This window comes from Enterococcus sp. DIV2402, from assembly GCF_017426705.2.
Classification (GTDB): domain Bacteria; phylum Bacillota; class Bacilli; order Lactobacillales; family Enterococcaceae; genus Enterococcus_F; species Enterococcus_F lowellii.
This window is the reverse complement of record NZ_CP147251.1, coordinates 1,726,888-1,957,573: the sequence shown is the minus strand read 5'-3', so window position 1 is coordinate 1,957,573 and position 230,686 is coordinate 1,726,888. Positions and strand designations below refer to the sequence as shown.

Sequence of the window (230,686 nt, the reverse complement as noted above, 5' to 3'; positions counted from 1 at the left end):
ATTAAACGAATGGCCACTGGTTTGATTGCTGGTCCAGATAAACCACCTGTTTGATTTGCTAAAATTGGCTTACGTGTTTTCAAATCAATACGCATGCCTAACAATGTATTAATCATCGTAAAACCATCGGCTCCACCATTTTCAATAGCTTTAGCGATGGGGACAATATCGGTTACATTTGGTGATAATTTGACATAAATAGGCACTTGAGAAACAGCTTTAACTGCCTTTGTTAATTCATATGCTACATCTGGATCAGTTCCAAATGTGATACCACCATGCTTTACATTCGGACAAGAAACATTTAATTCAATCGCTTTGACATTTGGTGCTTTGGATATTTCACGACATACTTCAACATAATCTTGTTGGCTAGAACCTGCGACATTCGCAATAATCGGTAAATCTGGATGTTTGATTTGCAAATCAGGTAAAATTTCCGTCATCACAGTTTCTAATCCAGGATTTTGTAATCCGATTGCATTAAGCATTCCACTAGGCGTTTCCGCAATACGCGGTGTCGGATTTCCAAAACGAATTTCAGGAGTTGTTGCTTTAATCATAACAGCACCTAGTTTATCAATATTATAATACGTATCATATTCTTTTCCAAAGCCAAAACAGCCACTTGCGGGCATAATTGGATTGGTTAGTTCCAAACCAGGTAAACGGATAGCTAGGGGGTTGGACATTATAATACCACCTTTCCAGCTGGGAAGATAGGTCCTTCATCACAAATTTTCACACTTTTCTGACCACTTTCATCTTCTTGTAAATGACAAACACAGGCATAACAAGCACCCATTCCACATGCCATTCTTGCTTCTAAGGATAATTGGACGTTCGCTATCTTACCTAAATAACGACTTTCCACGGCACGTAACATCCCATTTGCACCACAAGAAAAAACAGCATTGGGTTGTTCCATCATCTGTGCTAATAAATGCCCGACATGTCCATGCGTTCCATAACTACCATCGTCTGTGGCAATATACGTGTCACCTAATGCCAAAAATTCTTCTTCATAATACATTACTTCTTTTGAAGCAAAGCCTAAAAAATGAACAGGTGTGACACCTTTTGCGATTAATTGCTTAGACAGCTCGTAAAGTGGAGGAATTCCGATTCCTCCACCTACGATAAATGCTGTATCTCCTGCATGAAGTTCAGAAAGTTGGAAACCATTGCCTAAAGGCCCCATTACATCAAGTTTATCTCCTACTTTCATTTCAGAAAATACTCGTGTGCCATCACCTTCTACCCGATAAATAATGCGACAAGTTCCTTCTTCATGATTGATATCATTGATACTAATTGGTCTGCGTAACAACAAATCATTTTGTGGTACACGAAGATGTAAAAATTGACCAGGAACTTCCATCTGTTCAACCAGTGCCCCTTTTAAAGTCATTTCATAAATTCGTGGTGCTAATAATCGTTGTGCAGTAATTTCCATTAACTCCTGTTTCATGTGCTGATTTTCCCTTCTGTTTTAAATCGCTTTAGTTGAAAAGGCGCGCGACTCCATCACTTTTAAAATGGCATCTGCCGTATCTAACGAAGTAAATAACGGTACCCCATGTTCAACCGCTTCACGACGAATCATAAAGCCATCTTGAGACGCATCTTGGCGATTTTTATCCATTGTATTAATTACTGCTTGCGTATTTCCATTACGGATTTTATCTAAGACCGTTTCTTCATTTGTTTCAGTAATTTTCGCAACTTGTTTTACATGTAAACCGTGTTCCTCGAAATAGGTAGCCGTCCCACTAGTTGCAGTTAAGCTAAAGCCAATATCTGCAAAACGTTTGGCTAAATCTAGTGCCTCTTCCTTCGTTTCATCAGCAATCGTAAATAATACTGAGCCAAATTTTGGAATGTGTAAACCTGACGCTTCAAATGCTTTATACAAGGCTTTTTCCAAATTATTGTCAGACCCCATAACCTCTCCTGTTGATTTCATTTCAGGGCCTAAATAAGTGTCTACTTTTAATAGTTTTGTAAATGAGAAGACCGGTGCTTTCACGTGAACTTCATTTGTCGTTGGATACAAGCCATCTTCATAACCTAATTCCGTTAAACTTTCGCCTAAAATAGCTTTGGTTGCTACCTGTGCCATTGGAATACCCGTTACTTTACTCAAGAAAGGAACGGTACGGCTAGCACGTGGATTAACTTCAATAACATACACTTGGTTATCATGGATAACGAACTGAATATTCATCATACCGACACAATTCAAGCCTAATGCTAAACGTTTTGTATAGTCTTCAATCGTTGCAATAATTTCATCTGATAGATTTTGTGGTGGGTAAACGGCCATTGAGTCGCCTGAGTGAACTCCTGCACGCTCAATATGTTCCATGATACCTGGAATTAAGACTGTTTGACCATCACAAATCGCATCGACTTCACATTCTTTCCCAATTAAGTATCGATCGACTAAAACTGGGTGTTCTGGTGAAGCTTTTACGGCATGTTTCATATAATCTTCTAAATCACTTTGATTTTCTACAATTTCCATTGCACGTCCACCTAAGACATAACTTGGTCGTACAAGAACAGGATACCCGATACGCGCTGCAATTACTACTGCTTCTTGCGCATTTGTTGCTGTATCACCTGGTGGTTGTGGAATATCTAACTCTTTTAAGGCATGTTCAAATAAATCACGATTTTCAGCGCGATCAAGATCCTCAATACTAGTTCCTAAAATTTTCACACCAGCTTTAACAAGTGGTTCCGCTAGGTTAATAGCAGTTTGTCCACCGAATTGGACAATAACTCCCACTGGTTTTTCAAGGTCAATCACATTCAACACATCTTCTAAAGTTAACGGCTCAAAGTATAATTTATCAGAAATTGAAAAGTCAGTAGAGACTGTTTCTGGGTTGCTATTCATAATAACTGCTTCATAACCAGCGGCTTGAATGGCTTTTACTGAATGCACTGTGGCATAATCAAACTCTACGCCTTGACCAATTCGGATGGGTCCTGAACCTAATACTAGAACCGAAGCTTTTTCACTTCGAATACTTTCATTTTCAAACTCATACGTGCTATAGAAATACGGTGTTGCAGATTCAAATTCAGCTGCACAAGTATCTACCATTTTGTAAACTGGCAAAATACCCTTTTCTGTACGTAACTGACGGATTTCAACCGCTTCAGTTTGCCAAAGTTCGGCAATTTTGCGATCTGTAAAGCCGTTTTGTTTCGCTGTTTTTAAGGTTTCTAAATCATTTGGTTTTTGTTGTAAGGCCTGTTCAATTTCAATAATGTGTAATAATTTATCTAAAAAGAAAATATCGATTTTTGTTAAATCTGCTAATTCTTCAATGGTGTATCCACGACGAATCGCTTCTGCTAAGTAGAACAAACGATCATCTTGTGCTTTTATTATTTTTTCAGTTAAAACTTCATCTGAAACTTCTGAAAACTCAGAAATTTCTAGGTGGTGACTACCAATTTCTAGCGAACGCACAGCTTTCAGCAAGGCCTCTTCAATATTACGGCCAATAGACATGACTTCCCCTGTCGCCTTCATTTGTGTTCCCAAAATACGTTCACCAGATTCAAACTTATCAAATGGCCAACGAGGGATTTTAGCTACAACATAGTCTAATGCTGGTTCGAATTCAGCATACGTGGTTTCAGTCACTGGATTTTTCATTTCATCTAATGTTAAGCCCACTGCAATTTTAGCCGCTAATTTTGCAATTGGATAACCTGTAGCTTTACTTGCCAAAGCCGATGAACGAGAAACACGCGGATTTACTTCAATGACATAATAGTTAAAACTATGTGGATCCAAGGCTAGCTGAACATTACAACCACCTTCAATTTTCAAAGCACGAATAATTGATAGAGAGGCATCACGTAACATTTGATATTCATAATCAGACAATGTTTGACTTGGAGCAAAAACAATCGAATCACCCGTATGAATCCCCACTGGATCGAAGTTTTCCATGTTACACACTACAATCGCATTATCAGCAGAGTCGCGCATGACTTCATATTCAATTTCTTTGAACCCTGCAATACTACGTTCAATCAAACATTGGGTTACTGGTGAAAGTTTTAACCCATTTTCTGCGATATGGCGTAATTCTTCTTCGTTAGCACACATACCGCCACCAGTTCCGCCTAACGTGAATGCTGGACGTACAATAATTGGGTATCCAATTTCATTGGCAAAATCAACAGCCTCTTCAACAGTTGTTACAATGACTGATTCAGGAATTGGTTGATTTAATTCTTCCATTAACTGTTTGAATAGATCACGATCTTCCGCTTGATCAATCGCTGAAAGTTTTGTTCCAAGTAATTCGATATCTAATTCTTCCAAGATACCTGATTTAGCAAGTTCCATCGCCATATTTAGTCCTGTTTGCCCGCCTAATGTCGGTAAAATAGCGTCTGGTTGCTCTTTTCTTAAAATTCTTGAAACAAATTCGAATGTGATTGGTTCAATATACACTTTATCAGCAATTTCTTTATCCGTCATAATTGTCGCTGGGTTGGAGTTAACTAAAATAACTTCGTACCCTTCTTCTCTTAATGCAAGACAGGCTTGTGTTCCTGCATAATCAAATTCTGCGGCTTGTCCAATGACAATTGGTCCAGAACCGATAACCATAATTTTTTTAATATCTGTACGTTTTGGCAATTTAGTTCTGCTCCTTCCATGCATCCATCATTTCTAAAAATTCATCAAATAAGTGTACTGCGTCATGCGGACCAGGTGCTGCGTCTGGATGATATTGCACGCTAAATGCTGGATAGTCTCGGTGACGAACACCTTCAATAGTCCCATCGTTTACTTCCACATGAGTTACAATTAGTTTTTCTGTGTCAACAGATTGTTCATCTACAGCATAGCCATGATTTTGAGAAGTAAAATCAATTCGTCCAGTTGCAATCTCACGGACTGGATGATTTAATCCTCGATGACCAAACTTCATTTTATAAGTGTCTGCACCATTGGCGAGAGAAAATAGTTGGTGACCTAAGCAAATCCCGAAAATTGGTACTTTCCCTTGAATTCCCTGAATCATTTCAATGGCTTCAGGAACACTTTTAGGATCACCAGGACCATTTGTTAACATTACGCCATCTGGAGATAATTCTAAAATTTCTTCGGCTGTCGTATTATAAGGCAAAACCGTCAAATTACAATTGCGTTTTGATAGTTCGCGCATAATACTGTGTTTCAAACCAAAGTCAATTACTACCACATTGTGACCTGTTCCAGGACTTGGATAAGGCTTCATTGTAGAGACTTGTTCCACTTGGTTTGTTGGTAATACTGCTGCTTTTAATTGATCATATGCGTGACTGAACTCGTCGCCACTATCAACGATGCTTGCTTTCATCGTTCCATGTTGACGAATTTTACGAGTTAGTGCACGTGTATCAATTCCAGAAATCCCTGGAATTCCTTTACGTTTTAAAAACTCGTCTAATGCCATTTGATTTCTCCAATTGCTTGCTCGGCGCGCATGCTCTTTTACAACAACACCTTTACAAGTTGGTGCAATTGATTCGTAATCATCACGATTGACACCGTAGTTTCCAACCATTGGATACGTAAAAGTAATAATTTGTCCATTGAAACTTTGATCGGTAATCGTTTCTTGATATCCGGTCATACTTGTTGTAAAAACAACTTCTCCATAAACATTTACTTCGGCGCCAAATCCTTCGCCTTCAAAATAGGTTCCATCTTCTAAGATCAGCCAACGCTTCATGATTATTTACCGTCCTTTTGCCATACAAGTTTTCCATCCACAAAAGTGAATAAAGTATCTCCGTACAATTTCCATCCTACAAATGGTGTATTAACAGATTTTGATAAGAATTGTTTGTCGTCAACGATATATTCTGTATCTAAATCAAAGACTGCTAAGTCAGCAGGCGCTCCGATTGTTAATCGTCCAGTTGCTTCTAAACCAAAAATTTCTGCTGGTTTAACTGCCATCCAGTCAATAACTTGTTCTAAAGTAAAGATACCTGTTTTAACAAAGTGGGTGTAAACCATTTGGAAAGCATATTCTGAACCAACAATACCGAATGGTGATTTTAAGAATGTTTGACACTTTTCTTCTAAGCCATGTGGCGCGTGGTCTGTTGAAATACAATCAATTGTGCCATCTAATAAGCCTTCAATTAACGCCTTTTGATCTTCATTCGCACGTAAAGGGGGGTTCATTTTCCAAAAACCATTATCTTCTGGAATATCTTCATCGATTAACACTAAGTGATGTGGGCAAACTTCAGCAGTTACATGTACACCAGCTTTTTTCGCTTCACGGATAACACGAACACTCTCTTTAGTAGACACATGGCAGACGTGATAATGTACGCCAGTTTCTTCAGCCAATAACAAATCGCGAGCAATCTGTGATGATTCTGTTGCACTTATAATCCCTGGTAATCCTAATTCTTCTGAACGTTTTCCTGCATGCATTACCCCGCCAAATAATAGTGATTCATCTTCTGTGTGAGCCACAATTGCCATGTTATTTTTCGCAGCTTCTTTCATCGCAAGATACATGGTACCAGCTGTTTGAACACCCACACCGTCATTAGTAAAGGCAAAAGCACCTGCCTTTTTCAAACCGACTTGGTCAACTAGCGTTTCACTACGTAATTCTTCAGTAATTGGTGCATATTGTAAAACTTTCACTACTGCATCGCGATCGATAATCGCTTGTACTTGATTGAATTTTTCAACAGTATCTGGTACTGGATCAAGATTGGGCATTGCACAAACAGTTGTAAAACCACCACGTGCCGCTGCCTTACTACCTGTCTCAATCGTTTCTTTATAGGTAAACCCTGGTTCTCTAAAATGAACATGAACATCGACCAAACCTGGTGTAATCAATTGGCCTTTTGCATCAACAATTTGATCAAATGATTCATTAGTAAAGTCCTCACCAACAGCATGGATTCTGCCATCTTTAATCCAAACTGACACAGGTGTTAATTGATTGTCGTGGGAAATAATTTTCCCGTTTTTAATTAATGTATTCATTTAAATTCCTCCTTATGATTTACCTTCTAAAATAGCTTCCAAAATTGCCATACGAACAAAGACACCGTTTGACATTTGTGTAACAATTCTTGATTTATAGCTTTCAACTAATGAATCCGCAATTTCGACATCGCGATTAACTGGGGCAGGGTGCATAATAATTGCTTTTTCTTTCATTTTAGCAGCACGTTCGATTGTTAGTCCATACTGTTGATGATATTCTTCTTTTGAAAAACTTTCGTGTTCATCATGACGTTCATGTTGCACACGTAATAACATCATAACATCGACTTCTTCTATCAACTCATCTAAGGGCATATAGTGTCCATAAACTTCAAAGGATTGATCATACCATGTTTCAGGTCCTGAGAAAAATACTTGTGCCCCTAAACGTTTTAACATTTGCATATTCGATTTCGCTACTCGTGAATGGGTAATATCCCCAACAATAGCTACTTTTAAGTTTTCAAAAGAACCAAACTCTTCATAGATAGTTAGTAAATCTAATAGACATTGGGTTGGATGTTGACCGCTACCATCGCCGCCATTAATAATGCTACATTGAATCGTACGACTTTGGATTAATTCATCATAGTAATTTTCATCTCCATGTCGAATTACGGCAGCATCCACGCCAATAGCTGACATGGTTAAAACCGTATCGTATAAGGTTTCCCCTTTTTGTACTGAACTTTTATCTGTATCGAATTCAATCACATCGACGCCTAGTTTCTTCTCTGCTATTTCAAAACTTTTATGTGTTCGTGTACTATTTTCAAAAAATAAGTTAGTTACAAAGTACTGATCTTTTGCAGGTGTCCATTTCGCTCCGCGTTTGAACTCCTGTCCGCGACGAATTAGTCCCATCACTTCTTGATCTGTTAATGCTTCCACTGTTAATAAATGTTTTAAACTAACTCGTTCTGATTTGATAATCATTCCTTTTGCCCCCTACTTTTCTTCGTTGCGTGCTGTATTTGGTAAAATTAAATTAAGAACTATTCCTAAGACGGTTGCCAGTGCCATCGCTGATAATGTGAAGGCACCTGCTTCAACTACTAAACCACCGATTCCTGTTACTAATATAACGGAGGCAATTAATAAATTTTTCTTTCGGTCAAAATCAATTTGATTTTCAATTAAAATTTTCAACCCGCTAGCGGCGATAACCCCGAACAAGACAAAACTGATACCAGAAATAACTGGTCCAGGGATACTTAAGATGACTGCACTAACCTTGCCAACAAAGCCAAGTGCGATAGCAAACACTGCAGCACCGCCAATGACAAACACGCTGTGAACACGTGTAATCGCAAGTACACCAATGTTTTCGCCATAACTTGTTACTGGTGGACCGCCGATTAGTCCAGCGACGATTTGAGCGGCACCATCACCGGCCAACGTTTTATGCAAGCCTGGGTCTTCAAAAAAGTTACGTTTAGTTAATTTATTTAAAACCATTAAATGACCAATATGTTCAGTCATTGTTACAAACGCAATTGGTGCCATCGTAATTATCGCTCCGATTTCTAAGGTCGGTGTATATTGGACGAACGGAATTTCAAAATTCGGTAAGCCAACCCACGGTGCTTGTTGGATAATACTAACATCCACAATCCCGAATGCTAGAGCAAGTACATACCCACTAATGATTCCTAGTAAAATTGGAATTAATCCTAAGAATCCTTTGAACCACATGTTGAAAAAAATCGTTAAAGCCAATGTCAATAAAGCAACTACTACATATTTGAAATCATATTTTCCAGCTTCATTGAACATGGCGCTATTAGCAGCATTACTAGCTAATCCTAAACCAATAACCATTACTACTGGACCAACAACAATCGGTGGTAAAATTTTATTTAACCAATCTGTTCCACTGCGTTTGACAATCATCGAAACAATAAAATAAACAACTCCAGTAGTAATTGCACCTTGAGCAATCGCGCCGTAGCCTTTTGTTTCTAGGAGCATTTTCATCGCAGCTATAAAAGCAAAGCTACTTCCTAGATAAGCAGGAATTTTCCCTTTTGTAATCATTAAGTAGACAATGGTACCTATTCCTGAACTCACCAGCGCAATACCTGGATCTAGTCCCACTAATTTAGGAACTAAAACTGTCGCACCAAACATGGTAAACAAATGCTGTAAACTTAATCCTATCCATGGTAAGACAGCTGGTTTATCTTGAATATCAAGAACCGCCTCAGGATTTCTAAAGGTCTTATCCTTCATGTTACGCCTCCTCACGATCGATTAAAATTCGATCGGCTCCATCCGTTTCTTCCATTTCTACAATAATTTCTTCAGTTAAGGCTGTTGGAATGTTCTTACCAACAAAATCTGCGCGAATCGGTAATTCGCGGTGTCCTCTATCAACTAAAACAGCTAGCGAGATACGTTTCGGACGTCCATAATCCATTACAGCATCCAAGGCTGCGCGAATTGTTCGTCCTGTATATAATACATCATCGACCAAGATAACTTCTTTGCCTTCTAAAGAAACCGGAATATCAGAAGAATGCAATTCTGCTTCGCCAACTTCTTTATGATCGTCTCTATATAAGGTAATATCTAGTTCACCAACAGGCACTTCTACATTTTCTAATTGTTGTAGACGTTGGGCGATGCGTTGAGCAATGTAAATGCCTCTAGTTTTGATTCCGACTAATACCACATTCTCGATCCCACGATTTCTCTCAATAATCTCATACGTGATACGAGTTAACGCGCGTTTCATTGTCACTGCATCAATGACTTCTTTTTTTGACATATGTCATCCTCCCTAGAATTTAAAACATAAAAAAACTCCTGCCCGAATAAGGCAGGAGTGAAGGTTCAACTATACACGCGTCCTATAAAAAGACACACTTCGTCTCTTCAAATAGTATTTCGTTTATCCGCAGATAACGAATCTATTTGCTCACTTCCTTCTTAGCCTCACGGGACTAACTTAAAGGATCATTTTAAGTTTTGTTATTTTTCTTAAAGACAACTATACCTTTGTTGAGAGAAAAAATCAAACCTTTTCACGTAGTTTTTTTAAATTTTTTTCAAAAATCTCTGGTAAAGGTGCTTCAAAGACCATTTGTTGGTTTGTTCTAGGATGAGTAAACCCTAGTAATTTTGCATGAAGAAATTGGCCGTTGCCTTTTAATGTTTTTTTCGGACCGTAGATTGGGTCACCAGCTACAGGAAAACCGATATATTGCATATGCACACGAATTTGGTGGGTTCTTCCAGTTTCTAATTGCAATTCAACTAAAGTGAAATCACCAAAGCGTTCTAAAACTGTAAAATGCGTCACTGCAGGTTTCCCTTCTTCAATGACTGCTTGCATTTTGCGATTCGTTTTAGATCGACCAATTGGTGCATTGATGGTTCCTTTTTCATGAGAAATATTTCCATGCACCAAAGCAATATATTTTCGTAAAGAGGTTTTGTCTTTTAATTGCTTTGCAAGAGATTCATGAGCCGCATCATTTTTGGCAACCATTAATAAGCCCGATGTATCCTTATCAATCCGATGAACAATCCCAGGGCGTACTACATCATTAATACTGGATAAATCTTTTAAATGATATAACAATGCGTTAACTAGTGTGCCGTTAGGATGTCCCGCAGAAGGATGAACAACCATTCCTTGAGGTTTATTAATCACTGCAACGTCTTCATCTTGATACACAATATCTAATGGGATATCTTCTGCTACTAAATCTAAAGTAACTGGTTCAGGAATCGTAATAGTAAAATGATTCCCTTCTTTCACTTTATAGTTGGCTTTAACTGGTTGATTGTCCAAAGTCACTGCATCTTCTTTTAGCCATTGTTGGACTTGTGAACGGCTATAATCTGTTAACTTCTCTGCCAATACTTTGTCTAAACGACCTTTTTCATCCGTAATTGTTACTTCTAATTGTGTCATTTTACTTTCCTTTCATCTTTTCATCGAAAATTGTATAAATAAAAATTAAACCTACTCCGATGCATAAAGCCATATCTGCCACATTGAAAATCGGAAAGTTCATAAAATCAGTTTGGAACATATCTACCACATATCCTAAGCGTATACGGTCAATAAAATTCCCTAAAGCTCCTGCTAACACGAAGGATAAACCGAGGATAAATAATTTGTTTTCGTTACGGTAACGAATCATTAAATACGTTACTACTGCCACTGCAATTAGCGTAATGACTGTAAAAAAGCCCATTTGTCCTTCAAAAATACTCCAAGCAGCACCTGTATTTTGAACGTACGTAAAGGAAAGAATATTAGGGATAATAGATTGGGCGTCACCTAAAGCAAAGTTAGAGACAATCCAAAATTTCACCCATTGATCCAGTCCAATAATAATCGCACTTAATAGAAAATAAAAAGCTAACAATTTTTTCAACTCTTTTCTTATAGTTTAAAAATATCTCGTGGACGAATAATCCCTAATAAACGCCCATTAGGATTTCCGTCTTTAGTAATCAAAATTGAATCCAACATGCCATTATCATGAAACATTCGTTCAATTTCATTAATCGAAGTATATTGTGAAACAAATGTATAGTTCGTCGGTTTACCATCTTTGATAATTAAGTCTTTGGCTGTTCGATTGTCTATTTGAATATCACCTTTTAGACTTTCTTTTGCAAACCAATATCCCAACGCTTTTAAAGTAATCAACCCTTCAAAATGTCCTTGGTTATATAAGGGGAACTGTGAGTAACGTTTTTTAGCAACGATTTGTAATAATTCTCGAATCGAAATGTCTTGTTCAAAACCAGTGACATGTTTGGCAAAACGCGGCAAAACTAATTCCGGTTGAAGCAAATCCATCTCAATTTTCCGAATACGATTGACTAACCATTGATTTGGTTCAGCAATAACAAAATTCTCACCAATTTTCTCGTGTACAATTGCATTACGCAACTGTGAAATTTGAAGTAAATCATTTTCATATTTTTTTATTGGTAAATCAGGGCGGTTAGAAAGTTTGCGCACCATTTGACTAAAGCCCATATTTTTCGGATTACCAAGTTCATCTTTCAGCCATTTTTCAATACGATTGAAACTACTTAAAAATACATCTGCCGCTTCACCCATGAAAATCCTCCTTCAACTACCTATCCATAGACTTTCTTAGTATAGCGTAGAAATGTCTAGAGTGGAATCACTTATTCATTTATTATAACGAATTTGTTCAAAAAAGAAAAATTCTGCTTGAAGTTAATCCGTTATTTCTTCTAATAAACGATAAAGTTGTGTCAACTCATTAAAAACCTGGATGATTTGTCCTTCAACATCGGGCAGTTCTGCGCGGAAAAAAAGTTTGCCCAATTGAAAGGTTTGTTGGTTCACTTCATCTTGAAATCTCTGCTGAACCTGCGCATCCGCTAAATAATTTTTCAAAGGTAAATGGTCCGTCAACTCATGTTCTTGCTGAGGCCAAATATAATAATCGCTCACATCCACTTGTTCACTCCATTTTGGTAAATACGCTAATAGTTGATTGTATTGCTCTTTTGTTCCTTGACGTGTCTCACTTTTATATTCTTGAAACATCAAATAAACTTGTAATTGTTTTTTGTTCAACAAAACACCGATACACGCATTCTCGTTTTGTCTATGCGCTCCTCGATAGGCACTCCAATAATGCGAGCGAAGATTCCAACCATTTGTCCAACTTTCAACTTTGGGCTGTGCAAAATAATTAGAAGCAAGTTCTTGATAGATGTTTTGCTGCAGGTGTTTCCATTTGTCCCAAACATCTTTAAAAGATGCTTTTACCTGTGAAAGCTCTTCTTCTGTATGGGTTTCTTTTAATTGTTTAAACGCAAATTGTTTTCTATCAAAAATAGCAAAATCTTTCTCATATAAAGTTGTCATTTCAAGCTCCCTCCTTAAAAAGACTTTAAAAAAACTCCTAGACATGATGAATAGTTAACTACAATAATCCATATCAAAAAACTTTTAAAAGTTTTTTTACAAAAGAAGAGGAACAGCTAGACTGTTCCCCCTTTTTTAAAATAGACCGATTGCACGACCATTTTCATCAATATCCATATTCAATGCTGCAGGTTGTTTTGGTAATCCAGGCATCGTCATAACATCGCCCGTCAAGGCAACGATAAAACCAGCTCCTAGTTTTGGAACAAACTCACGGATAGTCACAGTAAAATCAGTTGGTGCTCCTAATAATGTAGGATTATCAGAAAATGAGTATTGCGTTTTTGCCATACAAACTGGTAAATTGTCCCAGCCTTGTTGCGCAAAAGTTTTTAATTGGGTTTGTGCTTTCGCACCAAATGACACATCTTTCCCACCATAAATCTTAGAAACGATTGTTTTCACTTTTTCCTCAATAGACAATGAGTCTTCATATAAACGTTGATAGTTCGCTTCTTTCGTTTCAATAGCGTCCACGACGGCTTCTGCTAAGTCTTTTCCACCAAGACCTCCATTTGCCCAAACAGACGCACGACGGATGGTCACATTTTCTTGTTGACACAATGCTTCTAATTGTAAAAACTCGGCTTCTGTGTCAGTGATAAATTCATTAATTGCTACTACAACTGGTAAGCCGTAGTGTTGAATGTTTTGAATGTGACGTTGTAGATTTGCAAAACCTTTAATAACGGCTTCTACATTCTCTTGACCTAAATCTGTTTTTGTAACGCCACCATGCATTTTTAATGCTCGAATAGTTGCTACAATTACTACCGCATCGGGCGCTTTTCCTAGATTAGGTACTTTGATGTCTAAAAATTTTTCAGCACCTAAGTCGGCACCAAAGCCTGCTTCTGTTACAACATAATCACCTAGGCTTAAAGCCGTTTTAGTAGCAATCACGCTATTACAACCATGTGCAATATTGGCAAATGGTCCACCATGGACAATAGCAGGTGTCCCTTCAATAGTTTGAACCAAATTAGGTTTAATGGCATCTTTCAGTAGCAACGCTAACGCACCTTCGATTTTCAAATCACCTACTGTCACAGGTTCTCTTTGGTAAGTATAGCCAATTAAAATCTGACTTAAGCGCTCTTTTAAGTTATGAATATCTGTTGCTAAACATAATATTGCCATAATTTCGCTTGCTACAGTAATATCAAATCCATCTTCTCTTGGAACACCTTGAAGTGGACCACCTAGTCCTACTACAACTTGACGTAACGCACGATCGTTTAAGTCAACAACTCGTTTCCAAATTAATCTTCTTGGATCAATATTTAATTGATTTCCTTGATGAATATGGTTATCAATCAAAGCAGAAAGCGCATTGTTGGCTGTCGTAATTGCGTGCATATCGCCTGTAAAATGTAAGTTAATATCTTCCATTGGTAAAACTTGCGCATAACCGCCACCTGTTGCGCCACCTTTCATTCCCATGACTGGGCCTAATGAAGGTTCGCGTAAAGCAATGACCGCATTTTTATTAATTTGATTTAAACCATCTGCTAAACCAATCGAAATAGTTGATTTACCTTCCCCAGCTGGCGTGGGATTAATTGCTGTGACTAAAATTAACTTTCCTAAATCAGCATTGTTATTTAACTTAGTAATATCAATTTTTGCTTTATATTTACCATATAATTCTAAATCATCTTCTGTAAGCTTCACCTTTTTAGCAATTTCTTGAATTGGTTTTAATTCTATTTCCTGAGCAATTTCAATATCTGACTTCATACATAAACTCCTTTTTTAAACCTTTTTTCCATTTATTATAACTAAACTTGTCGTAAAAAGCATCTTAAATTTAAAGAAGGTTAAAAGCCTAAGCTCCTAACCTTCTTTTTGTAGCTGAATGGGAATAATCTGTTTACTCTCTTCTTTAAATAATGGCAACATTTTTCTATTCACCCTAAATTCAAGGGTTTGTTTTGGTAATTCTATTTCAATTTTATTTTCTAAAAAACGAAATTGCTTAATATCTTGATAAGCAAAAGTCTCATTTTTCCAAAAACGCGCATAGGTCACTTGAACACCTTTGTTATCTATCATTAGCCAGCGCTTTCGCGATAGATAAACTAATAGCAAAAACAAAAGTAGAAATAGGAAACTCTTAAAATGAATTTCTGCTTTTTCTAAAGCAAAAATCAAACTAAAAAATAATGCAATTAATGCAATTGACCAATAAATAACTGCCAAGGCATGTTCTAATTGCCAACGAATCTTGTATTTCATTCTTTTCCCCTTTCCACATGAATCATCAATGCGTATAATAAAGTTGGAGCACTAACCAAGAAGGAGTTTTGTTCATGATTAAAGCCTATATTGATGCAGCAACTAAAGGAAACCCTGGACCTAGTGGCGGTGGATTTATGCTCACAGGAGAACAATTATATATCCAGGAATCATTTGCTTTACCAAAATTAAGTAATCATCAAGCAGAATTTGCGAGTTTTTGCGCCTTATTAGATTATTTATTGGCGAACAACTACCAAACCCAAACGATTATGGTTTACACCGATAGTAAGATTTTAGCGCAAACTGTTGATAAAAACTATACGAATAATTCAGATTTCCAAGATTATTTACACAATATTCAAGAAAAACTACCATATTTCCCTTTGCTAATATTACAGTGGATTCCGGAAAGTAAAAACAAAGGGGCTGATAATTTAGCACGACAAGGATTACAAAAAGCGTTAAAACTACAAAATCGGCGAAAGTAAGCGTGAGAAGTTTTGCTTAAATCGTAGCCAATAAGATTGTTCTTTAATCATTCGATCAGTTAATAAACTTGACTGTTTCATATCTTCCTCAAAGATTTCTGCTAACTCTTCCGCAACTTCGCGATTATAAGCAAAGGCGCTCACTTCAAAGTTTAATGCATAGCTACGAATGTCTTGGTTGGTCGTACCAAAAGCTGCAATTGTATCATCCATGACAATCGTTTTTGCATGAATAAAGCCACCTTCGTAAATATAAATTTTAACTCCTCGACGTTGTAAATAGTTCGCATAATACTGTGTTGCACGATAAATAAAAGGATGGTCTGGCATTGAAGGAATCATCACTCGGACATCCACACCAGAACGAACCGCAACTAAAAAGGCATTAATCATTGCATCGTCTGGAATTAAATACGGCGTTTGTAACCACACACGTTTTTCTGCAGCTAACAACATTTTAGTAAAGCCACCTTTTAAAACTTGCTCTTCGGTTTCTGGACCATCAGCAACAACTTGCATACTCACATTTCCCGCTTGCTCAATAGGTGGTACCACAAAATAGCGATCTTCGTATTCTAACACATCTTCTTCTTTCAAAATAGACGCATTCCAATCACGAATAAAAACTTCTTGCAACGTAAATGAAGCTGTTCCTACAATTCGAGCATGAGTATCACGCCAATAACCGAACTTTTTCGTTTCTTCAAGATATTGGTCCCCTACGTTAAAGCCACCCGTCCAGCCAATCATACCATCAATTACCACAATTTTGCGATGTAAGTGATAATTCAGTCTTGTTTTACGAATTAAATTACGTGAAGTGATAAATGGAGCCACTTTCCCACCAACTTTCAGTAATGGACGGAAAAATTTTTCATTGGTTTTTCCACCCCAAGGATCGAAAACCACACGCACTTCTACGCCCTCTTTTGCTTTTTCAACGAGGAGGTCTAAAAAACGATTTCCAATTTTATCATCGAAAAAAGCATAATATTCAACATGAACGTTATCTTTGGCATGACGTATATCTTCAAACAACGCATCAAATTTCTCTTTACCATCTGTATAAAAAGTGACGGCATTCCCTTTGGTTAGTGGTGATTCTTCCATGTTTCTAAAATAATTTTTTAATAGTTCAGATTCTTTTGTTTTCACTGTTTGATGAAAATAACGATTGTTTTCTTCAATAATTTCGTTTATCTCGGCAATTCTATTTTGATGACCTTCGCTAAAGCGATAAATGATTTCTCCGTCGATTCCTCTTCCACAAAAAGCATATAAAATAAAGCCAACACCTGGAAGAAAGACCAATGTCATCATCCATGCCAGCACACTGGCAATTGATCGTGGTTTTCGAAAAACGGTTATAAACGCCCCAATCGTATTAATCACGATTAGTCCCCACACTACTTGATAGGCAATTGCCATATCCATTGTAAATTCCATCTTATTCTCCTTATAATAAATAATTATGATCTAACGTTACATCTAACCCGTACATACCAATTTTCTCATGGACTGCCTGTTGAAGCAAGTCTATTAATTCCGTATCAGTTAAATGAAAATCATCAGGTATGACTAAATCAAACTGTAAAATTTGTTCACTTTTCAAACGAAAATCATGCATTCGTAATTTTTCATCAATTTGTAACACAATGGAACGCATACGATGAAAAATAGCAATATAATTTGCATCGCGAATATTTACAGGATCTAAATGGCACACTAGTTCGACATCCAATTTATTATGAAAGTCTTTTTCAATTTCATCAATAATATGGTGCGCTTTGGTTAAGGTCATCCCCGCGTCCACTTCAATATGAACGGAAGCAAATCGTTTTTGAGGTCCATAGTCATGAACCAATAAGTCATGATAACCTAAAATCGAACCATAGGAGGATAATTTCTTTTCCATCTCTTGAATCTCTTTATCTGTTGGACGACTTCCTAATAATTCATTAATAAAATCTTTGACCATCGTATATCCACTATACAAAATATATAGTGCCAATAAAAATCCAACATAACCATCGATTCGTAAATTTGTTGCCCACTCAAACAATGCTGAAACTAAAACAGCAAGTGTTGTGTAGACGTCATTTAAGCTATCCTTGCTAGTAGCCTTTAACGTTTGTGAGTCAATTTTTTTCGATAAAGTAAGGTACATTCTTCCTTGCAAGACCTTAATAACAATCGAAGCAATTAAGACAATGAATAATGCCAATGATAATTTAATTGGTTCAGGATTCAAAATTTTTTCAAAAGAAGATTTTAAAAATTGAAAACCAACCAATGCAATAATTAATGAGATGAGTAAACCACTAATATATTCAAAGCGCTCATGCCCATAAGGATGCTCACTGTCTGCCGGTTTAGCGGCTACTTTGAAACCTATTAACGTTAGTACTGATGAGATAGTATCCGATAAACTGTTCATCGCATCAGCCATAATGGAAACTGACCCTGCCGCAAAACCTATTAAAAATTTCCCAATAAACAGAACTAAATTTGAAAGTAGACCTAAAACACCTGCTAGTTGGCCTACTTTTGTCCTTTGAGTCTCTTTATTTTCCTTCTCAATTTTTTTTAACAAAAAATTCAACATTCTCAAAGAACCCCTTTTCAATACACTTGTTGTTATTTTACCTTGAAACCCCCATTTTCGCCAAATGAAATAGTAAAAATTCACGAAAAGAACGACAATTTAACACGATTGGCATAAAAAGAACCTTATGTTCTGATTTCCATCAAAACATAAGGTATTTATTTTATTTATTTGCTAACCAAGTTGCTACTTCAGCTAAGGCTGCTGGAATACCTTCTGGATTTTTACCACCAGCTTGAGCCATATCTGGGCGTCCACCACCGCCACCGCCTACTTTTGGAGCGATTGCTTTGATTAAATCACCAGCTTTTAGACCTTTTTCCAACCCATCTGGATTAACTGCAGCTAATAAGTTTACTTTTTCGTTAGCAACAGTTGCTAGAACCAATACTTCTGAAGTGGCTTTTTGCTTCCACTGATCGGCTAATTGGCGTAATTGATTCATGTCTTTTACATTCACTTGAGCAGCAATATACGTCAAGCCATTGCTTTCTTTTACGTCTTTGAAAATATCACCAGCTTGTTGATTGGCTAATTTACTTGCTAATGCTTCATTTTCTTTTTGTACTTCACGTAATTGTGTTTGCAATTGTTCTACACGAGAAACCGTTTCTTTCAATTGTGGTGCTTTCACAATTTGCGCAATTCCACGTAAACGTAGTTCTTCCTGATGCAACAATTCATAAGCTTCTTTGCTTGTTACAGCTTCAATACGACGTACACCTGCACCAATCCCTGACTCAGAAACGATTTTGAAAATACCAATATCTTCTGTATTAATTACGTGATTTCCACCACACAATTCAATTGACCAATCAGCGATATTTACTACACGCACATCATGTCCATATTTTTCACCAAACAATGCCATAGCACCCATTGATTTTGCAGTATCAATATCTGTTTCAACGGTCACAACAGGTAATGCAGCCCAGATTTTTTCATTCACAATTTGTTCCATTTGTTGCAATTCTTCGGTTGTTACTTGACCAAAATGAGTAAAGTCAAAACGTAAATGTCCTGGAGTTACTAATGACCCTGCTTGGTTTGCATGTGAACCGAGAATTTCTTTTAACGCTTTATGCAACAAGTGAGTTGCTGTATGGTTTTTAATGATACGATTATGACGTGCCACATCTACGACTAATGAATAGTTTACACCTTCTGTAATCGCTTCTTTTATTTCTACATGATGTAAAAATTGGCCATTTGGTGCTTTTTTCACATTTTCTACAGTAGCAACCAATGTTCCATGTTCATCTAAAATAGAACCAGTATCCGCAATTTGTCCACCCATTTCTGCATAGAATGGTGTTTCAGCAAAAATTAATTGTGCTTGACCAGCAGATGTTTCAGAAACTAAACTATCTTCTTGAACAATCACCAACAATTGACTTTCTGCTTGTAAACGTTCATAACCAACATAGTTACTATCCACTTTAATATCTGTTAATAAAGCAGATTGTTCGCCCATTGAAAGCTCATTGCTACGAGCTGCACGGGCACGTTCGCGTTGTGCATTCATTTCTTTTTCAAAACCTGCATGGTCGACTTTCAAACCAGCTTCTTCAGCTACTTCTTCAGTTAATTCTACTGGGAAACCGTACGTATCATATAATTTGAAGATGTCTTTTCCGTTCAATGTATCCATGTCATCTGCTTTCACTTGAGCGATAACTTGATCTAAAATAGCTAGACCTTCATTAATTGTTTCATGGAAACGTTCTTCTTCTGTACGAATAACTTTCTCAATGAATGCTTGTTTTTCTAAAACTTCTGGATAATAGCTTTCCATAATTTCACCGACAACTGGTACCAATTTATATAAGAACGAATCTTGAATTTGTAATTTTTGTCCATGCATAACTGCGCGACGTAATAAACGACGTAAAACGTACCCACGTCCTTCATTTGAAGGTAATGCACCATCACCAATCGCAAATGATAAGGCACGAATATGGTCCGCAATTACTTTAAATGACACATCAGTTACTGGATTTTCGCCATATTTCACTGCGCCACTGATTTCTTCAATAGCATGAATAATCGGTAAGAATAAATCTGTTTCAAAATTGGTTGGTGCACCTTGAATAATTGAAACCATCCGTTCTAAACCCATACCCGTATCAATATTTTTATGAGGTAATGGCTCATATGTGTCATCTGGTTTATGGTTAAATTCTGAAAAGACCAAATTCCAGATTTCCAAATAACGCTCATTTTCGCCACCAGGATAATTTTCTGGGTCATCTGCTGCTAAGTCGTTAAACTCTTCGCCACGATCATAGAAAATCTCACTATCTGGACCACTTGGACCAGCTCCAATATCCCAGAAATTATCTTCCACTTCAACAACATGGTCTGCTGACAAGCCAACTTCTTCTAGCCAAATGCGTTTTGCTTCTGTATCTTTTGGATAAACCGTTACATATAATTTTTCAGGGTCGAAACCAATCCATTCTGGTGATGTTAAAAATTCCCATGCCCAGTGAATAGCTTCTTTTTTGAAATAATCACCGATTGAAAAGTTTCCCAACATTTCAAACATGGTATGGTGACGAGCGGTGCGTCCCACATTTTCAATATCGTTCGTACGAATTGATTTTTGTGCATTTGTGATTCGGGGATTTTCAGGAACAATTGATCCATCAAAATATTTCTTTAGCGTTGCCACCCCTGAGTTAATCCATAATAAAGTTGGATCGTCTACAGGAACAAGTGATGCACTTGGTTCTACTGAATGTCCTTTTGATTTGAAGAAATCTAAAAACATTTGACGTACTTCTGCACTAGTTAATTGTTTCATCTTTTTTCTCTCCTTATCTCTTTGAAGCAAACAAAAAGACACCTTGCAAGACAAGGACGTTTACACGCGGTACCACCTTGTTTGCAATGATGTCATATCATTACCTCTTAAACTCGATAACGCTGAGTTGCGTTGATATTTCTATCAATTCATCTAAAGGGAGCAACCACAAGTAGCCTTACTTTTCTCTCAGCTATGAAAAGTTTTCTGTGAAGTGCGTAGCTTATGACCATATCCTTCTCCTCACAAAGTATATGCAAACTTTCTGAAAAAGTCAATTATATTTTATTGGTGTGCGATGACAATCACTTTACGATATAAAAAGTCACACGGGTCTAAGATTTCATCTTCAGCTAAAATTTTTCGTGAGCGATAATACGAAGATAAGGGTAGTTTATCAAGTAGTGAAATCCCCACATCTTTTTGCTTTTCTAATTTCAAACGATTGGAATCTGTAATTTCCCATCGCGTGCGACTTACATCAAAAAATAAACCAAACATGTTTTCTTGATGCATTTTTTTCGTGACTTGTTTACCATAGTAATTAACTTTTTCGTCTAATTCCATTCCCCAGCGAAATAATTTACGTGTTCCTGCGCCAACAGCATATTCCCATTGATTTTCATCAAGCAGGTCAAACATCTGTTGATGGAGATACTGGCGCAGTGTCGTTAATGTACAAGTTTGATGACGATAAATACGATAAGTTTCATCAGTAGGATTTAATAAGGCATAAAATGAATCTTTTTCAAAGATTTGTGTTGGTAACTGCCACATTAAACTCTCTTCAAAATTAGTCGGCTGTTTGAAATGTTGGCGCAATTTTTCTTCAATCGGTGTGAATTCTTCCACCAAGCCTTGAAATTCACCAGTGATGGTATCCAATTGCCCGATAAATTTTGTTCCAGCAGGTAGCGCATCTTTTTGAACGAGCATTGGTGATATCGAAACCTTTCTTAACGCACTAGTTGATTCATTAACAAAAATATCCCAATCTTCAGCGTTTTCCAATCCATAATTTTGTACAATCGTTTTAAAATGCGAATCAGGTTGCTCTACTTTGGTATCCCATACAGTTACAGGCAAGCCTTGTATTCCTGAATCCCAGCCTAAAATAACTTCTTTACTTCCAGGAACCAAAACAAAACGTTCACCATCAATTGAACATTCAAAGGTACCACACTTCACTCCTGCTAATTCAAATTCTTTGTATTCCACATCAGAGATTCGTTTTAATGGACTTACAAAATACATAAGTACTTGATTAATCACTTGATTTTTGACTTCGATGGATAAATTTTTCCAATTACTCCACTCTAAGGCTTCAAAGAGATGCACATTCTTCTCCCCTTTTCCAATCCATATTTGTTACAATCAGTATAGCACTAAATGAAAGCAGGTGACTAGAATGAACCAAGGTTTGCCTCCATTTTATGATGAACATACCGAAATTTTAATTGTTGGTAGTGCGCCCAGTCAGCAATCTTTGGTAGCGCAACAATATTATGCCAACAAAGGAAATCAATTTTGGCGTGTGCTTTTCCAGGCGCTTGGTGTCCATGATCCTCAAAAATATACCGAGCGATTGCGCATATTAAAAGCGTATGGAATAGGTTTATGGGATGTATATGGCAGTTTTCATCGGACAGGTAGTATGGACCATCAATTCCAAGAAACCACTATAAATGATTTTTCATCCCTATTGGCTGATGCGCCGATTAAGAAAATTATTGCTAATGGCAAAAAAGCGGCTGAAGAAATTCAAATTCACCGCTTGTTCACTGACTTAACCGTCATAAATTGCCTATCTACCAGTGGCGCAAATAATGGCCGAATGACTGAACGTCTATCTGAATGGCAACAGGCCCTTTCAATCAACTTTGCCTTGTATTATGGCAGTGATGCTTGGTTACAAGCAGCATCTTTCCATTTACGTTATCAAGTCTTCGTTGAAGAACAAAACATTCCTCCTCACTGGGAGTTTGATGAAATTGATGCGCAACAACCAAATTATTTTGTTTTATTTGAACGTACTATTCCTGTTGCGACCATTCGTTATCAAGCTTATTCGCACGATACGATTCAACCGGACCGTTTTTGTGTTGCCAAAACACATCGCAAGCGCGGGCTTGGTAAACAATTGCTGCAACGTTTTGAAGAACAAGCGCTGAAAGACGGCTATCACTATGCGCTTCTATCCGCCGAAACAACAGCGATTGCTTTTTATGAAAAATTAGCGTATCAACGCATATCTGAACCATTTGAAGAAGATGGTATCTTATGTGTGACTATGCGAAAACGATTAACTAAATAAAAAATCGGCTATGCACGATGCATAACCGATTTTTTATTTAGTTATTTGAGCTTTTTTTATTTTTTCTAGCAGTACGTGTTTGTTGGCGACGCTCAATTTTACGTTTTGCTTTATTACTCTTATCAATTTCCCATTGGATTTTCTTCTTATATCCAGGTTTGATTTTTTTCTTTTTCTTCTTCACTAATCCGATTAATGTTGGATCAAGTTCGTCACGGCTTTTTTCACGTTTTTTACGACGGTTACGATCATAAGTATCCACGATTTCACCTTGTTTAATTTCTTTAGGTTTAAACGTTACTCCTAACGCTTCAATTTCAGTGATAGCTTGTTCATCACTTGGCTCATACAAAGTAATCGCCGTTCCAGAAAGTTGATTACGCCCTGTACGCCCAACACGATGGATAAAGAAATCTAAATCTTCTGGTACTTCTGCATTAATTACATGTGATACGCCTTCAATATCAATTCCACGTGCAGCTAAATCAGTTGCTACGACATATTGATATTCCAAATTTTGTACTTGGCGCATCACTCGTTTGCGTTCACGAGGTGTAATATCTCCATGGATTTTCGCCACTCGTAATCCTTGTTCACGTAAATATTCTGTAATTTCATCAACACGCGTTTTTGTATTTGCAAATACGATGGCCAAATACGGATGACCCGTTGTTAACAAGTCATAAATTAAAGCATTGGTATTTTTTCCTTTGGTTGAAATTAACCAGTTGTCAATTGTTTCAGAAATAACTGCTTGCGGGCGAATTTCTTCAATTAATGGATTTTCCATATATTTTTTTAAGAATGGGCGTAGTTTTTCAGGAATCGTCGCTGAAAAGACTAACATTTGTAGTTTATCCGGCAAACGTCCAGCGATTTGATCAACTTCTGCTAAGAAGCCCATATCTAATGTCATATCTGCTTCATCAACAACAAATGCCAATGCTGTATGAACCGATAAAGCTTGTTCATTCATCATATCTAAAATACGTCCAGGCGTTCCGATAACCACATGTGGTTGTTGGTTTTTTAAACGATCTAACTGACGCTGTTTGTCTGTTCCGCCAACAAAATTGGTCACTCGAATTTCGGGTATTGAAAATTGAGCAATTTGTTTAGCCGCTTGATAAATTTGTGTTGCTAATTCACGACTTGGCGCTGTAATTACTATTTGAACTTCATCTTTTGAAGGATCAATTTTATCCATTAAAGGAAGTAAAAACGTATGCGTTTTTCCGCTTCCTGTTTGTGATTGTCCAACAACACTTTTTCCTTTTTTAATAACAGGAATTAATTTTTCCTGTACTTCGGTTGGCTCCGAGAATTTTTTATCCTCTAAAGCTTGATAAATAAATGGCTGAAATGCAAATCGTTTGAATGACATTTTAGCACCTTCTTTCCTTTTAGAATCTTTCAAAGTATAGCATATTGCTTTGGATAATCCTATGCTGATCTCTTTTTAATCGTACTAATAATATGTGTGTGGCTAATTTTTTCGTAGAATAGTCGACGATTTTTTCTAATAATCGCCCAACTAATATTAATAACAAACATTGCTTGAATAGCAAAAATCATTAAAGACAATAGCACAGAAACTACGATTTGAAAATAATCATCGCTTTGAATTCCTGGAACTAATGCTAAACTAATGCGACTCAAGGCAAAATATATCATATAAAGTAAACCATATCGCTGAAATAAGGCTTTGAATGAAAGCCTTGTCGTATCGTCACCAATTACACGAATTCGAACAATCTTTTTACCCAGTGTTTGCCCATTTGTTAGATATGGTAAACAGATAAAATAAAGAAAAATTTGGACAAAATAAACAATTAAATTGTTGTCTAACGTAATCGTATAATCATTTGTAAATAGACGTAAAACAATCGTGATGAGCGTCGTTAAAAATCCTATAAAAAGCCAATCAATTCCCCACGCAACACCTCGGCGAATATACGTAACTTCGGTTCCTTTTGCGTAAGAACGCCCATCGATTTCTTCTCTAGTTGGCAATAAGAAAGTGAAAATCGGTGTAATGAAATAACCTAATATGCCACCAAGAGTATTGTGCAACAAGTCGTTGACATCAAACAATCGATAGGAACGAGGATAAATAAAATACAAACCTGTTAATTGCGTCAATTCAAAAAATAAGGACAGACAAAACGTTAATAGTACCGTTTGTTTGAATGATTTTTTAAAGTAATAACGCAAATAAATTCCAAAAGGCAAAGTTAGCAATACATTAAAGACCGGTTCCAAAAAAACCGATTGTTTCATAGCTGCTAGATACGTTTGTGGACGGTGAATGTCTAATACCGTCTCTTTTAAAAAATTTTGTACAGATGCTCCTAAAGTCAACTCCATTGATGGGCCTGTTAATTTAGCAACTTCCTCAATGGATGGTAACGGTAATATCACTAAAAAATAAGCACAAAGTAAATAAAAAATAAATGAATATAAAATAAGAGCACGTGATACAACAAAACGACCGTAACGGCGATATTGAATGATAAAGAAAATTGCAGAAATAGCTAGTGCTAAAAATGGAAAGACTAGCACGGCAATCTTAATGGGTTCGATATATACAGATATAGCTTCCACCTCAATTCTTTATACTTTTTTTTCGTAAATATTTTTCAAACAATTTATTTTGCAGTATCATAGGATTAGGAGGTGTTCTCTATGTTAAATAGTTTTTTTGCTTTTGGTGTCCCTATCTTTCTTTTAATCTTATACATTGGGTTTGCCATTTTTAGAAAAAACTCGCAGATACCCTATCTTGAATTTGCATTATTCATCATTGCGTCTTTTCTAACTGTGTTTAGTTTCCAAGTAATTCAACAAGCATTTACTGAGCTACAAACAACTTCTCAAAAAGTTATTGAGCAAACATATGGCTATCCTTTATATTTATTGGCAATCCCTATTGCATTAGGATTATTGTTAATCTTTTTAAATGCTTATCGAGGTTACCAACATATCAAAGATTTTCGTCTACGTACAAAATAATTTATTTCATGAAAAAGCAGGATAAATGGCTAGTTAATTAAGCAATTCATCCTGCTTTTTGTTATACATCAATAAATTCGTAGTAGTGTGCATTAATTTTACTCGGTTGGTCTACATGAGCTAAAATATCCAAATCCAAACGCACATAATTTTCATGTACTATGGAATATAAATTATCTTCCATCGCTTCTTCAATATAAGGTAATAATTCTTCTTCGTCCCCTTGTCTTTCTTCACAGAGCCCTTCAACTTGTTCAAAAATACGTGCGTCACTTAAAACGAAATATTCCCCATTATACTTGTAAACGGCCACGTGATAATTGCGTGTTTCGAGTTTTGCTGAGATAACAAAAAAGCATTCTTTAACATTCGTAATCACTTTAGATAATTCTTTTGGTTTTAAACTATGCTGAAAAAACATTTGCTCGTCGCGCCCCCTTCTCTTTCATTATAAGAAAACTCCTAAAAAATGGAAAATATACGCACAAAAGATTAAAATTGTCTAAATATTCCATTCTTGATAAAACTCTGTTAAAAAGTCTTCCATAAATTTCTTCCGTCGATTCGCTTCTTTTTTTCCAGCTTGCGTGTTCATCTTTTCTGGTAATAAAAATAATTTCTCATAAAAATGATTAATCACCGTTGTTCCTTTACGATAATCTACTTTTGAAGTAAATACTTGCGGGGGCAATTCCGGATTATGAATAGGATGATTATGTCCGCCACCATAGTAGGCAGTACGCAAGATTCCAATTGCACCTAATGCTTCTAAGCGATCCGCATCTTGTACGATTTGCCCTTCCAAAGACAGGAGTTGTTTTCCCGATTCTACTTCTTTTGAAAAGGATAGATTTTGAATAATGGCTAAAATTTCTTGAACCCTTGCTGATGAAAAATCAATTGATAGCAGAAATTGGGTTAATTCATCAATTTCTCGGGCAACATCTACAACCACTTTATCATCAATCACATCATGTAAATAAGCACTACTTAATACTACTTCCCGATTGACAGCTAACTTGTCTTGTTCAATGATAAAATCAGCAAGATGTGCTACTCGTTGAACATGTAAAAAATCATGTCCTGTTTGTTCATGTGCCAGTTTTTCTTTTGTATAGGTAATAACTTGTGACAATCGTTTCATAATCTATCCTTTCGTAAAAATGAGGCGGTAACATAAATAAAGACAAGGAAAAACTATTCGAACTATATAAAATAAGAGGCGCGTAAATTTGCGACAACAACCTGTCGGATTGCAGAAACAATCTCTATATAGTTTGAATAGTTTATTTATGTCACAACCTCACGTTCTATTCGTTGACTTGATAAACAGTATAATAAATTGTCCGTAAATAATCTAATAAGTAGGTTGGATTTAACGGCTCATTTGTAGCTTCTAAAATTAATTGATTTGGTTTTTTAGACGCACCAAAACGATGAATATGCTCTGTTAACCAATTTTTAATAGGCGTGTAGTCCTCAGAAGCTAATACTTGATCAACATCTAGCTCTTTTTGCATCGCATGATACAATTGCGCCGCATACATGTAACCTAATGCATACGACGGGAAGTAACCAAAACTACCGCCAGACCAATGCACGTCTTGCAAAATACCTTCCAAGTCATTTTCTGGACGAATTCCCAAATATTCTTCGTATTTATCATTCCAAATTTGTGGCAATTCATCAACTGAAACATTATCATTAAAAATCATTTTTTCTATTTCATAACGAATAATAATATGCAACACATAGGTCAAACTATCTGCTTCAATTCGAATTAAACTAGCTTGAGTTCGTTTTAACGCTTTATAAAATTCGTCAAATGAAATATCATCAAATGTTCCTTCTGCACATTCTTGGAAATAGGGATATTGTTTTTGCCAAAAAGCCTGATTACTTCCAATAATGATTTCGTTAAACAAGGATTGAGATTCATGAATCCCCATCGAAGCACCTTCATGTACAGGGGTATATTCAAATTTTTCATCAATATTTTGTTCATACATCCCATGACCTGCTTCATGAATCACTCCGAAAATCCCCATCGAAAAATCATGTTCATTCCAACGAGTCGTTAATCGTACATCACGATGATTAATTCCCGTAGCAAACGGATGAATCGTATTATCTAAACGACCGCGGTCCATATCGTAACCCAGTTCTTGAATTACTTTACTAATAAACTTACGTTGTTGTGCTTCAGGCATCTTACGCGCAAGAAAATCAACACGAGGTTCTTGCCCATTTTCTAATAACGTTTGACGAATTTGAATAATTCCATCACGAACTTCAGCAAACACTTGATCTAAAATGGCAGTCGTCATGTTAGGTTCATACTGATTTAACAAAACATCATAGGCTGTTTTTTCCTCTTTTTGCCAATAAGGAATGAGTGCCTTCGTTAAACGAATATTTTCTGCTAGAGCATCACGAAATAGCTTAAAATCTTTCTGTGCACGGGACTTTTGCCAAGCACTATGCGCTTTTGACGTTGCCCGTGAATATTCAGTCATCAATTCATTAGGAACAGCATGATTTAGCTCATATTCTTCCTTCACTACTTGGAATGCAGCAGCACCCACTTCTGATAATTCTTCTGGATGATTGTCAAAATAAGTAATCGCTTCTGCTATTTTTGGTCCGACTTTTTTTTCAAAATATTGACCATATAAATAACTTGTCACCTCACTACGATAATCATTGGCATTATCAGGCATCCCTGTTTGTGAATCCCACTCTAAAATCGCTAAAGCTTGCTGTAACAAATCAATTTCTTTTAATTCTTGTAAAAATTCCTGTTCCTGCATGACATAAGCTCCTTTTATTCCTCAATTCTTGGTTTTCTTGGAGGTCTTGTTCCCCAATATTGGAATAAGTCCGTTCTTAACGCACCGTTATATAGCTTACGTTTTTTGGTTGCTTTCTCACCATAGAATTCTTCAAACAATAAATCACTTGTTAAAATATATTTGCTCCATGTTTTTAAAGGTCGGAAAACTTCACCCATCTCTTTGTATAATTGACGGACGCTCTCTTCTTCACCTAGACGTTCACCATAAGGCGGATTGGCTAAGATAACGCCATATTCTTTTTCTGTTTTAAAATCTTTCAAAGCTTGTTGTTTGAAAGTAATTGAATCACCTAAACCGATTTCTTCAGCGTTAGCACGAGCGATGTCAATCATTCGACCATTAATGTCCGTTCCCATAATATCTAATTCAACGTCATAGTCTGCTGCTGCATCTGCTTCAGCTCGCACCTTCTCAAAAGTTTCTGCTGGGAACCAATCCCATGCTTCACAAGCAAATTCACGATTAAACCCTGGCGCAATGTTATGTCCAATAAGTGCTGCCTCAATACAAATCGTTCCTGAACCACATACAGGATCAACAAATGGACGATCCGTATGCCAATTAGTCAATTGAACTAAAGCTGCTGCCATATTTTCTTTTAGCGGTGCTCCCCCTTTTTCCAAACGGTATCCTCGTTTAAATAAACTAGGACCTGTTGTATCTAAGGTCACCATCACATGGTCTTTTAATAAAGCAACTTCTAATTTAAACAAAGCGCCTGTTTCAGCCAATGGCACACTAGCAGGACGATGATAATATTCACGCAAACGATTAACGATTGCTTTTTTTGTAATAGCTTGACAATCCGGCGTACTATATAATTTTGACTTGATTGATTTTCCAGCAACTGGGAACTCCGCATCCAATGGTAGATAGTCTTCCCATGGCAAAGCTTTTACTTTTTCAAATAATTCATCAAAACTATAGGCATCAAATTCGCCAACAACAATTTTAATACGATCAGCTGTGCGCAACCATAAATTAGCCTTAGCAATCGTTTCCACTGTGCCTTTGAAACGAGCCCGGCCATTTTCAACTTGACATTCAATCCCTAAGTTACGTAACTCTTTTCCAACTAATGCTTCTAAACCACTTGCCGCTGTAGCTACTAGCTCAAAGGTTTTTTCTTTCATAATCTACTCCTTGTAATTTCGTTTGTTATTTTCATAATTTTTTCATAAATAGTGATAAAAAAAACCTCCCATATGGAAGGATTCCCTGATTAACTGTGATTTTCTATAAGCCATGTTTTGTCCAATTATTTTACAGGGAGCAAAATAATTTGGATAATCATCTATCTGCAATAAAAATTGCCTCATTGTCCCGTTCATTTCCGTTACAAAAAGCGCCCCTACCATTGTTTGGGTTGCTCGCTCGAGGGGTTTACCGCGTTCCACCAACAAAGTTTCCCTTGTTGCTTCGTCACTGTGGCACTTTCAAGGATACTTGGGCATAGCAAAAAGCCTTAGCCGTTTTTTCCTGCCGTTACTCTAATTATAAAGTACCCTAGCTTATGGTTTCGCTAGGCACGAACACTACAAGCATCGCAGCTTGTGCGAGCATGGACTTTCCTCAGCTTGATCTAACTCAAACCGCGATTATCTGAAAATCACAGAGTTTATGACTGTTTTAATTAAAATTGACGTGTTTTCTCTAAATCGTCGTCATCATTTTTTGTTTGTGTATAGTTTTCATTGACTACTTTAGTTGTCGCAACAACTGGGATTTCTTGATCTAATTTTTTACCAAACACTTCTTTTTCAAGATTTGATAAACGTTTTAGAATATCAAAATTAGTTACAGTTTGGCTTTTTGGTGCTTCGGTCTGCGTACGTGTTGCTTTAATTTCTTGTGTCTTACTTAATTGTGCGATTTTTGCATGTAAACGATCATTTTCCTCTTGTAATGCTAAAATCTCTTGATTGTATGTTTCATAATCTTTGATGATACCATCTAAAAATTCATCCACTTCAACAGGATCATACCCACGCATTTTCGTTTTGAATTCTTGTTGTAAAATATCTGTTGGACTGTATGTTAAATCTGCCATATTTACACCTCATTAATTTAGATTCCGCTAGTTTTAGCTCTTCTTTTCTATTCTATCCAAAAAACCCGAATAAATCAAACACTATCGTCTTCAAAAAAAGTGTTTTGTAAATCATCCATAGTAACTTGATGAATGATAAAGGCATTTTCAGTAGCATATTCTTGTGCTTCTTTTAATAAAAACTGCGTCTTGCCAGGATATTCATCATCGTACACTAGGATTAGCCCGCCTGCATGGGTTAATAAAAAGTGTGAATGATTTTTTAATTGTCCTGGATGTTGGTACGGGTGGTGACTAACGGCATTGACATAGTTTGCTTGCGTCTTTAATTCAGTTAACACTTGCTGATTCGTTTCATTCCAATTGTTTCCAAATTCTTCAAAAGGAAAAATAATTCCTAGTTTTAATTCCGAATATTCTTTTTGCAATTCAATCACGACTTGCCCTGCCCAAACCTCAACACCTAAATTCCCACCAATCAAAATCCACTCTAAACCTTCTTCAATATATTGTTGAATCGTTGTTTTTAGAACTTTCTTAATAACTTTAATTTTTGGGTCTTTCTCTTGAAAAACGCCCAATTCAAAGCTTCGATAACCGGAAACAACCATTGTTTGCATTCTTTTCACACACTTCCCTTTTCTTTCTTTTTCTCTTTTTGGTATAATGTGCCCTAGGAGTGTGAATATTATGGTTTTTCGATACCCCAATGGCCATCCTATATCCTATGATGGAACGATGAAACAAAAAATGCAAGCAAAAGAAAAAACAACCAATTTTGCAAATCGTGGCATGCGATTTGAAGAAGCTATCAATGTAAGTAATGACTATTATCTCAATCGTGGACAAGCTGTTATTCATAAAAAACCTACCCCTGTTCAAATTGTTCACGTAGATTATCCTCGTCGAAGCGCTGCTGTAATTAAAGAAGCGTACTTTAAAGAAGCCTCTACGACAGATTATAATGGCGTTTATCAAGGATATTATCTTGATTTTGAAGCGAAAGAAACGAAAAATAAAACCTCGTTTCCGTTAAAAAATTTCCACGAGCATCAGATTATTCATATGAGAAATTGTTTGAAACAAAATGGCATTTGTTTTGTATTATTATGGTTCTCAACGCTAGAACGTTGTTTTTTTCTTGATAGTCAGCATCTTATTCATTATTGGGATTCGCAACATACAGCAAAGAAATCATTATCTCTTTCATTAATTGAAGAAATTGGGATTGAAATTCAACCAAGAATTGCCCCGCGTATCCCATATCTAGAAGCTGTAAACCACTATTTACAAGAAAAGGAGAAAAATTAGTTATGGCAAATAAACAAAATTCCCGCGCTTCACGCCATAGTACCAAGGCACCTAAATCTAGCAAGCAGAAAACACCCAAGAAAAAGAAATCATTTGGTTCTATTTTCTTAAAAGTAATCATAGGACTGGTCTTTCTTGCTTGCATTGGTATTTTATCAGGTATGGGACTATTTTGGTATTATGCTAAAGATGCACCAGAATTAACAGATGCAGAACTTGAATCCGCCAATTCCATCCAATTCTTTGCTGCAAACGGCGAAGCATTTCAGGATTTTGGAATTGAACGACGTGAAACAATTTCTGCAACCGAAATCCCTAAAAAATTAGAAGACGCCATTGTTTCAGTGGAAGACCGTCGTTTTTATAATCATATTGGTGTTGACCCTGTTCGTATTATCGGTTCAGCTGTTTCCAATTTGATTAATGGTGGGAAACAAGGTGGGAGTACTTTAACCCAACAATTGATTAAGCTATCTTACTTCTCAACAAAAGTAGAGGATCAAAATTTACGCCGAAAAGCACAAGAAGCTTGGATGGCAGTTCAATTAGAACAAGAAAAATCAAAGCAAGAAATTTTAACGTATTATATCAACAAAGTGTATATGTCTAACGGTGTCTATGGAATGGAAACAGCTTCTGAAATCTTCTATGGTAAACCTTTAGACGAACTTTCAACTGCACAAACTGCTTTGATTGCTGGTATGCCAAATGCACCAAACTATTACGATCCCTATGTCAATCCAGAAGCTGCGAAACAACGACGTGACACCGTCTTAATGACTATGTTAGATAATGAAAAACTCTCTCAACAAGAATACGATGAAGCAGTCGCAACACCAATCGATGATGGATTACAAGAACTTACAGAATCAGAAAATGATTGGCGTTATTATGATAATTATTTAAAAGAAGTCTTGGCTGAAGTCGAAGAAAAAGTCGGTAAAGACAGTATGCAAAATGGTTTAGATATTTATACAAATATTGATTTACCTGCGCAAAAACGTTTATTTGATATTGTTAACAGCGATCAATACGTTCAATACCCTGATGATGAAATGCAAGTAGCCGCTACTCTAATTGATGCAGAAACTGGCAAAGTAACTGCACAACTTGGCGGTCGTAATGTTGAAGAAGGTGTCGTTTGGGGATCCAACTATGCAGTAAATACTGGACGTGATTTTGGCTCAACTGTCAAACCACTCGTTGATTACGGTCCTGCTTTTGAATATTTAGATTATTCAACAGGAAAAACAATTGTTGATGAGCCTTACAAATATGAAGGTACCGACATCAGTATTAACAACTGGGATAATCAATATATGGGTACGATGACCTTGCGAAAAGCCTTAGCTTTGTCACGTAACGTTCCAGCTGCAAAACTTTTCGCAGAAGTCGGTACAGAAAATATTGAAAAATTCCTTGAAGGTTTAGGCATTCAATATGATACTTTAGAACAATCTAATGCGATTTCTAGTAATACAAGTGTTCAAGAAGGGACAAAATACGGTGTATCCAGTCTTAAGATGGCTGCCGCATATGCTGCTTTTGCTAACGGTGGTACGTATTATGAACCACAATATGTAAATAAAATTGTTTATCAAGATGGCACAGAAGAAGTTGATGCCTTCCATCCAGAAGGCTCACAAGCAATGAAAGACACGACTGCCTATATGATTACTGACATTCTAAAAGATGTTATTACAGATGGCACAGGCACAAATGCTGCGATTTCTGGTTTATATCAGGCTGGGAAAACAGGAACTTCAAACTATACAGATAGCGAGATTGCTCAAGTAGGACCAGTGAACTCACCTTCTCCAGACATTAGTTTTGTTGGTTACACACCGCATTATTCTTTAGCTGTTTGGACTGGTTATGAAGATAAATTAACACCCGTCACTAGCGAATCATCCCAAGTTGCCACAGATGTGTATCGTAACTTAATGCAATTTGTTTCAGCATCAATAGAAAATAAAGATTGGGAAATGCCGGATGGTTTAGTGAGAGTTGGGAATGAACTCTATCTAAAAGATGCCATAGAAAGTCAGACAACACCGTCTTCAGTTAAAACAACGCCATCTTCTAAAGAAGTGATTGAAACCACTCAATCAGAAGAACCTAAGCCAACAACTGAAAGCTCTAAGAAAACTGAGTCAAGTTCTACGTCTGAATCAACGATCGAATCAACCGTTGAATCTGTTCCGGAAACGTCGTCTTCTGTGATTGAAACGGTACCTGAAACAGAACCTACTGAAAGTAGTACACCAGTCGAAACGACGCCTTCTGAAACGACTCCAGAACCTGAGTCAAGTGTACCGATACCGTCTTCAGAAGAACCACCTGTATCATCAGTACCAGTCGAAACAACACCACCTGTTACCTCGACACCTACAGAAACACCCGGAACAAGTCAATAGAAAAAAGACTTAACTATTTACCTCTTGTTAGAGAAATAGTTAAGTCTTTTATTTTTTCTTCATTCGTGTTTTACCTTCTCGACACATATCTAATAACGGACACACTTCACATTTCGGAGCTCGTGCTGTACAGTGGTAGCGTCCAAAGAAAATCATGGTATGGTGTGTTTTTACCCATAACTCCTTTGGTACTTTTTTCATTAAAGTTGCTTCTACTTCTAAAACATTCGCATCTAATTTACAAATGCGTAAACGCTTCGCAATTCTCTCCACATGCGTATCTACTGCAAATGCTGGAATCCCAAACGCTTCTCCCAAAACTACATTTGCCGTTTTTCGTCCAACGCCGGGTAAGCTTACTAATTCTTCTCGTGTCTGAGGTACCTGACCATCGAAACGCTCTAAAATTTGTTCAGCACATGCTTTAATATTCTTAGCTTTCATACGATATAATCCTATCGTACGAATTTTATCAATAATCTCATCAATTGATGCTGCGGCTAATGCTTCAGGAGTTGGGAATGCTTCAAATAATGCTGGAGTTGCTTTATTAACGGAAACATCGGTTGCTTGCGCACTCAAAGCGACCGCAATAACTAATTGAAAAGGTGTTTCGTAATTTAACTCACAATGCGCATCAGGAAACATTTCGTACATTTTATTTAATGCAATCATCGTTTTCTCTTTGCTAATCATGTCTATTCCTCTTCTAGCCAATTATGCATAGATACACGAGGTAATTGTCGTGCAGCTGTTGGCGTTTCTTTTTGTAGCATCTGTCTTTTACGACGTTTTTGTTCTTCTTCGACTTGCATTTTCGAAGTAATATTTTTCCGTTCCCATGAAAGTAAAATACGATCAATATAATTTAAGCTGTACGCTTGATTCAAAACAGCTTCTTTTAACGCCAATTGAATCAATTCAGGATGATAACGATCTTCTTCAATCCATTGGCCAATTCGTTGATATTCAATAGGTGACAACGCACGCCCGAATTCTGATTCAAACATTTGATAAACAGACTGCACTTGCTTCTCAAATGTTTGTGTTTCAACCTCTTGCTTTTGCTGTTTTTGTAAAAGTTCAAGTTTTTCAAAAATAACATTAAACTCATAATAATCATTCATTCTACCATTCAAATCTTTTTTCGAATCAATGACTAATAATTTTTTTTGCACTAATTGATTTAACAAAAGATACAACTCGTTTTGTGAATACCCCATATTAGCTGCAATAGGTGCTAAATCAGGAAAAACATCCCCTGCTTCGTGATAACGATATAATTGAACCCATAACAGAAATTCATCGTTAGACATCCCTAATCGACGATAATTATCCACTAGCAGATTGGACAAAGTCGTTTGTCCATTATTTAAATATTCTTGTAATGAAAGCATATAAAATCCCTTCTTTTAATAAGTTATCATATAAAAAAGCTGTCTCTAAAAAATAGAAACAGCTCCATGTCCTTAAGCTTCAGTCACAGAAGCAATAATTTCGATCTCTACTAATACATCTTTTGGAAGACGTGCTACTTCAACTGCTGAACGAGCAGGTAATGCTTCATTAAATAAAGTGCTATATACTTCATTAAATGCCACGAAGTCATCCATGTTTTTTAAAAAGCAAGTTGTTTTCACAATATGATCGGCAGTAATTCCTGCTTCTTCTAAAATTGCTGAAATATTTTTTAGTACTTGAGTTGTTTGTTCTTGAATTGTTGTACCCACAACCTCACCATTTTCTGGATTCAATGGTACTTGACCAGATGCAAATAAAAATCCATTAGCAATACGACCTTGAACATATGGGCCAATTGCTTGAGGTGCTTTGTTCGTTTGAATAATACGCATATTTAATTATTTCCTCCTTTTTGACAATCAGGACACAATCCATAAACTTCTAAACGATGTGAACTAATTGTATAACCAGTCAATTGTTGAGCAGCCATCTCAACGTCTTCAAGTCCTGGATAATGAAAATCTGCAATTTTTCCGCATTGTTTGCAAATAGCATGATAATGAGGATCTGTATGAAAATCAAAACGACTAGAAGCGTCACCATAATTCATTTCTTTAACAAAGCCGATTTCTGTAAATAATCGTAAATTATTATAAACAGTTGCAACACTCATACCAGGAAATTTCACAGCAATTGCTTGATAAATATCTTCAGCAGTTGGATGAGTTTTGGCATTTGCTAAAAATTCTAAAATGGCGATCCGTTGTGGTGTGATGCGAATATTTTCTTCTTTTAAATGGTTCAATGCATCATCAAAAGTCGTCACAGGATTCCCTCCATTCTTCTATCTTTTTTTATCATACTATGACTTTCTCTTTTTTTCTAGCAATTTATATCAAAAAAACCTATTCTTGCGCCAACAAGAATAGGTTTCTTTTTTTATCTAACAATTAAGCTTCATCAAACTGATATAATGCCGTTGATAAGTACCGTTCGCCATTATCAGGAACAATCGCTAAAACTTTTTTGCCTGCTCCTAGTGCTTGAGCGACACGTAATGCCGCATTGATAGCGGCTCCTGATGAAATTCCGACAAGAATACCTTCTTTCACGCCAACTTCACGAGCGGTTGCCATGGCATCATCACTTGAAACTGCCAAAACCTCATCAAATATTTCCACATCTAAAACAGCAGGTACAAAACCTGTCCCGATTCCTTGAATTTTATGTGGCCCTGGCTGGTTTCCACTCAAAATTGCTGATTCCGCTGGTTCAACGCCATAAATTTTAATTTCTTGATACGCATCTTTTAATGCACGACCTGCTCCTGTAATTGTTCCTCCTGTCCCAATTCCAGCAACAAAAGCATCTAATCCTTGTTCGCCAAATGCTTGAATAATTTCTTTACCAGTAGTTGCTTCGTGAATAGCTGGATTTGCTGGATTATCAAATTGTAATGGCATGAAATAGCCATTTTCAGCTGCTAATTCTTTCGCTTTGTTAATAGATCCAGAAATACCTTCTGTACCTGGAGTAAGAATTAATTCTGCTCCATATGCTTGCATTAGTTTACGTCGTTCAATACTCATTGTTTCTGGCATCACTAACACCACACGATACCCTTTGGCCGCTCCAATCATTGCTAAACCAATACCTGTATTACCAGACGTTGGTTCGATAATTGTATCGCCAGCTTTTAGAAGACCATCTTTTTCTGCTTGCTCAATCATACTTAAAGAAATACGATCTTTGACACTGCTACCTGGGTTAAATGATTCCAGCTTCACATAAATATCCGCTGCTCCTTCAGGTACAATATTATTTAATTTTACGATAGGGGTATTGCCAACAAGTTCTGTAATCGATTGATAAATCTCACTCATTTCGACTCTCCTCCTTTATTTATAACTCATTGTAGCGAATTCATGACTTGATAGCAAATTCTTTTAAGAACAATAAAAATACAAATCATCAATTTATCGATAGTGATAGCTAGCATCTATCATTTTTTAATCTTATTAGCTAAACAAAAAAACAATTTAAGGGGAGCGAAAGGCTCCTCTTAAATTGTTATGATTGTTTTTATTGTTCACCTAAGAATTAAACAACTAATTGTTGTCCTACGACAATTAGTCCATCAGTCAATCCATTATTAGCCATTAATTGATCTACAGAAGTACCATAAGCATTTGCAATGTCCCATAATGTATCTCCTGCAACCACAGTATGCGTGCCACTACTTGCATAAGCTGGTTCAGTATACGCTGTTTCTGTATAACCAGTTTCTGCGGTAGCTGTCTCAGTTACATAACTAGTTTGTTCAGGTTCTACATAAGTAGTTACTACTTGTGAAGGAGTATCAAAGCTAGTTAAATTATATGTTTCAATTAACCAATTCAATTTTTGGTTATATGTTGGGTCTGTAGCATAACGACCAGTCAAATATGCTGTAGCATCGTAAAAACTAGTAGTTTGACTTTTCCATGTACCACTATAATTAGAAACGCCTGTGGAATAGCTTGTACTTCTTAATAATGCGGCATGATCTTGTAGAGATTCCCAATAAGAGCCATATACTCTAAATGGTTCATTCATAGAGACCCATTGCCCATTAATATATTCTTGTGTTCCTAACCAAATAGATGGTTCAGAACCATACGCTTTAATACCAAACAAATTGTAATGTGGAGCTGAAGATAACAGTGATGTTCCATTGCCACTTTCTAATAAAGCTTGAGCAATCATTACAGATGCATATAAATCGTTGCTTGCTGCAATTTGTTGAGCAGTTGCACCAATCTGGTTGATTAACCCTTGCGCCCCATTTTCAGTAGCATATTCTTGTGCTTCCACTTGCTGAGGAACCATTGCCATAGTAGTCGGAGCTAACACTAATCCTGTGCCTAATAAAGGTAATACTGCTTTTCGATTTAAAGTATATTTCCTTTGTATTTTTTGATGGCGCTCACTACGTGTTTTGTAAGTCATAACATCCTCCTAAAAAGCTTTTCGAAAACTATATGAAAAAAACCATACAATCTAATGATAAAGCCATTGTATGACAAAATGCCAATGAAAACAATTTTTTTGTTCAAGTCTTTTAAAAAAAACGAACATAAAGTCTGATTTATCAACTTCCACATTACAAAAAGTTTTTAAAAAAACTTTCAATAAAATGTATAATATTTCTCCATAAAACAAAAAAAGAGGGCGAATCTGCCCTCTTTTTTATTAAATTGATTTAAATGTATTTACAACATTTTCAACAGTGAAGCCAAATTCAGCTAAGACTTTATCACCAGGGGCAGATGCACCAAAATGATCAATCGTAATGGTTTTTCCATGGCACTTCACATATTTTGCCCAACCAAATGAGGAACCTGCTTCAATTGCCACACGTTTTTTCACGCCTGGAACTAAAACAGAAGCTTTGTACTCATCTGATTGTGCATCAAACAAATCAAAACTTGGTAAAGAAACAACCGATACGTCAATTCCTTCTTCAGCTAGCACTTTTTGTGCTTCCACAGCTAAGTTGACTTCTGAACCAGTCGCAATTAAAATACCTTCTGGTTTGTCTCCTTTTTGAGCCGAAATGACATACCCACCTTTGGCTACATTTTCATCGGCATTTTCTTTTGTCCCTTCAATGACTGGTAAGTTTTGACGACTTAATACTAAAACAGTTGGTTTATCCGCTGATGTCATGGCTAATTTCCAAGCGGCACGTGTTTCATTCCCATCCGCTGGACGAATCACTTGCACATTTGGCATACTACGTAAGCTAGATAATTGTTCTACTGGTTCATGGGTTGGTCCATCTTCCCCAACTGCTACAGAGTCGTGTGTTAACACGTAAGTAACGGGAATATTTTGAATCGCTGACAAACGTACCGCTGGACGTAAGTAATCAACGAAAACGAAGAATGTTCCGCCATAAACACGTGTGCCACCATGTAATTGAATCCCGTTCATCGCAGCTGCCATTGCGAATTCACGTACACCAAACCAAATATTACGGCCTTCGTATTGTCCGGGTTCGAAATCTTTTTCAGCAGCGACCATCGTATTGTTTGAGGCAGATAGATCGGCTGAACCACCCCATAAACTAGGGACAGCTTTTGATAACGCTTGAATCATGTCTTTACTTGACACACGGCTAGCTTGACTTGATCCCACTTCATAAGTTGGTAATTCTGCTTCCCAATTTTCTGGCAATTCTCCGGCAAAAGCTTGGTTGAATTGGTTGGCTAATTCTGGATAAGCGGTTTCGTATGCTGCAAATAATTCATTCCAAGCGGCTTCATACTCAGCACCTTTGTCGACCATTGTTTCTTTAAAACGTGCTGCAACTTCTTCAGGTACAGCAAATTCAGGATACTCCCAGCCGTAGGCTTTTTTCGCTGCTTGAATGCCTTCTGCTCCTAACGGTGCGCCGTGTACAGAAGAGGTCCCTGCATTTGGTGCGCCAAACCCGATGACAGTTTTCACTTCAATCAGTGTTGGTTTGTCTGTTTCTGCTTGCGCTTCTTCAATCGCTTTAGAAATCGCTTCTAAATCTGTTCCTTCTTCTACAAGGATATGTTGCCAACCGTAAGCTTCAAAACGTTGTCCGACATTTTCTGTGAATGCTTTTGATGTTGGACCATCTAAGGAAATATCATTTGAATCATATAATACAATTAATTTTCCTAATTTCATATGACCTGCCATTGAAGCTGCTTCTTGAGAAACACCTTCCATTAAATCACCATCTCCACAAAGTCCATAGGTGTAATGATCAATCACGTTAAATTTCTCACGATTGTAGGTAGCAGCTAAATGAGCTTCAGCCATTGCCATTCCGACTGCCATGGCAATCCCTTGTCCCAGTGGTCCAGTCGTTGCTTCGACGCCATCTGTATGGCCAACTTCTGGATGCCCTGGTGTACGGCTATCCCATTGACGGAAGTTTTTCAAATCATCGGTCGTTACATCATAACCTGCGCAATGCAATAAGCTATATAATAACGCTGAACCATGTCCTGCCGAAAGCACAAAACGATCACGATCGACCCAATTACGAGAAGTTTTTGGATTTACTTTCAAATGTTTTGTCCATAATGCGTAGGCCATTGGAGCAGCCCCCATTGGTAGTCCTGGATGTCCCGAATTTGCTTTTTGTACCGCATCAATACTTAATGTACGTAGCGTATCAACACCAAGTTGATCAATTTTATCAAACAATACTAACGCCTCCTATTTAGGTTTTTTTTACCTATATTACATATCTATTATAAAAGATACCTCTGCAATTATCAATACTTTTTGCATCGGTATCTTTTATTTTACTTTCTATTGTGTAAACCTTTCGCTTTTTGAATTTGTTTTAGTTTTTCCGGCGTCACATCATTGCCTTCTGGATCGACTACTTTCATCCCTTCAATATGGTGCTTCATCCCACCACGAAAAGCTGTAATATACTCTTGTCTTAATGTTTGCTGTTCTGCTTGTTCCTTTTCAGTAAGTCCTTCTGTTTTTTTCTTTTTAGCTAACTCATTAATTCTATCTAATTTTTCTTTGGATAACATGATATCAAGCTCCTTTCTTTTCCATCTTATACAAAACAATCAAAAAAAACAATCAAAACAGAAACCGAACGTTTGTTTGATTTTTTTCAGAGCATATGTTACACTACGTTTAATAAAACTAGTCATATTTTTCATTTTATAATGATTCAAATAAAGGAAAGAAGGTGTTCGTTTTGGCAAAACGTACAGAAAACCGACAACTTGAAGTTTTAAAATTTATTCATACTCGAGTCAGTGAAAAAGGGTATCCACCTACAGTGAGAGAAATTGGTGAAGCTGTGCAACTTTCCTCTACATCAACTGTTCATGGTCATTTATCACGTTTAGAAAAAAAAGGCTTAATCCAAAGAGACCCTACAAAACCTCGAGCCATTGAATTAACCACACTGGGCTTAGAAACAATCGGTGCTCAACAACAAAAAATCCCTTTGTTAGGTGTAGTAACTGCTGGTGAACCCATTTTAGCAGTAGAAGAGGCTTCTGATTTTTTCCCAATCCCTCCTAATCTAGTTGAAGATAGTGGCCAATTATTTATGTTAACCATTCGCGGCGAAAGCATGATTAATGCTGGCATTCTAGATGGTGATCAAGTAATTGTAAGAAAACAAGACATTGCTGGAAATGGCGATATTGTTATTGCTATGACTGATGAAGATGAAGCAACTTGTAAAAGATTTTATAAAGAAAAAACTTATATTCGATTACAACCGGAAAATGATTATATGGAACCAATTATTTTACCAAGTGTTAAAATTTTAGGGCTAGTTGTCGGTTTGTATCGTCACTTTTAAAAATTCTTCATATCTATAACGAAGAGCACCCAAAATGTTAACCTAAATTTTGAGTGCTCTTCATTTTTGTTTAATTTGAAAGAATTTCTGCTGCTAAACCGCTAATAAAATCGGGATGAGTATTCGGCATATCTAAGCGACGGTACTCTCCATCTAATTCTTCTACTAATTCTTTACACTCAATATCATTATCATAGAGTGTTTCTAAATTATCTGCAACAAAACCAAATGGTAGATAAATAATCTCTTCATAACCTTCTTTTAACAATTCTTCGGTCACATCTTCAACACGTGGACCAATCCATTTATCCGCTGTACGTCCAGCACTTTGCCACGCATGACCAAAGTCCAATGAACCTGCTACACGTTGCGCAATTGCTTTAGCGGCACCGGTTATTTCATCAACATACGGATCGCCATTTAGCAATAGACGCTCAGGCAAACTATGTGCCGTGAACAAAAATTTCTGCTTTTTCTCAGAATTCAATGCTGCTTGAATTTGGTTAGCCCAAAATACTTGAAATCCTTCATGTTGCCAAAAGTGACGATGTGCTGTATAGGAAATTTCTGGATAAACTTCCAATTCTTTTTCAACACGATCATGATATTGCTTAATAAAACTAGAATCATGTGGTGCTAGTACCATTCCATGAATCGTTTGAAATCCTTGCGCTACAATATCTGCCACTGCATCTTCAATAAATGGACGAATATGACGTAAACCAGTAAACACATGATACTCTACTGCGCTAGTCACATTTAATTTTTCCTCAACAGCTAAACGTTGCGCCTCTGTGATACGAGCTAAGGGTGAAACCCCACCAATTTCTTCATAACGACCAGCTAATTCATCATAAAGTTCTTGGGAAGGTTCTTTCCCATGACGAATATGGGTATAATAATCCCAAATTTCTTCTGTATTGTTTGGTGTCCCATAACTCATTAGTAAAACTGCTTGTTTTTGCATGACAAATTATGCCTTCTTTCTCATATAAAAAATAAAAATTAGTGTGACAACCATTAAACCAATTAACATTTGGGAAAAACCAAGCGAACCAGTCGCATGTGCCAAGACACCGATTATGGTAATACCAATTGTCATACCTAATTTTTTACAAACCGATAATAAACTCAAAGAAGCATTACGATCTCTAGGCGAAGCTTCTACCACTAATACTTGTAACGGAACAGTCATTAATGCCCCAATCGCAATACCAAAGAACAACAGTGCAATCAAGAACATTTTAAACGAAACAACCGAGAAGTACATCGTAACTAAGCTAATAAAAACTAGCATCATTGTGCCTGTTGTAGAATGTGTTGCCCCTTTTCTATCTGTCCAAATTCCCGCAATTTTCGAACCAATAAAAGTTCCTACAGCCATTACTGTCATTAATGATCCTGCTTTTCTTGCATCAAGATGGAATGTCATTTCAATAAATGATGGTAAGAAAGCAAATAAAGACATCACTAAACCTGTTGTAATTCCTCCAAGTAAACTTGTACGATACGCAGGTACTTGCCATAATTTTCGTGAAAATAGTACAGCTAATTTTTCATTTTCTCGTGCTGTTTCTACCTTCATAAATAAAGTGCTAGCGATAATTAAAATTGCTGCATAAACAACTAATTCTACGATATGACCACGAGAAAACCCTCTTGTTAATAATAAATTAAATGCTAGTAAAGCTAATACAAACAAACTGTTTCCTTTGATATCAAACGATTTTGTTTCTGAGTTTGTTACTTTTGGCACAATGAAGAATGCAAGTAAGAAAATAATCGCAATTAAACATGCCATAACAAAATAAATATTACGCCAATCATGGGTTTTGGCTAAACTAACTACACTGATAATAGGTGCGACAATTGTCGATAAGGCAACTAATGCCCCGATATTCCCAACTCTTCCACCAATTTTCCTTTCTGTCTTGGCAAAAACCAAAGAAAGTGTCAACGTTAATAGCGAACTACTACCAAAAGCTTGCAGCGCACGAAAGACTAGTAACATTGGGAACGATTGACTTAAAGCAATCCCTAATACACCAACGAAATAAAACGCTAATTCTGTTAAAAAGACCATACGATAACCAAAACGGTCGATCATACTTCCCATAACAGGCGTAGCAAATAATAAACCTAATGTATAAATAGAAACAATCCAACTTTTTTCAGCAGGTGTTAACATTAATCCTCTAGCCATTGAAGATAAATTAGTACTAATAATTCCCGAATCTAATTGTGTGATAAATAAACTAATAACTAATAATGGGGCAAACCATCTTTCTGATTTTGTGGCACGTAACTCCATTGAACAAATCCTCCTAAAGCAACCCTAAATATGTTTGTAATTGTTGTGTTGTATTTAATGACGTTCCGACCATAAAATATGGAAAATCAGAATATACACTGCTGGCTTCTGAAAAGCGCATTTCATAAATAATTTTTTTAAATTCTAATGGATCTTCGGCAAATAAAGTTACGCCCCATTCATGATCATCAAAACCAATTGATCCTGTGATAAATTGACGAATTTTCCCTGCATATTTACGACCAATTAATCCATGTTCTTTCATTAGCTCACGTCTTTGGTCATAAGATAACGTATACCAGTTGACATCGCCTGAACGGACTTTGTTCATCGGATAAAAACAGATATACTCTTCTTTCGGTAATTCTGGATAAAGATTTTTATTTGTTCTTGCCCAAGCTGTCTCTGTTTTTGGCATTCCACTATATGTGCCAAGTTCAATTACGGAAACATAGCTGTGAACTGGTTGTAGGTATTGATAGATTGCCAAACTATGCCATGCGTTTTCAGCAGCATTGAGTTCTTTTAATTCTGGTCGCAACAGCATAAAACCAAAATCACCCTTGTGACCGGTCACATTCCACAAATAATGACTGCCTTTTTGTGCATCCTCAATTTCTTGCCATTCGTTCACTAACTCAGACAATTCGTTGATTGCTGCTTGCTTTGTTTCATTTGTTTCTTTTTGCCATGCTGCCCAATTCATTTGAAAAACAAGATGCAAGCAATACCATCCATCTAAGGTTTCCACCTTTTCTGTAATCATGTGTATCCTCCCTAAAAAATTAATTATATGTGTTACCGTTATTCGTTATATCATATTAAATAAATTTAAGCAGAGCTTTTGCTTGTGAAATTTTCAAAACCATCAGCACATAATAAAAACAGCATGTACAACAATGGTACATGCTGTTTGTTATCATGTAGATTCCTTTAATAATAAAAATAAAAAGTAAGGCGCACCAATGATGGCAACGACTGTTCCAGCAGGAATTTCGCCACTACCAGGTGACAAACGACCAATGGTATCGCTCAATAATAACAATAAACTGCCGATTATAGCTGCTATGGGTAGTAATTGCCAATGCTTTTTAAAGCCTAATCGCTTGGCAATATGAGGAGCAATTAATCCTAAAAATCCAATGCCTCCCGTCACAGACACTGCGGCACCAGTTAAAGCAACTGCTGCAACAATCAATTTTATCCTTTCTTTTTGAATATTAACACCTAAAGAAATTGCAGTGGCATCGCCAAATTGTAAAATATCTAATTCGCGATGCTTAAAGAAAAACCATGGTACTAAAATCAAGAGCCATGGTAATAACGCACACACAAAAAACCAATTGCTGCCCCAAATACTACCTGCCTGCCACATTGTTACAAATCGATAATTCTCGCTATCAAGTTTTGTAACTAACAATAATGTTAAGGCAGAGATTCCTGTGCCAACGACTACCCCTGTTAATATTAATCTTACTGGCATAATACCGATTCTTTTTTTATAAGCAAAAGCAAAGATAATAACAGCTGTCAACAACGCACCCACTAAGGCAATCAATGGCAACAAAAAGGTTGTTACGGTCGTCGATTGGACAAAACTGATAAAAAGCAAAACAAATAGACCTGCACCAGCATTGATGCCTAAAATCCCTGAGTCTGCCAATGGATTTTGGGTTGTACTCTGTAGTACTGCCCCACCGACTGCCAATGCAGCTCCAGCTAAAATAGCTAAAACAATCCGTGGCAAACGAAAATCAACTAATAATAAACGTTTAGCAGACGTTCCACCACCACGCATAATTTCCCAGATTTCACTCCAAGTTAAAGCTAATTTGCCATGAGTCAATGCAAATAACACTAATAGAACAATTAAAAGAAGCAATATAGGAAAAATATATCTTTTTTTCATAAACGCAGTCCACCCTTTCTTGAGAGATACAAAAAGAACGGAATGCCAATTAGCGCTGTGATAATTCCAAACGGCGTTTCAAAAGGTGGGTTGACTGAGCGGGCAATTAAATCGGCCCAAACAACTAATAAAGCTCCCCCTAATCCCGATAATGGAATTAAATAGCGATAGTTTTCTCCGACAAAATAGCGTAATACATGCGGTACGATTAAACCAACAAAACTAATTGAACCCACGACTGCTACTGATAGCCCCGATAATACTAAGACAATAATTGAAGCAACAATCCGTGTTCGTTGAGGTTTCTTCCCTAAACTAATGGCTGTGTCATCACCAAATCGCAAAATAGTAATGGCTGGACTATTAATTATCGCCAATAATAATGCCAACAGAAAAAATGGCGTGATTAAACGTAGTTGGCTCCAAGAAATCGCACTAATTCCGCCAATTGACCAAAATGTAATATCTTGACTCAAATTAAACTGTAGCGCAATTGCTTGACTTGCTGCAATAAACAGCGCGCTAATCCCCGCACCTGCTAAAGTTAAGCGCAACGAAGTCATTACCTGTTTATTTGAGCTAGTAATTAAATAGATGACACCTACACTAATTGCAGCACCCATGAAACAAGCAACTAAAATAAACCGATAGCTAGTATCTGGGAAAAATGCAAACATCACAGCCAATCCTAAACCAGCTCCTGCATTAATTCCTAATAAACCAGAGTCAGCTAATGGATTTTGCGTTATTCCTTGCATTAATGCACCACTAATGGCTAAGCTTGTTCCGACAATTGCGGCGCCTAAAATTCTCGGCAAACGAACATTCATTAATACCTGATGTAGTTGATTACTTTTATCAAAATTTAACCACGCATCGATAAATGTTTGCAGAGGAATGCTCACTGCGCCTATCACCAATGACACCATCATACTAGCAATTAAAAATAAAAACATTAGACTACCTATTACCCAAATATTGTATATTTTTGTATTATTCATAAGCGTTCCCCATTTTTAATACTTCGTAAGAGAGAATCAATGGTCGTTGCGTTTTTGGATGAATTATAATTTCAGCATCAATTTGAAAGACTTCTTTCAGAACAGCGGGCGTAATCACTTCTTCTGGTGTTCCTTCCTTCAAAATCTTGCCATCTTTCATCGCAAGAATACTGTCTGAAAAACGTGAAGATAAATTAATATCATGACTCGTCATAATAATCGTCTTACCTTTCGTTTGGTTAATCTCTTTTAAGACGTTTAATACTTCCAGTTGATGTGCAGGATCTAAATAAGTGGTTGGTTCATCTAAAATCACAATATCTGTGTCTTGAACAAGAGCCATCGCAATCCAAACTCTTTGACGCTGTCCACCAGATAAGGTAATGACGGATTGTCTAGCTAATTCCGTTAACCCTGTAATTTCCAAAGCCCATTGAATAATCTGCTGATCCTCTCCAGATAAGCTTCCCCATCCTTTTTGATATGGATAACGCCCATAAGAAACAACATCAAATACCGATAAATCAATTTGGGCTTCGGAAGTTTGTGCTAACATCGCTAATTCTTTTGCGATTTCTTTACTACTGTATTGATTTAGTGCTTTACTATTTAATAAAACCGTGCCTCCTTGATTGGGTAACACTCGTGCCAAAGTTTTTAAAAAAGTTGATTTACCACAGCCATTAGGCCCAATAATATTGGTAATTGTCCCTTCACGAAACGTATAATTTAAATTTTCACTAATTAAATATTCACCATAACCAGTGGATAGTTGTTCTGCTACTAAAATTCCCATTTTCTTCATCCCTTATATCTACTTCAAAGCTAGCTATTCAATGAGAATCATTCTCATTGGATTTATTATAGGTTAGCCTCTTAGGTTTTGCAATTCTTTCTTTCACAAAATTGCTTGATATAAAAAGATCTATATTGACTTTTTCCATTTTTTAATTGATAATGATTATCATTATCGTGATATTTTTTTAGGAGGAAACATTATGCAAAAAAGAAGGAAATTAGTAGGAGCTGCATTAGCTTTAAGTAGTCTTTTATTGTTAGGTGCTTGTGGAAATACCAATAATCAAAACACTGGCGAATCGACTACCACTTCAAGCGTAGCTAAAGACCGTGTTTTAACAGATACCTTAGGAAATGAAGTGACGATTCCTGCTAAACCAGAACGAATCATCGCTAGCTATCTAGAAGATTATCTAGTTGCCTTAGATACAATTCCTGTTGCCCAATGGACAGTCAATGATTCGAGTATTCAAACCTATTTACAAGATGAATTAAAAGACATCCCAACGATTGATTTTTCTTTACCTTACGAAGAAGTTCTTGGCTTTGAACCTGATTTATTATTAATTAGCTCTTCTTCAACTGTTGAAGGTGGTAAATATGCAGAGTACGCAAAAATTGCTCCTACTTATGTTGTTAAAAACGGCGAAGATGTCAATTGGCGCGACCAATTAGCTGATATTGCTACTGTTTTGAATAAAGAGGACTTAGCTAACGAAGTAGTAGATGAATATGAAACCTTAGCAGAGAATACGAAAAAAGAACTAGACAACCAAGTAAAAGATCAATCCGTTGCCGTTTTATGGGTAGTCAATAATTCAATCTTTATGGTAACAGAGGGACGTTCAAGCGGTGCAGTATTATATGGAGATTTAGGTTTAGATAAACCGACTCTTGTTGAAGAAGTTTCTAAAGAAGCCACTGCTGACTGGAATCCTGTTTCTTTAGAAAAACTAGCAGAACTTGATGCTGATTCAATTTTCTTAATTAATAGTGATACGTCAGCCCCTTTATTCCAAGAAGATATTTGGAAAAACTTAAAAGCTGTTAAAAATGACCATGTTCATGAATTCGATGGTGACTCTAGCTGGTTGTATAATGGCCCAATTGCTAACACTAAAATTATTGAAGATGTCAAAGCTTCTTTAATTGAAACAAACTAAAAAAAGATGCCTCACCCTAAAACTTTTAGGACGAGGCATTTTTCTATATCTCAACTTGCCATTGTTCTGCTCGTTGACGTTCTTGCCAAAATTGTTTATAGCGACCATTTTTAGTAAATAATTCTTCATGGGACCCTGATTCCACAACGTTCCCATCTTCAATTACGGCAATTTTTGTTGCGTTGCGAATGGTATGCAAGCGATGCGCCACCATAATAACTGTTTTATGTTGCGCTAGTACTTGTAACGCTTCACGGATATATAATTCATTCTCTGGATCAACACTTGCCGTTGCTTCATCTAATAAAACAATCGGTGCATCTTTAAGCAACGCTCGAGCAATACTAATCCGTTGCTTCTGACCACCGGATAAGTTTGCACCCCCATCACTAATTTGAGTATCATATCCTTCTGGAAACTCCATGATAAATTCATGACAACATGCCAACTTAGCAGCCGCTACCACCTCTTCAAAACTAGCATGTGGATTGCCAAATTTCAAATTATTCATAATCGTATCTGGCATCAAATACACATCTTGAAAAACAAAACTAATATGTTGCATCAAAGTATCATGACGCATGTCTCGAATATCCACATTTCCTATTTTAATGCTCCCTGACGCGATATCATAAAAACGTGCAATCAGATTCAATGTGGTTGTTTTCCCACCTCCAGAGGGTCCTACAAGCGCTGTAATACCATTTTCAGGAATCGTTAGATTAAGCTTGTGTAAAATCTCTTGATTCGTATAGCCAAAAGAAATGTTTTCTAACGTTACGCCAAATGTTGCTGGTAATTTTTCTTGACCAATTTCTGGTTGTAGTAAATCTTCTTCTTGAATGACATCATCAAGACTATCTAATGTCGTCTTCATTAGACGTTTATACACCACATAATCCATGATTGGTAAAGTCTCATACAATGCAGCCGTCAAAATTAAGAAACAAATTAACGACACCCCATCAATTGTTCCTGCTGTATATTTTAGCCCACCGACAACCAAAACAATGACATAACCTATTTCAAACATGATAACATTTAAGGCCGTATACGGTGATAATTTTTTATTTAACTGAATGCTACTCTTACGAAATTCATCCATTGTTTCTTGATAACCTAATAATTTACTACCAGCTAAACCAAACGAGCGAATAACTGAAATACCACGAATGAAATCAAGAATACGACGATTGGCTTGTTTTCGAGCAGTTTGTAGTCGATTCATCACTTTTTGTAGCTGTTGATCGGCTAGCTTTGTTATGAATAAACACATGGGAATTCCTGCGATAGCAATAAGTGCTAACGTCCAATCAATCCATGCTAATACCAGCAATGTCATAACTGGCGTAATAACGCCTTTGATAATCCCAATGACGATGGCTGGCGTAAATCCTAAAAACATCGCATCTTGTTTGACATTCATTTCTAATAAAGCAGCATCTTGTTTTGAAAAATATCCTAACGGTAAATTTTTTAAACGTCTTCCCAAGTATAGTCGAATACTTGCTGTCATCTTATAATAAATCAAAAACATAATCCGGTTGGAATAGTAATACGTTAGTCCTTGTAAAAGCAACGCAAGGAACATGCCGCCAACTACTTTCCAGACATCCGTCACACTATCTGTAAAGAGCAAATAAACAATATACGCAACTACAATTAAAGGAATACTGATAAAGAAACTCTCAATAAAAGTCCGACGATACCCTTCTTTTAGTTCTTTTTTATTTTCTGAACTTCCAGCAACAACTAGCGATTGTTTATACACTGAATATTCACTTAAATGACGATAGGCTTCATCTTCTATTTTATTTTCCTCAGAAATTTTCGTCAGTAATTTTACTTTGAAAGGAAGTGGTTTAGTGGTTGTCTCAGCTTTAGATAATAATGCATTACCTTCGCCACGGTAAGCTTCCCACTGAGTTTGATAGGAAGCATGAGTAGCTAACAACTCTTGATGTGTACCTTTCGCAGCAATTTGTCCATCTTCAATAACTAGGATTTGATCTGCTTTTACAATAGTATGCAAACGGTGAGCAATCATAATAATTGTTTTCGGTTGTCCATTTACAGGGTGCATCAATTCATTGATCGCATCTTGAATATAGGCTTCATTTTCAGCATCAATCAAAGCGGTTGCTTCATCTAAGACTAAAATAGGTGCTTGTTTCAAAAAAGCTCGAACAATACTGATTCGTTGGCGTTGTCCGCCACTTAGTTTTCCACCACCATCTCCGACTACTGTTTGATAGCCGTCTTCTAATTGCATAATAAAATGATGACAATAGGCTTGTTTAGCAGCAGCAATCACTTCTTCGTCTGTTGCTTCTGGTCGTCCCATGCGAATGTTGTCCATGATGGTTCCTTCAAATAAATAAACATCTTGAAAAACATAAGAAACGAAATTCATTAAATCTTGACTGCCGATATTTCTAACATCTACTCCACCAATGCTGACTTGTCCGCTTGTTGCATCCCAAAAACGTGGCACTAAACGAGCAATCGTAGTTTTACCAGCTCCCGATTCTCCAACAAGAGCGGTCAAGGTTCCTTCTGGTACAGTAAAAGTAACATTCCTTAATACATCACGTTCTTCATTATAAGCAAAGGATACATTTTCAAAAGTAATCGTTGCTTCTTGTGGTTGTACCGCCTGTGTTGGTTGGGTTAATTCTGGCTCATCTAACATTGCTGTAATTTTACGTGTGACACCAGCTAAACGAAAAGATACTTGACCATTCGAACGAAATGCCTTAACCAATGTATTGCCAATTCCAATCGTTAACATGATAAATAAAACAAATAAAGACAGTGAAATTTCACCTGCACTGTATAACCAAACACCCATTGGAATCACAATTAATAACGGCATTTGAGCGACAGCTGCAAAAATTGTTTTCCCCTCAAGCGTTTCTTTTTCAATTTCAACGCTTAAATCTGCGGCTTTTTTAACAACAGTGGCATATTCTTCAAAGGCTTTTTCTGATTGTGAGAACACACGAATAACTTTCATTCCATAAACATAACGTAAAACAGCATTAGTGATTAAACCGCCTACCTCAATTTGTTTCGGAATTAACGGCTTCATTTTTTTCATGACATTCGCATAAAAAAGACCCAACAACGGAATAATCAATAATGCTGCCATTGCCATGCGCCAATCTAAAATAAACATGGCTAAGAACGTCAAAAGTGGTATCGAAACTCCCGTGGTAATATCTGGAATTAAATGAGCAATGCCTTCTTCTAGTTGCTCTACATCTTCATTCATCGTAACTTTAATTTTTCCTGTATCATGCGTATCAAAATAGCCCAAAGGTAATTTGGTCAACTTCTCTGCTAAAGTGATACGAATATCATATAAAATATCAAACGCCGCTTGGTGGGCAAAATCACTCGATAATTTATAACAAATGCCTTTTAAAACAATTGCTAAAAATGCAATTCCTGCATATAAAATAAAAATATTAGGATTATTTGCTGGTCTTTCTAAAATTTCAACAGAAAATAAATAAACAATACCATATGGTACTAAACCAAAAAGTGCAGCCAAAATAGACATTACCATTGAACTATAAATAAACAACTTGCGCTTCCCTAAAAAAGGTTGTAATTTCTTCAATACAGAAGGCTGTTTTTTCTTTTTACTCATAAACGCTCCCCTTTCAATTGAGAATGATTCTCAACGTCAATTATAGCTATTCATTGAATAATTGCAATATATTTAGAATATTTTGTCCTTTTGCCTAATTAGAATAACCTCTTCTATTTTAATTAGGAACATTTTGTGAAATCCCTCTTGACTATCCGTGTAAGATATACTATCATTTGATACACTTAGAAAAATCAAAATTTTCTGAATATTACTCATTAAGAGCATAAGAAAATGTTAGTTAAGGAAGGATTGGATTACATGAGTCAAGATAAATACATTTCATGGACAGGTGCCCCTACACAAGAGGCCATTGATTTACTACAAAGCGGAGGCAAAGTGGTTGTTTGTCCAACAAAAGTTGGCTACATCATCACTGTAGCAGATAAAGCCGGATTAGAAAGAAAATTCTCTGCAAAAAATCGTAAAAGAAATAAACCTGGAGTCGTATTATGTGGATCACTTGAACAACTTTTTGAACTAGCTGATATGAACGAAGAAATGGCTGCTGTTTATAAAAAATGTTGGGAAGAAGATGTTCTTTTTGGCGCAATCCTTCCTTGGAAAGAATCTGGAAAACAATACATTCCAAATGATGGTTCTGACGAATTAATGACAGATACACGTGGAACAAGCTGTTTTGTATTAAAATTCGGTGTACCTGGTGAACAAATCGCACAAGAACTTTGGGCAAAAGATAAAACATTATTATTTGCAAGTTCTGCAAATCCTTCAGGAAAAGGAAATCGCGGTCTTGTCGAAGGTATTGGTGAACAAATTGAAAATGAAGCTGATTTAATCATCGAAGGTAACGATTATGTCGCATCCATTCAACCAGATAAAACAATTGAAACTCGTTACGAACAAGGGGTAATGGTATCATTTGTAGATAAAGATGGTAACTTGGTTCCGGAACAAGGAACTGAACGCTCCATCTCTCCTGCACCGATTGTTATTCGTAAAGGTTTGGATATTGATAAAATCATGATGTATTTATCAGAACAATTCAACTCTTGGGACTATCGTCAAGGGGAATACTATTAAAATAACAACAAAGAACTCGACTATTTGCAAATAGTCGAGTTCTTTGTTGTTATAAACTCCATTCAGAAGCCGCATGCATTGTCTGGAACATTTGATAATATTTTCCTTGTTGCTTCAATAAATCGTCATGTGAACCAGCTTCAATAATCCGGCCATTTTCCAACAAAATGATTTTTGACGCTTTACGGATAGTGTTTAGGCGATGAGCAATGACCATTACGGTTTTATTCGTAACCAATTGTTGAATTGATTGCTGAACAATCGCTTCGTTATCTATGTCTAAAGACGCCGTTGCTTCATCTAATAAAATAATCGGTGCATCTTTTAAAAAGGCGCGAGCAATTGATATTCGTTGTTTTTCTCCACCTGAAAGACCCGCTCCTCCTTCATGTAACATGGTCTCATAACCATCCGGTAAGGCACGAATGAATTCATGACAATTCGCCATTTGAGCTGCTTGGATTACTTCTTCTACCGTTGCCTTAGGATTACCAATGCGAATATTTTCAAAAATAGTATCTTGTAATAAATACACATCTTGAAATACCATACTAATTTTACTTAATAACGAATCTGGATAAATTGTTTTGATATCTTGATTACCTATCAAAATTTCTCCACGTGTTGGATCCCAAAATCGAGCAAGTAGATTTAAAACAGTCGATTTTCCCGAACCAGAAGCGCCGATTAAAGCGACCATCTCCCCTTGTTTTACTTCAAAATTTAATTCTTCAAGAACCGCTTTATCCGCAAGATAACCAAAAGCCACATCTTGAAAACGAATTGCATAATCACTTGGTTCAAAAGTAGTCGTTTCATAGGAAATTTCTGGCAAATCAAGGATGTTCAATAACTTTTGTACAGCTGTTTGATAATATGCAGATTCTAAAGACAACACCGCCCAACTAATCGCTACATTCATAAATGAAATAGAAGCTACTAAATAAATCAATAATTCATTCATTGATAGTTGATTATTAAAAAATTGTTGCGTTGCTAGATAAGCAGATAGTGGGAAAGAAAGCATGAGAATCACTTGAACAGGTAAAATATACGGAATTGCAGATAATTCAACTTTGATTGATTCTTTTTTTACTTCTGATAAGCTTTTATTTAAACGTTCAAATTGACTACCCATCATATTATACGATTTAAATACACTAATTCCATTGACGTATTCGATAATATTAGATAACATACCTGAACGCACTTTTTTTGAGTTAATCGTTACTTTTTTCAACTGTTTTCGGCCTAATTTCAAAATAAAATAAGTGAGGATAACTGACAACATTTGGAGCCAGCCAATCATTGGGTTAATAAAAAGCAAACAAACTGCTAGATAAATCGTTAGAATGAAATATTTGATAAAATCAGACACCATGTGCGTAATCAATGTTTCGAAATCATTTAAATCATTTGTGAGGGTATTTGTTAGCTCACCAATATTATTTTTATTGAAAAATCCCATGTTTAACTTGCGAATATAATCTCCCATTTTAATTCGTAAATGAGCCACAATTCGCGCACCATCAGCTTGTGCTGCATAATAACCTTTATTTAAAACAAAAAAACGCACAATCATCATGACAAAAGTAATGACTGTATAGGAACTAATCTTAACAGAGGTTAACGAATCATTTACCAAGTCCAATAAAACTAGAAACAACATGCTATAAATAACTGCATGAAACAAGGCATCGGCCACTAACAATTTCACAGCTTTTAAAAATAAACGGTAATCGGCTTCTCCTATCAATCGTTTGATTTCTTTTATCATGCGCCTTTTCCTCCTTTTTGCCACAATCGTTGGTAAAGACCTTCTTTAGCGAGTAATTCTCGATGTGTTCCTTGTTCCACCAACTGACCCTCATCTAAAACTAAAATTTGATCTACGTTTTGAATAGTATAGAGACGATGAGCAATAATTAATCCCGTACGATTTAACAAAAGATTCCTTAATGCTAATTGGATATTTTTTTCATTTTCAATATCAGAGTATGCTGTCACCTCATCTAATATCACAATTTGAGCATCTTTTAATAATGCTCTAGCAATTGCAATTCGTTGTTTCTCACCACCAGATAATTTAATGCCTGATTTCTCTCCAATAACCGTGCCATAGCCATTTGGCAAAGTTAAAATGAAATCATGTATTTGAGCTTTTTGACACGCAACAAAAACTTCTTCTTCCGTTTTACCCATCCCCAAACGAATGTTATTTAGAATCGTGTCATTCAGCATAAAAACATCTTGAAAAACAAAAGCTGTTTTTTCCATCAGTGAGTCCAACGCAAGTGCTTGTAGCTCTTTGCCATCAATTGTAATACTTCCTTGCGAAATATCCCAAAAACGCCCCAGTAACATTCCTACTGTTGTTTTTCCTGATCCTGAAGGCCCGACTAAAGCAGTTACTGTATTTGGTTTTAAAGTAAATGAGAGATTTTCCAAAACGTTTTTTTCATCATATGCAAAAGTTACTTTTTGGAACGCCACTTCTCCTATGGCATCCTCTAAATATTCGTCCCCATTGGTTAAAGCAGGAACTTCCATCATCTCTCTAATATTATCGGCTCCTGTTAACAATCGTGCTAAATTCCCACCCATCGATAAAATCTTCAAAAAAGCTGTTAAAAATACCGTAGATAGTAATAAAAACATCACAAAACCAGAAAAATCTAATTTTCCTGATAAATATAGCAATCCACCTACTGGAATAGTTAATAATAATCCCGAGGTGTCAATAATTGTTAAACCTATCGTATAGCTTTTAATTGTATCGTCACAAATTTTAATCCAATATTTTAAATATTCATCTACCGTTCGTGTATATTTCTTAAAGTTAGTAGCACTTAAATTAAAAGCTTTAAACACGCGCATTCCATGAATATATTCTACAATTGTTCCATACATAATTTTCAATACTTGATTATAATTCGTCATTGTTTCTTCGTATCCTTTAAAAATCCAAGCTTGTAATAGCAAAGAAAGAAGAAAAGGAATGAATAAAATAAGTGCCAACCAAAAATTAATTTGCATCAAATAAATAATAACGACTAACGGTGTAATAATCGATTCTGCCAAGTCAGGAATTTGATGAGCAATAAATAATTCTAGCTTTTCAATATCTTCATCCAATGCTTTTTTTATTTGCCCTGATGAACGTTCTTGAAAAAAACCTAAACCTAGTTTTCCCATATGGTCAATCGCATTTTCCCTAATTTTAAATAAAATAGAAAAAGCGGCAATATGTGAAAAGGCTAATCCTAATGCTAAAAATAAAATATTAATACCCACGGTTCCAAAACAAATAAATATATACAGCTGAATTTTTTCTTTATCTGGACTGGCAGACAACAACTCTACAATAATAACTTGCAACAAAATATAGGGGAAAATCTTACATAAACCAGAAACGACACTAAAAAAAACTGATAAATACATTTTGTACTTTTGTGAACCCGCTTCTTTTAAAATAAACGCAATATTTGTTTTTCTCTTGGTTTCCATGCTATACCCTCCTAGCTCTCGTGAGTAATGTAACAAATATTTCGATACACTATTAAAGTCGTTAGAATAATCGCAACAACTTCAATTGAGAATGATTATCATTACCAATTATATTCTTTCATACAAAAAAAGCAACTACAAATTCGCGACAATCTTAGGAGAATCATTTTAGGGCTTGACAATTTACTTATTTAGTCGCTATTATAGATATATAAAGTCGTTAATCAAAAAGAGGGAACAGTTATGAAATATTCAAAAGCTACCGACTATGCGCTCCACACCATGGTTTTATTAGCCGAAAAACATCAAGAACCACCGATTAGTGTCGTGGAATTAGCTGAATATCAAACTATCTCACCCACTTATCTATCAAAGATATTGACTAAACTGTCTAAGGAAGGCTTAGTTAAAGCTATTTCAGGTGCTAATGGTGGTTATTCTATTCGAAATGATTGGGAATCCATTTCTTTTCTAGATATTATTCAAGCGATTGAAGGAAAACAATCAATTTTCGAATGTTATGTACATGATAATCCAAAATGTGTTGTAAAAAATATCATGTATCAAGCAGAAGACTTGATGGAAGATTATTTAAAAAATCAATGTTTGGTGTCCATTGTTCAGCAAAAAAAAGCTGTTTTTGGATAAAAGAAAGAGAAACTAAAAGTGTTTCTCTTTCTTTTATCCAATGATTAGAGATATAATATATCTTTAATAACTCTTTTTAAATACTTCTAAAAATGAAATGAGGTGTGATGAATGCTCAGCTATTTGATTGGTGTTCTTTTTTTAGGTTTTTTCGTAGGTTTAGTCTCTGGTATGTTTGGTTTAGGTGGTGGTGGTATTATCGTCCCTGCGCTCTTAATTTTTCTCCCAATGATTCACGTTCCTCAAACCCATGTAATATTTATGGCGATGGGAACTGCTTTTGCTACTATGATTATTAGTACCAGCGCTTCAGCCTATACGCATTATAAGAATCAAAATATCGATTTTAAACGGATTCGTTTATTCTTACCAATTTTATTATTGACTACATTACTCGTTAGTCAATTTGTAACATCAATTAATCCAAACTTTTTAAAAATAGCTTTTTCAATTTTTTTAATTTATCTAGGTGGTAAAATGCTTTTACAAAGAAAAAAAACAGCAGTTGACAGTCAACAAACAAGTAAATTAAAAGATGTCCTCTATGCTCTTTCTATCGGAACAATCGCAACTTTAGGTAGTATTTCTGGGTCGGGTTTAATCATCACTTATTTGAACAAAACTGGTCTTTCTTTGAAAAAAGCAATCGGCACAGCATCGTTTTGTGGCGTCTTTTTAACCACATTTGCTTCGTTAGGCTTTATTTTTAGTGGTCTTTCTCAAACAAATTTACCTCCCTACTCTTTGGGTTATATCCACTTACCGACAGTGCTTATTCTAGCACTGCTATCTATCCCCACAGCAAAAATTGGTGTTCAATTGATGCTTAAATTACCTGAAAGAAAAGTAAAAACTCTATTTGCACTCTTTTTAATCAGTTTGAGTGTTTATATGTTATTCAATACGCTATTTAATTAAATGATATAGATAAAGGAGCTTATTAAAAATGTTATATGATTGTATTATTGTTGGCGGAGGCCCTGCTGGCTTAAGTGCTGCCTTAGTATTAGGCAGAGCAAAACTAAAGGTTTTAGTAATTGATGATAACAATGCCCGAAACAAGGTAACTCATGAAGCACATGGCTTTATCACTAATGATCGTTTGGCACCTTCTGAAATAAAAAAACGAGCCTTGAATGATTTATCGTATTATTCGACGATTCACACAGTGATAGATCGTGTTGAAACCATTGATGAGCAGAATCAAATTTTTAATGTTACAACTAAAAGCCAAACATTTACAGCTAGTCGACTCCTCTTAGCCACTGGTTTAAAGGAAACATTACCTGAAATTTCTGGTCTAACTAATGTATATGGTCAGTCATTTTTCAATTGCCCATTTTGTGATGGTTGGGAAATGAAAGATAAATCTTTAGGTGTAATCGTTGAACAAGAAGAAATGATTCTCCATTTTGCCGCAATGATTTTTCACTGGAGTAACGAATTAACGCTCTTTACAAATGGCTTATCTGTAAATGAAAAAATCAAAGCTAAATTAAAGGCTAAAAAAATTACCTTAATAGAACAAAAAATAATCACTATCGAGAAAAAAAACAACACGTGTCACCTGTCTTTAGAGAATGGGGAAGAAAAGCAAGTTGCTGGTGGTTTTGTCATACCTAAATTCAACTTAAATATTTCTTTTCTTCGGGAAATTCCATTAGCCTTAAACGAATTTGGCCGAATTGCTACCGATGAAACGGGTAAAACTTCCTATCCTAATATCTACGCAGCTGGTGATAGCCATGTTGCATTTGCTGAACAATTAGTTCACGCCGCAAGTTCAGGTAGCCGAGTTGCTTCTGAAATTGTTAAAGAAATTGCCTTTGCGAACTTCGGCTCCTTCGAGTAAAATAGAATTGTATTTATCTCATAATGAAAGGAGCGTAGATAATGAAAAAATTAATTGGCGTTTTTTCTATCTTATTAGTATTAATTGCATGTAATGTCTTTGTTTTATTTAATAAACACAAGGTAGTACCTGAGCAAATTATCTATGCAAAAGAAGTAGAAAAAGTTGCGGTGGCAACGACTTCCATCGAGACAACAGAAACAACCACCTCTGAGACAACGACTCAAAAACAAGAACAAGTCGAAAAAATTGATTGGCAACGCTCTTCTGAAGATAAACCCTATCCTACCTTAAAAAATAGCGATGTCTTATTAGTTAATACACAAAAACAACGGGTCTTTATTCAACGAGATGGCCAAACGATATATACAATGTATTGCTCAACTGGTGCTGAGGAAACACCTACTCCCAAAGGTGAATTTGTTATCGAACCAGAAAAAGGTGAAACGTTTTTTAACGCCGATTCTGGCGAAGGTGCAAATTATTATGTTTCTTTCAAAGATCACGGAATCTATTTATTCCATAGCGTTCCTATCGATAAATCTGGTGAATATATTATAGAAGAAGCTGAAGAATTAGGTCATAAAGCGAACTCACACGGTTGCGTACGTCTTTCTGTGCCTGATGCACAATGGTTCTATGAAAACTCACTTGTGGGAATGAAAGTAAAAATTGTATAAAAAAGGGCCTATGATATAAGTCTTTTAAACAGTAAACGATTCGACCGATATACTACTCTATCGGTCGAATCGTTTTATTTTATCTTATATCACAGGCTTTTTGTTTATCATAAGAAAACACCAATCATTTGTGTAGCTAATACAATAGTAATTAAGGCAATTGGATACGTTGAAGCATACGGAACTGCCACTTCATCGGTTCCAGAAGAAGAAATTAAAACTCCTAGTGCTGGTGTGCTTGTTAACCCGCCACAAACTGCACCCAAAGCCAGTAACAAATCTAATTTAAAGACTTTACGTGCAATAAAATAACCAACAATAATTGGTACTAAGGTCATAATCGCACCTAATAAGAATAAGATGACTCCATATTTTTGCAAGGTTTCGACAAATCCGACACCCGCACTCGTTCCTGCTCCCATTAAAAAGAACATCAAACCAAATTCACGCATCACATTCAATGTGTTTTGAGGAACAGTAATCGATACACGTCCAACAAAACGAAAATGGCCTAAAATTAACCCAGCCAACAACGGACCTCCTGAGATACCCAGTGAGAACGTTGCACCTCCAGGCAATGGAATAGCAATTGCTCCAATTACTAAACCTAATAAAACAGCTAACGAAAAGGAAAAGAACCCAATTTGATCTATTTGGATAAACTTTCGATTTTCTCGTTTGGTTTCTTTCGGAGGTTTTAGATTTTCGGCTAGTTTTTCTCTTTCAGCCTTCATATCTGTTCTTAAAATTTTAGGAATCATTTGAATGGCAATTACTTTTCCAATAACTGCAAACGGGTAAGCAATTCCATAACCAATCGATGCTAGATGATCTTTGGTTGCTTCTAATGCTGCCGCTAGCCCTGGTGTACTGGTGATTGCTCCAGTATATAATCCCAAAGCTAATGCTGTTGGCAAGTGAAATAATTGTAAAAATAATAGACAGCTTAATACCCCTGCTAAAACGGTCAATAGGCCTAATAAAATATACACCCAAGCTTTTTGCTTAAAGTTTCTAAAAAATACTGGTCCTGCTGTATAACCTACAGACGTAACGAAAAAAATCAAACCAATATTACGAATAATTTCTGAAATCTCATGACCAAAATGACCGAAAACCAAGGCGATTAATAACACACCTGAACTACCTAAACGAATTCCCCAAAAACTAATACTACCAAATGCATAACCTAATACTAAAATACTAAAAATCGTAAATAATTCTTCCATTTTCACTCTCCCACTCATTGAGTCATATAAACTGGCTCAGTTGTTTATACTAAAGCAAGATGAATCTTCTCATCTATCGAAAGACAAGAAGATTCCATTACTTATACCACACTATGATTTAGTTTAACTCAATTGAAGAATGAGTCAATCGTTTATTTTAAAACATTCAAAACAAGTGCTTCAAAATATTTTACTGCTGGGAATAATGCTGTATCGTCCACTTTAAATTTCGGATGATGCAATTCATAAGGACCACCTGATCCAATCATTACAAAAGAACCAGGAATTTTTTCTTGATAATAGGCAAAATCTTCACCAATTGCTGATTCTTTAACAATACGCGTGTCATAACCTACTGATTCTGCTACTTCCAAAGAAACAGCCGTCCATTTTTCATCGTTGGTTACAGAAGGACAACTAGCATGCCAAACTAATTCAATCTCAATTTCATTAGCTAAAGCAATTCCTTCTAAAATTTTACGAATCCGTTGTTCAACTTTTTCACGGTTTTCTGCGCTAAAATTACGAACAGTTCCTTCTAAATAGGCACTTTCAGGAATTACATTCCAAGTTTCACCACTGTGCACTTGCGTAATACTCAAAACAGCATGTGAATCTGGTGCTAAATTGCGACTAATAATCGGTTGAAAAGCTTGAATGACTTGTGCCAAAACGATTAAGGGATCCACCCCTTCATGAGGTTTCGCACCGTGGGCTCCTTCTGCTTTAACTATAATTTCGAAACGATCAACTGCTGCCGTTAATTCGCCTACCTTAGTTCCTAATGTTCCAACAGGTAAGGATGGGTCATTATGAAAGCCAAAAACTGCTTCCACTTCATCAAGTACACCCGTTGCTAACACTTTAGCAGCTCCTTGGGCAACTTCTTCTGCTGCTTGGAAAATGACTAACACATTTCCTTTTAGTTGTTCTTTTTGTTGATTTAATAAAATGGTCGCTCCTAAAATAACGGATGTATGGAAATCATGCCCACAAGCGTGCATGACGCCATTATTTTCAGAAACAAAAGGCACACCGGACTGTTCAACAATCGGCAATGCATCGATATCTGCTCGTAAAGCAATTGTTGGTCCAGCTTCGGCTCCTTCTATTTGAGCAATTAAACCTGTTTCTAACGGTGTATCAATAATTGTCACTCCATGAGACAATAATAATTGACGGATATTTTCTGTCGTTTGATATTCTTGATGCGACAATTCAGGATGACGATGCATATTGCGTCGATATTCAATTAAAAAAGTTTCTAGTTCTTGTAAGTCTACCACGTTATCGCTCCTTTAATTAATACTATTTAAGAATTGATTCATTCGTACATTATTGGTTGAAGAAAGTACTTCTTCGGCTGTTCCTTCATGTAAAATCTCGCCATCTTCCATAAACACTACTCGATTAGCGACTTCTTTTGCAAATTGCATCTCGTGTGTAACAATCACCATAGTCGTTTCTTGTGTGGCCAATTCACGAATAACTTGTAATACTTCACCAACCAACTCTGGATCTAAAGCGGAGGTTGGTTCATCAAATAATAACGCATGTGGTTTAACTGCTAAGGCGCGTGCAATACTTACACGTTGTTGTTGTCCACCTGATAAGGTGACTGGGTATTGTTTGGCCTGCGCCGATAAGCCCACTCGGTTTAATAAGGAGAGTCCATACGTTTCAGCTTCCTTCTTAGACATTTTCTTGTTGGCGATCAGTGATTCTGTGACATTTTCTAATGCAGTTTTATTCCGAAATAAATTATAATTTTGAAAAACCATCGCCGTTTGTTGGCGTAGTTGGTACTCTTCTTTCTTAGTAAAGTTATTCGTATCTAATGTTACCTCACCAATCGTAATCGTACCTGAATCTGGTTGCTCTAATAAATTCAGACATCTTAAAAGGGTTGATTTTCCTGATCCAGAAGGGCCGATAATAGCAACAACTTCACCTTTTTGAATGTCTAAAGCAATATTTTTCAAAACTTTTTTTGAACCAAAGCTTTTTTCTAAGGCTTCTACTTTAATCATATATCTTACCTCCTATAGGGCACATTTAATTTCGCTTCAATTAATTTTTGGATATACGCGTAAATTAAAATCAATAACCAATAAATTAATCCAACGACTAAATAGGTTTCGAAAAAGCGTAAAGTAGATGCAGCAATCATTTTTCCTTCAGCAAATAATTCAGTAATTCCTAACGTAAATGCCAACGAACTTTCTTTAATCAAGGAAATAAAGGTATTACCTGTTGCTGGTAAAGCATTAATCGTTGCTTGTGGCAAAATAATTCGACGATAAATTGCCACTTTTTTCATGCCCACAGATAAACCAGCTTCCAATTGTCCTTTATCCACTGAAGCCAAGCCTGCTCGGAAAATTTCAGCTAAATAAGAACTTTCTTTTAAACTAAGACCAATGATTGCCGCTTGACTAGCTTCCAAATTAGTCATTGAAGGGAACAATTGTGGTAAACCATAATAAATGATGAACAATTGAACCAAGGTAGGCATTCCGCGGAATAAGGAAATATATAAAGAAGCTAGTTGGGGTAATATCGGTAATTGACTACGCTTAATTAAAGCAACGATTAATCCGATAATTATCGCAAAAAACATTGAGACAACCGATAGAAAAAGCGTCGTTGGTACAAATTTCAAGATAGACGGAACTATCTCAAACATATACGCGATATCAAAATTCATAAAGCAACTCCTTATTCGTTGGTTTTTACAGTAATATCTTCATCAAAGTATTTTTCTGATAATTTTTTTAATTCACCGGATTCTTTCAAGGCTTCAATCTCTTTTGAAAATTCGTCCGCTAATTTTTCGCCTTCTTCAGTTTTTGAAAATGGGAAGCTGATATCCTCATACACAATTGGATCACCGACAAATTTTAAAGGCAAATCACTCTTTTTGATTTCTGCAGCTAAAATCGGACGAGAATTTACATACCCATCTACACGATTATTCACAGCATCTTGTTGAGCGCCATCACGAGTTTCATACGTACGAATCGTGATTTCTTTATTCGTATCAAATTTTTCTAAGTTTTTAACATTATTTGATCCTAAAACACCAGAAACCGTTTTGCCTTTTAAATCTTCAGGTGTATTAATGTCTTCGTTCTCTGTGTTAGTCACTAATTGCACACCATAGAAGCTATATGGAACTGCAAAGTTATATTGCTCTGAACGTTCTTCAGTGATTGCTACTGCATTGGCTACCGTATCAATACGACCTGATTCTAATTGGGCCATTAAACCACTAAAATCAGTAGTCACCCATTCGATTTTGTAACCTAGATTTCCGGCAATTTTTTCCGCTAATTCCACATCAAAGCCGACTAATTTATCGCCTTCTTTATAGCCATTTGGAAAACTTTGTCCAGTTGAACCAACTTTAAGCACTTTTTCTGATGCTACGGAATCACTTGAAGCCGATGAGTTCGTTTCTTGATTCCCACATGCACTTAAAATCCCTAACCCCGCTAATGCAACTAATGTAATGTTTAATTTTTTCATTTTATGACACTCCTTTATAAGTCTTTTTGATAATAGATTGTAATATGTTGTTTACCTGTTAATTGCTTTCGTGCAATTTCATGAAAGCCAAAACGCTGATACATCTCATTTAACCAAGGATGCGATGCAGCGGTTCCTAATGTAACAAAGGGTGTTCGTAACTGCTTTTTTAAGATTTCTTGTTCAACTTGCTGATAAAGCTGTCTCCCATACCCTTTGCCACTGTAATTAGGATGGGTTGTAAAATGACCGATATGTGGCACACCATAGGGGCCTGGTTCAGCTCCCCAAGGCATTCTTAGAGAAAGAACACTGGTCAACTCTTCATCAAACCAACCATATGTCGGATGAGCTTCTAGCCACTTCAAACTATCTTCTTTGCTATAATCAGCAGCTTCAAATGAAATAGGAAATTCTTTGGTCTGTTGGTAACCATGATGAAGTACAAAATGATAACTTTCTAAATCTGCTTTCGTTAATAGACGTAAACTCATTACTGTTCCAACAACCTTTTTTCTTTTAGATGATTAATGACTTCATCCACTTTTTCTGCAGCTAAACCAATATAATTTTCAGCTACTAACCATTCTGAAATTTCTTCTTTACTATACGTTGCAGTGATTTCTGGTTGCTCCAACAATACATCCAAAAATGATTTTTGTTCTTCAAAAGCTTTCATTGAACATTCATAAACAACATGATGCGCTGTTTGTTTTCCTAGTTTTTTGCCAACTTCAAACATAACTTTTTCCGAAAGCAATAGGCCTTGTTGTCGTTCAAGATTGTCTTTCATGCCTTGTTCATTGACACGAAGATCATTTAAAATAACTTTAAAGTTAGCCAATTGAGCCGCAATATAACTATTGATTTCTGGTAACGCAATCCATTCTAGTCGCCAACTCATCGCATCTCTTTCATGCTCAACGTGCATGGATTCATGGATCAGCGCAACACTTTTTAAGACTGCTGGAGTTAAGCTAGCAAGACCTTCAAAAGCTGCAGGATTTCTTTTATGCGGCATCGTAGACGAACCAATTTTCCCTTTAGAAAAACCCTCTTCTAATTCGTTAATTTCTGTACGCATTAAGTTATAAAACTCATTGCCAATTTTCCCTAACGTGCCACTAATTAAAGCAATCACTGAAGCATATTCAGAAAAACGATCACGAGCAGATTGCCAACTAATGACAGGTGTACCTAAACCTAAAATGTCTAAAGTACGACGCTCAATTTCTGTTCCTTTTGGTCCAAAAGAAGCATACGAACCAATCGCTCCATTTATGTTTCCTACAAAAACGCGCTCTTTTATTTCTTGCAATCGTTCTTGATGACGTCCAAACTCATCTAACCAGACAGCTAATTTATAACCAAATGTGGTTGGCAATGCCTGCATGCCATGAGTCCGACCTACCATTGTTGTGTATTGATACTTTTTAGCTAGTTCTGCTAATTTTTCCGTAATTGCTTGTATATCACGTAAAATAATTTCATAGGATTCTTTCAGCTGTAGCATTGCCCCTGTATCAACGATATCTTGAGTAGTTGCGCCATAGTGAACAAATTCCCCTGCTTCCCCTGCTTGATTTTGAATGGCATTAATGGTTGCCATAAATGAATGTTTAATTTTAGCAGCTTCGGCAGCAATTTCTTCAACTGTATATTTTTCTACCGTTACAACTGCACGTATTTTTTCAGCAGCTTCTATAGGAATAATGCCCAATTCACCTTCTGCTTGTGCTAACGCTGCTTCAATTTTTAAGTGTTGTTGCAAACGATTTTTATCGTCCCATACTTTCCGCATTTCTTCTGTCCCGAAATTATTTCGCAACATGACTAAATCAATAACATGTGACCCCATGCGTTGCTTCGCCTCCGTTTAATCTTTTTCTTGTAAAAGAGCTTTTAATTCCTTGCCATGTTTCGTTTCAAAGTTCATAAGTGTTTGTTCTATTAAATTTGCCCGAGTTCCCGTCACTGTCTGATAAAATTTCCGCTGTTGTTCAGTGAAAGTCAACGGATTGTCAGGTGAACCTTTGGGTGTGGTGATGTTTTGGGATACTTGTTGCCCATTTTTTAAAGTAACCACTACTCTCGTATATGGAGCAGTTGGCTCATCAATATAGTATCGTCTAACTTTACGAAGTTCTTGTCGTGTTATTTCTGTTAGTGTTTTGGTAGAAAATTTTTCTAGAGAATACTCCTGTCCAGTTATTCCTAACCAAACAATGTATTCAATCGAAAAACGTCCTTCTTCTCCAGTCAAAGGATCTCGATTGACTAAGGCTTGATCTTTACCATAAAAGAAACTAACTTCAACTTGTTTAATTTGTTCAGCTGTTAACTGATATTTTTGATACAACGCTTGTGCCGCATCTGCTCCCGCCATAGCTGCTGAACAAAAAGGATATTGCTTAAACCACAAACCAGGAGATACAATTTGCCATGTCTTTCCCCAGTTTTCGAATAAGGCTCCTTGCTTAATTTCCTCTGCATAAACAGAGAAAAAACCACGCTTGGCAAATAAAAAATCTTGCTTAGCTGAAAGACCAGCACTGGCTAGTCGAATTGATTCTACTGCTTGTTTTGCCGCCAAACCAGCATGTAGTGGTTTAATTGGCGTTCCAAATTGCATTTGTAGCCCTGCTGCTTGACTTGTGGCAATACTCATTGCCGTTAATGTCTGTTCTTCTGATAGTTTTTTTAAACGGGCTAATGCTCCTGTTGCCGCAAGCCCTCCTAATGTCCCAGTATTATGCCAACCATGCAAATAGTGATGTGGGTTAATAGCTAGTCCTAGACGAGCCATAATTTCAAGTCCAATCACATAAGCTTCTACTATTTCTTTCCCAGTATAGTTTTCTAACTCTGTCAGTAGAGCAGAAAAAATGACCGCACTGGGATGACCTCGAACGCTTCCATGAGTATCATCAATATCTAATAAATGTGCTTGAAAGCCATTATATAATGCTGAAAAAGAAGCAGTGGCAGCAGTAGTGTCTCCAAGCAATAAACAATTGCCTGACAGCTGTTCCTGATAGGCTGTTTTCAACTGAATAAGTTCAGGTGAATGTTTTGCCAATAAAGAAGAAGACATATAATCAACGAAAGCTTGTTTCGCTAATTGAATCGCTTCTGTAGAAATTTCTACTGTTAAAAAATTATGCACAAATTGTTGCGAAGTCACTTCTCTCCCTCCGTTCGAATGAAAAAGTCCTTCCAGAAATCACTTTCTGGAAGGACGAAATAATCGCGGTACCACCTTCATTTATCCTTTGATTATTCAAAGAATCACTTGACCATGCATGCAAACATGAATGGATGTGATAACGAACATCCTCCGTTGACTGTTTATCGTTTAGACTCGCAATCAAAAGCTCAAAGACCATTTTCCATGATTTATCATTCCTCTTTTTCACCAACCAGAGTTCTCTACCTAATGATGCCTGCATGTACTTATCTTATCTACGCAACTTCTATTACTTAATTAGCAAAAGAATAGCTTTCCTTATTCGTAAAGTCAACGAGCCAAGCGATAGAAATTTCTAATCACTTATACTTACTTTCAAAAAATAAGTTAACAAAAATGACAATAAACACAATAAAAACACATTATTTTCTAATTTTAACCTCATAGATAAAAACATTCACACATCTAACTAGGATGAAACAAAGAGAAAGTTTTACAGAAAAAAGCCGATGATTTACTCATCAGCTTTTACATGTCTATATATGATTTTCGAAACCCTCTAACATCTTCTGCAAATCCTACATTCTCATAAAATTGATGAGCAACGGTTCGATGTCCTGAAGAAACCAAAATAGCATACGCACAATTACTCCCTATCGCAAATTCATCCAATGCTGCCATCAACTTACGACCAATGCCTTTGCCTCTTGTGTCTTCTTTGACAATCACATCTTCAATAACTAAAAAAGGAACCGTGACAGCTTGACAGCAAATTCCTAATGCGGTACCTAATACTTCGTCCTCCTCTTTAGCCACTACTAAAAAATAATTTTTATCGTTGATTAATTTTAATGTCGTCTGTTCGGCTTCTTTTGGTGACAATTTAATTGGAATCAATTCTTGATATAATGCTAACAATTGTGGATCATCAACTATTTCTGCTTCTCTAATAATAATCATTTTCTCACCTCATAGAACCATTGTATCATAGTCAACTTGGCTTGTTAGTTGTCTGATAATTTTCAAAAAAATATTACATTTGCGATAATAGTTACTTATTTTACCTAAAAAAATAATCTATTAACTGACAGATTATTTCTCTCGTGCTTATTCTACTAATTGAGATTTAATCACCATTAATTCGCTATCTTCTAAAGCATACAAACTATGTGGTTCTTTAGGTGACATACGTATGATCGCTCCAGGATAAATCTCTTCTCTAAAATTGATACCGGAAAAAATAATCTTTCCTTTAACAGGAACTACAACTACTGTATAAGGTGAATCATGCGTTGGAATCTCTTTGCCTTTTTCTAATACTAAATTCGTCACCACTTGTTGCTCTGACTCAAAAATATGACGAATTGTTCCATTCCCTTCGTATTTAAACATCGTTATTTTCCCCCTTCTTTTGACTAACGGTTACAATATAACCAATTTCTTTCTTATGATTTCTAAAAAAGACAAACATTTTTTTGAATTGCTCCTTATTTTCTTTCTTCAAACCATTTCTTATGATTTTAAACGCGCCAGAAAAACCTTCATCTCGTATCATACCTATTGGATCCATTAATGACATTTTTCCATATTTTTGTGTAACATGAAATCCATTGTCTACAAATTTTTTATCCCACTCTTCAACAGTTAATGGTTCTACCTTCACATGAATCGTATCCCGTAAGCCAGTTAAAATTTCTATCCGCTTATCTGTATTTAACAAACAGACATCATGCGTTAATAATACGCCATTGGGTTTTAAAACACGGAAATATTCTTTGATGGCTTTATCTTTTGCTTTGCCAACAAGCATCGTTAACATTGCTTCGTTAATTACCACATCAAAACTTTGATCTTCAAAGGGCAATTTTAACGCATTTCCTTGAACCACTGATAACTTTTTTTCTAGGTGTTCTTTAGCAATATTGTGGCGTGCTTTTTCTAATGCTTGTTGACTTTGATCTAAGCCAATTACCTGACACTGATATGTTTTAGCCAAATAAATCATGGTGGTTCCCATATTACAAGCAACTTCCAATATTTGTGAATCCGCATTAAGTTGTGCCTGCTCGATTAACCAATTTGTTGCTTCTATTCCACCAGGACGTAATTTGGTTTTTCCTAAGCGTGCTAAAAAATTGTGACCTACCTCTTTATTTTTCATAAGACTCCTTTCTTCAAATCTAATCAATAGCAAAAAGACAATGAGAATGATTCTCATTTATAAAATAAGCGCATAAACACACAATGTCAAGCGCATAAATAAAAAAAAGCATAATTTCTCGAAAGAAATTATGCTTAAAAACTTAACTTATTTTGTGAAATAAGTGACACAACGGATAAATGCTCCCACTAATAACACTAACAATACAAACATTGCTATTTGTGAACCTTTAATCGTTGAATCAACTATATTCGTTCCGTTTTGTTGGAAAATCCCGATAATGGTGGCCACAACGGCTGTCGAAACCGCACCAGAAAATTGTTGCAGCGTATTAAAAATAGTATTGCCATCGCCGTATTCACTACGTTTTAATTGATTCATACCAGTTGTCATCATATTACTATAGCATAAACCAATACCAATCATATAAACGACATGCCCCACGACAAGCGAGAGTAACAGTGGTTGCTTCAATAATATAGTTAAACCAGTCCAACCAATTATCGCAAAGACTAAACCAATCAGTATTGGTTTTTTACTACCAAAACGATCCAATAAATTACCAGAGATGGGTGCCAAAATCGCTCCGACTGACGCTCCTGGTAACATTAATAACCCCGCCACAAAAGCATCTTCACCTAATACAATCTGTACAAAATTCGGTAAAACAAAAGAAACACCTAATAACAATGCCTGACAAACCAAAAAGCCCATTAAAAATACTCGAAATTGTTGTTGCTTTAAGATACCTAACTCCACAAGAGGTTCTTTCGCGTGTTTTGATTGATAATAAAATAAAGCTAAACCAATGATACCCATCAGTAACCAAATGAAGGCTTGCCATTGATGAATCTGATTAAGAAACATTAAAAATCCGGTGAACAATAACGTTACTCCCAATAATCCTAAAACATCTAAGCGACTATTTCCTTGTGGTTTGGATTCAGGAATAGCGATTATTCCCATAACAAGGGAAATTGCCAAAATTGGAACTAATAATAAAAAGATATAATGCCAAGATAAATGAGCAGTTAAAATTCCCCCATAGGTTGGGCCTAATGCAGGTGCAATGGAAGTTGTCATGGTTCCAATTCCCATCATTGTGCCACGCTTTTCTGGTGAACTAAACGTTAATATAATATAGAACATTAATGGTAACGCAATCCCCGTACTCATCCCTTGTAAAAAACGCCCCACTAATAATATTGGGAAGTTCATCGCTAAGAAATCAATTAAAAGGCCCGCAATAAATAAGAGATTAGCAATCACAAATAATTTACGAATCGACATAGTCTTTAACAAATAATTAGAAAAAGGAACAAATATTGAAATAACAAGTAAATAAATAGTTGTCACCCACTGAACTTGTCCAGTCGTTATTCCAAATTCGTTAATTAGTGTTGGGAATGTAACATTCATTGCCGTTTCAATTAAAACACCTGCAAATGACAGCATTCCCGTGGCAATAATTGCTGGTAATAGTTTGATATTTTTTTCTTGCATATACGCTTTCTCCTCCAATTTCAAACAAAAAAAGAGAGTCAGTTTCTAAATGAATAGAAACCGCCTCTCTTTCGACACATCTATGATAAGTAGATGTGTTATCTGTACGATTTATTGAACTTAATCATAAAATAGATTACGTCTATCGTCAAGTCTCTCTAATTATTTTTTTCAAAAAAATCAAATCCTTGGTGTTTTAAAAAATGAATCACTTCTGGACGACGATTAATCTTGAAGTGTTCTTGAACTTTTTCACTCCAATTTGCTTGTTGCGCATGATTGGTCCGTTCTTGATAATAACTGTTCATCACGTCATCGTATCTTTGTAAAGTTAATGGGTCCATTTCCTGATACTCATCAATTTTAACAATTTCTTCTTGGAAAAGACGCGGTTTTACTTCATTTTTTATGTTTGGATACCCGATAATTAAACCAAATAACGGAATTGTAAGCTTAGGTAACGCAAATAATTCAGCTATTCGAAATAGATCATTACGAATACCACCAATATAGCAAATTCCTAAGTCTTGTGACTCTGCAAATAAAGCCATATTTTGGGCAGCAATTGTTGTATCAACGACTGAAACCAACAAAGATTCCATTGAAGAAAATGCTTCTAAATTGTTATTACTGTGGCTAGCAATTTGATAGTTACGATTTAAGTCAGCAACAAAAAGATAAAACACGCCATGTTCTGCGCCATAACCTTTAAAATTAGCGATAGCTTCTACTTCTGTTAGTTTCTCTTGATTTCTAACTTCAATAATCGAATATGCCTGTACGAAATTAGACGATGAGCCACTTTGAGCGGCTTGTATTAATTGTTTTTTTAATTGTTCAGATAATTGTTTTTCTTGAAATGAACGCACTGATGTATGACTGGTGAACCATTCTAAAATATCCATGCTTTTCCTCCTTATAAATGTTAGGAGTTATTTTAACGTCAATGTTCTTCTTTTTCAAATAGCAAGCATTACTGATACGCACCAAAATTTATTTTTTTGTCGTTTATGCGTGAATTTCCATCTAAATCATCGTCTCCTACCCATTGACTAATGATACCTGTATTACGAGCGGATGAATCTTTACGCAAATGAAAATTATGCTTCTTTTCATCCACAAATTTAGGCTGTTGATAAAAGTTTGGTGTATGTTTAATCTGAGTTAAATCACCTTCATAAGCTTCCCCTAAATAGAAGATATTATTGATAATTTCATTGGACGTAACTTGCGCATGCTCTTGCACGAAAATATGAGCTGCGTTATTGACTAACGTATTATTGTAAATTTTAATTTCGGTGGCACTCCCTTTTTGTTCGTCATAACCTCCAAAGGCAATACCGGCTATTTCTAAGCAATCATAAATCAGATTATTTCGAATCACAATCTGCTTGGTTGTTTTATTTTGGTGTTCACTCGCTGCTTCGACTCCAATATCTGAGGCCCAAATCACATTACGTTGAATCACAATATTCCGCCCACCATCTACATAAATACTTGCCGCAGAAGCTTCATTGTAAGAAGGATTGTTGGTGGTCGAATTGTTCCAAAGTTCATTCTCTTCACAAAAACCATCTCTAGCAAAATCATTTTGACTAGCCGTTCCTTCAAAACCAATCATATCAATGCCGATGTTATCATTGTCATGAATTTTATTGCGAGCGATGTTGAAGTTTTCTACATTTCCATTTAGCACGACTGTTTCGCTTAATCCTAAAATATTTTGGGAAATTTCACAATTAGTAATTTCTATATGGTGTATAGCTTGTACGCTATCTGTCCCATAAACAGCCAAAGCATGCGCATTCGCTTGTTCAGGATTAGGATTTTTCGTCGTAATATTCGAAATTCGACACTGATTGACGATTATGTGATGACTAGTCCCTGTAAGAAGCACACCGGTTGGAACATTTTCATTATCCGAAGAAAAATTTACAAATGATAGACCATCAAGAGTTATATATTGTTGGTTTTTAATAATCAATAAGCCGTCTAACTCTTTGGTCGTTTTTTGCTGACTGCCATCAATTACTACAGTTTCTTGTTGATAGTTTCGTAATGTTATTGGTTGATTCTTTTTACCAGAATTTTTGATAATAATTTTTTCATGATAACTTCCACCACGAATATAAATCGTATCGCCAGCTTGAGCTACATCTACCGCTTCTTGAATCGTACGATAGGGATGTTCAAAAGAACCGTTCCCATGATAACCGTTAGTAGCGACATAAATTTCTTGTGATTCAGGTTGAGTAAGGACACTAGCACATCCAGTTAATAAAACAAAAAACAAACAACTTATTATTGTTTTCATTTGTGAGACTCCTTTGTATCGACTGAACTAAAAACACACATGACAAAAAATGACATGCGTGTTTATTCATTAATCTAATCGAAAATCTATTTCTGGTCCTTTTGGTACAATTTGTGTCGGATTGATAAAGTCGTGGCTAATATAATAATGCTGTTTAATATGCGACATATTAACAGTTTGAGCAATTTTCGGCCAATTATATAATTCTCTTGTATAACGCCACAAGTTTTTGTACTCTCTAATTTGTCGTAAATTACATTTAAAATGTCCAACATAGACTGAATCAAAACGTACTAAAGTTGGAAATAAACGCCAATCTGCTTCAGTAGGTTCATCACTAATCAAAAAGCGTTGATTTTCTAAAACGCCCTCAATTTCATCCAAGCGTTTAAATAATTTTATTACTGTTTGTTCGTAAACTTCTTGTTTTGTAGCAAAACCTGCTTTATAAACACCATTATTAATGTCATGGTAAATCTTCTCATTCCACGCATCAATTTGTGCTAGTTTAGCTTCAGGCAGATAATTTCCTGGGGTTGCACCAACATTATCAAACGCACTATTGAACATACGAATAATCTCCGCAGATTCGTTACTAACGATCTTATTTTGTTTTTTGTCATATAATACTGGAACGGTCACACGACCACTATACTCTGGGTCAACCTGAGCATAAATTTCATAGAGAAATTTTGCATCAAAAATTGGATCAGAGATGACGCCCTCTGCTTCCTCAAACGTCCAGCCATTTTTAAGCATTAATGGATTAACAACTGATAATGAAATCATATCTTCTAAGCCTTTTAAGTTGCGAAATATTAAAGTGCGAGATGCCCAAGGACAAGCATACGAAACGTATAGATGATAACGATTCGGTTCTGCTTGAAAACCTCCTTCTCCAGTTGGTCCAGCACTACCATCTGATGTAATCCAATTGCGAAATTGTGAATCTTTGCGAATGAATTCCCCTTTTTCATTAGCATAACGATTGTCTTGCGTCCATTTTCCATTGACTAACATTCCCATAATTCCACGTCCTTTTTAAGTTATTCAAACTAATTTTTAGTTACTTGTTTAAACACTGAGAGAGTTTCTCTTGTCTCTTTTTCTTAAACAGTCACTAATTCAATCTTTTTTTCCACTAGAAATTTTGCATGAGCTTCAGAAATTCCATTATCTGTGTAAATTTTCGAAATATCTTCAAAAGAAAATCCCGAGACTACACCCATTTGATTAAACTTGCTTGAATCAGTCAAAACAATGGTCTGATTCGCTACAGTCATCATCGCATTGGCAGTATCACAACGATTAATATTACTACCTGTAAAACCTCTTTGTGCATCAAACCCATCAATTCCTACAAATAATTTATCAATGCGAAATTCAGTAATGACCTTCTTCACTAACGGTCCAACATTGACTTGCGAATCTTTTTGATATTCGCCTCCAAGCAATATCACTTTAACCGATTCAGCTTTTCTAATATAGGAAGCAATAAAGCAAGAATTAGTGATAATCGTGACATCGTTTTTGTTAAAGGCTAGTTCTTCTGCCAATAAGGCACAAGTAGAACCCGATTCAATCATCACTGTTTCACCATTGTTAATTAATTTTGCAGCTTCTCTAGCAATTTTTCGTTTTAAATCATAATTATACGCCAAACGATAATTCAAATCATCTTGATTATTTAAGACCGCAAAGCCATGTTGTCGATGAAGAATCCCTCGATTTTCGAGCTTATCTAAATCTTTACGAATAGTTACTCGTGATACGTTCAACAGTTCCGCTAGTTGATTCACTTCTATTTTTTTATTTTTACTTACGATAGAAATAATTTCTTCTTCTCTTGCCATTACGATCCCTCGCTTTTAATTTAGCTTATCATACTTATTATTCCTATACAATTTTCTACTTTTTTCTTTCTTGATTCAATTTCAAAATTTCTTAAATAACTATTTTACTTTCATATGAAACCTAAATTATTGACATTCGAAAATAATTATGGTTAACTAGATTAAAAGATGTAAACTGACAAAGCACTATAAAAGAGAGGTTAGTGAAAATAATGAAACGTACAATTTTCTTGCAATTGAAGTCTATCGCAAAAGAATTTATTTCGTCGTTATCGTTTTTTCCAAGTGCACAGCTTCCCCAGCAAGTGGATATTACTTTTGATAATACAAAAACACATGTCTCACTATTCGCTCCCGCAACAGGTAAATTAAAATGTTTAAATGACGTTATTGATAAAGTGTACTCTACTAAAACTTTAGGTGATGGTTTTGCTATTACGCCAACTAATGGTAAGGTTTGCGCACCTATCAATGGAGAAATTGTTAGTGTCTTTCCAACTAAACATGCAATTGGTATCAGAGATGAACATGAAAATGACTACCTATTGCATATGGGTATTGGTACGGTAGATTTGAACGGACATGGTTTTAAATCATTTATAAAACCACACCAAAAAATCCGTGTAGGTGATGTCCTTGCAATTATGGATTTACCTTATATTTTGCAGCACAATAAAATTACCGATATCGTCTTTGTTGCTTTATCCAAAGAGAATATCGATTCGATTGAATTAAAAGAATCCGCACCTGTAGCAATAAATGATGAAATTGCAAAAATAATCATAAAGTAGTTCATATAATAGCTAAAAAGGTTGCTAACCAAACTGGTTAACAACCTTTTATTTTTAAAATAAATTGATATTATTTAAAACGTATGCTACTCCATGATCATCATTTGATGGTACTATATGAGAACATACAGCTTTGACCTCTTCACTAGCATTTTCTACAGCAAAAGATAAATCGGCAACACTCATCATCGGTAAATCATTCGGACTATCTCCAATCGCAACTTTCTTTGCAGCAGGCACTCCAAAATAAGCCATCATTATATCATATGTTTTCCCTTTATCTACTCCTAAAGGCAATAATTCATAATCATTCAGACCCGATGATGTAATAGGTAATTGAAATTCCTTTTTGATTTTCTGATAAAAATTTTGACTAAATGTACTTTCAGGCAGATAAATCGCAATCTTATAAACTTCTAATTCCTCATCATCAAATAGTTTTTCTGTATATTCTTTGGAATCCGTACTTTTTTCATAAGCAATTAAATAGTTTAAATTGTTGGTTTCTTTTTCTTTATTGACTGATTCACCATATTTTTTGAAAAATTTACGCATTCGATCCATGTAAAATGGCGCATTATATGTCCCTTTATTGGTAAATAATTTAAAAGGTAGTTCCTCAATATATTGAAATATTGCGAATACTTCAGCTTTGGTAAAGGGATTTGAAAAGATTTTAGTTTCTCCATCCAGAATAAATGAACCGTTTAATGAAGCCACAGGAATTTGCAGATTACTTCTTTCTAAAATAGTACAAATATCAAAGAAATCTCTTCCTGAACAAATATAAACTAAATCTTCCTTCGATCGCTGTTTGATTGCTTCTCTATTTTCTGGAGAAATTTGTTGTTTTTCATTTAATAACGTACCATCCATATCAATGGCAATTAAATTTTTTGTCATAGTTTCTCTCCTTTATGACAAGTATATCATATCACCTATAGTGTAGATTGACTGAACAATAAAATATCCGAATCAGATAGAGTCGGTTCCTACATTCTAGTAGTTTCGTGACACAAAACTACTAAAATTAATCACTTTATTCTATATAAATCGGATATTTTTACTTTGAATTATTTATTAAAAATCTTAGGGCCTTTACGCATATTTTTACGATCATTTTTGGGCGTTTCCATTTGTTTTGCTTTGCCGCCACCTTGTTTCTTTTTAATTAATTCTAGCATTTTTTCTTTTGAATTCATTGTTTCCACCGCCTTTATTTGCACGACTACATAAAATAGTACGCTTCCCATCATAACTGCCTACGATAACTTTTTCAAGAATTCTTTACTTAATTTGATAAATCTTCGCTATTATAGCAATATTTTTTTAATTCCTGCAATTAGTTCATTCATCATTCAAAGTCTAGCAGTGTGAAAATTCAAAATAGTCGTGTAAACTATAAGGCATAGTCACTGTTTAGTGAAGAAAACTAGTTATTCATTTATAAAAAATCAAATATAACAATAAGAAGGTAAAAAAAATGACAAAAACCGAAGTAGAAACCTATTTACTCTCAAAAAATATTCCTTTTGAACCTTATTTCTTTTCTGAAGAACTTGACCCAGCAAAAACACCCATTTTTAAAACATTAGTCTTAAAAGGAAACAAAACCGGTCCTGTAATTGCCCTCATCCCCTTAAATCAGCGCTTAGATTACAAAAAAACAGCAAAACTTACTGGAAATCGTAAAATAGGTTTGCCACCCGTTGAAATCGCTTTTGAATTGACGGGTTATCCTCACGGTGCCAATACGCCAATCGGTATTTTTTTGCATTCACCCGATTATGTATTTTTATTCGATGAAAGTATCTATCGTTTTAAAGAAATCGCCATTTCTGCTGGAGAACTTCATAAAGGAATAATCATTTCTGTCGATAGACTAGTTGACTTAATCACCCCGACTATGGCAGACTTATTGCAATAAAATTGAATACTATTAAGCTATTAAGAGACAAGATATAATAATTATTTTGTCTCTTTTTATTTATTAAGAATCTTTAAACCTTTAATATATTGGTAAGAATTCAAATATTTTTGCGTCTAATAAGTAGGAGGTGAAAAAGTGAAAGAGCTTGAAGAAATCTATGCAGTGTATTTTAACGATATTTATCGCTTTTTATATCGTCTTTGTGGAGAAGAACATCTTGCAGAAGATTTAACATCTGAAACTTTCTTCAAAGTCATGCAATCTCTAGATTCTTTTAAAGGAGAGAGTGATGTCAAAACTTGGTTGTTTCAAATTGCCAAAAACACTTATTTTTCTTACGCTAGAAAACATAAAATCTTTATCGATATTGATGAAATCACTACAAAATCCAGTATAAACATTGAACAAAACTTATTATTACAAGAGAAATCCGAGATGATTATCTATGCAATTCAACAACTTCCAGAACCATACAAAGAAGTATTTTATTTACGGATATTTGCGGAATTAAATTTTCAGCAGATTGGTAAGTTGTTTGGTAAAACAAGCAATTGGGCTTGTGTCACTTTTCATCGTGCTAGAAAAAAAATTATTGAAGAAATGAGGGAAGAATATTGATGGTTACTTGTGATATGATAAAAGATTTATTACCTTTATATGTAGAAAATATGTTAAGTAAAGATTCTCAATTACTTGTTGAATCACATCTTAAAACATGTCCTGAATGCCAAAAAGAACTGGAATTATTAAAGAGCGCAATTACAGTTCCCATAGAAACAAATACTGCACCCCTGCTTCATGCGCAAAAAAAGATTCAAAAGAATAAGTGGCAGATTGGCATTTTTTCTACCATACTTACATTGATAATTGCGACTATTTCTATAAGCTTTTTAACTTCTCCTCAGTATTTACCCTATAATCAAGAGAAAATACTCGTTTCAACCACAGAAAATGACTTAGTCGTTGTTCAATTTGATGATTCACTAGCAGATTATCATCTGAATCGTCAGAGAGCTCCCGATGGCTCAGGTTATATCTATCATCTAACCACTTGGAACAATAGTTGGCATCATTTTTGGAAGTCAAAAGAAAGAAAAAATACGATTGTTAATCCTAATGGTGAAAAAGTGACAGCTGTTTATTATTATCCAGGAAACAACCAAACAGATCAATTAATCTACGGAGAAAATATTTTTCCAGATGGCGGTATGATGACTTTACCTCGATTAGTACTAAATTATTATTTAATTTTTTCATGCTTATTAATGATCATTGGTGGAATTGGCTGGCTTATTTTCCATCGTAAACAATTAGGGGGCATTTTTAAACAACTTTCTTTAATCAGTTTTTTCTATATATTAAGTCATGTATTTATTAAAGGAATGACTACTATTTCATACAACGTCATACGTGATTTTTCTATTATTTGTTTACTGACACTTTTATTGTATAGTGGTTTTTTGCTTGGAAACCACTTATTTTATACGACAAAACAAAGGGCAAAGTAAATCGTGCCCTTTGTTTTTCACCTTTAACAACTACTATTTTTACAATTTAATAATCTTTTATCACTGTGTCTCCACGCCATGCAGACATGCCGCCCATGACATTCGTCACATGATATGTTTCTCCTAACAATTGACAAGCTCTTTCCGAACGGGCACCTGCTTGACAGATTACATAATACGTTTCTTCTTTTTTTAATGAAAGTTTTCCACTTCCTAATTGACTTAATGGAAGATTTTCTGCAGTAGGAATATGACCTCTTTGAAATTCATCTACTTCACGAACATCAAGAATTGAGAGCTGTTTTCGTTTAGTTAATTGTTCGAATTCATTTATCCCAATTGAATTATACATAACTTACTTCCTCCGGCTTGACTACTTGATAAAGAGCAAAGGCACCATCTAGATTTTTCGCTTTAAACCCATGCTGTTTTAAAATCCGCTCTGCCAGATAGCTGCGTAAGCCACTTTGACAACTAACAATATATTCTTTATTTATATCTAGTTGCGCCAATTGATGACGTAACTCATTGAGAGGTATATGCAAGCCTAAACCTATGTTAAATTTTCCTCGACTCAACTCATCAGCAGTGCGCACATCTAACAAGATTTTTCCCTTAGCTAATTCGTCTGCTAATTCATACCATTGAACGGATTCACTTAAGCCTTCCGCAAGATTCATAGCTGCATATCCCAACATATTAACCGGATCTTTCGCAGAACCAAAAGGTGGCGCATAGGTCAATTCTAACTCAGGTAAATCAAAAATAGTCATCTTGGCTTTAATTGCTGTTGCTAAAATATCTATTCGTTTATCTACACCTTTTTCACCAATTCCTTGAGCACCATAAATTTCTCCGGTCTGAGGATTAAAAATTAGTTTCAATGTAAGTTCAGTAGCTCCTGGAAAATATCCAGCATGGTCTTTTCCACTAACATGTACCACTGCTAGCGGTAATTGAGCCAATTTAGCAACACGTTCACTTAAGCCTGTTGAAGCAGCAACTAAATCAAACACACGAACAATTGCAGTTCCAATACTGCCTTGATTCTGGCGCGCCATTCCTGCAATGACATCTGCTACTTGTCTACCTTGACGATTTGCTGGAGAAGCCAGTGAAATTAAAGCTTCTTCTCCTGTAATTTGTTGGCGAACGATAATTGCATCGCCAACTGCATAAATGTCCGGGGCACTTGTTTGATACGCTTCATTCACCAGAATGCCACCACGCAAACCTGTTGCCAAACCAGCCTCAAGTGCTAAATGATTCTCTGGTTGCACACCAACTGACAATAACGTTAAATCTGATATTAGCTTTTGTCCATTTTCTAAAGTGATGCTTTTGCCAGCTTCCTCAAAGAGAGTAGCTGCTTGAGAAGTGATGACCGTTATCCCTTGACGACGTAATTCTTTTTCAACGAAAGCGGCCATTTCTTCATCCAGTGTTGGTAAAACTTGCGATGCTTTCTCAACAATTGTTACATGTAATCCACGTCTTTGTAGGTTTTCTGCCATTTCTAAACCAATAAATCCAGCACCAATAATGACAGCATGTTTAGTTTGTCCGGTTAGATTCTCCATGATTTTATCTAAATCTGGAATATTTCTTAAACTGTATACATTTTGCGCCTCTTTTAAACCTTCAATGGGTGGAATAAAAGGTCTTGCTCCCGGAGATAAAATTAATTTATCATAAGTTTCAACTATTTCCTGGTTCTTTGTACGGATTGTTACCGTATGATTTTCTGGCGAGATAGCCGTTACTTCATGAAACGGACGCACATCAAGATTAAATCGATCTTTCAATGCTTCAGGCGTTTTTACGACAAGCTGCTCTCTTTCAGCAATCTCACCAGATACATAATAAGGTAAACCGCAGTTTGCAAAAGAAACAAACGGACCTTTCTCTAATACAATAATTTCAGCATCTTCCATCAAACGACGTAAACGGGTTGCTGCTGACATTCCACCAGCAACGCCTCCAATAATAATAATTTTCATTTTATTTTCCTTCCTTTACTTTTCCTGACCATTGATTCATTCCACCACGAACATTGATTGCATCATACCCTTTTTTTCGTAATTTTTTAGTTGCTTGACGACTTCTCACACCTGATTGACAAATAACATAGATTGTTTGATTACTACCCTGATAGGTATCTATCTTTTTTAAAGGAATATTTTTAGAAAACGGAATATGCCCTGCGCGGTATTCACTTGGTGTTCTGACATCTAAAACCAAGTTATTTCTTGCTATATCTTGTGTTAATTCAAAAATACTAATAGATGGAATTTGCCTGAAAATATGTTTAAACACGGATTATCACCTCTTTTTTATACCTTATGGGGTATATTAAACTACGGTTATAACTGATTGTCAACTATTTTTTCTAACATTTCACATTTGACCATAATACCCATAAGAGGTATATTAAAGAAAATATACTTTTTAAAGGTGGAGATATTTATGGAAGAAGATAAAAAGAAAGTCATTCATCGCTTAAGGAGAACGGAAGGACAAATACGAGGAATTCAAAAAATGATTGAAGAAGACAAAGAATGTATCGATGTTATGACTCAATTAAGTGCCGTACGTTCTAGTATTGACCGTGTAATGGGCATGATCGTTGCAGAAAATCTTAAAAATTGTTTTGTCTCTCCCGAAAACGACCCTGAAGAACAAGCAAAAAAATTGGAACAAGCAATCAATATGATTATAAAAAAATAACAAAAAATCGTTAGATTCGTATCTAGAAATAAATGAGATACGAACCCAACAATTAATATGGAGTTAGCTATTTACTTTTTGTTCTTTCTTTAATAAAGACGAATCATACACTTTATAGAAAACAGTATAAATTAAATTATTTCATCTAGTATAAACGAAAATACATGACAAAAAAACAACAATCTTATTGAAGAAATCCTCCAAAGTTAGACTAAAAAATCTAACTTTGAGAGATCCCTTCATAGTTAATCAAGATTGTTGTTTTTTGATAGTTGTTATTTATTTTCTCCATATAAATGATCGCCTAGCATTTCAAGAGTATCAAAAATACGCACACCATAATCCATAAAATCATCATAAGTTGTTGTATAGATACGATTTTCTTTCACTGCATTGACTTCTTTAAGCAGCGGTTCGTTTTTGATGCTTTCTACTGCATTGGCATCCAAATCTGCATTACGATCAGCCGTTACATATAAAATAATATCTGGATTTGTATTAATGATAGTTTCTAAGGATGGATCAGCAACACTGCCTTCAACTGCAGGTTTAACATTTAATTGTTTCAATAAATCACTTTGTAGTCCCCCAGAAATATTAAAAACTGCAAACGAAGATTTTGAAGCATCATATGCAACAATCGGCAATAGGGTTAGTGTTTCATCGCCTTCTTGAGCTTGTACCTTCTCCACTACGGTTTGATAACGTGTTTCAAGTTCTTTCGCGTATTCTTCTGCACGCTCATTCACATTAAAGATTTTTCCTAATGCTAAAACATCGTCAATTACATTGGTTAATGGTGGATTAGAGGTCATGCTACTTGCTGTTTGAATATAGGTTTGAATACCTAAATCATTTAACGTTGCTACAGAACCAATCGATTCATCATTAAAAGCCATTTCTCGTCCGACAACAATATCCGGTGTATAACCTGCAATCGTTTCTTTTGAAACAGTCATTTTATCCCCGATAACATCTAAATCTTTCACATCATCTGCAAATTCACCCGTGACTTCATTATCTGGTTGGGTAATACCCACAATTTTATCTTTCAAACCTAATTCTAATAAAATTTCAATCGAAGACAAATTATTTGTCACAATACGCTCTGGTGCTTGTTCAAATGTTTGGATATGTGTGTTTCCTTCTGAATCAGTCACTTCAATCTCTAATGGATAAACAGTTTCGTTTGATTCAGTCTGTACCGCAGTTGTAGATGTAGTTGTTTCAGTGCTTCCTTCCTCTTTTGGACTGCAAGCTGTTAATAAAAATAAGGTGGCGAATGTAGCTGTCGTAATACCTAATATTCGTTTGTTCATTGTATTCTCTCCTTTTTTATGATGTGTAATAACTTATCAATATATTGTGCGTTTTTGAGTCTTCATAAACCTCACAATCAACTTCATAAATATCTTTAATAATTTCTTTGGTTATCACTTCCTTAGGGCTCCCATGATATTTAATTTCTCCTTCCTTAATAAAATAAATATAATCACAAAATTGAGCAGCTAATGAAATATCATGTAACGCTGCTAGTGCATTCACTCCAAGTTTCTTAATTACTCGAAGAATTTCTAGTTGATATTTGATATCTAAATGATTACTAGGTTCATCTAAAATCATCAATGTCGGATTTTGAACAATCGCTCGCGCCAGTGAGACTCGTTGCTTTTCTCCTCCAGATAGTTTTGAAATGGTTCGATCCTTTAAGTCATATAATCCAGTTTTTTCTAAAGCTTCATCCACCAGTTGGTAATCCAAAGAACTTTCTTTTTCTAATGCTCGTAGATGTGGCGTCCGTCCCATCAACACAATTTCCTTCACAGTGAAATCAAAACTATTACTTTGAAATTGAGAAACTACAGACATCCGCTGGGCAATTTCTTTGGTAGGTATTTGTTTCAGTTTTAAATCATCTAAATAAATCGTTCCACTTTTAGGTTCTAAAACACGGTACACTGACTTTAATAACGTAGATTTGCCACTCCCATTTGGACCAAGCAAAGCGGTAAAAGAATGATTTGCCACTTGTAAATCAATACCGTTGATAATTTTTTTAGTGCCTAGAAAAACTTCTATATTTTCAACTGTTAAATCCATTCATTTATCCCTCATTCTTTGAATTGGTAATCTTTACGAATGATAATAAACGCAAAAAAAGGCGCTCCAACAATCGCTGTAAAAATTCCAATTGGCAATTCATTGTTTTCAATCAATGTTCTAGCTAAAATATCCACTGCAACTAAAAAGGTACTCCCGATTAAAACCGCGACTGGAATTAATTTTCGATGGTCCGGCCCTACTAAAGCTCTGGAAATGTGAGGGATGACTAAACCAACAAAACCAATAATTCCACAAGTAGCCACTAAAATACCTGTTAAGAGTGCGACTAAAATCGTATATACTTTCCGATAAAAATTCAAACGAATTCCTAACGTTATGGCAATTTCTTCTCCTTGCAACATCGCATTGAGGGTACGATATTGTGTTGAAAAATAAATAGTCACTAGGCAAACTGCAATTGCTGGCAGCAATAGATTGTCCCATTTCGCCGAAGATAACGAACCCATCGTCCAGTACGTTACACGAGCAATGGTATTATCTGTTCCTGAAAAAACGATAATGAAGTTCGCAATCGCTGTAAACAACGCATTGACAATCGTTCCCGATAAAATCAATTTTGTAGTCGTCATACTGCTTCTAAAGGAAGACAGAAACAATACACAAATCGCTGCACTCAATGCGCCGATAAATGCTGTAAAAGCTAAGCCAAAGCCACTGACTATTCCCAAAATTCCACTACCTAAAATAATAAACATAGTTGCCCCTAAATAACCACCAGCCGAAATTCCTAATAAAAACGGCTCTGCTAAAGGATTTTGAACCACCGCTTGCATGATAATACCGCAAAGAGATAATCCTGCGCCCACGACAACTCCCATCAAAACACGTGGCATGCGGATTTTCCAGACAACACCAGAATAAGTTACATTAGTTGGTTCTAGATTCAATAGTTTTTCAACAAAAATCGTATAGGTTTGCTCAAAAGGTATTCGTAATGTTCCTACACTCACACCAATTACAATTGTAAAAAATAATAAAACAACTAATCCAATTAATACAAAATAAATACTTAATTTTTTCATGCTCTTTCCTCAAAATCATGATTGTTCAATGATTAATGATTTATTTGGCCCTTTCTTTTTTTATTTTTTGTATTACAATTTTAATCAAGAACGATTCTCATTATCAATTATACCTGAAAGAAATTCTTTTTATCAAGGGTAAATTGAAAACGAATAGCATAGGAGGTATTCGATTGATACAAATTAAAACTGAAAAAATCCATGGGTATCATGTGACCATTGTCTTACCGACGGATTATGATGAAACAAAAAAATATCCCACAATTTATATGCACGATGGTGGCAATGCTGCAAAACAGGCATTAAATTATATTGACCATTTAATTATTACTGAAAAAATAGAACCAATAATTATTGTAGGAATTGATCCAATTGACCGAAATGATGACTATACACCATGGACAATGGCTCCTCTTTTCCCTAATCAACCAACACCTGGTGGTAAAGCAAAAGAGTATCTACATACGTTAGTGCATAAAATCAAACCATTTATCGATACAACCTATGCAACAAACCCAATCCCTGAATACACAGCGATTGCTGGCTGTTCATTTGGAGGTTTAGTTTCTGTTTTTGCTTCTTATTATTATCCTGAAACATTTCATAAATATATTATTTTATCTGCATCATTTTGGTATGAAGATGTTTTACGATATCTGCAAGGTGAAACAATAACTCGCTTAGAAAATAACTATCAAAAACCAGCAATCTCTCGTGAAAAACATCAAATGTATCTTTATGTAGGCGCATTAGAAGGAATCTATCGTGACAGTGCGCAAAAACACATGGTTGCTTACACTAACCAAGCGTATAATGCGTTAAAAAAAGAAGGCTTTCCACCTTCTCAATTATTATTAGAAACTCATCCAGAAGGCACACACGATGTCTATTTCTTTAGCCCACATTTTATCAGCGCCTTACACTGGCTTTATGGAAAAATTGAACAATCAAAGGAGACGAACTAATGCAAATTTATTGGACAAAAATTAATCAAATTATTGAAGAAACGCCCGAAGTAAAAACATTCCTATTAGATTGCCCGAAAGATTATACTTGGCAGGAAGGATCACATCTACATCTAGCATTAAAAGGATTTAATATTGGAGAAAAACCAAATCGTAGTCTCGTACGTCATATGTCAATCTCTACATTACCAAATGAACAAGGCGTTGGTATTACCACTCGTATTAAAGAACAAGCTTCAGAATTTAAAACTATTTTGAAACATATTACTGTTGGCGAAGAAGTTGCTCTTTTTAAAACACATACACATGTTCCCTTAAAAAGAGAAAATAAAAATATTTATCTTCTTTCAGCGGGCGTTGGTATCGCTACTTTTCGTCCTCTTGTTTTAGATTATCTTGCAGATACAGATCAAGTAGCCCAAATCCATTCTTTAAATATTGATTCTTCTGGTGATTATTTATTTACAGATATCTTCCATACAAATCCAGATAAAAATTTCCATGCAGAATTCGTAAACAACCGTCCAGCCTATTATGAGCAAGTAAAAGAATTAGCCACAGATAAAACTGGACTGTATTATGTAGTAGGTAGTGATGAATTTCTTGTACAAACAATTGCTGTATTACAGGAACAAGGAATTACATCTGAACAAATTATGTTAGATAAACATGCACATCAGTTGCCTGATTTTTTGCCAGTTGGTGAAAATGCTAAATAAATTTAAACAGGTGTATTCAAAATTTTGAATACACCTGTTTTTTTATTTTAAATTGATTTAAATGTATTTACAACATTTTCAACAGTGAAGCCAAATTCAGCTAAGACTTTATCACCAGGGGCAGATGCACCAAAATGATCAATCGTAATGGTTTTTCCATGGCATTTCACATATTTTGCCCAACCAAATGAAGAACCTGCTTCAATTGCCACACGTTTTTTCACGCCTGGAACTAAAACAGAAGCTTTGTACTCATCTGATTGTGCGTCAAACAAATCAAAACTTGGTAAAGAAACAACCGATACGTCAATTCCTTCTTCAGCTAGCACTTTTTGTGCTTCCACAGCTAAGTTGACTTCTGAACCAGTCGCAATTAAAATACCTTCTGGTTTGTCTCCTTTTTGAGCCGAAATGACATACCCACCTTTGGCTACATTTTCATCGGCATTTTCTTTTGTCCCTTCAATGACTGGTAAGTTTTGACGACTTAATACTAAAACAGTTGGTTTATCCGCTGATGTCATGGCTAATTTCCAAGCGGCACGTGTTTCATTCCCATCCGCTGGACGAATCACTTGCACATTTGGCATACTACGTAAGCTAGATAATTGTTCTACTGGTTCATGGGTTGGTCCATCTTCCCCAACTGCTACAGAGTCGTGTGTTAACACGTAAGTAACGGGAATATTTTGAATCGCTGACAAACGTACCGCTGGACGTAAGTAATCAACGAAAACGAAGAATGTTCCGCCATAGACATGTGTGCCACCATGTAATTGAATCCCGTTCATCGCAGCTGCCATCGCAAATTCACGAACACCAAACCAAATATTACGGCCTTCGTATTGTCCGGGTTCGAAATCTTTTTCAGCAGCGACCATCGTATTGTTTGAGGCAGATAGATCGGCTGAACCACCCCATAAACTAGGGACAGCTTTTGATAACGCTTGAATCATGTCTTTACTTGACACACGGCTAGCTTGACTTGATCCCACTTCATAAGTTGGTAATTCTGCTTCCCAATTTTCTGGCAATTCTCCGGCAAAAGCTTGGTTGAATTGGTTGGCTAATTCTGGATAAGCGGTTTCGTATGCTGCAAATAATTCATTCCAAGCGGCTTCATACTCAGCACCTTTGTCGACCATTGTTTCTTTAAAACGTGCTGCAACTTCTTCAGGTACAGCAAATTCAGGATACTCCCAGCCGTAGGCTTTTTTCGCTGCTTGAATGCCTTCTACTCCTAACGGTGCACCGTGTACAGAAGAGGTACCAGCATTTGGTGCACCAAAACCGATAACTGTTTTCACTTCAATCAGTGTTGGTTTGTCTGTTTCTGCTTGCGCTTCTTCAATCGCTTTAGAAATCACTTCTAAATCTGTTCCTTCTTCTACTAAAATATGTTGCCAACCGTAAGCTTCAAAACGTTGTCCGACGTTTTCAGTGAAGGCTTTAGAAGTTGGTCCGTCTAAGGAAATATCATTTGAATCATATAATACAATTAATTTATCTAATTTCATGTGACCAGCCATTGATGCCGCTTCTTGAGAAACACCCTCCATCAAATCACCGTCACCACAAAGAGCATAAGTATAATGATCCACCACGTTGAATTGGTCACGATTATAAGTTGCAGCTAAATGAGCTTCAGCCATTGCCATTCCGACTGCCATGGCAATCCCTTGTCCCAGTGGTCCAGTCGTTGCTTCGACGCCATCTGTATGGCCAACTTCTGGATGCCCTGGTGTACGGCTATCCCATTGACGGAAGTTTTTCAAATCATCGGTCGTTACATCATAACCTGCGCAATGCAATAAGCTATATAATAACGCTGAACCATGTCCTGCCGAAAGCAAAAAACGATCACGATCGACCCAATTACGAGAAGTTTTTGGATTTACTTTCAAATATTTTGTCCATAATGCGTAGGCCATTGGTGCAGCCCCCATTGGTAGTCCTGGATGTCCCGAATTTGCTTTTTGTACCGCATCAATACTCAATGTACGTAGCGTATCAACACCAAGTTGATCAATTTTATCAAACATTGCATTTACCTCCAGAAAAGAGGCTTGAATTTACTATCTCAGCCTCTTTTATTTTTTATTTATGAAATCACTTTTCCAGTCATATCTTTATAATCTTTGCTCATGATTTCCCAAGATTTTTCAATACTTTCATCTAATCCAAATAACCCGCTTCGTCCCACAATATAAACATCTGGCCCTGCAGCATCAATACGCTTAAATGATTTTCTATTTGAAGAACCATCCATTTCAATTAGATACTGATAACCTTTTTCTTCACGTAATTTTCTTAAATCAACAATTTTATCTAACGTACTTTCAATAAAACGTTGTCCAGCAAATCCTGGGTCAATCGTCATGATAGTGATTTTATCAACTAATTCAATATACGGGAAAATAGCTTCAATCGGTGTTTCTGGATTTAAAACAACTCCTGCTTTTAAACCAGCATCATGAATTTGATCAATTAGACGAAAAGCTAAACCATCTAATAATTCAGCATGCATACAAATCCATTCGCACTTCATATCAATTAATTGTTGCACCCAAAAGCTTTGATCTTTAACCATTAGATGAGCCGACATTGGTAAATCACTAATTTTACGAACTTCTTCAATAAACCAAGGAGATAAAGTAATATTGGGAACATAGTGTCCATCCATAATATCAATATGATACGAATCTACATGATTGTTTAAAAAAGTAATTTGTTCTTTAAATTTGTCTAAATCCATTGTCATTAATGACGGTGAAAATTCTACTTTATTCAAAATAATTCTTCCCTTCTACTTCTGTTACTCTTAAAAAATTTGAATATCATCTAAATCAATTTCTTCTTCTTCAAGCTCCATTTGTACATCTGCTTCTTCTGCTGGCACGTCTTTTTTTATTACTGCTAACACAACTGCTGTTACTACTACATTCACCAATATTGCAACAGCACCTGTCCAAGGACGCGACATCGTTGGCAGCATTAAGACACCACCAAATGGAACTGTTGCATCTGCGCCTAAAATCATAGTTGTGGCACCACCTGCTGCACCACCAATAGCTGTAGCAATTAAGCAACGAACAATGTCATTCATTACAATAGGAATAACACCTTCTACAATATTGATAACGCCCATTGGTACGGCTGATTTCAATGTCTCAACTTCTAATGTTGTATAGATATTTTTTCTAAATAACTTCGCAATGAAAAACGCTAGACCAAAACCGATTGGCGTAGCTGTATTCACTAATTGCAAAGCCGTAATCGGACCATTCAACCCTTCTGCTTGCATCGTTAAAACAAACGCGAAAACTGTTTTATTGATAGGACCACCATAATCGACACCACTTAATAAACCAATAACTGCACCAAATACTAGTAATGAAGATGAGCCTAGGCCATTAAGAAATCCTGTTAACATATCTGTAAAGGCAGTAATCGGTGCACCAATAATATAAACCATAATTAATCCGCCAATAATCGAAGCAAAGAATGGAATAATTAAAGTAGGCATTAACCCTTTCGCCCATTTAGGAACTTTGAAATATTTTAAAATAAATCCAACTAGATAACCTGCGATGAAACCACCAATGATCCCACCAATAAATCCTGCACCAATAGCATTGGCTGTTAATCCGACAATGAAACCTGGCGCAATTCCCGGTTTAGCGGCAATTGAATAAGAAATTCCTGTTGCAATAACAACTGGTAACAGTCCTAAACCTGCACCACCCATCGTTGCTAATGCATCCCAAATCGTAAATTCTCCTAGTACCAATTGCCCTTGGCTAGTACCACCGAATCCCATTCCAATAGCAATTAGAAAACCTGCTCCACACACAATTGGAATCAAATAAGAGATTGCTGTTAACAAATGCCCTTTAAGATTTAATGCTTTGATTTTTTCCATTATCCTTCCTCCTATACACTTTGTTCAACAACTTCGACAGCTTTTTCAATTAATTTACTAGGTGATTTGACAGCCACTTCTGTTGGCACTTGAATAATCCGTTTTCCATCAAAACGTTCACGTCCTGAAATTTTTACATCCACAGCTAGAATGACGATGTCTGCAGCGGCAATTTGTTCAGGTGTTAGTTCATTCTCAACACCAATCGTTCCTTGTGTTTCTACAGCCATTTCATGTCCCGCTTTTTTCGCTGCATTTTCTAATTTTTCTTGTGCAATATACGTATGGGCAATTCCAACTGTACATGCAGCAACGCCTACTATTTTCATATGATTTCCTCCTCTTTATTTAATTACCAAAAGCTGCTTTTACTTCTGCTGCTGTTTTTGCCTGCAATAGATTTTCGACCACTTCATCATTACCTAATTTTCGTGCAAATAAAGATAACAATTTCAAATGATTTTGAGCCCCATCGTTGTCATTTCCTACAGCAAATAAAATAATTCCTTTAACACCTTTGCCATCCAAAGTTTCCCATGGGATTTCTGTGTCATTAATACCAATCGCAACGCCAATCTTTTTAACAGCCGCGCTTTTACCATGAGGAATCGCAATGTAATTTCCAATACCTGTTTGTCCTTCTGCTTCGCGTGCATAAATATCTTTAATAAAACTAGGAATATCAGTAATATATCCACTCTCTAATAAAAGATTAGCTAATTCCGTTAACGCTTCATCCTTACTTTTAGCCTGCATATGTGTTTTTACGGTTTTTAAATCAATAATTTCTTTTACTTCCATGAAACTCACTCCACCTTTGTTTATTTTTGATTCACAACTTCGACAGCTTTTTCAATTAATTTACTAGGTGATTTGACAGCCACTTCTGTTGGTACTTGAATAATTCGTTTTCCATCAAAACGTTCACGTCCTGAAATTTTTACATCCACAGCTAGAATGACGATGTCTGCAGCGGCAATTTGTTCAGGTGTTAGTTCATTCTCAACACCAATCGTTCCTTGTGTTTCTACAGCCATTTCATGTCCCGCTTTTTTCGCTGCATTTTCTAATTTTTCTTGTGCAATATACGTATGGGCAATTCCAACTGTACATGCAGCAACCCCTACTATTTTCATATGATTTCCTCCTATAATTTTACTTTCCTTTTAAATTCGTTTTCATCGCTTACCAATAAATTATCAAGATATTCCTCATCTGCTAGTGTTCTAGTAAATGAAGCTAATTGTTTCTTTACTTCATTTACTTCATTTTTTTTCAATAGAATAACGATTAATAGTTGGATATCTGTGGTTTTTAGGTCCCAAAATAAAATAGGTTCAGCTAAACGAATGAATACTATTTTACTCGTCTCAACAAATTCACTTTCGATATGTGGCAAAAGGACGTGTTCAGAAATTTGCATACTCCCTACAGCTTCTCGTTCTTTTAATTGTTTCATTATTTCGTATTGCACTGAACTATCGGCAGGACATATTTCCTTTGAAATAAAGTGATACACTTCTTCTTTATTTTGTAACGGACTATTAAAAAAAACTTGACGATATAAATTAGTGTCCATAATATATCTCCTCAATCTTTCCTTGCACTCGCTTTTGATCATCCATCGTAAACATGGCGCTTACCAATAAATAATCAATAGCTATTTCTTCAGAAATGGCAATCGTGCTTAAAATTAATTCAATATCTGCATATTTATCTTTGAAATTTTTAGCATTTCGAGATGCAATAACATCAATAATTTCTAGCTCTGGAAATTTTTTAGCAACCTTGGCGCGCAATAATTCAGAGGTGCCGATACCTGTTGTACACATAATTAATGTTTTTATTGGTTGCTGATTTTGACTTAATTCGATAAATTTTGCAAAATACAATGTAATGAAGCCATTTTCATCATCATTTATGATAGGTAAATCAAACGTTTGACTTACTAGATAAGAAACTTCTTGAACATAAGCGAATATTTGCTCATAAGTTGCCTTAATTTGTCCCAAAAGACTATTTTTTATTCTAATTTTGTGTTCCAATCGATTTAGCATTGGTTTAATATGATTCGCAAGATCGACAAAAATAGTTTCATTTTCAATTTCAATCCCTAATCTACTGCTCATTTCTTCAATATAAAGTTTAGTTACTTGAATAACTTCTATAGAAAATGTGGTTGATCTTGTAAAATTCCCTTGCATCCTAGAAGAAACTAAATACTGATAAATAAAGTAGCTTTCAATATCTGGTAAAATGATATTTAAGTACTTTTCGATATTATTGACGCTACTTTTTGCAACACTATACAAAATTTCATTTTCTTCCATTCTTCTAAGTTCTTCTTGGGAAATCTCATCATTAGCTAGTTGAGAAGAGCCTTTTCTTGCCCGATTTAACAAAATATAGAGATGTGAAAAAATATTGATGTTGTATGGATAGGGAATTGTAATATCCAATTTTTTCTCAATGCCTCGTATTTGATCTAAAACAAACAAAACGTCATATTTGTTAAAATTCAACTCTTGATTATGTTTTAAATCATCTAAATCAATAATATTAAGAATTTCAATGCTATCTTTAATTGCCTTACGAATATTTACTTCTTTTCCTAAAATAGTTAATGTTCTATTTTTTCTTTCTAAAATCAAATCATACTTTTTAAGTTCTTCGCTCATTATTTGTTCATCTCTAAAAATAACGGAATCTCCTACAAAGTATTTTTCGAATAGTTGGCGAATATTAATTGGTGTTGGTGATGAAAGTAACAATTGTTCCATCACATGTTTCCGTCGTTCATTCGGTGAAAAGTTGTCTAGTGTATTTCTGCTTCTTCTTTGGTAATTGATATATTTTTCGTAGTCTAGCCTATACCCCTTTCCTTTTTCAGATACAATTAATGGTCCTTCTTGATAGGTTTCATTAATCTTTTTTATCAAGCGATAAATCGTTTTTTGTGAAAGATCAAGAACTCTTGCAAGACTATCAGCTGTAACATACTCTTGTTTTTTTGAAAGAAACAGCAACAGTTGTTGTTCACGATTATTTTTTGAACTCACAGCCACCCCTCCTTGTTATAATCATCATAACTTATTTTTTAGAAAACGCTTCACCATTTATTGACCGTTGCAACGGTCAAATTTTTGATAGCCTCTAGAATAAGAATAGAGACAAGATGTGTTTTCTTGTCTCTACTCACAACTTTATTGTAAAAGTAACTTTTTGATTGATACAATTTGTTTTTCTGATACACCTAAATTTTGTAAAAACTGTTCCGGCCCTTTTTTTGTTTTTTGCACATATTCAATAAAATTCCTCATATTTTTAGGTGGAGATAAATAGTAGGAAGTTCTAGGAACCTTCTCATCAAATTCGAATCTTTTTCTATTTAAAGTATATGAGATTTCATAATCTGCAATAATGTCGTCTTCAGGGACTCCACATAACATCAATAACAGTGCACTAATCATTCCTGTTCGATCCTTACCAGCCTTACAATTGATCAATATGGCCCCTTCTGTATGGTTAGCAATGACAGTAAACACTTCTAAAAGCGCTTCTTCATGCAATTCGGCTAATGTTTCATATGAATTCACATTATGATTAGTATTGATTTTTTCTAATTCTTTAAAGCCACCTAACATAGGTATATTATAGAAATCAACATCTTCTTTTTTGCTAAAATCATTTATTTCTTGTTCAAAATGTGTTTTTCCTCTTAAATCAATTACCGTTTTTATATTATATTCCTCTAAAATTGTTTTATCATGTTCAGTAAGTTCATTCGGTACATCTGACCTTAAAACTACACCAAAATTGGTTACTTCACCATTAACAGTCATGTATCCGCCTAAATCTCTTGTATTCAACGTACTATCTAAAACTAATCTTCTTACTTGTTTTCTTAATCCCAAAATTAAAACTCCCTCCTAATAGCTAAACCAAAAGACTAATTTATTTAATTAAATAAAAAATCATTTATAAACGTTGATAGATATCAATGATTTCTTTTGCCAAATCCGTAAAGGCAATAGCTGTCATCAAATGATCCTGCGAATGAACTGCTAATAAACTAACAGTCATTGAATTCCCTTGGGCTTCTTGTGTTAGAAGACCCGTTTGCGAATGATGCGCTTCAACTAAAGAGTGTTCTGCATCTTTGATTTTTTGATCAGCTATTTTGAACTCACCTTGCTTTGCGGCAGCAATTGCCTCCATTGCATCACTTTTAGCATTTCCACCATACATGATTAAGCCCATGATGGCTTCTAAATTTTTATCTTCCACGTTCATACTCCTTTATTAATTTTTCGGCATCTGTTAAAACGTTCGCGCCATTCATCATGCCATAGTCTGACATATTGATAACTGCCACTGGGATACCTAGTGGTGTTAATTTTTCTTTAAATTGCTTTTCCATAAAACGTACTTGTGGGCCTAACAATAAAATATCTATTTTTTTATTTTTGATATGATTATCTGCATCAGAAGCTGATACCGCAAAAATTTCAGAATCTAAATTCTTTGCCTTTGCTGCATCTTGCATTTTAGTCACTAACATACTTGTACTCATTCCTGCTGAACAAACGAGCATAATAACTTTTTTTGTCATTTGATACACCTCTTTATTCTTTATTTTATAAATTCAAAATTTAGCTTTGGATAGTTTCTGTTGCTTGTACTTTCTTTAATTCATATTTTTCATACGCTCGGAAAAATGGCCAATAAACTAAAATACCAATTAAGAAACTGACCAGAACGATGACAACTCCACGCCAATCACCACCGGTTGAAACAAATCCCAAAATTGGAGGTGGCGTAACAAATGGCATATCAATAAAGGTTGGATTTACAAAACCTAACATAGTAGCTAAATAAGCAACAAAACCGGCAATTGCAGGAGCCAAGATACACGGAATCATTAGAAACGGATTTAACATGACCGGCAAACTAAAAATTAGTGGTTCCGCAATCGAAAAGAAAGCTGATGGAGCTGACGCAATTCCTACTACTTTATGATATTTCACTTTAGAAATAAATAACCAGAAAATTAATCCCCAAGCGGCAGATGTCCAAGTGACCATACGATTAAATGGCGTTGTCCAAATATGCGGTAAATCGGCAATTGGTGTTCCTGAAGCAAATGCATTGGCATTATCTAATAACCATTGTGCTTCCAATGGTTTAAAAATACCACCTAACATTCCAGAACCATTCACTCCAAAACTCCATAAAAAATTATTTGCAGCTTTATATAATGTGAAGGCAAAAATATTATCACCAGCATCAATCACTGGTTTTAATAGCGAGTTAAATACTTCTACTAAATTAATATCTAATACACTGCGCACAGTCCAAAAGAATAACATAATTAGAAATAATGGAAGGAGTGAAGAAAATGCATTTCCAACAGCTGGTGGTACGCTAGAAGGCATTTTAATTCGAATATTTTTAACTAAACAAAAACGATAAAAAGACATTGCAGCAAATACAGATACAATCGCTACAAACATTCCGCTTGAACTAAACGAAGAAACATCTATTTTTTTATCTTCAATAGAATTGATACATAATAATAAAAACGAACTAAGTCCAATCACTGAAGCTGCCATTTGATCGAGTTTATACATATTTGCATACGCTAATCCTACTGTGACACAAACATAAAGGGCAATTAAATTCATCGTTAATCCATAAGCAACATCTAACTTTCCGGATAAACCACTCATAGCCGGAATTAACGGACCATTACCTGATAAATCCTGTCCTAAAGTTGAAAATAGTAAGAACATACTACCAATAATAATTACTGGCATTACAGCCATGAAACTATCTCTCATAATTAGCAAAAATTTATTGTTGGCAAATTTACCAAGAGGTTCAATTAATTTTTCTGCCAATTTTTCCATTTTTCCTGAAGAATTTGTATTATTTTCCATTTTTTCTCCTCACAATCTTAAAAATTATATTATTAGATTTTAGGTAAACGATTACCTTTTGAATAAATTTATATAATCTTTGAATAGTCAAAGATTATATAGTTGTCTGTCTATTGATTAAACTAACTGGGATTGTAATATCATACGATTTTTCTGCTTTATTTTCGATTCGATAAAGTAATTCATTTACCGATTCTCTAGCTAAATGCAGATAATCTTGCCTGATACTGCTTAGACTTGGCGTAAAATATTTTGCAATGGGATCATTGCCATAACCAATAACTTTAACCTCTTCTGGTACTTTTTTATTATGTGCTTGTAAAGCTAAAATTACTCCTATTGCTAATCGATCATCAGTACATATTACCCCATCATAGTCGAAGTTATTTTCTTTAATTAATCCTGATATAATTGAGTTTGATGCACCCGTTTTAGAAAATTTATCATCTGAAGTAATGAGAATACTATTACTTTCATCAAATTTTATGCTTTGTTTTTTTGTTGTTTGTAAAACGCCTTCAAAAATTTTCTGTGTAATTTGTACATCCTCTTGAGTAACGAAAGCAATTTTTTTACAACCATTAGCTATCAATTTCTGACAAGCTATCTTCCCACCATAACGATGGTCAGAGTGAACACTTGAAATATTATTTTCACTAGAGTTGTCTCTATCTATAAAAACAACTCCCTTATTTTTAATAAAAACAGGATTTAGTGAACTATTGTTTCCAGAAATCATAATAATACCATCTACCATTTTTCCTTCTAACATCTTTAAATATTGAACTTCTTTTTCTTTTTCTTGATTCGTTGTACAGATAATTAGAGTCATCCCCTTTGAAGAAAGCAATGTTTCAATTTCTTGTACTAAGCGAGCAAAGAATGCATTACTTAAATCTGGTAAAATTACTCCCACCGTATTGGTCCTCTGCATCCTTAAACTTTTAGCAATAGAATTTGTTTCATAGTTTGTTTCCTCAATAACAGCTAGAATTTTTTCTCTAGTTTTTTCTGAAAATTTCCCTTCTTTGTTATTTAAGACACGAGAAACTGTAGCTACTGAGTATCCCGTGATTTTTGCTAACTCTTTAATCGACATTCTTTTTTCAGTCATTAGTATCACTCCATAAAAGGTAAACGTTTTCCTTATGGATGAATAATAGCAAAAGTTTTATCTTCTGTCAATTCTAATTTTTAAAAAAATAGTAAATAATAAATAGATACAATGGATTCAGTCCCCTTGTCTGTAATGGAATCAGTTGTATTTGTTGATTCTGTATTCTTATCACAAGCTACTAATCCTGTAAGAGATACTCCTAAAGTTAACGACAAAAGCGTTTTCATTTTATTGTTCTTCATATATATCTCCCATCCTATTTTATTTGAGTTCATTCATCCTATTTTCAAGTGAATCATTAGATGATTATACTCACCAATATAATGTAACTGCCCATCAAAAAGGAATGGGCAGTTACATTATTTATATAAATCAGCTACTCAGATCCTCACCGTTTGTAGCAATCACTTTTTTATACCAATCAAAAGATTTTTTCTTGGTACGATTTAAAGTACCTTTTCCTTCGTCATCTCGATCCACATAAATAAATCCGTAACGTTTACTCATTTGACCGGTGCTTGCAGCGACTAAATCGACACAGCCCCAAGTGGTATATCCTAATAGTTCAACACCGTCAATTTCTACAGCATCTTTAAAGGCTTCAATATGTTGACGTAAATAATCAATTCGATATTCATCATCGACATAACCATTTTCATCAGGAACGTCTACCGCCCCTAACCCGTTTTCTACGATAAATAATGGTTTTTGATAACGATCATACATTTGATTCAAGGCATTTCTTAGTCCTAGAGGGTCAATTTGCCAGCCCCATTCAGAAGATTTTAAGTTAGGATTTTTAATTGTTGCAAAAATATTTCCAGTTGTTTGTTCATAATCTTCTGCATAGGCACTAACAGTACGTGACGAATAATACGAGAACGAAACAAAATCAACTGGTGCAGCGGCTAAAATGTCTTTGTCCTCTGGTTCCATCTCAATCACAATTTCTTCACGTTCAAAACGTTTTAATGCATAATTAGGGTATTTCCCACGTGCTTGGACATCAATAAAGAAATAACCTTCACGATCACGAGTAATCGCTTCAAAATAATCTTCTGGTCGACAAGTATAGGGATAATGATTCCCTCCAGCTAACATACAACCGACTTGATTTTCTGGATCAATTTCATGGGCAATTTTCGTTGCTAAAGCACTGGCAACTAGTTGATGATGCGCAGCTTGATACTTCACTTGTTCACGATTTTCATTTTCTTGAAAGATAATTCCTCCGCCAACAAATGGCGAATGCAACAAAATATTAATTTCATTAATAGTTAACCAGTATTTTACTAAGCCTTTGTAACGATTTAAGACTGTTTCAGCATAATGCACATAAAAGTCAATCATTTTTCGATTACGCCACGAACCATATTTTTTAATTAAATTTAATGGCACATCAAAATGAGCAATCGTTACTAACGGTTCAATATCATATTTCTTTAACTCTTTAAAAATAGTTTCGTAAAATTGTAATCCTTCTTCATTTGGTTCAGCATTATCTCCATCCGGAAAAATTCTAGACCACGATAAAGACATACGATAAACTTTGAAGCCCATTTCTGCAAACAATTTAATATCTTCCATGTAACGATGATACATATCAATGGCTTCTTTCGCAGGATAGTAGTAATCTTCCTTCCATTCCAACATTTCCATATCACCAGCCGCAATTTTTTTACGATCTGGTCCAGTTGGCAGCATGTCAATATTTGCTAATTTTCTACCACCTTCAAGTGCGCCGCCTTCCGCTTGATTCGCAGCTGTGGCACCTCCCCAAAGAAAATCTTTGCTTAATCCAGTCATTTCATTCACTCCAAATTTATATAGTTTGTTGTAACATTTATAGTCAAAAACTTGTTGTGTTCTAAATAGAATGATTGAGAAATAAAGAATACGTCCTATTCTCAATCACTCTATACGTTATACTTGAACTCTTAAAACATCTACATTTTCTGTTACTTTACCTTGTTTAATGACTTCAACTGATGCGTATTGATGTGTATTCGTCACAACAATGGGAACTTGTGTGACAAATCCTTTTTCTTCTAATTTATCTAATTCAAAATCAACTAATAATTGGCCTTTTTTCACTTTATCACCTGTCTGAACATAAGCTTCAAAGTGTTCACCATTTAATTGCACGGTATCTAACCCAACATGAATTAAGACTTCGGCACCTGCATTTGAAACTAAGCCAATTGCATGTTTTGAAGGGAAAATCGTTACTATTTCACCATCAAAAGGGGCAACTACGCGTCCATTACTTGGTTGAATTGCAAATCCTTTACCTAACGCTTCAGACGAGAAAGCTTCATCTTTCACAGCGCTTAAAGGCAAAATCTCTCCATTAAGCGGACTACCTACGAATGTATCTTCCAAAACAACTTCTTTTTCTTCGACAACTAATTCATTTTCTTCTACTTTAGTACCTTTTTTCTCAAATCGTGTACTTAAAATAAATGTTGCTGCAGCAGAAACAATCATAGTAATCACAATTGCAATTAAAATATTGTAGAGATTACGAATATCTTCTCCCAAATATAATGGAATTGCAGGGATTCCTGAATGCCCTACACCATAACGAGCCACATGATTTAGTCCAGCATATAAACCACCAGCAGCAGAACCAATCATTCCTCCAATCAATGGATATTTTTTAGGTAAGTTCACACCATAAATAACTGGTTCTGTGATTCCCATTAGTGCTGTAAACCCCGTTGATAAAGCTAGTTGTCTATCTTTCCCTTTATTCATTCGGAAACCAGCCACCAATGCAGCAGTTCCTTGAGAAATATTACTTACCATTGCACCTGGTCCAATATTTGTTTCATAACCAACCGATGCAAATTGAATGGGTGAAATCGTTGCAATGGTTGGATGAATACCAAACATCACAAAAATCGGCCAAAATGTAGCTAAAATGAATGGTAAGACCCACGGACCGTATTGACTAATAAAATTAAAGAAGGTTAAGAAAATTTGACCAATAAATGAACCGACTGGGCCCAATACAGTCAGACCTAGGAACCCAGTAATTAAAATTGTGACCATAGGAACAATGATTAGCTTAATCGAATTTGGCGTAACTTTATTCATAAATTTTTCGATATATGATTGGCACAACACAATTAATACAATTGGAAACATCGATGTTCCATAATTAACCAAAGTCATCGGTGCACCAAAAATATGAACTGGTTCGCCTGCTGTCACTAAAGCAATCAATGTTGGATGCAACAATACGCCAGCTAAGCCCATCGCGATAGCTGGATTAGCTTTTAATCTTCTAGCAGTGGTACTGGCTAATAGGAATGGTAAGAAATAAAACATGGCATCAGCCATCATATTGATAATGACATAGGTTTGGGAATCAGCTGCTACTAATTTCGTCACGCTTAAAATAGCCAATACAGCTTTGATCATTCCTGAACCAGCAATTACTGGTAAGATAGGTTGAAAAATAGATGTAATAAATTCAACAAATAGGTTCAAAGGATTGGTCTTCTTGCCAGATTCTCCACCTGAAGAATCTGCGGAAGGAATACCAACAATTTTTTCTACTTCTTCATACACTTCTGCAACATGCATTCCAATAACGACTTGAAATTGTCCTCCCTTTTCAACAATATCTAATACACCATCTGTATTTTTCAGCGCTTGACGCTGAGCTTTCGTATCATCTCTTAATGTAAAACGCAATCTGGTTTGGCAATGAACAGCATTGCTAACATTGTCTTTTCCACCAACGAATTCAACAATTTCTTTTGCCAAATTTTCATATTTTTTACTCATGTGTTTTTTCCTCTCTATAAGTTCATTCAACGAACGACTGTTGGTTCTAAAAAAATTAGTAAAACATTGATATCAACAAACAGAAAATACCAAAAAAATAAAGCGCATTCAATCTCTTTCAAAGTAAAAAAATAAAGACGAAACACTATTTCATCAAAATCCTGAAATTTGACAAAAAAAATAAAACAATGTGAAATAATCATTGTTTTATTCTTGAATATTTTTTAAATGAGTAAATCGTTTTTTTGATTCAATTTTGATTGTTTTAGCAATTTTATTTTTTAAATTCTCTTCATAATTTTGGCCAAAATAGCAAGAAAACAATGTATTCAGAATATAATTAATCGATTCTTCTGTAGAAAAATTAGCAATTTTACTATATAGCTTTTCTCTTGAAGAAATCGTAAATGTCACATTAGCATTATTTCTTAACGTATTTTCTCCTCCACTCGTTAGTCCAATTAGAGAAACATTATTTTCTTTCAAATCTTTAATATGTGATAATGGGTCAATTGTATCATTTGTTCCTGAATAAGAGATAATAATGGCGCAATCTTTTTCTGTTAGCGATTGAGCGGCAATCGATGCTTCTAACGGATTGGTAACAATAATGTGTTTGCCAATTGTCAGCATCTTCCTTCTAAAAATATCTGCTAAATAAATATACGGACTAATACAAAAAAACATGATTGTATCCGCTTGAAGAAGAATTTGTGTTGCTTTAAAAAGTGTACTCTTATCCAGCTGGTTCAAGGTGTCTTCTAATGCTTCGGTTTGTAAGGTTTTTATATTACGTGCAATTTGCATATAGTCATCTTCTTTGTTAAACGGTATATTCGGATTGATTTCACCAGTATATTTTTGTTCATAAATGACTTCTTCTCTAAAAGCTAAAACAAACTCTCTCCAACCAGAATAGCCTAATTTTTTAGCAAAACGAACAAGACTTGCCTTAGAAGTATACGTTTCTTGCGCAATTTTTTCCATAGGTAGCTCACTGATTTGTTCCGCATTTGCTAATATAAATTCACCAATTATTTTTCGACTATCATTATAATTAAAAATAGTTTCTTCAATTTGTTGAAATAGATACATCTTTCTCACCTTTATTCTATCTGTTAACTATCTTTGTAATATTTCAGCATGTTTTGCAAGTTTTTTATACATAACTACCTGTAGTTTACGCTACATCTATTTTATCGTCCAATGCCTCAAAGACAGATAACTATGCTTTACAGGCATTTTATATACGATTACATTTTGACATAGCGGTGGTGTTTTAAATTGGTCATTCATTCAAGCTGGTTTATGCGATGAAATTAGTCTTGTCATTTCTCCAATTGCTAATGGTTCGATTACAACACCCTCTTTATTTGATACAAAAGAAGGTTTAACGATAGATTCTCCTGTTGCATCTAATTTAAAAAATGTCCAAACAATGACAGATAATGTTGTTTGGCTAACTTATATTGTAAATAATGTCTGTTAAGTATAAAAAATACCGTTACAACTTTTTCACAAGAAATGTAACGGTGTTTTTATTATTATGACTCAAATGCCTTTTTTATTCGATCAATAAAATTATAAATTGTCGGCGTTAACAAATTATTTTTTTTCCAAATAAGAACACAATTCGTTTGAATCTCAGGAATAATAGGTAAAAATTTCATATTTTCATTTTTTCGATTTGTAATTGCTCCTTCAATGGTCAATGCCGAGCCAACTTTATTTTCAACTAATGAAAACACATTAAAAATAAGATTGAACGTTCCTACAATATTTAACTTTTGGTTTTCTAAAGGTAACCATGATTGAATCATTGTTTGAATTTCCAAACGCGAAGAACAAAGCAGAGGAATGTCTATGAGTTCATTCACAGAAATAGTTGTTTTTTCTGCTAATAGTGATTCAGATGATACCAACAATCCCCATCTTTCTTTTCTAGGAAAAATAATTTTTTCATATTTTTCCGCTGAGATGGGTTCTAATAATAGTGCGATATCTAATAATCCTTTATCTAACCGCTCTATAATAGTGTCACTTGTACCACTAAAAATTGAAAAACGAACATTTGGATATTGCCTGATCATTTCTTCTAAAAACATTGCGATAGTATCTGAATTATCAGCTTCGACGCAACCAATCATAATTGTGCCGTCTAGTACAGTCTCTTTTCTATTTAAAAACTCTTGTTCCATACGATCACTGAGAAAAACAATTTCTTCTGCTTTGCTTTTTAATAATTGGCCTGATTCAGTTAAACGCATTTTATTTTTTTCTCTATAAAATAATTTCATACCTAACGATTTCTCGAATTGTTTTAGTTGACGACTCAAGGTTGGCTGAGTAATATCTAATAATTTTGCTGCTTTTGAGATATTTTCTTCTGAAGCAATTGCTAAAAAATATCGTAATAGTCTGATCTCCATTATTTATCTCCTTATTTTCATTCCATCCACATCCTACGCATACCTATTATACGCTTTTTAGTAAACTATTGTGAAAATAAAAAAGCCTCGATTCTTCATCGAAGCATTTTTAATAAAAAAAATACAATTATTATTTGATAATTTTCTATAATGCACCATAAAAATATGCCGCAGTTGCACCTCCATCAATCAAAAAATCAGCTCCTGTGATAAAGCTTCCTCTTTCACTCATTAACAATTCTGCCATATTTGCTACTTCATCTGCTGTTCCTGGCCTTTTTGCTGGGCTTTTAGCAAACATATTTTTATAAAACTCTCCTCTCTCACCATTAAACTCATCTATTGCTAAAGGAGTAACGATTATTCCTGGTGAAATAGAATTAATTCTGGCATTTTTTGCTCCCCACTTGATTGCTTCTGCCATAACGCGTTTGACATTACAGCGCTTAGCTAACTGATAAGCATGTAAGCTATCACTAATAACAGCTGGCTGTAAAAAATCCAAATCTAAAAGTTCTTCCGTAGGCGTAAGTGCCAATTTCTGATCTATGGCTTCACCTAATGCAGGCATTCGATAACCAGATTGGCTAGAAATGGTGACACCGACGCCATTTTTTTTGATAACTTTGCCTACTTCTTCTAATAATACTGCTGTTCCATATAAATCAACATTTAAAATAGTCTCAATGGATGCCTGGCTTGGTGATACTCCTGCCGCATTAATCAGCATAGTAATTTCACCATATGTTTGTGCATGAACAATCAATTTTTGAATTGACTTTCTTGAAGCAATATCAGTTGTCCAAACTTCAACATCAAAACCGGCATTCCTCATCGTTTCACCAATTAGCTTTGCATTCTCAATGTTTTTATCTGCAATGACAATTTTTTTACCATAACCTACTCTTCTAGCTATTGCCATTCCAATTTGACCAGCACCTGTTAAAAGAACTACATCTTTCATTTTTAATTACCTCCTTTTTAATTTACTATAATCGTTAAAGTGCACTCGAGGTCAAGTTTTTTTGATAATAGGAGCGCGTTTAATATTTGTCTATTTCATTGCTTGAATCACCGCTTGACTGTCGCTCTATCGTTCAAATAAACAATATTTAGTTTTTCCATCACTTGAGTTCATATAGAAAATCACCCGAAATAATTCGTTCTCGATAAAGATTAATCAGTTTTATTCACTGTTTAGCCTTACGAGCAAACAAAATCAGTTTATTCTCAAGCGTAAAGAAAAATGTTCCGCTACACCCAGAATTAAAATTTCCAACAATATTCACTTCCTTTGCTATTGATTAAGTTTCACTTTACACATTTAACTAAACTCTAAGACAAATAAAAAGTTAACAACTGTAAAGAATAACAATGAAAAATATGATAAGATATTTGGACAAGCAACAATACAGATAGGTTAAAAACTGAAAAGAGGAAAAAATATGAGAAACATTATTGTCACTGGAGGCAATCGTGGATTAGGTTATGAAATCGCCAAAACATTTGCTAATCAAAACAATCATATCATTATAGCTTGTAGAGATGTAGAACATGGTACTTACATGGCAAAAAAACTGCCCGGTAGTTCAGAAGTGATTGCTTTAGATCTATGTTCCGAACAATCTATTTATTCATTTACAAAACAATTAGCAGAGCGGCATTCAAAAATCGATGTTCTTATGAATAATGCTGGCATTTTTGATAATTCTGGTCAGAAAGTAACTTTTATGAAGCAATCGTTTAGTAATGTTTGGGTGACTAATACCTTAGGCCCTTATTTATTAACCAAACAAATGACTCCTCTGTTAAATAAATCCACTAACCCTAAATGTGTTTTTATGAGTAGTGTTGTTGGTCATCATAAACGTTTAAATCTCAAGATAATAACTGAACAACCCAGCATAGAAGTCTATAGTCAAAGCAAATATGCTGATTTATTACTCACCGAATTATTTGCGAAAGAACATCCAAGCTGGCAAGTTCTAGCTGCTCATCCTGGTTATTCAAATACAGCAATTTTTGACGGAAGAATTTCCGGATGGAAAAAGCAAGTAATACGACAAATGACAAATGTTTTTGGTCAATCCCCTAAAAAAGGAGCTCAATCAGCTATTTTAGCGATAAATGAAGATTTTTCTTCAGGTAGTTATATTGGTCCAAAATATTTAAAAGAATTATATGGCGCACCTCGCATACAACATATTCAAAAATATTATCACCCAGAAGATTTAGCCATATTTAGCCATTTTCTCACAGAGATACAAAAATAAAGTATAAAAACTGGCGACAAAAACTTAAATTCAGTTTTTTGTTACCAGTTTTTATTGAACTTAAATTGTCTTTCGCGTAATTTATTACTGATTTTTTAGTAAGATATAAAGCATGTTTTACTTTTTAAATTGATAGAAAACACTTCGCCATTTACTCGATAAAATTTAACTTTGTCGGTTTCATAACTACGGAAAATTTCCGATTGTTTTTCAATTGAGTAAAAAAATCGATCTCCGCTTTATTACAAATTCCTCGAATCTTGCGTATAATCCACAAAAATACTACTCATGATACAGCTGGAAACAATTAAAATAAATTTATCATTGCTCCAATTAATAACATATAGCAAACCAGTCCCATTTTTTATTCTTCAATTAAATAATAATAAATTGCGAAACTAGTGTGGATTATCTACTTTCTTTCATTTTCATTGTCACATAGATATTTCAGTTAGTTCGTCAAAAATAAGTTGAAATTCATAAAAATCGAACTTGGTTTCTTCCAGAATTTTTCACCTGATAAAGTGCTTTATCAGCTTTCTTAAATAGTTCATGGTAAGAAGAATCTACACTAGGAATTATTACTGAGCCACCTATACTGACTGTTACAAAACGATTCACTTTTGATGTTGCATGAGGAATTGAAAGTTCTTCTATTTTTTGTTTTAGATTTAATGCACTTTCCATTGCTACTTCTTGACTTACCTCTGTCATAATAATAACGAACTCTTCACCACCATAGCGCATTAACATATCCATTTCTCTCAATAAATTTTTTTGGAGAGTCTTGCCGACTTTAATAAGACATTTATCGCCTTCTTGATGTCCATAATAATCATTAAATCCCTTAAAATCATCAATATCTATAATTAAAAGTGCCATTGATGTTTGCTCATGCAAACAGCGACTCCATTCAGAATCAATCATCAAATTATATTTTCTTCGATTACCAATTCCTATCAAGTAATCGCTAAAAGAAAATTGTTGTAAAATTTCATTTTTTCTTTCCAATTCTAAATTTTGCTGCTCTATTTTTTCTCTTATCTGAAGTAATTCTTCTGTCCGTTCCCTTACAATTTCATCTAAATTAGCATTTACTTGGATTAATTCCTCTGATGTTTCCTCTTCTTTTTTTAGCGCACTGGCAAAGCGTTTCCCAATTACTAACGAATTAGCTAACGCAAAAATAAATAACCCGATTGGTGTAAGGTTTCCTCCTACTATTATTGATTTAAAAAAGGCCTGACTATTGTCGTTTATCCAAGGTGTAAAAAATAAAATATCGTTCATACTACTAATTAGTAAAGCTGCCATACCGCCACCAATTAACCAACTGTTTTTTTCTCTATGAATGAGTATCTTCATAAAAATAAATAAAACATACAAAATAACCAAGATGCTCCAAATCTGATAGCCGATTCTAATTACAGTAAATATTCTGGTAGGTGTTAAAATAACACTTAAAGAAAAAATAACTGCCATTATTTTGGAAACATTAATCCATTTATTTTTAAAATATCTAGGGAAAATCGATTGAAAGAACATTAATGCTAATGGAACACTAATATAATAAGTTAGAGTAAGAATTTTTTGAGCAATTTCCCAATTCATCTCCGGGAAAAAAACATATAAATAGCCATTTCCACTCAACAAAATTCTAGCGCCTATTAATAAACAAAATAAGCCAAAATAAAGTGCAGAACTATTTCCTTCTCTTCGGAAAAAGAACAAAATAAAGTGATAAACACCTAAACAAACTAATGCACCAAACAAAGCAAATCCTTTAGCTAATCTTTCAAATTCTAATCTTGAGACTTGTTTGACACTACCTAATTCAATTCTATCCACTAAACCCCCACTACGATGATGAAAATTTGCTACTTGAATTAAAAGTTCATTTTCGCCTTGATGCCCTTCAAAGAAAACAACTTGTGAGAAAGTTTGGGGAGTAGCGGTTTCTATAGATTCTCCAACATTGCCTGCTGAAGCAATCAATGTATCATTCACCCATAATTTATATGCAGTGCTGATTCTTGGAATCTTTAATGCAAAATCGCCATCATTTGGTAATTTAAAAGTTAAACGATAACTAGCATACCCATTTCCAGTATGACTATTTTTTATGGGATGTCTATTCCATGAACTAGGAACATCAATATATGTTTTATCTTGTTCATCTAGCAATTCATTTGGGGAAACTAATTGATTCCATTAGTTGTAAATAGCCGGATACATTTGCAAGTGACCCCTTCTTTTTACTTGTTTTTTGAAAAAACATTTAGTTTATCCTTTCACAAACTCCCAATGAATATTTTCTTTAAAATATTCATTGGAATAAATATTTTTATGATTACTATCAATATACCACTTTTTATCATTTGAAATCATTTTTAATGAACATTAAAAAATAGTTCTTAGTAAAGTTTATTTTTTAATTTAATAGGTTAAGACACAATATAAAATTTATTCCTCATATTTAAAGCAAAAACATTCCGATACAATGACTCATGTATCGGAATGTTTTTACTTAATTGAAATTTTTTTCGAAAGTACCATAAACTAAAACTTCTTTGTTTTGAACCATAGTTTGCCCCCTAGCAATAACTGTATCAATAGCTAAGTCTTGGTTAAGTAAGCAAAAATCAGCATCTTTTCCTATTGTGATGTGTCCTTTATTCTCCAATTTCAAAATATCTGCTGGATTTTTTGTAATGGCACGAATTGCGATTTCTAATGGAATATTTTCTTTTAAAACTGCTTCTTGAATATTAATTAAAAGTGACTGAGAACTCCCAACACCTAAACCAATAAATTCCCGTTTTTCGTTGAAATAAGGTAAACTACCCTGACCATCTGAAGTCATTGTAAAACGATCATTAGAAACACCTTCGTCTAATAGACGTTTCAATCCTTTGCTAAAGCGAACTTCGCCATCGGTTTCTTCCCAAAAATCAGGATTTTCACTACCAGTAAAGTCAATGTAGCCTCCACGCTTGGCATAAGCTACACAAGCCTCAAATACTTCCGGTGTCCGATTGGCATGAGTTGGCCAAAACTGGCTCATTGGAATTTCTGTATGATTCACGGTTTCTTCAATAAGCTTCAATCGATCTTTTCCATCACCTAAATGAACATTAATAATCCCTGCTTTTCCTGAAAGCATGCCACCAACACGAGCGTCGGCTGCGGCACGAGTAAATTCTTCAAAAGAAGGCTGTGAAGAGCGATGATCAGAAATAGCAATTTCGCCAATCCCAATAATTTTGTCAATTGTTAAAAAGTCTTTAATAATTGAGCCCGTCACGGTTTTAACAGGCAAACGATAAGAACCGACATAAACGTAAGTCGAAATCCCTTCTGCTTCCAAACCGCGTGCTTTGCTGATTAAAGCGGTCATGTCGCGTCCTTCACCATCGGTTCCTAGACACCCAACAACTGAAGTGACTCCGGCTGTCGTCAATTGTGTTAAAGTGACTTCTGGTGTCCGGTTTTGAAACCCACCTTCACCACCGCCACCTAAAATGTGAAAATGTCCGTCAATAAAACCTGGAGTCAAGATCTTGTTACGACCATCGATTTCTTCTACTTTGCAACCAGTGACTTGCAAATCAATCTGATTATCTATTGCTAAAATTTTATTTTCTGTATAAAGCACGTCTTTGATTCCTAAATCATCGGGTGCATATACGTGCGCTTGACGTATAATTTTCAACATACAAAAATCCTCCTTACTGTAAACCAATCATAACAGCAATCACAATGAAAATTGAACCTAAGATAAATAAAAATCCTTGCATCTTGATTTGGAATTTTGCCCATTTAATCCAATCAATACGTGCAACTCCTAACACACCAATTAAACTTGCAGAAACAGGAGTAAAAGCATCCATAAATCCTGAACCTAATTGATACGCTAATACAGCAATTTGTCGAGAAATTCCTAATAAATCCGCTAAAGGTGCCATAATCGGCATAGTTAAGGCTGCTTGACCAGAGTTTGAAGTAACAACTAAGTTAAATAAACTTTGGAAAATGTACATAGCCCATGCTCCAACAACTGCCGGAACACCTGTTAATGCAGAACCAATACTATGAAGAACAGTATTCAAAGTAGAATATTGACTTGCATCTGCTCCACCTAACACTAATAAAATTCCTTTTGCCATCCCTACAACCACTGCTGTACCAGCTAAATCTGCTGCACCACTTTGGAAAGAGGTCGCAATATCATTGATGCCCATATCGTTTACTTTGAAAATTACAGCAAAAATACCTGCTAATAAACCCATCACAAAGAATTGAGAAGCAATTTCTGGAATGTAATAGCCTTTTTGTGTGACACCCCAAACAATCCAAATTAAAACAACTAACATTTCAAGTAAAATCACCTTGTGTCCTAATTTAAATTCATTACTTTCATTCACATTATTTTCAATGTGTTTGCGAAAATACGCATCTGACTTATAAACAATTGAAGACTCTGGATTTTTACGAATTTTTTCAGCATAAACCATCAAGTAAGCCGCAGCTAAAGCGGTCACTACACCCCACATAATCAAACGGAAAGTGGCACCAGATAAAACAGGTATTCCTGCAATTCCTTGTGCTACCGCAACACTAAATGGACTCATCCAAGAAGTTGCATTTCCGACTTGTGAAGCAACGTAAGTCACAGTGACAGCGACAATCGAATCATATCCTAAAGCAATCACAAATGGCACCATAATCATCGAGAAGGGAATAACTTCTTCGGCCATCCCGAATGTAGCACCACCAAATGAAAACGCAAAGAATAATAACGGCAAAGCTAATCGTTCTAATCCTTTTGTGCGATTGATAAACGCATAAATCCCTGCGTCAATCGCTCCCGTTCGCATGATAATCCCAAATGCTCCACCAACTACTAAAATTAATGCAACAATTCCAACTGCCGAACCATATTTATCACCTGACACTAACCCTTCAAAGATAAAATTCAAGAAACCAAATCCACCAAAATCGTCGGTTCCCCAAATTTTAGCTGTTTTATGCAACTTTTCAGAAGTGTCATAAATCGCATCGCCATATTCTTCATAAAGTACATCATCTGTTAAAGCAATCTCGTCTAGTTTTTCTTGCGAAAGATTTTTTTCACCTTCCGTTAAAACAGCTTCTAATTGCTCTTTTTCTACACCTAATGTATCTAAAGCTTCAGGATTATCCACTAATTCTTCTAGTTGGTCAAATACAAATTGAGTGTCTAAATTATACGCATACCGAAAAGAGTCCTGTTCTAAAACGGTTCTCGAAGCTACACCGCCACTCGCATCCTCATATTGAATTTCTTTTGTGCTGAATTTCCCAGCAGGAACTAAAAACGTGAGCAACCATGCAAAAATAACGACACAAAAAATAATGACATATGTATGCGGTGTTTTTAGTTTTGTTAAATCTGTTTTGCCTTTCTTCATCCTAATCCTCCTACATATTCTATGAATAAATAATCATAAACGAATAACATTATACATTAAATACTCAAGATTGAAAGCTTGTATTAAAGAAGTTTTAGATTCAGGGAAAAATAAGCGTTGCCTTAACAAACAAGCCATAGCTCTGCGAACTAGCTATGGTTGCTTTTGCTTATTCGATTGTATTAAGTAATTCAATAAACGCATCTGGACTGATGAATTTTATATCGATATCACTCATATAAAGTTTTAAATCAGTTGCTGAAAGTTTTTTATTTTTTGAAACAACATAAATTTTTTTCTTTAAAGCACTTGCGATTCCTAATTCAAAATAACTCGTTTCGTCTAAATTTCCTAAAGTAAAGATAAAGGCTGCTTTTAGCATGAAATATTTAATGTCTTCCAAGTGATGATACATCCCTGTTTGAATACAATTTATGGGAATAGCCACTGCTGCAACTCTTCCCTTCTCATCTTCAAACAGTTTAGGATTGACTAATAATTGACTTTCCTGTCTTGGATTAGTTGTTATTTGATAGATAGTATTTGACATTTTTTTGCACCTCTCTTTGATAGTATCAGCTAATCACTTCTTCCAACATACATTTTTCTAAGCTTTTCAACACCTAGATAACCTCCTACGCCCAACCACAAAACAACCACTACTATAAATAAATAGTTATAGTTTTTAGTAGCTGGATAAGTTACTTCTAAATGATTGAGGCCTTTTTGAGAAAGAAGAATTGGGGCACCAATTGGGCTGAATGTTACATCTGCTATTTCTAACTTTGTTTGGTTAAAGTTTAGTTCGGTTCCCTTATAAGCGACAATCGGAACCATAGTTTCTTCTTCCAAAGCAAACCATTCAATAATTAATTTTCTATCCTTTACCTTTTTATCAAACCCTTTTGCTTCAATGATTTCTTGGCGATACAGTTCATACTTATTGTCAGCAGTTTTTTGATAAATGGGAACATAATCTGGCGTAGACTTGTTAACCAATTGTAACAATTCGGATAGATTATGGGAATGGAAACTATCGACCACCTCTTCTACCACTGCTCCTGTGAATCGGGCATGTTTTCCTAAATAAGTTGCTGGCGATTGTTGATACTGCATAAATAAGTGAAAACTACTCACCAAAATCGTCTGTATTATACTAATAATTACTACGCCTTTTTCAACTTTTTTATTCCTTTTTTGTGTTTTTTGCTGGATTAATCCCCAATAAAGACCACATAAAACGATAAACGGCATAAAAAAGCGAAACGGAAATTGAATGAGTTCAATGATTTTAAATGATTGCTCAGAAAGTAGTTTCCAAGGAATCAAATTAGTGGAGAAAAGCAAATATACTAAAGAAATACCTCCAATAAACAAGGTCGGTTTCGGTAATTTTTTTCGATACACGCTTGTTTCTTTGATTAGCCAAAATATCACGCCCAAAAAGCTTATCGGGGTCAACAACCAGTAAGCACTTTGATAATTGATAGTACTCAAATATATTTCTTTATTAACAAAAGGTGCAACCAATTGATTATCAGTATAGAGCTGATACAGCACCAACCAAATATTCATTGAAAAAATGCCACACACAATCATGCTACTTGCTAGCTGTTTGAATAACATTATTTTCTGATTAGACATTATCCATACATAGATAAATACTAGAAAATAGATGCTAACTAACAGTAAGCTCGTAAACAAATGTGTCTGAACCATGGCAGCTACACTCAATCCGACTGTTACAATTGGCAAACGTCGCTTATCAATTAATTCTTTCATCGGAATTAAACATATTGGCAATAACGCTATCCCCCAACTGCTAAACCCTTGCCGAAGGACCCAATATTGAATAGCATAGGTCGTCACAAAAAAGAAACTAATTGGGTAACGAAAGTATTGATCAATTTGGTAGTGCTTTAACAATTGATTCATTGAAAAAAAAGCCAAAAAAGCAAGCAACAAATTACTACTAAGCTGATAACGAAACCATGTTCCAGTTAGTAATAATAAGCCTCCCTGAAAGTACGCAATCAGCGGACCATATAACGCATTGACAATTCTTCCTGATTCATGAAATCCATACATCGAAATAAAATACTGCCAATTTTGTTCTTTCATTTGCATCGCAGTATCATAAAAGCGATTAAAATGAAAAAGACTATCTGAACCTAATATAACTTGTTGCGAAAATATCTGGGGCCCAAATAATAAACAAATAGCACCTAGATAGCCAATTAATCGCCTATTTTTCAAAAAAAAGTTCATTCTATCACCTCGAACAAAGCTTAGGTGAATGCCAATTATTTATAAAGCAATAAAAGGAAACATCCTATTAAATCAACATGTTCGATATTGTTGCGAGGAAAAATACTCAAATTTAGCGAGAAAAAAATAGGAGTTTGCTATACTTAAAAGGAGAAAATAATAGCTAGGTGAAGAAATGAAAATCGGAAAAATTATTAAAGACGAACGCTTAAAGCGAGACCTGACACAAGAGCAATTGGCTCAAGAATTTTTTGTTACCAGACAGCTCGTATCCAAATGGGAGAATGGTAAAAGTTATCCTGATTTAGATCAAGTTGTTAAAATGAGTGAATGGTTTGAATTACCACTAGATTACTTGTTGAAAGAAGATACCAAAATGCTTGATGAATTAAATTTTGATACGAAGTTAAAAAAGCGCATTAAATTAACTAGTATTATTCTCGGCTTGGTTTTAGTAGGTGTTATGCTTGGAGGATTTATTTTCTTTGTACTCATTGACCAACCATTTTTGCAAGCATCTGATATCGAGATAACCAAAGTAGAAAAAATAATATTACCAAAAGAAACCATCATAAATTCTGAGACAAACGAAACGTGGACCCTACCTGAAGATGTCGAATATAAAATCCATTTTAAAACAGCCAAACCTTTCGTAAACCTTACAAAATATACAGGCTTTGTTAATATATCAAATGATCATAGCTTGCAAATTTTATTAGGTGGTGGCAATTGGTCACTAGTTGGTGGAAAAAAAGAATCCATTATTTATATCCAGTCCGAAAGAAAAAATTTAACTACCCCTCGATTAAATAGCGGTAAAGACATTTATTTAATGAGCAGAAGAAAAGTCGATTCAGAAAAACTACATCAATTGGAATTATGGTCTGACAAAATTTTAGATTGGAATGAATTGAAAAATCTTCCCAATAACCATTAAAACAGACGGATTCGTTTTTTTGATAGTTAGACCCTTCTAAAAAACTTTTAAAAGTTTTTTTGCGATGGATTTAAATTCCCTTCCTTTTATATAGAATCCCATCTATATTTAGAGTCTTTTAAAAGTTTCAAAGCTAATAACCTCTCGTTTTAGTTATGAATTGACCCTTTTTAAAAAGAGCCGTATGCTTACAGTAGAAAGGATGTGTATCTGTGTATTCATTAGTCAAAAAGATTATTACTGAAAAAGATATTCAGCGCCAAGTTTCCTTATTGGAGCAATTACTCAATCATCCCAACATTACTGTTAAAGAGCTAGCGCGACAAATCAAAACCACTGAACGTACAATTTTTTCTGATTTACAACTGATTCGAGAACAATTACCCAATGGCTGGCAAATTGATTCGAGTAGCCAAGGTATTCAATTAATAAACAAAAAAAGACAATTAACTAATGATTTATGGACCTTATTTTTGCCACAATCGATTAGTGTTCAATTTATCAAAGCTCTTTTTTTTACTAAGGAATTAACTACAGCAAACTTTCTCCAAGAAAATGGGCTTTCTTTGGAAACACTTCGACGACATACAAATAAGATGAATCGCTATTTACAGACCTATCATATTAAAATTAAGCTAACAACAAAAACTGCACAGCTTTTAGGGAATGAAAGTGCGATTCGAATCTTTTTTCATCGGTTGTTATTACCTTTTACTCATAATAATTATTTTTTTGAAAATTATGCTATTCATGAAGAACATTATTATCATTATTTAAAGCAGATAAATCAATCTTCTTTAGCCGTTGAAACAGAGCATATTTTTGGCACATGTTGGTTTTTTATTAACACGATTCGAATGAAAGTCAATTGTCGAATTGACAAGTTTCCTTTTGAAGAAGACGATTATTTGTACCAACTGTATAAGCAACCCTTAAAGGATTTATACGAAAAAGAAGGTATTTATCTACGTGAAGATGAAAGTTTTTTTGCTTTTTTTTGTTTTCTAGAAAGCTGGAATTATAATAATTCTTTTGGTGACGCGATTGCACTAGCCAAACATTATCCTGTATTAATGGCAGTGGCTGATAAACTCACCGAGCAAGTGACCAAGCAAACGCAGATTTCTTTACAACAATCCTCATTAGCAGAAAATCTATTACTACTTCTATTAAAATATAGTGAATCAACATGGTTATCTGAACAATTCCAATTAGAATACCATGAATTACTTACAGAACGAAAAGACAGTGAACGTTATCAAAGTGATGCTGAAATTTTACCCATTCTTCAGCCAATTATTCAATTAGATGACCCTACGTATTTATTGAATCTCATTTCATTGTTAGAACAACAAGCTTTGTTTGCTAATCAACCACAAATGATGACCGTCTATTTTATTTTTCAAGGCGAACCTGCATGGAAAGCTTTTTTACAACAAGAATTAACCGATTTGCTAGGTCGTAGAGTGCACCTAACAAATCTGGAAGTTTCACAAATAGAACAAACACTATTTGAAAAACAGGATATTATTGTTTCGAATGTTCCTTTAGACTTTGTTCCTGTAAAACATCTCTACATTTCAACCATACCCACAAAAAATGAGCTACGGCAATTAACCGAGCTCACTTTAGAACACTATTTATAGTTTACTTAAGCTCCTTGGATATCTGGCTCTGCCGATGCGTAATTCGTTTCGTCAGAGCTTTTTCGATTTCAACAATTAGGAAGAGTAACGCAACATTCGCAAAAATAATCATGTGTTGACTGCTAGTTAAGGTAGTTGTTCCAATCCATTGTTGCATAAGTGGGACAAACAAAACCGTTGCTTGTAAAAGTGTCAAAATTCCTAATGAAAGAAAGAGTGGTCGATTTTGGAATAAGCCTTTATTAATTGAAGGATTAGTTAATTCACGACAATTAATCATGTAAACAGCTTGGGCTAATACAATATTTTGTAATAGAATTGTCTGCTGTAGTGCTTGACCCTCAAATTGCATAGCCAAAACGTAAGCTGGAATCATAATTAATAATGAAACATATATGACTCTAAACAAACTATAGCCAGATAAGATGCTCTCATCAGCAGTTCTCGGCGGACGATTCATAATATCTTTGCCAGCTTTTTCGAAACCTAACGCATATGAAAGTGTGATAGTCGTAACCATGTTTACCCATAAAATTTGAATTGGTGTCAACGGCAAGGGATGGTTCATTAAGAGTGCGAAAATTACCACTAGACCTTGAGCTAACGCAGTTGGTAAAAAGAAGTTAATGGTCTTCTTTAAATTATCAAAAATCTTGCGTCCTTCTTTTACTGCTTTAGCAATTGTATGGAAATTATCATCTGCTAATACCATATCTGCTGCTTGTTTACTGACTTCGCTTCCTTTAATTCCCATAGCGATTCCTATATCGGCTTTTTTTAGTGCCGGAGCATCATTTACACCATCGCCTGTCATACCAACGATTTCCCCATTGGCTTGTAACGCACTTACAATTCTCAGTTTGTGTTCAGGTGTCGTTCTAGCAAAGATATCTACTTTTTGTACTTGCTCTGCTAATTCTTTTTCACTTAATTGATCAATTTCAATTCCTTCTAAAACAACAGCTGTATGCTTCAAACCAATTTCTTTACCTATTGCTTGAGCAGTATCTTTATGATCACCCGTAATCATCTTCACTGCAATCCCTGCTGTTTGACATTCTTTGACCGCTTGAATGGCGCTTTCTTTTGGTGGATCAATAATACCTACTAAGCCAGCAAAAGTTAATTCTTTCAGTTCTTCGTGGGTTAATTCTTGATGCTGTGCCACTTTTTTAAAGGCGAACCCTAATACTCGTTGACCTTGTTGGGCAAAGGACATTGCTTGTTCTTGCCAGTTATTTCGCTCTTCTTTACTTAAATTCGTTTTATCCAGCAAAACTTCTGGTGCTCCTTTGACAAAAATGATTGCTTGCTCCCCTTCTGGATGTAGCGTCGCCATATATTTATAACTAGAGCTAAATGGTATTTTGCTTTGAATTGTTTTTAACGTTGCTTTGGGAGTCTGCTCCTCTACATAATGTAGCAAAGCCAATTCGGTCGGATTTCCTTTTAACTCAGAAGTTTTTTGATTATCTGATAACTTTAATTCCTGACAGTTGTTCATAATTTCTAAAATACGCTCGTCATGCTGGGCAGCAATATTGACTACCGTCATTTCATTTTTAGTTAAAGTGCCCGTTTTATCTGAACAAATGACCGTCATGGAACCTAATGTTTCAACAGAAGGCATACTCTTAATAATCGCATTTTCTTCAGACATCTCCTTCACACCCATTGACAAAATCATGGTTAAAACAGCTGGCAAGCCTTCTGGAATCATCGCTACAATTAATGCAATCATTGCTGAAAAGATTAATTGCCATTCCATCCCATAGTGTAATGTCGTAAAGAATAAGAGAAATACAACTAAAACCATGATGCCTCGGAAAATTTGTTGGTTCAATTGATGAATCTTTCTCACTAAAGGCGTTGTTTGCTGCTTAACAGCTTGTAACGCTTGATTTATTTTTCCAATTTCTGTTGTATCACCCGTTTCAACCACAATTCCAAGTGCCGAACCTGCTTGAACCAAGGTTCCTGAAAAAGCCATATTTTTTTGATCACCTGCAGGAGCCTCTTCTGTTAATACCAAGGTAGCTTTTTCTGCAGCCTCTGACTCACCTGTTAAAATGGATTCTTCAATTAATAACTCATGGACTTCAAGTAAACGAAGATCTGCTGGTACAACATCGCCAGCTTTTAATGCCACTATATCGCCTTGAACTAATTCTTCAGTTGAAACACTTTGCTTCATTCCATCAATTAAAATGACCGCTTCTTGACTCATCATTTGCTTCAAACCATCCAATGACTCTTCTGCTTTACGCTCTTGCCAATAGCCAACTAAACCATTTACGACAACGACTAAAAAGATAATCCCGCCTTCGACATATTCGCCTGTTACAAATTTTAAAATTGCAGCTGCCAATAGAACCAGCATCAGTAAATCTGTAAAATGCTTTAAAATTTTCTGCCATGTTTTTAACTGCTTTCGTTCTGCCATTTTATTAGAGCCGTTTTCGACTAAACGCTTCTTACGTTCTGTTGTAGACAAACCCGTTTCTTTTGTCTTAATTTGTTTCATGATTTCTTGATTTTCTAATTGATACCACTTCATGAAATATTCCCCCTCTTTTCTTGATAGCTTAATTATAGGTGGAATTATCACCTATTATTGGTCGATAATTTCAGTCAGGTCTGAAAAAAATGAAGTGAAAAGTGATTAGCAAAAGACATTACTTATGAAATAGTCATATACAAGCAATATTCTATAACCTTTGATATAAAACAAAACTATGGTAAAATCGTTTTCATAAGGAGGGATTTTTTTGACTAGAAAAATTATTACAGGAAAACAAGTAACTTCATCCGGACCGTATTCGCATGCTGTTGATGCTGGAGACTATTTATTTTTTTCAGGGCAAACAGCCTATAATGCACTTGATTATGATGGCAAGAAGTTGGACATTACCACCCAAACTCACAAGTGTTTCGCACATTTACAAGATGTGATGACAGAAGCTGGTGTTAGTTTAGATGATGTCGTAAAGGTGAATGTCTATTTAACTGGCATGAAATATTTCGCTGAAATGAATGCCGTCTATGAAAAGCAATTTACAGCCCCTTATCCAGCAAGAACCTGCGTAGCTGTACTTGAATTACCTTTGGAAGCCGATGTTGAAATTGAATGTATCGTTAAAAAGAAGCTGTGACAAACAATTTTCATTGTTGTCACAGCTTCTTTTAGTTATCATCTATTTTATACTGTTAATTCAATTAAATTTCCTTCTGGATCTTGAACAACAGCTTCATAATAACCATCTCCAGTTGTACGAGGTCCATTTAATAATGGATAACCATCTTCTAAAAAGCGTTCAACAAAATCATCCACATTCTGCTTACTACCAACTGAAATGGCGATATGGGTATATCCTAATGTATCTACGCTCCGATCAGATAGAAAATTTTTCGTTGTTAATTCTATTCTACTTCCCGTTTCAAAAGTTAAAAAATAGGATTGAAAGCCTGTTTTCTTATTATGGTAACGTTCACTAGGTTGCGCTTTAAAATAATTCATATAAAATTCTTTCATTTTCTCTAAATCCTTTGTCCAAATTGCCACATGTTCTATATGCATTCTACTTCTCTCCTTGTCTATAAATAATAAAAGCTAACTTTATGAATAAAGTTTAAAAACTTCGCAAAAAATTATACATGCGCCTTCCAAAGGCACTCTGTAATTTCAAATTCTGAAAATACTGCTTGAAATGATGATTGTTCCGGACTACAAGCATAGATGCCGAATGAAATTTTTTGTTTTCCTTGATGCAAATGACAAATACGCATCTGCTTAAATTCCACACCATCTAATGAATAATCTAAACGATAGTCGGCTTTTCTTCTACTAAGTCGATACCAAATTGTATCTATTTTTGAAGAAATATCCATCGTTGCCCAGTCAGAATAACCTAAGTTTGTAACGACACTTCCTAAACGTTGCGTTTCATTATTTTTGTACTCTGATGAAGCTTTTAACCAATTATCAGAATCTAGATAGACGATAATTCCACATTGATCAAATCTTGTTTGGGTATTAAAACGAGTTTTTACAGTAAAAGAAAAATATTCTTCCTCAGTGTCTAGTTGTAAAGCAGGTGCGTTATCATTCCGAAACCCATAAAATGTTCGTTGCCAAAAATCAGTGTGCGGTTCAGTTGTAATTGAAATGCGATTATCAGCTATTTCGTATTCTTTAGGTTGATTGGTCCACCTTAAGTTTTCATTACTAAACTTCACATAACCTCCCCTTTCTTATAAGTTACTGTAATTCTAATGGATGTTCTTCATAAAATCAATGATGAATAAAAAGGTTATCGTACTTACTAGATTAGTGGCGTTTTTCAATCATGCAAATACTGCTTCTTTATCATTTTAAATAGTTTTTTAATATAAAAAGAAGCAACTTAAAATATATATGTTAGCAATATTAATACATACCCTCTACTTCTGTGAGTAAAATTGTTGGAATCCAAAAATAAGTATCGAATAAAAACCATTTAAACGATACTTACTTAAGGATATAAGATAAAACACTCAATTTTCAGACAGAAAGTTCTCTTTTATTTTTTGTTTTTTTTCTCTAGTTAAATGTAAATATTGCTCTAGATAATCATCAATACTACCCGCCATTCTTTTCATTTCCTTGATTGCTGCATCGTAATACATTTCTTTAGTCGACATTAAACCTGATAAATATTCAAGCACAGTATCATTATCTGTATACTTCCGATATTCACTCATGCGCTTCTCATTTCTGAATTCCATCATTTTTTTTGTCAGCATATAGTCCTTTTTAACTTCTTCTTCACTTACATCAAGAGCAAATAATGTAATCATTGCTCCAAAACCTGTTCTATCCTTTCCTCCTTTGCAATGATGTAATATACCTAAATTACTTTCATCGCTTAGTAAGTTCAAAAACTGTGTATATTGCTTGTTCGCATATTCTGTATTCACAAGCTCTTTCATTTGTTCTGCCATTTCATCCGTGCGCTTACGTAGGGAGTTACGACCGTCTTCAGTAGCTGCTTCTTTCAACAAAGCATCGATCTTTTTTTGATCATCAATTATATTACCACTGGCAACAGCTGCAATCGGTGCATTTGGAGAAAGATTAATTTCTCGGACACCCCCAATTTTTTTATCTGGAGCTTTTATAACCTCATCAATACCTCTGAAATCTACAACAGTCTTGACACCATAATCTTCAAGAAATTTAACATCACTATCTGTTAACTTACCTAATGCATCAGAACGAATCATTTTTCCATATTTTACAGTTTTTCCTTCTTTATTTTTTATCCCTCCTATATCACGAGTATTAAATGTTCCTTCTAGATTTAAAATTTTTGTCATTAAGCAATCACCTCTATTTATTTTCCCTTTACTGTGTTCTCTTGAAGTTCCTCTTCCGAAACATAACGCCGGTCTAAGTATTTAAAGAACGGAATGTATAGTGTAAAAATAGCAAACATTTGAATTATTTGAACAACAGCACCTTGCCAGCCTGCTACAAGAAATCCAGACAATATAGGAGGCATTGTCCACGGAACTGCAATAGATACAATTCTCATAAATCCTATTTTAATTGCAAAATAGGCGATTAATAATGATACCACAGGAGCAAGTGACATTGGAACAAGAAGAACAGGATTTAATACCATAGGAATACCAAACTTCATAGGTTCACTAATTCCAAACATACCAGGAACCACAGCAACTTTTCCAATTGCTTTCAATCGTTTTGATTTGGGTAAGAAAAATAACATTACCGATAATACTGTGTGTCGTGGACCTTTAAAAGCTTCCAAGAAATAGGAGTTAACAACTTTTGTTGCTGGCAACCCTGACGCCACATTAGAAGCGTTTTCAATAGCACTTGGCATAAATAATGTATTGTTCACTGCGCTTGTAACGTTGCTTCCATGAATTCCAAAAAACCAAAAAAATTCTCCTAATAAAGCCAAAAATACCATAGTCCAGATAGATCCCCCAAGCCCTTCTAACGGTGCCTGTAAAAGTGCATAAATCATTGTGTGTACATCTACCCATTGTGTCATACCAACTAAGACATTTAAAATAACAAATAGAGTAACTGTTCCAACAGCTGGAATCAGCGCTTCAAATGAAGCAGAAATTGCTGGTGGGACTGCTGATGGCATTTTAATTTTAAGTCCTTTTTCAGAAATAATATAGAAAAGATACGTCGCAAGTAGCGAAATTACAATTCCTACAAACATTCCTCTCGAACCCAAGTAAGTAGTGGTAAATACATTTATAGTAGATTCGCCGACTAAAGCTGGTGTCATTGGTGTCACTACAAAAAATGATACAATGGCTACTAATATCGAATTAATCTGATTTGACTTTATTAATCTTGACATATCGTAAGCTAATACAACCACTAGATAAATCGAGATGATGTCATTAGTCATTTGAGACCCTACACTAAAAATGTTAATTAAACCAGTATTAGTAATAAATTCTGTCCATGGTTCAAATGGAAAACTAATTAGCAACGTCGCAAGTGATCCAATCATTGTGACTGGTAAAAGCCTTGCCATACCAGCTGCAATTGTTTTTACAATAATGTTACTTGAGAATTTTGTTACTCCTTTATTTAGATTTTCTGCAAAACTCCCACTCATAACTATATCCCTCCTATGTTAACTTTTTCTAATGTTTCTTTTAGCACTTTTTCTCCATTCATCAATCCATAATCTGCCATATTAATTACAAATACAGGAAATTCTAGTTCCTTAGTTAAATCTTCTAATTTATGTCCAATTTGAGGACCTAATAATAGGACATCTGAGTCCAAATGATTCTCAATATTCTCCTCGGCAACAGCTATAATTTCAATATCCATATTTTTCTTTTCAGCTGCTTCAACCATTTTTTGCACAAGCATACTGGTTGAAAATCCTCCAGAACATGCCAATAATATTTTTTTTACCATTTTATTTAAGCTCCTTTTTCAATTTGTTTAAATCTTTTGCGTATTCGATCATTTCTAATACCATGTCTTTAATTGTCATTGCAGTCATTAAATGATCCTGAGCATGAATCATTAATAACGACAATTCTTGTTTCTCTCCTCGTACTTCTGCTTGAATCAGGTCAGTTTGCACTTTATGTGCCAATATCATAGATTCAGAAGCTGCCTTTAATTGTTCCTCTGCTTTTTCAAAATCTCCTTTCCTTGCAGTTCTTAGGGCAACTAAACATTTTGCTTTGGCATCACCTGCGTTTAAAATGATATTCATAATTTCTTGTTCCATTATTTTCTCCTTATATATAGTCTTTTATAAACGCCTTAAAGTTTGGGTATGTTTCAGATAATTGTAGTAATTTCACTTTATTTATATCTTTCATTATTCGAACAATAAAATCACTTATTTCTTGATGTAATAATAAATGACCTTTTTGTACATTTAACACAAAAATACAGCGCACATCTTTACCTAAATGATAAATACTATTCTTTAATAAAATAACACCTATACTATCTATATTTGCCATTTGCGTTAAACTATGAGGCGCAGCTATTCCATTTTCATAAATAGTGGAAAACCGCATTTCTCTTTCAATGACAGAATTTGTAAATCCTTCTTTTGCATAACCTTTCAAAACCATTTTTTCACACATTTCTTGAATAAGATTCAAATACTCCCCATCTTCTTTAACAAGAAACAATTCCTTATAAAATAAATTTTTAACAGTAAGTGTTTTTGCAGTATAGTCAAGATCCCCAAATAATACTTTATCTTTAAGTTTTTTTAGCTCTTTATCGGTTAAGGATTCATTTATTAAAATCAGTTTATTTTTATAGCTAATTTGATTCAATGGGCGTGTAGATATAACAAGTTCCACATCCTCCCACGAATGCTTGTTAATTGCCGCAAAAGGAACAACTACGATATTTGCATATGGAAACATATAGTGAAGTTTTGTCTTTGCAAGAGTTGTCGAACCTCTCATATGATCAACAATAAACGCAATTGTTTTAATACTTTGTAATTTTTCTTGGTTTTCTTTTTCAATATGAGTAGCAAAATGTAATGCCAAATATCCAATTTCATCTCGTGATAATTCATAATTTTTCAATTCATCATAATAGTCAATAAATCGAAGTGCTATTAAAAATGCGCTCATATATTGAATCGATACAAATCCAACTAATGGATCAGATAATGTTAATCCATAAGAAACACGCATAATCAATGGCGCAATGTGTAACAATAAATTATCAAGTAAGCTTTCATCTTGACTGAATGTAGTCGCAAAATCTTGATCTATTTTATTAAGTACTTCTTTAATCGATGTTTCTAACTCTAATTTTTGTTTACTTGGTACATTCTCAGAACTAGCCTTTCCAAATATTTGCGAGGCAACTAAATCGATTTCTTCATCTGAAATAGTAATATCATACTTTTTTTCAATAAATGAAATTATTTTTTTCGTAATAGTATATAAACTTTCATCAATCATACTTCGATTAATTTCAATTTCATTAAGATAGTTTCCTTGCATAACTCGATAAACTAATATTTTTATATGAAATAATATGGATTCAATAGCATTATTTGACATAACAATATGATAGTCATTTAATAGAGTGACGAAATAATCTGTTTCTGCTGTAAAGTCCAATTCTTTTATGAAATCAAAAAACTCCAAAGGTAAAAATTCACTTGCTACAATTTCTCCGCTAATTTTCGATAGTAATTGTCTAATGTCTTTTTCATTCCCTATGACTTTCGTTCCATAATGAACTTTGGAATCTAATTCAAGATGGTGTTGATTCAGTTGTTTACGAACATCTTCCATATCATTAATAACTGTTGATCTGCTAACATCAATAATTTCAGCAATTTGATCGAGTGAAATATAACCAGTATTTTGTAATAACAAAAACAATATTAATGAAATTCGATAATTCTTTCGATTCATATTCTGTTGAAAATTATTTGTTTGATCTACTATATATTTTTCGAACACCTCCTCATTAGAAACTTGTAGAAAATACCCTCGTTTACTGACTGTCACAATCGAAAAACCATTTTTTTCTCCATCTTTTCTTAACTCTTTTAACAATTCTCGAATTTTACTTTCTGAAAAGAGAAGTATTTCTTTCAGCTGTTCCATGGAAGTTATGTTACCTGACTGAAGTGCTTTTAATAATTCTATATTCATGATATTAATCACCTACATTTATTATTTCATTCAATAACCTATCTGAAAAGATGAAAAAAAGTAACTTTTTTTCTTTTATTTATACTATTGTAAGAATGTTACTATGTCATTTCTTATTTCTAAAGATAAAAGATAAAAAATAGAACTAGCATAAAAAAGTTCTAGTATAAGAAAACTGTAACCAGACAAAACTAAAAATCCTAATAATTCTATTTATTCTTAATGATTACATAAATTGTATGTATAAGTTAATTTATAAATTCTTTCTAGAAACGGTTTTATGCAAACTGCTAAATACTTGTATTCACAAAAAACTCCTGTACTATAAGAATAAAGGGATGATTTACAATAAGGAATAATGAAACAATTCAGTTAGAAAGGATAGATTATGAAAAAAACACTAATTACGCTAGCAATCTCTGTGGTGACTTCGCTTATTCCTTCAATATTGATCAATTACAATCTTTTAGAAGAAGCAAAACAAAGTGAGTTCTTGGTGACATATTTTATCGTTTGGACAATTGGTTTTATTTTTGCTTTACTCATTATTACTGATGTTTTATCTATCAAAGAAACGTTTTTCTTTTAATCAGAAAAAAATACATTTCTACAACGGCTATTATTAGAAAAGAACGGCTCACCAATGTTAGTTACAATACGACTGAAGGCGGTTATGGTGGGTTTCGTCAAAAACAATACAAGCTAGAATATCACGACAAGCAAGGAAATCGCTATACGCCTACTTACACAACTGGTCGATCTGAATCACAATTTGCTAGTCTCTTAGGTTGGAAAGTTGGAACCAGCCTTAAAATCTTCTACTCTCCGAAAAAACCAATAAAAGCAGTTATTGATAAAGACTACTATAAAAAAAGAGTGAAACAAAAACGGCAACAAATAAAAGATGATTGGAATAAAAATTACTAAAAAAACATTCACATAAATCAAATCTAAACAAAACAATCCGCACGATAGAGTGAGCTGATGTCGCCAATTCACCAGAATTAGCGATCCTCACCCGCTATCGTGCGGATTGTTTAATATTATATTATACAATTCTTATTCTTAAATACGTTCTAATTCATCAATAATTTTATGAGCCAGTGACTGCATTGTTTTATACGGAATCGAATAACTAATTATTTCTTCACAACAAAACAAGCTATCGCTGAATTTTCCATTTTTCTCCACATATATCTACGTATACTTCAATTGATGAAAATATGACTTTTTCTAATTCTTTACTCAATTTATTTGGTGTAAATACAGTCTCCCAAATATAGAATTCTTTGTAATTATTCGCATACAAAAGTAGACGTTGCTCTAAATAAATAGTAGAAAGCGAAAACAGTTCAACTTTTAGTAGTGCATCTGACGATGATTTAGAAGAACTCTTCTTAATAGTAGAACTTTAACCACTCCAAATAAATTGCTTTATCATACAACAACTTTTTACGAAGAGATGAAACAGTTTTTCGAAGATTGAATAGCCACTTTAGAATTAGAAGATGATCGAAAAGTAATCAACGATGAACGTGAATCTAATGGTAACAAGCTTCTTCATCACCTCTCTCCCAATGATGAAGAAGGTATCCAAAATGTTGTGGTGGTTGTCACAAAAAATTAAATTATCAGTATTATAAAAAAGCTTATTTCCTCTATCTTGGGAAATAAGCTTTTTCTTATTAGTCTTTTACGGTAAATGCCATGCCATTGGTTACAATAACAGGGGTTTCAATTGTATAACCACTGTCTATGATTTTATTAATATCAAATTCCATTAATAAATCACCTGTTTTGATTGGATCGCCTGCTTTGACTTTGGGTGTAAATCCTTCACCTTTTAAATTAACCGTATCAATACCAATATGAATCAATAATTCAGTACCTGTCGTTGATTTCAAGCCAATTGCATGATACGTATCAAAAATCATTTCCACTGTTCCATCAAATGGTGCATAAACTTTTCCTTCTGTTGGACGAACGGCAAAACCATCACCTAATAATTTTTGGGAAAACATTTCATCTGGTACTTCGCTTAAATCAATACGCGATCCTGGAATTGGTACATAAATTTCTTGAACTTCTGTAGCCACTACATCATTGTTTGTATCTACAGTAGTTGCTGTTTCAGTAGCTACAACTTCTTCTTGGTTTCCAATTCCTAAGATCATTGTTAAAACAAATGCACCTACGACAGCAATGACTACGCCAATGATAATGTGAATGAAGCTTGTTGCCGTGTAAGTAGATACTGCTAAAATTCCTGGAAGTGCAACCGCATTGCTATACGCTTTGAAAATACTCATGTATGCTGCCGCAACCCCAGCAGAAAGTAAGGCTGCATAAAAAGGTTTTTTATATTTTAAATTATATCCATACATTGCCGGTTCTGTAATTCCTAAAAATGCTGTAGTTGCAGCTGTGAATGCACCCGTTTTTTCTACTTTGTTTTTCAATTTGAAAGCAACCGCAAATGCTGCACCTGCTTGGGCTAGGTTTCCTGCTAATAAAGCTGGAATGATGACTGTTTTTCCAGTCTCTGCAACTTCTTGTACCATGATTGGCGTAATTGCATAGTGCATCCCAAACATAACCAGTACAGGACGCATTGCTCCAAGTAAGAAGGCTCCAACGAATCCACCGGTGTTATATAACCAATTCACACCTTGCGCAATATAAATACCTAAATAAGAACCAATTGGACCTAAAGCACCTAATTGTAATGGAACCATGATTAATAATGTCAAAAGTGGTACTAATAAAATTTTCAACATATCTGGGATAGCTTTTTCAATCCATCTACTAATATAACTCATAATCCATACAGCAATAATGATTGGGAAAACTGTTGATTTATAATTAACGAACAACAATGGTAACCCAAAGAAATCTAACGCACGAATTCCAGTTTCTGCTGCTTGTAACGCACCATTTTGAATGGTTGGGTACATATATGCAGCTGCTAACGCAATAGCCATATATTCATTTGTTTTGAATTTTTTAGCCGCACTTACCGCTAGGAAGAATGGTAAGAAGTAGAAAATTAAATCACCAGTCATTTGCAACAATTTAACGATATCTGAGTCTGGTGAAACTAATTGAAAACTAGTTAAAATAGCATTGACAGATTGAACCATACCACAACCAATCAAGATTGGTAAGGTTGGACTAAAAATTCCCGCAATTGTTTCAATCAGTAGGCCAAATGATAATTTTTTCTTTTCAGTTGGTTCTTCGCTGTCACCACCGTTTTCTGGTAGCATTTCTTGAAATTCTTTGTACACTGCCGCCACTTTGCCACCTAAAACAACTTGTAATTGTCCACTACTAAATTGAGCACGAATCACATCCGGTAGTTTATCCAATGCTGTTAAGTCAGCTTTCTTATCATTTTTCAAGTTAACTCTTAAACGTGTAGCACAATGGGTGGCTGTACTTACATTCTCTTTGCCACCGATGAGTTTTAATATTTCTTTTGCTAGGTCTTGATTATTCACAGTGATTCGCCTCTCTCTTCAATAATCGTTTGATACCAATAAAAACTTTTCTTTTTAATTCTACGCATATCTTTTAAATCGTCATTATCACGATTCACATAAATAAATCCATATCGTTTATCCATTCCTTCACGACCACTTACCAAATCAATAAATGACCATGCACAATAACCAATTACAGGATATCCTAAACCAATACAATCTTTAATTTGTGCTAAATGATTATGAATGTACTCAATGCGATAATCATCTTCCACTTGTTCATCCTTCAATTCATCATGTGCACCTAGCCCATTTTCTGTAATTAACACTGGTAATTGATAACGATTATAAAAATCCATAATTGCCAATTTCATTCCTTCTGGACAAATATTCCAGCCCCAGTCTGTTTGAACAATATTCGGATTATCTGTTACTGTGTAAACACCTGGTTCTTCTACGATAAAAACAGATTTTTCATGGTACGCAATTGCATCTTGTTGACTTGCTGCTACTGTTTGATTTAAGTAATAATTCATACCTAGAAAATCTGGTTTATTCGCTTTCATCAATTCTAAATCTTCTTCAAAAATTTCTGGTACTACATCGCGATCTTCCATATATTTCCAATGAATTGGAGAAAAACGTCCACGACAGTGTAATTCAGTAATGTAGAAAGTAGACAATTCATTAAATTCCATAGTTGCAATCACATCTTCTGGTTTATTGCTATTTGGGATACCATACATTGGATTGATAACTGGACCGATCTGTGCATGCGGTAAAACTTCGTGACAAAGTTTAATCACTCGTGCTGTTGCGACACACATATTGTAGTTGACTTGCTCAGCTAGTTTTAAATATTCTTTGCCATCTATCTCTTCTGGAAAACCTAGGCGACTTGGAATTTTTAACAAGTGATCTTGTTCGTTAATAGTTAACCAATAGTTCACTCGATCGCCGAAATTCTCAAATAAAACCGCCGCAAATTTTTCAAAATCTTCAATCGCTTCTCTTGAAGACCAACCACCGTAAGCATCTACTAACGCTTGTGGGTATTCAAAGTGATAAATTGTGACAATTGGTTCCATGTCATTATCCACAACTTCTTGAAGTAATCGATCATAAAATTCGATTCCTTTTGGATTAACATTTTTTCCATCAGGCATGATTCTAACCCATGAAAGAGAAAGACGATATGCTTTTAATCCTAATTCTTTCATTAGGGCAATATCTTCTTTGTAATGATGGTAATGATCGCTGGCAACTGAGAAATCAGTAATGCCTTCTTTTTTAGGTTGTAAATCATGAACCGCTACTCCGCGACCGTCTATATCAGCTGCTCCTTCTACTTGAAAAGCAGATGTGGCTGCACCAAATAAGAAGTCCTCTGGAAATTGTTTGATTCGCTTATGATACATTTGTATTCCTCCTGCTTTTTATTAAAGTAGTTTTCAACGACTACCTCTAACTATCCATCTGATTGATTTTCCAAATGAAAACAGTTTCTTTATATGTATAATAAAGCACGACAAAAAAAAGAACCATTCACTCTTTTTCCAAAAAAAATGGAAAAAGAGTGAACGGCTACGCTTCAAGTAAAAGTGGACGTACGACTTCAAAAAAAGAATGTAAATTTTTATCTTGGACACAATAATTCGCCACAACAATTTTTTTCAAAAAATGATCTTTGTAAAAAACAGGATGGGTCAATGTATAGACATGAATGCTACTTTTTTGAGTAAATGCCGCAAAATAGCCGACATTTTTATCCATAACTAAATCATACACGTGATAATTACCCAGTTCTTCTTTTTGAAGAATCTCAAACAACGCTTTCTTTTCTGTCACTTGGGTAATCGGTAAAAGGTATTTTTTTTCGTTTGCTGCTAATCTTCTTTGTCGTTCTTTATTTAAACATCCTGATAAATAAAGCTTTACCAATTCTAAATCAGTATCGACAAGTATTTTTGAAAGCAATAACGCTTTAGAATTTTTGACAACAATCGGTAATTCTGTAGTCAATACCATCAGCACATCTTTTTGTAATTCTGATTTATGCGCTTCATAATAATATTGTGGATACACCTTCCATGATATCTTAACATCTAAGGGCAACTGTTCCAATTTTCGCAAGCTATCATGAATTAAACTTGGGGTACTATCACTTATATATAAGATGTCTTGTTCCTCAGGTTTTTCTTCTATAAAGCCGGCAAAATATGGAATAATGTAAGAAATTTCAGACTCTGGTATATCTAATTGAAAGATTGGTAAAAAGTAATCACGAATTAACTGCGCAGTGAGCGGATAACTCGTGTTAATCATTCGTTTTTCAAAATTAGCCACGTCATTATCATTCTCTTTTCGAATTTTCAATTTGTGCATGTGTAAAACAAAGCTTTCTTCTTGTTTCTCACTCATCTCCACTCGAATACCAAACTCGTCTAATAGTGTTTGACAGAAACGTTGAAGTTGCTGCTTCAATTGCTCGTTGTAAACAACTTCTCGGTCAGTATCTAACACATTCAATTCATTTAATTTACTTTGACAACTCCATAAATCCGCTTCTGTTAAAACAACTTATAACTCTTTTTGGATGGTAAGTGCGATTTCATTCATCAGATTGGACACAGGTAAGGGACTTGCTTCATCTTCTAACGTAAAACCTTGCTGTTGACGAATAATCGTAATCAATAAATAGTGATAAAACGTCGTAAAAGCTAAGCCCGATACATAATAATGATGTTCTACCATTAATGTTTGCAAAATATAATACAACTTTTGCATAAGCTTTTCCAAATCGATTTTTTCATTTAATAAGGGTAACGTACTTGTATTTAAAAAGAAATATTTCGCTAAAAAGTTTCTTTTTTGTCGTTCACTCCACGGAATTTTTAACCCTTTGACTGGTGATACTTCAATATATTTTCGCAAACGCCATGATTTATCCATATGTCGATTTAACATTGATTTTGAAAGAAACAAGCGATTCGCCAACGTTTCCATGCTGATATAATCTTTTTCATACAATAAAATCATCAAAATTTGATTCGTTCGGTCTTTATCGATGTATTCTTCTAAATTATTTTGAAAAGACGCTTCAATTAATTCTTGGGTTTCTGAACTAACGAGCGAAAGCCAATAACCTCTTCTAGCTGAATATTCAATCTGTTCCTTAATCGGAAGAATCTGATTAATTTCTCTGATTTCTTTTTTTAATGTTTTTTCCGAAATATGTAATGCTTGCATTAAAAAAGACGCTTGAATGCCACCTTCTATACTGGAAATATAAGACAAAATCAATAGTTGACGATACGTTAACATCTATCATCCTCCTTTCTTTCCAAAGAAACGTTGAAAAAAACCGCCCTTTGTTTCTTCAGCTACAGATGTTAATTCAGCACTAGCATCGGTGAGCTGTTTTTGAAAAATCAAATTATCTTGTAGTAACAGTTCATTCAACTCTAAAATCCCCTGTAATCCAATCAAGGTGCGTCGGAGTTCGCCTTCTTTTTGACCAAAAAAATCGCCATCTTCTGCCTCTAACTGTTGTATGTTATGAATCAGTGTTCGAATGAATTGATTTTGCTCACTTAATAACACCGAAATTGCGGTTGATTCAACTGACCTAGGCGTTGTTTTTTCCACATAATCTGTTACGAGAGATAAACTATCTACATAGTCACGAAGCTCAAAAATAAATAGTTGGTTCTCTTCTTTTTTCATCAATGCTGTCTGCTGACTTAATTGGTTTTGCACTTGACGTAAGCACCTTTGTGAGTCACTAAGATTCTGTACTTGTTCTTTTAAGGTCATATTTTTTCTCCTATATTTTAGCTAAGTTCATGATAGTCATTCTGTGATGGTTCCATGTGTGTGTTAAATCGTTTTCAAGAATAGATTATCCTCTTTTACAACTAATTGCAAGAAAGCTCTCAATCAAATAGACTTATTTTAACACAACAAAAATAACTTTAAAAATCTTGTATATAAACAAAATTTTTAAAGTTATTTATCTGAACTGAATGGTTTTCAAAATGAAAAAAACTGACGACTAGCTATTCTTGACCTAATGTTTGTAAAATAGTCATCTTTCCATATAATTTTTCTAAACGAGCAAATTCTGTTTCGTCATAGAAATAACATTTTCCTTGAGTAAATTCTTTGGCTACTTCCAATACAAAACGTACCGCTCCTGCAATATCAATTTCATGATTAGCTCCTGTGCCACAACCAGGAACTGCTGATTCAGCTGTTAAAGCTAATCCAACTACTGGTGCATTCGTAGCAATGGCTGGTTGCAAGATACTATTGATATGATACACATCGTTACCATAAGGTGTGATGTCTTGCATTGTAATAGGGAATGTAACAGGTGCCTGACCTGTCGTCATACTCATTAAACGAAGTAAATCATCCGAGATCCGTAAAATATAGCCTTCTTTAACCGTTGGTGAAATAGCAAAACCACGATGATTAATCACGTTGTTGCCTTTTGTTGCATCAATCGAGATAATCGCATCCATTTCTGGTAAAATCTCGTATTCATTCATATCGGACATTTCAACAGGAGAACCCATAAAATCCACGGGTTCATGTGGTTGAGTTGGTGCATCTGGACAAATATGCGTTGTCACGATAATATCACCGGCTACTTGATTGCCTTTTTGATACATGTCCGTCAATTTTAATGCTGAAGCTAAAGCACCAATAGCTCCGTCGGCATCAGAAACTAATCCAATTCGGCTTGGATGGGCGGCAATGCCACCTAACCGACCAATAATTCCTAATGTTGGAGCGGTTCCACCTGTACTTTTTCCATCGGAACCTTCAATGAAGATCTTTACAAAGTCCGTTGACCCTTCTGCTCCTTGAAGAGTCGTGCTAGTAGCAGTAATTCCTTCAATTCCTTGAAACGCCTGCAACGCCTTTTCTCCAGTAATTTTAGGATCATCTAATAAATCAATGATTTCCATCACTTGTTTTAACATGTTGCTCCTCCTTTTTGTATGAATACAACCTGGTTTAAAATGTATGTTGAACATATTCAAATAGTAATTCGTTACTTTGATATACCGGCAGTCCGGTTACCTGAATCACAAAGTCACTCATGTATCGACTATAGCCCATACAATCTAGAATAATTGCTTCAGCACCAGCTTTTTGCAAATAATTTCCTGCCTTTGCAAATGTCTCTTCTGAAAAGTCATAAGGTGAAGCAACAGCAAAAATCGGATTTAATTGATTGGTTTGCCATTTCTTCCCTGCTGCTTCTATTTGAAGTGCAAGCGGAAGCATTACTCCCAGTTGTTGTTTGCCAAATTTTTGCTGAATATACGGTAATAAAATTCGCTCAGGTTCAACTAAAATAGCTTTTTTAGTAGTTAGTTTTTCAAACTCAGCGGTACACAATACGACAATCACGTCGACTCCTTGGGTTTCCAAATCGTCAATTTTTTGTTGCATTCGCGTTTGTACTTTTTCTTTTGACATGCGAATACTCTGTCCATTGCAAAAAGTGCTAACAACGACTTCTTCATTGCCTTGTGGAGACAATAAATTTTCTGCCCCTGTCATAGTTAAGCCATTTAACAATCCATCTTGTTTGACGTTTGCAGACTTTTGAAAAAATGTAGCAAACGAATCAGCAATATCCAAACGTGGTGCTTCACCGATTGTGACAAATACAATTTTTTTCATCGAATCGCTTCCTTATGCTTTTTGGATGATATCTTGAACATAGGGTAAAATTTCAATGCCTAAGGTTTGTTCAATCCGTTCATAACCAGAGGCTTCATACATACCTGCTCCTAAAGCCAATTTTTGGTAAGGCACTTGCAGGACAAAAATTTCTTGCTCTGCTTTTAATTCAGCTGTAGTAATCGGTAAGCCTGTTGCTTGGTCAAAAGACATCAATAAATCAGGGAATGTACTGGTACGTTGGCCATTTTTATCTAATGCCATATATTCGTTCCAAATATACAATACATAGTTATCCTCTTGTTCTTGAACCGTGAATTTCCCTATATCTAAACCACCAGACATAGTTAGTTCAAAATCTTGCACCTTGCCTTGGCATACGATAGTTCCACCAAGATAATTAGCGGCATTTTCTACTTTTTCCAATGGTGTCGTTCCTTGTAAAAAAGCATTTCCAACTTCATACGATTGCGTTAAGGTATTCAACGCAGCATTTTTTAAAATAAATTCTTTACTAACAGGATTTCTCGCAACAACGACTAGTCCCCCTGCTTCGACTGCTGCTTGCCGAACTAAAGTTGATGTGGCATTAACTGAACCTTGTGTGACTAATTGGACTGCTTTATTAGTTGTCGGATTTCCACCAACAGCTGATTGCTGAGTCACATATCCTGGTGTTTCAGCTAATCCCATCGCCCCCATCGTTCCCAATGGATGTGCTCGTCCATTGCAAGAGGCATCCACCATTGGTATTCCTTTCAAAGCGGCTGGGATAAAAGCGTTAAAACTAGAACCGCCACCCATTTCATTGGTAATTAAAGCATCCACTTTAAGGCCATAATTTTTTTCTAAAAGGTCGACGATTTCTACATAATTTTCTACAACGACATATTGTTCAGTTGCAGAAGGAGCTCCTACAGCGGAAATTGTCAACACTGTGGCATTTTCTGGTAAGTCTTCCACTGCAATCACTTCTGGTGTATGCCCATCCGCTAAAGAACTTTGTGCGTTTTCAATTCCGTGGGCCATACCACCACCACCGCCACCACCTAAAATCAGACCACCAATGGCAAGTGCTTCAATTTTTGATTCATCTATTTTTAAAACCATGTCAACCTCCTACTTACTTTGTGTTATGGTAGTTCATTTTTCAATCGATTAACTCCTTAATCGATTTAGCCAAACGATCTTAAATCACAATACTATCTAAATATTCTTGTTCCGCTGGTTCAACTACAGGAATTGATTTTAATAATTTTTTCGTATAGGTTTCTTGGGCGTGGTAAAAAATTTCTTCCACATTGCCTTGCTCAACTAGGTTTCCTAATTGCATGACAATGACATCATCAGAAAAGTTTTTCACCAAGGCTAAGTCATGAGTGATGAATAAATACGAAAGCTGATATTTTTCCTGTAATTCTTCTAGCAAACGAATAATCTTTGCTTGCACAGAAACATCCAGTGCAGATGTGGGTTCGTCTAAAATAATCAATTCAGAATCTAAAGCTATCGCTCGCGCAATTCCCACCCGTTGTTTTTGACCTCCGCTTAACATATGAGGATAGCGATCTAAAAAGTCCAAGGGTAATTCTACCACTTGAATCAATTCTCTGACTTTCTCTAATCGCTGCTTTGCATCTCCATATTTATGCACAAGTAAAGGTTCTTCGATAATTTGGCGAATAGTCTTACTTGGATTTAAAGAAGATGTGGGATCCTGATGAACCATTTGTATTTGTTTATGAAAAGCTTTAATAGCCTCTTTTCCTTTAATTTGGCTAATATCGGTTCCATTGAAAAGAATTTTTCCAGCCGTAATGCTCTCAAAACGCATAATCATTTTTGCTAATGTCGTTTTTCCGCTTCCTGATTCACCTACCACCGCCAATGTAGAACCACGTTTCATCGTAAAAGAGATATCATTCACAGCATGAACGATTTTCTTTTCTCCACGATTTTTCGTTTTGACGATAAATTCTTTTTTCAATCCTTGAACTTCTAAAATTGGTTGATTATCCACTAGCTTGTCTCCTTTCCTAAACAAGTTTTGGCAACGCCGCTAATAAATCTTTCGTATAGGTTTCTTTTGGTCGTAAGAAGACATCTTCTGTATTGCCTTCTTCAACAACTTTTCCATACTGCATGACGTAAGTTCGTTCACCCATTTCTTTAGCGACACCCAAATTATGTGTAATGTACAACATCGAGATTCCTTCTTCTTTGACTAAACGCTGTAATTCTTTATTGATACTATTTTGAACCGTTACATCTAAAGCTGTCCCTGGTTCATCAGCAATTAATAGCTTAGGTGTATGGATAAGTGCAAGCGCAATTACTATACGTTGACGCATCCCACCGCTAAGTTCAAAAGGATAACGCTCCAACAACCCTTCTGGATCAGGCAAACTCATTTTATTAAGTAACTCAATTGCCCGTTCTCGAGCTGCTTGTTTTTCTTCTTTTGAAGGTTTACCAAACCAACGGCGGGCGCGTTTTTTCCCTTGATATAAATAAACATTCATCATCTGCTCACCAATGGTAAACACAGGGTTTAATGCTGTCATTGGATCTTGAAAGACCATCGAAATTTCTTTTCCTCGAATCTCACGCCAATCTTTTTTCTTATTCTTCAACAAATCTTTTCCTTTATAAAGGATACTGCCACCTGTATAGAGTGTTGGTGGCGTTTTAAGTAATCCTAAAATGGAACGAACCGTGATTGTTTTGCCACTGCCAGATTCACCAACAATGGTGACCAATTCGCCAGGTTTTAAAGAAATATTGATATTGTGTAATGTTGGCACCTCTTCTGGTCCATTTTTAAAACTTATTGATAAGTTTTTGATTTCTAATAAATTCTCTGTTGTCATGTTTACTCCCCCTTAGTCTACTCTTACGTCGAAGAAGTCTCTTAATCCATCGCCTAAAAGATTGAATCCTAGCACTGTTACTAAAATTGCTAAACCAGGAAATGTTGTTTGCCACCACATTGTCGGCAAATAAACTCGCCCTTCAGCCACCATTGTTCCCCATTCAGGAGCGGGTGGTTGTGCACCTAACCCTAAAAACCCTAAACTCGCACCAGTCAGAATAACAAATCCAATATCTGTAGAGGCTTTAACGATAATTGTAGATAAACAGTTTGGTAAAATTTCAATAAAGGCGATGCGCCATTTACTAGCACCTATTCCTTCTGAAGCTAAAATAAATTGTTCATTTTTTATCTTTAACGTTTCTGCTTGAACTAATCGTGTAAACCATGGCCACCAACCAAAAGAGATAGCTACCATTGAGTTAAATAAAGAGGGTTCCATAATTGCTGCCACAGCCATCGCTAAGATAATTGATGGAATTGATAAAAAAATGTCTGTCAAACGCATGATGACAGCATTAACTTTTCCACCCCAAAATCCAGCAATTAAGCCTAACGGGACACCAATCCCAATCGCCACAGTTAAAACAACCACACCCATGATTAAAGAATAACGTGCACCAAATAATACACGACTAAAAATATCTCTTCCTGCTTCATCTGTCCCAAAAATATATTGACTACTAGGCGGTTGATTCATTAATGAAAAATCAATCGAACCAGTGACATCGCTTGGATGAGGAGCGATAAAATCTGCAAAAATCGCAGCAAAGACTACTAATGCTACAATAATCAATCCAACAAGCGTCAATTTATTTTTTAGGAGTTTCCGGATTTTCCCAGGAGCTTTTCTTTCTTTTACATTTGCTTCCATATGAACCTCCTATTGTTTTTTCATTTATTACGCATCTAATTTAATTTTTGGATCAAAGAATCCATAAAGTAAATCAACAATGACATTAATTAAGACGAAGAACAAACCAATAACCAATGTCACACCAATGATTGCGTTGTAATCTTTATACAAGATTCCTTGAATGGCATATTGTGCCATTCCTGGCCAACCGAACACAGCTTCTACAAGAAATGCATTCCCAATCAATGATCCAAACTGCATTCCGACTGTTGTCAATACCGAGATGAACGCATTTTTCAACATATATCGTTGATACACTAGATTTTCTGGCAAGCCATAAGACTCCGCAGCTAACACATAATCTTTGTTCATTTGATCGATCATATTTGTACGTGTCATTCGAATAATCTGAGCAGCAGTTGCAATCGATAAAGCAATAGCAGGTAATAAAATATGAATAAAACTATCTGTGAAACCCGCAAAATTCCCTGTAAGCAAACTATCTAACAAACGTAAGCCTGTAATCGACTCAACCGCAACATTCCCTCGACCAATAACTGGAAAAATGCCTAACCAATAAGAAAAAATCAATTGCAATAAAATTGCTAACCAAAAACGTGGCAACGCAATTCCTGATAAAGAGACAATACGAATAATGTGGTCAGAAATTTTATTATTCTTCACCGCAGAATAAATACCTAAAGGAATTCCTACTGCTACTGAAATAATCATTGAGACTAAAGATAATTCAAAAGTCGCTGGAAAGGTGTCTTTAATATCCAACCAAACATTACGACCGGAGCGTAAAGACAACCCCATATCTCCGACAAATAATCCTTTAATGTAATTAAAAAATTGTACCGGCAGTGGATCATGTAACCCTAATTGATTTTCCATTGCCACAATCTGTTCTTGCGTTGCTTCAGGCCCTAATGCCAATCGAACAGAATCTCCGGGCATAATTCTTGATAATAAAAAGATAAGCAAAATCAATCCTAGTATTGTTGGAATTAAGCCAAGAATTCTTTTTCCTATAAATCGTCCCATCTAATCTGCTCCTCCCATAGTAGTGAAAAGAAAGGGAGACAGAATGCTTTTATCATAGGTAACTGATAAAAAACCTTTCTGTCTCAACTTTCTTATTTCATGCTCAAATTGTAAAAGGCAATATCATAACCCATCAATCCAACAAAAGTATAGCCATCAACATAATTTGCATAAGCAATATTATGTGTAGGATTCGCTACATAAATTGATGGTGCTTTTGCTGTAATAATTTCTTGTGCTTTCTTATATAGCTCAAGTTGTTTATCTATATCAATCTCTTTTCTTGCTTCATCCAAAATATTTGTCGTTTCTTCATCATCATACCAACTCATTGTACGGAAGCTCCCTTGTGTAGAAGGATGATAAATACCATAAGTGTGGCTATCTACATGAGGATATTTCAATGAATCAGAAATTAAAGTTAAGTTTGGTGTTTTTTCAGCCGAAGTAGCCGCTTCAGTAATTTGTGGCCATGTTGCATTTACAATATTTACTTTAATCCCAATTTTCGATAAATTATCTGATACCAGTTGTCCAAATTGACGTTGCTCTGGATTTTCACCCATAATCATAAAGTCTACTGAAATATCTTGTCCTGCGTATTTAGAAGCAGCTAAGTATTCTTTCGCTTGTTCCAAATCTTGTTTAAAGACTGTCACATCAGGATTGTTTCCAGTAACAACAATTGGAACTGGACCAACTGCTTGTGTTGAATCTCCTAAAATATCCTTGTTCGCTGAATCATAATCAAATGCCGCTGCGATTGCTTTACGAACATTCTCATCATCAGTTGGTGCTTTTTGCATATTCATTGGAATATGTTGAAGTTTTGCACTTGGATCTTTTTGAACGACTAGTTTGTCATTGCTTTCAAATTCTTTATAGGCTGAAACATTCAACCATTGATGAACCATATCTGCTTGTCCAGAAACAAGCAATGTTTTAACAGTTGCTTCTTCTGTAATAATTTTCATTTGAACATCTTTGTATTGATTGTCTTTCCAACCTTTCCAATAATCTTCATACGCTTTATAATCGATTTGTGATTCACGATCCCATTTTGACAATGTATAAGGTCCTGAACCAGCCTCATTATTTTCTAAATAAGCTTGTCCGTAATCATCGCCTGTGGTATTTTCTTCTAACAGTTTACTATCCACAATAAATAATTGTGTCATTGAAGAGATAAATGGCGCATACGCATTGTTTAAGGTAAATTCAACGGTATAATCATCAATTTTCTTCACATTTTCAGCATCTAATACATTGTTCCACAACCAAGAATTTCCTTGACCTATCGCCAACATACGCTGCATTGTATACACTACATCATCTGCTGTAAATGGATTTCCTGAATGGAAGGTTACATCATCTCTTAATTTCACCGTATACACCAAACCATCCTCTGATACTTCATATTCTGAAGCTAGATGTGGCACTGGATCCATTTTGCCATTAGCCGTATCGGGATAGAATAAAGGATCATATAAATTGACTGCCGCAATAATTTCTGTTTCATCAATTACTTTTGCAGGATCAATTGACCCTACCACTTGCTGTGCTACATAGACAAATGGTCGATCAAGTGTGTTTGTGCCCTTGCTTGCTTCTGTTCCTGAATCTTTACCGCCACCACATGCCGCCAATAGCGCTGTTGCTGCAAAGCAAAGCATCAATGCTTTAAAATTCTTTTTCATTTGTACTCCCTCTTTCTTTTCTTAAAAATAGATATTGGATCGTTTTAAAATATGTTCAATCTTGCCCTGAGTGACCTTACCTATGTTCAATGCGTCCTGTTGTTTTTCCTCTGAAATTCGATAAAGGGGACCAGAAATGGTTAAAGATGCCCGAACTTCTGAACTTGCATCTCTAATTGGAAAGGCAATAGCACAAACATCTCGTGTATATTCCCCATAAGAAATGGCATAGCCTTGCTTTCTGATTTCTGCCAATTTTTCATAATGGACTTCTTTATCTAAAATCGTCTTTTCTGTATAAGGAAACATTTCTTCTGACAATACTTCTTGAATAAATTCTGGACTCTGATATGCCAAAATTGCTCGATAAGAAGCTCCTGCATATAAAGGTTCTGAACTTCCTTCAAATGCCGTAAATTTGACACCTTGTTGTGAATCGACAGCAATCAGAGTTTTCCCCTGGCGCTGATTGATAACAGTGAAAAATATCGATTCATCTAACGCATCTCGAAGTTCAATCATACATGGACGCAACTCTTCTTCCACATTAAACTGTTTCTTCACTAAGTTACCTAACTCAATATAGGGAGTTCCTAAACTATATTTTTTCGTTTCAGGATTTTGAACCGCAAAACCTTCTTCTTTCATTGTCTCTAATATTCTGAAAATTTTCGTATGACTTTGATCAAGCTCACGCGCTAGTTCCCTAATACCCCATACCGGTTTTTCAACGGTAAAACATTTCATTACTTGTAATGAAAGCTGTACACTACTTAAAATTTTAGGTCCCTCCTCTAAAATGGTTCTCATAACGAACCACCGTTTCATTTATTTAATTTTCTGAATATTATCATAATTTACTCATCAAGTAAACCTATTTGATGTGAAAAAACTTCACATTATTTAACATAACTATCATAATCATTTTAGAAACCTAGTTATATCAACATTCCTAACAATAAATTTTTTTAGTAATAATCAGTGCATATATAAAAAATAGTCAAGCAGTTGTCCGCTTTTATAACAAACTAAAAAGCAACAACGACTTTTAATCAAGTTCGTTGTTGCCTTATCTTTTTATTCTAAATTTTCTCCATTACTAGAAATAACTTTTTGATACCACTCAAAACTATCTTTTTTCAAACGTTTGCCACTCCCATTACCGTAATCATCGATATCTACATAAATAAATCCATATCTTTTACTCATTTCACTGGAAGAACAACTAACAATATCAATCGGTCCCCAAGCATAGTAGCCTCGTAAATCGACACCATCTTTAATTGCCTCTTTCATTTCTGCGATGTGCATTCTAAGATAATCAATTCGATAGTCGTCATGAATTTGGCCATCTTCTAATTTATCAAAATAGCCAATCCCATTTTCAGTAATATAAATTGGACATTGATAACGATCATAAAATTCATTCAATAGAATTCGAAGTCCAATTGGGTCAATCGTCCACCCCCAAGGATTTGCTGGCAACTCTTTGTTACGATGAGGTCCTAAATCTTTGTCATAAGAATCTTGATCGACAATTTGTGTGTAGTAATACGAAAATGACATAAAATCAGCCGTATTTTTTAATGCTTCTTCATCGCCTTCTCCAAATTCAACTTGAATCCCTTTATCAGCAAAATAACGAAACGCATAGCCGGGATAATAGCCACGAAGTAAGACATCTGCATAAAAATATTCCATTTGATTTAATTTTAATGTTGCCAATACATCGGTCGCTTTACTGGATGCTGCGTAAGAAGGACCACCGCAAAGCATCATACCAATTTCATTATCAGGATAATTTTCGTGAGCATATTTAGTAATCAGAGCACTTGCTACCATCTCATTGTGCACACCTTGATATTTAGCCGAAAGTAAATCATCTACTTTATCTTCAGCAATTCCTAAATGATTAAACGATTCATGAATAATTAAATTAATTTGATTCACAATAATCCATTTTTTAACTTTTTCATGATATCGATCTAACAATACTTTTCCGTATTTAACAAAAAAATCGATGACTTCTCTTGAATACCACCCTGAATATTCAGTTGTTAAGTGAATAGGAATTTCATAATGAGACATTGTAATCATTGGTTCCATCCCATTATGAATAATTTCATCAAATAAATCATCATAAAATTTTAGCCCCGCTTCATTCGGCTCTTCTTCCACTCCATTAGGAAAGATACGTGACCAATTAATGGATGTTCGGAATGTTTTTAACCCTAATTCTGAAAGTAGTTTTAAATCTTCTTTATACGTATGATAAAAATCAATACCTTTTCGTTTAGGGAATATGCGGTCATTACTAGACATCGCTGTTTTAATATATTCACTTGTTATTTCCATATTGTTCTTTTTATCTAAGGCAACATCTGGTACAAACTCATTAATATCAGCAACACACCATCCTTTGCCGTCAACATCCCAAGCACCTTCCGCTTGATTTGCTGCAATGGCTCCTCCCCATAAAAAGTCTTTCGGAAATCCATTAGGTATTTTATTCATTATTTTCCCTACCTTCCATCTTCTTTTCTAATCGCTGAATACGTTCTTCATACGTTTCAAAAATTTGTATCATTCGTTTTGCTATATTAATTTCGCTATAGATTGTCATTAATGTATCTTGGGCATGAGCAAACAAAACAGAATACTCACCCGCTTCTCCAGAAGTCTCAGCCGAAATCGCATCCGTCTGCACGCGATGCGCTTGCACAATTTGTTCATTAGCTGCCTGCATTTTAGCTTTAGCTAAAACAAAATCACTCACTTCTATCGCTTTTAATGCTTCCATGCAGTTTTTTCTTGCATCGCCAGAGAATAAAATAATCTGCATTGCTTTTTGAACAGTACCTTCACTTACCATATCTCTCACCTCTAAATTAATTAATTTCTTTCAATTCTTTTTCACATTCTTGTTTCTCATACGTTTTGAAAAATGGATACCAAATTGCTGCTGAAATAATAAATATGATCAGCATTAACAAAATCCCTGAGATACTTCCTGTAGTTAACCAAGTCGAGATAGGAAATGGACAATACCACATTTGAAAATTAATCATAGGTATCGGTGCAAATGCGATAACTTTAGTAAAGAACCATACAACTAGGGGTAAAATAATTCCTTGTAACCACATTGGAATCATTAACAACGGATTCCATGCAATGGCTCCAAATACAATCGGTTCATTAATGTTAAAAAATGTTGGTAAAATAGACGCTGTTCCTAAGGCTTTTAATTTCTTTGACTTCGAACGAATCAACATAAAGACCAAGGGCATTGTACAACCAATCCCACCAATCCATAAATAAGCAGAATAAATTGTTGGATCAGTTACTAGATTTTGTGAAGTACCGTCTATATTTGCTTGAATCGCAGTCAATAACACTGGATTTATTACAGGTGTCAACACCCAAGTAGAAATCCCTAAAGAATAGAGGAAACACACAATAAACATCATTAATGAGAAGCCCCAAGGTGTTTCGACAACATTTTGCAATGGCATAAAAATAGCCAATATTGAATTATAAACGTCAAATTTAAGCAAATCGACTAACAACCAACCTATAATGATTACAATGCCAATTGGTAACATTGCATCAAACCAAGCTCTAACAAAATCTGGGATAACAGATTCTTCTTTAAAGAACGAGAACTTACCAAACATATTTAAAACAAACCCTGCAAATAGTCCTGAGATAATCGCAACAAACATTCCTCCAGCACCTAATGCACTATGGGAAAATCCAGGTTGACCATCTGCGATTACCTGTGGCGAAATAATAATTAAAAACAAAATCACTCCTGACATACCCGCATTGATTCGTTGTTTTCTCAATCTTTTTTTCTCCATCAAGTTAAATGGAATTAAAAATGAAATAATTAAAGAAATCATTCCCATTGTCCAACCATACAATACCCAAAAATTAGGTAAACTAGGAAAATAATCATTTAAAATAGCTAACATTGCAAATAACGAACCTAAAAAAATCAGTGGTAAAGCTTGCATGATAGAATCTTTTAAAGTAACAATCCATGTATTATGATTAATTTTATTCATTCGAGGAGTAAAACTCCCCTCAAGCCAATTAATAAATGGTTTCATATTTCTTCCTCCATCCTTATTTCATTTCTTCTAGTAGATGTGTTAATGCTTGCTCGCCATTCAATGTAGCATAGTACTCTGGTTTCATTAAAATAACTTTGACTGGTGCGTCTCCAATGTACTCCTCCACCTCATCAAGAATATAAGCTAGATGCGGACCAACCATCAACGCATCAATCTCATCAATGTAGTTTTCAATTTCACTTTCTCCTCTAGCTGTAATCTTGATATCTAAACCTTGTGAAGAAACAGCCTTACGAATATTAGCCGCCATAAAACCTGAACTTGCACCTGATCCACAAACTAATAAGACATTCATTTTTTTCATTGTAATTCCTCTTTCCATCCTTTTATTGATAACGCTATCATTTATAGGTATACTATAAGAAATTCTCCAAGGTGAAACAAATATTTTTTTGCACCATAGGGGTGAAAGAAAGAAGGATGTTAATTGAAAACAAGATATATCAAACTTTTGCAATATATAAATGAACAACATACTTGGGTCTCTTCTAATCAATTAGCTGCTCAATTCGCGTTGTCTAAGCGAACGATTAAATCTTATGTAGCAGATATCCAACTATTAGCACCACAAATAGTCGTTTCATCCAATAAAGGGTATCGAGTAAATTCTAATAAGTTGGCAGCATTCTTGGATAATACCGAAGTGAATGTTCCTGAAACACGAGCAGAGAGAATTTCTTATTTATTATTGAAACTTATTTCCATTGAACAACCAATTTCGATATACGAATTGACTGAAGAGTTATTTATTAGTGAATCAACATTATTAAATGATATAAAGCTGTTGAAAAAGAAATGCTCTAGTCACTCGCTTGAAATCAAATATACTAAGAATACCTTACAGCTTTTAGGTACAGAAAAAGCTAAACGCCAACTAATCCATACAACTTTGTTGGCCGAATTAGATAATAATTTTGGAGATATTACCAAATTGCAGGAAAGTTTTTCTGATTTTGATTTGGACTACATTAAAGAAATTGTGGCAGAAATTTTTTCTAATGACGCCTTTTTTACGAATGATTATGCGTTAACAAATATAGTTATTCATTTGGCAATCGCAATCGATCGAATGAAAAATAATTTTCAATTTCCTAAATCAGAGATGATTTCTTCTCAATCTATTCCTATATCTATTCTTGAAATCGCGGAGAAAATCGCTGAAAATGTTTCTTTACACTACGATATTTATTTTTCTAAAGAAGAAATAAGAGATCTCTCGTTATTGATTGCTGCCAATGGAACAAACATCAATTTTACACAAATTTCGATTGAAGAGTTAAAACGAATTATAGACGAACGCTGTTTAAATTTAGTAGAAAAAATTTTAACTAAAGTGCGTGAATTGTATTTTATTGATAATACAGAGCCTGAATTTTATATTCGTTTTGCTTTGCATATGAAAAATTTACTTTATCGATTAAACAATGACTATACAATTAGAAATCCAATGACGGAAACATTAAAAAAAGAATGTCCGCTCATTTATGATTGTGCGGTTCAAGTCTCCCACATGATTCAAGAAGAATTAGCTTACACTATTAATGAAGATGAAATTGCTTATATCGCCTTTCATTTAGGTTATGCTTTGGAAGTACAAAAACAGCGAACGACAAAAATAAAATGTGTCGTTTTAGTTCCTCTTTACTATAATATGAATATTCAAGTCTTAGAAAAATTACAAAAAAACTTTGCTGATGATTTAGATATCCAAAATATTCTTACAAATGAAAAAGAATTGCAGTTTATTGATACAGAGCTAATTATTTCTGCCGTAAAATTAAAACAAGTAGTCACTATACCTTATGTCATCATTAATCCTTTTTTTACTTTAGAAAACAGACAGCAAATTACAGAAAAAATATTTGACATCAAACAGCAAAAACGCAAAGATATTTTCTCCAAAAATTTTCTATCCATAGCTAGTAAAGAACACTTTTTATACACGACCGAAAATTTAGCCTTTGATGAATTATTACAACAATTATGTAAAAAAATGGAGGCTGACGGTATGGTAGATGAATCCTTTTTTTCACAAGTAATGGCAAGAGAACAACTATCATCCACCGCATACGGAGCTGTTGCAATTCCGCATTCCTTGACTATGAATGCAAAACAAACTTGTATTTCAATTGTTGCAAATCCCAACGGCATACAATGGCATGATAACCGAGTCACTCTTATTTTTTTGATATCAATTAATTACTTGAATCGACATGTTTTTAGAGAAATTTTTGATAATTTAGCTATGATTTGTTCCGAAGAAAACAATATACAAAAATTGAGTCAAATCACTTCTTTCGATTCCTTCACTAAAGAATTGATTGAATGCTGTACATCTAATTAAACCAAAAAGCTAAACGAATTTTTTTATCGTTTAGCTTTTTGGTTATTTTATTTGAAGTCAATTGTTTTCGTATGGATTAAGAGTAATCAATCACTCCACTAATCAAAAGAAGTTAAAAATTTTTCTTTTACCACTTTAAAGTTGGTAATTGTTTCTTCACACCAGCTGTCAAATTCTTCATCTACTTCTTTTAATTCAGGATGTGCATCCATATGCTCTAAATATTTTTGCAAGCCTTCTTTTAAAGATATCTTGCATGTAAAGGTTGGATTTATTGAGAGCAATTTAGAAATATCAAATATATTGGACCATCTTTTATCTCCTTGAATGCTTTCAGAAAAGTTATAACGTGTAGATTCTTTTAGAAAATCAGTTGGTATATAGATAGGTTTATACTCAACTGCTAATTCATCGGCTAAATATTGATACACCATATCCCAAGTATGCGGTTCAGGATTCATAATCTGATAAATTTCACCAATCGTTTGTGTGTTACCTATTATAGGATAAATTCCTTCCGCAAAATCGGACGCATGCGTACTTGCCCAAACAGATTGTCCTTCTCCATGAACAATTACTTCTTTTCCTGCAATCATTCGTTGCACAACACTCCAACAATTCTTCCCTTTAATACTGAGGGGAATTCTATCTTCTGAATACGTTTGAGTTGGTCGAACAATCGTAATCGGGAAATTATTGGTATGAAATTCCTCTAAAAAAAGTGCTTCTGCTGCAGCTTTATTTTTCCCATAGTTGGAAAATTCATTGCCATAAGTAGACTCCTCGTTCACAAGACAATTATTCTGATGATTGAGAGCAGCAACTGTGCTAATATAGACAAATTGATTGGTGTGCTCTTTAAAAAGTTGACTATTTTTTTGGGCAGACTCTGGATTAAAAATAACAAAATTAATAATCGAGTCAAAATGTTTATCGGCTAACCATTCTTGAATTTCATCAGGCTTGTTAATGTCACCTTTGACTACTGTTATATTTGAAGGTAACTGATCATTTTTTGATCCTCTATTGATAACTGTCACTCTATTTTGTGGATTTTCAGATAACTTCAAGGTTGTCGGTAAAGAAATCGTTCCTGTTCCCCCGATAATAAGAATATTCTGCATCTTTTTCCTCCTTATACTTCAGATTTCAAACTAGCTTGCGCTTCTTCAACTACTTGCATGACAATTTTTGAATGTTCCATCCGTTTGTTAGCTTCATCAAAATCATTTTTCTCTATTATTTTGACAAAATGTAAAAATTCTTCCATCATTCGATGGTTATGTTTGTTCTTATTCATTAGTTGCGAGACTTGATCTCGTTGTGTCACTTTATAATTTTCTACCGTATTTGCAGGACTTTCTACAGTAATGATGCCTTTCGTCCCTTGTATGACTGATTTAGACGGTGTCCAAGAATCTTTCGCTCCGATACATACCGCTTTCGTATGCGGATAGTCTAAAATTAAGACACCTGAAGTATCAACTTGTCGTTCACTATTGGCAAAATAGGTTACTTTTTTAGGTTTTCCCATTATTCCCACAACAAAATGAATGTTATAAATATTGATATCCATCAACGCGCCTCCGCCCATTTGCGGATCAAATGCTGGCAAAATAATGCCTTGTTTAAACGAGTCATATCTAGAAGAATATTGTGAATAGTTACATTCTATTAATTTAATCTCACCAATTGAAGCTAAGTTTTCTTTGATTTCTTGATAGTTTGATAAATATTGATTGGTTATCGCTTCGATTAAGATTAAATTTTTACGCTTAGCTAGTTGCTCTAACTCAATTAATTGAGCAAGTGTTAACGTAAAAGGTTTCTCACAAATAACATGTTTGCCATTTTCTAAAGCTTTTTTAGCAAATGAATAATGCAGATGGTTTGGTAAGGCAATATAAACCGTATCTACTTCATCATCTAATAAATTTTTGTCAACATCTGTATAGAATGTCTGAATGCCGTATTGTTTTGCTAATTCTTTGATTTTCGGTAATGAACGCTCTGTTCCTAAAATTGAGTGCAGTTCTAAATGAGGTATTTCCTTTGCTATTGTTAAAAAATCTTGTACAATCATCCCGGAGCCAAATATAGCTAATTTCATTGTCTTCCTCCACTTTCACTGTTTCTTATAGAATATATATGTAGTATATCTAGGTCTTCTATGCTTTAAAAGTTCTTCTCAATTAATTGGTCAAAACTTTCATAAAAATTGGACTTTTATATATATTTAGTGAACAATTTGTTCATCTAAAGAAATATTGCCATGAATGAATAGAAAAAATAGTATATGATAGTTTTATAGAAGGAGGTTACTGCGATGTTAATCATTGAACAGTTAACAAATCAAGAAAATTTCACTAGTAACGAACAAAAAATTGCCGACTATATTTTAGAAAATCTAACGCAAATTCCTACTATCGACATAAAAAAAATTGCCAAACAAACCTATACCTCACATTCTGCTGTCGTCAGATTAGCTAAAAAACTAGACTTTAAAGGTTTTAGAGATTTTAAAATTGCACTATCTGAAGCCGCTTATAGTAAACTCTACACACAAGAGCAAGTGGATGTGAATTTTCCATTCGAACCAAATGATTCTCCAGATCAAATTGCTAAAAAGATGGCCGATTTAACAATTGAAACCATCAAATTAACGCAATTTCAAGTGAATGGAGCAGTTTTAGAAGAAGTAGCTGATATGTTAACAAAAGCGAATCGTATTTTTCTCTTTGCTAAAGGCGATTCTCAAATTCGTGCCCGCAGCTTTCAAAATAAAATGATTAAAATAAATAAGTTTTTAATTGTAGCTGATGAGTATGCAGATGAAGCATGGACTGCAGCAAATCTTAATAGTACAGATTGTGCGTTGTTTGTTACTTATGGGGCCAAATCAACTCAGCATTTTAAAATTCTTACTTATTTCAAAGAAAAACGAATTCCTTCAATCCTATTAACTGGTAATCCTCATTCAGAACTCAATGATTTAGCCACTCTTTCTATTGGTATCAGTCAAAATGAATATGATTTTTTAAAAATAGGCACGTTTTCTTCGCAAATTGCCTTTCAATATCTATTAGATACTATTTTTTTCAATTTTATATGCGAAAGAATTTAAAAAAAATCTTGTCAATTTAAAAAGAAAACATGCGCTTTTAGAGCAGGGAATTCTTTCAGAAAATACTGTTAGTGATTAAATCACTAAAAAATTCGCATCGAAAAAACGCTGATTATCAAGAGATACTTTCTTGGAGCTATCATACTTTTATTCTTAATACAACAGTGCAAAAATTAGATTATCGCTGTTTGAATTTTTAAAAGTTATTATCGAAAATTCTTACTAGCTAGTGCAGACTAAGTAACTACTTCAGTTATTTAGTCTTTTTTCTTTAATTTTGTGAGATTTATTTTATCTAACTCCTTTAGGGTATCATTCCATCACTTTTTTTAAATGTTACATCCTCTTTTCCTTCAAATAATTATCTAATAAAATTACATTTTTCATCGTAATTAATCCTCCATTATTTTCTTTAATCCTCTTTTTACAATTAGAAAAAGAATGAATTCTATTATTACGTTCTACATAATATCAAAGGATTTATAACCATTTTCCCAACTTTTCTAGAAACAAGTACTTATTAAGTATAACAGAGTCAATCTTTCTTACTAACTATTTTACGAGGTAAAAAAATAACAGTAATAAACAAAATAAATCTCTATCTTTTTAATAAAAAGCAGATAATTTACTATCTAATTATATTTGTGCTAGAATCTACTTATCAACTGATAAGTAGAAAGGAGAATTTGATGTTTTTAGCTCTAAGAGAAATTAAGCATTCCAAGTTACGTTATTTTTTAGTGATAGGTGTCATGTTTTTAATCGCCTATCTTGTCTTTTTTTTGACTGGCTTAGCATACGGATTAGCACAAGATAATCGAAACGCAGTAGACCAGTGGAAAGCAGATAATATTTTAATTGCCGAAGACGCTAACGATAATTTAAATATGTCAATGTTTCCTATCAAAACTTACGAGGAAGTCAACGCAGAAGAAAAAGCGATTCTTGCACAACTCCCTGCTGTCGTTTCAAAAAAAGGAACAAAAGAGACAATTAACACTATCTTTTTTGGCATTTCACCTGACCAATTTTTAGTTCCTAAAATTGAAACAGGAAGAATGTTTGAAACAAAAAATGAATCAGTCGTTGATGACAGTCTAAGAAATCAATATGGTTTACAGATTGGCGATCAATTAAAGGTATCTGGAAGTAATACAGAATTAACAATAGTTGGGTTTATAGAAAATGCTAAATTCAATGTTGCACCAGTCTTCTATATTTCTATGGAGACATACCAAGAAATTCGTTTTGAAAACGGAAATCAGTCCGAAGATGTACCAATTAACGCAATTGTAACGAAAGGTAAAGTCAGCAATCTGCCTGATAACTTAGAGAAAATATCTATTGCTACATTTATCAATAATTTGCCTGGCTATAACGCACAAGTGCTAACATTTGGTTTTATGATTGGTTTTTTAATTATCATTGCTGCCATTGTAATCGGCATTTTTATTTATGTTTTAACGATGCAAAAAACAGATATTTTCGGGGTGATGAAAGCACAAGGAATTTCGAGTACGTATATTGCTAGATCAGTCATTTCACAGACATTTATATTAGCATTTTTAGGTGTAGGAATAGGATTATTGGCTACTACTGGCACGTCTTATCTCCTACCAGCTCAAGTACCTTTTGAAACAAATAGTAGTTTTTTAGCAGCAATTAGTAGTTTAATGGTACTCTTTGCTATCTTAGGTGCCTTCTTTTCTGTGCGAGCAGTAGTAAAAATTGATCCTTTAAAAGCTATTGGATAGGAGTGAAAATATGAGTGAAATTGAATTTCAGCAAGTGAAAAAAATTTTTAAAGATGGAGCAAATACAATCGAAGCTTTAAAAGAAACCAATTTTTCTGTTGAAAAAGGTGAATTTGTTGCGATAATTGGTCCATCAGGATCAGGAAAAAGTACTTTTCTAACGATTGCGGGCGGATTACAATCTCCTAGTAAAGGACAAGTATTAATTAACAATCAATCTTTTAGTGATAAAAAAGAAAAAGAACGTGCAAAAATACGATTTAAAGAAATTGGTTTTATTTTACAAGCTTCAAACTTGATACCTTTTTTAACAGTACAAGATCAATTAGTTTTAGTAGACAAAGTTCGCAAAAAAAAATATACAGAAAATCAATTATTTCAAGATTTAGGTATTGAAAAATTAGTTAATAAATACCCTGAAGAATTATCTGGAGGTGAACGGCAACGAGTGGCAATTGCTCGTGCACTGTATCATGATCCTTCTATTATCTTAGCAGATGAACCAACAGCCAGTTTGGATACAGAAAAAGCATACGAAGTAGTAGAAATACTGGCGAACGAAACGAAACAAAAACAAAAAGCCACCATCATGGTCACGCATGATTTAAGAATGACTGACTTTTGTGACCGTGTGTTTATTATGAAAGATGGTGTATTAACCAGAAGGGAAAAACTATGAAAAAAATAATCGTTATAGGAGCTGGCGTAGCAGGCCTCTCTGCTGCAGTTCGTTTACAAAAATTAGGATACAATGTTCATCTATACGAAAAAGAACATCAACCTGGTGGGAAAATGAATCAAATCAAACAAGGTGGCTTTACGTTTGATGTTGGACCAACCATTGTGATGATGCCTGAAATTTATCGCGAAATTTTTGAATTTTGTGGAGAAAATCCCGATCACTATATTCCGATGGAAAAAGTAGATCCTATGTTGAAATTATTCTTTCGCAATGAAGATCCGTTAGCTTTTTCTAACGATTTAGTAGAATTAACGCAATCATTAGAATCTATATCCGAGGAGGACGCAAAAGGTTACTTTGCTTTTTTAGCAAGTATTTATCAAAGATATTTGATTGCCAAAAAGCATTTTATTACACGGTCCTTTCGAAATTTTTGGGATTTTTACAATCCAAAGTCGTTATATGCAGGTCTACGCTTGAAAACATTTAGTGATGCTTATTCGTCTATTTCAAAATTTGTTAAAGACGAGCGTTTAAGAAAAACTTTGGCGTTTCAAACTTTATATATTGGTGTTTCACCTTACCAAGGTCCCTCTTTATATACAATTATTCCTATGATTGAGTTATTTTATGGAGTTTATTTTATTAAGGGTGGTATGTATACCTTAGCAACTTCAATGAATCAATTATTTAAAAAACTTGGAGGTGTTTGTCATTATGGGGAACCTATTGATGAGATAGTTATTGAAAATAAAACAGCAATAGGAGTTAAAGTGGCTGACCATTTTATTGAAGCAGATTCCATCGTTTGCGGTGCTGATTTTCCTTATGCTATGCAACATTTGATTCCAAATGAAAAGCAACGCGGAAAATATACGAATAAAAAAATTGCTAATATGGATTATTCTTGCTCCTGCTTTTTGCTTTACTTAGGGTTAGATAAGAAGTATCCCGACAATACATTGCATAGTATCTATTTTGCAGATGATTTCAAAAAAAATATTGATGATTTATTTGAAGATGGCATCTTACCCGATGACCCATCATTTTATTTGTATCGACCATCTTTAATGGATGATACGTTGGCTCCAGAAAATCAAGAAGGCTTATATGTTTTAGTACCAGTGCCAGAACTATCTAAATATCAAGACTGGTCAGAAGATAGTATACAATTATTCCGTAATCGAATGATTGAATTAATAAAGGAACGTTCGGTATTTAAAGACATTGATGAGCATATTGTCATGGAAACCTATTATACGCCAAAAGAATTTGAAAAAAATTTCAATGCCTATTATGGTGCAACATTTGGTTTAAAACCAACATTAGCTCAAAGTAATTACTATCGTCCGCATAACAAATTTAATTATGCTAACAATCTTTATTTTTGTGGTAGTAGTACCCATCCAGGAGCCGGTGTTCCTATTGTTATGCAAAGTGCAAAACTTGCAGTAGAGGAGTTAGTTAGAGATGAAACTTAATCAGCAAAATATTTTTGAAGACCGCAAACAAGCATTTAAAATTTGCGAACAAACTATCAAACAACATTCAAAGTCTTTCTATGCAGCTTTTTCTCAACTACCAAAAAAGAAAGCTCAAAGTATTTATGCCATTTATACATTCTGTCGATTAGCTGATGATATAGTAGACGAAGAGAAAGATGCTCAAAAATTACAACAACTTTTTCAAGAATTAGAATTATTTGAAGCTGGATCAGTTCCCAATCATCCAATGTGGCTAGCTTTAGAGGCCGTTTTTAGTGAATTTCCAATGGATATCCGCCCCTTTTATGATATGTTAATAGGGCAACGAATGGATTTGAATTTTCAACAACCAAAAACACAACAAGAACTATTAGATTATGCCTATTATGTAGCTGGTAGTGTAGGCTTAATGCTTCTACCTGTGCTATCTCCTACCCCAACTAAAATTATCACACCCGCAAAAAAATTAGGCGAAGCAATGCAGCTGACAAATATTTTGCGAGATATTGGCGAAGATTATCGTTTAGGTAGAATTTATCTTCCGAAAGAAGATATGCTTCGTTACCAAATTACAACAACACATTTAGAAAAACAAATTATATCAGACAATTTTATTAATCTTTGGGAAGCACTAGCAAAAAAAGCAGAAAAACTGTATAATGAATCCTTAGAAATGATTCCTTTTATTGCAAATGACGCACGTCACGCACTCTTAAGTGCACTTATGATTTACAAAGAATTACTCCCTGAAATTAGAAGAAACCACTATAATATTTATGAAAAGAAACACGTGGTTAGTACTCGTAGAAAGATTGAGTTAATTCATGCATTAAAAGGAAACATGTAGAATTAAGAATTCAGGTGATTTTATGTATGAAGAAATTTTAGATGTAGCCGAACAGCTGTTTATGACTCAAGGATATCAAGCTACATCTACCAGACAAATCACACAAATTTTGGGCGTAACACAACCGACAATTTACTATCACTTTAAAAAAAAGGAAGATATTTACTATCAAGTTATGTTGCGTTTATCAAATGACGTAGAGATTAACTTAAAAAAAATTGCAAACGCATCAAATTCTACCTTAGAGATAAAATTATTAGATATGGTTGAATTTTTAAAAGCCAAGCATCCTTTTAATTTATTTGTAATGATGCATGATATACAGCATACAGTATCTACAGAAACTTCTATGAAACTGTATCAATTGTTTTTAAAGTCGTATAAATCTCCGTTTATCCAGCTACTACAAGAAAATAAAAATCATCTACGACATTCAGTGGATATTGATTTTGCAGTAAGCCAATTATTTATATTGATGGCAGCATATTTAGATAGCACGGATAGAAGTGAAGATTTCTCTAAAAGAATCTATTTATACTTACATGGGATATACCAGTCTGAATAATAAATCCAAATAAGAGGCTATGTACATATAACCTCTTATTTGGATTTATCTTTGTTTCCCAATTAAACAGAATTTTCAGTAAGTATAAATAGTTGAAAAAAACTTATCACACTATTTAATCAAGTTCTTCAAAAAAAGGCTGATAGCTGTCATCAACAATATATTCTACGTATTCTTTAGTTAAGACTTCTTTCTTTTGAGAATCATTTGTAAATACGTCAACTTCAAACCATTTTTCTGGATTTTTAATGTGAATATGCCGAACATCTTCCCAAAATATTTTTTGATTATCCATGATAAGATAATCGTCAGACACTTCACCTAAAAAGAAACCCGTAACATTGTCTAAAAGACGTCCAAATTCATCCCTGCTATTTAGCTGAATCTCCACTTCTTTCGAATAGGTGAATGATTCAACTAACAACAAGTCAATCTCTTCTTGAGACATTTGTTCCAAAGGTTGATTGTCCTTTACAGCAAATTCTTCGTTTGTATGAATACTGGTCATCAACTCTTCCATTGCAAAAGCTGTGCCCCATTTTAAACCAAATGGACGATCATGATAGTCGTTGTATTCATGAAATTCCTTTTTCGTTCGTTTTTGATTGACTATCATGTGTATTCACTCCTTCAATACCTGCCAAACCTCCTGCGTGTCCCCCAACCAGATTAGAACGTGCAATAGCACGACCTCCTTCTAATAATGAATGCGCATGAACGATAGAACCAAATCCAAATTTATGACGAATCGTATCTACGACTAAATCAGTTTTTATTTGACGTTCTTGTTGTTCTGGTTCTTCAAATAAGTTGAGTTGCAAAGAAGTTGTATAGATTAAATCACTGCAATTCACACTTATATTGCGAACATCTTGATTTTTATAATATTTCTCAAAAATGGTTAATAGACAAGTTACTAACTCTTTTGTTGTATTTGTCGCAGGTATACGAACTTGCTGATGAAAGCCACCTTTACCCGTCCAATCTGTGTAGCCTAAACTGAAACCAACCCATAAAGAAACAAGTTGTGCTTTTGCCCCTTCTCGACGTAAACGAGTTCCTAATTGGTCAGCCATTTCTTTGATAACTACTTCAAGCTGTTTTTTTTGTGTGTAATCTCGTGGAAGCACTTGCGAGTTTCCGATAGACTTACTTTTTGGCTGATACGTTTGACCTAAAAAACTCCGATCAATTCCCCAACTATGAGCGTACAGTTGCGTTCCTAAAATTCCCATTTTTTCTTTTAATTGATAATAATTACTATGTGCCAAATCATCTACTGTTTTAATCCCCATTTTTCGTAACTTCATAGCTGTTCGTCTACCAATCCCCCACATCTCTTCTAAAGATGCAATTTTCCAAACAGTTTTAGGCACTGATGCATAACGCCATTCAGCTTTCATATCGCTGTTGTGTTTGCTTTCATTATCTAGCGCAAGTTTAGCTAATAAAGGGTTATCGCCAATACCAATCGCTGTGTACAATCCCATCTGTTCATGAACATCCAATTGAATCAATCGTGCCAGTTCATAAGCACTCGATACATCGTACATTTTTAACCCATCAGTAACATCAATAAATGATTCATCCACACTGTATACATGATGGTTTGCTTCGTCTGCATATTTTTTATAGATATTATTAATCTCCATATTTTTGCGCATGTATAAAGCCATTCTTGGGGGTGCAATTACAAGATCATCTGGATAAGGAAAAGGCAAATCTCTAGCTCTTGAAACGTTCGTAATACCATAAGCTTCTTTAGCTTTTGGACTACTAGCTAATATTAACCCACTGCCTCTTTCTGTTAAACTATCACTCGGATAACTCATTACAACTAACTTCGCTTTAATCGGATTTAGACCACGTTCTACACATTCCACCGAACTATAAAAAGATTTACAATCAATACACAAAATATCTCTCGAAGGTTCTTTAGCATAATTAAATTCAGGATTCTTTCCAAATTTCATACTTCTCACCTCGTAAAACAAACGTATGTTCGTGTATATTATAACCATTTGTTCGTATGTTTTGTCAAGATATTTTCTCATTGAAAAACTATCAATGCACGGTCTTATGTAATTAGTATCTCTATCTGCTTGAACAGTCTCTATGGAGTATTTTCTCTATAAATTCGTTTGAACATCTAAAAAAAGAAGAACCGACCAGCCATTTCCTAAGTAATTCATTTAATTTCATGAACCATCTATAAAAAAATAATCTCATAACGTATTTACGGTTACGAGATTATTTTTTATTTAGTTTCTAATTATTCCGTAACAAGCCAAATGACTTGTTGGGTATTTTCTAAGAACTCATCAATAATTAAGCGTTCTTGTAGCTCGTGTCCATTTGCTCCACCTGCTGCTAGGACAATGGCATCAATACCATTAAAAGTCAGACCGCTAACATCTGTACCTCCACGCATTACTAGTCCTTGATAGTTAAGATTATGCCGTTTGCACATTTCTTTAAAACGTTTAATTACCGGATTATCGTCTTCATGATGATATGCATATAAGCTTTGATCGACGTCATATTCTAACTTCGCGTCAAATTTATCTGCTGCTTTTTGAAGCGTTTCAATAACGTGATTTAACTGTTTTTTACCACTCTCATGATCAAGACTTCGTATTTCCATGGCAAATGTTGTAATCTCAGGAACAACATTTGTTGGATAGTCACAAATTACTTTTCCGATATTTGTTGTTGTATTTTCATCAATCTTCAAAAGATTCATATTTGAAATTGCCTCTGCCATCACTTGGATAGATGAAATACCTGAATCCGGCGCTATCCCAGCATGAGCGGCTTTACCAATAATTTTTCCAGAAACATCATAATAATCTGGTCCACCAATAATAGCTGTTCCTGGTCCGCCTTTTCCATCTAAAACAAACGCAACTTTTCCTGCTAATAATTCTGTATCAACTGCAAAAGCACCCAAAATACCTACTTCTTCACAGATGGTAAATAAAAACTCTAAGGGAGGATGTGACAAGTCATTCTCACGCAAAACTGCTTCAACTTCTAGTATTTGAGCAATCCCCGCCTTGTCATCTGCACCAAGAATAGTCGTACCATCAGAAACAACATATTTCCCGTCTTCTGTAATAGAAGGTTTTATCCCATTTCCAGGTTCCACGGTATCCATATGAGCTTCAAGAATCAATGTTTCTTGATTGGCTAAAGCACCCTTCCCAGGTATTTTAACAATCACATTTCCTGCATTTGATAAGGGAACTTTTTCATTTGATAGTTTATCTTCAAGAACTTCATAACCTAATTCACTAAAATAGTTAATCAAATAATCAGCCACACCACGTTCATGGTAGCTAACACTATCAATTTGAACAAGTTCTAAAAATTTATTGATTGCTCTTTCTTTATTAATCATCGTATTCCTCCTCATGATTAAACGTTCATCAAATTTTTTTCAATCAGTCTAAAGCAATTTCGAGTAATAGTGGTGTGTGATCTTGTCGTACTCCTGAATCAATCATTTCAGAAGTAACTACTTTATCTGCTCCACGATCACTGACTAACCAATAGTCGATTCTCCAACCAGAATTGTTGATTTTACTTGTTTTTACTCGCTGATTCCACCAACTGTACTGACCAGTTACATCTCCATTCAAATAACGAAATGTATCTGTGAAGCCTAATGACAACAGGTTTGAGAAACCTTGGCGTTCTTCATCTGTGAAACCAGCTGAAAGACGATTTCTATCCGGATGAGCTAAATCAATTTCTTTATGTGCCACATTAAAATCGCCCGTTGCTAAAACAATTTTTTCTTTGTCTAAAGAAGCTAAATATGCAGCATATTTCTCGTCCCAAGTTTGTCTTTCTTTCAAACGAACTAATTCATTTCCAGAATTCGGTGTATACACTTGTGTTAAATAAAATTGATCAAATTCAAGGGTAATAATCCGCCCCTCTGAATCCATCGTACTTGGCGCACCAATTTCAGGAAAATGCAGTTTTGGTTCTAAATGATTTTTATATAAAAACATTGTACCTGCATAACTTTTTCTTGCCGGTTCTTGGGAACTTCTCCATACTATTTGGTATTCAGGAAAATTTTCCTTTAAAATTTCGATATGTTTTTTTGTCGGACCTTTAGCAGATAATTTTGTTTCTTGAATCGCAATAACCGCTGGATCCAAATTGATAATTGTATCCATTACCCCTCGTGATAATACTGCTCTTGCAGAATCACTTGTTAATGCCGCATTTAATGAATCAATATTCCATGAAATAAGTTTCAATGTCATTCTCCTCGCTATATAAAAAATTATGTTCTCTAGTTAGCATACGTTAATAGTCATTTTTCTACAAGATTTCTACACTAATGTTATCAGTTAATCTTCTACTATCGCAATCGCTCTGACAGGAGACCCATCTCCTGATTGTATTTTTAGGGGGAATCCATAGAACATAAAGTTGCTTTCTTTCGGCAAACTTTCTAAATTAACTAATCCTGTATAAGTAATGATTTTTTTACCTAATAAAGCACGTTCCAATTCTTCTGTAATATTTCCACCAATGAATTTTGGATTGGAGGCTACAATTCTATTTACTTCTTCTACGCCCACTTCTTCCATAAAAAACAATCCTATTTTCTGAGGCCACATCTGATTTATACTAACGAGTTGTGCTTCTCCACAAAAGTTTTCAAGAGGTATCTCATCTAAATTTTCTGCTCCCTCATGCATATGTGAAAATGCATCAACATGCGTTCCTGTATGTGACCCCATACTTAGATGTCGTAGTTCCCACGTTTCATTGTCGTGCGTATGTATGACCTCAATTTTCACTGCTGGATCTCCTGAAAAATAGTCATATTTGTAAATAACGGGGTGGATAAATCAATGATTTTCATACTAGTCACCTACTTATCTGATAGATGTTATTATACTTATGAAAGTTGTACAGAATCAATACTTATGTACGTATTCATTATAAAATTTCATAATGAACACTATCAAAATTGTTTAACTGTAAAAGTATAAGGATTATTGAAATTTTCTATTAGTAAAATATACTGGTGGAATTATTTTACCGGAATCCAAAGCTCTACTTCTGCATTTTGAGGATTCCCATTTAATAAAACTTCCAAAATTATTCCATTATTATACGCTATACTCTCATGAATGCCATTTTTAAAATAAGAATCTTCTAGCTGGTCAAATAGTACTCTTGATTTGTCGCTACTAGCCTCAGTAACATAATATTTTTGCTCTGGAACTTCTACTAATTCATAACCATCAATTTTCGTTTCTGATATCACTCCTGCATAATATTGAATTCCTTTATCATGAGGAATTATAAGAGCATAACCTTTTTTATCTAACGAATAAGGCATAAGATTCTTTAGCATCCCTTCTTCGAACAATTGAGTATAAAATTCTGTTTTTTGTTCTGAGTAAGATGGCTCATGAACTTTTTGTCCTTTAATTAATACACTTCTTCCAACTAACTTAAATGAATTTCTTTTTTGATTTCTCATAATAAATTCTCTCCTTTTCATTTTATGATACAATCATATCAGTGTTAATATGACAACTGTATGACATGTTTTGGAGGTGTTTTATGAAAATTGACCGACACATGGGAATAATCTCTTATTTGATTGATAAACAAAAAGCAACTGCTAAAGAATTAGCCTCTTTATTCAATGTGAGTGTTAGGACTATAATGAGAGATATAGACGATTTGACACTAGCAGGAATCCCGTTGTATGTAGCACAAGGAAAAAATGGTGGAATTTTTATGATGGAAAATTTCAAGTCAGACAAACCTCCATTAACTACTATAGAATTAAGCTCTATAGAAACTAGCTTAAAGAGTAGATATCAAGTCTTAGGAGATAATTCAACATTTAATGCTATACTAAAACTAAACAAAACAAAATTAAATTCAGACTTTGAAATTGATTTATCTTTATCCCAAGGAAACTTGGAACTGCGTAAAATTGTATTTCAATTACTTAATTCAATCAGAAAAAATATAAGGATTACTTTTGAGTATATCAATTCTAAAGGGGAGCCATCAAAAAGAAATTGTGAACCCTATCGAATAGTTTATAAAGATAGAAGTTGGTATTTAGATGCGTATGATAACAATAAAAAGCGATTTAGTGTTTATAAAATAGCTAGAATATCTGGTATAGTTTTTCATGAGGTCTTTGAAAAGAGAGATTTTACTCCTATACCTTATGATGGTGGAACATGGGTGAATAAAGACAAAATTCCTGTTACTCTCTACGTAAATAAAATAGTGATTGATAGATTTATAGAATTAATAGGGAATAATTCTATTAAAAAAATTGATAATGACATTTATGAGGTTATCTATCCATTACATGACAACGAATGGGGATATAATGTCTTGTTAGGATATGGAAAATACGTTAAAGTAATTTTACCTGAAATTTTTAAAAATAATTTCGTTCTATATATTGATAATATTAGAGAACAGTATTCGAAATAACACAAAATCTCTAATTATATCTATTTCACAGCCACTTTAGAGGCAGCTAAATGGGGCTCAGAATTAGCTGCCGATACTGGACAAGAGAGAATCTATCTTGTTGAACCGTTAGGTAATTTTGAAAATGATCCAAATCTAACAGATAAACGATTCCCCAGCAACCCTACTCGTTCCTATCGCTCTAAGAGTCCGTTAAAAATTGTAGGAGAACTTGCTGTTTGAGAACAGCATTCAGAAGAAATGATTCAAACCATACTTACTCATTTATCCGAACTAAAGAAAAATGGAACTTCCGAATTAGAGGATTAAAAAATGCCACGCTTCTCAATCTACATTACTTGAGAAATATGGCATTTCTTTATTTTTCGTGCCCTATCAAGATATGTTTAAAAATCTCAGCGGATATCATTTCATCAACCGTTAGAACATCTACCCTTTCTTTGGCACAAACCATTGGGTAAAAGATATTCCTCTGAATAGCCAAAAAGTTGTTCGACTGCGACTTGTATCTCCTTGTTTATGAGCTTGCAAAGCTGAAACACTCGCATCTAAAAATAAAATTCTTTGAGGCATACATTCTCGTAATTTGATCAAATGATCCTTCAAAACTTCTTCTACATCCCATTCCCTGCGAAGAGTTTACTGATAATGTACTTGATTAACATTCTTTATATACTTATCGAAAATAATTCAGCAGTGACTTCTCTTCTTCTTCAGTTAACGATTATTCTATCCTTCTAAGAAAGTTTTTTTTCAATTGGAATCTCCGTATAGTATTCTATCTGTTCTTCAGATGGAGTACTAAAAAAGCTTTTTGTATCGCTAAAATACCGCATTGTTTAGAATCTGAGAACGTGCCATCAAAATCAAAAATATACGTTATAAAAGTCATGCTCCTGCTCAATTTTTATCATTTATTAAAGATAGAATACACGAACCTTTCTTTTTAACTACAAAAAAATCCAGTAGATAGCCTACTAGATTCTTTTGTAGTTTTAACTTCCTATTTATTGAATTTTTTAGATCCTAATTTCATATGAAATTTTGGATCTTTTGGTGTAGAGGGGTCAACGCCTCGTAAAGTCGAAATCTTTGCACAGATTAATTGTAAAGGGATGATAAAATTAAACGTCAAGAAATCTTTATTCTGAGTTGTTGGTAAAACTAAATCAGCGTCTTTCGTCTCATAATTGGTTACAAGGAAGATACTATCTGACCAATCAGAAAGAACTTCCTTCATTTTTTTCGATCGTGATTCACTGCCATCATCTAAAATAAAAACTGTTGATTTCTCGTTGATTGCATTATAGATACCGTGAATAAATTCTTCAAACTCATACCCTGTCACAGGACAACGCATTGTCTCTAATAATTTCAATGCACTTTCTAAAATATCACCGTATGAATTGGCTGGACCAGTGATTCTGATTTCTTGTGCATTTGCCAATGTTTCTTTATGTTCTTCAATCCATTGTTCGGAAACATCATAGACTTCCTTAAAATACGCAGCAGCCTTTTTCACTTCTTCGATTTTCTCATCAAACACAGACAAACTGACACGATCCTGCTCTACACCAATATATAAAGCTAAAAGCAATAGATTCAGTTTCGTACAGTAAAAGCCTTTTGTTTTAGCACCAGCCAATTCTTCACCACAATAGACTGTCAATACATAATCAGCTACCTCATCAATAAATGCATCCGGACCGCCTGCCATAGAAGCAGTCAAGCAGCCTTTACTTTTTGCCAGTTTCATAGCATTGTACGTAGAATAACTGCTTCCACCTTGTGAAATTCCAACGACTAAGGTTTGTTCATTGTCTTGTAAAAATGTATCTTCTGTAATCGCAAATGGATAGATTGCATAAACTTCCATTTGTAACAGGTGCTGTAATTGTTTACTCATTTGTAAAGCAGAATGATAACTCGTTCCAGAACCTGTAATTACGATTTTTTTGATTGCTGCTTTCTTTACTTCCGCAAAAAGTTCTGCTGATCGGTCAATGATCTCCAGCATTCTTTCTGGTGTTTCTAGCATATAATTTTCAATGGTAGACATTTTATTCCTCCTAAAATGATTTTTATAAGATATTGAAAAAATGCATCACAATTCCAAAAATAATGATGCCTAAGGTTAGCCAAGTCACACTGACTTTTTTCAATAAGCGATAGATAACAAATGTAAAAATTAATGGTAGCATCTTTGGCAGAATTTGGTCCAAAATATCTTGAACAATGATCTCAGCCCCGCTAAGGTTCCATTGTAACGGTGTCGTGATATTTAGCATCGTAGCAACCATTCCACCTACCACAGATAGCCCAATAATCGTTGCTACTGACATGATTTTATCCATCAACCCCTCTTTTTGGATACGTTCTAATGAGTTGATTCCGACCTGATATCCCAGCTTCAATCCAAAAATACGAATAGCAAAGTTTGGAATGTTGAAAATCAAGAAGAAGAGCAGCGGACCAAACAAGTTTCCTTCAGAAGCAAGAGATACGCCAATTCCTGCCGCAATAATCCGTAAAGTCCCCCAAAAAATCGAATCACCAATCCCAGCTAAAGGACCCATCAGAGACGCTTTTACTGCGCTGATTGATTGTTCATCAAATTCAGGATTATTAGAATTTTCTTCTTCCATCGCTGATGAGATTCCCATGATGAGCGGTACAACAGCCGGTGTCGTGTTAAATATCTCTAAATGGCGATTCAAGGACTGCACTTGATCTTCTTTTTTAGTATATAATTTTTTGATAATCGGAAGCATAGAGTATGCATAACCGATATTTTGCATACGTTCGTAGTTAAAAGCACCTTGTAAAGCAAATGAACGCCAGAAAACACTCCGTAATTCTTTATTCGTTACTTTATTCAAAATCGATTTCTCCTTCCGTTAAATTATCGGATTCTTTAACATCTTCCACTTTTTTTGGTTCAATATAAAAATGTAAAATCAATGAGATGCATGCTGCAAACAAAGCAATTGCTGTGATATTGATTCCTAAAAATGCAGCTGCTAGAAATCCCAAGAAGAAAAATGGTGCCATCTTTCTAGAAAACAACATATCCATCAACAATGCAAACCCGATAGCTGGCAAGAGTCTCCCAGCTACTGCCATCCCATCTAAAAGAACTTTGGGTACCGATTCGATTAAATTAGATACTTGATCTGCCCCCAGTAAAATAGCTAAAAAGGTTGGAATGAAGGTACTTAAAAAGAATAAAACTACTGGTATCCACATAGAAATAGCAATCCCTTTAAAGTTAGCTTCTTGTGCATATTTGTCTGCTTTATGAGCAAAATACGTATTGATGATGCGAACCAGAACCCCTAAAGATTGAGCTAGAACTGCTATTGGTACCGCTAAAGCCAATGCGACCTCCACGCCGCTGCCGGAAATAATGGCAAATGCTGTACCTAAAATTCCCCCAGTAACAATATCTGGCGGTGTCGCTGCTCCAATCCCTGCAATCCCCATCCAAATCAATTCTAATTGTGCACCTATAATAATTCCTTGCTTCATATCTCCTAAAATCAAACCAACAAATAATCCCATGATCAATGGCCGATCAAACATCATTTGTCCAAAAATACGGCCATCTAAAATTCCTACGCCTGCAAGTAAACCTAACATCAATGCTTGTGCCAACATCTTTGAACCTCCCTTCTTTTATTTAAATATCGAAATCACTTAACACCCGCCGCTTGTCTCTTGGCAACATTCTAAATTCGACTTCCACTCCCATCTCACGAATAGCTGTTAGGTTTTCGATATCTTGTTTATCCACCGCTACTAAATCAGTCAGTTTTTTCTTGCCTTCAGAGTACCTCAAGCCACCAATATTGATTTCCTTGACCACGCCTCCAGCATTTTCCAGCAGCTTACGTGTGTCTTCGGTGTTCTTTGTCAATACCAATACGTTGCTTTTTTTGGATGTGTTGAATTTTTGCAAAATTTCTCCAGATTCTTCTACGCCACGAATATATAAATTAACATTGCTGGGTTTAGCTAAATTCAGTGCCATTGCTTTCATCTGATCATTTTTTGCTTCGTCATTTACAACTAAAATCGTATTGACACCTAAAGATGATGTCCATCCAAACGCAACTTGTCCATGAATTAAGCGATCATCAATCCTCAATAATGATATCGTCATTGTTTATTCCCCCTTGATCAACTAGTAGCTCATTTACATAAATAATGCCTTTTTTTGCTTCTTCAATCCCTGAGGCAACAATAGTTTCACTGTCGGTTTCCCCAGACATCAACATTGTTAAAATCATTGGAAGATTTACTCCAGTCACTAACTGAAATGAATAATTTTCCAGCAATAAATTGGTAAATAGGTTGGCTACACTACCTCCAAATACATCGGTCAATACAATCAGCTCTTGACCATCTTTTTGTTTTAAATATTCCTTAGCCTCTATCTCAGCTTCGTCTGCTGATTTTGACTGTGTCATTGAATAATAATCAATCTGGATATCTTCTCCAGCAATCAATTTGATAGCATTGATAATCCCTTTGGAAAATTCTCCATGGGTTGCGATTAAATAATTCATTGTCTCCCTCCTTTATATAAATAAAAGCAAAAAGCGTGCCAACTAGTGACACGCTAATCAAAATACAGAATATTATGGATATAACAAATTTCTTCTAGAGGAACTGTCACACTATATACAGGTTCTAGCACACTAAACACATCTTGTATCACACGAATTTCTTTCTGATGCTCAAAAGAAAATTGTTCTAATTCAGGAAATTCTGTAATCTCTGAGTGACGAATCAAACGTTCCACCATGCAGCTGACATGTACAAACATCGCTACTTTGCGTGCATTTGATAATGTTAAATCAAGACGCTCTTCCAATGCATGAATGCAGGTTTCAACTAACTCCATGATTTTTTTCGTATCTAGAATCGTTAACGAATCAATCACTCGTATCAGTGAGAAATTCTTTACAAGCCGATTGTTAACCTCTCGTATTTCCTGCTCTGACAACATATTTTCAAAGAGTCTATTCAGTTTTCCATCACCAGAAATAATTTCTTCTAGATACAGAAATTTTACCTTTGGAAGTTGTAAATTATTCGTCCCGATGATCGACAAAACATCATATTTCGTTTTTAAAGCATCTGTGATTCCTTTTGCTCTCAATTCATTGAACTCAATAGGAATGATATCAATATCTAAAATTCCTTCCAAACAATCATAAAGCAATTTTTGAATTTGAATGGCAATTCCTAAACCAGAAAAACATGTCGTGATGACCGCTTTTCGTTTACTTTGCTCTGGTTGAAAAATATGCACATTCGGCATAATGACCTCTTGCATACTTTCTGCGATTTCGACCAAAGATTTACCTTGCTGCATCAAATTACCAACTTCCAAAGCCATTGGTGTGCTTAGTTGATCAATGAATAGAATCGGGACTGTCACGCTTTGTTTCAATTCCTCATAAATCATATTCAATGATCCCATATCAATCATCAAGATCAAGCCTTGATCCACCTGATTACTTTCAATATACGATTCAACTTTTTCCGAGATGTCATGGATCGTGGCCTCAATCGGCATATCGATTCCTGCAAATGTCACTTCGCCTAACATTCGATTGCATACATTGGCAATACTGCTGGCTGTTGCATATCCATGTGCAAGAATGATCGCATCTAACTCCATCCCTTTACTAGTATTTTTCAACGTTGCAAAAAAGAGAGCAAACAATACTCGATCTGCTTTAGTAAACACAATATCTAATCTTTTTTCAATTTCTGGTAATAGTTTAATAAGAGCATTCATTTCTAATTTATAATTTCTTTGAACAAATAGCAGCAATTCTGGATCAATCGCTTTGACAATATTGACTCCTTTTAATACGTAACTATAAATGTAATGGGACAGGAACAGAACAACATTGCCATCATATTGAAATTTTGTTTGATGCTCGATTTCTCTAAAAATATCTTGCATGGTAGATAAAATAAATTTTTCCAGTGCCACCTGATTCGTCTGCATTTCTTGAAAAATCAGTTCATCCATAAACTTTACTGCTTGCTGATATAACTGTTGCTTTATTTCATAATGAGTTTGCTGTTGAAATTGGTCAAGTATAATATTTAGGTGCTGAATAAATTTTTGTAGTTCTTTAACTGCATTAGAAGTTTCTGTTACTTTTCCTTCTTTTGAAAAGAATAAATTTTCACCCTCCACATTGACCAATAAATGTTGCTCCTCAATCGCGGCATAAATTTTTTGAGGAATATCCCGAATTTTGATTTGGATAGTTTCTTCTGAACTGCTTTGCGATATGGCACTACCACAAGCATATTTGATTGTATTTTCCAATTCACCAATATTTCCCGTATAGATAGTTTGCAACAAGATATTCATGACACGTGGGGTAATCTCAATTGACTTTTGAATCATTCCACTTTCCTTTTTGAACAAGTACTCAATAATTTGGCGCTTTTCCAAAATACTTCGTTCATTGATTGTCGGAATATAGATTTGAATCGGAATTCTTCTTAAAAATGTTTGTAAAAATACATCTGTTTTTTCTGTCGTAGCAAATACTAAACGGACTTTTGCACTTCGATTCTTCGTTTCACCAATCCTTGAAAAGGTTCCTTTGTCCATAAATGTAAACAGCTTTTCCTGTCCTTCGGCATTCAACCGATGAACTTCGTCTAAAAATAGTAACCCCTTATCAGCTTCCTCCAATAAACCTTTCCGATTTTCATAAGCGCCTGTAAATGCCCCCTTTGCATAACCAAATAACAAACCTGATAACAATTCTGGATTATTATAATATTGCGCACAATTAAGTGTGATAAAGGGGGCATTTTCATTTAGCAAACTACTTTTAACAATATATTCGTACATAATCTGCACAAAGTAACTCTTACCAACCCCTGTCTCTCCCATCAACATGATTGGCAGTCCATTCTCCGGATAATAAACTGCTGTTTTCAATTGCTCGATTGCTTCAGATAAACTACCGTCATATCCAATCATCTTTTCAAAAATTGTTTCACTAGGCAATTCTAGGATTTCTTGTTGCAACTGAAACAAACTTTCATATTCTGGTTTAACAGAAATCATGTACTTTTCTTCAAAAATTCCGACAAAAGAAAAAAGAACCGGACGAGTATTGATTTTAAAAAGAAGCTGTTGACTCACTAATTTATTTGCAGCACGACTTGCTTGTGTTCGACTAATAGCAAAGTTCTTTTCTAAATCAGTTGTTGTAAAAAAAGCAGGCTCTAAATCTTCGATCGTGATTTCCTCACATTTGTCTTTTGCAAAAAACAATATTTTATCTTCTAAGTGACTCATCGTTTCCCTCCCTTTGTTCATTTATTGTAGTGGGAAATGAGAACACTTTCAACCCTATGCATAAATAAACAAAAATGCATTTCTTAACCCTTATTCTAAATTCAAATAGTTTTTTGCAATAAAAAAGCATGGAGTAAAAATATTGATTATCTTTACTCCATGCTGGGGTTAACATATTTAGTTTCGTAAATAAAACATCTGTAACATAACAGAATCAAACTAAAAAATCTTTACTAAAACTCGCTATACAATTTGAATTTCCAACACACTCTTAATCGAAATATTGTTTATCCCTTGGGTTACTGTTAAAAAAATTATGTTACAGCTTTTTCACTAGTGTTGCATTAAAATCTTCCTCTATTCCATGACACAAAAAAATCCTTTATACTAGCACTTGGATGACTTATCCAAGACCAATACAAAGGACCAATGTATGGATAAGTATAAAATAAATTCAGCTTTTAATAAATGGTTTTCTGCCATAAATTTAGAAAATCTTTCTGTTTACTCAAAACGAGTCATTCAGGACTACAATTCGTATCGTAAAAAATTATTCTTTAAATCGGTCTTGAAGCTTTTTCTTTACGGCATTAACGAAGAAAAAATATGACGATATTTTTCTAATAAGCCTTGGTATCTTTTTCTTTGCTCGGCTGTCGCTAACTGCCAACGTTTTTCAAATAATTCTTTCTCACTCGTATCTTCAATTCTCCTCTAACGTTGATAATTTCATTTTTCCTAGTATGAATGAATTGCTTCATTTTGTCTAGTCTTCATCAAAAAAGAATTGGTACGTTTCATCTCCAATCCCTATTTTTCGAGAGTGTCATACTTTAATTTTCTATTTCTTTATGAAACAATAGACCGTTCTCAATTTCATAAGTTTTTTTTACTATAACCGAAGTAGCTTCGCCTAACAAAAATAACAGTTTTGTCCATTAGAGAAATTCTTTCCATTCTCCACACCATTGTGTTTAATTAATTTGACAATTTTTCAATACTATTACTCATTTTGAATACTTGATTCACTTCATAAAAAACAGCTAATCATTAGAAATACCTAATAATCAGCTGTTGTTATTTTGAATAAAAAATCTTATTATAATTTTTTTCCGTTTGTTTCGATTACTTTCTGATACCAATAAAAAGAATCTTTTTTCAAACGACGACCGCTTCCCTGCCCAAGATCGTCTAAATCTACGTAGATATAACCATAGCGTTTACTCATTTCAGCACTCGAAGAACTAACAATATCAATAGGACCCCAACTTAGGTAAGCCAATACGTCAACGCCGTCTTTTACGCATTCTTTCAACTGTTTAATGTGCTGTCTCAGGTATTCAATTCGATATTCATCATGAATCGAGTCATCTGCTTCTACTTGATCAATAGCACCCAGACCATTTTCAGCAATCATGAGTGGCACCTCGTAACGATCCCAATATTGAGAAAGGCAATTATAAAATCCCAGTGGATCTGCCCGCCACTCCCAAGGGGTTGGTTTTAAGAAAGGATTTTGCTCACCATCAAACGGTGCAATTGTATTTTTTGTTGAATCAACAATACGGGTATAATAATATGAAATAGCTAGAAAATCCATAGTATTATTCTCCAAAATAGTTAAATCGTCTTCTTGAATCGGTAAGGTGATCCCATTTTCTTCAAAATAACGTAAGGCAAACTGTGGATATTTTCCTCGTAGCTGTACATCTGTAAAATAGTATTGCATGCGATTTTTCTTCATAGTCAGCACAACGTCTTCGGGTTTGCATGTAGCTGGATAAAAGGTACCATCAGCCACCATAGTTCCTAACTGTACATTGGGATCAATTTCTTTACCCAGTTGAACCACCTTTGCGCCAGCTACAAATTGATTGTGTACGGCTTGATACATTAATTCTTCCATATTCTCAGTCTGGTCGTCATAGATTCCCAAACTACCAAATTGTACAACAGGAACCAGATTTACTTGATTACAAATAATCCAATAGTTCACTTTTCCTTTATAACGTTCAAGAAGGATTCTTGCATAGTGAACAAAAAAATCAATGACTTTTCGATTTGCAAAGCCGCCATATTCTGTAACTAAATGCAACGGCATATCGTAATGACTCATTGTTAAAATAGGTTCCATGCCATTTTTAATGATTTCATTAATTAAATCATCATAAAATTTCAAACCTGCTTCGTTAGGTATTTCTTCATCTCCATTTGGAAAAATACGCGACCAAGAAATACTTGTGCGAAAAGCTTTTAATCCCATTTCTTTCATTAAAGCTAGATCTTCTTTATACGTATGGTAAAAATCAATGCCAGAGCGCTTAGGAAAATAGCTTTCTGTATCTGCAACAGCACGTTGGATTCCTGCCAACGTCCCCCCACCTTCTTTCTCAATATTTTTTCGATTAATTGCTGGATCATAACATGAATATCTGAAGTAGATAAACCGCGGCCATCTACATCATATGCTCCTTCAATTTGACAAGCAGCTACTGCGCCACCCCATAAAAAATTCTCTGGAAATCCTTTTATACTCATATGCTCCTCCTTAAATAATTTCTTATCAAGTCAACTCTGCACCATTTGTCCGAATGACTTTTTGATACCAATAAAAAGAATCTTTTCGAATTCTTTCGCATTCTTTAGGGTCATCATCTGTACGATTTACATAAATAAAGCCATAGCGTTTCTTCACACCATTACTTGTTGAAAGCAGATCTAATGCTGACCACGGACAATAAGCTAAAATTTCGACACCATAATCAATTGCACGGTACATAGCAGCTATATGCTCGCGTAGATAGTCGATACGATAACTGTCATGTATTTTCCCATCCTTTGTAAGTTCGTCAAATGCACCTAAACCATTCTCTGTAATCATTAATGGTTTATTGTAACGTGTGTAAATATCTCTGAAAATATACTCCATTCCTATTGGGTCGATAGCCCAATCCCAATCTGTCGTATCCAAATTGGGGTTTTTGCACATCTCATAAAATCCCGGATGTGTTTCAAAACCAGAAATTTCTCCTTTTTTGCCAGAAAGATTCACTCCACTATAGCGAAGTTCTTTGTCCGAATTTTTTGGACATGCTTTAGCACACTCACTAGCATAATAATTTAATGCTAGGAAATCAGAATATCCTTCTTTGATCAGTTCCATATCCCCTGCTTCAATAATAGGTGCTAAACCATGTTTTTCTAAATAGATCAACGCAGATTTTGTATATTCACCTTTAAAATAAATATCTAAATAGTAAGAATTTCTCAAATCATGGGCATTCAACGCTGCCATCACATCTTCAGGTTTTGACGTAAGCGGATAAACTGGCGCATAGCCTAACGCAGCTCCAACTAATCCATTAGGGACCAATTCATGAACAAGCTTGCAAGCCACAGCATGTGCTAAGTTCATATGATGATTAATTTGGTAACGCAATTGGTTTTTATTTTGAAGTTCTTTTGGGATGTAACATTTCTGTGTCCAATATTGAACAATAATGCTTTGCTCATTGATTGTTGTCCAGTATTTTACTTTATTTTTAAATTCATTAATAATATATCGAGCATAATTTTCAAAGTCTGCTACGACTTGTCGATCGACCCAACCATTATATTTCTCAACTAATGTCCAAGGTAAATCGTAATGGTACAAGGTTACAATTGGTTCAATTTTGTTTTTTAAAAGTTCGTCAATCAGGTTGCGATAGAATTGAATTCCTTTTTCATTCACCTCTCCTGTTCCATCAGGAAAGACTCTTGACCAAGCTATGGAAAAACGATACGAAGTAAATCCCATCTCTTTCATTAAAGCCACATCTTCTTTGTAGTGATGGTAGTGATCACTAGCTATATCTGCTGTCGCAAATCCTTTTTCTTCATAACTCTGTGCATTAATTACATCTTGCTGAGAAGCTTTTTTTCCATCTAACAGAGCAGCTCCTTCTACTTGATACGCACTTGTGGCGGCCCCCCATAAAAAGTTTTTTGGAAACTCTTTCTTCATATTAAATTTGTTCTCCTTTCACTATTTTTAAAATATCAATCATTTCTTTTGTCATTCTCAACTCAGAATTGATAGTCATCAATGTATCTTGCGCGTGAATAAAAAGCAATGAAATATCAAAACTATGGCCACTCGCCTCTTCTTGAATGACCGATGTCTGAGCTTTATGTGCCAATACAATGTTTTGTTCAGCTTTTTGAATCAGATTTTCTGCAGCGAAAAAATCAAATTGTTTAGCAAAATTTAATGCTTCTACTAGTTGATTTCGTGCATCTCCTGCATGAATAATAATTTTCATTGCGACAGAGATCAATTCATTTTCTTCTTGTTCACTCATATGTGTGTCCTCTTCTCATTGAATATTTCTTAAATAGTTGTCTCTTGTGCTTCTTGTGCCTCTTCAGCTAATTTTTCTTTTTCATAAGCTTTGAAGAACGGATACCAAATGATTAGGTAAATAACAAATAGGATTACCCACCAAAGAATTGCTCTAAAGTCTTCTGTAACCATGACACTTGAAATGGGCGCAGGAACCTGTCCAACTTGGATCATTTTAGAAGGAATATTCAATAATCCTGTACTCATTAAAACCCACACATAGACAGCACCGACAACAGAATTGATCCACGAAGGCAGCATCAGTAATGGGTTGAAAACAACTGGCGCACCAAACATGACGGGCTCATTGATATTGAAAATAGATGGTGCTAAAAACACGCGTCCTAATGTTTTCAATTGTGTAGATTTTGAAAAACACATTAATAGGTTTAACCCTAAAGTAGCACACATACCGCCCATTGTAACAAAGGCTAAAGTAAAGACAGATTCACTAGTTACAATATTGGCTGCTACTCCGCCGACTGCTACGGTGTCAATATTCTCTTGAATTCCTGCCAAAAATATTGGTGTAGTTACTGCTCCAAATAGCCAACTGGAAATGCCCATCGTATAGAAAAATGCTGGAACTAGACAAATCAAAATAAAGCCTGGCAGCGTTTGTCCAATAGCTGCTACTGGTTTAAATGCTGATAGAATCACTTCAAACACATTAATCTTCAATACGTTGACTAAAATCATCGTAATTCCCAAAGAAATTAGATTAGGAACGATAGTATTGATCCAACCTGTAACAAAATCAGGAATACTGCTTTCTTTCATAAATTCTAATTTTCCCCATAGATGAAAAACGACAGACACAAAAAGACCTGCAACCATTCCCACTGCAATTCCGGAAGGACCTAAATTCCCCAAAAAAGCAGATAAACTATCCGCATTTTCTCCCTGAGGAACTACGGCCATCATTAAGACACAAGCGGCGGTCAATCCCGCATTGGTAATATAGAAGGGATGGTTTAGCTTTTCCATACATTGATTGGCCATCATAAAAGCAACAATCAGTGAGATTAAGCCAAAACTAAAATTAACGATTGGAGATAAATCTGGTAATTGTGGGAAAAAGGAAACAAATACATTATAAAAATAAATCAGTGATCCAGTTAAAATGAAAGGAATAATTTTCTGCATACTACTAGAAAGCGCTGCTAGCCAAGGTCTAGAAAAAAGTTTGTTCATCGAAGGAGCAAACGAGGTGGTAAGCCAATGCATAAATTTTTTCATAAAAAACATCCTTTTTAAATAAAATTTGAAATACTTGTTCTTCGTTAGCTACGGACGATTTATTTTTCTTGTTTTGCTAATTTTTCAAGTGCAATGTCTAATAATTTTTCACCATTCAACTGAGCATATACATCTTGAGGAATAACGACCACCGGAACATTGTAAGGTTTGGCTAATTCTTCATATTTTGCTAACTCACTGGCATAATGTGGGCCAATCATTAAAATACTGATAGAGCTTAAATAATCATTGACTTCCGAATAACTTCTCGCTTCGATACTTGCAGTTAACTTTCTTTTTTTAGCAGCTTTTCTTGCATTGCTAGCTAGAAAGCCACTGGACATTCCTGCTCCGCAACATAAAAGTATTTTTAGATTTGACATGATAAATTCCTCCTTTGTGATAGCTAAACTATAAACAATTTGAAAGAGCTTTCTCAACTTCACTTTTGCCCTTTATAGTGAAAGAAAAGAAAACAAAATTTACCCCTTAAAGTGAAGAAAGAAAAATACTAACTTTCACTTTAAGGGGCAATTATCAAACTTGACAACTCTTCTAGTCTCTAACTATAGTTAGAGAAAACTAGGGGAGGAAGACATCTAAGACAATGAATGAAAAACATCAAAAATTACTGCACTATCTAGCTTCTGCAAATCGAACAGTAACCAGTACTGAATTGTCTAATGCTTTAGGGGTTTCTACTAGAAGTATTAAAAACTATGTCGCACAAATCAATTCTACTTCTAATAATAAAATAATTCTTTCTTCGAGAAACGGCTATACAGTCAACATCACACATAGACAATTTTTATCGACAACTGAAACAGATCAAATTCCGCAAACAAATGAAGAACGTTCCTTTTATATTATCAAATGTTTAATTTTAAAACCTTCTGTTACCTTGCATCTATTTGATTTATGTGAATACCTTTGTATCAGTTATTCTACAATGAAATCTGTCCTCTCAAAAATGAATAATATGTATAAAATGTACCATGTTCAATTCATCTCAGAAAACGATTGTGTCAAGATGTTAGGAGAGGAAAAAGATAAGCGAAAATTAATCAGCTATGTAATTAACGAAGAATCAAAAGAAAATTTTACTGGCATCACACAAATCAAAGCTGCTTTCCCTGAGTTTGATACGGATACTTTATATAAAATTATTATTGAAACCTTTAAAAAACACAATTATTACTTAAACGATTTCGCTTCTTCTAATCTATTGTTTCACTTGGTGATTATGATTAATCGAAAACAACAAGGAAATGCACTAGAGTCCACTGAATACGTCACTCCTATGCTAAATACTAGCGAACAAGAACTACTTGATGACATCTATAATTATATTGAAAAATCTTTTGATGTTGTTTTTAATTCTTATGAACAAACAGAGTTATATATTTTATTTCGCGCCAATGCAAATTACTCTCTGACAAATTCAACACAGGACGTTCTGGACCTCGTAGGATCGGAAATTTTCACACGTACACAGCACTGTGTTGAAAAAATTAATACACTTTATATGATTGATTTGTCCAGTGATGACTTTATACTGCCTTTTGCACTGCACATCAAGGGGTTATTATTTCGAGCTAAAAACAAAAAATTTACTACTAACCCAATGGCTGAACAAATCAAAAATAATAGCCCTATCATTTTTGATATGGCTATCTCTATTAGCTTAGATTTGATGGATGCTTACGATACGTACATCAGTGAAGATGAGACCGCTTTTTTAGCCATGCACATAGGCGCAGAAATTGAGCGCCAACATAAAAACAAATCCAAAATACCAGCTGTTTTACTATGTCCTGACTATCATTCGATCAGTACAAATTTATTGAACACACTGATGTTAGATTTTGGTAATCAAATAAATATTATTCGCAGCGTTCATTCCGAAAAAGAGCTGCATACATTTGAATCTGAATTTAACGGTTCTGACTACATGATGATTTTTTCGACTATTCCAATTTCACCTTTAAAAAAACAGACTATTGTATATATTTCTCCATTTGATGTACACAATCAATACGAAATGATTCAAGAAGCGCTCATAGAAAATCAAAAAAGTTATAAGAATTATAAATTAAAAGAATATTTTCATACTTTTTTTGAAAAAGATCTTTTTGTAGCAAATACAAAAATGACAAATAGGAATCAAATTTTAACTTTTTTATGTGATAAATTAGAAGTGAAAGGTTATGTAGACGCAAGCTTTGAAAAACAAATTTATCGTCGAGAAGAAGCAGCTACTACGGCTTTTCAAAACATTGCTATTCCACATTCTGTCCAGATGGATGCATTCAAAACAAGCATCAGTGTGGCAATTTCAAAGGAAGGTTTTCGATGGGGGAAAAATACGGTACACTTAGTTCTTCTACTAGCTATCAATAAAGCCGATAAACAGACTTTTCGAGTTTTATATGAATCGTTGATTTCTTTATTCAATAACCATTCAACAATTCAGGAAGTACGTAATTGCCGGACCTTTGAAGAGTTTGAGTATTTGATTTACAGTCGTATTGAAAAATTTTAATTAGTCAGATTTCATCTCAAAAAAGAAATAAGTCTTATATTGATAGTCGCCTTTTATTTTTTACTTTTAGAAAATAACATTGGCTGCTTCTCCCTATTTCATTTAGTATTTCTTTTTCGTTTGTTATAAATAAAATACCCATCCCCATAAAAAAGCTATACCAGGAAAAACAAATACGATAAGTAAGTTACTTATGAAAAAGTGAGTATTTCAAATAAATTGAAAAGTACAATTGGAAGTTATCTAAAGGTGAAAAGTTATTTGTGAATTACAGAAAAAAGGATTGCTAATAGTCAAAAGTAGCAATCCTTTTAAAGTTATTCGAACCCTACGATATTATGAGATTCATAAGATTGCTCTACATACACAATATCTTCTGGTTCCAAACTTATATTTAATGCTTTTATAGAATCTTCAAGCTGTTCTACTCTAGTCACTTCAATGATAGGAGACGTCACTTCTTCTTTGTTTAGTCCCATGCAAGGGCGATTTGAACGTGTGAGACATGGTGTTTTTCAGCAAGTTAGCCTACTCTTTGTATAATTAATTGGTCAGCCTTATCTATATTTTCAAAAAAACTTTTGCCAACAGAATCAATTTGAGAGCGAGTCGTCCTTTTGAATGCGCCATAATTTGATTTTATTCGTATACGATTCTCTTTCATAAAGATTAGAAAGAGAAATTTTATCTTGCATCGGGATTTCTTTTGAAAGTTCAAACGGTTTTTCCCCATTGACTGTTGCCAGTGTGCGAATCAAAGGTACTTTGACTAAATTATTTTGTAACTACAACTTACTTAACGAAACAATATTTGATCCTTCATGAATCTCATCCGCAGGGACAGTGATTGTTTTAAGCGATTCTTTTTACCCATCTTCAGTAATGTTAAAGCGATAGGCATCCGTTTCTGCATCATAGTTCGATTCAATAAATAAATCTTTATTTTTTTTATAGCCATCCGTTGCAGTCACTTCACTTAGAACGTAATCATCATATGGCCACCTCAGAAAATGCCCCATCCCCATCTTCCATTTGGATTCGTTTGAGTTGTTGCTTGAGCTTTTCCATTGGTATCATCTATAGGCATTAGTGAAAATTCAATCCCATTGTAGCCAGCATGAGTATTTTTCGGCTTTGATTGCACATACTTAAATCCTTGAAGGGTAAACTTAATAACTTTTTCTTTTGATGTTTGGTTCGTAGTAATCACTTCTGTCTGTTGATTCTTGTACATAATCTCAAATGGAATTTCCTTGCCTTTTTGATAACCTTCCTGCGCTTTGGTTTCTTTCCATACATATTTCCCAAGGGGCAGGTTTTCTATTCCTGCACGTAAATTTTCTTTATCCAAGTGCACAATAATTTTATCGCTTTCCTTTTTAGACCCAATCGTTAAAATGGGTTGGGAGGCATCTGTCCATTTAACAGGTATGCCATCTTCATAGAGTAAAGCATATTCAGCGCCACTCAAGATGGCTTTTCCTTGTGCCTCTTTTCCTGTTTCGGCATCTTCTTTTGTCAAAAGAGTGGATCCAACGACCTCCTTATTAGCTCCTTTGACATTGCTAACTCACCCTCTTTCGTTCCTTTACGAATTTCAAAGTTGTTTCCAGCCAAAGAATAATGTTCATCCAGAGGTCTTTTCCAGATAACACTCCGGATTTATCAAGGATGATTTTGCCCTACATCATGATGAATCAGTTCGTATAGTATACTGATTGAACATTGTGTCAGAAATATTTTTATCACATCGAGTATATTTTTATTCTAATCTGTCTTCTTTAAGAATAGAAGAGTAAATAGCTTCAAGCAAACGGAAGCGCTTTATAATATATTGATTCAAATAAAAATATTTGAATCAACTACATACCCGATTGGCTTTAAGATTGATTAAATAAAATCAATCTTTGAATAAAAAGGCTAAATAGATTGAGCTTCTTTACCCGCCCCACAACAACATCGGGGAATTATTTTTCTTTCCCCATTTCATAATTCCCATATACTATAAACCCTTGTGCATTTCTCCATTAGACGATTTCGTTAGTTTTCTCGCACGTAGTCATAAACAGTCTGTCAGATATTTGATGGTAATGCAATGCTTCCTCTTCCTCTAGAATCGAAAGGAGATCATTTTTAGTAAACTGTTCCATTGTAAAAATATACGAGAAAACAAAGCTCGTTTTTTTCGCTTTCTAAATTGGAGAACAACTCCTTCATTGACTAATTCTTCCCAGGCATTGTCTATCTTTCTACGACTATTCTTTTTAGATCGTTTATACAATTCACATTTATAGACTTTAAAATTTTCTGGATAAGATGCTAGACTCACAAGTAAGCCTCTTGCTTCATACGTTAAATTTTCATTTTATTTTTTCTAAACCGTTGGATAGCACCCTCACTTTTTTTATCTGGTGGTTGTCGTTGATTATACTCTTCTGTAAACTGAAAAATACTCATCAAATTCAGCCCTTTCTATTGCAAAAAAACGTAACTGTTCAAATAAAATTTTTAAAGTTTGTTATAAAAAAGAAGAACGCCATAAAGAACGTTCTCCTCAGAAATAATATTAACTTTTATTCTAGTAGTTTATTCAACATGTCCCCGCACTCTATTTCAATTAGAACAGAAACCTCATAATGATCAATAACTACTTTATTTCGTATTTTATCTCCTTTTGAGCTAAATAAGACATGTTGGCTCAAACAGCTTGAAACTAAGGATTTCTAAGAATTTTTCTTTTGTAGCAATATAACAGTCTCCACATGCGTCGTTTGAGGGAATAAATCTACCGGTTGTACGGTATCAGTCGTATAACCTAATTCTGCAAAGTGTGTTAAATCACGCGCCATTGTAGCTGGGTTACAAGAGATATAAACGATTTTTTCTGGTTTCATATCGCAAGCTGCTTGGATGAAGGTTTGATCTAAGCCTTTGCGTGGTGGATCTACAAAGATGACATTTGGTGCGATGTCTTCTTTTGCCCATTGTGGCATCACTTTTTCTGCACGTCCAACTAGATAGGTTGCATTGTCAATGTCATTTAATTTGGCATTATCACGTGCATCATCGACTGCTTCGCTAATTGTTTCCATTCCATACACGTGGTCTACTTTATCGGCAATTGATAAACCAATGGTGCCGATTCCAGCATAAGCGTCAATCACTACATCTGTTGCTTGTAAATCAGCTAATTCAATTGCTTTTTGGTAAAGAACTTCTGTTTGTTTCGTGTTTACTTGGTAGAAAGATTTAGCAGAAATCTGGAATTTTTTCCCTAATAATTCATCTTCAATATGCCCTTTTCCAAATAAGACTTTTTCTTCTTTACCTAAAATCACGTTTGTTTTTTCTTCATTGACATTTTGGATAACTGAAACAACTTCTGGTAATTCGTCATGAATGACTTGAGCGATTTCTTTTCCTTTAAAGAATTTAGCTTTTCGCGTTACTAAAACAACCATCATTTCATGAGAATAATGACCACGACGAATTACGATATGTCGCATAAAACCTTCGTTAAATTCTTCGTTATACGCTTTGATATTGAAACGTTGTAAAATGTTGCGGACAGTAACTATTGCCGCATCAATTGCTGGGTCTTGAATAAAAAAGTCTTCGATTGGAACTAATTGATGACTGTTTTTACGATAAAAACCTGTAGCTAATTGACCATCGATTTTCCGAACTGGAATTTGCGCTTTATTGCGATAAGCATAAGGTGCTTCCATTCCTAAAGTTGGTAAAACATTAATTTCAGGCATTTTAGCAACTTTAATTAAAACATTTTGGACTTGTTGTTGTTTAAATTCTAATTGTTTTTCATAACGTAAATGACTTAATGGCGCAATCCCTGTTCGTAGCAAATCCTCATTTTCAACTGTTTGACGATCTGGACTAGGTTTTAAAATTTCCATGACTTTACCAAAACCAAATTTATTGCCAACTTTTAAAATTTTTACTCGCACTTCTTCTTCTAGCAAGGCATTTTCAATAAAAATAGGATAGCCATCAACTTTTGCGATGCCCATTCCTTCATGTGATAAATCGATGATTGTTGCTTCGATTTGTTGATTTTTCGTTACTGGATATTGTTTCATTCTTTTTCTCCTTAATGTTTAAGCTTTTCTACACTTACTAATAACCTTAAAAAACTAGAACATTCTCAAAAACGTTCTAGTTTTAAAGGTAAATAATCTATTCTTTTTCATCTGCGATCTGGCCATCACCGTCAATATCTTCGTCGTTCAAACGTTCAACTTCAAGAATTAATTCTTTGCTAATCACATCAAATGGATCAATGGTCCCAGTGACAGATTCATCTGGAATTTGATCGACATTTGCATAAAATTCAATATGCTGATGTAAGTTTTCAAATTGCATTGGCGCATCGCCACCATACTCACCATCCAAATTAATCATTAGTCTTTCATCCGTATCAGAGGTTGAAACTTCTAAATACGATGTCTTGGTATAAATAATTCTGGGATCATTGACGTGTTTCCCTTTATTCAACATTAAACCCACTAGATGAACAATTTCAAAAATATTTGCTGTTTTAACAATAATTAATGAAAATTTACCATCATCTAATTTTGCATCTGGAACAATTTGTTCAAAACCACCCACAGAATTCGTTAAGCCAAGGAAAAACATAGACGCATTGCCATTGTATTCACCAGTATCGTATTTAAAATGCATATTAATTGGTTTAATACGTGGTAATAATTCGGCACCTTTAGCTAAATACGCTAAATAGCCAAAAATACTTTTTAGCTCAGAAGGAACATCATAAGTCAGTTCAGTCAAGTGACCACCAGCTGCGATATTAATAAAATACGAGTTTGGTGTCTTTCCAATATCCATTTTAACTGTCTGTTTTTTTAAGATAACTTCTGTCGCAGCTTTAATATTGTCTCTTGGTATCTTTAACGCTCGGGCGTAATCATTCGTCGTGCCTCCAGGAATAATCGCCATTTTGGGACGTTTTTCCAAAGGAGCGATTCCATTAACGACCTCGTTAATGGTCCCATCTCCTCCAGCAGCAACAACTAAATCAAAACCAGCTTCTCCAGCTCTTCTTGCTTCGTCTCTAGCAGAAAATGGAGTGGGGGTTGTTGCAAATGCACTTGCCTCATAACCAGCTTTTTCTAAAACATCTAATATATCTGCTAGACTTTTTTTTACCAATTCTTTTCCTGAAGTGGGGTTATAAATGACGCGTGCTCTTTTCATAACATTCCCTCTTATCGTTTTGTTAATTCTTCTTTTAACAATTTATTAACAACGCCTGGGTTTGCTTGCCCTTTGGTTGCTTTCATAATTTGACCGACTAAGAAACCAACTGCACGATCTTTTCCATTTTTAAAGTCATCAACAGATTGTTGGTTGTTGTCTAATACTTCATTAATGATTGGTAGTAATTGTGCAGGATCTGATAATTGAACTAAACCTTTTGCTTCAACAACTTCTTTTGCCTCGCCACCATTTGTAATCAATTCGCGGAAGACTTTCTTCGCAATTTTAGAACTAATTGTTCCATCTGCGACTAGTGTAATCATACCTGCTAAATTACTTGGTGTTAATTTTGTTTCGGCTAATTCTAGTTTTTCACTATTTAAATAAGCGGAAACTTCACCCATTAACCAGTTAGATGCTTGTTTCGCATCTGCTCCAGCTGCAACAGTTTGATCAAAGAAATCAGACATTTCTTTTGTTAATGTCAAGACCATGGCATCGTATTCTGGTAAACCTAAATCGTTCATATAACGCGCACGACGAGATTGTGGCATTTCTGGTAATGTTTCACGTACACGTTCAATCCATTCGTCATCAATCGCAAAACGAGGAATATCTGGTTCTGGGAAGTAACGATAATCTGAAGAACCTTCTTTCACACGCATTAAAGCAGTTTTGTTCGTTGTTTCATCAAAACGGCGTGTTTCTTGTTGAATTTCGCCACCCGAAAGTAATACTTTTGCTTGGCGTTTTTCTTCAAATGCTAGTCCTTTTTTAACAAAGTTCATTGAGTTTAAGTTTTTCAACTCTGTTTTTGTTCCAAATTCTTCTTGTCCATAAGGGCGTAAAGAGATATTCGCATCACAACGCATTGAACCTTCTTCCATCTTCACATCAGATACTTCTGTAAATAAGATGATTGAACGTAATGCTTCTAAATATGCATAGGCTTCCTCTGGAGAACGCATATCTGCTTCAGAAACAATCTCAATTAATGGTGTTCCTTGACGGTTTAAATCAACGTGAGAATAACCACCAATTCCGTGCATGTTTTTTCCCGCATCTTCTTCTAAATGCACACGTTCGATACGGATTTTTTTCTTTTTGCCTTCTACTTCAATTTCAATCCAACCGTCATGTCCAATTGGTTGATCAAATTGAGAAATTTGGTACGCTTTGGGATTATCTGGATAGAAGTAATTTTTACGGTCAAAATGGGTATCTTTTGAGATTTCACAGTTTAATGCCAGGGCTGCTTTCATTCCAAATTCTAATGCAGTTTTATTCATTACAGGTAATACACCTGGATAACCCCAGTCAACGATGTGGGTATTGCTATTTGGTTCTGCTCCAAAATGTGCTGGAGCAGGAGAGAAAATTTTTGAGTTTGTTTTTAATTCTACGTGGACTTCAAGCCCAATGACTGTTTCGAAGTTCATTAGCTATTTCCTCCTAAAATCACTGGTTTTTTTGTATGGAAATCAGTCGCTTGCTCAAAGGCATACGCTGCTTTATACATCGTGTTTTCATCAAAATGTTTACCGATTAATTGTAGACCAATTGGTAAACCTTCTGAGAAACCAGCTGGTAATGACATTCCTGGTAAACCAGCTAAGTTTACTGGAATCGTTAAAATATCACTCATGTACATTTTAATTGGGTCATTAATGTTTTCACCAATACCATACGCAACGTTTGGTGATGATGGGCCCATGATTAAATCATAATCAGCAAAGACTTTATCGAAATCTTGTTTGATCAACGTACGCACTTGACCTGCTTTTTTGAAGTAAGCATCATAATAACCAGCACTTAATGAGAATGTTCCCAACATGATACGACGTTTTACTTCCGTGCCAAAACCTTCACTACGAGAGTTTACATAAACATCATCTAAGCTATTAACATTTTCTGAGCGGTATCCATAACGAATACCATCAAAGCGTTGTAAGTTTGAACTTGCTTCCGAAGAGGCAATAATGTAGTACACGGCTACCCCATATTTTGAATGTGGTAAACTCACTTCTTCAACGGTTGCTCCTAATTCGCGGAAAGTATCTGCAGCTTTAAGGATGGCCGCTTTTACATCAGCATCTACACCTTCACCTAAATATTCTTTTGGTAAAGCAATTTTCATTCCTTTGATATCGCCAGTTAAGCCAGCTGTAAAATCAGGAACACTAACCCCAGCTGAAGTACCATCTTTTGGATCATAACCACTAATAGCGTTCAATGCTAAGGCGTTATCTTTAACATTACGAGTCAATGGACCAATTTGGTCTAATGAAGAGGCAAAAGCGATTAAACCAAAACGTGAAACACGACCATACGTTGGCTTCATACCAACGATTCCATTAAATGAAGCGGGTTGGCGAATAGAACCTCCTGTATCTGTTCCTAAAGCCACAGGAACTTGACCAGAAGCAACGGCTGCTGCGGAACCGCCTGATGAGCCACCAGGAACTTTGGTATGATCCCAAGCGTTTTTAGTTTTCTTGAAGTAAGAAGTTTCTGAACTTCCGCCCATGGCAAATTCATCCATGTTTAATTTACCAACTGGAATCATATCTGCTTGATACACTTTATCCATAACCGTTGCATCATAAATTGGATCGAAATTATAAAGCATTTTAGAAGCCGCTGTTGTTAAAATATCGCGAGTTACAATATTATCTTTAATCCCGATTGGAATACCAGCTAAAATCGCTTCTTCTGATACGCCTTTTAAATCAATCGCTTTTGCTAATTCTAATGCTTTTTCTTCGCTGATTGTAATAAATGAGTCAACTTGAGATTCTGTTTCTTTAATACGATCTAATGTCGCTTGTGTTAAGTCGGTTGCAGTGATTTCTTTAGAAACCAATAGAGAATGTAATTCTTCTAGACTTTTATCGTATAATTTTGTCATTATGCTCCTGCCTCCCCATTGTCGATGATTGCAGGCACTTTAATAAAGCCATTTTCTGATTCTGGAACATTGCGCATTAACTCATCGCGATTCCAACCTTCAGCTGCTTCATCTTTTCTCAATACGTTGATTGTATCTACAACATTTGAAGTAAATGGCACGCCTTCTGTATCCACTTCTCCTAATGTTTCCACCATATCAATAATTTTTCCTAATTGTACGGTAAAGTCTTGTAGCTCATCATCTGAAAAAGATAATTTTGCTAACTTGGCAACATGTTTTACTTGTTCTTCACTAATCGCCATAATGTCCTCCTTTTAGTTTCCATGCTTCCATTAAGCATGTTGTTTTCACTGTATTGTATCACTTTATTGAAAATCAATAAATAACTATCATGAATGTTTTCTGTTTAATTGAAAACATATAAACTGATTTATTTTTTCTCTACGCAAAAACAGTTCAATTTTCCTCAGTAAATCCAACTAATTTCACTGAGGAAAGTTATCGCTTCATTTAGAATGGTCATTTCTGCTTTATCTATAATATTGGGAATTTGGTTGAGTTGTCAACATTTGCATCCTACTCTTAAAAGATTAGCCAATTGAATGGTCAAACTACTCGCAATCGACTATGCCTCTCTTGAACTACTTCCTTCAATTGCTTCAATCATTTGGGCTTCATTCCAGACGGTGACACCTAAACTTTCAGCTTTTGTTAATTTGCTTCCTGCTTCTTCACCTGCAACGACAATATCTGTTTTCTTTGACACACTACCAGTCACTTTTCCACCAAGATTCTCGATTTTTTCTTTGGCATCTTGACGGGTGTATGTTGTTAGTTTTCCTGTCAAAACAACTGTTTTATCTTTAAATGGTGATTCTACTGCAGCTATTTGACTCGTTGTTCGACCTAAATAATCAAAATTAACACCTGCAGCTTCCAATTCGTTCAACAATTCGTGAACTTCATTATTTTCAAAGTAGGTTACGACGCTATCGGCAATGGTACTTCCCATACTATGCAAGTTCAAAATTTCTTCTTCATTGGCTTGACTTAATTTTCGAAGGGTTTCAAAATGTTCCATTAAAATTTTGGCAGCTTTCGAGCCAACATGTCGAATGCCTAAACCAAAAACTAAACGCTCGGCTGAATTGGTCTTACTTGCTTCAATTGCCGACAAGATGTTATTTGCTGATTTTTCTTTGATTTTATCTAAAGTCAATAAGTCTTCTTCTTTTAAAAAGTACAAGTCAGCCACATCTTGGACTAATTCTTTGTCAAACATTTGCGCTAATACGCGAGGACCTAAGCCTTCAATGTTCATCGCATTTCGCGAAACAAAATGACTTAACCCTTCTTTGATTTGAGCAGGACATTTAGGATTGATACAACGCAATGCCACTTCTTCATCTAAATGAATTAATTCACTGTCACAAATTGGACAATGACTTGGGATTGGATAAGGTTCACTGTCTTCTGGTCGCTTATCCAAAACGACTTGTGCCACTTCCGGAATAATATCGCCTGCTTTATAAATAATGACCGTATCACGCAACCGAATATCTTTCATTTCAATGTAATCACTATTATGCAAACTTGCTCGACTAACCGTCGTACCTGCTACACGAACCGGAGTCATTACTGCAGTTGGCGTCACAACTCCTGTTCGACCGATTGTCCATTCAATATCTTCAATGATTGTTTGGGCTTCTTCTGGTGGAAACTTATACGCAGCAGCCCAACGCGGTGCTTTAACCGTAAAGCCTAATTCTTCTTGTAAATGGAAGTCATTGACTTTAATAACCACGCCATCAATCTCGTAAGGTAGTTCGGTCCGATGTTCGTGTAGTTCTTCAATGTACGCCCAAACCTCATCAATTGTTTGACATAAACGACTCTCTGTATTAATACGAAAGCCCAGTTGATCTAATTCCGCTAACATGTCGTGTTGCGTTTCTGCTTCCAGTGGCGCAACATCGGCTACAGCATATAAAAAAGTACTTAAATTACGTTTCGCTGTTACACCAGAATCCAATTGACGCAAACTTCCGGCAGCCGCATTACGTGGATTGGCAAAAACATCCAGACCTGCTTCTTCACGCTCTTGATTTAAACGTAAAAAGGAAGCTTTGGGCATATAACATTCTCCACGAACTTCCAGTGTGATTGGTTCGCGTAATGTCATCGGAATCGATTTTACTGTTTTTAAATTTTCCGTAATGTTCTCTCCAACGCTACCATCACCACGAGTAGCACCGCGCACAAATTTGCCCTCTTCATAACGTAATGAAATAGACAAACCATCGATTTTCAATTCACATGTATAAGTAACAGGATGACCAACAGCTTTTTGAACACGTTGGTCAAAGGCTAAAATTTCTTCTTTACTAAACACATCATTTAAACTATACAATGGAATATCGTGAACTGCTTTTTCAAATCCTTCTAAAACAATTCCACCAACTCGTTGTGTGGGGGAGTCTTCTGTGACTAACTCAGGATGTTGAGCTTCTAATTCAACTAATTCTCGATAAAGAGCATCATATAAGTGATCCTCGATAGTGGGTTGATCTTTCACGTAATATTCATATGCATATTGATTTAATTGTGTTTTTAATTCGTCCATTCTTTGCGCAACTAAAGACTCTGCCATTTAATTGTGCTCCTTTACTTATATTTTTTCAATTGGGGCAAATGCCGCCAATAAACGTTTTACTCCTTGCTGTGCAAATGCCACGTCTAATTCCATGTCTTTTGCAGTACCGCTCACACGCACAACAGTTCCAGTTCCCCATTTTTTATGACTAACCTTATCGCCAGCTTTCCAATTTCCCGCATCGCCACCGGTTTCTTTTTTCGTAGAAACAGCTGGTTTAGTTGGTTGAGCTTGCTGATACACAGGTTTAAATACTTTCGGATTAAATGTTCCTCGAGAGCCATTTGTTTGAACAGGTTGGGCTGCTCGTGCACTTGTCCCCTCCACTAAATCTGATTCAATTTCTGCTACAAAGCGAGAAGGCTGATTGTATTGGGTACGGCCATATAAGGTACGCGAAAATGCGTTGGTGAAGTAAAGCTTCTCTTCCGCTCGAGTAATGCCCACATAAGCCAAACGACGCTCTTCTTCTAATTCACTTTCTTCCATTAATGAACGAGAAAGCGGGAATAAATTTTCTTCCATTCCGACTAAAAATACCACAGGAAATTCTAAACCTTTTGCCGCATGCAAGGTCATTAAAGTCACTTGCGTTGTTTCTTCTTCATAATTATCTAAATCTGAAAATAATGCTAAATCGTTTAAGAAAATAGATAACTTATCTTCTGGTGCATCGCCTTCTTCTTCAGAACGATTTTCGTATTGTTTATCAAATTCTTTGGTAACTGTTAAGAATTCTTCCAAATTTTCTAAACGAGCTTGTGATTCCAATGTATTTTGAATACGTAATTCATCCTTATAGCCACTTTTCTCTAAAACTTCTTCAGTTAATTCAGTAATGGTTAAATATGGAATCATTTGATGAAATTCTGCCATAATTTGGCCGAACTTACCAAGTTCCTTAGCTGCTTTTCCAGTAACAGTACTCAATTCAATATTTTGGGCAGCTTCTAATAATGGAAACCCATGTAATTCAGCAAATTGACGCAATTTGTCTAAAGAACCTGGTCCAACGCCTCGTTTTGGCACATTAATAATTCGCTCTAAGCTAAGTGAATCATCCGGATTTGCAATGGCACTTAGATAGGCTAAAATATCTTTAATTTCTTTCCGATCGTAGAATTTATGTCCTCCCACCATCGTATAAGGAATGTTAGATTTAACCAAAATATCTTCGACAGCACGAGATTGGGCATTCGTCCGATACAGCACTGCAAAATCGCCATAATCGCGGCCTTCATTGGCAATTTGATTTTGTATTTCGCGTATAACAAACTGTCCTTCATCACGTTCTGTTTGTCCACGATAATATTTGATACGTGGTCCTTCATGATTTTCTGTCCATAAATTTTTATCGCGACGATTGCGATTATTTTGAATGACTTGGTTCGCTGCTTCTAAAATTGTTTTTGTTGAGCGGTAGTTTTGTTCTAGCAAAATGACTTCAGCTTCTGGATAGTCTTTTTCAAAGTCCAAAATATTTTGCATATCAGCGCCACGCCAACCATAGATACTTTGATCGGCATCACCGACAACACACAAATTTTTAAACCGCGCTGCTAGCATATTAACTAAAGTATATTGCGCATGGTTGGTATCTTGATATTCATCTACATGAATATATTGGAATTTATTTTGATAAAAGGCTAACGCATCTGGATTTTCTCTGAATAAACGAATGGTGTTCATAATTAAATCGTCAAAGTCCATACATTGATTTTGACGTAATTCTTTTTGATACACTTCATAACAGCGACCAACAATTTGCTCAAAAAAATCACCTTGTAAATCTTGATAATCAGCAGGGGTTTGTAACGCATTTTTTGCATTCGAGATTGCCCCTAAAATAGAACGAGGGTCATATTTTTTCGGATCAATATTTAACTCTTTTAATACTCGTTTCATCAAGGTTAATTGTTCTGATGAGTCAATAATAGTAAAATTGCGGGAGTAGCCAATATGATCAACGTCACGTCGTAAAATTCGGACGCACATTGAGTGAAAGGTTGATACCCAGACATCTTCGCCTTCTCTACCTAATAAATCTTTCACACGTTCTTTCATCTCTTTGGCTGCTTTATTGGTAAAGGTAATGGCTAAAATATTCCAAGGATTCATTCCTTTTTCTTCAATTAAATACGCAATGCGATGTGTTAGCACACGCGTTTTTCCACTTCCGGCACCAGCCATTAATAAGAGCGGTCCTTCTGTGCAGACAACCGCTTCTTTTTGTTTGGGATTCATTCCATTTAATAGTCTTTCTTTGGATGACATTCGACAAACATCCTTTCTTTATCAATCCTCTCAATTATAGCATTATCCGTCATTTCATAAAACCGAACAACATGATTTCCAAGAAAATTTACAAAAAAACTGACTATTTCTTTTGAAAATAGTCAGCTTATATTTATCGCAATTGGTTAGCAACCTCTTCTTGGACATAGACAGAAACCTGTCCATCATTTACTGGAAAGACACCTTTGCCATTTTCATCAAGGACAACTTTTGTTTCATTATTTCCTAAGACATCGACAAATGTTTTGTCGCGATGAATCGCACTAACCGTCATTTCTTTCTCACTGCCTTTACCATTCGTCATAACAACAGCTATACCCGAAGCAGGATCTTCAAAGTCGCCTGTTAAAACCCAACCAATACAGTCTGGATTATCAAAATAATCAATTTGATTCCCAAAATCTGTTTCATTTCGCAGTCTTAACAAAGCATGCAAATCATCCCCAACTGGTTGAATATCTTGCGCAGGAATACCATATAAATCTCCCCAGAACACAACCGGTATTCCTTGTTTACGAAGAAGCGTTAAAGTATAGGCATGTACTTTAAACCAACCGTCAATCCACGATTCTAAGCTTTGCCCTTTTTGCGTATCATGATTATCGACAAAAGTAACTGCAAAATCCTCACGAGAATCAACAAGCGTATGATTAAAAATTTGCGTCATATCGAATTCACCATTGGAATTTGCTGCTTCATAAAAATTAAAATGCAGCGGTACATCAAATAAATAAATTAAATTTCCTGACGAATCAAGATAGGTTTCTAATTTTTCCAAATCGTTCGACCAATATTCACCGACAACAAAAAGGCTTTTACCTTTTTCTTCACGACGATTGATTAACCAATCTACATAATAATCAAATTGAATATGTTTCACGGCGTCTAAACGGTACCCATCAACATTGGTTAATTCTTGATACCATTTTCCCCATTTATCCAACTGCTCAACTGTTTCAGGGTTTTCCATATCTAAATCGCAGCCCATTAAATAGTCGAAATTGCCATCTTCTTTATCGACTTCTTCATCCCAACCTTTATCGGCAAAATTATAAATTGCGTGTTCTTTGGTACGTGCATCATAATCAACACCAGAAAAATTTTTCCACGTCCAAACATAATCGTTGTACGTACCTTTTCGACCAGGATACGTAAATTTTGTCCATGCTTCAATTTCTTCTTCACCGCTGACTGCTTCTGTTCGATTCTCTGTATTGTATTGAACGGCAGGCACCGTTTCTGTTTCATCAGCGCCCATCAAATGATTAAAAACAATATCTGCATATACTTCCAATTCATTTTCATGTAAAGCTTGAATTGCCTGAAGATATTCGTCTTTTGTTCCATATTTTGTAGGAACTGTATCCTTTTGATCAAATTCTCCTAGATCATAATGGTCATAGACACCATATCCTACATCTTTAATCCCTGATGATGCTTTGTATGCTGGTGGTAACCACACAGCTGTAAAACCTAAGTCATGTAATTCTTTTGCTTTTTTTTGAATTGTTTGCCAATGTGTGGCATCAGCAGGTAAATCCCATTCGAAACCTTGTAAAATTGTTTTGTTTTTCATATGATGACCTCCCATATCTTCATTAAGCAAATTTTCTATTTATTTGTCAAATAATAGCTTGTTTTCATAAAATGATTTATTTTGAATGTTTTCTACTGTTTTTGATTGATTTAAGCAAATAGGCATGTTAAAATACTCGATGAAGAGGTGAATGAAAATGCTTACAGAAGAGAGATATCAACATATCTTAACAAAAGTGGAAGAAAATGACATTGTTACGATTAATGAACTTCTACTCCCCCTCAAAGCATCGGAGTCTACCATTCGTCGAGATTTACAAAATCTGGAAAACCAAGGATTGCTCACTCGTATCCACGGCGGTGCAAAAAAACGACCCCGGTTGAATTTTGAAGCCACGATGAATGAGAAACAGCAACAGTTTCATACCGAGAAACTTGCTATCGCAAAAGCGGCAGCAAGCTTAATCACAAAAGAAGACGTTATTTACTTGGACGCGGGCACAACAACAATCGAAATGATTCCATTTATTCCAAATGATTTATCTATAAAAGTTGTGACCAATTCCGTGAAACACGCCTCTCTTTTAGTTGATCGAGAAATTGAAACAATTATTCTCGGCGGTGCAATCAAACTTTCTACAAATGCGACCCTAGGTTATGAAACATTGCGGCAATTAAAGCAATTTCATTTTAGTAAAGCATTTATGGGAATGAACGGTGCCCATTTAGAAGCTGGTTTCACCACTCCTGATCCAGAAGAGGCTGTCGTTAAGAAAATTGCTATGTCACAAAGTCAAATTGCTTTTGTTTTGTTGGATTGCTCCAAATTTCAACAGACAACCTTTACCCAAGTTGCATCATTAAAAGCAGCTGAAATTATTACAAATGAATGTCCAAAAGATATTTATCGTAAATTTCAACTGCAAACTAAAATTATGGAGGTAAAATCATGATTTACACAATGACTTTAAACCCTTCGATTGATTATATTGTTCATGTAAAGGATTTAAAAATGGGCGATGTCAATCGTATGTCACAAGACTTCAAACTTCCTGGTGGAAAAGGAATCAATGTTTCTCGTATCTTACAAAGAATTGATTCGACTTCTACTGCGTTAGGATTTTTAGGAGGATTTACAGGTTCTTTCATTGAAAACTGGATGGAACAAGAAGGCATTGATTGCCAATTCACACCAGTGAAAGAAGATACACGGATTAATGTCAAGCTAAAAGCCGAAGAAGAAACTGAGATTAATGGATTAGGTCCTGCTCTCTCTGATGAAGAAATTCAAAACTTGAAAGACGCGTTATCCGTTGTTTCTTCTGGTGATATTGTCGTTCTTTCAGGAAGTACTCCAGCAGGCTTGCGCAAAGGATTCTATCAAGAATTGATTCAATTAATTGAAGAAAAAGGCGCAGAATTTGTGATTGATACAACGGGCGATGATCTCTTACAAGCATTGAAACACCGTCCATTACTAGTAAAACCTAATAATCATGAATTAGCTGATTTATACCACACAACATTTGAATCCATCGATGATATTATCGAGCATGGGAAAAAATTATTAGCAGAAGGCGCAAAAAACGTTTTAATTTCAATGGCTGGTGATGGCGCTCTTTTAATTACAGAAGATGGCACTTACCAATCAAATGTTTTAAAACGTGAATTAAAAAATTCTGTGGGCGCTGGTGATTCGATGATTGCAGGTTTTATCGGGCAATATGCAAAAACACAAGATTCGGTTGAAGCGTTCAAATGGGGTGTTGCTTGTGGTAGTGCCACTGCTTTTTCAGATGACTTAGCTGAAGCTGCCTTTATTCAGGAACTACTTCCAGAAGTAGAAATCACAAAATTATAGGAGGTCTATAACATGCAAATCAATGACTTATTAATCAAAGATGCGATGATCATGGATTTACAAGCAACTGATAAAAAAGGTGCTATCGATGAAATGATTCAAAAAATGTACGATGCAGGCAGAATTTCTGACATTGAAACTTATAAAGAAGGAATTCTCGCTCGTGAAGCACAAACTTCAACAGGCTTAGGCGATGGCATTGCTATGCCTCATGCAAAAAATGCGGCTGTTAAAGAAGCGACAGTATTGTTTGCCAAAAGTAGTAAAGGAGTCGATTATGAAGCATTAGATGGTCAACCAACTTATCTGTTCTTTATGATTGCCGCTCCAGAAGGCGCAAATGACACTCATTTACAAGCTTTAGCTGCCCTATCTCGTCAATTAATCAACCCTGATTTTGTTGCAAAACTAAAAGTTGCTAAAACACCTGAAGAAGTTCAAGCAACTTTTGCCGAAGCGGAAAAAGCAGAAGCGGAAGAAAAAGCGGCGGAAAAAGCGGCGGAAGCAACAATTGAAACAACAAGTAATCGTCCATTTATCGTAGCTGTAACAGCTTGCCCGACTGGTATTGCTCATACCTATATGGCAGAAGATTCTTTGAAGAAAAAAGCAAAAGAATTAGGTGTCGATATTAAAGTTGAAACAAATGGTTCTGAGGGCATTAAAAATCGTTTAACAACTCAAGATATTGAACGTGCAACTGGTGTCATCGTTGCTGCGGATAAAAAAGTTGAGATGGCTCGTTTTGATGGCAAACATTTAGTTAACCGTCCAGTTGGTGATGGTATTCGTAAAACAGAAGAACTAATCAATCTTGCCTTAAGTGGTTCTGCTCCAATTTATCATGGTGACGGTAGTGCATCTTCTGAAGAATCAAGCGAAAAAGGTTCTATCGGACAAGAAATCTACAAAAACTTAATGAATGGTGTTTCTCATATGTTACCATTCGTTATCGCTGGTGGGATTTTAATCGCCATTTCATTCATGGTTGATCAATTTATCGGTGTTCCTAATGATGCTTTAGGACAATTAGGTTCTTATAACCAAGCAGCTGCATGGTTTAACCAAATTGGTGGGGCTGCATTTGGCTTTATGTTACCGGTCTTAGCTGGTTTTATTGCAATGAGTATCGGTGACCGTCCTGGATTAGTTGCTGGTTTTGCTGCCGGTGCTTTAGCAAATGCTGGTGGTGCTGGATTCTTAGGCGCTTTACTAGGTGGTTTCATTGCCGGATATGTGATTGTTTTCCTACGCAAACTATTAAAAGGATTGCCAAAGTCATTAGATGGTATTAAAACAATCTTGTTCTATCCTTTCTTTGGATTATTAATTACTGGATTCATCATGTTATTAGTCAATGTTCCTATGAAAGCTATCAATGATGGTTTAAATGGTTTCCTACAAAGTTTAGATGGTGCAAATGCTGCGTTATTAGGTGCCTTATTAGCAGGTATGATGGCGGCTGACTTAGGTGGACCAATTAACAAAGCAGCTTATGTATTCGGTACTGGTACAATTGCTGCAACAGTGGCACAAGGCGGTAGTATCGTGATGGCGGCTGTTATGGCAGGTGGTATGGTTCCACCATTAGCAATCTTTGTTGCAACTCGTTTATTTAAAAATAAATTTACAAAACAAGAAAATGAAGCTGGTTTAACAAACATTGTTATGGGTCTATCATTCGTAACAGAAGGCGCAATTCCATTTGCAGCTGCTGACCCATTACGTGCAATTCCAAGTTTCATTGTTGGTTCAGCATTAACTGGTGGATTAGTCGGTGCATTCGGTATTCGCTTGATGGCTCCTCATGGTGGTATCTTCGTAGTTCCATTGTTATCAAATCCATTATTATACTTAGCATTCGTGGCTATCGGTGCTGTGGTATCTGGTATCTTATTAGGTATTTTAAGAAAACCAATCGAAAAATAAAAAGAAGCGTCAAGTACATGTTACGTACTTGACGCTTTTTCTATTGGATAAATAGTACTTAAAGGCAAAAGTTCTACTTGCAGCTGAACCTCGCCTTTTTTGACAGAAAATACACTTTTCTTTCTGCCCATTTTTTCTTTGCTAAATAAAACATCGGACATGCGTTCTTTTAGTTTTGCTAAAGGAATTTTTGTCACATATTCATCTGGTAAAAAAAAGGTAATAATTGGCGTATAAGATTTATACTTTTTATCATCCAAATTAATGGCTAAATATTGACGCAAATAAAATTCATATGCTTCTAATCCTTCGTCAATTGTCTGATCAACAAACAACGTAATAACTGTCTTCATCTTTCGCTGTCGTTCATTAATCAATGGGAAATAAGCCTGAGTATTTAAGGTTCCTTTTATTCGACTAACCTGTTCTTCTTTTGTCAGTGGATTATACATACGAGTAACAAAATGTGTGGATTGACTCTTAGGAACTGGCTGTAAAAAATCATTTTGATATTGAATGATTTGTAATAAATTAAAAGACGTGCGATATTCCACAAAGGGTTCGCGTAATACACCTACTCCGTTTAACCAACTCAATTGATCAATGCCTAGTTGATTCCGAAACATGCGCTGAAAATGTAAATTCGCCGGCATATTCCAACGATAGGGATCTTTATATAGCTCCACTAAAATCGTTCCAGTTGCTAATTCTTCTACCCTATCAACTTGCTGCACCTCTCTAATCAAGTTTAGAGGTAAAACCTCACTGTATGAAGGACTAAAATACATCTGCCAACAAGACGTTAGACAAAAACCGACATGAAAAATATCAAATCCAGCAAAATAATTCCCATCAATAATCACTTCGCCTTGGGTATTTTTCTTTTTCGGATAATGCGCCATTTCTTCTTCAGATTCAATTATTTTACGATAATTAGGCTGTTCAATATTGTGATATAAAAATTCATCGTAGGAACGAATATATGCAAACGTAGCTTTTTCCATTCGTAACTTGACATAATCAAAAATCATCGGCCGATTTTGTTCAAATTGTTCTTTTGTAAAATAATGACGCTCAAATAACACCTCATTATGCCGTTGAATAACTGTCTCACTCCATTGATCATGAATGCGTAAAATAAAATTATCTCCAAGCATTGCTGCATCAATCAATTTATCTTGAGTCTTTACTGAAAAAGGTAAGATTTGCTGGTTAAATTCAATATATAACGGATTAAATACAATCCGACCAAATGATAAACCATTCCTAATCCACTCTTGATACCGCTTTCCTTTTGGCGGTACAGCTTGTATGTAACAATACATTTTCTCTGTCAGTTGCATTTAATCACCCCCTGGATGTTTCCTTCACATTTATTGTAACATATGTGTTTTCTTTCAGTAGAGTGAAAAAGATTTTTTACGTGTATCTTCAGACTTTTCATGCTAAACTTTCTATAGTGGAGGTGACAGCATGAGTTTAAAATTCCAACGAGATGATTCTTTAGATAAAAAATTTGAAGAATTCGCCTTTTTTCCAGATGAAAAAAAAGAAGAAAAGAAACCAGATATTGAACGTTTCTTAAACCCGACACCTAAGAAAAAAGAAACTGACAAAAAAGATAAATAAAAAGAAGTGTTACAAACAGATTGTTTCTGAATGTAACACTTCTTTATTTGATGGCTTCTTCAATGGCTTGCCATGCTTCTTCTTTTCCTTGTTTCGTAACTGATGAAAAAAGAATAAATTTATCTGTTTTATCAAAATCTAGGGCTTTTTTGATGACACTTTCATGTTTATTCCATTTTCCACGAGGAATTTTATCCGCTTTTGTTGCAACCACAATCACAGGGATCTCGTAGTATTTTAAGAATTGATACATTTGAATATCCTCTTGTGTTGGCGCATGACGCAAGTCAATTAGCGATACGACTGCTCGCAATTGTTCACGTTGAGTTAAATACGTTTCAATCATTTTTCCCCATTTTGCACGCTCTGTTTTAGAAACTTTTGCATAACCATATCCAGGTACGTCTACAAAATGTAATGAATTTTCAATTAAATAAAAATTCAAGGTTTGTGTTTTCCCTGGTTTTGACGAAGTTCGTGCTAAGTTTTTTCTATTAATTAATGTATTAATGAAAGAGGATTTCCCTACATTCGAACGCCCGGCTAAAGCAATCTCAGGTAATTCTGTTTCTGGATATTGCGCTGGAGCAACAGCACTAATCACAATATCGGATGAATGAACTTTCATATGATTCTTCCTTTCGTAAAAACAGGAAACCGGATAGGAAAATCACTATCCGGTTTATTGCCTTACCCTGCTTTTTTTTCTTCTTTATAACTGATTAATGGTTCTGCTTCACCTTTAGCTGCTGCTTCAGTAATCGTTACTTTTTCAATTTCAGCTTTTGATGGTGCTTCAAACATAACATCCATCATAATGTCTTCAATAATTGAACGTAAGCCACGAGCACCTGTATTGCGTTCGATAGCTTTTTGAGCGATAGCTTTTAATGCTCCCGCTTCAAATTCAAGCTCTGTATCATCTAATGACATTAACTTCTTATATTGTTTCACTAAAGCATTTTTAGGTTCTGTCAAAATATGAACCAAATCATCCGTCGTCAATTTATCTAAAGCAGCCATCACTGGTAAGCGTCCGATAAATTCTGGGATTAATCCGAATTTCAATAAGTCTTCAGGGATGATATGTTTCATAACACTTTCATCCTCGGCAATTTTTTGATTGTTTGAACCAAAACCAATTGTTTTTTCACCCATGCGGTTTTTAACAATTGTTTCAATTCCATCAAATGCTCCGCCTACAATAAAGAGAATATTCGTAGTATCAATTTGAATCATCTCTTGATGTGGATGTTTTCTGCCACCTTGAGGAGGAACGCTTGCGGTTGTTCCTTCCAAGATTTTAAGTAACGCTTGTTGCACACCTTCACCAGAAACATCACGTGTAATCGATACATTTTCACTTTTACGCGCAATTTTATCGATTTCATCAATGTAAATAATGCCCTTTTCTGCACGTTCTACATTATAATCTGCGGCTTGTAATAATTTCAACAAGATATTTTCAACATCTTCACCAACATAGCCAGCTTCTGTTAAACTGGTTGCATCTGCAATTGCAAAAGGCACGTTTAAACTTCTTGCTAGTGTTTGAGCTAAAAATGTTTTACCAGATCCAGTTGGTCCGATAAGACAGATATTACTTTTTTGTAGTTCCACATCGTCTTCTTCTGTTTTTTCTACATTTACGCGTTTATAATGGTTGTAAACCGCAACAGCTAATGCACGCTTCGCACGATCTTGTCCAATCACGTATTCATTTAAGACATCAAGAATTTCTTTTGGTTTTGGTACTTCCATAAATTCACGAATCGCTTCTTCGTAGAACTCTTCGTCAATGATTTCTTTACATAATTCAATGCATTCATCACAAATGTAGACACCAGGACCAGCTACGATTTTCTTCACTTCTTCTTGTGCTTTGCCACAAAAAGAGCAGCGTATCGGTTCATTTCCGTTAGTATTGTCGTACATGGTGTTCACCCCTTGATTTTTTCTTTCCGACTGGAAAAAAACATTTCTGACTTTAACAGTCTTTATCCATTTTAGCATAGTTCCTTAGAAAGAAAAAGCCTTTAAGCCTTGAGAATTAAGCTTTCTTAATGTAAAAATTTTCTGATAATAAATGCGTATAAATAAAAAGTCTAAGCGATTTTTCTATCGCCTAGACTTTTCTTTAATTGGTAATCCACACTTCATTAATACCATTTCCTTTAGAAGCGCCATCGGTTAGAACAAGACGTCCAGTAAATGAGGTATAACCATACAAGACTTGGCTCCCACCATTGTCCCATTTAATGGTAATTCTCACGTTAGGGTGAACGGTTTTAGTTGCAGGAATTTTAGTCGGCTTTTGTTCATTGGTCTCATAACTTAGTGTATCACCACTATAATTCTCAACGGTTGCTTTACCAGTTTGAGCATCTTTCGTTACTCGACCATCTGTGCCAATCGTTAGCGAACTTTGATTTTGTTTTTCTTGCGCAAAGTAAAATCCATAGCTAGTTGCCCATGAAGCAAAATCTCCGACAAACACCGGATCACTTTTCTCTTCTTTTTTGTTGGCTTTTTCTTTTTTTGCTTGCTCTTCTTTCGCTTTTTGTTCTTGTTCTGCTTTTTTCTGTTCTGCTTCTTCTTTCGCTTTTGCAGCTTCAATTGCTGGTTGATTTTGAGCATGAATTTCATCTACAACTTTTTTAACTGAAGCATATTCTGAACGCGCTAGAACTTCTTCTGGAATCGTACTTAATTCTAATTCAGATTCTGAATAATTCCCTTCATCAGCTAAACGTTGCGCATTTTCAAGAATATCATCATATTTAGCACTCAAAGGTTCTTCTGAACTAGCCGTTGTTGAAGCAATTGTACTTGCGGTTGTAGAAAGACTGGTTGTCTCGGTAGTTGAAATATCCGTCGCTTCAGTTATAGTTGCTTCTGGTTTGGTTGTAAAAACAGATAATAAAAACCATATAGCTAAACCAATTCCAAAAATAATTAAAAGCAGGGTAATAATCAAGGGATTTGGTCTCTTCTTCTTAATGATTTCTGATCGTTCTGCTTTGACTGGTGAAATTTTTTTCGCAACGACTGGTTCGACAGGCGTTTTTGGGGGTTCTTCTTTAGTTAACGGCACTTCTTTCGGAATTTCTTTTTCTATCTTTGTTCCACATTGACCGCAAAAATTTGCTCCTTCAAGTAATTCTTTGCCACAACTCGGACAGTACTTCATTTTTTACACTTCCTTTTATTTATCATGCCAGGCTTCTAACGCAAAGCTACCAATTGCTTCACGTACGATACCATTGCCATGAACGTCTTCTGTTAAAATAACAATAGCCAACGGATTTTCATCATCTAGAATCAAAGCTACATCATTTTCCACGTTTTCAAGCTCACCAGTTTTATTTGCAATTAATACCTCTTCAGGAAATTTACTCGGTATTTTGGTCCGAATTGTTTGTCCTAATAATAATTGCAACATTTCCGAATAAAGAAACTGGTCTCGATGAAGATAGATAGTTTCTAAAAAGGTCAAAACATCTTTAACTGAGGTATAATTTTCTAACCCTTGGGCTCGTGCATTTTCGTCTAACATTTTTCTTTGTAATTGAGTCGATGTGTAATTAATAGTAAAGAATTCATTTAATGTATCCAGCCCAATAAAATCAATCAAGATATTGGTTGCTTGATTGTCACTATTTTGAATCATTAAACGAACTAGTTCATCCACAGAATAGCCAGCAATCTCCATCGTTTGTTCTAGATGGGTATAGACATACTCCATAATAAATACTTTAATTACACTTGCAGCGATAAATGCTTCTTCTTTAGCATGAGACAATTCTTTTTTGTCGTTAAAATAATAGACCCCATACGCAACCTTATCAGCACTAGCAAGCAGCTCTGTGTCATTGAGTATATATTCTTGAGAACTACTGGAAGATTGGATGGTTGTTTCTAAGGTTTCTTCACGACTAAAAATACTTGTTTCACTCGTCGTTACTTGCGTTACCTGCATCTCTAGTACATTTAAGCTTTTCCAAAGATAGCTACCAAAGATAACGCTAATGACAAGCAAAAAGAAAATTATTCCAATTTTTTTAAATTTGATGTTTACACACTCCTCTAAACTAAATAAAAATAACTATCACTTTAGAATTATACCGTAACAAAACGATGAAAAGCAATCCGTTCCATGCTTTTGTAAAAACAAAGAAATATTGTGTTTTAATTTATTTAAAGATAGGATAGAAATAGTATATTTAAAAGGAGGGTTTTGATGAATGATTTAACGCTTGAAATGCCAGAAGGAAAACTAACTATCCGTGTTGCCGCATGGATTGAACAAGAAAATCAGTTACTCGTGGCTACTTATCCTGATGGCACTATTTCGCTACCCGGCGGTCGCCTTAAATTTTCTGAAACAACACTAGCAGGCATTTATCGTGAACTATTTGAAGAAACGGGTGAACAATTAATAGATGCACAACTTTGGGCAATTATTGAAAATTTTTTTCAGCAAGAAAAACAGCAATACCATGAATTTCTCTATATCTATCGTGGAACAATTCCAACTAAAGAAAATTATGCGAGCGAATCTGAAGAAGAGTTTATCAGTTGGATTTCTAAAGATGATATCTCTGCATTAAAGCCTAGCTGTCTTCAAAAATTAGTTTCAGCTAATCCGTCCTCGCTCATTCATTTAGTAAACATTGACTAATAAAAAAGACGACTTGGATAATAACCAAGTCGTCTTTAATTTAAAATTATGCTTCAACAGCAGTAGAAGTGATTAAATCTACAGCTTTCTTCATGTTGATGTCATGTTTTAACATGTCTTCTGTAAGTACACGACGTACTTGAGCTTCTGGCATGTTGTAGCTTTCTGCTAACTCTTTGATTTCTGCTTCAACTTCTTCTTCAGTAGCTTCTAAGCCTTCAGCAGCAACGATAGCTTCAATTACAAGGTTTGTTTTCACGCGAGTATCTGCTTCGCCTTCAAATTGTTTATGCAAGTCAGCTTCAGTAGAACCAGTTAATTGATAGTACATTTCTGGGTTAATCCCTTGGCGTTGCATGTTGTTTAAGAATTCATCCATTGCACGGTGAACTTCATCGTGAACCATTACGTGTGGTAATTCAACGATTTCAGCATTTTCAACCGCTTGACGAATTGCTGCTTCTTCAACTGCTTCTTTTGCAGCTTTTTCTTTATTTTCTTGGATTTCAGCACGGAATTTTTCTTTTAATTCTGCTAAAGTTTCAACGCTATCGTCAACATCTTTTGCAAATTCATCGTCTAATTCTGGTACTTCTTTGCCTTTTACTTCATGAACAGTTACTTTGAAGACAGCTTCTTTGCCAGCTAAATCTTCTGCTTGGTAATCTTCTGGGAAAGTCACAGTTACTTCTGTGTTGTCGCCAGCTTTTTTACCAACTAATTGTTCTTCAAATCCTGGAATGAATGAACCAGAACCTAATTCAAGTGAATAGTTTTCGCCTTTTCCACCTTCAAAAGCTTCATCGCCTAAGAAACCTTCAAAGTCAATTACTACTGTATCGCCTTCAACAGCAGCATCTTCTTTGATTACTAATTCAGCTTGTTGTTCTTGTTCGCGTTTTAGACGAGCATCTACATCTTCGTCAGTTACTTCACGTTCTTGTTTTTCAACAGTTAGATTTTTGTAGTCACCTAATTTTACTTCAGGTTTAACTGTTACTTCAGCTTTGATTACCCATGCTTCGCCTTTTTCCATGCTTTCAACATCGATTTTTGGTTGAGCAACTGGATCAATTCCAGCTTCTTTTACAGCAGCTTCATAAGCTTCTGGTAATACAGCGTTTAAAGCATCTTCATATAATGCTTCTTCACCGTACATACGGTTAAATACTGTACGAGATACTTTACCTTTACGGAATCCTGGTACGTTAAGGTTTCCTTTCACACGATTAAAGGCTGTTGTTAGGCCTTTTTGAATTTCTTCTTGAGCAATTGAAAAAGTTAATTCACCATTATTGGTGCCTGTTTTTTCCCATTTTGCAGTCATGTATTTCCCTCCGAATTAACAAATAAATTTACATATGAAATAGTTTCATGCATACCTTTAAATAGTACACTATGCCTTGAAAAATGTAAACATTTTGAATGCAACTTCCAATGTTTCTACAGCAATTTTTGATAAATTTCTCTGAGTTCTTGTTTTTTTTGCTGAATTCTTTCATAGTTTTGCAATTGTTCACCAGCTGATTCATCCCCAAAGAGACTTTTATATTCTAATAAATAACTATCTACCCATGCTAAAACTTCTGATTCATTAGGTAAAAAAGGATACAGCAAGGCAAAATGGGCATGGATTTCAGCAATGATCATTTCTTCTAATTGAACATCTTTTAATTGTTTTTGTTTTAACAATTTATGCACTTGTTGTAAGGTTGGTGTTTTTTCTAATAAAGTTAATTCAGACAGATGTACTATTTGTCCACGAATCATCACTTCTCCATCTGCTCCGATTTTCACTAATTCTTCTACTAATTTAGGAATAATAAACGGATTTTTAGCGGTAGGAAGAAATTCTTGGCATAATCGTAAAAAATCAGCAGCTGAACTGTTTTTTAGCCATTCATTCCAAGCTTTTTGTGGTACTGGATAACCTGTACTTTCCCATTCTTGTAATTGTCTTCTTTTCAGCACTCGATCGTTGGCACCAATTAATTCTTGCGCAAATTCTAGTTTTTGTAAATCTTGTTTCAGCTCATCAAAAGATAACACAGTTTGGTGTAACCAACTATGGACTGCTAGATACTGACCATCTAACATCAGTAAGCGCAAATACATTTCAAAACTGCTTGGATTATTCAAGAAATTTTCTAAGTAATCTTCGGCTTGGTCTAACGCTTGAGTAAATTCGCCTAAATGTTGCAAAGTTTCCACTAATTTTTGGCAGTGTTGAAAAGTCGGCTCTAATTGATACAATTGTTCAAATAACTGTTTAGCTGCTAAAAATTCTTGTTGTTCAAATTTTTTATTTCCATTTGCCCATAGGCGTTCAGCCTCATTAGGAAAGGATAAAATCTCTGACATTTTCTTGCCTTCTTTCTAAAAAATAAGTAATCTGTGTCATCTAGTAAATGAATAATGAAATATCCGAACTATTAAGAGTTTGCTTCTCGTCGCAAATTCACCTTACTTAATGGTGGTCTCTGATAATAGTTCGGATATCTTTTTCTTCTATTGATTATACAGTTGTTTAAATTTGAACCTGCTTATTAAATGCTTTAATCATATTTAATGTAACAACGCTTGTATCCGTTAAATAATCACCCACATGCTGTTTACGTTTCGTAAAAGCGGCAGGTAAATAACCTAAATATAAAAATGGATTGGCTTGTAAAATGAAACGACAAGCAACTTCACGAATCAAAACTGTTTGCCAAGATAATTCTTCTTCTTTCAAACCAATGACTCGAATACCAAAAATCATCTTACCAACAGTCTGACCATGATTTAGTTTCGTTAATAGCGTAAAGTAAGCCAAGTAAATACTAATACTCAATAAACCATACAGACTAAATAACGAAGAAGACATCGATAAATGTAATGCCCGAAAAATAACGTTAATTAAGATTTCAGTAATGGCAGCAATACAAAGAATATCGATTAAAAATGCCCATAGACGAATCCAAAATCCCGCATAAAAATACGTAGGAAAGTCATTGATTAATGATTCTTTGGGAGGCTCAACCAATCGTTGCCACGCAGTTTGCTTTTGTTTAATTTCTTCTTCTGTGTATTCTTTTTCTTTAAACGATGTAAGCACTTGTTGATAAAAGTCATCGGGATGATCTGATGTGGTTGATTGCTTTTTTTCTAATGGCTTCATGTTATTCACCTCCATAGTAATATAAAGGTTTTGGCGCATCTGGTGTGCCGATACTTTCAAGGATTGTTAATACTCGGCTACTTTCGGATGGTTTTAATCCTTGAACTTCCGCTAATTTCGAACCAAACCAAGTATTTGCAAAACCGGTTGCTGAAAGTTCGTATTCAATTAATGCAGCATTTTCTAGTTGTTGCTCTGTTCGTAATGCTTCAAGTGCTTCTTCTGGAAAACCTATCGCATCCACTAAACCATTATCCAATGCCTGTTGCCCATCATAAATACGACCATCCGCAATTTTGCGCACTTGATCTTCCGGCATTTGACGACCTTCTGAGACAACTTTTACAAAACGATTATACGAGTTATTTACAAACGTTTGTAACACTTCCTTATCTTCTGCTGTTGCTTTTCGTGCACCAGAACCGACATCTTTTAACGCACCGCTTTTATATGTGGCATCTTCAATTCCCAGTTTTTCAAACAAACCCGCATAATTAACTCCACTCATAATGACCCCAATCGACCCTGTCACTGTTTCATCGGTAGCAAAGATTTTATCTGCTGAAGCAGAAATGTAATAACCGCCACTTGCAGCCATTTGCGTCATCGTTACATAAATCGGCACCTCTAGTTCTTGAATTTTGCGAATTTCTTTAGCAATTTCTGCACTTTGATAAACGCCTCCACCTGGTGAGTTTACTTCTAATAACACGCCGGCAATCGTTGGATCATATTGAATTTGTTTTAACTGTTCCAAAAAGACTTGATGGTTATATCCTTCTGTTGCAAACAAACTGCTACCAGTATCAGAAATTTCACCTTCTACGTACAAATGTGCAATGCGCCGTTGCTCATCTCCAGGCTCAACTACATATTCCGTTAGTTCATTTGTTCCATAAAGCAATGCATTTAAACCACTTAGTGCATCCGATTCTTCTTGTTTCGGTTGTATCAATACAGCAATTCCTGAAAAAATAAATAATCCAACGGCAATTGCTACCGCTACCCATCTCCTTGTATTCATTGACAGTCTCCTTTATCAATATAAATTTTCAATCACAATTACCTGTTCGATTGGTCCATCTGCATTCATTTTCTCCGCTTTTTCAATCAATGCATAGCCACCAAAAAATTCTTCTGTTAAAACATCTTGCACTTTAAATGAACGTGCTTCTTTCATTTGAATAGATTGCGGTAAAATTTCTTGCAAACTGTCCCATCCTGTGTCTAACATGACTTTTGTCTCATCAGATACGTTAGCATTTTCCAATTGTTGTACAATTTCTTTTAGTTCTTTAAAAGTCATCGCTTGAACTTCTGACATACTATCCCCTCTTTCTCTATCATTGTATCGAATTCACTAAAATTTTGATAGGGAAAACCTATTTTTCTCTATTTTTCCAATAATTAAATTAGACCAATTTAATTTTATTAATTTTTTTGTTGACTTATAACGTGATTATGTATATGATTACCAATGTATTTCTAAAAAGAAACAAATAAATATAGACTATACCAATTTTAAGCGCCAGATCTATTAAAAAAATTTGATAGATGACGAGGATAGAGCTTATCGAATATTCGGCGGGTGGCTCTAGGGTCTGCACTCTACAGACAAGTACAAAAAAAGGCTGTGAAGCCTTCACAAAAAACTTGTCACGCAGTTAGAAATACATAATGACAAAAAGAAAGTAGGAAACTCATTATGTGCGGAATCGTAGGAATCGTAGGAAAAGAACATGCAGAAAAAATTATTATTAACGGATTGGAACGTTTAGAATATCGTGGCTATGACTCAGCAGGTCTATTTGTAGCTGATGAACAAAACAATCATTTAATTAAAGCACAAGGTCGTATTAAAAACTTAGAAGAAAAAATGACAGAAGAAGTAAACGGAACGATTGGTATTGGCCATACACGTTGGGCAACACATGGCAAACCATCTGAAGAAAATGCTCATCCTCACACTTCTCAAAATGGTCGTCTAGTTCTTGTTCATAACGGCGTCATTGAAAACTTTGAAGAAATTCGTCAAATGTACTTAACAGATGACACTTTTTATGGTGAAACAGATACGGAAATCGCTGTTCATTTAGTTGCAGCTTTAATGGAAAACGAACAACTTTCAACAAAAGAAGCATTCCAAAAAGCATTGACAATCATTCAAGGTTCATATGCTTTTGCTTTAGTCGATAAAGAAGATGGCGAAACAATCTATGTTGCCAAAAATAAAAGCCCACTATTAATTGGTCTTGGTGATGGCTTCAATGTTATTTGTAGCGATGCTTTAGCAATGCTAGATCAAACAAGTCATTTTGTTGAAATCGTTGATGGTGAAATGGTTACTGTAACTGCTGACGGCATTCAAATTGAAGACGAAAAAGGCAACAATGTTTATCGCGAATCTTATGAAGCACAATTGGATTTAACAGATATTGAAAAAGGAACTTATCCTTATTACATGTTGAAAGAAATTGACGAACAACCGGCTGTTATGCGTCGTCTTGTCCAAGAATATCAAGCAGAAAATGGTGCAATCAAATTAGATCAAGAACTAGTTGATGAAGTCATCACCAGCGATCGTATTTACATCGTTGCTTGCGGTACAAGTTACAATGCTGGTTTAGCTGCCAAACAACTGATTGAAAAAACAACAGAAATCCCTGTTGAAGTACATTTATCAAGTGAATTTGGCTACAACATGCCATTGTTGTCACAAAAACCATTCTTTATTTTCTTAACGCAAAGTGGTGAAACAGCAGACAGTCGTCAAGTGTTGGTCCAAATTAACCGTTTGAATCACCCTTCATTGACAATTACTAACGTGGCAGGTTCAACTCTTTCACGTGAAGCAAAATATACGTTGTTACTACATGCTGGTCCAGAAATTGCTGTAGCTTCAACCAAAGCTTATACTGGTCAAATCGCTGTTTTAGCTCTATTTGCCAAAGGGATTGGTGAAGTGAAACAAATCGCAGCTGCCAAAGAATTTGACGTATTCCACGAACTAGCATTAGTTGCTTCTGCGATGGAAACAATGATTAGTGAAAAAGCTGTCATTTCACAATTGACAGAAGATTATTTAACAGGAACACGCAACGCTTTTTATATTGGTCGTGGCAATGATTACTACGTTTCTTGCGAGGCTTCTTTAAAATTAAAAGAAATTTCATATATCCAAGCAGAAGGTTTTGCAGCAGGTGAATTGAAACACGGAACAATCGCTTTGATTGAAGATGATACACCAGTTATCGGCGTAATCACAGAAGCGCATACAGGCGCTCATACTCGTGGAAATCTAAAAGAAGTTGAAAGCCGTGGAGCAAAAACTGTTGTGATTGCTAGCGAAGACTTGGCAAGACCAACGGATCAATTAGTTTTACCGAATGTACACCCATTATTAACTTCTTTAGTTTCTGTTATTCCAACACAATTAATTGCTTATTTCGCTACTTTACAACGTGGTTACGATGTCGATAAACCACGTAACTTAGCTAAATCTGTGACGGTAGAATAATAAAAAAAGCTTGTCAGCCAAAACGGCTGACAAGCTTTTTTAAAATAACCAACCACGACGGTATTGTTCGGGTGCCTCGATTTCTGTACGTAATTCTTTAGCAGCATGGTATGCCCAATAAGGATCACGAAGTAACTCTCTACCTAAAAAAATTAAATCGGCACGTTCATTTTTTAAAATTTCTTCTGCTTGAATACCTGTTTGAATCAGACCCACAGCACCAGTTCGTATTCCAGCTTCTTTCCGAACCAATTCTGCAAAAGGAACTTGATAACCTGGATAAACATCAATTGTCGCTAACACAACAGCTCCTGAACTAACATCGATTAAATCTACCTCTTGTTCTTTTAACCATTTAGCAACAGGTACATAATCAGCAGGTGTCATACCACCTGTCACATAATCATGAGCAGATATACGCACAAAAATTGCTTTATCCCAAACCTCACGAACAGCAGAAATAACTTCTTTTAATAAACGATAGCGATTTTCTAAAGATCCACCATATTTATCTTGACGGCGATTTGCTAAAGGCGATAAAAATTGGTTGATTAAATAACCATGTGCTGCATGGATTTCTATCATATCAAAATCTGCTTGCTTGGCACGAATTGCAGCTTGACGAAAAGCTGCAATGACATTTTCAATATCTGTTAACGACATCTCTTGGGGTGTTTTTGACTGTTCATCAAAAGCAATTGCTGAAGGTGCAAAGATTTCTTCTGGTAGTTCCGCTTTTCTACCCGCATGAGCTAATTGAATTCCCACAGCTGCACCACTTGCTTTAACAGCACTAGTAATTTTTTTTAATCCTTCAATTTGCTTATCTGACCAAATTCCTAAATCATTCACACTAATACGGCCTTCTGGTTTCACTGCTGTAGCTTCTAAAATAATTAAGCCCACTTGCCCGACTGCACGTGAAGCGTAGTGAGTCACATGCCAAGGTGTCACTTCTCCATCTTTTGCTGAATACATACACATTGGAGACATTACAATCCGATTTTTTAGTGTTAGATTACGAATTTCAATAGATTCAAATAGTTTTTTTGTCATGTATACTTCTCTCCTAACGATTGAAAAACACTTCCTGTTTATTCATCAGAAAGTGTTTCGTTTATTATTTTTCTTTCAAACTTCCACCATTTGTTTCGATAACTTCTTTGTACCAATTAAAACTTTTCTTCTTATAACGATTCAACGAACCTGAACCATCATCGTTACGATCTACATAAATAAAGCCATAACGTTTTGACATTTGTGCAGTTGATGCGCTGACTAAGTCAATACATCCCCATGAAGTATAACCCATTACTTCTACGCCCTCTTCAATTGCTTTACCAACTTGCACTAAATGGTCGTTCATATAATCAATGCGATAATCATCAATCACGGTTAATTCACCATCTGGTCCTTCAACTAATTCGTCAACAGCCCCTAAACCATTTTCAACAATAAACAATGGTATTTGATAGCGATCATAAAATTCATTTAAGATAATATATAAACCTTTAGGATCAATTTGCCACCCCCACTCTGAAGCTTCTAAATAAGGATTTGGGAAACCACCTAAAATATTTCCACGTCCACGTTCGTATTTTTCTGGAGTTGCTGTTGCTGTAATACTCATATAATAACTAAATGAAATAAAATCAACAGTATGTTCTGCTAATAGTTCTTTATCACCTTCAGCAAATTGAATTTCAATATTATTATCTGCAAAATATTTTTTAATATAGTTCGGATATTTCCCACGTACATGGATATCTGAGAATAAATAATTTTGACGATCCGCTTCTAATTTTGCTACAACGTCATCTGGATTAGGCGTCATTGGATACGTAGGCATTGCTAAAACCATACAACCAATTTGGAAATTAGGGTTAATTTCATGACCAATTTTCGTTGCCAACGCACTAGCTACTAATTCATGATGAATCGCTTGATATAAATCTTGTTGTGATAATTCCTCTGGCGGAGTTGCAATCCCTCCACTCATAAAAGGCGCATGCAAAACAGAATTAATTTCGTTAAACGTCAACCAATAATTTACTTTATCTTTATAACGCGCAAAAATGGTACGCACATAGGTTTCATAAAAATCAATCAATTTACGATTAGTCCACCCATCATATTCACGAGCTAAGTGTAAGGGTGTTTCATAATGTGAAATTGTCACTAATGGTTCAATCCCATATTTTAAGCACTCATCAAACACTTTATCATAAAATGCTAAACCAGCTTCATTTGGTTCACTTTCGTCACCTTTCGGAAAAATGCGAGACCATGCAATAGACGTACGGTATACTTTAAAGCCCATTTCTGCAAATAGTTTAATATCTTCTTTATAGCGATTATAAAAATCAATTCCAACTAATTTTAAATTATCTTCTGTCGGTTCATCAGTAACTATTCCGAACCCACCCTTTGGCGTTACGTCTTGAACTGACCAGCCTTTTCCATCTGCATCATACGCACCTTCATACTGATTGGCAGCTGTAGCGCCACCCCACAAGAAGTTTTCTGGGAATTTTCCAACCATTTTTCCACGTCCTTTCAAATTTCAATACATTGTAAACACCTTTATTATAATTGTTTTTTAATAAATATTCAAAATTATTTTTAGCTCAATCCTTTTCAAAAATATGTTAAACTATTCTATATTGGGTGATAAAACGACATAAAGGAGTGCTTTAAATGGAAACCATTACAAATTTTCGAGATTTAGGTGGCCTAACCAATCGTCAAGGTCAAACTATTTTACCAAAAAAATTATTACGATCAGGTGAATTATCACGTATTTCACCGCATGACCAAGAGCAATTAATCACTGCCTATCAATTGGCGAAAATTGTAGACTTGCGCTCTCTTGAAGAAGTGAGTGAACGACCAGACAAAGTATTTAATAACATAGATTATGTTCATATTGATATTTTCCAAAATATCACTGATGAAGGTGCAAGTTTAGGAGATTTTATTAAAATTGGCTCTGCCGAACGAGCGCGTGAATACATGCATGAAATTTATCATACAATGACGATAAATCCTGGTGCTCAAGTTGGTTTTTCAAAAATGATTGAAGCTGCCTTAAGTGTCTCAGAAAAAAATAGTTTCTTATTTCATTGTTTTGCAGGAAAAGATCGGACAGGTGTATCTGCCGCTTTATTGTTAGAAATATTAGATATCCCCCAATCCATTATTTATCAAGATTATTTAGAAACAAATACCTTACGTGTCAAAGAAAATCAAGAAATTATTCAACTTGCCAAAGACAATGGTGCTTCTAAAGAAGTAACTGATGCGCTAGATGTCGCACTAAATGTTGAGACGGAATTTTTAGATACATTTTATCAGACTGTTGCTAACGAATTTGGCAGTATGGACAATTACTTAACTAATACATTGCATATTTCAAAAAGTATGCAGAAAGATTTACGTACATTATTGCTTGATTGATTTATTGTATAGCTCATACGCCTTTCTCTGATTTCCGAAATAGCTTGAAAGATTATTTGTTTATTCGATAGTCTTTTTTTACGATAACTAAAAGCTATCATAACTCTGAAACCCTTGCTATTTAAACTTATCTCCGTTGACATGTTATTTTTCCTTTGTTATGATTCAAATCAAATCAACAAACACGTTGATAAAGAGAGTAACACCTATCCTTTTTCCAACAGAGAGTCTCGGTAGCTGAGAAGAGATGAAAATGTAGGTGTGAACATGACTTTGGAGTGATTGCGATGACTCATCCATGATAGTCGCAAGCGGATGCTTCCGTTATCAAGCAGAAGTAAGAACCTTTACTTCATGAGTTGCGCGATTGTGAAATGCGCATAAATCAAGGTGGTAACATGTCAGCCGTACATCCTTAGAAGAATGAATTCTTCTAGGGATTTTTTTATTACACAAGGAGGAAATTAAATGAAAAAATCAGTATTAAGTGGGATTGTCGGGTTAGTTGGAACAGTGCTTTTATTATCGGGATGTGGCAATACAAATAAAACTGAAAACACCAATATTCGTGTTGGAACCTCTCCGGGACCTTACAGTGAGTTGTTTTTAGAAGGTATCAAACCAATCTTAGAAAAAGAAGGTTATCAAGTAACTGAAACAGCTTTTGATGCTCTTTTACAAGCAGATGTTGCACTAAATGAAGGTGAAATTGATGTCAATGTGGACCAGCACACAGCTTATCTAGAAAACTTTAATGAAAACAGTGAGGCGAATTTAGTCGGATTGGTCTCTATTCCAACAGTTCCTGCTGGGCTTTTTGGTGGACGCAAAGATAGCTTGAAGCAAGTTGAAGAAGGCGACACAATAGCTATTCCTGAAGATGCATCCAACACTGCTCGAGCATTACTACTATTAGAAAAAGCAGGGTGGATTAAATTGGATGAAACAATTGAACCAGTAGCGGCAACAACCAGCAATATTAAAGAAAACCCCTTAGATTTAGATATTGTTGCTATGGATTCTGCTCAAATTCCTCGAAGCCTGCAAGATATTGATTTTGGCGTAATTCCTGGAAGCATTGTGTATAGTGCTGAAATTCCTGCTGAAAATAGTTTATTAAGCGAAGATATTTTAAAAGAATATGAATTAGTGGTCACTGTGGATAAAAAGAATGCGAATGAACAATGGGCAAAAGATATTGTTGCTGCCTATAAATCTGATGAATTTGCAGATTTTTTAAAAGGAAAAAATCAAGATAATTATTGGTTCATTCCAGCTGATTTACAAAAGTAAGAAGTTTGAGCAATGCACACAGATGTACTCACGATAATTCAACTAAAATTGTCTCTCATTGCTGACATTTAATACTAGCAAAGGAAAATATAAACAGCATTAATTTATGAGTTGAAATGGAAAATAAAGTAGAATTTTAAAAGATTATTCGATACAATAAAACCATCCTAGTAAAGATAGAAGGTTTTTAAATGTCTGCAAAACGTTTTATTCAGTTATTTGTTTGCTACTTTGCTTCAATTGTTGTCGCAATCTTATTGGCAAATGTATTTCCTATTACAAATCAATGGGTATATATGCTGGTCGTTAGTATTATTGGTTATATTGTATTAACTGTGCCACTTACTATCATGACTGTTATGAAGAAAAAATAAATGCAGTTGACGCAAAACAAACTATCCGAACAATAGAGCATAAGAATGATATGCTCTATTGTTCGGATAGTTATTTTTAATTGGTTAATTCACGCCTAAGAGGTCTTCCACGCAAGCTTTCATATCTCCTGCTGCAATGACACGATTATGACGAATCGGCGCATCATTAAGCTCAGTCACTGCTTTTGGAATTGCTACATTGGATAATCCATTTAATTCATGAACTAGTTCAAAGTCATCTTTATCTGTTACCGTGTTCGTTAAAGCTTCAACAACTACACGTGGGAATTTATATGGACTAGCTGTTGAAACAACTAATGCTGGTAAATCAGATTGTGCTTGATATTTTTCTAAAACCCCAGCTGCTACAGCCGTATGCGGATCAATCACGTAATTTGCTGCTTGGTATACTTTTTCAATCGCTTGTTTTGTTTCTTCTTCCGTAGCAAAATCACCGTAAAAATCTGCTAATTTTGCTTTCATTTCTGGCGTTATTTCATATGAACCTGCTGAACTTAATTGGTCCATTAATTCTTTGGTTTTAGTCACATCATCGCCAGTTAGGTGGAAAATCAAACGTTCTAAGTTGCTTGAAATTAAAATATCCATTGATGGTGAAGATGTAACAAAGAATGGACGGTTGCGGTCATAAACACCTGTTTGGAAGAAATCAGTTAACACTTTATTAGGATTTGAGGCACAAATTAATTGATTAAACGGTACACCTAACTGTTTCGCATAATAACCTGCTAAAATATTTCCGAAATTCCCCGTAGGAACAGAAACATTGATTTGATCCCCATTTTTAATTTCTTCAGCTTTCACTAATTGTGCATAGGCATATACATAATAAACAACTTGTGGAATCAAACGGCCAATATTAATTGAATTGGCAGAAGAAAATTGCTTACCGTTTTCTGCTAATTTTTGTTTTAAAGCTTCATCGTTAAACAACGCTTTAACTGTTGATTGCGCATCATCAAAATTGCCATCAATCGCCACCACATACGTATTGTCACCTTTTTGAGTAACCATTTGTTTTTCTTGAATTTTGCTGACACCGTCTCTTGGATAAAAAACAATAATTTTTGTACCAGGAACATCAGCAAAACCAGCCATAGCTGCTTTACCTGTATCACCAGAAGTAGCCGTCAAAATAACGATTTCTGAATCAACGCCATTTTTCTTGGCAGAAGTTGTCATTAAATACGGTAAAATTGATAACGCCATATCTTTAAACGCAATAGTTGAACCGTGAAACAATTCTAAATAATAATCGTTTCCTTTTTTGACAACAGGCGCAATGGCTGCATCATCAAATTTTTCATCATAGGCTGAATGAATACAGTGACGTAATTCTTCTTCTGTAAAATCAGGATAAAATGCGCTCATAATGGTAAAAGCGACTTCTTGGTAACTTTGTTTTGCTAATTCATCAAAATCTAATGTAAGTTTTGGTAGTTCTGTTGGCACGTATAAACCGCCATCTGTCGCTAATCCTTGTAGAATTGCTTGCGAAGCTGATACGATGTTCCCTGCGTCTCGCGTGCTTTTATATAATAAAGTCATACATTGCTCTCCCTTAGAAAAAATTTATTTTAATTATTTTATCATTTTTTAGGAAAATAGACTACATCGAATCAAATTTTTTATGAAAAAGTTTTATTTTCTTTTCATTTCTCTTTTCTTAATAAATAGATATCCAGCTCTTCTTTCATTTTTTCTGAAATCTCTTGTGGAATGGGCATCACTTTTGCATCAATAATTCGTGAAGCAAATGCAATGATAAACGCCACACTTTTATTAAAAGAATCTATACTGAGAAAATCCACTACATCTTTTTTTGAATGAATCACGGGGCCTCCTGGTGCGGCACCTCTAGCAAACGTTAATGCAGGCACACCACCATCTGCAAAAGGAGTCGAATCACTTGGATAGACGCCTTGACTAATTTTAATCCCATGTCCTAATTCGTTCGCTACAAAATCAACATAATGAATCATCGCTTCAGTTGCAGTTGCGCATGCTACGTCATGCCCTAAAACTGCTCCTAACATATCAATATTAATCACTAACCGATAGTCAGATAACTCTTCTTGATGCGCTTTTACATAGGCTGTTGATCCACAAAGCCCACGTTCTTCTGCCCCACACCAGATAAACTTCAAGGTGCGTTTAGGTTTTGTTTTGACAAAATGAGTGAAAAAATCAAAGACTGCCAAAACACCCGTTGCATTGTCATAAACACCTTTTGAATGACGAACTGAATCATAATGAGCAGTAAACGCGATTATTTCCTGACTGTCACCAGGAATGGTTGCCACAATATTATGTGATGTTCGCGTACTTTCTCGACTCGTAATACTCATTTTAACCCTTTGCGGATTCATCCGAACTAGCCGTTCAGCATCACGAATACTCATTGTAACTCCAGGAATTTTTCCCAATTCTTGGAGTTGCGGACGTAAATAGCGCTCTTCAACATCTGTCAGGTCATCGTAACAATCTCCATTAAACGTAATAAAACCAGCGACTTGTGCTTCAATAATTTTTTTATAAGAGGCATAAGTAATGCCGCCATTAAATAAGACAATTTTATCTTTAGCCTGCGCTAAACTAACTGAATCTAAGGCATCAATATAAAGAAACTCTGCTTCTAACTCACCACTGCCAGCCATACCAACACCCGTTACTTCAAATAGTTCATTTGTTGGGGTTAAAATTTCAAATGTCGCAGTCACTTCTTCTGCAAAATCAATTGAAAATGGTTCAATCTCGACTTGCACGCCATATTTCTCCACTTCTTCTTTGATAATAGCCATCGCTTGATATTCTTCTTTTGAGCCAGCAACACGTTCAAAAGATAATTTTTCTAATAAATCAAAATTTTTCATGTGTTTTCCTCCTCATTGTTAGTATACGAAGCAATTTTAGCGTAAACAATGTGTTTTTCAAGGATAGAATCTAACAATTTGTGTTATAGTTAGTGCAGATAATGAACATAATGGAGTGTTTTTGATGTTAACCTTAAAAGAAAAAATTATTGCCGAAAGTAAAAAGATTGGCATTGATAAAATTGGTTTTACAACAGCTGAACCATTTGAATATTTAAAAGACTCTTTAATTGAGCAACGAGAAGCAGGTCATACATCTGGTTTTGAACATCAAGTAATTGATGAACGAATCTATCCCGAAAAAACTTTTGAAAATCCTCAAAGTATCATTGCCATTGCTTTGGCTTATCCTACACGTATTCATGAAGAAGTTCCTCGTGATGAAAAACGTGGTCAATTTGCACGTGCCTCTTGGGGAATTGATTACCATAATATTCTAAAGGATCGTTTGGAACGTTTAATCGAGTACATTAAAACAGAAGCTACTTGCGAACAAGAAGAAGCCCATTGGCGATTTGCACCACAAGTAGATACTGGTGAATTAGTCGACGTTGCGGTTGCCCAACGAGCTGGTTTAGGTTTTATCGGAAAAAATGGTTTATTAATTACAGAAGAATATGGTTCTTTTGTTTATTTAGGAGAGATTATTACTAATATTCAATTTGAACCAGATACACCTGTGCCAAATGGTTGTGGTGATTGTACGCGCTGTATTACAGGTTGCCCTACTGGAGCATTATTAGGTGATGGACGTATGAATGCAAAAAAATGCCTCTCTTATCAAACACAAACAAAAGGGATGATGCCTAAAGAATATCGTCGTAAAATTCGCAACACAATTTACGGTTGTGATATTTGTCAGCTCGTTTGCCCCTATAATAAAGGAAAAGATTTTCATTTCCACAAAGAAATGGAACCTAAACCTGACGAAGTATTTCCAAAATTAACACCTATGCTTTCGATTTCTAATAAACAATTTAAAGCACAATTTGGTCATTTAGCTGGATCATGGCGTGGAAAAAAACCGTTGCAACGCAATGCTTTAATTGCTCTTGCCAATCTTGGTGGTCGTGAAGCTCTTCCAGATATTGTCAAATGTTTAGACGATCAACGTCCTGTTATTCGTGGAACAGCCGTATGGGCAATTGGACAATTAACGCAACGAAATCCTGAACAATACCTGTCACAGTTACAAGCAATGAAAGAAACTGAAGCCGACGAAGAAGTTCTTTTAGAATTAACCGAAACATTAGAATTATTGACAGATACACAAAAAAAGAAGGCGTAGCTATGCCTTCTTTTTTATATGATAAAATAATTGCTGAAAAATTGGTGCTAATAAAAAATAAAACATACCATTGCCTAGCCCATGCAGTAAATCAAAATAAAGTCCTGCAAGATAATACGGCCAAAATTGTGGCATTCCATAGATTTGGACGTCAATCATCGCAATCACCAAACCATATAAAAATCCTGCCAAAACACTAAAAATCACTTGTAAACTGCGCTTTTTACGAAACGTAGGCCAGCGACATAATAATCCCATACATCCAATGACCACACTAAATGAAAGAATTTGCGAAATTGTCCATATCCCCATTCCCATATATAGGTTAGTGATAAGTAACGATAAAACATTTACTACCAATCCCCGTGATACACCTAATTGGTAGGTTAGAATTAAAAAAATAGCTGTCATTGGTTGGATATTAGGAATAAATTGAAATAACATTCGGCCCACCACACAGGCAGCTACAGTCATCGCTAAATACGCAATTTCATAGGTTGAAAAAAAAGTGCTTTGTTCATTTTTCATAGATATATTCCTTTCTCATTCTATTTTTTTAGTATAACGTAGAATCAAAAGCTGTGCATCCTATCTAATAGAAAAAATATGGTATGCTTACAGTAACAAAAACTAAATGAGGTGAGTGGATGTTAGCCTATTATACAATTGATAAAGAACAAGGTTTACAAAAAGGAACGCTCGATAATCATAACTGGTTGATTCTTGACCAAAAAGAACAAGAAACCGTTGAAAAACTTTTAACAGATTTTTCATTACCAGACGATATTTTTATTGGTGCGGATGATTCTGGTGAAGTCTCTCGTATTGAACATTTGAAAGATACCAAGTTAACCAATCCTGTTTCAGTTGTATTATTAAACCTTTCTTCCAAACAACAAAATATCGAAGAACGGATTGAGCCAATTTCTTTTATTCTATCAGATGACTTATTGATTACTTATATTGGCAAGAATAGTCTGTTTATTCAACATTTACTGAAAGATAATCGTTCCTTTTATTCGTTTGAGCAAGTCCTTCTCACCTCTCTTTTAGTAAGTTATCGTCATTTTATTGCTGGTCTAAAAGAATTAAAAACAGAAATTGATGAATTAGACACTGCTGCCCGGCAAACAACCGATAGTAAGCGCTTATTCCAATTAGCTGATGTTGATCGCGCAATTATTTTTATCGATCATACACTTGCTGATCAAAATCAAATGTTAGATAAGCTTTGGAAAGATGAAAAATTACTTGAAAAAGTAAATGATCCAGCTTTAATTCACGATGTCAAGCTACGGCAAAAACAAGCATTAAAGTTAGTCGAAATTTATCATGATTTAATCAATACAATCGGCAGTCTTTTTGCCAGTATGATTGATAACAACTTAAATCATTTGATGAAATATTTAGAATCAGCAGCTTTAGTCTTGACGATTCCTACTGTTATCGCTGGTATTTGGGGAATGAATACAGGCGGTTTACCTTGGGAGAAATCTTCTTTAGGTTTTGGAATTGTCATGCTCTTAACCGTTATTCTAACTATTTTTACTGGTATTTACTTGAAAAATAAGAACTATTTCAAATAAACGAAAACCCTTTCTTTTGTCATCCATCTACTATTTTGTTATGATGAAAGAAAAGGAGGAATTGACTATGACGAACCCTGAAGATAAATTAAAAAAACTAGCAGAAGAACGTAAAGAACATAATCCTTTTGAAAAAATCGATGAACTTGAAAAAGAATATAACTTGGATGAAGAACCTCAATTATCCGAAGAAGAGGAAGTCGATGAACATTTGGACAAAGTTCCAATTGAAGAAGATCCCATTGTAAAACTTGCGATGGCAGAACAACGATTACACAATAATCAAACACCAAAATAAAACGAAGGTCTGACGAGTCAGACCTTCGTTTATTATTTTTATAAATTTATCGCAGTTCCACCAGTTACACCATAGATTTGAGCTGTTACATAACTAGCTTCATTTGAGGCTAAAAAGACATATACTGGAGCTAATTCTACTGGTTGGCCCGCACGCTCTAATAAAGAATCCTGTCCAAACTCAGGTAGTGCACCTGGGAGCTGACCTTCATCTAATTGCAATGGCGTCCAAATTGGGCCAGGGGCAACACCATTAACTCGAATTCCTTTTTTAGCAAATTGGGTTGCTAAATTAACTGTAAAATTGCTGATAGAAGCTTTAGTTGCAGCATAGTCTAATAAGTTATCACTCGGATCAGTCGCTTGCACCGAAGTCGTCGTAATAATTGCTCCTCCTGCAGGCAAATGTGGTTCTGCTTCTTTTACTAAAGCAAACATCGAAATAATGTTGACTGTAAAAGTATCTCTAACTTGTTGAATAGCCAATTCACTAATTGATTTGCGAGCAAATTGTTGCGCAGCATTTAAAACCAACGTGTCTAAACCACCTAATTCTTTCACTGCCTGCTTGACAATTTCATGCGGTGCTTGTTCGTCACGTAAATCATAGGGCAGTAAAACGACTTTTCTTCCTGCTTCTTTGACGTATTTAGCAACTTCATTTGCATCTTTTTCTTCTCCAGGTAAAAAATGAAGTGCAATGTCGGCACCTTCTCTCGCAAATGCAATCGCAACAGCTCGTCCAATACCGGAATCTGCTCCTGTAATTAATACTCGCCGATTTTCTAACCGATTATTTCCCTGGTAACTTTCTTCTCCACAATCAGGTTGAATAACCATGTCTTCTTCTAAGGCTGGAGTGTCTTGATCCTGTTTCGAAAACTTTCCTGAATGGTACATCTTTCTTGGGTCTTTTAAAACTGGTTCTGTCATACCGTGTCTCCTCCTTTTCAATACTACTTCTATTGTAACGAAAAAAGTTTTAACTGCCCATTAATTGTCATGTTCACTTTTTAATCCACAGTAGACAAAATAACCAGTCTTTTAAAAGACTGGCCATTCTTCTTATTTTAGAATCTGAATTTGATACCCTTCAAAATATTTTGCATTTTTACGATACTGATTCCAAGAGAATACGCCCATAATCACTGCGCCAATCGTATTGATTAACAAATCACCCATCGTATCAGACAAAGCAGCACGTCCGACAAATTCCACGCCATCAATTGTCATGTAACGTTGTAAATTCATATTCCCCACTGCGTCCCATGACCATTCCCAGAATTCCCAAAAAATGCCACATACACCAGCAAATGAAAAACCAAATAATAAGAAAACCCATGGTGAAATATCACTCACTTCATTATCCAGACTACCTAATAATGTGCAGACGATTCCATAACCAACTGCTGTTAAAATCATTGGGCTAGTCATATGCAAAATTTTATCCCAAAATGGAACAATATCCATCATATGCAAACAAGTTCCCACAAAGACTGAAATTAATAAAAAGAACCAGTAAAAATAAACAATTGATGGTGGAAAAACTATTTTGAAAAATCTTTTTAAAAACTGCGGACCGTAAATTAATCCAATTCCCATGAGACATTCCATAATAGTAATTAAGGCAGCTAGCGGTGGAACAATACCTAAAACCAACTCGCCAATATTAAATGCCAACGTAAGCAAACCAACAACTAACAATCCTCGTCTTAATTTAGTTTCAAATGTCATTGGGATACCTCACTATTTTCTATATATGCAGCCAAACCTTTTAACAGTGCTTCTTCAGTCGAATAAATTTCACCATTTAGTTTAATCAATCCTACAGTATATAAATTTAAGTAATGAAACTGATTTTCTCCTGCTGTTTGTAACGCAGCTAATTTTTTAGGATGTTCACCGCCCTGTTGTCGAGTGTCTGTGTACAATCCTAAAATAGGAATATTTTTTGCATAGGCAACTCCAATCTCTGAAGCCACTCCCGCATCAATTGTAATACCATCTAATAAAGCAATCATCAACTGACTCTCTAAAACTTTTTCGGTATCCGCTAAGGCAATCATTTTACTATCTGCATAAGCTGTTTTATCATTAATTGCTTCATTTTCTTGAGGCAAATAGATAGCAACTTCAGGATAGCTGTCTCGAATTGTTTTTACTAAATACGTATTATAGACTAAATCACTTTTCGCAAACATTGGTGCTGCAAAATAAATATTCATCATTTTTCCTCCAAAATTGTCATTTTTTTAAAAATCATCACTGAAATACGCCGCCATATCAGGGATGATGCGTTCTAACGTTCGTAACGTTTCTTTATCCGTCTCAATCCGTTCAATGCGAGCCAAGTAAGCAGCGCGACGGTAATTCATTAATAAGCAAGTCAATGTTTGAATATCGAGATAAACCGGCTCTCCCACAGCTTCTCTGACTACCTGCAACTGTTCGTTTTCCCATATTAAACCAAAGATACCATTATTCCATTGAGCTAACGGATCGCTGACCACAAAATGGAAGTTTTTTCTGAAAGGTTTGAAAGGAAACACCTTTAGAAATTCTTCAACATCAACAATTCTTGCCATAAAATAAGGTTCAATCGTCTCACGGATTTGACCGTCTTCTAATAAGAAAGCTAGAGGCTCATTTTTATAGATGTTCCCTTGAATCCAATAAACCATTGAAAAATGCGCCGTGATAAAATTCCATAAACCATTCCGAGCTTCTTGATTCAAATAAAACATTTCTTTAATGTGAAAGACTTCCTCGGCAATCCAATAGAACAAAACACCTTTAGGTTCACCATCTACACCATAATAAATCGCTGCTGTGCGCTGTTCTTCATTCTCATAACGCCAATATTCTTCCCAATTAAATTTTGTCCGTTGTAAGGCACCATGATTTTCTTTCGCAAATTGATTGTATACTTTATAAACATCTTCGTGATCGACTTCTTGACGTTCTACCATGCCAGGTACATCCACTGTTTTAGGCAATTGCGTGTCTCGGATTTTAAACGTCAATTTATCTGACATGATTTCCCATCCTTTACGACGATAATAAGGAATGCTATACGGATATAAATAGGAAATCCATTGTTGATTTGCACGCATATTCTCTAAGGATACCCGAATTAATTCATTCATCAATCCATGACCAGCATACTCAGGATAGGTCCCCACACCGGTCACGCCTCCCATTTTATAAAGCGTCCCATGAATATTTACTTCACAAGGGTAAATCGCTATTTGCGAAACTAATTGCTCGTTATTAAACCATCCAAATACCTTTGACAACTCCAAGATTGGTTTTTTCGATTTAATCATTTCTCGTTTATTTTCAAAGCCACTTTCTTCAATGTCTGATTTTGTCACTTGAAAGACATAACTCAGTAATTCATTAAATTGCGCCACGTCTTTTTCTTCGACAGGGCGAATCCGTAAATTATGATTGAAAGGTTTATCCATAATTCCAACTCCATCTCTTGTTTTTTATAGTATAACAAACTCAAAGAAATTTTGTCTGTTTAAGGTATAACAAAACTCTTTAAATCTATTACTTTCGTTGGTATAATATAAAAGCTGACTATAAGAAATGAGGAATTTATCCATGCATAATTTAGAAGAAATGAAAAAGCGTCAAAAAAAGATTCGTAATTTTTCCATTATCGCACATATTGACCACGGAAAATCGACTTTAGCTGACCGTATTTTAGAAAAAACGAATACTGTAAGTTCACGCGAAATGCAAGCGCAACTCCTTGATTCCATGGATTTAGAAAGAGAACGTGGAATTACAATTAAGTTGAATGCTGTTGAGTTAAACTTCACTTCCAAAGATGGTGAAACGTATATTTTTCACTTAATTGATACGCCAGGACACGTCGATTTCACCTATGAAGTATCAAGAAGTTTAGCTGCCTGTGAAGGAGCTGTCTTAGTCGTTGATGCCGCACAAGGAATTGAAGCACAAACCCTAGCAAATGTTTATTTAGCTTTAGATAACGATTTAGAAATCTTACCTGTTATTAACAAAATTGATTTACCGGCTGCTGATCCAGAACGTGTCCGTAAAGAAATTGAAGATGTTATCGGTATCGATGCTAGTGAAGCAGTCTTAGCTAGTGCAAAAGCAGGCATTGGTATAGAAGATATTTTAGAACAAATTGTTGAATATGTTCCCCAACCACAAGGCGATTTGGAAGCACCGCTAAAAGCATTAATCTTTGATTCGGTTTACGATGCTTACCGTGGAGTTGTTTTGAACATTCGTGTGATGGATGGTGTCATTCGTCCAGGTGATAAAATTAAAATGATGAGCAATGGTAAAACATTTGATGTAACTGAAGTTGGTGTTTTCTCACCAAAAGCCATTCAACGTGATTATTTAATGGTCGGTGATGTTGGTTATGTTACAGCAGCAATTAAAACGGTCCAAGACACACGTGTAGGTGACACAATTACTTTAGCTAATAATCCAGCAACAGAAGCCCTTGAAGGCTATCGTCAAATGAATCCTATGGTTTATTGTGGTCTTTACCCTATCGATACTTCTCGTTACAATGATTTACGTGAAGCTTTAGAAAAACTACAATTAAATGATGCCGCATTACAATTCGAACCAGAGACATCTCAAGCGTTAGGCTTTGGTTTCCGCTGCGGATTTTTAGGATTATTGCATATGGATGTTATCCAAGAACGTTTAGAACGTGAATTCAACTTAGAATTAATCACAACTGCTCCTTCGGTAATTTATCATGTAAATAAAACAGATGGCTCTACCGTCATTGTCGATAACCCTGCGGAATTTCCAGAACCAGTAACCATTGACAGCGTTGAAGAACCCTATGTCAAAGCACAAATTATGGTCCCTAATGATTATGTAGGTGCAGTAATGGAATTAGCACAACGCAAGCGTGGCGATTTTGTAACCATGGATTATTTAGACGATTATCGTGTAAATGTTATTTACGAAATTCCTTTATCAGAGATCGTTTTTGATTTCTTTGATAAACTAAAATCAAGTACAAAAGGTTACGCTTCTTTAGATTATGAAATGTCAGGTTATCGCGCAAGTCGTCTTGTGAAGATGGATATTTTATTAAATAGCGAAAAAGTGGATGCTCTAAGCTTCATCGTCCATCGTGATTTTGCCTTTGAACGCGGGAAAGCTATCGTTGAGAAGTTGAAAAAACTGATCCCTCGCCAACAGTTTGAAGTTCCGGTCCAAGCAGCCATTGGACAAAAAATTGTTGCTCGCTCAGATATTAAAGCCCTACGTAAAAACGTTTTGGCAAAATGTTACGGCGGTGACGTTTCTCGTAAGCGTAAATTACTTGAGAAACAAAAAGAAGGTAAAAAACGAATGAAACAAATCGGTTCAGTCGAAGTTCCACAGGACGCCTTCATGGCAGTTCTTAAAATGGATGATGATGTGAAGTAGATACATCAAGGGTTTAGCAAAATTGCTAAATCCTTTTTTCTTTATTCTTCCCCCATTTTTTCAATTGGGGGAAAATAATCTTTTAATTTAATCTTTTGTTCGCCTTAAAAACAGAGCTAATGATCGTACCGTGTTTATGTAATATATGCTAAGGTGATAATCAATGGAGCTAAATGATGATAATAAAATAATTGTTTAAATTCATGAGTGTCTCTTAATAAAAAGGTGTGCTTTTATATACTATCTAAAATGGTATAGGAATAATACATAGCCAAAGTAAGATTATATCCAAAAATAAAAAAAACAAAAATAAAAAAATAAAATTTACATATATCTAATAAAAACCTTTATAAAAAGCCATTAAAAAATTTTAATGATATAAAAAAAATATATTAAATAACAAAAAAATTAACGTTCAGGCATAAATTCACTACGTTTATGATCAAAATGGTTTTGCCATAATTTTTTATGGTATAAATTATTTATCAATTTAGGGAGGTTTTTTATTTTGAAGAAATTATTAATTTTAAGTGTATCTTTACTAACATTAGGCAGCACAATTCTACCAGGAACATTAGGGGCTGTAGCTTATGCTGATGAAAGCATTTCTGTGTCAAAAGATTGTGGACAAAATATCTCGAATTTCGATTATAGTCCAAAGCAATTATCAGAAGAAGCTGTTGAAGTTTTGACTAATGAGTTAGCGTCTAAATATCCTACACTATCTAGAGAATATTTGCGTGAAGGCATCTATAAACAAATGAGAGGTGACTATTCCCTTGAACCAATACAGGAAAAAGGAATGTTAGCTGCAAGGTCAAGTTGGCAAGGAATTACTGTTAATCAAATGGGTGCTGCGATTGATACTGCTATAGCCGTAGCTCTAGGTGTAGGTACAGGTGGCTTAGCGACTGCTTTAGCAACAGTCGGCAAACACGAAGCAAAAAATGCAATTAGAGTAGCAGCAGGCAAATTTTTTGGTAGTTGGTTCTTAAATAGTGTAGCATTTGACTATGCAATGAATTTACTATCACCAGGAACTTATATTGCACAAAAATGGGATCAACAAGACAAGGTACCTAACAATGGGAGAATCAATTTTTAATGAAATCTAATTTTTTAAAAGAACTACTAAAGTTAATTTTAATAGTAGCTGCGGGTCTATTAATTTCTTTTACATTGTCGAAGATTACAGGAATGCAATTTCGATGGTGGATAACTGTAGGAATTTTCACAGGAGGCTATATTGGGAGCCAGTTAGTTAAGAAAAGAAAAATAAGATAATAAAAAACGGAGTAACCGATAATGCGATTACTCCGTTTTACTCTACTTAGTGCTTTATCAAACTACTGCGACATAACTATCGCGACTGCTATACGATTTGTAACAACCAGTAGATATATCAAAGGCTTAGCAAAATTGCTAAACCTTTTTTTCTTTATTCTTCCCCATTCTTTCAATTGGGAGAAATATAGAATAGGGAGTATATTCCGTTAATTTTTTAGAATAATAATCCCCTTATGAATCTTTTCTTACTATTTGAAATATTTCTATATCTGAATTTTTGACAATTTCAACGTTAATAGATCTAGATAAACAAAAATTTTGCATATTAGATTTTTCATTATTAAAAAAGGATTCACTAATTATTTGAGCGCTTTAAAGATTTGAGTTCAAAACGTTTTTTTAATCATTCAACAAAACCATTGATGTTTTAATCTTTATCCCCCCTACTACAAATTCTGGCAACGATGGTTCGAATCCGTTAAGGAGAATAATGAAAAGAGCTTATGTTTTAGTAAGACACGCTTAATTTTCTAGATATTTTTGTTTAGTTATAGTTCATTCTTCTTTTTTCCAGAATAATATTCATAATAAAAGAAGATACCAATCATTAAAGCAAGCACTGCAAGCATGACTATTAATGGATGTGGCGCATGATAAAATAGTTCACTATATATTTGATTTGTCACTAATAAAAGAAAAGAAAATATAATCCATAATGTACCTGAAATAAGCATAATAAACTCTCCTTTACACTAAAAATTAA

215 protein-coding genes, 1 other RNA gene, 2 pseudogenes and 2 other annotated features (1 of these 220 cut by a window edge) are annotated in these 230,686 nt (G+C 35.0%); of the genes and pseudogenes, 50 read left to right on the top strand and 168 right to left on the bottom strand.

From position 1 onward, the window contains the following. From DOK78_RS09455 to DOK78_RS09390, 14 genes are all read right to left on the bottom strand, one after another. Window positions 1-692 carry the 5' portion of a dihydroorotate dehydrogenase gene (locus DOK78_RS09455; RefSeq protein ID WP_207940591.1) on the bottom strand. The gene continues 241 nt to the left of window position 1, outside the view, so 692 of the gene's 933 nt are visible here — the first part of the coding sequence; it begins with the start codon at window positions 690-692; its stop codon lies beyond the left edge, outside the window. Then, window positions 692-1,471, bottom strand: a complete 780-nt coding sequence (locus DOK78_RS09450) for a dihydroorotate dehydrogenase electron transfer subunit (protein WP_207940592.1) — start codon at window positions 1,469-1,471, stop codon at window positions 692-694. The genes DOK78_RS09455 and DOK78_RS09450 overlap by 1 nt, the downstream gene beginning before the upstream one ends. Before the next feature lie 21 nt (window positions 1,472-1,492). Continuing rightward, a complete protein-coding gene (gene carB, locus DOK78_RS09445) occupies window positions 1,493-4,675 on the bottom strand; it encodes a carbamoyl-phosphate synthase large subunit (protein WP_207940593.1) in 3,183 nt (1,060 codons plus the stop codon). 1 nt (window position 4,676) lies between these two features. Then, entirely contained in the window at window positions 4,677-5,756 is a 1,080-nt protein-coding gene (locus DOK78_RS09440; protein ID WP_207940594.1) for a carbamoyl phosphate synthase small subunit, read from the bottom strand. A gap of 2 nt (window positions 5,757-5,758) precedes the next feature. Further along, a complete protein-coding gene (locus tag DOK78_RS09435; RefSeq protein WP_207940595.1) occupies window positions 5,759-7,045 on the bottom strand; it encodes a dihydroorotase in 1,287 nt (428 codons plus the stop codon). Between the two features lie 12 nt (window positions 7,046-7,057). Beyond that, a complete protein-coding gene (locus DOK78_RS09430) occupies window positions 7,058-7,984 on the bottom strand; it encodes an aspartate carbamoyltransferase catalytic subunit (protein ID WP_207940596.1) in 927 nt (308 codons plus the stop codon). 12 nt (window positions 7,985-7,996) lie between these two features. Continuing rightward, window positions 7,997-9,280 (bottom strand): solute carrier family 23 protein, encoded by a 1,284-nt coding sequence (locus tag DOK78_RS09425; RefSeq protein ID WP_207940597.1) that lies wholly within the window; start codon window positions 9,278-9,280, stop codon window positions 7,997-7,999. A 1-nt stretch (window position 9,281) separates the two neighbouring features. Then, window positions 9,282-9,818 (bottom strand): bifunctional pyr operon transcriptional regulator/uracil phosphoribosyltransferase PyrR, encoded by a 537-nt coding sequence (gene pyrR / locus DOK78_RS09420; RefSeq protein WP_207940598.1) that lies wholly within the window; start codon window positions 9,816-9,818, stop codon window positions 9,282-9,284. Window positions 9,819-10,064: 246 nt separating this feature from the next. Next, the gene (locus DOK78_RS09415; protein ID WP_207940599.1) at window positions 10,065-10,970 is read right to left on the bottom strand and encodes an RluA family pseudouridine synthase; all 906 of its coding nucleotides are present in this window, start codon (window positions 10,968-10,970) and stop codon (window positions 10,065-10,067) included. 1 nt (window position 10,971) lies between these two features. Then, the gene (gene lspA, locus DOK78_RS09410; RefSeq protein WP_207940600.1) at window positions 10,972-11,430 is read right to left on the bottom strand and encodes a signal peptidase II; all 459 of its coding nucleotides are present in this window, start codon (window positions 11,428-11,430) and stop codon (window positions 10,972-10,974) included. Between the two features lie 17 nt (window positions 11,431-11,447). Next, entirely contained in the window at window positions 11,448-12,137 is a 690-nt protein-coding gene (locus DOK78_RS09405; protein ID WP_207940601.1) for a CBS domain-containing protein, read from the bottom strand. Window positions 12,138-12,260: 123 nt separating this feature from the next. Beyond that, window positions 12,261-12,920 (bottom strand): HI_0552 family protein, encoded by a 660-nt coding sequence (locus DOK78_RS09400; protein WP_207940602.1) that lies wholly within the window; start codon window positions 12,918-12,920, stop codon window positions 12,261-12,263. 135 nt (window positions 12,921-13,055) lie between these two features. Then, window positions 13,056-14,720: a formate--tetrahydrofolate ligase gene (locus tag DOK78_RS09395; protein WP_207940603.1), complete on the bottom strand. Its 1,665-nt coding sequence runs from the start codon at window positions 14,718-14,720 to the stop codon at window positions 13,056-13,058. A 96-nt stretch (window positions 14,721-14,816) separates the two neighbouring features. Then, on the bottom strand, window positions 14,817-15,218 hold the full coding sequence (locus tag DOK78_RS09390; RefSeq protein ID WP_207940604.1) for an EbsA family protein: 402 nt from the start codon (window positions 15,216-15,218) through the stop codon (window positions 14,817-14,819). Between the two features lie 74 nt (window positions 15,219-15,292). On the opposite strand from DOK78_RS09390, the gene DOK78_RS09385 reads away from it, so the two are divergent. Further along, window positions 15,293-15,709 (top strand): ribonuclease HI family protein, encoded by a 417-nt coding sequence (locus DOK78_RS09385; RefSeq protein WP_207940605.1) that lies wholly within the window; start codon window positions 15,293-15,295, stop codon window positions 15,707-15,709. Here DOK78_RS09385 and cls read toward each other — a convergent pair. From cls to DOK78_RS09365, 4 genes are all read right to left on the bottom strand, one after another. After that, window positions 15,689-17,155, bottom strand: a complete 1,467-nt coding sequence (gene cls / locus DOK78_RS09380; RefSeq protein WP_207940606.1) for a cardiolipin synthase — start codon at window positions 17,153-17,155, stop codon at window positions 15,689-15,691. The two genes, DOK78_RS09385 and cls, sit on opposite strands and share 21 nt — an antisense overlap. A gap of 10 nt (window positions 17,156-17,165) precedes the next feature. Beyond that, complete coding sequence (locus DOK78_RS09375; protein WP_207940658.1) at window positions 17,166-18,302, bottom strand: cation diffusion facilitator family transporter; 1,137 nt, start codon at window positions 18,300-18,302, stop codon at window positions 17,166-17,168. A gap of 175 nt (window positions 18,303-18,477) precedes the next feature. Next, window positions 18,478-21,120, bottom strand: a complete 2,643-nt coding sequence (gene alaS, locus DOK78_RS09370; RefSeq protein ID WP_207940607.1) for an alanine--tRNA ligase — start codon at window positions 21,118-21,120, stop codon at window positions 18,478-18,480. Window positions 21,121-21,405: 285 nt separating this feature from the next. Next, window positions 21,406-22,458: a DUF7278 family profilin-like fold-containing protein gene (locus DOK78_RS09365; RefSeq protein WP_207940608.1), complete on the bottom strand. Its 1,053-nt coding sequence runs from the start codon at window positions 22,456-22,458 to the stop codon at window positions 21,406-21,408. A gap of 70 nt (window positions 22,459-22,528) precedes the next feature. Here DOK78_RS09365 and DOK78_RS09360 point away from each other — a divergent pair, with 70 nt between their 5' ends. Further along, complete coding sequence (locus tag DOK78_RS09360; protein ID WP_339076095.1) at window positions 22,529-23,434, top strand: DNA-deoxyinosine glycosylase; 906 nt, start codon at window positions 22,529-22,531, stop codon at window positions 23,432-23,434. A gap of 37 nt (window positions 23,435-23,471) precedes the next feature. On the opposite strand, the gene DOK78_RS09355 is transcribed toward DOK78_RS09360, so the two are convergent. After that, window positions 23,472-24,818 carry a DEAD/DEAH box helicase gene (locus DOK78_RS09355; protein WP_207940609.1) on the bottom strand — a complete coding sequence of 449 codons (1,347 nt, stop codon included), beginning with the start codon at window positions 24,816-24,818 and terminating at the stop codon, window positions 23,472-23,474. Window positions 24,819-24,877: 59 nt separating this feature from the next. After that, window positions 24,878-26,029 carry a VanZ family protein gene (locus DOK78_RS09350; RefSeq protein WP_207940660.1) on the bottom strand — a complete coding sequence of 384 codons (1,152 nt, stop codon included), beginning with the start codon at window positions 26,027-26,029 and terminating at the stop codon, window positions 24,878-24,880. Window positions 26,030-26,119: 90 nt separating this feature from the next. Between DOK78_RS09350 and DOK78_RS09345 the strand changes: the two genes are divergently transcribed. After that, entirely contained in the window at window positions 26,120-26,446 is a 327-nt protein-coding gene (locus DOK78_RS09345; RefSeq protein WP_207940610.1) for a hypothetical protein, read from the top strand. A gap of 61 nt (window positions 26,447-26,507) precedes the next feature. On the opposite strand, the gene DOK78_RS09340 is transcribed toward DOK78_RS09345, so the two are convergent. The 7 genes from DOK78_RS09340 to DOK78_RS09310 all read right to left on the bottom strand — a co-directional run bounded on the left by DOK78_RS09340 (window position 26,508) and on the right by DOK78_RS09310 (window position 31,971). Beyond that, window positions 26,508-26,867 (bottom strand): hypothetical protein, encoded by a 360-nt coding sequence (locus tag DOK78_RS09340; protein WP_207940611.1) that lies wholly within the window; start codon window positions 26,865-26,867, stop codon window positions 26,508-26,510. An 81-nt stretch (window positions 26,868-26,948) separates the two neighbouring features. Next, on the bottom strand, window positions 26,949-27,590 hold the full coding sequence (locus DOK78_RS09335; RefSeq protein WP_207940612.1) for an HD domain-containing protein: 642 nt from the start codon (window positions 27,588-27,590) through the stop codon (window positions 26,949-26,951). Between the two features lie 166 nt (window positions 27,591-27,756). Continuing rightward, window positions 27,757-29,256, bottom strand: a complete 1,500-nt coding sequence (locus DOK78_RS09330) for a carboxypeptidase M32 (RefSeq protein ID WP_207940613.1) — start codon at window positions 29,254-29,256, stop codon at window positions 27,757-27,759. 14 nt (window positions 29,257-29,270) lie between these two features. Beyond that, window positions 29,271-30,434 (bottom strand): THUMP domain-containing class I SAM-dependent RNA methyltransferase, encoded by a 1,164-nt coding sequence (locus DOK78_RS09325; protein WP_243430447.1) that lies wholly within the window; start codon window positions 30,432-30,434, stop codon window positions 29,271-29,273. 101 nt (window positions 30,435-30,535) lie between these two features. Beyond that, window positions 30,536-30,911: RNase P RNA component class B (gene rnpB, locus DOK78_RS09320), an RNA gene on the bottom strand. A gap of 23 nt (window positions 30,912-30,934) precedes the next feature. Beyond that, a complete protein-coding gene (gpsB, locus tag DOK78_RS09315; RefSeq protein ID WP_207940614.1) occupies window positions 30,935-31,351 on the bottom strand; it encodes a cell division regulator GpsB in 417 nt (138 codons plus the stop codon). A 74-nt stretch (window positions 31,352-31,425) separates the two neighbouring features. Continuing rightward, window positions 31,426-31,971 (bottom strand): SLOG family protein, encoded by a 546-nt coding sequence (locus DOK78_RS09310; RefSeq protein ID WP_207940662.1) that lies wholly within the window; start codon window positions 31,969-31,971, stop codon window positions 31,426-31,428. Between the two features lie 70 nt (window positions 31,972-32,041). On the opposite strand from DOK78_RS09310, the gene recU reads away from it, so the two are divergent. Further along, window positions 32,042-32,662 (top strand): Holliday junction resolvase RecU, encoded by a 621-nt coding sequence (gene recU / locus DOK78_RS09305; RefSeq protein WP_207940615.1) that lies wholly within the window; start codon window positions 32,042-32,044, stop codon window positions 32,660-32,662. Window positions 32,663-32,664: 2 nt separating this feature from the next. Next, entirely contained in the window at window positions 32,665-35,079 is a 2,415-nt protein-coding gene (locus DOK78_RS09300; RefSeq protein ID WP_207940616.1) for a PBP1A family penicillin-binding protein, read from the top strand. Between the two features lie 48 nt (window positions 35,080-35,127). Here the strand turns inward: DOK78_RS09300 and nth are convergent, their stop codons facing one another. The 8 genes from nth to DOK78_RS09260 all read right to left on the bottom strand — a co-directional run bounded on the left by nth (window position 35,128) and on the right by DOK78_RS09260 (window position 42,110). Next, window positions 35,128-35,775, bottom strand: coding sequence for an endonuclease III (gene nth, locus DOK78_RS09295; protein WP_207940617.1), 648 nt, complete (start codon window positions 35,773-35,775; stop codon window positions 35,128-35,130). A gap of 2 nt (window positions 35,776-35,777) precedes the next feature. Continuing rightward, window positions 35,778-36,476, bottom strand: coding sequence for a DnaD domain protein (locus DOK78_RS09290; RefSeq protein WP_207940618.1), 699 nt, complete (start codon window positions 36,474-36,476; stop codon window positions 35,778-35,780). 72 nt (window positions 36,477-36,548) lie between these two features. Continuing rightward, a complete protein-coding gene (locus DOK78_RS09285; protein WP_207940619.1) occupies window positions 36,549-36,932 on the bottom strand; it encodes a RidA family protein in 384 nt (127 codons plus the stop codon). 2 nt (window positions 36,933-36,934) lie between these two features. Then, complete coding sequence (locus DOK78_RS09280) at window positions 36,935-37,366, bottom strand: transcriptional repressor (protein ID WP_207940620.1); 432 nt, start codon at window positions 37,364-37,366, stop codon at window positions 36,935-36,937. Between the two features lie 124 nt (window positions 37,367-37,490). Continuing rightward, window positions 37,491-38,423, bottom strand: coding sequence for a cysteine synthase A (gene cysK / locus DOK78_RS09275; RefSeq protein WP_207940621.1), 933 nt, complete (start codon window positions 38,421-38,423; stop codon window positions 37,491-37,493). A 217-nt stretch (window positions 38,424-38,640) separates the two neighbouring features. Then, window positions 38,641-39,528 carry a glucosaminidase domain-containing protein gene (locus DOK78_RS09270; RefSeq protein ID WP_207940622.1) on the bottom strand — a complete coding sequence of 296 codons (888 nt, stop codon included), beginning with the start codon at window positions 39,526-39,528 and terminating at the stop codon, window positions 38,641-38,643. A gap of 243 nt (window positions 39,529-39,771) precedes the next feature. Continuing rightward, on the bottom strand, window positions 39,772-41,766 hold the full coding sequence (tkt, locus tag DOK78_RS09265; RefSeq protein WP_339076094.1) for a transketolase: 1,995 nt from the start codon (window positions 41,764-41,766) through the stop codon (window positions 39,772-39,774). A gap of 101 nt (window positions 41,767-41,867) precedes the next feature. Further along, window positions 41,868-42,110 carry a DUF896 family protein gene (locus DOK78_RS09260; protein ID WP_207942565.1) on the bottom strand — a complete coding sequence of 81 codons (243 nt, stop codon included), beginning with the start codon at window positions 42,108-42,110 and terminating at the stop codon, window positions 41,868-41,870. Window positions 42,111-42,283: 173 nt separating this feature from the next. Here DOK78_RS09260 and lexA point away from each other — a divergent pair, with 173 nt between their 5' ends. Beyond that, the gene (gene lexA / locus DOK78_RS09255; RefSeq protein WP_207942566.1) at window positions 42,284-42,901 is read left to right on the top strand and encodes a transcriptional repressor LexA; all 618 of its coding nucleotides are present in this window, start codon (window positions 42,284-42,286) and stop codon (window positions 42,899-42,901) included. A 70-nt stretch (window positions 42,902-42,971) separates the two neighbouring features. Here lexA and hemH read toward each other — a convergent pair whose 3' ends face one another. From hemH to DOK78_RS09225, 6 genes are all read right to left on the bottom strand, one after another. Continuing rightward, window positions 42,972-43,868, bottom strand: coding sequence for a ferrochelatase (hemH, locus tag DOK78_RS09250; protein ID WP_207942567.1), 897 nt, complete (start codon window positions 43,866-43,868; stop codon window positions 42,972-42,974). Between the two features lie 6 nt (window positions 43,869-43,874). Then, entirely contained in the window at window positions 43,875-45,212 is a 1,338-nt protein-coding gene (locus DOK78_RS09245) for an MFS transporter (protein ID WP_207942568.1), read from the bottom strand. A 13-nt stretch (window positions 45,213-45,225) separates the two neighbouring features. Next, complete coding sequence (gene hemQ / locus DOK78_RS09240) at window positions 45,226-45,978, bottom strand: hydrogen peroxide-dependent heme synthase (RefSeq protein ID WP_207942569.1); 753 nt, start codon at window positions 45,976-45,978, stop codon at window positions 45,226-45,228. Window positions 45,979-46,131: 153 nt separating this feature from the next. Continuing rightward, window positions 46,132-47,121 (bottom strand): FecCD family ABC transporter permease, encoded by a 990-nt coding sequence (locus tag DOK78_RS09235; RefSeq protein ID WP_207942570.1) that lies wholly within the window; start codon window positions 47,119-47,121, stop codon window positions 46,132-46,134. Beyond that, window positions 47,118-48,122, bottom strand: a complete 1,005-nt coding sequence (locus DOK78_RS09230; protein ID WP_207942571.1) for a FecCD family ABC transporter permease — start codon at window positions 48,120-48,122, stop codon at window positions 47,118-47,120. Before DOK78_RS09230 ends, DOK78_RS09235 begins: the two co-directional genes overlap by 4 nt. Then, the gene (locus DOK78_RS09225; protein ID WP_207942607.1) at window positions 48,115-48,918 is read right to left on the bottom strand and encodes an ABC transporter ATP-binding protein; all 804 of its coding nucleotides are present in this window, start codon (window positions 48,916-48,918) and stop codon (window positions 48,115-48,117) included. The genes DOK78_RS09230 and DOK78_RS09225 overlap by 8 nt, the downstream gene beginning before the upstream one ends. A gap of 202 nt (window positions 48,919-49,120) precedes the next feature. Between DOK78_RS09225 and DOK78_RS09220 the strand changes: the two genes are divergently transcribed. Continuing rightward, the gene (locus DOK78_RS09220; protein WP_207942572.1) at window positions 49,121-50,083 is read left to right on the top strand and encodes an ABC transporter substrate-binding protein; all 963 of its coding nucleotides are present in this window, start codon (window positions 49,121-49,123) and stop codon (window positions 50,081-50,083) included. 43 nt (window positions 50,084-50,126) lie between these two features. Here DOK78_RS09220 and DOK78_RS09215 read toward each other — a convergent pair whose 3' ends face one another. After that, the gene (locus tag DOK78_RS09215) at window positions 50,127-53,738 is read right to left on the bottom strand and encodes an ABC transporter ATP-binding protein (RefSeq protein ID WP_207942573.1); all 3,612 of its coding nucleotides are present in this window, start codon (window positions 53,736-53,738) and stop codon (window positions 50,127-50,129) included. Between the two features lie 261 nt (window positions 53,739-53,999). Between DOK78_RS09215 and DOK78_RS09210 the strand changes: the two genes are divergently transcribed. Then, on the top strand, window positions 54,000-54,782 hold the full coding sequence (locus tag DOK78_RS09210) for an L-threonylcarbamoyladenylate synthase (RefSeq protein WP_207942608.1): 783 nt from the start codon (window positions 54,000-54,002) through the stop codon (window positions 54,780-54,782). A 49-nt stretch (window positions 54,783-54,831) separates the two neighbouring features. Here the strand turns inward: DOK78_RS09210 and DOK78_RS09205 are convergent, their stop codons facing one another. Then, window positions 54,832-56,559: an ABC transporter ATP-binding protein gene (locus DOK78_RS09205; protein WP_243430775.1), complete on the bottom strand. Its 1,728-nt coding sequence runs from the start codon at window positions 56,557-56,559 to the stop codon at window positions 54,832-54,834. Further along, window positions 56,556-58,289, bottom strand: coding sequence for an ABC transporter ATP-binding protein (locus DOK78_RS09200; RefSeq protein ID WP_207942574.1), 1,734 nt, complete (start codon window positions 58,287-58,289; stop codon window positions 56,556-56,558). The genes DOK78_RS09205 and DOK78_RS09200 overlap by 4 nt, the downstream gene beginning before the upstream one ends. A 243-nt stretch (window positions 58,290-58,532) precedes the next feature. On the opposite strand from DOK78_RS09200, the gene DOK78_RS09195 reads away from it, so the two are divergent. The 4 genes from DOK78_RS09195 to DOK78_RS09180 all read left to right on the top strand — a co-directional run bounded on the left by DOK78_RS09195 (window position 58,533) and on the right by DOK78_RS09180 (window position 61,469). Continuing rightward, window positions 58,533-58,937: an Rrf2 family transcriptional regulator gene (locus DOK78_RS09195; RefSeq protein ID WP_207942575.1), complete on the top strand. Its 405-nt coding sequence runs from the start codon at window positions 58,533-58,535 to the stop codon at window positions 58,935-58,937. Between the two features lie 111 nt (window positions 58,938-59,048). Further along, a complete protein-coding gene (locus DOK78_RS09190) occupies window positions 59,049-59,855 on the top strand; it encodes a sulfite exporter TauE/SafE family protein (RefSeq protein WP_207942576.1) in 807 nt (268 codons plus the stop codon). A 28-nt stretch (window positions 59,856-59,883) separates the two neighbouring features. Further along, window positions 59,884-60,789, top strand: coding sequence for an NAD(P)/FAD-dependent oxidoreductase (locus DOK78_RS09185; RefSeq protein ID WP_207942577.1), 906 nt, complete (start codon window positions 59,884-59,886; stop codon window positions 60,787-60,789). Between the two features lie 41 nt (window positions 60,790-60,830). Then, window positions 60,831-61,469 (top strand): L,D-transpeptidase, encoded by a 639-nt coding sequence (locus DOK78_RS09180; RefSeq protein WP_207942578.1) that lies wholly within the window; start codon window positions 60,831-60,833, stop codon window positions 61,467-61,469. A 107-nt stretch (window positions 61,470-61,576) separates the two neighbouring features. Here the strand turns inward: DOK78_RS09180 and DOK78_RS09175 are convergent, their stop codons facing one another. The 16 genes from DOK78_RS09175 to DOK78_RS09100 form a co-directional block, all read right to left on the bottom strand. After that, complete coding sequence (locus DOK78_RS09175; RefSeq protein WP_207942579.1) at window positions 61,577-62,698, bottom strand: permease; 1,122 nt, start codon at window positions 62,696-62,698, stop codon at window positions 61,577-61,579. Between the two features lie 152 nt (window positions 62,699-62,850). Beyond that, window positions 62,851-63,984 (bottom strand): amidohydrolase, encoded by a 1,134-nt coding sequence (locus DOK78_RS09170; RefSeq protein WP_207942580.1) that lies wholly within the window; start codon window positions 63,982-63,984, stop codon window positions 62,851-62,853. Between the two features lie 12 nt (window positions 63,985-63,996). Continuing rightward, window positions 63,997-64,728 carry an amino acid ABC transporter ATP-binding protein gene (locus DOK78_RS09165; protein WP_207942581.1) on the bottom strand — a complete coding sequence of 244 codons (732 nt, stop codon included), beginning with the start codon at window positions 64,726-64,728 and terminating at the stop codon, window positions 63,997-63,999. Window positions 64,729-64,733: 5 nt separating this feature from the next. Continuing rightward, entirely contained in the window at window positions 64,734-65,405 is a 672-nt protein-coding gene (locus DOK78_RS09160; protein WP_207942582.1) for an amino acid ABC transporter permease, read from the bottom strand. Between the two features lie 11 nt (window positions 65,406-65,416). Then, complete coding sequence (locus DOK78_RS09155) at window positions 65,417-66,226, bottom strand: amino acid ABC transporter substrate-binding protein (protein ID WP_207942583.1); 810 nt, start codon at window positions 66,224-66,226, stop codon at window positions 65,417-65,419. Window positions 66,227-66,240: 14 nt separating this feature from the next. Continuing rightward, entirely contained in the window at window positions 66,241-66,720 is a 480-nt protein-coding gene (locus DOK78_RS09150) for a GNAT family N-acetyltransferase (protein ID WP_207942584.1), read from the bottom strand. Continuing rightward, on the bottom strand, window positions 66,720-68,084 hold the full coding sequence (gene purB, locus DOK78_RS09145) for an adenylosuccinate lyase (protein WP_207942585.1): 1,365 nt from the start codon (window positions 68,082-68,084) through the stop codon (window positions 66,720-66,722). Before purB ends, DOK78_RS09150 begins: the two co-directional genes overlap by 1 nt. An 18-nt stretch (window positions 68,085-68,102) precedes the next feature. Next, the gene (locus tag DOK78_RS09140; protein ID WP_207942586.1) at window positions 68,103-69,410 is read right to left on the bottom strand and encodes an MmgE/PrpD family protein; all 1,308 of its coding nucleotides are present in this window, start codon (window positions 69,408-69,410) and stop codon (window positions 68,103-68,105) included. 47 nt (window positions 69,411-69,457) lie between these two features. Then, window positions 69,458-69,700 (bottom strand) — a binding site (T-box leader). A gap of 241 nt (window positions 69,701-69,941) precedes the next feature. After that, window positions 69,942-70,373 (bottom strand): GNAT family N-acetyltransferase, encoded by a 432-nt coding sequence (locus DOK78_RS09135; RefSeq protein WP_243430777.1) that lies wholly within the window; start codon window positions 70,371-70,373, stop codon window positions 69,942-69,944. 147 nt (window positions 70,374-70,520) lie between these two features. Further along, window positions 70,521-70,805, bottom strand: a complete 285-nt coding sequence (locus DOK78_RS09130) for a cupin (protein WP_207942587.1) — start codon at window positions 70,803-70,805, stop codon at window positions 70,521-70,523. After that, a complete protein-coding gene (locus DOK78_RS09125; RefSeq protein ID WP_207942588.1) occupies window positions 70,798-71,574 on the bottom strand; it encodes a class I SAM-dependent methyltransferase in 777 nt (258 codons plus the stop codon). The genes DOK78_RS09130 and DOK78_RS09125 overlap by 8 nt, the downstream gene beginning before the upstream one ends. A 147-nt stretch (window positions 71,575-71,721) precedes the next feature. Then, window positions 71,722-73,077 (bottom strand): MFS transporter, encoded by a 1,356-nt coding sequence (locus DOK78_RS09120; RefSeq protein WP_207942589.1) that lies wholly within the window; start codon window positions 73,075-73,077, stop codon window positions 71,722-71,724. Window positions 73,078-73,235: 158 nt separating this feature from the next. Next, a complete protein-coding gene (locus DOK78_RS09115; protein ID WP_207942590.1) occupies window positions 73,236-73,982 on the bottom strand; it encodes an NADPH-dependent oxidoreductase in 747 nt (248 codons plus the stop codon). A 68-nt stretch (window positions 73,983-74,050) separates the two neighbouring features. Beyond that, on the bottom strand, window positions 74,051-75,391 hold the full coding sequence (locus DOK78_RS09110) for a hypothetical protein (protein ID WP_243430779.1): 1,341 nt from the start codon (window positions 75,389-75,391) through the stop codon (window positions 74,051-74,053). Window positions 75,392-75,460: 69 nt separating this feature from the next. Further along, window positions 75,461-76,417, bottom strand: a complete 957-nt coding sequence (locus DOK78_RS09105; protein ID WP_207942591.1) for a glutathione S-transferase family protein — start codon at window positions 76,415-76,417, stop codon at window positions 75,461-75,463. A gap of 83 nt (window positions 76,418-76,500) precedes the next feature. Further along, window positions 76,501-77,244 (bottom strand): DeoR/GlpR family DNA-binding transcription regulator, encoded by a 744-nt coding sequence (locus DOK78_RS09100; protein WP_207942592.1) that lies wholly within the window; start codon window positions 77,242-77,244, stop codon window positions 76,501-76,503. 212 nt (window positions 77,245-77,456) lie between these two features. On the opposite strand from DOK78_RS09100, the gene DOK78_RS09095 reads away from it, so the two are divergent. Further along, window positions 77,457-78,035 (top strand): PTS sugar transporter subunit IIA, encoded by a 579-nt coding sequence (locus DOK78_RS09095; RefSeq protein WP_207942593.1) that lies wholly within the window; start codon window positions 77,457-77,459, stop codon window positions 78,033-78,035. A gap of 54 nt (window positions 78,036-78,089) precedes the next feature. On the opposite strand, the gene DOK78_RS09090 is transcribed toward DOK78_RS09095, so the two are convergent. After that, complete coding sequence (locus DOK78_RS09090) at window positions 78,090-78,938, bottom strand: HAD family hydrolase (RefSeq protein ID WP_207942594.1); 849 nt, start codon at window positions 78,936-78,938, stop codon at window positions 78,090-78,092. A gap of 170 nt (window positions 78,939-79,108) precedes the next feature. After that, window positions 79,109-79,237, bottom strand: a complete 129-nt coding sequence (locus DOK78_RS09085; RefSeq protein WP_279381677.1) for a hypothetical protein — start codon at window positions 79,235-79,237, stop codon at window positions 79,109-79,111. Between the two features lie 281 nt (window positions 79,238-79,518). On the opposite strand from DOK78_RS09085, the gene DOK78_RS09080 reads away from it, so the two are divergent. The 3 genes from DOK78_RS09080 (at window position 79,519) to DOK78_RS09070 (ending at window position 81,473) form a co-directional block, all read left to right on the top strand. Next, window positions 79,519-79,962, top strand: a complete 444-nt coding sequence (locus tag DOK78_RS09080; RefSeq protein WP_207942595.1) for a YbaK/EbsC family protein — start codon at window positions 79,519-79,521, stop codon at window positions 79,960-79,962. Between the two features lie 138 nt (window positions 79,963-80,100). Continuing rightward, entirely contained in the window at window positions 80,101-80,583 is a 483-nt protein-coding gene (locus DOK78_RS09075) for a sigma-70 family RNA polymerase sigma factor (RefSeq protein ID WP_207942596.1), read from the top strand. Further along, on the top strand, window positions 80,583-81,473 hold the full coding sequence (locus tag DOK78_RS09070) for a zf-HC2 domain-containing protein (RefSeq protein WP_243430781.1): 891 nt from the start codon (window positions 80,583-80,585) through the stop codon (window positions 81,471-81,473). The genes DOK78_RS09075 and DOK78_RS09070 overlap by 1 nt, the downstream gene beginning before the upstream one ends. 46 nt (window positions 81,474-81,519) lie before the next feature. Here the strand turns inward: DOK78_RS09070 and DOK78_RS09065 are convergent, their stop codons facing one another. The 3 genes from DOK78_RS09065 to DOK78_RS09055 are packed head-to-tail and all read right to left on the bottom strand — an operon-like array spanning window position 81,520 to window position 83,789. Beyond that, entirely contained in the window at window positions 81,520-81,825 is a 306-nt protein-coding gene (locus DOK78_RS09065) for a rhodanese-like domain-containing protein (RefSeq protein ID WP_207942598.1), read from the bottom strand. Beyond that, window positions 81,818-83,473, bottom strand: coding sequence for an FAD-dependent oxidoreductase (locus DOK78_RS09060; protein WP_207942599.1), 1,656 nt, complete (start codon window positions 83,471-83,473; stop codon window positions 81,818-81,820). The genes DOK78_RS09065 and DOK78_RS09060 overlap by 8 nt, the downstream gene beginning before the upstream one ends. 1 nt (window position 83,474) lies before the next feature. Continuing rightward, on the bottom strand, window positions 83,475-83,789 hold the full coding sequence (locus tag DOK78_RS09055) for a rhodanese-like domain-containing protein (protein WP_207942600.1): 315 nt from the start codon (window positions 83,787-83,789) through the stop codon (window positions 83,475-83,477). 150 nt (window positions 83,790-83,939) lie between these two features. Here DOK78_RS09055 and DOK78_RS09050 point away from each other — a divergent pair, with 150 nt between their 5' ends. Beyond that, window positions 83,940-84,200, top strand: a complete 261-nt coding sequence (locus tag DOK78_RS09050; RefSeq protein WP_207942601.1) for a metal-sensitive transcriptional regulator — start codon at window positions 83,940-83,942, stop codon at window positions 84,198-84,200. A gap of 275 nt (window positions 84,201-84,475) precedes the next feature. On the opposite strand, the gene DOK78_RS09045 is transcribed toward DOK78_RS09050, so the two are convergent. From DOK78_RS09045 to DOK78_RS09035, 3 genes are read right to left on the bottom strand one after another with little or no spacing between them, the layout of a single operon-like run. After that, window positions 84,476-85,519 carry an ABC transporter substrate-binding protein gene (locus tag DOK78_RS09045; protein WP_207942602.1) on the bottom strand — a complete coding sequence of 348 codons (1,044 nt, stop codon included), beginning with the start codon at window positions 85,517-85,519 and terminating at the stop codon, window positions 84,476-84,478. A 16-nt stretch (window positions 85,520-85,535) separates the two neighbouring features. Next, complete coding sequence (locus tag DOK78_RS09040; protein WP_207942603.1) at window positions 85,536-86,300, bottom strand: ABC transporter ATP-binding protein; 765 nt, start codon at window positions 86,298-86,300, stop codon at window positions 85,536-85,538. An 11-nt stretch (window positions 86,301-86,311) separates the two neighbouring features. After that, window positions 86,312-87,346: a FecCD family ABC transporter permease gene (locus tag DOK78_RS09035; protein WP_207942604.1), complete on the bottom strand. Its 1,035-nt coding sequence runs from the start codon at window positions 87,344-87,346 to the stop codon at window positions 86,312-86,314. A 173-nt stretch (window positions 87,347-87,519) separates the two neighbouring features. On the opposite strand from DOK78_RS09035, the gene DOK78_RS09030 reads away from it, so the two are divergent. Both DOK78_RS09030 and DOK78_RS09025 read left to right on the top strand, forming a co-directional pair. After that, the gene (locus tag DOK78_RS09030) at window positions 87,520-88,311 is read left to right on the top strand and encodes an alpha/beta hydrolase (protein ID WP_207942605.1); all 792 of its coding nucleotides are present in this window, start codon (window positions 87,520-87,522) and stop codon (window positions 88,309-88,311) included. After that, window positions 88,311-89,030, top strand: a complete 720-nt coding sequence (locus DOK78_RS09025) for a dihydropteridine reductase (protein WP_207942606.1) — start codon at window positions 88,311-88,313, stop codon at window positions 89,028-89,030. The genes DOK78_RS09030 and DOK78_RS09025 overlap by 1 nt, the downstream gene beginning before the upstream one ends. 47 nt (window positions 89,031-89,077) lie before the next feature. On the opposite strand, the gene tkt (DOK78_RS09020) is transcribed toward DOK78_RS09025, so the two are convergent. From tkt (DOK78_RS09020) to DOK78_RS08940, 17 genes are all read right to left on the bottom strand, one after another. Further along, window positions 89,078-91,072, bottom strand: coding sequence for a transketolase (gene tkt / locus DOK78_RS09020; RefSeq protein WP_339076093.1), 1,995 nt, complete (start codon window positions 91,070-91,072; stop codon window positions 89,078-89,080). Between the two features lie 59 nt (window positions 91,073-91,131). Next, on the bottom strand, window positions 91,132-91,821 hold the full coding sequence (alsE, locus tag DOK78_RS09015; RefSeq protein ID WP_207940663.1) for a D-allulose 6-phosphate 3-epimerase: 690 nt from the start codon (window positions 91,819-91,821) through the stop codon (window positions 91,132-91,134). 30 nt (window positions 91,822-91,851) lie between these two features. After that, on the bottom strand, window positions 91,852-92,952 hold the full coding sequence (locus tag DOK78_RS09010) for a PTS fructose transporter subunit IIC (protein WP_207940664.1): 1,101 nt from the start codon (window positions 92,950-92,952) through the stop codon (window positions 91,852-91,854). Between the two features lie 11 nt (window positions 92,953-92,963). Next, window positions 92,964-93,281: a PTS fructose transporter subunit IIB gene (locus DOK78_RS09005; protein WP_207940665.1), complete on the bottom strand. Its 318-nt coding sequence runs from the start codon at window positions 93,279-93,281 to the stop codon at window positions 92,964-92,966. Between the two features lie 19 nt (window positions 93,282-93,300). Continuing rightward, entirely contained in the window at window positions 93,301-93,753 is a 453-nt protein-coding gene (locus tag DOK78_RS09000) for a PTS sugar transporter subunit IIA (protein ID WP_207940666.1), read from the bottom strand. Between the two features lie 20 nt (window positions 93,754-93,773). Continuing rightward, window positions 93,774-94,088, bottom strand: a complete 315-nt coding sequence (locus tag DOK78_RS08995) for a PTS fructose transporter subunit IIB (protein WP_207940667.1) — start codon at window positions 94,086-94,088, stop codon at window positions 93,774-93,776. An 11-nt stretch (window positions 94,089-94,099) separates the two neighbouring features. Continuing rightward, the gene (locus tag DOK78_RS08990) at window positions 94,100-94,531 is read right to left on the bottom strand and encodes a PTS sugar transporter subunit IIA (RefSeq protein ID WP_207940668.1); all 432 of its coding nucleotides are present in this window, start codon (window positions 94,529-94,531) and stop codon (window positions 94,100-94,102) included. Further along, window positions 94,521-96,011 carry a PRD domain-containing protein gene (locus tag DOK78_RS08985; protein WP_207940669.1) on the bottom strand — a complete coding sequence of 497 codons (1,491 nt, stop codon included), beginning with the start codon at window positions 96,009-96,011 and terminating at the stop codon, window positions 94,521-94,523. The genes DOK78_RS08990 and DOK78_RS08985 overlap by 11 nt, the downstream gene beginning before the upstream one ends. Window positions 96,012-96,155: 144 nt before the next feature. After that, window positions 96,156-96,866, bottom strand: a complete 711-nt coding sequence (locus DOK78_RS08980; RefSeq protein WP_207940670.1) for a tyrosine-protein phosphatase — start codon at window positions 96,864-96,866, stop codon at window positions 96,156-96,158. Window positions 96,867-96,930: 64 nt separating this feature from the next. Then, complete coding sequence (locus tag DOK78_RS08975) at window positions 96,931-97,239, bottom strand: PTS lactose/cellobiose transporter subunit IIA (protein ID WP_207940671.1); 309 nt, start codon at window positions 97,237-97,239, stop codon at window positions 96,931-96,933. Further along, a complete protein-coding gene (locus tag DOK78_RS08970; RefSeq protein WP_207940672.1) occupies window positions 97,229-97,564 on the bottom strand; it encodes a PTS sugar transporter subunit IIB in 336 nt (111 codons plus the stop codon). The genes DOK78_RS08975 and DOK78_RS08970 overlap by 11 nt, the downstream gene beginning before the upstream one ends. Before the next feature lie 40 nt (window positions 97,565-97,604). After that, the gene (locus DOK78_RS08965; protein WP_207940673.1) at window positions 97,605-98,891 is read right to left on the bottom strand and encodes a PTS sugar transporter subunit IIC; all 1,287 of its coding nucleotides are present in this window, start codon (window positions 98,889-98,891) and stop codon (window positions 97,605-97,607) included. Between the two features lie 94 nt (window positions 98,892-98,985). Continuing rightward, window positions 98,986-100,005 (bottom strand): LacI family DNA-binding transcriptional regulator, encoded by a 1,020-nt coding sequence (locus DOK78_RS08960; protein ID WP_207940674.1) that lies wholly within the window; start codon window positions 100,003-100,005, stop codon window positions 98,986-98,988. Between the two features lie 80 nt (window positions 100,006-100,085). Then, on the bottom strand, window positions 100,086-100,250 hold the full coding sequence (locus DOK78_RS08955) for a hypothetical protein (protein ID WP_207940675.1): 165 nt from the start codon (window positions 100,248-100,250) through the stop codon (window positions 100,086-100,088). A 130-nt stretch (window positions 100,251-100,380) separates the two neighbouring features. Beyond that, complete coding sequence (locus DOK78_RS08950; RefSeq protein ID WP_207940676.1) at window positions 100,381-101,814, bottom strand: 6-phospho-beta-glucosidase; 1,434 nt, start codon at window positions 101,812-101,814, stop codon at window positions 100,381-100,383. Window positions 101,815-101,931: 117 nt separating this feature from the next. After that, window positions 101,932-103,803, bottom strand: a complete 1,872-nt coding sequence (locus tag DOK78_RS08945; RefSeq protein WP_207940677.1) for a beta-glucoside-specific PTS transporter subunit IIABC — start codon at window positions 103,801-103,803, stop codon at window positions 101,932-101,934. Between the two features lie 207 nt (window positions 103,804-104,010). Further along, the gene (locus DOK78_RS08940) at window positions 104,011-104,898 is read right to left on the bottom strand and encodes a MurR/RpiR family transcriptional regulator (protein WP_207940678.1); all 888 of its coding nucleotides are present in this window, start codon (window positions 104,896-104,898) and stop codon (window positions 104,011-104,013) included. Window positions 104,899-105,097: 199 nt separating this feature from the next. Between DOK78_RS08940 and DOK78_RS08935 the strand changes: the two genes are divergently transcribed. Next, on the top strand, window positions 105,098-105,292 hold the full coding sequence (locus DOK78_RS08935; protein WP_207941456.1) for a hypothetical protein: 195 nt from the start codon (window positions 105,098-105,100) through the stop codon (window positions 105,290-105,292). Window positions 105,293-105,347: 55 nt separating this feature from the next. Here the strand turns inward: DOK78_RS08935 and DOK78_RS08930 are convergent, their stop codons facing one another. Continuing rightward, window positions 105,348-106,232 (bottom strand): LysR family transcriptional regulator, encoded by an 885-nt coding sequence (locus DOK78_RS08930; protein WP_207940679.1) that lies wholly within the window; start codon window positions 106,230-106,232, stop codon window positions 105,348-105,350. Between the two features lie 145 nt (window positions 106,233-106,377). Then, a complete protein-coding gene (locus tag DOK78_RS08925) occupies window positions 106,378-107,196 on the bottom strand; it encodes an SDR family oxidoreductase (protein WP_207940680.1) in 819 nt (272 codons plus the stop codon). 481 nt (window positions 107,197-107,677) lie between these two features. Between DOK78_RS08925 and DOK78_RS08920 the strand changes: the two genes are divergently transcribed. Further along, the gene (locus DOK78_RS08920) at window positions 107,678-108,505 is read left to right on the top strand and encodes an SDR family NAD(P)-dependent oxidoreductase (protein ID WP_207940681.1); all 828 of its coding nucleotides are present in this window, start codon (window positions 107,678-107,680) and stop codon (window positions 108,503-108,505) included. A gap of 477 nt (window positions 108,506-108,982) precedes the next feature. On the opposite strand, the gene DOK78_RS08915 is transcribed toward DOK78_RS08920, so the two are convergent. From DOK78_RS08915 to DOK78_RS08895, 5 genes are all read right to left on the bottom strand, one after another. After that, window positions 108,983-110,689 (bottom strand): sensor domain-containing diguanylate cyclase, encoded by a 1,707-nt coding sequence (locus DOK78_RS08915; RefSeq protein ID WP_207940682.1) that lies wholly within the window; start codon window positions 110,687-110,689, stop codon window positions 108,983-108,985. 343 nt (window positions 110,690-111,032) lie between these two features. Beyond that, window positions 111,033-112,217 carry a beta-aspartyl-peptidase gene (gene iadA, locus DOK78_RS08910; protein WP_207941457.1) on the bottom strand — a complete coding sequence of 395 codons (1,185 nt, stop codon included), beginning with the start codon at window positions 112,215-112,217 and terminating at the stop codon, window positions 111,033-111,035. A 16-nt stretch (window positions 112,218-112,233) separates the two neighbouring features. Then, window positions 112,234-113,955: a putative basic amino acid antiporter YfcC gene (gene yfcC / locus DOK78_RS08905; protein ID WP_207940683.1), complete on the bottom strand. Its 1,722-nt coding sequence runs from the start codon at window positions 113,953-113,955 to the stop codon at window positions 112,234-112,236. A 169-nt stretch (window positions 113,956-114,124) separates the two neighbouring features. Next, window positions 114,125-114,505, bottom strand: coding sequence for a hypothetical protein (locus tag DOK78_RS08900; RefSeq protein ID WP_207940684.1), 381 nt, complete (start codon window positions 114,503-114,505; stop codon window positions 114,125-114,127). 29 nt (window positions 114,506-114,534) lie between these two features. After that, entirely contained in the window at window positions 114,535-116,223 is a 1,689-nt protein-coding gene (locus tag DOK78_RS08895; protein ID WP_207940685.1) for a hypothetical protein, read from the bottom strand. A gap of 175 nt (window positions 116,224-116,398) precedes the next feature. Between DOK78_RS08895 and DOK78_RS08890 the strand changes: the two genes are divergently transcribed. Next, window positions 116,399-117,160 (top strand): helix-turn-helix domain-containing protein, encoded by a 762-nt coding sequence (locus tag DOK78_RS08890; protein ID WP_207940686.1) that lies wholly within the window; start codon window positions 116,399-116,401, stop codon window positions 117,158-117,160. Window positions 117,161-117,372: 212 nt separating this feature from the next. Further along, window positions 117,373-118,806 carry a helix-turn-helix domain-containing protein gene (locus DOK78_RS08885; RefSeq protein ID WP_207940687.1) on the top strand — a complete coding sequence of 478 codons (1,434 nt, stop codon included), beginning with the start codon at window positions 117,373-117,375 and terminating at the stop codon, window positions 118,804-118,806. Window position 118,807: 1 nt separating this feature from the next. Here the strand turns inward: DOK78_RS08885 and DOK78_RS08880 are convergent, their stop codons facing one another. After that, on the bottom strand, window positions 118,808-121,363 hold the full coding sequence (locus DOK78_RS08880) for an HAD-IC family P-type ATPase (RefSeq protein ID WP_207940688.1): 2,556 nt from the start codon (window positions 121,361-121,363) through the stop codon (window positions 118,808-118,810). A gap of 211 nt (window positions 121,364-121,574) precedes the next feature. On the opposite strand from DOK78_RS08880, the gene DOK78_RS08875 reads away from it, so the two are divergent. After that, complete coding sequence (locus tag DOK78_RS08875) at window positions 121,575-121,958, top strand: RidA family protein (RefSeq protein WP_207940689.1); 384 nt, start codon at window positions 121,575-121,577, stop codon at window positions 121,956-121,958. Window positions 121,959-122,005: 47 nt separating this feature from the next. Here the strand turns inward: DOK78_RS08875 and DOK78_RS08870 are convergent, their stop codons facing one another. The 7 genes from DOK78_RS08870 to DOK78_RS08840 form a co-directional block, all read right to left on the bottom strand. Beyond that, complete coding sequence (locus DOK78_RS08870; protein ID WP_207940690.1) at window positions 122,006-122,383, bottom strand: VOC family protein; 378 nt, start codon at window positions 122,381-122,383, stop codon at window positions 122,006-122,008. A gap of 71 nt (window positions 122,384-122,454) precedes the next feature. Next, window positions 122,455-123,042, bottom strand: a complete 588-nt coding sequence (locus tag DOK78_RS08865; protein WP_207940691.1) for a DUF1349 domain-containing protein — start codon at window positions 123,040-123,042, stop codon at window positions 122,455-122,457. A 297-nt stretch (window positions 123,043-123,339) separates the two neighbouring features. Further along, a complete protein-coding gene (locus DOK78_RS08860; protein ID WP_207940692.1) occupies window positions 123,340-124,161 on the bottom strand; it encodes a tyrosine-protein phosphatase in 822 nt (273 codons plus the stop codon). A gap of 17 nt (window positions 124,162-124,178) precedes the next feature. After that, the gene (locus DOK78_RS08855; protein WP_207940693.1) at window positions 124,179-125,453 is read right to left on the bottom strand and encodes a PTS sugar transporter subunit IIC; all 1,275 of its coding nucleotides are present in this window, start codon (window positions 125,451-125,453) and stop codon (window positions 124,179-124,181) included. Between the two features lie 2 nt (window positions 125,454-125,455). Continuing rightward, window positions 125,456-125,764: a PTS sugar transporter subunit IIB gene (locus tag DOK78_RS08850; RefSeq protein ID WP_207940694.1), complete on the bottom strand. Its 309-nt coding sequence runs from the start codon at window positions 125,762-125,764 to the stop codon at window positions 125,456-125,458. A gap of 1 nt (window position 125,765) precedes the next feature. Next, the gene (locus DOK78_RS08845) at window positions 125,766-126,086 is read right to left on the bottom strand and encodes a PTS lactose/cellobiose transporter subunit IIA (protein ID WP_207940695.1); all 321 of its coding nucleotides are present in this window, start codon (window positions 126,084-126,086) and stop codon (window positions 125,766-125,768) included. Window positions 126,087-126,096: 10 nt separating this feature from the next. Continuing rightward, window positions 126,097-128,001: a BglG family transcription antiterminator gene (locus DOK78_RS08840; protein WP_207940696.1), complete on the bottom strand. Its 1,905-nt coding sequence runs from the start codon at window positions 127,999-128,001 to the stop codon at window positions 126,097-126,099. A 388-nt stretch (window positions 128,002-128,389) separates the two neighbouring features. Here DOK78_RS08840 and DOK78_RS08835 point away from each other — a divergent pair, with 388 nt between their 5' ends. Continuing rightward, window positions 128,390-128,590, top strand: a complete 201-nt coding sequence (locus tag DOK78_RS08835; protein WP_339076092.1) for a hypothetical protein — start codon at window positions 128,390-128,392, stop codon at window positions 128,588-128,590. Then, complete coding sequence (locus tag DOK78_RS15770; protein ID WP_422389694.1) at window positions 128,563-128,928, top strand: DUF3592 domain-containing protein; 366 nt, start codon at window positions 128,563-128,565, stop codon at window positions 128,926-128,928. The genes DOK78_RS08835 and DOK78_RS15770 overlap by 28 nt, the downstream gene beginning before the upstream one ends. Window positions 128,929-129,686: 758 nt before the next feature. Here the strand turns inward: DOK78_RS15770 and DOK78_RS08830 are convergent. The 18 genes from DOK78_RS08830 to DOK78_RS08745 all read right to left on the bottom strand — a co-directional run bounded on the left by DOK78_RS08830 (window position 129,687) and on the right by DOK78_RS08745 (window position 148,095). Next, a complete protein-coding gene (locus DOK78_RS08830) occupies window positions 129,687-131,501 on the bottom strand; it encodes a beta-glucoside-specific PTS transporter subunit IIABC (protein WP_207940698.1) in 1,815 nt (604 codons plus the stop codon). After that, window positions 131,498-132,901 (bottom strand): glycoside hydrolase family 1 protein, encoded by a 1,404-nt coding sequence (locus DOK78_RS08825; RefSeq protein WP_207940699.1) that lies wholly within the window; start codon window positions 132,899-132,901, stop codon window positions 131,498-131,500. The genes DOK78_RS08830 and DOK78_RS08825 overlap by 4 nt, the downstream gene beginning before the upstream one ends. Before the next feature lie 166 nt (window positions 132,902-133,067). Further along, the gene (locus tag DOK78_RS08820; protein ID WP_207940700.1) at window positions 133,068-134,006 is read right to left on the bottom strand and encodes a PRD domain-containing protein; all 939 of its coding nucleotides are present in this window, start codon (window positions 134,004-134,006) and stop codon (window positions 133,068-133,070) included. Window positions 134,007-134,063: 57 nt separating this feature from the next. Continuing rightward, entirely contained in the window at window positions 134,064-134,807 is a 744-nt protein-coding gene (locus DOK78_RS08815; protein WP_207940701.1) for a helix-turn-helix domain-containing protein, read from the bottom strand. 3 nt (window positions 134,808-134,810) lie between these two features. Beyond that, a complete protein-coding gene (locus tag DOK78_RS08810) occupies window positions 134,811-135,299 on the bottom strand; it encodes a hypothetical protein (protein ID WP_207940702.1) in 489 nt (162 codons plus the stop codon). 242 nt (window positions 135,300-135,541) lie between these two features. Continuing rightward, window positions 135,542-136,474 (bottom strand): DUF1177 domain-containing protein, encoded by a 933-nt coding sequence (locus DOK78_RS08805; protein ID WP_207940703.1) that lies wholly within the window; start codon window positions 136,472-136,474, stop codon window positions 135,542-135,544. 34 nt (window positions 136,475-136,508) lie between these two features. Beyond that, window positions 136,509-137,183: an AroM family protein gene (locus tag DOK78_RS08800; protein WP_207940704.1), complete on the bottom strand. Its 675-nt coding sequence runs from the start codon at window positions 137,181-137,183 to the stop codon at window positions 136,509-136,511. A gap of 12 nt (window positions 137,184-137,195) precedes the next feature. Then, window positions 137,196-138,293 carry a DUF917 domain-containing protein gene (locus DOK78_RS08795; RefSeq protein ID WP_207940705.1) on the bottom strand — a complete coding sequence of 366 codons (1,098 nt, stop codon included), beginning with the start codon at window positions 138,291-138,293 and terminating at the stop codon, window positions 137,196-137,198. 79 nt (window positions 138,294-138,372) lie between these two features. Beyond that, a complete protein-coding gene (locus tag DOK78_RS08790; protein WP_207940706.1) occupies window positions 138,373-139,203 on the bottom strand; it encodes an ATP-binding cassette domain-containing protein in 831 nt (276 codons plus the stop codon). A gap of 16 nt (window positions 139,204-139,219) precedes the next feature. After that, on the bottom strand, window positions 139,220-140,053 hold the full coding sequence (locus DOK78_RS08785; protein WP_207940707.1) for an ABC transporter ATP-binding protein: 834 nt from the start codon (window positions 140,051-140,053) through the stop codon (window positions 139,220-139,222). A 12-nt stretch (window positions 140,054-140,065) separates the two neighbouring features. Then, complete coding sequence (locus tag DOK78_RS08780) at window positions 140,066-140,929, bottom strand: ABC transporter permease (protein WP_207940708.1); 864 nt, start codon at window positions 140,927-140,929, stop codon at window positions 140,066-140,068. A 27-nt stretch (window positions 140,930-140,956) separates the two neighbouring features. Continuing rightward, window positions 140,957-141,958, bottom strand: a complete 1,002-nt coding sequence (locus DOK78_RS08775; RefSeq protein WP_206600730.1) for an ABC transporter permease — start codon at window positions 141,956-141,958, stop codon at window positions 140,957-140,959. Window positions 141,959-142,050: 92 nt separating this feature from the next. Beyond that, window positions 142,051-143,655, bottom strand: a complete 1,605-nt coding sequence (locus tag DOK78_RS08770; protein WP_207940709.1) for an ABC transporter substrate-binding protein — start codon at window positions 143,653-143,655, stop codon at window positions 142,051-142,053. A 21-nt stretch (window positions 143,656-143,676) separates the two neighbouring features. Beyond that, entirely contained in the window at window positions 143,677-144,465 is a 789-nt protein-coding gene (locus DOK78_RS08765; protein ID WP_207940710.1) for an IclR family transcriptional regulator, read from the bottom strand. 267 nt (window positions 144,466-144,732) lie between these two features. Beyond that, a complete protein-coding gene (locus DOK78_RS08760) occupies window positions 144,733-146,169 on the bottom strand; it encodes a glycoside hydrolase family 1 protein (RefSeq protein ID WP_207940711.1) in 1,437 nt (478 codons plus the stop codon). Beyond that, window positions 146,162-146,527 (bottom strand): PTS lactose/cellobiose transporter subunit IIA, encoded by a 366-nt coding sequence (locus tag DOK78_RS08755; protein ID WP_207940712.1) that lies wholly within the window; start codon window positions 146,525-146,527, stop codon window positions 146,162-146,164. The genes DOK78_RS08760 and DOK78_RS08755 overlap by 8 nt, the downstream gene beginning before the upstream one ends. Window positions 146,528-146,543: 16 nt before the next feature. After that, complete coding sequence (locus tag DOK78_RS08750) at window positions 146,544-147,767, bottom strand: PTS sugar transporter subunit IIC (protein WP_207940713.1); 1,224 nt, start codon at window positions 147,765-147,767, stop codon at window positions 146,544-146,546. Window positions 147,768-147,783: 16 nt separating this feature from the next. Beyond that, window positions 147,784-148,095, bottom strand: a complete 312-nt coding sequence (locus tag DOK78_RS08745) for a PTS sugar transporter subunit IIB (protein ID WP_207940714.1) — start codon at window positions 148,093-148,095, stop codon at window positions 147,784-147,786. Between the two features lie 123 nt (window positions 148,096-148,218). Between DOK78_RS08745 and DOK78_RS08740 the strand changes: the two genes are divergently transcribed. Then, complete coding sequence (locus DOK78_RS08740) at window positions 148,219-150,135, top strand: BglG family transcription antiterminator (RefSeq protein WP_207940715.1); 1,917 nt, start codon at window positions 148,219-148,221, stop codon at window positions 150,133-150,135. A 98-nt stretch (window positions 150,136-150,233) separates the two neighbouring features. On the opposite strand, the gene DOK78_RS08735 is transcribed toward DOK78_RS08740, so the two are convergent. Together DOK78_RS08735 and DOK78_RS08730 are read right to left on the bottom strand one after the other, a co-directional pair. Continuing rightward, window positions 150,234-151,259, bottom strand: a complete 1,026-nt coding sequence (locus tag DOK78_RS08735) for an NAD-dependent epimerase/dehydratase family protein (protein WP_207940716.1) — start codon at window positions 151,257-151,259, stop codon at window positions 150,234-150,236. 11 nt (window positions 151,260-151,270) lie between these two features. Further along, complete coding sequence (locus tag DOK78_RS08730) at window positions 151,271-152,245, bottom strand: Gfo/Idh/MocA family protein (RefSeq protein ID WP_207940717.1); 975 nt, start codon at window positions 152,243-152,245, stop codon at window positions 151,271-151,273. A 216-nt stretch (window positions 152,246-152,461) separates the two neighbouring features. On the opposite strand from DOK78_RS08730, the pseudogene DOK78_RS08725 reads away from it, so the two are divergent. From DOK78_RS08725 to DOK78_RS08700, 6 genes and pseudogenes are all read left to right on the top strand, one after another. After that, window positions 152,462-153,338, top strand: a pseudogene (locus tag DOK78_RS08725) (MurR/RpiR family transcriptional regulator). Between the two features lie 610 nt (window positions 153,339-153,948). Further along, window positions 153,949-155,013, top strand: a complete 1,065-nt coding sequence (locus DOK78_RS08720) for an ABC transporter permease (protein WP_207940718.1) — start codon at window positions 153,949-153,951, stop codon at window positions 155,011-155,013. A gap of 10 nt (window positions 155,014-155,023) precedes the next feature. Then, on the top strand, window positions 155,024-155,692 hold the full coding sequence (locus tag DOK78_RS08715) for an ABC transporter ATP-binding protein (RefSeq protein WP_207940719.1): 669 nt from the start codon (window positions 155,024-155,026) through the stop codon (window positions 155,690-155,692). Further along, window positions 155,689-157,176, top strand: a complete 1,488-nt coding sequence (locus tag DOK78_RS08710) for a phytoene desaturase family protein (RefSeq protein ID WP_207940720.1) — start codon at window positions 155,689-155,691, stop codon at window positions 157,174-157,176. Before DOK78_RS08715 ends, DOK78_RS08710 begins: the two co-directional genes overlap by 4 nt. Next, the gene (locus tag DOK78_RS08705; protein ID WP_207940721.1) at window positions 157,166-158,026 is read left to right on the top strand and encodes a phytoene/squalene synthase family protein; all 861 of its coding nucleotides are present in this window, start codon (window positions 157,166-157,168) and stop codon (window positions 158,024-158,026) included. Before DOK78_RS08710 ends, DOK78_RS08705 begins: the two co-directional genes overlap by 11 nt. Before the next feature lie 22 nt (window positions 158,027-158,048). Continuing rightward, a complete protein-coding gene (locus DOK78_RS08700; RefSeq protein WP_207940722.1) occupies window positions 158,049-158,591 on the top strand; it encodes a TetR/AcrR family transcriptional regulator in 543 nt (180 codons plus the stop codon). A 115-nt stretch (window positions 158,592-158,706) separates the two neighbouring features. Here the strand turns inward: DOK78_RS08700 and DOK78_RS08695 are convergent, their stop codons facing one another. From DOK78_RS08695 to DOK78_RS08670, 6 genes are all read right to left on the bottom strand, one after another. Continuing rightward, a complete protein-coding gene (locus tag DOK78_RS08695) occupies window positions 158,707-159,207 on the bottom strand; it encodes a hypothetical protein (protein ID WP_207940723.1) in 501 nt (166 codons plus the stop codon). Next, a complete protein-coding gene (locus DOK78_RS08690; protein ID WP_207940724.1) occupies window positions 159,167-160,564 on the bottom strand; it encodes a Y-family DNA polymerase in 1,398 nt (465 codons plus the stop codon). Before DOK78_RS08690 ends, DOK78_RS08695 begins: the two co-directional genes overlap by 41 nt. A 299-nt stretch (window positions 160,565-160,863) precedes the next feature. Then, the gene (locus DOK78_RS08685; RefSeq protein ID WP_207940725.1) at window positions 160,864-161,991 is read right to left on the bottom strand and encodes a M20/M25/M40 family metallo-hydrolase; all 1,128 of its coding nucleotides are present in this window, start codon (window positions 161,989-161,991) and stop codon (window positions 160,864-160,866) included. Window positions 161,992-162,034: 43 nt separating this feature from the next. Next, window positions 162,035-162,865, bottom strand: coding sequence for an exodeoxyribonuclease III (locus tag DOK78_RS08680; RefSeq protein ID WP_207940726.1), 831 nt, complete (start codon window positions 162,863-162,865; stop codon window positions 162,035-162,037). 93 nt (window positions 162,866-162,958) lie between these two features. Beyond that, window positions 162,959-163,414 carry a cyclase family protein gene (locus tag DOK78_RS08675; RefSeq protein WP_339076090.1) on the bottom strand — a complete coding sequence of 152 codons (456 nt, stop codon included), beginning with the start codon at window positions 163,412-163,414 and terminating at the stop codon, window positions 162,959-162,961. 236 nt (window positions 163,415-163,650) lie between these two features. Continuing rightward, window positions 163,651-164,106 (bottom strand): effector binding domain-containing protein, encoded by a 456-nt coding sequence (locus DOK78_RS08670; RefSeq protein ID WP_207940727.1) that lies wholly within the window; start codon window positions 164,104-164,106, stop codon window positions 163,651-163,653. Window positions 164,107-164,189: 83 nt separating this feature from the next. On the opposite strand from DOK78_RS08670, the gene DOK78_RS08665 reads away from it, so the two are divergent. Further along, the gene (locus DOK78_RS08665; RefSeq protein ID WP_207940728.1) at window positions 164,190-165,089 is read left to right on the top strand and encodes a helix-turn-helix transcriptional regulator; all 900 of its coding nucleotides are present in this window, start codon (window positions 164,190-164,192) and stop codon (window positions 165,087-165,089) included. Between the two features lie 6 nt (window positions 165,090-165,095). Next, on the top strand, window positions 165,096-165,311 hold the full coding sequence (locus DOK78_RS08660; protein ID WP_339076398.1) for an NAD(+)--rifampin ADP-ribosyltransferase: 216 nt from the start codon (window positions 165,096-165,098) through the stop codon (window positions 165,309-165,311). A gap of 781 nt (window positions 165,312-166,092) precedes the next feature. Here DOK78_RS08660 and DOK78_RS08655 read toward each other — a convergent pair. The 11 genes and pseudogenes from DOK78_RS08655 to DOK78_RS08605 form a co-directional block, all read right to left on the bottom strand. Next, window positions 166,093-167,148 carry an SIS domain-containing protein gene (locus tag DOK78_RS08655; RefSeq protein ID WP_207940729.1) on the bottom strand — a complete coding sequence of 352 codons (1,056 nt, stop codon included), beginning with the start codon at window positions 167,146-167,148 and terminating at the stop codon, window positions 166,093-166,095. Between the two features lie 22 nt (window positions 167,149-167,170). Then, window positions 167,171-167,968, bottom strand: coding sequence for a PTS system mannose/fructose/sorbose family transporter subunit IID (locus DOK78_RS08650; RefSeq protein ID WP_207940730.1), 798 nt, complete (start codon window positions 167,966-167,968; stop codon window positions 167,171-167,173). Next, window positions 167,961-168,746, bottom strand: coding sequence for a PTS mannose/fructose/sorbose/N-acetylgalactosamine transporter subunit IIC (locus DOK78_RS08645; protein ID WP_207940731.1), 786 nt, complete (start codon window positions 168,744-168,746; stop codon window positions 167,961-167,963). The genes DOK78_RS08650 and DOK78_RS08645 overlap by 8 nt, the downstream gene beginning before the upstream one ends. Window positions 168,747-168,768: 22 nt before the next feature. Then, window positions 168,769-169,251, bottom strand: a complete 483-nt coding sequence (locus tag DOK78_RS08640; protein WP_207940732.1) for a PTS sugar transporter subunit IIB — start codon at window positions 169,249-169,251, stop codon at window positions 168,769-168,771. Beyond that, window positions 169,226-169,657: a PTS sugar transporter subunit IIA gene (locus tag DOK78_RS08635; protein WP_207940733.1), complete on the bottom strand. Its 432-nt coding sequence runs from the start codon at window positions 169,655-169,657 to the stop codon at window positions 169,226-169,228. The genes DOK78_RS08640 and DOK78_RS08635 overlap by 26 nt, the downstream gene beginning before the upstream one ends. A 53-nt stretch (window positions 169,658-169,710) precedes the next feature. After that, window positions 169,711-172,434: a sigma 54-interacting transcriptional regulator gene (locus DOK78_RS08630; protein WP_207940734.1), complete on the bottom strand. Its 2,724-nt coding sequence runs from the start codon at window positions 172,432-172,434 to the stop codon at window positions 169,711-169,713. A gap of 1,099 nt (window positions 172,435-173,533) precedes the next feature. Next, window positions 173,534-174,972, bottom strand: a pseudogene (locus DOK78_RS08625) (glycoside hydrolase family 1 protein). 25 nt (window positions 174,973-174,997) lie between these two features. After that, window positions 174,998-176,440: a glycoside hydrolase family 1 protein gene (locus DOK78_RS08620; protein ID WP_207940735.1), complete on the bottom strand. Its 1,443-nt coding sequence runs from the start codon at window positions 176,438-176,440 to the stop codon at window positions 174,998-175,000. Window position 176,441: 1 nt separating this feature from the next. Further along, window positions 176,442-176,777 (bottom strand): PTS lactose/cellobiose transporter subunit IIA, encoded by a 336-nt coding sequence (locus tag DOK78_RS08615; protein ID WP_207940736.1) that lies wholly within the window; start codon window positions 176,775-176,777, stop codon window positions 176,442-176,444. A gap of 29 nt (window positions 176,778-176,806) precedes the next feature. Further along, window positions 176,807-178,057 carry a PTS sugar transporter subunit IIC gene (locus tag DOK78_RS08610; protein ID WP_207940737.1) on the bottom strand — a complete coding sequence of 417 codons (1,251 nt, stop codon included), beginning with the start codon at window positions 178,055-178,057 and terminating at the stop codon, window positions 176,807-176,809. Between the two features lie 59 nt (window positions 178,058-178,116). After that, a complete protein-coding gene (locus tag DOK78_RS08605; RefSeq protein ID WP_207940738.1) occupies window positions 178,117-178,440 on the bottom strand; it encodes a PTS sugar transporter subunit IIB in 324 nt (107 codons plus the stop codon). Window positions 178,441-178,664: 224 nt separating this feature from the next. On the opposite strand from DOK78_RS08605, the gene DOK78_RS08600 reads away from it, so the two are divergent. After that, window positions 178,665-180,599 carry a BglG family transcription antiterminator gene (locus tag DOK78_RS08600; protein WP_207940739.1) on the top strand — a complete coding sequence of 645 codons (1,935 nt, stop codon included), beginning with the start codon at window positions 178,665-178,667 and terminating at the stop codon, window positions 180,597-180,599. A 593-nt stretch (window positions 180,600-181,192) separates the two neighbouring features. On the opposite strand, the gene DOK78_RS15765 is transcribed toward DOK78_RS08600, so the two are convergent. The 11 genes from DOK78_RS15765 to DOK78_RS08550 form a co-directional block, all read right to left on the bottom strand. Continuing rightward, entirely contained in the window at window positions 181,193-181,357 is a 165-nt protein-coding gene (locus DOK78_RS15765; protein WP_422389677.1) for a hypothetical protein, read from the bottom strand. 108 nt (window positions 181,358-181,465) lie between these two features. Continuing rightward, on the bottom strand, window positions 181,466-181,618 hold the full coding sequence (locus DOK78_RS08595) for a hypothetical protein (protein ID WP_207940740.1): 153 nt from the start codon (window positions 181,616-181,618) through the stop codon (window positions 181,466-181,468). Continuing rightward, window positions 181,603-182,121 carry a prealbumin-like fold domain-containing protein gene (locus DOK78_RS08590; RefSeq protein WP_207940741.1) on the bottom strand — a complete coding sequence of 173 codons (519 nt, stop codon included), beginning with the start codon at window positions 182,119-182,121 and terminating at the stop codon, window positions 181,603-181,605. Before DOK78_RS08590 ends, DOK78_RS08595 begins: the two co-directional genes overlap by 16 nt. A 1,201-nt stretch (window positions 182,122-183,322) precedes the next feature. After that, window positions 183,323-184,696: a 23S rRNA (uracil(1939)-C(5))-methyltransferase RlmD gene (gene rlmD / locus DOK78_RS08585; RefSeq protein WP_207940742.1), complete on the bottom strand. Its 1,374-nt coding sequence runs from the start codon at window positions 184,694-184,696 to the stop codon at window positions 183,323-183,325. Between the two features lie 97 nt (window positions 184,697-184,793). After that, entirely contained in the window at window positions 184,794-185,831 is a 1,038-nt protein-coding gene (locus tag DOK78_RS08580) for a diacylglycerol kinase (RefSeq protein ID WP_207940743.1), read from the bottom strand. A gap of 11 nt (window positions 185,832-185,842) precedes the next feature. Further along, window positions 185,843-187,273, bottom strand: coding sequence for an Asp-tRNA(Asn)/Glu-tRNA(Gln) amidotransferase subunit GatB (gene gatB / locus DOK78_RS08575; RefSeq protein ID WP_207940744.1), 1,431 nt, complete (start codon window positions 187,271-187,273; stop codon window positions 185,843-185,845). Continuing rightward, window positions 187,273-188,742: an Asp-tRNA(Asn)/Glu-tRNA(Gln) amidotransferase subunit GatA gene (gatA, locus tag DOK78_RS08570; RefSeq protein WP_207940745.1), complete on the bottom strand. Its 1,470-nt coding sequence runs from the start codon at window positions 188,740-188,742 to the stop codon at window positions 187,273-187,275. The genes gatB and gatA overlap by 1 nt, the downstream gene beginning before the upstream one ends. Next, the gene (gene gatC, locus DOK78_RS08565; protein WP_207940746.1) at window positions 188,742-189,047 is read right to left on the bottom strand and encodes an Asp-tRNA(Asn)/Glu-tRNA(Gln) amidotransferase subunit GatC; all 306 of its coding nucleotides are present in this window, start codon (window positions 189,045-189,047) and stop codon (window positions 188,742-188,744) included. Before gatC ends, gatA begins: the two co-directional genes overlap by 1 nt. Window positions 189,048-189,370: 323 nt before the next feature. Next, the gene (ligA, locus tag DOK78_RS08560; protein ID WP_207940747.1) at window positions 189,371-191,395 is read right to left on the bottom strand and encodes an NAD-dependent DNA ligase LigA; all 2,025 of its coding nucleotides are present in this window, start codon (window positions 191,393-191,395) and stop codon (window positions 189,371-189,373) included. 18 nt (window positions 191,396-191,413) lie between these two features. Then, on the bottom strand, window positions 191,414-193,672 hold the full coding sequence (gene pcrA / locus DOK78_RS08555; RefSeq protein ID WP_207940748.1) for a DNA helicase PcrA: 2,259 nt from the start codon (window positions 193,670-193,672) through the stop codon (window positions 191,414-191,416). Window positions 193,673-193,805: 133 nt separating this feature from the next. Continuing rightward, a complete protein-coding gene (locus tag DOK78_RS08550) occupies window positions 193,806-195,269 on the bottom strand; it encodes an alpha-amylase (RefSeq protein ID WP_207940749.1) in 1,464 nt (487 codons plus the stop codon). 157 nt (window positions 195,270-195,426) lie between these two features. Here DOK78_RS08550 and DOK78_RS08545 point away from each other — a divergent pair, with 157 nt between their 5' ends. Genes DOK78_RS08545 through DOK78_RS08535 form a run of 3 tightly spaced genes read left to right on the top strand, consistent with a single transcriptional unit; the run spans window position 195,427 to window position 199,019 of the window. Further along, complete coding sequence (locus DOK78_RS08545) at window positions 195,427-196,182, top strand: DeoR/GlpR family DNA-binding transcription regulator (protein WP_207940750.1); 756 nt, start codon at window positions 195,427-195,429, stop codon at window positions 196,180-196,182. Further along, on the top strand, window positions 196,179-197,090 hold the full coding sequence (gene pfkB / locus DOK78_RS08540; RefSeq protein WP_207940751.1) for a 1-phosphofructokinase: 912 nt from the start codon (window positions 196,179-196,181) through the stop codon (window positions 197,088-197,090). The genes DOK78_RS08545 and pfkB overlap by 4 nt, the downstream gene beginning before the upstream one ends. Before the next feature lie 12 nt (window positions 197,091-197,102). Continuing rightward, a complete protein-coding gene (locus DOK78_RS08535; RefSeq protein WP_207940752.1) occupies window positions 197,103-199,019 on the top strand; it encodes a PTS fructose transporter subunit IIABC in 1,917 nt (638 codons plus the stop codon). 20 nt (window positions 199,020-199,039) lie between these two features. On the opposite strand, the gene DOK78_RS08530 is transcribed toward DOK78_RS08535, so the two are convergent. After that, window positions 199,040-200,362 (bottom strand): hypothetical protein, encoded by a 1,323-nt coding sequence (locus DOK78_RS08530; protein ID WP_207940753.1) that lies wholly within the window; start codon window positions 200,360-200,362, stop codon window positions 199,040-199,042. A gap of 130 nt (window positions 200,363-200,492) precedes the next feature. Here DOK78_RS08530 and DOK78_RS08525 point away from each other — a divergent pair, with 130 nt between their 5' ends. Then, window positions 200,493-200,648, top strand: coding sequence for an SPJ_0845 family protein (locus DOK78_RS08525; RefSeq protein WP_207940754.1), 156 nt, complete (start codon window positions 200,493-200,495; stop codon window positions 200,646-200,648). A gap of 43 nt (window positions 200,649-200,691) precedes the next feature. Here the strand turns inward: DOK78_RS08525 and yihA are convergent, their stop codons facing one another. From yihA to DOK78_RS08505, 4 genes are all read right to left on the bottom strand, one after another. Then, window positions 200,692-201,276: a ribosome biogenesis GTP-binding protein YihA/YsxC gene (gene yihA, locus DOK78_RS08520; RefSeq protein WP_207940755.1), complete on the bottom strand. Its 585-nt coding sequence runs from the start codon at window positions 201,274-201,276 to the stop codon at window positions 200,692-200,694. A gap of 62 nt (window positions 201,277-201,338) precedes the next feature. After that, on the bottom strand, window positions 201,339-202,583 hold the full coding sequence (clpX, locus tag DOK78_RS08515; protein WP_207940756.1) for an ATP-dependent Clp protease ATP-binding subunit ClpX: 1,245 nt from the start codon (window positions 202,581-202,583) through the stop codon (window positions 201,339-201,341). A gap of 202 nt (window positions 202,584-202,785) precedes the next feature. Further along, a complete protein-coding gene (locus DOK78_RS08510) occupies window positions 202,786-203,838 on the bottom strand; it encodes a zinc ribbon domain-containing protein (RefSeq protein ID WP_207940757.1) in 1,053 nt (350 codons plus the stop codon). Between the two features lie 15 nt (window positions 203,839-203,853). Then, on the bottom strand, window positions 203,854-204,687 hold the full coding sequence (locus DOK78_RS08505; RefSeq protein WP_207940758.1) for a serine hydrolase: 834 nt from the start codon (window positions 204,685-204,687) through the stop codon (window positions 203,854-203,856). Between the two features lie 201 nt (window positions 204,688-204,888). Here DOK78_RS08505 and DOK78_RS08500 point away from each other — a divergent pair, with 201 nt between their 5' ends. Continuing rightward, the gene (locus DOK78_RS08500; RefSeq protein WP_207940759.1) at window positions 204,889-205,329 is read left to right on the top strand and encodes an NUDIX hydrolase; all 441 of its coding nucleotides are present in this window, start codon (window positions 204,889-204,891) and stop codon (window positions 205,327-205,329) included. Window positions 205,330-205,375: 46 nt separating this feature from the next. Here DOK78_RS08500 and tig read toward each other — a convergent pair whose 3' ends face one another. The 5 genes from tig to DOK78_RS08475 form a co-directional block, all read right to left on the bottom strand. After that, the gene (gene tig / locus DOK78_RS08495; RefSeq protein ID WP_207940760.1) at window positions 205,376-206,656 is read right to left on the bottom strand and encodes a trigger factor; all 1,281 of its coding nucleotides are present in this window, start codon (window positions 206,654-206,656) and stop codon (window positions 205,376-205,378) included. Between the two features lie 116 nt (window positions 206,657-206,772). Further along, window positions 206,773-207,690 (bottom strand): hypothetical protein, encoded by a 918-nt coding sequence (locus DOK78_RS08490; protein WP_207940761.1) that lies wholly within the window; start codon window positions 207,688-207,690, stop codon window positions 206,773-206,775. Between the two features lie 166 nt (window positions 207,691-207,856). After that, the gene (locus DOK78_RS08485; RefSeq protein WP_339076089.1) at window positions 207,857-208,489 is read right to left on the bottom strand and encodes an RDD family protein; all 633 of its coding nucleotides are present in this window, start codon (window positions 208,487-208,489) and stop codon (window positions 207,857-207,859) included. A gap of 1 nt (window position 208,490) precedes the next feature. Further along, window positions 208,491-209,513 carry a signal peptide peptidase SppA gene (gene sppA / locus DOK78_RS08480; RefSeq protein ID WP_207940763.1) on the bottom strand — a complete coding sequence of 341 codons (1,023 nt, stop codon included), beginning with the start codon at window positions 209,511-209,513 and terminating at the stop codon, window positions 208,491-208,493. Window positions 209,514-209,528: 15 nt separating this feature from the next. Further along, the gene (locus DOK78_RS08475; protein WP_207940764.1) at window positions 209,529-209,813 is read right to left on the bottom strand and encodes a hypothetical protein; all 285 of its coding nucleotides are present in this window, start codon (window positions 209,811-209,813) and stop codon (window positions 209,529-209,531) included. A gap of 381 nt (window positions 209,814-210,194) precedes the next feature. Here DOK78_RS08475 and glmS point away from each other — a divergent pair, with 381 nt between their 5' ends. Beyond that, a complete protein-coding gene (glmS, locus tag DOK78_RS08470) occupies window positions 210,195-212,006 on the top strand; it encodes a glutamine--fructose-6-phosphate transaminase (isomerizing) (RefSeq protein WP_207940765.1) in 1,812 nt (603 codons plus the stop codon). Between the two features lie 39 nt (window positions 212,007-212,045). On the opposite strand, the gene namA is transcribed toward glmS, so the two are convergent. Then, on the bottom strand, window positions 212,046-213,062 hold the full coding sequence (namA, locus tag DOK78_RS08465) for an NADPH dehydrogenase NamA (RefSeq protein ID WP_207940766.1): 1,017 nt from the start codon (window positions 213,060-213,062) through the stop codon (window positions 212,046-212,048). A gap of 64 nt (window positions 213,063-213,126) precedes the next feature. After that, a complete protein-coding gene (locus DOK78_RS08460; protein ID WP_207940767.1) occupies window positions 213,127-214,548 on the bottom strand; it encodes a glycoside hydrolase family 1 protein in 1,422 nt (473 codons plus the stop codon). Between the two features lie 155 nt (window positions 214,549-214,703). Here DOK78_RS08460 and DOK78_RS08455 point away from each other — a divergent pair, with 155 nt between their 5' ends. From DOK78_RS08455 to DOK78_RS08445, 3 genes are all read left to right on the top strand, one after another. Then, the gene (locus DOK78_RS08455) at window positions 214,704-215,462 is read left to right on the top strand and encodes a tyrosine-protein phosphatase (protein WP_207940768.1); all 759 of its coding nucleotides are present in this window, start codon (window positions 214,704-214,706) and stop codon (window positions 215,460-215,462) included. Window positions 215,463-215,640: 178 nt separating this feature from the next. After that, window positions 215,641-215,882: a binding site (T-box leader), on the top strand. A gap of 48 nt (window positions 215,883-215,930) precedes the next feature. Then, entirely contained in the window at window positions 215,931-216,755 is an 825-nt protein-coding gene (locus DOK78_RS08450) for a MetQ/NlpA family ABC transporter substrate-binding protein (RefSeq protein WP_207940769.1), read from the top strand. Between the two features lie 191 nt (window positions 216,756-216,946). Then, window positions 216,947-217,129 (top strand): hypothetical protein, encoded by a 183-nt coding sequence (locus tag DOK78_RS08445; protein ID WP_207940770.1) that lies wholly within the window; start codon window positions 216,947-216,949, stop codon window positions 217,127-217,129. A gap of 84 nt (window positions 217,130-217,213) precedes the next feature. Here the strand turns inward: DOK78_RS08445 and thrC are convergent, their stop codons facing one another. Next, window positions 217,214-218,698, bottom strand: coding sequence for a threonine synthase (thrC, locus tag DOK78_RS08440; protein ID WP_207940771.1), 1,485 nt, complete (start codon window positions 218,696-218,698; stop codon window positions 217,214-217,216). A 104-nt stretch (window positions 218,699-218,802) separates the two neighbouring features. Beyond that, a complete protein-coding gene (locus DOK78_RS08435) occupies window positions 218,803-220,023 on the bottom strand; it encodes a M28 family metallopeptidase (protein ID WP_207940772.1) in 1,221 nt (406 codons plus the stop codon). Window positions 220,024-220,147: 124 nt separating this feature from the next. On the opposite strand from DOK78_RS08435, the gene queG reads away from it, so the two are divergent. After that, window positions 220,148-221,311 carry a tRNA epoxyqueuosine(34) reductase QueG gene (gene queG / locus DOK78_RS08430; protein WP_207940773.1) on the top strand — a complete coding sequence of 388 codons (1,164 nt, stop codon included), beginning with the start codon at window positions 220,148-220,150 and terminating at the stop codon, window positions 221,309-221,311. Here the strand turns inward: queG and DOK78_RS08425 are convergent, their stop codons facing one another. Next, entirely contained in the window at window positions 221,312-221,839 is a 528-nt protein-coding gene (locus DOK78_RS08425; protein WP_207940774.1) for an ECF transporter S component, read from the bottom strand. It lies immediately after the preceding gene. Between the two features lie 119 nt (window positions 221,840-221,958). On the opposite strand from DOK78_RS08425, the gene DOK78_RS08420 reads away from it, so the two are divergent. Both DOK78_RS08420 and DOK78_RS08415 read left to right on the top strand, forming a co-directional pair. Then, window positions 221,959-222,897 (top strand): magnesium transporter CorA family protein, encoded by a 939-nt coding sequence (locus DOK78_RS08420; RefSeq protein WP_207940775.1) that lies wholly within the window; start codon window positions 221,959-221,961, stop codon window positions 222,895-222,897. A gap of 67 nt (window positions 222,898-222,964) precedes the next feature. Next, on the top strand, window positions 222,965-223,195 hold the full coding sequence (locus tag DOK78_RS08415; protein WP_207940776.1) for a hypothetical protein: 231 nt from the start codon (window positions 222,965-222,967) through the stop codon (window positions 223,193-223,195). Window positions 223,196-223,233: 38 nt separating this feature from the next. Here the strand turns inward: DOK78_RS08415 and DOK78_RS08410 are convergent, their stop codons facing one another. The 4 genes from DOK78_RS08410 to DOK78_RS08395 all read right to left on the bottom strand — a co-directional run bounded on the left by DOK78_RS08410 (window position 223,234) and on the right by DOK78_RS08395 (window position 226,661). Next, complete coding sequence (locus DOK78_RS08410; protein WP_207940777.1) at window positions 223,234-224,127, bottom strand: SDR family oxidoreductase; 894 nt, start codon at window positions 224,125-224,127, stop codon at window positions 223,234-223,236. Between the two features lie 132 nt (window positions 224,128-224,259). Beyond that, window positions 224,260-224,928 (bottom strand): hypothetical protein, encoded by a 669-nt coding sequence (locus DOK78_RS08405; RefSeq protein ID WP_207940778.1) that lies wholly within the window; start codon window positions 224,926-224,928, stop codon window positions 224,260-224,262. Next, window positions 224,925-225,419: a nucleoside 2-deoxyribosyltransferase gene (locus DOK78_RS08400; RefSeq protein WP_207940779.1), complete on the bottom strand. Its 495-nt coding sequence runs from the start codon at window positions 225,417-225,419 to the stop codon at window positions 224,925-224,927. Before DOK78_RS08400 ends, DOK78_RS08405 begins: the two co-directional genes overlap by 4 nt. Window positions 225,420-225,446: 27 nt before the next feature. Then, entirely contained in the window at window positions 225,447-226,661 is a 1,215-nt protein-coding gene (locus DOK78_RS08395) for a GNAT family N-acetyltransferase (protein ID WP_207940780.1), read from the bottom strand. 142 nt (window positions 226,662-226,803) lie between these two features. Here DOK78_RS08395 and lepA point away from each other — a divergent pair, with 142 nt between their 5' ends. Both lepA and DOK78_RS08385 read left to right on the top strand, forming a co-directional pair. Continuing rightward, on the top strand, window positions 226,804-228,636 hold the full coding sequence (lepA, locus tag DOK78_RS08390; protein WP_207940781.1) for a translation elongation factor 4: 1,833 nt from the start codon (window positions 226,804-226,806) through the stop codon (window positions 228,634-228,636). 508 nt (window positions 228,637-229,144) lie between these two features. Continuing rightward, window positions 229,145-229,741, top strand: coding sequence for a hypothetical protein (locus DOK78_RS08385; RefSeq protein ID WP_243430500.1), 597 nt, complete (start codon window positions 229,145-229,147; stop codon window positions 229,739-229,741). 730 nt (window positions 229,742-230,471) lie between these two features. Here the strand turns inward: DOK78_RS08385 and DOK78_RS08380 are convergent. Next, window positions 230,472-230,657 carry a hypothetical protein gene (locus DOK78_RS08380; RefSeq protein WP_207940782.1) on the bottom strand — a complete coding sequence of 62 codons (186 nt, stop codon included), beginning with the start codon at window positions 230,655-230,657 and terminating at the stop codon, window positions 230,472-230,474. Between the last annotated feature and the right edge of the window lie 29 nt (window positions 230,658-230,686).

Excerpts from the sequence above, each read along its gene's own strand:
- DOK78_RS09450 (WP_207940592.1), bottom strand. The coding sequence starts at position 1,471 with ATGAAACAGGAGTTAATGGAAATTACTGCACAACGATTATTAGCACCA.
- DOK78_RS09440 (WP_207940594.1), bottom strand. The coding sequence starts at position 5,756 with ATGAAGCGTTGGCTGATCTTAGAAGATGGAACCTATTTTGAAGGCGAA.
- DOK78_RS09435 (WP_207940595.1), bottom strand. The coding sequence starts at position 7,045 with ATGAATACATTAATTAAAAACGGGAAAATTATTTCCCACGACAATCAA.
- DOK78_RS09430 (WP_207940596.1), bottom strand. The coding sequence starts at position 7,984 with ATGATTATCAAATCAGAACGAGTTAGTTTAAAACATTTATTAACAGTG.
- DOK78_RS09425 (WP_207940597.1), bottom strand. The coding sequence starts at position 9,280 with ATGAAGGATAAGACCTTTAGAAATCCTGAGGCGGTTCTTGATATTCAA.
- pyrR (WP_207940598.1), bottom strand. The coding sequence starts at position 9,818 with ATGTCAAAAAAAGAAGTCATTGATGCAGTGACAATGAAACGCGCGTTA.
- DOK78_RS09415 (WP_207940599.1), bottom strand. The coding sequence starts at position 10,970 with ATGACACAATTAGAAGTAACAATTACGGATGAAAAAGGTCGTTTAGAC.
- DOK78_RS09405 (WP_207940601.1), bottom strand. The coding sequence starts at position 12,137 with ATGGGTGAAGCGGCAGATGTATTTTTAAGTAGTTTCAATCGTATTGAA.
- DOK78_RS09400 (WP_207940602.1), bottom strand. The coding sequence starts at position 12,920 with ATGACAACTTTATATGAGAAAGATTTTGCTATTTTTGATAGAAAACAA.
- DOK78_RS09395 (WP_207940603.1), bottom strand. The coding sequence starts at position 14,720 with ATGAAGTCAGATATTGAAATTGCTCAGGAAATAGAATTAAAACCAATT.
- DOK78_RS09390 (WP_207940604.1), bottom strand. The coding sequence starts at position 15,218 with ATGAAATACAAGATTCGTTGGCAATTAGAACATGCCTTGGCAGTTATT.
- DOK78_RS09385 (WP_207940605.1), top strand. The coding sequence starts at position 15,293 with ATGATTAAAGCCTATATTGATGCAGCAACTAAAGGAAACCCTGGACCT.
- cls (WP_207940606.1), bottom strand. The coding sequence starts at position 17,155 with ATGGAATTTACAATGGATATGGCAATTGCCTATCAAGTAGTGTGGGGA.
- alaS (WP_207940607.1), bottom strand. The coding sequence starts at position 21,120 with ATGAAACAATTAACTAGTGCAGAAGTACGTCAAATGTTTTTAGATTTC.
- DOK78_RS09360 (WP_339076095.1), top strand. The coding sequence starts at position 22,529 with ATGAACCAAGGTTTGCCTCCATTTTATGATGAACATACCGAAATTTTA.
- DOK78_RS09355 (WP_207940609.1), bottom strand. The coding sequence starts at position 24,818 with ATGTCATTCAAACGATTTGCATTTCAGCCATTTATTTATCAAGCTTTA.
- DOK78_RS09345 (WP_207940610.1), top strand. The coding sequence starts at position 26,120 with ATGTTAAATAGTTTTTTTGCTTTTGGTGTCCCTATCTTTCTTTTAATC.
- DOK78_RS09340 (WP_207940611.1), bottom strand. The coding sequence starts at position 26,867 with ATGTTTTTTCAGCATAGTTTAAAACCAAAAGAATTATCTAAAGTGATT.
- DOK78_RS09335 (WP_207940612.1), bottom strand. The coding sequence starts at position 27,590 with ATGAAACGATTGTCACAAGTTATTACCTATACAAAAGAAAAACTGGCA.
- DOK78_RS09330 (WP_207940613.1), bottom strand. The coding sequence starts at position 29,256 with ATGCAGGAACAGGAATTTTTACAAGAATTAAAAGAAATTGATTTGTTA.
- DOK78_RS09325 (WP_243430447.1), bottom strand. The coding sequence starts at position 30,434 with ATGAAAGAAAAAACCTTTGAGCTAGTAGCTACAGCGGCAAGTGGTTTA.
- gpsB (WP_207940614.1), bottom strand. The coding sequence starts at position 31,351 with ATGGCAGATTTAACATACAGTCCAACAGATATTTTACAACAAGAATTC.
- DOK78_RS09310 (WP_207940662.1), bottom strand. The coding sequence starts at position 31,971 with ATGCAAACAATGGTTGTTTCCGGTTATCGAAGCTTTGAATTGGGCGTT.
- recU (WP_207940615.1), top strand. The coding sequence starts at position 32,042 with ATGGTTTTTCGATACCCCAATGGCCATCCTATATCCTATGATGGAACG.
- DOK78_RS09300 (WP_207940616.1), top strand. The coding sequence starts at position 32,665 with ATGGCAAATAAACAAAATTCCCGCGCTTCACGCCATAGTACCAAGGCA.
- nth (WP_207940617.1), bottom strand. The coding sequence starts at position 35,775 with ATGATTAGCAAAGAGAAAACGATGATTGCATTAAATAAAATGTACGAA.
- DOK78_RS09290 (WP_207940618.1), bottom strand. The coding sequence starts at position 36,476 with ATGCTTTCATTACAAGAATATTTAAATAATGGACAAACGACTTTGTCC.
- DOK78_RS09285 (WP_207940619.1), bottom strand. The coding sequence starts at position 36,932 with ATGCGTATTATTCAAACGAACAAAGCACCTCAAGCAATTGGCCCATAT.
- cysK (WP_207940621.1), bottom strand. The coding sequence starts at position 38,423 with ATGAGTGAGATTTATCAATCGATTACAGAACTTGTTGGCAATACCCCT.
- DOK78_RS09270 (WP_207940622.1), bottom strand. The coding sequence starts at position 39,528 with ATGACTTACAAAACACGTAGTGAGCGCCATCAAAAAATACAAAGGAAA.
- DOK78_RS09260 (WP_207942565.1), bottom strand. The coding sequence starts at position 42,110 with ATGTTATCCAAAGAAAAATTAGATAGAATTAATGAGTTAGCTAAAAAG.
- hemH (WP_207942567.1), bottom strand. The coding sequence starts at position 43,868 with ATGCAAAAACAAGCAGTTTTACTAATGAGTTATGGGACACCAAACAAT.
- DOK78_RS09245 (WP_207942568.1), bottom strand. The coding sequence starts at position 45,212 with ATGGAGTTACGTGCCACAAAATCAGAAAGATGGTTTGCCCCATTATTA.
- hemQ (WP_207942569.1), bottom strand. The coding sequence starts at position 45,978 with ATGATTACAGAAAAGGTGGAAACCTTAGATGGATGGTATTGCTTGCAT.
- DOK78_RS09235 (WP_207942570.1), bottom strand. The coding sequence starts at position 47,121 with ATGAAAAAAAGATATATTTTTCCTATATTGCTTCTTTTAATTGTTCTA.
- DOK78_RS09230 (WP_207942571.1), bottom strand. The coding sequence starts at position 48,122 with ATGAATAATACAAAAATATACAATATTTGGGTAATAGGTAGTCTAATG.
- DOK78_RS09225 (WP_207942607.1), bottom strand. The coding sequence starts at position 48,918 with ATGGGAATTTTAGTAGCAGAACAACTATCCACTGGTTATGGTGAATAT.
- DOK78_RS09220 (WP_207942572.1), top strand. The coding sequence starts at position 49,121 with ATGCAAAAAAGAAGGAAATTAGTAGGAGCTGCATTAGCTTTAAGTAGT.
- DOK78_RS09215 (WP_207942573.1), bottom strand. The coding sequence starts at position 53,738 with ATGAGTAAAAAGAAAAAACAGCCTTCTGTATTGAAGAAATTACAACCT.
- DOK78_RS09210 (WP_207942608.1), top strand. The coding sequence starts at position 54,000 with ATGAGTCAAGATAAATACATTTCATGGACAGGTGCCCCTACACAAGAG.
- DOK78_RS09205 (WP_243430775.1), bottom strand. The coding sequence starts at position 56,559 with ATGATAAAAGAAATCAAACGATTGATAGGAGAAGCCGATTACCGTTTA.
- DOK78_RS09200 (WP_207942574.1), bottom strand. The coding sequence starts at position 58,289 with ATGGAAACCAAGAGAAAAACAAATATTGCGTTTATTTTAAAAGAAGCG.
- DOK78_RS09195 (WP_207942575.1), top strand. The coding sequence starts at position 58,533 with ATGAAATATTCAAAAGCTACCGACTATGCGCTCCACACCATGGTTTTA.
- DOK78_RS09190 (WP_207942576.1), top strand. The coding sequence starts at position 59,049 with ATGCTCAGCTATTTGATTGGTGTTCTTTTTTTAGGTTTTTTCGTAGGT.
- DOK78_RS09185 (WP_207942577.1), top strand. The coding sequence starts at position 59,884 with ATGTTATATGATTGTATTATTGTTGGCGGAGGCCCTGCTGGCTTAAGT.
- DOK78_RS09180 (WP_207942578.1), top strand. The coding sequence starts at position 60,831 with ATGAAAAAATTAATTGGCGTTTTTTCTATCTTATTAGTATTAATTGCA.
- DOK78_RS09175 (WP_207942579.1), bottom strand. The coding sequence starts at position 62,698 with ATGGAAGAATTATTTACGATTTTTAGTATTTTAGTATTAGGTTATGCA.
- DOK78_RS09165 (WP_207942581.1), bottom strand. The coding sequence starts at position 64,728 with ATGATTAAAGTAGAAGCCTTAGAAAAAAGCTTTGGTTCAAAAAAAGTT.
- DOK78_RS09160 (WP_207942582.1), bottom strand. The coding sequence starts at position 65,405 with ATGAATTTTGATATCGCGTATATGTTTGAGATAGTTCCGTCTATCTTG.
- DOK78_RS09155 (WP_207942583.1), bottom strand. The coding sequence starts at position 66,226 with ATGAAAAAATTAAACATTACATTAGTTGCATTAGCGGGGTTAGGGATT.
- DOK78_RS09150 (WP_207942584.1), bottom strand. The coding sequence starts at position 66,720 with ATGAGTTTACGTCTATTAACGAAAGCAGATTTAGAAAGTTATCATTTT.
- purB (WP_207942585.1), bottom strand. The coding sequence starts at position 68,084 with ATGGGGTCACATGTTATTGATTTAGTCATGTTGCGAAATAATTTCGGG.
- DOK78_RS09135 (WP_243430777.1), bottom strand. The coding sequence starts at position 70,373 with ATGATTATTATTAGAGAAGCAGAAATAGTTGATGATCCACAATTGTTA.
- DOK78_RS09130 (WP_207942587.1), bottom strand. The coding sequence starts at position 70,805 with ATGTTTAAATACGAAGGGAATGGAACAATTCGTCATATTTTTGAGTCA.
- DOK78_RS09125 (WP_207942588.1), bottom strand. The coding sequence starts at position 71,574 with ATGAAAAATAAAGAGGTAGGTCACAATTTTTTAGCACGCTTAGGAAAA.
- DOK78_RS09120 (WP_207942589.1), bottom strand. The coding sequence starts at position 73,077 with ATGCAAGAAAAAAATATCAAACTATTACCAGCAATTATTGCCACGGGA.
- DOK78_RS09115 (WP_207942590.1), bottom strand. The coding sequence starts at position 73,982 with ATGGATATTTTAGAATGGTTCACCAGTCATACATCAGTGCGTTCATTT.
- DOK78_RS09110 (WP_243430779.1), bottom strand. The coding sequence starts at position 75,391 with ATGAAAACAATAATAAGTTGTTTGTTTTTTGTTTTATTAACTGGATGT.
- DOK78_RS09105 (WP_207942591.1), bottom strand. The coding sequence starts at position 76,417 with ATGGGAATGTTAGTCAATGGAAAATGGACGCAAGACAATCGTTATGCT.
- DOK78_RS09100 (WP_207942592.1), bottom strand. The coding sequence starts at position 77,244 with ATGGCAAGAGAAGAAGAAATTATTTCTATCGTAAGTAAAAATAAAAAA.
- DOK78_RS09095 (WP_207942593.1), top strand. The coding sequence starts at position 77,457 with ATGAAACGTACAATTTTCTTGCAATTGAAGTCTATCGCAAAAGAATTT.
- DOK78_RS09090 (WP_207942594.1), bottom strand. The coding sequence starts at position 78,938 with ATGACAAAAAATTTAATTGCCATTGATATGGATGGTACGTTATTAAAT.
- DOK78_RS09085 (WP_279381677.1), bottom strand. The coding sequence starts at position 79,237 with ATGAATTCAAAAGAAAAAATGCTAGAATTAATTAAAAAGAAACAAGGT.
- DOK78_RS09080 (WP_207942595.1), top strand. The coding sequence starts at position 79,519 with ATGACAAAAACCGAAGTAGAAACCTATTTACTCTCAAAAAATATTCCT.
- DOK78_RS09070 (WP_243430781.1), top strand. The coding sequence starts at position 80,583 with ATGGTTACTTGTGATATGATAAAAGATTTATTACCTTTATATGTAGAA.
- DOK78_RS09065 (WP_207942598.1), bottom strand. The coding sequence starts at position 81,825 with ATGTATAATTCAATTGGGATAAATGAATTCGAACAATTAACTAAACGA.
- DOK78_RS09060 (WP_207942599.1), bottom strand. The coding sequence starts at position 83,473 with ATGAAAATTATTATTATTGGAGGCGTTGCTGGTGGAATGTCAGCAGCA.
- DOK78_RS09050 (WP_207942601.1), top strand. The coding sequence starts at position 83,940 with ATGGAAGAAGATAAAAAGAAAGTCATTCATCGCTTAAGGAGAACGGAA.
- DOK78_RS09045 (WP_207942602.1), bottom strand. The coding sequence starts at position 85,519 with ATGAACAAACGAATATTAGGTATTACGACAGCTACATTCGCCACCTTA.
- DOK78_RS09040 (WP_207942603.1), bottom strand. The coding sequence starts at position 86,300 with ATGGATTTAACAGTTGAAAATATAGAAGTTTTTCTAGGCACTAAAAAA.
- DOK78_RS09035 (WP_207942604.1), bottom strand. The coding sequence starts at position 87,346 with ATGAAAAAATTAAGTATTTATTTTGTATTAATTGGATTAGTTGTTTTA.
- DOK78_RS09025 (WP_207942606.1), top strand. The coding sequence starts at position 88,311 with ATGCAAATTTATTGGACAAAAATTAATCAAATTATTGAAGAAACGCCC.
- tkt (WP_339076093.1), bottom strand. The coding sequence starts at position 91,072 with ATGTTTGATAAAATTGATCAACTTGGTGTTGATACGCTACGTACATTG.
- DOK78_RS09010 (WP_207940664.1), bottom strand. The coding sequence starts at position 92,952 with ATGGAAAAAATCAAAGCATTAAATCTTAAAGGGCATTTGTTAACAGCA.
- DOK78_RS09005 (WP_207940665.1), bottom strand. The coding sequence starts at position 93,281 with ATGAAAATAGTAGGCGTTGCTGCATGTACAGTTGGAATTGCCCATACG.
- DOK78_RS09000 (WP_207940666.1), bottom strand. The coding sequence starts at position 93,753 with ATGGAAGTAAAAGAAATTATTGATTTAAAAACCGTAAAAACACATATG.
- DOK78_RS08995 (WP_207940667.1), bottom strand. The coding sequence starts at position 94,088 with ATGAAAATAGTAGGGGTTGCTGCATGTACAGTTGGAATTGCCCATACG.
- DOK78_RS08990 (WP_207940668.1), bottom strand. The coding sequence starts at position 94,531 with ATGGACACTAATTTATATCGTCAAGTTTTTTTTAATAGTCCGTTACAA.
- DOK78_RS08970 (WP_207940672.1), bottom strand. The coding sequence starts at position 97,564 with ATGACAAAAAAAGTTATTATGCTCGTTTGTTCAGCAGGAATGAGTACA.
- DOK78_RS08965 (WP_207940673.1), bottom strand. The coding sequence starts at position 98,891 with ATGGAAAATAATACAAATTCTTCAGGAAAAATGGAAAAATTGGCAGAA.
- DOK78_RS08960 (WP_207940674.1), bottom strand. The coding sequence starts at position 100,005 with ATGACTGAAAAAAGAATGTCGATTAAAGAGTTAGCAAAAATCACGGGA.
- DOK78_RS08955 (WP_207940675.1), bottom strand. The coding sequence starts at position 100,250 with ATGAAGAACAATAAAATGAAAACGCTTTTGTCGTTAACTTTAGGAGTA.
- DOK78_RS08950 (WP_207940676.1), bottom strand. The coding sequence starts at position 101,814 with ATGACTGGATTAAGCAAAGATTTTCTTTGGGGAGGTGCCACAGCTGCG.
- DOK78_RS08945 (WP_207940677.1), bottom strand. The coding sequence starts at position 103,803 with ATGAGTAAAAAATATGAAAATTTGGCAAAAGAAATTGTTGAATTCGTT.
- DOK78_RS08940 (WP_207940678.1), bottom strand. The coding sequence starts at position 104,898 with ATGTATCTATTTCAACAAATTGAAGAAACTATTTTTAATTATAATGAT.
- DOK78_RS08930 (WP_207940679.1), bottom strand. The coding sequence starts at position 106,232 with ATGGAGATCAGACTATTACGATATTTTTTAGCAATTGCTTCAGAAGAA.
- DOK78_RS08925 (WP_207940680.1), bottom strand. The coding sequence starts at position 107,196 with ATGAAAGATGTAGTTCTTTTAACAGGTGCTGGTCAAATTGGAATGGCA.
- DOK78_RS08920 (WP_207940681.1), top strand. The coding sequence starts at position 107,678 with ATGAGAAACATTATTGTCACTGGAGGCAATCGTGGATTAGGTTATGAA.
- yfcC (WP_207940683.1), bottom strand. The coding sequence starts at position 113,955 with ATGAAGAAAGGCAAAACAGATTTAACAAAACTAAAAACACCGCATACA.
- DOK78_RS08900 (WP_207940684.1), bottom strand. The coding sequence starts at position 114,505 with ATGTCAAATACTATCTATCAAATAACAACTAATCCAAGACAGGAAAGT.
- DOK78_RS08895 (WP_207940685.1), bottom strand. The coding sequence starts at position 116,223 with ATGAACTTTTTTTTGAAAAATAGGCGATTAATTGGCTATCTAGGTGCT.
- DOK78_RS08890 (WP_207940686.1), top strand. The coding sequence starts at position 116,399 with ATGAAAATCGGAAAAATTATTAAAGACGAACGCTTAAAGCGAGACCTG.
- DOK78_RS08880 (WP_207940688.1), bottom strand. The coding sequence starts at position 121,363 with ATGAAGTGGTATCAATTAGAAAATCAAGAAATCATGAAACAAATTAAG.
- DOK78_RS08870 (WP_207940690.1), bottom strand. The coding sequence starts at position 122,383 with ATGCATATAGAACATGTGGCAATTTGGACAAAGGATTTAGAGAAAATG.
- DOK78_RS08860 (WP_207940692.1), bottom strand. The coding sequence starts at position 124,161 with ATGACAAAAATTTTAAATCTAGAAGGAACATTTAATACTCGTGATATA.
- DOK78_RS08855 (WP_207940693.1), bottom strand. The coding sequence starts at position 125,453 with ATGAGTGGGAGTTTTGCAGAAAATCTAAATAAAGGAGTAACAAAATTC.
- DOK78_RS08850 (WP_207940694.1), bottom strand. The coding sequence starts at position 125,764 with ATGGTAAAAAAAATATTATTGGCATGTTCTGGAGGATTTTCAACCAGT.
- DOK78_RS08845 (WP_207940695.1), bottom strand. The coding sequence starts at position 126,086 with ATGGAACAAGAAATTATGAATATCATTTTAAACGCAGGTGATGCCAAA.
- DOK78_RS08840 (WP_207940696.1), bottom strand. The coding sequence starts at position 128,001 with ATGAATATAGAATTATTAAAAGCACTTCAGTCAGGTAACATAACTTCC.
- DOK78_RS08835 (WP_339076092.1), top strand. The coding sequence starts at position 128,390 with ATGAAAAAAACACTAATTACGCTAGCAATCTCTGTGGTGACTTCGCTT.
- DOK78_RS08825 (WP_207940699.1), bottom strand. The coding sequence starts at position 132,901 with ATGTATCATAAGCGAATCAAACAATTTCCAGAGGACTTCTTATTTGGT.
- DOK78_RS08815 (WP_207940701.1), bottom strand. The coding sequence starts at position 134,807 with ATGTTAACGTATCGTCAACTATTGATTTTGTCTTATATTTCCAGTATA.
- DOK78_RS08810 (WP_207940702.1), bottom strand. The coding sequence starts at position 135,299 with ATGACCTTAAAAGAACAAGTACAGAATCTTAGTGACTCACAAAGGTGC.
- DOK78_RS08805 (WP_207940703.1), bottom strand. The coding sequence starts at position 136,474 with ATGTTAAAACAAGTGATGGAAATCATTGATTTATTAGATGATCCTAAA.
- DOK78_RS08800 (WP_207940704.1), bottom strand. The coding sequence starts at position 137,183 with ATGAAAAAAATTGTATTTGTCACAATCGGTGAAGCACCACGTTTGGAT.
- DOK78_RS08795 (WP_207940705.1), bottom strand. The coding sequence starts at position 138,293 with ATGGTTTTAAAAATAGATGAATCAAAAATTGAAGCACTTGCCATTGGT.
- DOK78_RS08785 (WP_207940707.1), bottom strand. The coding sequence starts at position 140,053 with ATGACAACAGAGAATTTATTAGAAATCAAAAACTTATCAATAAGTTTT.
- DOK78_RS08780 (WP_207940708.1), bottom strand. The coding sequence starts at position 140,929 with ATGGAAGCAAATGTAAAAGAAAGAAAAGCTCCTGGGAAAATCCGGAAA.
- DOK78_RS08775 (WP_206600730.1), bottom strand. The coding sequence starts at position 141,958 with ATGGGACGATTTATAGGAAAAAGAATTCTTGGCTTAATTCCAACAATA.
- DOK78_RS08770 (WP_207940709.1), bottom strand. The coding sequence starts at position 143,655 with ATGAAAAAGAATTTTAAAGCATTGATGCTTTGCTTTGCAGCAACAGCG.
- DOK78_RS08765 (WP_207940710.1), bottom strand. The coding sequence starts at position 144,465 with ATGAGAACCATTTTAGAGGAGGGACCTAAAATTTTAAGTAGTGTACAG.
- DOK78_RS08760 (WP_207940711.1), bottom strand. The coding sequence starts at position 146,169 with ATGAATAAAATACCTAATGGATTTCCGAAAGACTTTTTATGGGGAGGA.
- DOK78_RS08755 (WP_207940712.1), bottom strand. The coding sequence starts at position 146,527 with ATGGTAAGTGAAGGTACTGTTCAAAAAGCAATGCAGATTATTTTATTC.
- DOK78_RS08750 (WP_207940713.1), bottom strand. The coding sequence starts at position 147,767 with ATGAAACCATTTATTAATTGGCTTGAGGGGAGTTTTACTCCTCGAATG.
- DOK78_RS08745 (WP_207940714.1), bottom strand. The coding sequence starts at position 148,095 with ATGAAAAAAATGAATGTCTTATTAGTTTGTGGATCAGGTGCAAGTTCA.
- DOK78_RS08735 (WP_207940716.1), bottom strand. The coding sequence starts at position 151,259 with ATGCAGAATATTCTTATTATCGGGGGAACAGGAACGATTTCTTTACCG.
- DOK78_RS08730 (WP_207940717.1), bottom strand. The coding sequence starts at position 152,245 with ATGAAATTAGCTATATTTGGCTCCGGGATGATTGTACAAGATTTTTTA.
- DOK78_RS08720 (WP_207940718.1), top strand. The coding sequence starts at position 153,949 with ATGTTTTTAGCTCTAAGAGAAATTAAGCATTCCAAGTTACGTTATTTT.
- DOK78_RS08715 (WP_207940719.1), top strand. The coding sequence starts at position 155,024 with ATGAGTGAAATTGAATTTCAGCAAGTGAAAAAAATTTTTAAAGATGGA.
- DOK78_RS08710 (WP_207940720.1), top strand. The coding sequence starts at position 155,689 with ATGAAAAAAATAATCGTTATAGGAGCTGGCGTAGCAGGCCTCTCTGCT.
- DOK78_RS08705 (WP_207940721.1), top strand. The coding sequence starts at position 157,166 with ATGAAACTTAATCAGCAAAATATTTTTGAAGACCGCAAACAAGCATTT.
- DOK78_RS08700 (WP_207940722.1), top strand. The coding sequence starts at position 158,049 with ATGTATGAAGAAATTTTAGATGTAGCCGAACAGCTGTTTATGACTCAA.
- DOK78_RS08695 (WP_207940723.1), bottom strand. The coding sequence starts at position 159,207 with ATGATAGTCAATCAAAAACGAACGAAAAAGGAATTTCATGAATACAAC.
- DOK78_RS08690 (WP_207940724.1), bottom strand. The coding sequence starts at position 160,564 with ATGAAATTTGGAAAGAATCCTGAATTTAATTATGCTAAAGAACCTTCG.
- DOK78_RS08685 (WP_207940725.1), bottom strand. The coding sequence starts at position 161,991 with ATGATTAATAAAGAAAGAGCAATCAATAAATTTTTAGAACTTGTTCAA.
- DOK78_RS08670 (WP_207940727.1), bottom strand. The coding sequence starts at position 164,106 with ATGAGAAATCAAAAAAGAAATTCATTTAAGTTAGTTGGAAGAAGTGTA.
- DOK78_RS08665 (WP_207940728.1), top strand. The coding sequence starts at position 164,190 with ATGAAAATTGACCGACACATGGGAATAATCTCTTATTTGATTGATAAA.
- DOK78_RS08655 (WP_207940729.1), bottom strand. The coding sequence starts at position 167,148 with ATGTCTACCATTGAAAATTATATGCTAGAAACACCAGAAAGAATGCTG.
- DOK78_RS08645 (WP_207940731.1), bottom strand. The coding sequence starts at position 168,746 with ATGTTGGCACAAGCATTGATGTTAGGTTTACTTGCAGGCGTAGGAATT.
- DOK78_RS08640 (WP_207940732.1), bottom strand. The coding sequence starts at position 169,251 with ATGACGATATCATTATTGAGGATTGATGATCGCTTAATTCATGGACAA.
- DOK78_RS08635 (WP_207940733.1), bottom strand. The coding sequence starts at position 169,657 with ATGAATTATTTAATCGCAACCCATGGAGAATTTTCCAAAGGGATTATC.
- DOK78_RS08630 (WP_207940734.1), bottom strand. The coding sequence starts at position 172,434 with ATGAGTCACTTAGAAGATAAAATATTGTTTTTTGCAAAAGACAAATGT.
- DOK78_RS08620 (WP_207940735.1), bottom strand. The coding sequence starts at position 176,440 with ATGAAGAAAGAGTTTCCAAAAAACTTTTTATGGGGGGCCGCCACAAGT.
- DOK78_RS08615 (WP_207940736.1), bottom strand. The coding sequence starts at position 176,777 with ATGAGTGAACAAGAAGAAAATGAATTGATCTCTGTCGCAATGAAAATT.
- DOK78_RS08610 (WP_207940737.1), bottom strand. The coding sequence starts at position 178,057 with ATGAAAAAATTTATGCATTGGCTTACCACCTCGTTTGCTCCTTCGATG.
- DOK78_RS08605 (WP_207940738.1), bottom strand. The coding sequence starts at position 178,440 with ATGTCAAATCTAAAAATACTTTTATGTTGCGGAGCAGGAATGTCCAGT.
- DOK78_RS08600 (WP_207940739.1), top strand. The coding sequence starts at position 178,665 with ATGAATGAAAAACATCAAAAATTACTGCACTATCTAGCTTCTGCAAAT.
- DOK78_RS08595 (WP_207940740.1), bottom strand. The coding sequence starts at position 181,618 with ATGGGGCATTTTCTGAGGTGGCCATATGATGATTACGTTCTAAGTGAA.
- rlmD (WP_207940742.1), bottom strand. The coding sequence starts at position 184,696 with ATGAAACAATATCCAGTAACGAAAAATCAACAAATCGAAGCAACAATC.
- DOK78_RS08580 (WP_207940743.1), bottom strand. The coding sequence starts at position 185,831 with ATGAAAAGAGCACGCGTCATTTATAACCCCACTTCAGGAAAAGAATTG.
- gatB (WP_207940744.1), bottom strand. The coding sequence starts at position 187,273 with ATGAACTTCGAAACAGTCATTGGGCTTGAAGTCCACGTAGAATTAAAA.
- gatA (WP_207940745.1), bottom strand. The coding sequence starts at position 188,742 with ATGACAAAATTATACGATAAAAGTCTAGAAGAATTACATTCTCTATTG.
- gatC (WP_207940746.1), bottom strand. The coding sequence starts at position 189,047 with ATGGCGATTAGTGAAGAACAAGTAAAACATGTTGCCAAGTTAGCAAAA.
- ligA (WP_207940747.1), bottom strand. The coding sequence starts at position 191,395 with ATGGCAGAGTCTTTAGTTGCGCAAAGAATGGACGAATTAAAAACACAA.
- pcrA (WP_207940748.1), bottom strand. The coding sequence starts at position 193,672 with ATGTCATCCAAAGAAAGACTATTAAATGGAATGAATCCCAAACAAAAA.
- DOK78_RS08550 (WP_207940749.1), bottom strand. The coding sequence starts at position 195,269 with ATGAAAAACAAAACAATTTTACAAGGTTTCGAATGGGATTTACCTGCT.
- DOK78_RS08545 (WP_207940750.1), top strand. The coding sequence starts at position 195,427 with ATGCTTACAGAAGAGAGATATCAACATATCTTAACAAAAGTGGAAGAA.
- pfkB (WP_207940751.1), top strand. The coding sequence starts at position 196,179 with ATGATTTACACAATGACTTTAAACCCTTCGATTGATTATATTGTTCAT.
- DOK78_RS08535 (WP_207940752.1), top strand. The coding sequence starts at position 197,103 with ATGCAAATCAATGACTTATTAATCAAAGATGCGATGATCATGGATTTA.
- DOK78_RS08530 (WP_207940753.1), bottom strand. The coding sequence starts at position 200,362 with ATGCAACTGACAGAGAAAATGTATTGTTACATACAAGCTGTACCGCCA.
- DOK78_RS08525 (WP_207940754.1), top strand. The coding sequence starts at position 200,493 with ATGAGTTTAAAATTCCAACGAGATGATTCTTTAGATAAAAAATTTGAA.
- yihA (WP_207940755.1), bottom strand. The coding sequence starts at position 201,276 with ATGAAAGTTCATTCATCCGATATTGTGATTAGTGCTGTTGCTCCAGCG.
- clpX (WP_207940756.1), bottom strand. The coding sequence starts at position 202,583 with ATGTACGACAATACTAACGGAAATGAACCGATACGCTGCTCTTTTTGT.
- DOK78_RS08510 (WP_207940757.1), bottom strand. The coding sequence starts at position 203,838 with ATGAAGTACTGTCCGAGTTGTGGCAAAGAATTACTTGAAGGAGCAAAT.
- DOK78_RS08500 (WP_207940759.1), top strand. The coding sequence starts at position 204,889 with ATGAATGATTTAACGCTTGAAATGCCAGAAGGAAAACTAACTATCCGT.
- tig (WP_207940760.1), bottom strand. The coding sequence starts at position 206,656 with ATGACTGCAAAATGGGAAAAAACAGGCACCAATAATGGTGAATTAACT.
- DOK78_RS08490 (WP_207940761.1), bottom strand. The coding sequence starts at position 207,690 with ATGTCAGAGATTTTATCCTTTCCTAATGAGGCTGAACGCCTATGGGCA.
- DOK78_RS08485 (WP_339076089.1), bottom strand. The coding sequence starts at position 208,489 with ATGAAGCCATTAGAAAAAAAGCAATCAACCACATCAGATCATCCCGAT.
- sppA (WP_207940763.1), bottom strand. The coding sequence starts at position 209,513 with ATGAATACAAGGAGATGGGTAGCGGTAGCAATTGCCGTTGGATTATTT.
- DOK78_RS08475 (WP_207940764.1), bottom strand. The coding sequence starts at position 209,813 with ATGTCAGAAGTTCAAGCGATGACTTTTAAAGAACTAAAAGAAATTGTA.
- glmS (WP_207940765.1), top strand. The coding sequence starts at position 210,195 with ATGTGCGGAATCGTAGGAATCGTAGGAAAAGAACATGCAGAAAAAATT.
- namA (WP_207940766.1), bottom strand. The coding sequence starts at position 213,062 with ATGACAAAAAAACTATTTGAATCTATTGAAATTCGTAATCTAACACTA.
- DOK78_RS08460 (WP_207940767.1), bottom strand. The coding sequence starts at position 214,548 with ATGGTTGGAAAATTCCCAGAAAACTTCTTGTGGGGTGGCGCTACAGCT.
- DOK78_RS08455 (WP_207940768.1), top strand. The coding sequence starts at position 214,704 with ATGGAAACCATTACAAATTTTCGAGATTTAGGTGGCCTAACCAATCGT.
- DOK78_RS08450 (WP_207940769.1), top strand. The coding sequence starts at position 215,931 with ATGAAAAAATCAGTATTAAGTGGGATTGTCGGGTTAGTTGGAACAGTG.
- DOK78_RS08445 (WP_207940770.1), top strand. The coding sequence starts at position 216,947 with ATGTCTGCAAAACGTTTTATTCAGTTATTTGTTTGCTACTTTGCTTCA.
- thrC (WP_207940771.1), bottom strand. The coding sequence starts at position 218,698 with ATGACTTTATTATATAAAAGCACGCGAGACGCAGGGAACATCGTATCA.
- DOK78_RS08435 (WP_207940772.1), bottom strand. The coding sequence starts at position 220,023 with ATGAAAAATTTTGATTTATTAGAAAAATTATCTTTTGAACGTGTTGCT.
- queG (WP_207940773.1), top strand. The coding sequence starts at position 220,148 with ATGTTAACCTTAAAAGAAAAAATTATTGCCGAAAGTAAAAAGATTGGC.
- DOK78_RS08425 (WP_207940774.1), bottom strand. The coding sequence starts at position 221,839 with ATGAAAAATGAACAAAGCACTTTTTTTTCAACCTATGAAATTGCGTAT.
- DOK78_RS08420 (WP_207940775.1), top strand. The coding sequence starts at position 221,959 with ATGTTAGCCTATTATACAATTGATAAAGAACAAGGTTTACAAAAAGGA.
- DOK78_RS08415 (WP_207940776.1), top strand. The coding sequence starts at position 222,965 with ATGACGAACCCTGAAGATAAATTAAAAAAACTAGCAGAAGAACGTAAA.
- DOK78_RS08410 (WP_207940777.1), bottom strand. The coding sequence starts at position 224,127 with ATGACAGAACCAGTTTTAAAAGACCCAAGAAAGATGTACCATTCAGGA.
- DOK78_RS08405 (WP_207940778.1), bottom strand. The coding sequence starts at position 224,928 with ATGACATTTGAAACTAAATTAAGACGAGGATTGTTAGTTGTTGGTTTG.
- DOK78_RS08400 (WP_207940779.1), bottom strand. The coding sequence starts at position 225,419 with ATGAATATTTATTTTGCAGCACCAATGTTTGCGAAAAGTGATTTAGTC.
- DOK78_RS08395 (WP_207940780.1), bottom strand. The coding sequence starts at position 226,661 with ATGGATAAACCTTTCAATCATAATTTACGGATTCGCCCTGTCGAAGAA.
- lepA (WP_207940781.1), top strand. The coding sequence starts at position 226,804 with ATGCATAATTTAGAAGAAATGAAAAAGCGTCAAAAAAAGATTCGTAAT.
- DOK78_RS08380 (WP_207940782.1), bottom strand. The coding sequence starts at position 230,657 with ATGCTTATTTCAGGTACATTATGGATTATATTTTCTTTTCTTTTATTA.